This is a genomic window from Paeniglutamicibacter gangotriensis Lz1y, from assembly GCF_000348945.1.
Lineage (GTDB): Bacteria > Actinomycetota > Actinomycetes > Actinomycetales > Micrococcaceae > Paeniglutamicibacter > Paeniglutamicibacter gangotriensis.
Map to the genome: position 1 here is coordinate 56,229 of NZ_AOCK01000001.1, position 229,307 is coordinate 285,535.

The 229,307-nt window shown below is 62.3% G+C and carries 212 protein-coding genes, 2 tRNA genes, 2 pseudogenes and 1 riboswitch (2 of these 217 cut by a window edge); of the genes and pseudogenes, 116 read left to right on the forward strand and 100 right to left on the reverse strand.

Translation table 11 applies throughout. The annotated features are described in order from the left end of the window. The 6 genes in view from ADIAG_RS00275 to pknB are tightly spaced (at most 20 nt apart) and all read left to right on the forward strand, a layout consistent with a single transcriptional unit that may run on beyond the window. Window positions 1–199, forward strand: partial view of an FHA domain-containing protein FhaB/FipA gene (locus ADIAG_RS00275; protein WP_007269264.1) — the final stretch only. Its footprint begins 284 nt before the window's first position; 199 of the gene's 483 nt are visible here — the last part of the coding sequence; the start codon falls outside the window, past its left edge; the stop codon is at window positions 197–199. 2 nt (window positions 200–201) lie between these two features. After that, window positions 202–1,620, forward strand: a complete 1,419-nt coding sequence (locus tag ADIAG_RS00280; RefSeq protein ID WP_007269265.1) for a PP2C family protein-serine/threonine phosphatase — start codon at window positions 202–204, stop codon at window positions 1,618–1,620. Next, window positions 1,617–3,023 carry an FtsW/RodA/SpoVE family cell cycle protein gene (locus tag ADIAG_RS00285; protein ID WP_007269266.1) on the forward strand — a complete coding sequence of 469 codons (1,407 nt, stop codon included), beginning with the start codon at window positions 1,617–1,619 and terminating at the stop codon, window positions 3,021–3,023. Before ADIAG_RS00280 ends, ADIAG_RS00285 begins: the two co-directional genes overlap by 4 nt. After that, window positions 3,020–4,462 (forward strand): penicillin-binding transpeptidase domain-containing protein, encoded by a 1,443-nt coding sequence (locus ADIAG_RS00290; protein WP_007269267.1) that lies wholly within the window; start codon window positions 3,020–3,022, stop codon window positions 4,460–4,462. The genes ADIAG_RS00285 and ADIAG_RS00290 overlap by 4 nt, the downstream gene beginning before the upstream one ends. After that, window positions 4,459–6,201, forward strand: coding sequence for a protein kinase domain-containing protein (locus tag ADIAG_RS00295; RefSeq protein WP_007269268.1), 1,743 nt, complete (start codon window positions 4,459–4,461; stop codon window positions 6,199–6,201). The genes ADIAG_RS00290 and ADIAG_RS00295 overlap by 4 nt, the downstream gene beginning before the upstream one ends. 20 nt (window positions 6,202–6,221) lie before the next feature. After that, window positions 6,222–8,165: a Stk1 family PASTA domain-containing Ser/Thr kinase gene (gene pknB / locus ADIAG_RS00300; RefSeq protein ID WP_007269269.1), complete on the forward strand. Its 1,944-nt coding sequence runs from the start codon at window positions 6,222–6,224 to the stop codon at window positions 8,163–8,165. 108 nt (window positions 8,166–8,273) lie between these two features. Here pknB and ADIAG_RS00305 read toward each other — a convergent pair whose 3' ends face one another. The 3 genes from ADIAG_RS00305 to ADIAG_RS00315 are packed head-to-tail and all read right to left on the reverse strand — an operon-like array spanning window position 8,274 to window position 9,846. Next, window positions 8,274–8,924, reverse strand: coding sequence for an anthranilate synthase component II (locus tag ADIAG_RS00305; RefSeq protein WP_007269270.1), 651 nt, complete (start codon window positions 8,922–8,924; stop codon window positions 8,274–8,276). Then, window positions 8,921–9,088: a hypothetical protein gene (locus tag ADIAG_RS21755; RefSeq protein ID WP_007269271.1), complete on the reverse strand. Its 168-nt coding sequence runs from the start codon at window positions 9,086–9,088 to the stop codon at window positions 8,921–8,923. The genes ADIAG_RS00305 and ADIAG_RS21755 overlap by 4 nt, the downstream gene beginning before the upstream one ends. A gap of 11 nt (window positions 9,089–9,099) precedes the next feature. Continuing rightward, entirely contained in the window at window positions 9,100–9,846 is a 747-nt protein-coding gene (locus ADIAG_RS00315) for a class E sortase (protein WP_043472517.1), read from the reverse strand. Between the two features lie 181 nt (window positions 9,847–10,027). Here ADIAG_RS00315 and ADIAG_RS00320 point away from each other — a divergent pair, with 181 nt between their 5' ends. Then, the gene (locus tag ADIAG_RS00320; protein WP_007269273.1) at window positions 10,028–10,285 is read left to right on the forward strand and encodes a cell division protein CrgA; all 258 of its coding nucleotides are present in this window, start codon (window positions 10,028–10,030) and stop codon (window positions 10,283–10,285) included. Window positions 10,286–10,472: 187 nt separating this feature from the next. Continuing rightward, a complete protein-coding gene (locus tag ADIAG_RS00325) occupies window positions 10,473–10,979 on the forward strand; it encodes a DUF3817 domain-containing protein (RefSeq protein ID WP_007269274.1) in 507 nt (168 codons plus the stop codon). Between the two features lie 33 nt (window positions 10,980–11,012). Here ADIAG_RS00325 and ADIAG_RS00330 read toward each other — a convergent pair whose 3' ends face one another. Together ADIAG_RS00330 and ADIAG_RS00335 are read right to left on the reverse strand one after the other, a co-directional pair. Then, window positions 11,013–11,549 (reverse strand): DUF4442 domain-containing protein, encoded by a 537-nt coding sequence (locus tag ADIAG_RS00330; protein WP_007269275.1) that lies wholly within the window; start codon window positions 11,547–11,549, stop codon window positions 11,013–11,015. 47 nt (window positions 11,550–11,596) lie between these two features. Then, window positions 11,597–12,511, reverse strand: a complete 915-nt coding sequence (locus ADIAG_RS00335; RefSeq protein ID WP_007269276.1) for an ArgP/LysG family DNA-binding transcriptional regulator — start codon at window positions 12,509–12,511, stop codon at window positions 11,597–11,599. Between the two features lie 18 nt (window positions 12,512–12,529). On the opposite strand from ADIAG_RS00335, the gene ADIAG_RS00340 reads away from it, so the two are divergent. After that, window positions 12,530–13,201, forward strand: a complete 672-nt coding sequence (locus ADIAG_RS00340) for a LysE/ArgO family amino acid transporter (protein WP_007269277.1) — start codon at window positions 12,530–12,532, stop codon at window positions 13,199–13,201. A 41-nt stretch (window positions 13,202–13,242) separates the two neighbouring features. Here ADIAG_RS00340 and ADIAG_RS00345 read toward each other — a convergent pair whose 3' ends face one another. The 3 genes from ADIAG_RS00345 to ADIAG_RS00355 all read right to left on the reverse strand — a co-directional run bounded on the left by ADIAG_RS00345 (window position 13,243) and on the right by ADIAG_RS00355 (window position 16,453). Beyond that, entirely contained in the window at window positions 13,243–14,208 is a 966-nt protein-coding gene (locus tag ADIAG_RS00345; RefSeq protein ID WP_007269278.1) for a GNAT family N-acetyltransferase, read from the reverse strand. A gap of 573 nt (window positions 14,209–14,781) precedes the next feature. Beyond that, complete coding sequence (locus tag ADIAG_RS00350) at window positions 14,782–15,651, reverse strand: rhomboid family intramembrane serine protease (protein ID WP_007269279.1); 870 nt, start codon at window positions 15,649–15,651, stop codon at window positions 14,782–14,784. A 256-nt stretch (window positions 15,652–15,907) separates the two neighbouring features. After that, a complete protein-coding gene (locus ADIAG_RS00355; protein ID WP_007269280.1) occupies window positions 15,908–16,453 on the reverse strand; it encodes a peptidylprolyl isomerase in 546 nt (181 codons plus the stop codon). 137 nt (window positions 16,454–16,590) lie between these two features. Between ADIAG_RS00355 and ADIAG_RS00360 the strand changes: the two genes are divergently transcribed. After that, window positions 16,591–17,577, forward strand: a complete 987-nt coding sequence (locus tag ADIAG_RS00360; RefSeq protein ID WP_007269281.1) for a hypothetical protein — start codon at window positions 16,591–16,593, stop codon at window positions 17,575–17,577. 122 nt (window positions 17,578–17,699) lie between these two features. On the opposite strand, the gene ADIAG_RS00365 is transcribed toward ADIAG_RS00360, so the two are convergent. From ADIAG_RS00365 to dnaA, 11 genes are all read right to left on the reverse strand, one after another. Continuing rightward, window positions 17,700–18,584: a DMT family transporter gene (locus ADIAG_RS00365; RefSeq protein WP_007269282.1), complete on the reverse strand. Its 885-nt coding sequence runs from the start codon at window positions 18,582–18,584 to the stop codon at window positions 17,700–17,702. A 109-nt stretch (window positions 18,585–18,693) separates the two neighbouring features. Further along, a tRNA-Ala gene (locus ADIAG_RS00370) sits at window positions 18,694–18,766 on the reverse strand. Window positions 18,767–18,774: 8 nt separating this feature from the next. Then, window positions 18,775–18,891: a DLW-39 family protein gene (locus ADIAG_RS21940; protein WP_007269283.1), complete on the reverse strand. Its 117-nt coding sequence runs from the start codon at window positions 18,889–18,891 to the stop codon at window positions 18,775–18,777. A 39-nt stretch (window positions 18,892–18,930) separates the two neighbouring features. Then, window positions 18,931–19,004: transfer RNA gene (locus tag ADIAG_RS00375), tRNA-Ile, on the reverse strand. Window positions 19,005–19,126: 122 nt separating this feature from the next. Then, complete coding sequence (locus ADIAG_RS00380) at window positions 19,127–19,732, reverse strand: DUF3566 domain-containing protein (RefSeq protein WP_007269284.1); 606 nt, start codon at window positions 19,730–19,732, stop codon at window positions 19,127–19,129. Further along, window positions 19,729–22,416: a DNA gyrase subunit A gene (gyrA, locus tag ADIAG_RS00385; protein ID WP_007269285.1), complete on the reverse strand. Its 2,688-nt coding sequence runs from the start codon at window positions 22,414–22,416 to the stop codon at window positions 19,729–19,731. Before gyrA ends, ADIAG_RS00380 begins: the two co-directional genes overlap by 4 nt. A gap of 57 nt (window positions 22,417–22,473) precedes the next feature. Next, window positions 22,474–24,567 (reverse strand): DNA topoisomerase (ATP-hydrolyzing) subunit B, encoded by a 2,094-nt coding sequence (gene gyrB / locus ADIAG_RS00390; RefSeq protein ID WP_007269286.1) that lies wholly within the window; start codon window positions 24,565–24,567, stop codon window positions 22,474–22,476. A gap of 257 nt (window positions 24,568–24,824) precedes the next feature. Next, window positions 24,825–25,376 (reverse strand): DUF721 domain-containing protein, encoded by a 552-nt coding sequence (locus tag ADIAG_RS00395; RefSeq protein WP_007269287.1) that lies wholly within the window; start codon window positions 25,374–25,376, stop codon window positions 24,825–24,827. Further along, a complete protein-coding gene (gene recF, locus ADIAG_RS00400; RefSeq protein WP_007269288.1) occupies window positions 25,373–26,572 on the reverse strand; it encodes a DNA replication/repair protein RecF in 1,200 nt (399 codons plus the stop codon). Before recF ends, ADIAG_RS00395 begins: the two co-directional genes overlap by 4 nt. A gap of 172 nt (window positions 26,573–26,744) precedes the next feature. Then, window positions 26,745–27,875 carry a DNA polymerase III subunit beta gene (gene dnaN / locus ADIAG_RS00405; RefSeq protein ID WP_007269289.1) on the reverse strand — a complete coding sequence of 377 codons (1,131 nt, stop codon included), beginning with the start codon at window positions 27,873–27,875 and terminating at the stop codon, window positions 26,745–26,747. Window positions 27,876–28,631: 756 nt separating this feature from the next. Continuing rightward, the gene (gene dnaA, locus ADIAG_RS00410) at window positions 28,632–30,044 is read right to left on the reverse strand and encodes a chromosomal replication initiator protein DnaA (protein WP_043472521.1); all 1,413 of its coding nucleotides are present in this window, start codon (window positions 30,042–30,044) and stop codon (window positions 28,632–28,634) included. 502 nt (window positions 30,045–30,546) lie between these two features. Here dnaA and rpmH point away from each other — a divergent pair. From rpmH to ADIAG_RS00440, 8 genes are all read left to right on the forward strand, one after another. Then, window positions 30,547–30,684 carry a 50S ribosomal protein L34 gene (gene rpmH, locus ADIAG_RS20610; RefSeq protein ID WP_083873817.1) on the forward strand — a complete coding sequence of 46 codons (138 nt, stop codon included), beginning with the start codon at window positions 30,547–30,549 and terminating at the stop codon, window positions 30,682–30,684. 75 nt (window positions 30,685–30,759) lie between these two features. Next, window positions 30,760–31,128, forward strand: a complete 369-nt coding sequence (gene rnpA / locus ADIAG_RS20615; RefSeq protein ID WP_083873819.1) for a ribonuclease P protein component — start codon at window positions 30,760–30,762, stop codon at window positions 31,126–31,128. After that, on the forward strand, window positions 31,112–31,471 hold the full coding sequence (gene yidD, locus ADIAG_RS00415; protein WP_043472780.1) for a membrane protein insertion efficiency factor YidD: 360 nt from the start codon (window positions 31,112–31,114) through the stop codon (window positions 31,469–31,471). Before rnpA ends, yidD begins: the two co-directional genes overlap by 17 nt. 15 nt (window positions 31,472–31,486) lie before the next feature. After that, window positions 31,487–32,455, forward strand: coding sequence for a membrane protein insertase YidC (gene yidC, locus ADIAG_RS00420; protein ID WP_007269292.1), 969 nt, complete (start codon window positions 31,487–31,489; stop codon window positions 32,453–32,455). A gap of 2 nt (window positions 32,456–32,457) precedes the next feature. After that, window positions 32,458–33,000, forward strand: a complete 543-nt coding sequence (locus ADIAG_RS00425; protein ID WP_007269293.1) for a Jag family protein — start codon at window positions 32,458–32,460, stop codon at window positions 32,998–33,000. A gap of 25 nt (window positions 33,001–33,025) precedes the next feature. Beyond that, complete coding sequence (gene rsmG, locus ADIAG_RS00430; protein ID WP_007269294.1) at window positions 33,026–33,667, forward strand: 16S rRNA (guanine(527)-N(7))-methyltransferase RsmG; 642 nt, start codon at window positions 33,026–33,028, stop codon at window positions 33,665–33,667. Between the two features lie 266 nt (window positions 33,668–33,933). Further along, window positions 33,934–34,872, forward strand: coding sequence for a ParA family protein (locus ADIAG_RS00435; protein ID WP_083873874.1), 939 nt, complete (start codon window positions 33,934–33,936; stop codon window positions 34,870–34,872). 273 nt (window positions 34,873–35,145) lie between these two features. Next, window positions 35,146–36,342, forward strand: a complete 1,197-nt coding sequence (locus ADIAG_RS00440; protein ID WP_007269296.1) for a ParB/RepB/Spo0J family partition protein — start codon at window positions 35,146–35,148, stop codon at window positions 36,340–36,342. A gap of 6,849 nt (window positions 36,343–43,191) precedes the next feature. Here the strand turns inward: ADIAG_RS00440 and trxA are convergent. From trxA to ADIAG_RS00470, 5 genes are all read right to left on the reverse strand, one after another. Further along, on the reverse strand, window positions 43,192–43,623 hold the full coding sequence (trxA, locus tag ADIAG_RS00450; RefSeq protein WP_262495197.1) for a thioredoxin: 432 nt from the start codon (window positions 43,621–43,623) through the stop codon (window positions 43,192–43,194). After that, window positions 43,568–44,551, reverse strand: coding sequence for a thioredoxin-disulfide reductase (gene trxB / locus ADIAG_RS00455; RefSeq protein WP_007269300.1), 984 nt, complete (start codon window positions 44,549–44,551; stop codon window positions 43,568–43,570). The genes trxA and trxB overlap by 56 nt, the downstream gene beginning before the upstream one ends. A gap of 108 nt (window positions 44,552–44,659) precedes the next feature. Continuing rightward, window positions 44,660–46,420, reverse strand: coding sequence for a hypothetical protein (locus ADIAG_RS00460; RefSeq protein ID WP_007269301.1), 1,761 nt, complete (start codon window positions 46,418–46,420; stop codon window positions 44,660–44,662). A 141-nt stretch (window positions 46,421–46,561) separates the two neighbouring features. After that, the gene (gene murJ / locus ADIAG_RS00465; RefSeq protein ID WP_235045791.1) at window positions 46,562–48,295 is read right to left on the reverse strand and encodes a murein biosynthesis integral membrane protein MurJ; all 1,734 of its coding nucleotides are present in this window, start codon (window positions 48,293–48,295) and stop codon (window positions 46,562–46,564) included. Beyond that, window positions 48,279–48,773 carry an NUDIX hydrolase gene (locus ADIAG_RS00470; protein WP_043472531.1) on the reverse strand — a complete coding sequence of 165 codons (495 nt, stop codon included), beginning with the start codon at window positions 48,771–48,773 and terminating at the stop codon, window positions 48,279–48,281. The genes murJ and ADIAG_RS00470 overlap by 17 nt, the downstream gene beginning before the upstream one ends. A gap of 225 nt (window positions 48,774–48,998) precedes the next feature. Between ADIAG_RS00470 and ADIAG_RS00475 the strand changes: the two genes are divergently transcribed. Together ADIAG_RS00475 and ADIAG_RS21530 are read left to right on the forward strand one after the other, a co-directional pair. After that, window positions 48,999–50,438, forward strand: coding sequence for a CCA tRNA nucleotidyltransferase (locus tag ADIAG_RS00475; protein ID WP_007269304.1), 1,440 nt, complete (start codon window positions 48,999–49,001; stop codon window positions 50,436–50,438). A 402-nt stretch (window positions 50,439–50,840) separates the two neighbouring features. Continuing rightward, on the forward strand, window positions 50,841–50,987 hold the full coding sequence (locus ADIAG_RS21530; protein ID WP_007269305.1) for a hypothetical protein: 147 nt from the start codon (window positions 50,841–50,843) through the stop codon (window positions 50,985–50,987). Between the two features lie 258 nt (window positions 50,988–51,245). On the opposite strand, the gene ADIAG_RS00480 is transcribed toward ADIAG_RS21530, so the two are convergent. Continuing rightward, window positions 51,246–52,169, reverse strand: a complete 924-nt coding sequence (locus tag ADIAG_RS00480) for a Cof-type HAD-IIB family hydrolase (RefSeq protein ID WP_051059799.1) — start codon at window positions 52,167–52,169, stop codon at window positions 51,246–51,248. Window positions 52,170–52,808: 639 nt separating this feature from the next. Here ADIAG_RS00480 and ADIAG_RS00485 point away from each other — a divergent pair. After that, on the forward strand, window positions 52,809–54,494 hold the full coding sequence (locus tag ADIAG_RS00485) for a formate--tetrahydrofolate ligase (protein ID WP_007269308.1): 1,686 nt from the start codon (window positions 52,809–52,811) through the stop codon (window positions 54,492–54,494). 85 nt (window positions 54,495–54,579) lie between these two features. Here ADIAG_RS00485 and ADIAG_RS00490 read toward each other — a convergent pair whose 3' ends face one another. The 7 genes from ADIAG_RS00490 to ADIAG_RS00520 all read right to left on the reverse strand — a co-directional run bounded on the left by ADIAG_RS00490 (window position 54,580) and on the right by ADIAG_RS00520 (window position 62,683). Then, entirely contained in the window at window positions 54,580–55,665 is a 1,086-nt protein-coding gene (locus ADIAG_RS00490; RefSeq protein ID WP_007269309.1) for an inositol-3-phosphate synthase, read from the reverse strand. A 117-nt stretch (window positions 55,666–55,782) separates the two neighbouring features. Continuing rightward, window positions 55,783–57,015 (reverse strand): DUF6716 putative glycosyltransferase, encoded by a 1,233-nt coding sequence (locus ADIAG_RS00495; protein WP_007269310.1) that lies wholly within the window; start codon window positions 57,013–57,015, stop codon window positions 55,783–55,785. Then, the gene (locus ADIAG_RS00500) at window positions 57,012–58,040 is read right to left on the reverse strand and encodes a hypothetical protein (protein ID WP_007269311.1); all 1,029 of its coding nucleotides are present in this window, start codon (window positions 58,038–58,040) and stop codon (window positions 57,012–57,014) included. The genes ADIAG_RS00495 and ADIAG_RS00500 overlap by 4 nt, the downstream gene beginning before the upstream one ends. Then, entirely contained in the window at window positions 58,027–59,391 is a 1,365-nt protein-coding gene (locus ADIAG_RS00505) for a polysialyltransferase family glycosyltransferase (protein WP_007269312.1), read from the reverse strand. Before ADIAG_RS00505 ends, ADIAG_RS00500 begins: the two co-directional genes overlap by 14 nt. After that, complete coding sequence (locus tag ADIAG_RS00510; protein ID WP_007269313.1) at window positions 59,388–60,509, reverse strand: glycosyltransferase family 2 protein; 1,122 nt, start codon at window positions 60,507–60,509, stop codon at window positions 59,388–59,390. Before ADIAG_RS00510 ends, ADIAG_RS00505 begins: the two co-directional genes overlap by 4 nt. Before the next feature lie 37 nt (window positions 60,510–60,546). After that, window positions 60,547–61,440, reverse strand: a complete 894-nt coding sequence (locus ADIAG_RS00515) for an N-acetylneuraminate synthase family protein (protein ID WP_007269314.1) — start codon at window positions 61,438–61,440, stop codon at window positions 60,547–60,549. A gap of 91 nt (window positions 61,441–61,531) precedes the next feature. Then, window positions 61,532–62,683 (reverse strand): acylneuraminate cytidylyltransferase, encoded by a 1,152-nt coding sequence (locus ADIAG_RS00520; protein WP_007269315.1) that lies wholly within the window; start codon window positions 62,681–62,683, stop codon window positions 61,532–61,534. Window positions 62,684–62,881: 198 nt separating this feature from the next. On the opposite strand from ADIAG_RS00520, the gene ADIAG_RS00525 reads away from it, so the two are divergent. The 3 genes from ADIAG_RS00525 to ADIAG_RS00535 all read left to right on the forward strand — a co-directional run bounded on the left by ADIAG_RS00525 (window position 62,882) and on the right by ADIAG_RS00535 (window position 64,296). Beyond that, window positions 62,882–63,433 carry a GNAT family N-acetyltransferase gene (locus tag ADIAG_RS00525; protein WP_051059763.1) on the forward strand — a complete coding sequence of 184 codons (552 nt, stop codon included), beginning with the start codon at window positions 62,882–62,884 and terminating at the stop codon, window positions 63,431–63,433. A 30-nt stretch (window positions 63,434–63,463) separates the two neighbouring features. Further along, window positions 63,464–63,916: a MarR family winged helix-turn-helix transcriptional regulator gene (locus ADIAG_RS00530; protein WP_007269317.1), complete on the forward strand. Its 453-nt coding sequence runs from the start codon at window positions 63,464–63,466 to the stop codon at window positions 63,914–63,916. Window positions 63,917–64,062: 146 nt separating this feature from the next. Then, entirely contained in the window at window positions 64,063–64,296 is a 234-nt protein-coding gene (locus ADIAG_RS00535; RefSeq protein WP_007269318.1) for a hypothetical protein, read from the forward strand. Window positions 64,297–64,354: 58 nt separating this feature from the next. On the opposite strand, the gene ADIAG_RS00540 is transcribed toward ADIAG_RS00535, so the two are convergent. Beyond that, entirely contained in the window at window positions 64,355–66,742 is a 2,388-nt protein-coding gene (locus tag ADIAG_RS00540; RefSeq protein ID WP_007269319.1) for an ATP-binding cassette domain-containing protein, read from the reverse strand. A gap of 533 nt (window positions 66,743–67,275) precedes the next feature. On the opposite strand from ADIAG_RS00540, the gene ADIAG_RS00545 reads away from it, so the two are divergent. Next, window positions 67,276–67,755 (forward strand): DUF2975 domain-containing protein, encoded by a 480-nt coding sequence (locus tag ADIAG_RS00545; protein WP_007269320.1) that lies wholly within the window; start codon window positions 67,276–67,278, stop codon window positions 67,753–67,755. 213 nt (window positions 67,756–67,968) lie between these two features. Further along, on the forward strand, window positions 67,969–69,171 hold the full coding sequence (locus ADIAG_RS00550; RefSeq protein WP_007269321.1) for a M20 family metallopeptidase: 1,203 nt from the start codon (window positions 67,969–67,971) through the stop codon (window positions 69,169–69,171). Window positions 69,172–69,220: 49 nt separating this feature from the next. Here ADIAG_RS00550 and thiE read toward each other — a convergent pair whose 3' ends face one another. Next, window positions 69,221–69,901 (reverse strand): thiamine phosphate synthase, encoded by a 681-nt coding sequence (gene thiE, locus ADIAG_RS00555; RefSeq protein ID WP_007269322.1) that lies wholly within the window; start codon window positions 69,899–69,901, stop codon window positions 69,221–69,223. 143 nt (window positions 69,902–70,044) lie between these two features. Here thiE and thiO point away from each other — a divergent pair, with 143 nt between their 5' ends. From thiO to moeB, 5 genes are all read left to right on the forward strand, one after another. Continuing rightward, window positions 70,045–71,265, forward strand: a complete 1,221-nt coding sequence (gene thiO, locus ADIAG_RS00560) for a glycine oxidase ThiO (protein WP_007269323.1) — start codon at window positions 70,045–70,047, stop codon at window positions 71,263–71,265. Between the two features lie 28 nt (window positions 71,266–71,293). Continuing rightward, on the forward strand, window positions 71,294–71,533 hold the full coding sequence (thiS, locus tag ADIAG_RS00565; RefSeq protein WP_007269324.1) for a sulfur carrier protein ThiS: 240 nt from the start codon (window positions 71,294–71,296) through the stop codon (window positions 71,531–71,533). 51 nt (window positions 71,534–71,584) lie between these two features. Next, window positions 71,585–72,388, forward strand: coding sequence for a thiazole synthase (locus tag ADIAG_RS00570; protein WP_007269325.1), 804 nt, complete (start codon window positions 71,585–71,587; stop codon window positions 72,386–72,388). Between the two features lie 25 nt (window positions 72,389–72,413). Continuing rightward, a complete protein-coding gene (locus ADIAG_RS00575) occupies window positions 72,414–73,073 on the forward strand; it encodes a 4a-hydroxytetrahydrobiopterin dehydratase (RefSeq protein WP_007269326.1) in 660 nt (219 codons plus the stop codon). A gap of 64 nt (window positions 73,074–73,137) precedes the next feature. Then, a complete protein-coding gene (gene moeB, locus ADIAG_RS00580; RefSeq protein ID WP_007269327.1) occupies window positions 73,138–74,328 on the forward strand; it encodes a molybdopterin-synthase adenylyltransferase MoeB in 1,191 nt (396 codons plus the stop codon). On the opposite strand, the gene ADIAG_RS00585 is transcribed toward moeB, so the two are convergent. Then, window positions 74,320–74,592, reverse strand: coding sequence for a DNA gyrase subunit A (locus ADIAG_RS00585; RefSeq protein ID WP_007269328.1), 273 nt, complete (start codon window positions 74,590–74,592; stop codon window positions 74,320–74,322). The two genes, moeB and ADIAG_RS00585, sit on opposite strands and share 9 nt — an antisense overlap. 221 nt (window positions 74,593–74,813) lie before the next feature. Between ADIAG_RS00585 and panD the strand changes: the two genes are divergently transcribed. The 3 genes from panD (at window position 74,814) to ADIAG_RS00600 (ending at window position 77,398) form a co-directional block, all read left to right on the forward strand. Beyond that, window positions 74,814–75,236, forward strand: a complete 423-nt coding sequence (gene panD, locus ADIAG_RS00590) for an aspartate 1-decarboxylase (RefSeq protein WP_007269329.1) — start codon at window positions 74,814–74,816, stop codon at window positions 75,234–75,236. 48 nt (window positions 75,237–75,284) lie between these two features. Then, the gene (locus ADIAG_RS00595) at window positions 75,285–76,973 is read left to right on the forward strand and encodes a long-chain-fatty-acid--CoA ligase (RefSeq protein ID WP_007269330.1); all 1,689 of its coding nucleotides are present in this window, start codon (window positions 75,285–75,287) and stop codon (window positions 76,971–76,973) included. A 167-nt stretch (window positions 76,974–77,140) separates the two neighbouring features. Continuing rightward, window positions 77,141–77,398 carry a J domain-containing protein gene (locus ADIAG_RS00600; RefSeq protein ID WP_007269331.1) on the forward strand — a complete coding sequence of 86 codons (258 nt, stop codon included), beginning with the start codon at window positions 77,141–77,143 and terminating at the stop codon, window positions 77,396–77,398. Window positions 77,399–77,609: 211 nt separating this feature from the next. On the opposite strand, the gene ADIAG_RS00605 is transcribed toward ADIAG_RS00600, so the two are convergent. Further along, window positions 77,610–80,180, reverse strand: a complete 2,571-nt coding sequence (locus ADIAG_RS00605; protein WP_007269332.1) for an ATP-dependent Clp protease ATP-binding subunit — start codon at window positions 80,178–80,180, stop codon at window positions 77,610–77,612. Between the two features lie 247 nt (window positions 80,181–80,427). Here ADIAG_RS00605 and ADIAG_RS00610 point away from each other — a divergent pair, with 247 nt between their 5' ends. Further along, window positions 80,428–80,982, forward strand: coding sequence for an NAD(P)H-dependent oxidoreductase (locus ADIAG_RS00610; protein WP_007269333.1), 555 nt, complete (start codon window positions 80,428–80,430; stop codon window positions 80,980–80,982). 150 nt (window positions 80,983–81,132) lie between these two features. Next, a complete protein-coding gene (locus tag ADIAG_RS00615) occupies window positions 81,133–82,086 on the forward strand; it encodes an acyl-CoA thioesterase (RefSeq protein WP_007269334.1) in 954 nt (317 codons plus the stop codon). 52 nt (window positions 82,087–82,138) lie between these two features. Here the strand turns inward: ADIAG_RS00615 and ADIAG_RS00620 are convergent, their stop codons facing one another. Continuing rightward, window positions 82,139–83,833 (reverse strand): alkaline phosphatase D family protein, encoded by a 1,695-nt coding sequence (locus ADIAG_RS00620; protein WP_007269335.1) that lies wholly within the window; start codon window positions 83,831–83,833, stop codon window positions 82,139–82,141. Window positions 83,834–83,940: 107 nt separating this feature from the next. On the opposite strand from ADIAG_RS00620, the gene ADIAG_RS00625 reads away from it, so the two are divergent. The 7 genes from ADIAG_RS00625 (at window position 83,941) to ribA (ending at window position 93,023) form a co-directional block, all read left to right on the forward strand. Beyond that, window positions 83,941–84,387 carry an SRPBCC family protein gene (locus tag ADIAG_RS00625; protein WP_007269336.1) on the forward strand — a complete coding sequence of 149 codons (447 nt, stop codon included), beginning with the start codon at window positions 83,941–83,943 and terminating at the stop codon, window positions 84,385–84,387. Between the two features lie 100 nt (window positions 84,388–84,487). Then, the gene (locus tag ADIAG_RS00630) at window positions 84,488–85,930 is read left to right on the forward strand and encodes a glycosyltransferase family 87 protein (protein ID WP_007269337.1); all 1,443 of its coding nucleotides are present in this window, start codon (window positions 84,488–84,490) and stop codon (window positions 85,928–85,930) included. Next, window positions 85,920–87,332 (forward strand): phytoene desaturase family protein, encoded by a 1,413-nt coding sequence (locus ADIAG_RS00635; protein ID WP_007269338.1) that lies wholly within the window; start codon window positions 85,920–85,922, stop codon window positions 87,330–87,332. Before ADIAG_RS00630 ends, ADIAG_RS00635 begins: the two co-directional genes overlap by 11 nt. Window positions 87,333–87,691: 359 nt before the next feature. Next, entirely contained in the window at window positions 87,692–88,855 is a 1,164-nt protein-coding gene (locus ADIAG_RS00640) for an ATP-binding protein (RefSeq protein WP_235045794.1), read from the forward strand. Between the two features lie 293 nt (window positions 88,856–89,148). Next, entirely contained in the window at window positions 89,149–90,372 is a 1,224-nt protein-coding gene (locus tag ADIAG_RS00645) for a sensor histidine kinase (RefSeq protein WP_043472540.1), read from the forward strand. Then, a complete protein-coding gene (locus ADIAG_RS00650; protein ID WP_007269341.1) occupies window positions 90,372–91,007 on the forward strand; it encodes a response regulator transcription factor in 636 nt (211 codons plus the stop codon). Before ADIAG_RS00645 ends, ADIAG_RS00650 begins: the two co-directional genes overlap by 1 nt. Before the next feature lie 582 nt (window positions 91,008–91,589). Continuing rightward, complete coding sequence (gene ribA / locus ADIAG_RS21945; RefSeq protein ID WP_007269342.1) at window positions 91,590–93,023, forward strand: GTP cyclohydrolase II; 1,434 nt, start codon at window positions 91,590–91,592, stop codon at window positions 93,021–93,023. Window positions 93,024–93,302: 279 nt separating this feature from the next. Here ribA and ADIAG_RS21950 read toward each other — a convergent pair. From ADIAG_RS21950 to ADIAG_RS00680, 5 genes and pseudogenes are all read right to left on the reverse strand, one after another. Continuing rightward, window positions 93,303–93,821: pseudogene (locus tag ADIAG_RS21950) on the reverse strand (lysylphosphatidylglycerol synthase domain-containing protein); the annotation flags it as partial. Beyond that, window positions 93,818–94,696 carry a class I SAM-dependent methyltransferase gene (locus ADIAG_RS00665; RefSeq protein WP_007269344.1) on the reverse strand — a complete coding sequence of 293 codons (879 nt, stop codon included), beginning with the start codon at window positions 94,694–94,696 and terminating at the stop codon, window positions 93,818–93,820. The pseudogene ADIAG_RS21950 and the gene ADIAG_RS00665, both read right to left, overlap by 4 nt. Beyond that, window positions 94,693–95,751 carry a glycosyltransferase family 4 protein gene (locus ADIAG_RS00670; RefSeq protein ID WP_161623915.1) on the reverse strand — a complete coding sequence of 353 codons (1,059 nt, stop codon included), beginning with the start codon at window positions 95,749–95,751 and terminating at the stop codon, window positions 94,693–94,695. The genes ADIAG_RS00665 and ADIAG_RS00670 overlap by 4 nt, the downstream gene beginning before the upstream one ends. Further along, the gene (locus ADIAG_RS00675) at window positions 95,732–96,112 is read right to left on the reverse strand and encodes a 6-pyruvoyl trahydropterin synthase family protein (RefSeq protein ID WP_007269346.1); all 381 of its coding nucleotides are present in this window, start codon (window positions 96,110–96,112) and stop codon (window positions 95,732–95,734) included. Before ADIAG_RS00675 ends, ADIAG_RS00670 begins: the two co-directional genes overlap by 20 nt. A 119-nt stretch (window positions 96,113–96,231) precedes the next feature. After that, window positions 96,232–97,227 (reverse strand): zinc-dependent alcohol dehydrogenase, encoded by a 996-nt coding sequence (locus ADIAG_RS00680; protein WP_007269347.1) that lies wholly within the window; start codon window positions 97,225–97,227, stop codon window positions 96,232–96,234. A 119-nt stretch (window positions 97,228–97,346) separates the two neighbouring features. On the opposite strand from ADIAG_RS00680, the gene ADIAG_RS00685 reads away from it, so the two are divergent. From ADIAG_RS00685 to ADIAG_RS00695, 3 genes are all read left to right on the forward strand, one after another. Continuing rightward, window positions 97,347–98,105, forward strand: a complete 759-nt coding sequence (locus ADIAG_RS00685; protein ID WP_007269348.1) for a CDP-alcohol phosphatidyltransferase family protein — start codon at window positions 97,347–97,349, stop codon at window positions 98,103–98,105. 762 nt (window positions 98,106–98,867) lie between these two features. Then, entirely contained in the window at window positions 98,868–99,623 is a 756-nt protein-coding gene (locus ADIAG_RS00690) for an MFS transporter (RefSeq protein ID WP_007269349.1), read from the forward strand. Between the two features lie 327 nt (window positions 99,624–99,950). Continuing rightward, window positions 99,951–100,151: a hypothetical protein gene (locus tag ADIAG_RS00695; RefSeq protein WP_007269350.1), complete on the forward strand. Its 201-nt coding sequence runs from the start codon at window positions 99,951–99,953 to the stop codon at window positions 100,149–100,151. 140 nt (window positions 100,152–100,291) lie between these two features. On the opposite strand, the gene ADIAG_RS00700 is transcribed toward ADIAG_RS00695, so the two are convergent. Beyond that, window positions 100,292–100,762, reverse strand: coding sequence for a DUF2269 family protein (locus tag ADIAG_RS00700; protein ID WP_007269351.1), 471 nt, complete (start codon window positions 100,760–100,762; stop codon window positions 100,292–100,294). A 40-nt stretch (window positions 100,763–100,802) separates the two neighbouring features. Further along, window positions 100,803–101,312 (reverse strand): DUF3817 domain-containing protein, encoded by a 510-nt coding sequence (locus ADIAG_RS00705; RefSeq protein ID WP_007269352.1) that lies wholly within the window; start codon window positions 101,310–101,312, stop codon window positions 100,803–100,805. A gap of 1,087 nt (window positions 101,313–102,399) precedes the next feature. Between ADIAG_RS00705 and ADIAG_RS21955 the strand changes: the two genes are divergently transcribed. The 9 genes from ADIAG_RS21955 (at window position 102,400) to ADIAG_RS00755 (ending at window position 113,794) form a co-directional block, all read left to right on the forward strand. After that, window positions 102,400–103,626 carry a sensor histidine kinase gene (locus tag ADIAG_RS21955; RefSeq protein ID WP_235045796.1) on the forward strand — a complete coding sequence of 409 codons (1,227 nt, stop codon included), beginning with the start codon at window positions 102,400–102,402 and terminating at the stop codon, window positions 103,624–103,626. Further along, entirely contained in the window at window positions 103,623–104,258 is a 636-nt protein-coding gene (locus ADIAG_RS00720; RefSeq protein WP_007269355.1) for a response regulator, read from the forward strand. Before ADIAG_RS21955 ends, ADIAG_RS00720 begins: the two co-directional genes overlap by 4 nt. Before the next feature lie 42 nt (window positions 104,259–104,300). Further along, complete coding sequence (locus tag ADIAG_RS00725; protein WP_152425999.1) at window positions 104,301–105,035, forward strand: CDP-alcohol phosphatidyltransferase family protein; 735 nt, start codon at window positions 104,301–104,303, stop codon at window positions 105,033–105,035. Between the two features lie 272 nt (window positions 105,036–105,307). Beyond that, window positions 105,308–106,897 (forward strand): DHA2 family efflux MFS transporter permease subunit, encoded by a 1,590-nt coding sequence (locus tag ADIAG_RS00730; RefSeq protein WP_007269357.1) that lies wholly within the window; start codon window positions 105,308–105,310, stop codon window positions 106,895–106,897. Between the two features lie 160 nt (window positions 106,898–107,057). Then, window positions 107,058–109,199 carry an MMPL family transporter gene (locus ADIAG_RS00735; protein WP_007269358.1) on the forward strand — a complete coding sequence of 714 codons (2,142 nt, stop codon included), beginning with the start codon at window positions 107,058–107,060 and terminating at the stop codon, window positions 109,197–109,199. Between the two features lie 73 nt (window positions 109,200–109,272). After that, window positions 109,273–110,466, forward strand: a complete 1,194-nt coding sequence (locus ADIAG_RS00740; RefSeq protein ID WP_235045797.1) for a sensor histidine kinase — start codon at window positions 109,273–109,275, stop codon at window positions 110,464–110,466. Between the two features lie 2 nt (window positions 110,467–110,468). After that, entirely contained in the window at window positions 110,469–111,092 is a 624-nt protein-coding gene (locus ADIAG_RS00745) for a response regulator (RefSeq protein WP_007269360.1), read from the forward strand. 44 nt (window positions 111,093–111,136) lie between these two features. Continuing rightward, window positions 111,137–111,574 carry a DUF2871 domain-containing protein gene (locus ADIAG_RS00750; RefSeq protein ID WP_007269361.1) on the forward strand — a complete coding sequence of 146 codons (438 nt, stop codon included), beginning with the start codon at window positions 111,137–111,139 and terminating at the stop codon, window positions 111,572–111,574. 204 nt (window positions 111,575–111,778) lie between these two features. Then, the gene (locus tag ADIAG_RS00755; RefSeq protein ID WP_007269362.1) at window positions 111,779–113,794 is read left to right on the forward strand and encodes an ABC1 kinase family protein; all 2,016 of its coding nucleotides are present in this window, start codon (window positions 111,779–111,781) and stop codon (window positions 113,792–113,794) included. Between the two features lie 557 nt (window positions 113,795–114,351). On the opposite strand, the gene ADIAG_RS21760 is transcribed toward ADIAG_RS00755, so the two are convergent. Further along, window positions 114,352–114,642: a hypothetical protein gene (locus tag ADIAG_RS21760; RefSeq protein ID WP_007269363.1), complete on the reverse strand. Its 291-nt coding sequence runs from the start codon at window positions 114,640–114,642 to the stop codon at window positions 114,352–114,354. Further along, complete coding sequence (locus ADIAG_RS00760) at window positions 114,639–115,580, reverse strand: integrase catalytic domain-containing protein (protein WP_200859338.1); 942 nt, start codon at window positions 115,578–115,580, stop codon at window positions 114,639–114,641. The genes ADIAG_RS21760 and ADIAG_RS00760 overlap by 4 nt, the downstream gene beginning before the upstream one ends. A gap of 266 nt (window positions 115,581–115,846) precedes the next feature. Here ADIAG_RS00760 and ADIAG_RS00765 point away from each other — a divergent pair, with 266 nt between their 5' ends. Both ADIAG_RS00765 and ADIAG_RS00770 read left to right on the forward strand, forming a co-directional pair. Then, window positions 115,847–116,224: a hypothetical protein gene (locus ADIAG_RS00765; protein ID WP_235045798.1), complete on the forward strand. Its 378-nt coding sequence runs from the start codon at window positions 115,847–115,849 to the stop codon at window positions 116,222–116,224. A 15-nt stretch (window positions 116,225–116,239) separates the two neighbouring features. Then, on the forward strand, window positions 116,240–116,569 hold the full coding sequence (locus ADIAG_RS00770; RefSeq protein ID WP_007269366.1) for a carbohydrate-binding protein: 330 nt from the start codon (window positions 116,240–116,242) through the stop codon (window positions 116,567–116,569). Between the two features lie 445 nt (window positions 116,570–117,014). Here the strand turns inward: ADIAG_RS00770 and ADIAG_RS00775 are convergent, their stop codons facing one another. Further along, the gene (locus tag ADIAG_RS00775) at window positions 117,015–118,076 is read right to left on the reverse strand and encodes a CPBP family intramembrane glutamic endopeptidase (RefSeq protein WP_051059768.1); all 1,062 of its coding nucleotides are present in this window, start codon (window positions 118,074–118,076) and stop codon (window positions 117,015–117,017) included. A gap of 133 nt (window positions 118,077–118,209) precedes the next feature. Between ADIAG_RS00775 and ADIAG_RS00780 the strand changes: the two genes are divergently transcribed. From ADIAG_RS00780 to ADIAG_RS00850, 16 genes are all read left to right on the forward strand, one after another. Next, window positions 118,210–119,457: a sensor histidine kinase gene (locus tag ADIAG_RS00780; protein WP_051059769.1), complete on the forward strand. Its 1,248-nt coding sequence runs from the start codon at window positions 118,210–118,212 to the stop codon at window positions 119,455–119,457. Further along, entirely contained in the window at window positions 119,445–120,113 is a 669-nt protein-coding gene (locus ADIAG_RS00785) for a response regulator (RefSeq protein WP_007269370.1), read from the forward strand. The genes ADIAG_RS00780 and ADIAG_RS00785 overlap by 13 nt, the downstream gene beginning before the upstream one ends. A gap of 118 nt (window positions 120,114–120,231) precedes the next feature. Continuing rightward, window positions 120,232–121,176, forward strand: coding sequence for an ABC transporter ATP-binding protein (locus ADIAG_RS00790; protein WP_007269371.1), 945 nt, complete (start codon window positions 120,232–120,234; stop codon window positions 121,174–121,176). A gap of 2 nt (window positions 121,177–121,178) precedes the next feature. Then, the gene (locus ADIAG_RS00795; protein WP_007269372.1) at window positions 121,179–122,051 is read left to right on the forward strand and encodes an ABC transporter involved in multi-copper enzyme maturation permease; all 873 of its coding nucleotides are present in this window, start codon (window positions 121,179–121,181) and stop codon (window positions 122,049–122,051) included. A gap of 31 nt (window positions 122,052–122,082) precedes the next feature. Then, window positions 122,083–123,456, forward strand: a complete 1,374-nt coding sequence (locus tag ADIAG_RS00800; RefSeq protein ID WP_007269373.1) for a sensor histidine kinase — start codon at window positions 122,083–122,085, stop codon at window positions 123,454–123,456. Window positions 123,457–123,466: 10 nt separating this feature from the next. After that, window positions 123,467–124,180: a response regulator gene (locus ADIAG_RS00805; protein WP_007269374.1), complete on the forward strand. Its 714-nt coding sequence runs from the start codon at window positions 123,467–123,469 to the stop codon at window positions 124,178–124,180. A 24-nt stretch (window positions 124,181–124,204) separates the two neighbouring features. Further along, the gene (locus ADIAG_RS21535; protein ID WP_007269375.1) at window positions 124,205–124,369 is read left to right on the forward strand and encodes a hypothetical protein; all 165 of its coding nucleotides are present in this window, start codon (window positions 124,205–124,207) and stop codon (window positions 124,367–124,369) included. A gap of 76 nt (window positions 124,370–124,445) precedes the next feature. Continuing rightward, window positions 124,446–125,723, forward strand: a complete 1,278-nt coding sequence (locus ADIAG_RS00810; RefSeq protein WP_007269376.1) for a M18 family aminopeptidase — start codon at window positions 124,446–124,448, stop codon at window positions 125,721–125,723. A 22-nt stretch (window positions 125,724–125,745) separates the two neighbouring features. Continuing rightward, window positions 125,746–126,357: a GNAT family N-acetyltransferase gene (locus tag ADIAG_RS00815; RefSeq protein ID WP_007269377.1), complete on the forward strand. Its 612-nt coding sequence runs from the start codon at window positions 125,746–125,748 to the stop codon at window positions 126,355–126,357. A gap of 76 nt (window positions 126,358–126,433) precedes the next feature. Next, window positions 126,434–128,569 carry an acyltransferase family protein gene (locus ADIAG_RS00820; protein ID WP_007269378.1) on the forward strand — a complete coding sequence of 712 codons (2,136 nt, stop codon included), beginning with the start codon at window positions 126,434–126,436 and terminating at the stop codon, window positions 128,567–128,569. Window positions 128,570–128,748: 179 nt separating this feature from the next. Continuing rightward, a complete protein-coding gene (gene rpsF, locus ADIAG_RS00825; RefSeq protein WP_007269379.1) occupies window positions 128,749–129,054 on the forward strand; it encodes a 30S ribosomal protein S6 in 306 nt (101 codons plus the stop codon). 44 nt (window positions 129,055–129,098) lie between these two features. After that, entirely contained in the window at window positions 129,099–129,680 is a 582-nt protein-coding gene (locus ADIAG_RS00830; protein ID WP_007269380.1) for a single-stranded DNA-binding protein, read from the forward strand. Window positions 129,681–129,743: 63 nt separating this feature from the next. Further along, on the forward strand, window positions 129,744–129,983 hold the full coding sequence (gene rpsR / locus ADIAG_RS00835; RefSeq protein ID WP_007269381.1) for a 30S ribosomal protein S18: 240 nt from the start codon (window positions 129,744–129,746) through the stop codon (window positions 129,981–129,983). 15 nt (window positions 129,984–129,998) lie between these two features. Next, entirely contained in the window at window positions 129,999–130,454 is a 456-nt protein-coding gene (rplI, locus tag ADIAG_RS00840; protein ID WP_007269382.1) for a 50S ribosomal protein L9, read from the forward strand. Window positions 130,455–130,671: 217 nt separating this feature from the next. Then, complete coding sequence (locus ADIAG_RS00845) at window positions 130,672–131,298, forward strand: dihydrofolate reductase family protein (RefSeq protein WP_007269383.1); 627 nt, start codon at window positions 130,672–130,674, stop codon at window positions 131,296–131,298. A gap of 139 nt (window positions 131,299–131,437) precedes the next feature. After that, a riboswitch (SAM riboswitch) is annotated at window positions 131,438–131,551 on the forward strand. Window positions 131,552–131,620: 69 nt separating this feature from the next. Beyond that, window positions 131,621–132,130 carry a flavin reductase family protein gene (locus ADIAG_RS00850; protein WP_007269384.1) on the forward strand — a complete coding sequence of 170 codons (510 nt, stop codon included), beginning with the start codon at window positions 131,621–131,623 and terminating at the stop codon, window positions 132,128–132,130. 112 nt (window positions 132,131–132,242) lie between these two features. Here ADIAG_RS00850 and ADIAG_RS00855 read toward each other — a convergent pair whose 3' ends face one another. Further along, on the reverse strand, window positions 132,243–132,668 hold the full coding sequence (locus ADIAG_RS00855) for a DUF1801 domain-containing protein (RefSeq protein WP_007269385.1): 426 nt from the start codon (window positions 132,666–132,668) through the stop codon (window positions 132,243–132,245). 516 nt (window positions 132,669–133,184) lie between these two features. Here ADIAG_RS00855 and dnaB point away from each other — a divergent pair. Together dnaB and ADIAG_RS00865 are read left to right on the forward strand one after the other, a co-directional pair. Then, on the forward strand, window positions 133,185–135,791 hold the full coding sequence (gene dnaB, locus ADIAG_RS00860; protein ID WP_007269386.1) for a replicative DNA helicase: 2,607 nt from the start codon (window positions 133,185–133,187) through the stop codon (window positions 135,789–135,791). A 139-nt stretch (window positions 135,792–135,930) separates the two neighbouring features. Next, the gene (locus tag ADIAG_RS00865) at window positions 135,931–136,122 is read left to right on the forward strand and encodes a helix-hairpin-helix domain-containing protein (protein WP_043472546.1); all 192 of its coding nucleotides are present in this window, start codon (window positions 135,931–135,933) and stop codon (window positions 136,120–136,122) included. 27 nt (window positions 136,123–136,149) lie between these two features. Here the strand turns inward: ADIAG_RS00865 and ADIAG_RS00870 are convergent, their stop codons facing one another. From ADIAG_RS00870 to ADIAG_RS00895, 6 genes are read right to left on the reverse strand one after another with little or no spacing between them, the layout of a single operon-like run. Next, window positions 136,150–136,482 carry a GNAT family N-acetyltransferase gene (locus tag ADIAG_RS00870; RefSeq protein WP_007269388.1) on the reverse strand — a complete coding sequence of 111 codons (333 nt, stop codon included), beginning with the start codon at window positions 136,480–136,482 and terminating at the stop codon, window positions 136,150–136,152. A gap of 23 nt (window positions 136,483–136,505) precedes the next feature. Continuing rightward, window positions 136,506–136,889 (reverse strand): ribonuclease E inhibitor RraB, encoded by a 384-nt coding sequence (locus ADIAG_RS00875; RefSeq protein WP_007269389.1) that lies wholly within the window; start codon window positions 136,887–136,889, stop codon window positions 136,506–136,508. 57 nt (window positions 136,890–136,946) lie between these two features. Beyond that, entirely contained in the window at window positions 136,947–137,954 is a 1,008-nt protein-coding gene (locus ADIAG_RS00880) for a pirin family protein (RefSeq protein ID WP_007269390.1), read from the reverse strand. A gap of 56 nt (window positions 137,955–138,010) precedes the next feature. Then, the gene (locus ADIAG_RS00885; RefSeq protein WP_007269391.1) at window positions 138,011–139,105 is read right to left on the reverse strand and encodes a tellurite resistance/C4-dicarboxylate transporter family protein; all 1,095 of its coding nucleotides are present in this window, start codon (window positions 139,103–139,105) and stop codon (window positions 138,011–138,013) included. Window positions 139,106–139,162: 57 nt separating this feature from the next. Then, the gene (locus tag ADIAG_RS00890) at window positions 139,163–139,450 is read right to left on the reverse strand and encodes a MoaD/ThiS family protein (RefSeq protein WP_007269392.1); all 288 of its coding nucleotides are present in this window, start codon (window positions 139,448–139,450) and stop codon (window positions 139,163–139,165) included. A gap of 4 nt (window positions 139,451–139,454) precedes the next feature. Beyond that, window positions 139,455–140,555, reverse strand: coding sequence for a beta propeller repeat protein (locus ADIAG_RS00895; RefSeq protein ID WP_007269393.1), 1,101 nt, complete (start codon window positions 140,553–140,555; stop codon window positions 139,455–139,457). A gap of 285 nt (window positions 140,556–140,840) precedes the next feature. Here ADIAG_RS00895 and ADIAG_RS21960 point away from each other — a divergent pair. Together ADIAG_RS21960 and ADIAG_RS21540 are read left to right on the forward strand one after the other, a co-directional pair. Continuing rightward, a pseudogene (locus ADIAG_RS21960) lies at window positions 140,841–141,220 on the forward strand (nuclear transport factor 2 family protein). Between the two features lie 221 nt (window positions 141,221–141,441). Beyond that, on the forward strand, window positions 141,442–141,894 hold the full coding sequence (locus tag ADIAG_RS21540) for an SRPBCC family protein (RefSeq protein ID WP_007269396.1): 453 nt from the start codon (window positions 141,442–141,444) through the stop codon (window positions 141,892–141,894). Window positions 141,895–141,904: 10 nt separating this feature from the next. Here the strand turns inward: ADIAG_RS21540 and ADIAG_RS00915 are convergent, their stop codons facing one another. Both ADIAG_RS00915 and ADIAG_RS00920 read right to left on the reverse strand, forming a co-directional pair. Beyond that, window positions 141,905–142,630 (reverse strand): SDR family oxidoreductase, encoded by a 726-nt coding sequence (locus tag ADIAG_RS00915; RefSeq protein ID WP_149618716.1) that lies wholly within the window; start codon window positions 142,628–142,630, stop codon window positions 141,905–141,907. A 312-nt stretch (window positions 142,631–142,942) separates the two neighbouring features. Next, window positions 142,943–143,131: a hypothetical protein gene (locus ADIAG_RS00920; RefSeq protein ID WP_007269398.1), complete on the reverse strand. Its 189-nt coding sequence runs from the start codon at window positions 143,129–143,131 to the stop codon at window positions 142,943–142,945. Window positions 143,132–143,458: 327 nt separating this feature from the next. Between ADIAG_RS00920 and uraD the strand changes: the two genes are divergently transcribed. The 4 genes from uraD to ADIAG_RS00940 all read left to right on the forward strand — a co-directional run bounded on the left by uraD (window position 143,459) and on the right by ADIAG_RS00940 (window position 146,983). Beyond that, a complete protein-coding gene (gene uraD / locus ADIAG_RS00925; RefSeq protein ID WP_007269399.1) occupies window positions 143,459–143,965 on the forward strand; it encodes a 2-oxo-4-hydroxy-4-carboxy-5-ureidoimidazoline decarboxylase in 507 nt (168 codons plus the stop codon). Between the two features lie 51 nt (window positions 143,966–144,016). After that, on the forward strand, window positions 144,017–144,373 hold the full coding sequence (gene uraH / locus ADIAG_RS00930; protein ID WP_007269400.1) for a hydroxyisourate hydrolase: 357 nt from the start codon (window positions 144,017–144,019) through the stop codon (window positions 144,371–144,373). A 5-nt stretch (window positions 144,374–144,378) separates the two neighbouring features. After that, window positions 144,379–145,305 carry a factor-independent urate hydroxylase gene (pucL, locus tag ADIAG_RS00935; protein WP_007269401.1) on the forward strand — a complete coding sequence of 309 codons (927 nt, stop codon included), beginning with the start codon at window positions 144,379–144,381 and terminating at the stop codon, window positions 145,303–145,305. A 73-nt stretch (window positions 145,306–145,378) separates the two neighbouring features. Beyond that, on the forward strand, window positions 145,379–146,983 hold the full coding sequence (locus ADIAG_RS00940; RefSeq protein WP_007269402.1) for a solute carrier family 23 protein: 1,605 nt from the start codon (window positions 145,379–145,381) through the stop codon (window positions 146,981–146,983). A 103-nt stretch (window positions 146,984–147,086) separates the two neighbouring features. On the opposite strand, the gene ADIAG_RS00945 is transcribed toward ADIAG_RS00940, so the two are convergent. Next, window positions 147,087–147,851, reverse strand: coding sequence for an IclR family transcriptional regulator (locus ADIAG_RS00945; RefSeq protein WP_007269403.1), 765 nt, complete (start codon window positions 147,849–147,851; stop codon window positions 147,087–147,089). A 221-nt stretch (window positions 147,852–148,072) separates the two neighbouring features. On the opposite strand from ADIAG_RS00945, the gene ADIAG_RS00950 reads away from it, so the two are divergent. The 4 genes from ADIAG_RS00950 to ADIAG_RS00965 are packed head-to-tail and all read left to right on the forward strand — an operon-like array spanning window position 148,073 to window position 153,212. After that, on the forward strand, window positions 148,073–149,461 hold the full coding sequence (locus tag ADIAG_RS00950; protein WP_007269404.1) for an NAD-dependent malic enzyme: 1,389 nt from the start codon (window positions 148,073–148,075) through the stop codon (window positions 149,459–149,461). A 22-nt stretch (window positions 149,462–149,483) separates the two neighbouring features. Next, entirely contained in the window at window positions 149,484–151,112 is a 1,629-nt protein-coding gene (aceB, locus tag ADIAG_RS00955) for a malate synthase A (protein WP_007269405.1), read from the forward strand. After that, window positions 151,109–152,383, forward strand: a complete 1,275-nt coding sequence (locus tag ADIAG_RS00960; RefSeq protein WP_007269406.1) for a DUF6986 family protein — start codon at window positions 151,109–151,111, stop codon at window positions 152,381–152,383. Before aceB ends, ADIAG_RS00960 begins: the two co-directional genes overlap by 4 nt. Continuing rightward, on the forward strand, window positions 152,376–153,212 hold the full coding sequence (locus ADIAG_RS00965; protein ID WP_007269407.1) for a bifunctional allantoicase/(S)-ureidoglycine aminohydrolase: 837 nt from the start codon (window positions 152,376–152,378) through the stop codon (window positions 153,210–153,212). Before ADIAG_RS00960 ends, ADIAG_RS00965 begins: the two co-directional genes overlap by 8 nt. A gap of 91 nt (window positions 153,213–153,303) precedes the next feature. Here ADIAG_RS00965 and ADIAG_RS00970 read toward each other — a convergent pair whose 3' ends face one another. The 4 genes from ADIAG_RS00970 to ADIAG_RS00985 all read right to left on the reverse strand — a co-directional run bounded on the left by ADIAG_RS00970 (window position 153,304) and on the right by ADIAG_RS00985 (window position 156,011). Then, window positions 153,304–154,002: a maleylpyruvate isomerase family mycothiol-dependent enzyme gene (locus ADIAG_RS00970; RefSeq protein WP_007269408.1), complete on the reverse strand. Its 699-nt coding sequence runs from the start codon at window positions 154,000–154,002 to the stop codon at window positions 153,304–153,306. 172 nt (window positions 154,003–154,174) lie between these two features. Beyond that, window positions 154,175–154,828, reverse strand: a complete 654-nt coding sequence (locus ADIAG_RS00975) for a PIN domain-containing protein (RefSeq protein ID WP_007269409.1) — start codon at window positions 154,826–154,828, stop codon at window positions 154,175–154,177. Window positions 154,829–154,836: 8 nt separating this feature from the next. Further along, window positions 154,837–155,664, reverse strand: a complete 828-nt coding sequence (locus ADIAG_RS00980) for an ImmA/IrrE family metallo-endopeptidase (RefSeq protein ID WP_007269410.1) — start codon at window positions 155,662–155,664, stop codon at window positions 154,837–154,839. Window positions 155,665–155,672: 8 nt separating this feature from the next. Next, the gene (locus ADIAG_RS00985) at window positions 155,673–156,011 is read right to left on the reverse strand and encodes a helix-turn-helix domain-containing protein (protein WP_007269411.1); all 339 of its coding nucleotides are present in this window, start codon (window positions 156,009–156,011) and stop codon (window positions 155,673–155,675) included. Between the two features lie 279 nt (window positions 156,012–156,290). Here ADIAG_RS00985 and ADIAG_RS00990 point away from each other — a divergent pair, with 279 nt between their 5' ends. Beyond that, the gene (locus tag ADIAG_RS00990) at window positions 156,291–157,742 is read left to right on the forward strand and encodes a rhamnulokinase (RefSeq protein WP_007269412.1); all 1,452 of its coding nucleotides are present in this window, start codon (window positions 156,291–156,293) and stop codon (window positions 157,740–157,742) included. A 41-nt stretch (window positions 157,743–157,783) separates the two neighbouring features. Here ADIAG_RS00990 and ADIAG_RS20625 read toward each other — a convergent pair whose 3' ends face one another. The 4 genes from ADIAG_RS20625 to ADIAG_RS01005 all read right to left on the reverse strand — a co-directional run bounded on the left by ADIAG_RS20625 (window position 157,784) and on the right by ADIAG_RS01005 (window position 160,561). Beyond that, window positions 157,784–157,954: an FBP domain-containing protein gene (locus tag ADIAG_RS20625; protein WP_235045799.1), complete on the reverse strand. Its 171-nt coding sequence runs from the start codon at window positions 157,952–157,954 to the stop codon at window positions 157,784–157,786. Window positions 157,955–158,068: 114 nt separating this feature from the next. Continuing rightward, window positions 158,069–158,998 (reverse strand): VOC family protein, encoded by a 930-nt coding sequence (locus ADIAG_RS00995; RefSeq protein ID WP_007269413.1) that lies wholly within the window; start codon window positions 158,996–158,998, stop codon window positions 158,069–158,071. Window positions 158,999–159,135: 137 nt separating this feature from the next. Beyond that, window positions 159,136–159,345: a hypothetical protein gene (locus ADIAG_RS01000; RefSeq protein WP_007269414.1), complete on the reverse strand. Its 210-nt coding sequence runs from the start codon at window positions 159,343–159,345 to the stop codon at window positions 159,136–159,138. Between the two features lie 31 nt (window positions 159,346–159,376). Then, entirely contained in the window at window positions 159,377–160,561 is a 1,185-nt protein-coding gene (locus tag ADIAG_RS01005) for an acyl-CoA dehydrogenase family protein (RefSeq protein ID WP_007269415.1), read from the reverse strand. A 230-nt stretch (window positions 160,562–160,791) separates the two neighbouring features. On the opposite strand from ADIAG_RS01005, the gene ADIAG_RS01010 reads away from it, so the two are divergent. Further along, entirely contained in the window at window positions 160,792–161,694 is a 903-nt protein-coding gene (locus ADIAG_RS01010; protein ID WP_007269416.1) for an alpha/beta fold hydrolase, read from the forward strand. Further along, entirely contained in the window at window positions 161,691–162,746 is a 1,056-nt protein-coding gene (locus ADIAG_RS01015; protein WP_007269417.1) for a ferredoxin--NADP reductase, read from the forward strand. The genes ADIAG_RS01010 and ADIAG_RS01015 overlap by 4 nt, the downstream gene beginning before the upstream one ends. 139 nt (window positions 162,747–162,885) lie before the next feature. Here ADIAG_RS01015 and ADIAG_RS01020 read toward each other — a convergent pair whose 3' ends face one another. Continuing rightward, the gene (locus tag ADIAG_RS01020; protein WP_007269418.1) at window positions 162,886–163,176 is read right to left on the reverse strand and encodes a hypothetical protein; all 291 of its coding nucleotides are present in this window, start codon (window positions 163,174–163,176) and stop codon (window positions 162,886–162,888) included. Next, window positions 163,176–164,216 (reverse strand): hypothetical protein, encoded by a 1,041-nt coding sequence (locus ADIAG_RS01025; RefSeq protein WP_152426001.1) that lies wholly within the window; start codon window positions 164,214–164,216, stop codon window positions 163,176–163,178. The genes ADIAG_RS01020 and ADIAG_RS01025 overlap by 1 nt, the downstream gene beginning before the upstream one ends. Window positions 164,217–164,468: 252 nt before the next feature. On the opposite strand from ADIAG_RS01025, the gene ADIAG_RS01030 reads away from it, so the two are divergent. Further along, window positions 164,469–166,025, forward strand: a complete 1,557-nt coding sequence (locus ADIAG_RS01030; protein WP_007269420.1) for an FAD-dependent oxidoreductase — start codon at window positions 164,469–164,471, stop codon at window positions 166,023–166,025. A gap of 165 nt (window positions 166,026–166,190) precedes the next feature. On the opposite strand, the gene ADIAG_RS01035 is transcribed toward ADIAG_RS01030, so the two are convergent. The 3 genes from ADIAG_RS01035 to ADIAG_RS01045 all read right to left on the reverse strand — a co-directional run bounded on the left by ADIAG_RS01035 (window position 166,191) and on the right by ADIAG_RS01045 (window position 169,367). Next, window positions 166,191–166,883, reverse strand: a complete 693-nt coding sequence (locus ADIAG_RS01035; RefSeq protein ID WP_235045800.1) for an enoyl-CoA hydratase/isomerase family protein — start codon at window positions 166,881–166,883, stop codon at window positions 166,191–166,193. Between the two features lies 1 nt (window position 166,884). Then, the gene (locus tag ADIAG_RS01040) at window positions 166,885–168,543 is read right to left on the reverse strand and encodes an AMP-binding protein (RefSeq protein WP_007269422.1); all 1,659 of its coding nucleotides are present in this window, start codon (window positions 168,541–168,543) and stop codon (window positions 166,885–166,887) included. A gap of 236 nt (window positions 168,544–168,779) precedes the next feature. Then, window positions 168,780–169,367, reverse strand: a complete 588-nt coding sequence (locus tag ADIAG_RS01045) for a TetR/AcrR family transcriptional regulator (RefSeq protein ID WP_007269423.1) — start codon at window positions 169,365–169,367, stop codon at window positions 168,780–168,782. Window positions 169,368–169,597: 230 nt separating this feature from the next. Between ADIAG_RS01045 and ADIAG_RS01050 the strand changes: the two genes are divergently transcribed. Continuing rightward, window positions 169,598–170,578: an alpha/beta fold hydrolase gene (locus tag ADIAG_RS01050; RefSeq protein WP_007269424.1), complete on the forward strand. Its 981-nt coding sequence runs from the start codon at window positions 169,598–169,600 to the stop codon at window positions 170,576–170,578. 814 nt (window positions 170,579–171,392) lie between these two features. Here ADIAG_RS01050 and ADIAG_RS01055 read toward each other — a convergent pair. From ADIAG_RS01055 to ADIAG_RS01070, 4 genes are all read right to left on the reverse strand, one after another. Continuing rightward, the gene (locus tag ADIAG_RS01055) at window positions 171,393–172,649 is read right to left on the reverse strand and encodes an NADH:flavin oxidoreductase (protein ID WP_007269426.1); all 1,257 of its coding nucleotides are present in this window, start codon (window positions 172,647–172,649) and stop codon (window positions 171,393–171,395) included. Between the two features lie 122 nt (window positions 172,650–172,771). Beyond that, on the reverse strand, window positions 172,772–173,050 hold the full coding sequence (locus tag ADIAG_RS01060; protein WP_007269427.1) for a hypothetical protein: 279 nt from the start codon (window positions 173,048–173,050) through the stop codon (window positions 172,772–172,774). 85 nt (window positions 173,051–173,135) lie between these two features. After that, window positions 173,136–174,323: a Rieske 2Fe-2S domain-containing protein gene (locus ADIAG_RS01065; protein WP_007269428.1), complete on the reverse strand. Its 1,188-nt coding sequence runs from the start codon at window positions 174,321–174,323 to the stop codon at window positions 173,136–173,138. A 129-nt stretch (window positions 174,324–174,452) separates the two neighbouring features. Continuing rightward, complete coding sequence (locus tag ADIAG_RS01070; RefSeq protein WP_007269429.1) at window positions 174,453–175,208, reverse strand: SDR family NAD(P)-dependent oxidoreductase; 756 nt, start codon at window positions 175,206–175,208, stop codon at window positions 174,453–174,455. Between the two features lie 341 nt (window positions 175,209–175,549). On the opposite strand from ADIAG_RS01070, the gene ADIAG_RS01075 reads away from it, so the two are divergent. Together ADIAG_RS01075 and ADIAG_RS01080 are read left to right on the forward strand one after the other, a co-directional pair. Continuing rightward, window positions 175,550–177,019, forward strand: coding sequence for an MFS transporter (locus tag ADIAG_RS01075; protein WP_007269431.1), 1,470 nt, complete (start codon window positions 175,550–175,552; stop codon window positions 177,017–177,019). A gap of 213 nt (window positions 177,020–177,232) precedes the next feature. Continuing rightward, entirely contained in the window at window positions 177,233–178,699 is a 1,467-nt protein-coding gene (locus tag ADIAG_RS01080; protein WP_007269432.1) for an MFS transporter, read from the forward strand. Between the two features lie 69 nt (window positions 178,700–178,768). Here ADIAG_RS01080 and ADIAG_RS01085 read toward each other — a convergent pair whose 3' ends face one another. Continuing rightward, complete coding sequence (locus ADIAG_RS01085; RefSeq protein ID WP_007269433.1) at window positions 178,769–179,953, reverse strand: thiolase family protein; 1,185 nt, start codon at window positions 179,951–179,953, stop codon at window positions 178,769–178,771. 208 nt (window positions 179,954–180,161) lie between these two features. Between ADIAG_RS01085 and ADIAG_RS01090 the strand changes: the two genes are divergently transcribed. Together ADIAG_RS01090 and ADIAG_RS01095 are read left to right on the forward strand one after the other, a co-directional pair. Then, a complete protein-coding gene (locus tag ADIAG_RS01090; RefSeq protein ID WP_007269434.1) occupies window positions 180,162–180,932 on the forward strand; it encodes a hypothetical protein in 771 nt (256 codons plus the stop codon). Next, entirely contained in the window at window positions 180,929–181,375 is a 447-nt protein-coding gene (locus ADIAG_RS01095; RefSeq protein ID WP_007269435.1) for a nuclear transport factor 2 family protein, read from the forward strand. The genes ADIAG_RS01090 and ADIAG_RS01095 overlap by 4 nt, the downstream gene beginning before the upstream one ends. A 75-nt stretch (window positions 181,376–181,450) precedes the next feature. Here ADIAG_RS01095 and ADIAG_RS01100 read toward each other — a convergent pair whose 3' ends face one another. From ADIAG_RS01100 to ADIAG_RS19750, 3 genes are all read right to left on the reverse strand, one after another. Beyond that, window positions 181,451–182,662: an NADH:flavin oxidoreductase/NADH oxidase gene (locus ADIAG_RS01100; protein ID WP_043472565.1), complete on the reverse strand. Its 1,212-nt coding sequence runs from the start codon at window positions 182,660–182,662 to the stop codon at window positions 181,451–181,453. 64 nt (window positions 182,663–182,726) lie between these two features. After that, window positions 182,727–184,160, reverse strand: coding sequence for an MFS transporter (locus ADIAG_RS01105; RefSeq protein WP_007269437.1), 1,434 nt, complete (start codon window positions 184,158–184,160; stop codon window positions 182,727–182,729). Window positions 184,161–184,212: 52 nt separating this feature from the next. Beyond that, window positions 184,213–184,659 carry an acyl-CoA thioesterase gene (locus tag ADIAG_RS19750; RefSeq protein ID WP_007269438.1) on the reverse strand — a complete coding sequence of 149 codons (447 nt, stop codon included), beginning with the start codon at window positions 184,657–184,659 and terminating at the stop codon, window positions 184,213–184,215. Window positions 184,660–184,989: 330 nt separating this feature from the next. Between ADIAG_RS19750 and ADIAG_RS01115 the strand changes: the two genes are divergently transcribed. Further along, window positions 184,990–185,808, forward strand: coding sequence for an SDR family oxidoreductase (locus ADIAG_RS01115; RefSeq protein WP_043472568.1), 819 nt, complete (start codon window positions 184,990–184,992; stop codon window positions 185,806–185,808). Continuing rightward, window positions 185,805–187,025 carry an acetyl-CoA C-acetyltransferase gene (locus ADIAG_RS01120; RefSeq protein ID WP_007269440.1) on the forward strand — a complete coding sequence of 407 codons (1,221 nt, stop codon included), beginning with the start codon at window positions 185,805–185,807 and terminating at the stop codon, window positions 187,023–187,025. The genes ADIAG_RS01115 and ADIAG_RS01120 overlap by 4 nt, the downstream gene beginning before the upstream one ends. Before the next feature lie 417 nt (window positions 187,026–187,442). On the opposite strand, the gene ADIAG_RS01125 is transcribed toward ADIAG_RS01120, so the two are convergent. Both ADIAG_RS01125 and ADIAG_RS01130 read right to left on the reverse strand, forming a co-directional pair. Further along, window positions 187,443–188,210, reverse strand: a complete 768-nt coding sequence (locus ADIAG_RS01125; protein ID WP_007269441.1) for a CoA-transferase subunit beta — start codon at window positions 188,208–188,210, stop codon at window positions 187,443–187,445. Next, window positions 188,203–189,075, reverse strand: coding sequence for a CoA transferase subunit A (locus ADIAG_RS01130; RefSeq protein ID WP_007269442.1), 873 nt, complete (start codon window positions 189,073–189,075; stop codon window positions 188,203–188,205). The genes ADIAG_RS01125 and ADIAG_RS01130 overlap by 8 nt, the downstream gene beginning before the upstream one ends. Window positions 189,076–189,248: 173 nt before the next feature. Between ADIAG_RS01130 and ADIAG_RS01135 the strand changes: the two genes are divergently transcribed. After that, window positions 189,249–189,992, forward strand: a complete 744-nt coding sequence (locus tag ADIAG_RS01135) for an SDR family NAD(P)-dependent oxidoreductase (protein WP_007269443.1) — start codon at window positions 189,249–189,251, stop codon at window positions 189,990–189,992. A 74-nt stretch (window positions 189,993–190,066) separates the two neighbouring features. On the opposite strand, the gene ADIAG_RS01140 is transcribed toward ADIAG_RS01135, so the two are convergent. Genes ADIAG_RS01140 through ADIAG_RS01155 form a run of 4 tightly spaced genes read right to left on the reverse strand, consistent with a single transcriptional unit; the run spans window position 190,067 to window position 194,217 of the window. Further along, window positions 190,067–191,179 carry an acyl-CoA dehydrogenase family protein gene (locus ADIAG_RS01140; protein WP_007269444.1) on the reverse strand — a complete coding sequence of 371 codons (1,113 nt, stop codon included), beginning with the start codon at window positions 191,177–191,179 and terminating at the stop codon, window positions 190,067–190,069. A gap of 7 nt (window positions 191,180–191,186) precedes the next feature. After that, window positions 191,187–192,173 carry an acyl-CoA dehydrogenase gene (locus ADIAG_RS01145; protein ID WP_007269445.1) on the reverse strand — a complete coding sequence of 329 codons (987 nt, stop codon included), beginning with the start codon at window positions 192,171–192,173 and terminating at the stop codon, window positions 191,187–191,189. Then, window positions 192,170–193,363 (reverse strand): acyl-CoA dehydrogenase family protein, encoded by a 1,194-nt coding sequence (locus tag ADIAG_RS01150; protein ID WP_007269446.1) that lies wholly within the window; start codon window positions 193,361–193,363, stop codon window positions 192,170–192,172. Before ADIAG_RS01150 ends, ADIAG_RS01145 begins: the two co-directional genes overlap by 4 nt. After that, the gene (locus tag ADIAG_RS01155; RefSeq protein WP_007269447.1) at window positions 193,360–194,217 is read right to left on the reverse strand and encodes an enoyl-CoA hydratase; all 858 of its coding nucleotides are present in this window, start codon (window positions 194,215–194,217) and stop codon (window positions 193,360–193,362) included. Before ADIAG_RS01155 ends, ADIAG_RS01150 begins: the two co-directional genes overlap by 4 nt. A 138-nt stretch (window positions 194,218–194,355) precedes the next feature. Here ADIAG_RS01155 and ADIAG_RS01160 point away from each other — a divergent pair, with 138 nt between their 5' ends. From ADIAG_RS01160 to ADIAG_RS01170, 3 genes are read left to right on the forward strand one after another with little or no spacing between them, the layout of a single operon-like run. Next, window positions 194,356–195,525 (forward strand): acyl-CoA dehydrogenase family protein, encoded by a 1,170-nt coding sequence (locus ADIAG_RS01160; RefSeq protein ID WP_043472876.1) that lies wholly within the window; start codon window positions 194,356–194,358, stop codon window positions 195,523–195,525. Continuing rightward, window positions 195,522–196,325: an SDR family oxidoreductase gene (locus ADIAG_RS01165; protein WP_007269449.1), complete on the forward strand. Its 804-nt coding sequence runs from the start codon at window positions 195,522–195,524 to the stop codon at window positions 196,323–196,325. Before ADIAG_RS01160 ends, ADIAG_RS01165 begins: the two co-directional genes overlap by 4 nt. 14 nt (window positions 196,326–196,339) lie before the next feature. Then, window positions 196,340–197,491, forward strand: coding sequence for an acetyl-CoA C-acetyltransferase (locus tag ADIAG_RS01170; RefSeq protein WP_007269450.1), 1,152 nt, complete (start codon window positions 196,340–196,342; stop codon window positions 197,489–197,491). A gap of 91 nt (window positions 197,492–197,582) precedes the next feature. On the opposite strand, the gene ADIAG_RS01175 is transcribed toward ADIAG_RS01170, so the two are convergent. Further along, complete coding sequence (locus tag ADIAG_RS01175; RefSeq protein WP_152426002.1) at window positions 197,583–197,819, reverse strand: hypothetical protein; 237 nt, start codon at window positions 197,817–197,819, stop codon at window positions 197,583–197,585. Between the two features lie 58 nt (window positions 197,820–197,877). Here ADIAG_RS01175 and ADIAG_RS21250 point away from each other — a divergent pair, with 58 nt between their 5' ends. Then, entirely contained in the window at window positions 197,878–198,120 is a 243-nt protein-coding gene (locus ADIAG_RS21250) for a hypothetical protein (RefSeq protein ID WP_152426003.1), read from the forward strand. A gap of 145 nt (window positions 198,121–198,265) precedes the next feature. Here the strand turns inward: ADIAG_RS21250 and ADIAG_RS01185 are convergent, their stop codons facing one another. Genes ADIAG_RS01185 through ADIAG_RS01200 form a run of 4 tightly spaced genes read right to left on the reverse strand, consistent with a single transcriptional unit; the run spans window position 198,266 to window position 201,714 of the window. After that, window positions 198,266–199,357: an NAD(P)H-dependent flavin oxidoreductase gene (locus ADIAG_RS01185; protein ID WP_007269453.1), complete on the reverse strand. Its 1,092-nt coding sequence runs from the start codon at window positions 199,355–199,357 to the stop codon at window positions 198,266–198,268. Continuing rightward, a complete protein-coding gene (locus ADIAG_RS01190) occupies window positions 199,354–200,121 on the reverse strand; it encodes a CoA-transferase subunit beta (RefSeq protein ID WP_007269454.1) in 768 nt (255 codons plus the stop codon). The genes ADIAG_RS01185 and ADIAG_RS01190 overlap by 4 nt, the downstream gene beginning before the upstream one ends. After that, the gene (locus tag ADIAG_RS01195) at window positions 200,118–200,960 is read right to left on the reverse strand and encodes a CoA transferase subunit A (RefSeq protein ID WP_007269455.1); all 843 of its coding nucleotides are present in this window, start codon (window positions 200,958–200,960) and stop codon (window positions 200,118–200,120) included. The genes ADIAG_RS01190 and ADIAG_RS01195 overlap by 4 nt, the downstream gene beginning before the upstream one ends. Before the next feature lie 7 nt (window positions 200,961–200,967). Next, complete coding sequence (locus tag ADIAG_RS01200) at window positions 200,968–201,714, reverse strand: enoyl-CoA hydratase family protein (protein ID WP_007269456.1); 747 nt, start codon at window positions 201,712–201,714, stop codon at window positions 200,968–200,970. A gap of 104 nt (window positions 201,715–201,818) precedes the next feature. Between ADIAG_RS01200 and ADIAG_RS01205 the strand changes: the two genes are divergently transcribed. The 6 genes from ADIAG_RS01205 (at window position 201,819) to ADIAG_RS19755 (ending at window position 208,346) form a co-directional block, all read left to right on the forward strand. Further along, a complete protein-coding gene (locus ADIAG_RS01205; RefSeq protein WP_007269457.1) occupies window positions 201,819–202,748 on the forward strand; it encodes an SDR family oxidoreductase in 930 nt (309 codons plus the stop codon). Then, on the forward strand, window positions 202,745–203,560 hold the full coding sequence (locus tag ADIAG_RS01210; protein WP_007269458.1) for a MaoC/PaaZ C-terminal domain-containing protein: 816 nt from the start codon (window positions 202,745–202,747) through the stop codon (window positions 203,558–203,560). The genes ADIAG_RS01205 and ADIAG_RS01210 overlap by 4 nt, the downstream gene beginning before the upstream one ends. Window positions 203,561–203,629: 69 nt before the next feature. Next, complete coding sequence (locus ADIAG_RS01215) at window positions 203,630–204,421, forward strand: electron transfer flavoprotein subunit beta/FixA family protein (protein ID WP_007269459.1); 792 nt, start codon at window positions 203,630–203,632, stop codon at window positions 204,419–204,421. Further along, window positions 204,418–205,404: an electron transfer flavoprotein subunit alpha/FixB family protein gene (locus ADIAG_RS01220; protein ID WP_007269460.1), complete on the forward strand. Its 987-nt coding sequence runs from the start codon at window positions 204,418–204,420 to the stop codon at window positions 205,402–205,404. Before ADIAG_RS01215 ends, ADIAG_RS01220 begins: the two co-directional genes overlap by 4 nt. A gap of 359 nt (window positions 205,405–205,763) precedes the next feature. After that, window positions 205,764–206,765: a cytochrome b/b6 domain-containing protein gene (locus ADIAG_RS01225; RefSeq protein ID WP_085940355.1), complete on the forward strand. Its 1,002-nt coding sequence runs from the start codon at window positions 205,764–205,766 to the stop codon at window positions 206,763–206,765. Between the two features lie 240 nt (window positions 206,766–207,005). After that, window positions 207,006–208,346 carry a TetR/AcrR family transcriptional regulator gene (locus tag ADIAG_RS19755; protein WP_007269463.1) on the forward strand — a complete coding sequence of 447 codons (1,341 nt, stop codon included), beginning with the start codon at window positions 207,006–207,008 and terminating at the stop codon, window positions 208,344–208,346. Here the strand turns inward: ADIAG_RS19755 and ADIAG_RS01235 are convergent. From ADIAG_RS01235 to ADIAG_RS01250, 4 genes are read right to left on the reverse strand one after another with little or no spacing between them, the layout of a single operon-like run. Next, on the reverse strand, window positions 208,324–209,517 hold the full coding sequence (locus ADIAG_RS01235) for a flavin reductase (RefSeq protein ID WP_007269464.1): 1,194 nt from the start codon (window positions 209,515–209,517) through the stop codon (window positions 208,324–208,326). The genes ADIAG_RS19755 and ADIAG_RS01235 overlap by 23 nt on opposite strands. Window positions 209,518–209,566: 49 nt before the next feature. Next, on the reverse strand, window positions 209,567–210,574 hold the full coding sequence (gene dmpG / locus ADIAG_RS01240) for a 4-hydroxy-2-oxovalerate aldolase (protein WP_007269465.1): 1,008 nt from the start codon (window positions 210,572–210,574) through the stop codon (window positions 209,567–209,569). Then, complete coding sequence (locus tag ADIAG_RS01245) at window positions 210,571–211,551, reverse strand: acetaldehyde dehydrogenase (acetylating) (protein WP_007269466.1); 981 nt, start codon at window positions 211,549–211,551, stop codon at window positions 210,571–210,573. The genes dmpG and ADIAG_RS01245 overlap by 4 nt, the downstream gene beginning before the upstream one ends. Continuing rightward, complete coding sequence (locus ADIAG_RS01250; RefSeq protein WP_007269467.1) at window positions 211,551–212,366, reverse strand: fumarylacetoacetate hydrolase family protein; 816 nt, start codon at window positions 212,364–212,366, stop codon at window positions 211,551–211,553. The genes ADIAG_RS01245 and ADIAG_RS01250 overlap by 1 nt, the downstream gene beginning before the upstream one ends. Before the next feature lie 333 nt (window positions 212,367–212,699). Here ADIAG_RS01250 and ADIAG_RS01255 point away from each other — a divergent pair, with 333 nt between their 5' ends. Beyond that, window positions 212,700–213,410, forward strand: a complete 711-nt coding sequence (locus tag ADIAG_RS01255; RefSeq protein ID WP_161623916.1) for an IclR family transcriptional regulator — start codon at window positions 212,700–212,702, stop codon at window positions 213,408–213,410. Window positions 213,411–213,576: 166 nt separating this feature from the next. After that, window positions 213,577–213,858 (forward strand): hypothetical protein, encoded by a 282-nt coding sequence (locus tag ADIAG_RS01260; RefSeq protein WP_152426004.1) that lies wholly within the window; start codon window positions 213,577–213,579, stop codon window positions 213,856–213,858. A gap of 268 nt (window positions 213,859–214,126) precedes the next feature. Here the strand turns inward: ADIAG_RS01260 and ADIAG_RS01265 are convergent, their stop codons facing one another. Then, complete coding sequence (locus ADIAG_RS01265) at window positions 214,127–214,618, reverse strand: FBP domain-containing protein (protein WP_007269470.1); 492 nt, start codon at window positions 214,616–214,618, stop codon at window positions 214,127–214,129. Window positions 214,619–214,911: 293 nt separating this feature from the next. Continuing rightward, entirely contained in the window at window positions 214,912–215,682 is a 771-nt protein-coding gene (locus ADIAG_RS01270; RefSeq protein ID WP_043472585.1) for a formylglycine-generating enzyme family protein, read from the reverse strand. Window positions 215,683–216,060: 378 nt separating this feature from the next. Here ADIAG_RS01270 and ADIAG_RS01275 point away from each other — a divergent pair, with 378 nt between their 5' ends. The 6 genes from ADIAG_RS01275 to ADIAG_RS01300 all read left to right on the forward strand — a co-directional run bounded on the left by ADIAG_RS01275 (window position 216,061) and on the right by ADIAG_RS01300 (window position 223,191). Next, entirely contained in the window at window positions 216,061–216,852 is a 792-nt protein-coding gene (locus ADIAG_RS01275; RefSeq protein WP_007269473.1) for a hydroxypyruvate isomerase family protein, read from the forward strand. 67 nt (window positions 216,853–216,919) lie between these two features. Beyond that, window positions 216,920–217,837, forward strand: a complete 918-nt coding sequence (locus ADIAG_RS01280; protein WP_007269474.1) for a 2-hydroxy-3-oxopropionate reductase — start codon at window positions 216,920–216,922, stop codon at window positions 217,835–217,837. A 181-nt stretch (window positions 217,838–218,018) separates the two neighbouring features. Beyond that, window positions 218,019–219,824 carry a glyoxylate carboligase gene (gcl, locus tag ADIAG_RS01285; protein ID WP_007269475.1) on the forward strand — a complete coding sequence of 602 codons (1,806 nt, stop codon included), beginning with the start codon at window positions 218,019–218,021 and terminating at the stop codon, window positions 219,822–219,824. Between the two features lie 27 nt (window positions 219,825–219,851). After that, a complete protein-coding gene (locus ADIAG_RS01290; protein WP_007269476.1) occupies window positions 219,852–221,000 on the forward strand; it encodes a glycerate kinase in 1,149 nt (382 codons plus the stop codon). 60 nt (window positions 221,001–221,060) lie between these two features. Then, a complete protein-coding gene (gene allB, locus ADIAG_RS01295; RefSeq protein ID WP_007269477.1) occupies window positions 221,061–222,452 on the forward strand; it encodes an allantoinase AllB in 1,392 nt (463 codons plus the stop codon). Window positions 222,453–222,774: 322 nt separating this feature from the next. Beyond that, entirely contained in the window at window positions 222,775–223,191 is a 417-nt protein-coding gene (locus ADIAG_RS01300) for a hypothetical protein (protein WP_007269478.1), read from the forward strand. A gap of 42 nt (window positions 223,192–223,233) precedes the next feature. On the opposite strand, the gene ADIAG_RS01305 is transcribed toward ADIAG_RS01300, so the two are convergent. Both ADIAG_RS01305 and ADIAG_RS01310 read right to left on the reverse strand, forming a co-directional pair. Beyond that, entirely contained in the window at window positions 223,234–224,400 is a 1,167-nt protein-coding gene (locus ADIAG_RS01305) for a siderophore-interacting protein (RefSeq protein ID WP_007269479.1), read from the reverse strand. 74 nt (window positions 224,401–224,474) lie between these two features. Beyond that, window positions 224,475–225,434, reverse strand: a complete 960-nt coding sequence (locus tag ADIAG_RS01310; protein ID WP_043472897.1) for a LysR family transcriptional regulator — start codon at window positions 225,432–225,434, stop codon at window positions 224,475–224,477. 85 nt (window positions 225,435–225,519) lie between these two features. On the opposite strand from ADIAG_RS01310, the gene ADIAG_RS01315 reads away from it, so the two are divergent. Further along, entirely contained in the window at window positions 225,520–226,446 is a 927-nt protein-coding gene (locus ADIAG_RS01315; RefSeq protein WP_051059775.1) for an EamA family transporter, read from the forward strand. 246 nt (window positions 226,447–226,692) lie between these two features. Here ADIAG_RS01315 and ADIAG_RS01320 read toward each other — a convergent pair whose 3' ends face one another. From ADIAG_RS01320 to ADIAG_RS01330, 3 genes are all read right to left on the reverse strand, one after another. Continuing rightward, window positions 226,693–227,586 (reverse strand): aldo/keto reductase, encoded by an 894-nt coding sequence (locus ADIAG_RS01320; protein ID WP_007269482.1) that lies wholly within the window; start codon window positions 227,584–227,586, stop codon window positions 226,693–226,695. 99 nt (window positions 227,587–227,685) lie between these two features. Next, on the reverse strand, window positions 227,686–228,750 hold the full coding sequence (locus ADIAG_RS01325) for a maleylacetate reductase (protein ID WP_007269483.1): 1,065 nt from the start codon (window positions 228,748–228,750) through the stop codon (window positions 227,686–227,688). A 143-nt stretch (window positions 228,751–228,893) separates the two neighbouring features. Continuing rightward, a protein-coding gene (locus ADIAG_RS01330) for a MarR family winged helix-turn-helix transcriptional regulator (protein WP_007269484.1) crosses the window boundary here: on the reverse strand, window positions 228,894–229,307 show its 3' portion. Its footprint extends 66 nt past the window's final position; the window shows 414 of its 480 coding nt (coding positions 67–480); the start codon falls outside the window, past its right edge — the gene reads right to left on this strand; the stop codon is at window positions 228,894–228,896.

The window sequence follows — 229,307 nt, forward strand, 5'->3', positions numbered from 1 at the left end:
AGCAACCATTGTGCTTGACGACGACTACGCCTCCGGGCGCCATGCTCGTCTTTTCCCCCAAGGAACCCGTTGGTTCATCGAGGACCTTGGTTCAACCAACGGTACATTCCTAGGTGAAGCCCAGTTGACCCGCGCCCAGCCCGTTGAACTCGGCCAGAAGATCCGGATCGGTAAGACGGTCATGGAGTTGAGGCCCTAGACATGGCGTTGATGCTGAAGTTTGCGGCGCGGAGCGACGTTGGCAAGGTCCGTTCCAAGAACGACGACTCCGCCTACGTCGGACGCTACCTCGCGGTGGTGGCCGATGGCATGGGTGGGCATGTGGGCGGCGACGTCGCCAGTGCCTCCACCGTGCTTGATCTGGTCCACCTGGATGTCCCGGAAACCGTGGACCCGGAAACCGTGCTGCCTGACGAAATCCAGGCCGCAAATCTGGTGCTGAACGACTTGGTCAGTGCGAACCCGAAACTTTCGGGCATGGGCACGACAGTCACTGCGCTGTTGCTCACCGAGAACGTGCTGCAATTCGCCCACATCGGCGACTCACGAGCATATCGCCTGAAGAATGGCGTTTTTGAACAGGTCAGCCACGACCACACATTTGTTCAACGGCTGGTCGATGAGGGCCGGATCCAACCCGAGGAGGCCGAACTGCACCCACACAAGAACGTGTTGCTGCGTGTGCTGGGTGACTCCGATGCCAGCCCCGAACTCGATGTCGATCAGTACCCCGTCGAGGCCGGCGAGCGATGGATGTTGTGCTCAGACGGACTAAATGCCGTCGTGCCCGATTCCATCACCGAACGCATCATGCGTGGCACCGCTTCCCTCGAGGAAACCGTCGAGGACCTCGTCGAGACGACGCTGACTCACGGTTCTCCGGACAACGTGACGATCGTGGTTTTCGAGGTTGTCGAGGACCACGGCTTTGTCGATCCCGTGTACATCGAGGCTCCTGCCGCCGATGAACCGGCACCCGACACCGGCCAGCTGACGATTGCCGTGGAGGGCGATCTCGACGCCAGCGCGGCACTCATCCGCCATGAGATGTCCAAACGCCCCCACTTGCTGGTCGGCGCGGCCGAACTGGCCACACAATCGGGCAAGATCCCGATCGTGACCCAACGCTCGGGCGAGAAGCGTGCCGCGGCGATCCTGACGCACAAGACTCCTGCCGCGCAAGCCGCCCAGGAACAAGAAGAACACGAAGCTTACGATCGTCGACCACGCCGTTGGCTGGTGACCACGTTCTTGGCGCTGATGACCTTGATCTTGCTTGCGGTTCTCGGCTGGGGGTACCTGTGGACGCAGACCCAGTATTTCGTGGGGAACCATCAGGGCCAGGTGGCCATCTTCAAGGGCGTCTCCCAGGATTTGGGACCGTTGAAGCTCTCCCATCTAGACACTGTGACGGATATTCCCGTCGAGGCCCTGCCGGAATACACGCAGCAGCGTATTGACTCGTCTTTGCCGGCAAAGGACCTGACACACGCCCAAAGCATGGTTGGGGAGCTGCTGGTCACCGCCAAGCAACGCTGTCCCGTGGTGGTTCCGGAGAACCCGGGATCGGCCGGCAATTTGCCGGTGCTGCCGCCGTACTGTCAGGAGATCGCCCCATGACCGAGTTGCAAACGGCGCCCGTTCCGCGGCGCAACATGGAGCTTTTGCTGCTGCTGCTGTCCCTGGTGGTCGGCATGGGCGCCTACTACTTGGTCGGTGTCAATAGCGATGACGGGCTGAGCTCGGAATTCATCACCCAAGGCTTGGTGTTGGTCGGGTTGGCCCTGGTTTTCCACATTGCCTTGCGCATCTGGGCCCAATATGCCGACCCGGTAATACTTCCCGTGACCGTGGCCATCAACGGCATCGGCCTGGCCATGATCCACCGGATCGATCTGGCAAAAAACACCGATACCGCCATGCGGCAGATCATGTGGACCGGCGTAGCCATGGTGATTGCCATGATCGCCCTGTGGGCAATCCGTGACCACCGCGTCTTGCGAAAATTCACCTACATCGCTCTTGCCGCTTCGGTGGTACTGCTCTTGCTTCCGCTGATCCCCAAGGTCGGTGTCATCATCAACGGCGCACGGATCTGGGTGAACTTTTTCGGGCTTTCCTTCCAACCTGGCGAGCTGGCCAAGATTACCCTGGCTATATTCTTTGCCGGGTATTTATCCTCGAATCGTGAATTGATCCTGTTGGCCGGCCGGAAGATCGGTCCACTGCAACTTCCCCGCGCCCGTGACCTCGGACCAATGATCGTGGCCTGGATGGTCAGCATCGGCGTCCTAGTGGTCCAACGCGACTTGGGTTCCTCGATCCTGTTCTTCGGGTTGTTCATGGTGATGATCTACGTGGCCACCGCCCGGGTCAGCTGGATCGCCATCGGCACCCTGATGCTGGCCGCCGGCGGCACCTTTGCCTACTTGACCATGAGCCATGTGACCCGACGGATCGACGGATGGATCCATGCGTTCGACCCGGATATTTACCATGCCCAGGGTGGCAGCCGCCAGATCGTTGAGGGTCTCTTCGGACTGGCCAACGGCGGTCTTGTGGGCACCGGTCTGGGCGAGGGCACGCCCTACAGGGTCCCGCTGGCCAACAGCGACATGATCATCGCCTCCCTTGGCGAGGAACTTGGGCTCATTGGTCTGTCCGCCATCGTGTTGCTGTACCTCATCTTGATCAGCCGTGGCCTGCGCGCGGCTCTGGGATCGCGGGATTCGTTCGGCAAGCTTCTGGCCACCGGGTTTTCCTTCACGCTCGCCTTGCAGTGCTTCGTGGTGATTGGCGGTGTCACCCGCCTCATCCCCTTGACCGGGTTAACCACTCCATTCATGGCTGCTGGCGGATCTTCCCTGCTCTCAAACTGGGTTATTGTCGCCTTGTTGCTGCTGATTTCACATAATTCACGACGTCCGATGATCTCCGGGGTCTCTGCCACCGCGGAGGTCGCCACCAAGGCCCCCCGTCGCTCCGGCGGCATCTTCGCAACGCGAAAGGAGACGCAACGATGAACCAAGCTATCCGCAACACCTGGATCGCCGTCATGGTCTTGTTTGTCTTGTGCCTCGGCGCGCTCAGCTACGTCCAGTTCTTTGCCGCGAAGGATCTCAACGCTAATCCGTTGAACAACCGCCAGCTGTTCCGTGATTTCGATCTGCCCCGCGGTGCGATCTTGGTCGATGGCAAGCCCATTGCCGAATCCGTTCCCACCGACGGCCAGTTCAAGTACCAGCGCGTCTATACCGATCCCGAACTCTATTCACACCTGACCGGCTTCTATTCGCTGGCTAACGGATCGACACAGCTCGAATCGGTCATGAATCCCGAGCTGACGGGCAAGAGCCAGGACCAGTTCTTCGACAGGCTCGTGAACCTGTTTTCCGGCAAGGAGAACGAAGGTGCCTCGGTCGAGCTGACCATCGACCCTGAACTCCAAAAATTCGTCTACGATTTGATTCCCGAAGGTACGCGCGGATCCATCATCGTCTCGGAGCCCAAGACCGGAAACATCCTGGCCATGGCCTCAAAACCAAGCTACGACACCAACCTTCTGGCCGTGCACAGCACCACTAAGGCTGCGGAGAACATGAAGAAGGTCCTCGCTGAGAACCCAAATTTGAGTCCTTACCGAAACCCTGCCCTTTTCAACACCATGAACCCCGGCTCCAGCTTCAAGATCCTCGATCTGGTTGCGGGTCTTGAATCGGGCAATTACAACGCCGACACAGTGCTGAAGAACCCGGAGAAGATCACGGATCCGGTGAAGATGTCCAACTTCAATGAGGGTATCTGTGCCTCGCGGTCGGAGGCTACGTTGGAATTCATCGTGGCCCAGAGCTGCAACACTCCCTTTGCCCTGATGAGCAAGGAACTTGGACCAGAGCCATTCGAAAACGTCACCGAACGCTTTGGCTTTGGCCAGCAACTGAACATTCCGCTGCCCGTCCAGCCCAGCATATTCCCACCGAATATGACTCCGGCTGACTTGGCGCTGGCCTCAATCGGTGGATCAGAGGTGATGACAACAGCCATGCAAATGAACATGGTCGCCATGGGCATTGCCAATGATGGGGTCATCATGGAACCGAACCTCGTCAAACAGGTTATGGCCCCGGACCTCCGCGTGCTTTCCAGCAGCGAGCCCAAGGAATTCAGCACGGCCACTACCAAGGAGGTCGCCGACCAGGTCACCGATCTGATGCGTGGCTCGGTCAAGTCCGGGACCTCCATGCGTGCAGCGGTCCCGGGTCTTGATATTGCGGCCAAGACTGGGACCGCCGATCTTAACCTCGACTCCGGTGTGGTGAACTCCTGGATCACAGGGTTCGCCCCTGCCGATGACCCCGAAGTAGCTGTAACAATTGCTTTTGAACGAATTGATTATCCGACTGGCTCGTCCTTGACCAGTCCCAATATGAAGAAGATTCTAGAGGCGGTGTTCAACCAGTGAGGCCAATTTCCGGTATCACCCTGGGCGGTCGATACAAGCTGACCGACCGTATTGCCATTGGCGGCATGGGTGAAGTGTGGAAGGCCAGGGACCAGGTTCTCGGTCGTCTGGTGGCGATCAAGATCCTCAAGGAGGAGTACACCGGGGATCCGGGCTTCCTCCAGCGTTTCCGCGTTGAAGCTCGCCACACTGCCTTGTTGAACCACAACGGCATTGCCAGCGTGTTCGACTACGGGGAAGAGGAGGGCTCCGCCTACCTCGTCATGGAGCTGGTTCCCGGCCCACCGCTGTCCACCGTCATTGAACGCGAGCGCGTACTCTCACCGGACCGTACCCTGTCAATTATTTCGCAGACGGCCAAGGCGCTTGCCGCGGCACACATCCAAGGCTTGGTACACCGCGATGTGAAGCCCGGCAACCTGCTGATGCTGCCCGACGGCCGGGTCAAGATCACCGACTTCGGCATTGCCCGGATCGCCGATCAGGTCCCCCTCACGGCCACCGGCCAGGTCATGGGCACCGCCCAGTACCTGGCTCCGGAGCAGGCCACCGGCCAACAGGCCACCGGTTCCTCGGACATCTATGCCCTGGGTGTGATCGGCTACGAACTGCTTGCCGGCCGTCGCCCGTTCACCGGCGAATCCCAGATAGCCATCGCACTGGCCCAGGTCAACGACACCCCGCCGCCGCTGCCGGACAGCATCCCGGTCGCGGTCCGCTCGCTGATCATGTCGATGCTGGCCAAGGATCCTGCCGACCGTCCGGCCAATGCCGACGCCCTGGCCACCGCGGCCGATGCCATCCGTGCCGGAAACCCCGAAACGGCGACACTTGCCGTTCCCGGCATGCTGCTCTTTGCCGGCTCCGACGACGCCACCCAGGCCATCACGCAGACCCCGCTGACCAAGGGCAACGAAACCGTTGCCCTTCCCCCGGTGGACCCCACCGAGTCGGCTCCCGCCCCTGCAACAAATGCCCTGCCCCAGGTCCCTGCCGCCGGGTCGGGCCAGGGAAACGAAGGAACCTTCGGTTCAACCATGGGTGCCTCGCAGCAGTGGGAGGACGAGCCGGAAGCCGAGTACGAGCCGGAGGTTGCCGACCGCCGGACACCGGTGAAAAAGGGCCGCAGCCCTTGGACCATCCCGCTAATCGCACTGATCGTGTTGGTGCTGCTGGCGATCCTCGGTGCCTGGCTGGTGCCGATATTGACCAGTTCCAACAGCCCGACTAGCAGCCCAGCCGTCGAGACCACCGCCGAATCCAGCACGGAGGTCAGTGAGTCTCCGTCGGAAACCCCCTCGGAAACTCCTTCCGAGACACCCACGTCGACTCCGTCGCCGACCACCCAGGCCCCGAGCTCCTCGGCCGCAGCGACGGTTCCCGTGCCGGATCTCTACGGCATGGACGGGGAACAGGCGTCTGCCGCATTGACCGCGCTCGACCTCGTCCCCAACGAGGGACAGGCGCAGGAGAGCGAGCTTGCCGCCGGCACCGTCATCGCCCAGAGCCTGACCGCCGGCAAGTCCGTCGAAGCCGGAACCAGTGTCACCTACATCCTGTCCCTGGGCCCTGCCGAACCGACTCCCACCGAAACCCCTACCCCGACCGAGACGCCTTCCGAGACCCCCTCGGCACCCACCGAGACAACTAAGCCCTCCACCACCGCTACGGTGTCGTCCCCGGACGCGGGAGCCACCTCCTCGGGGGATTCGACAGGCACGCCCAAGGCTAACGACTAGATGATGTTGGTGCATTCACGGTGAGTGAGGAACGTATTCTCAACGGACGCTATGTCGTTGAGGAGCTCATAGGCCGCGGCGGCATGGCCGATGTCCATCTGGGCGTCGACCAAGTCCTGGGCCGCAAGGTGGCTATCAAGCTACTGCGTGCCGAAATGGCGCGCGACCCGATGGTGCAAGCGCGCTTCCGCCGCGAGGCCAAGGCCGTCGCCGGCCTGAACCACCCCAATATCGTTTCGGTGTTCGACACCGGCGAAGAGGAGCAGATGGTCTCCGGGTCGACGGTCCAGCTGCCCTTCATCGTGATGGAGTACATCCGCGGACGCACGCTGCGCGACCTGGTCAAGGCCGGGGACATGACCCGCGAGAAAGCCATTGAGTACGTACTCGGGACGCTGGAAGCCCTGGGCCATTCGCATTCGATGGGAATCGTCCACCGAGATATCAAGCCGGCCAACATCATGGTCACCGAGCGTGGCAATCTTAAGGTCATGGACTTTGGCATTGCCCGTGCCCTCGCCGATTCGGCCAGCACCATGACCCAAACCCAGACGGTTGTGGGCACCGCCCAGTATCTTTCTCCGGAGCAGGCTCGCGGCGAGGCAGTCGATGCCCGGACGGATCTGTATTCCACCGGTTGCCTGCTTTATGAGCTGTTCACCGGCCGCCCGCCATTCACCGGTGATTCCCCGGTGTCGGTGGCCTACCAACACGTTGGTGAGCACGCACCGGCCCCCAGCACCCTAGTGGCCGAGCTGGACCCAATTTTCGACGATGTGGTGCTCAAGGCCCTGGCGAAGGACCGCGAGGACCGTTACGCCGACGCCGCGGCCTTTGCTCTTGCCTTGAAAAATGCCCGCCAGGGGATTGCGTTGGCACCCGAGCAACTCACCGCTCCGATGCCACGATCCCGGACCGAACTTCAAACCCAGGCCTTGGCCGCTGCCCTGCGGCTTCAGCCGATCGACATCTCACAAGAGACCCAATTTGCTGCGGCACACGCCCCGGGTTACGAAACCGGGCATCTGGATCCGGTGACGGGCCAGGCGCACTGGGCTGATGTTCCCCTGTGGGAGCAGGATATGGCGCACGAACGCGATGAACACCGGGCCAGGTCACGGCGCGGCTGGACGTGGGCGATTTCTCTGTTCCTGGTTCTGGCACTGGCCGTTTCGGGGCTGTTCTTCTACAACTGGATGAAGGCGGAGGCCGAACGCAATGCGCCGGTGGCCGTCCCCAGCCTCACCGAAGCGACCCAAGCCAAGGCCGAATCGATGCTCACCGAGCTGCAGTTGGTGCCGAGGGTCGAGGTCGTTTTCGATGACGAGGTCGAAAGTGGCCTCGTGGTGAAGACCGATCCCGACGCCACCAAGGAAGTACGCAAGGGCTCTGTCGTGCGTGTGATGGTATCCAAGGGCCCCGAATCGCAAGTCATTCCCAAGGATCTGTCCGGGCAGTCCGAGGCAGGCGCCCGCCAGGTCCTGCGAGACCTCGGCTTCGAGATCGGTGACGTATCCCGCGTCGATAACCCCTCGATCCCTACCGACTGGCTCGTCGGAACCGTGCCGAAGCTCGGCGAAAAGGTGAAGGTCGGCACGACGATCGATCTGGTGCTGTCCACGGGAATGGTCGAGATCCCGCAGCTGCTGACCCTGACTGTCGAGGAGGCCACCAAGGTCCTCGACGAACTGGACGCTGGCCTGCGCATCGAAACCGTTGAAGAGGAGAACCAGGCGGCTGAACCGGGCACCATCATCAATCAGGTCCCCGACCGCGGTTTGACCTCTCCCCAGGGAGGCACCGTCACGGTCACGGTGGCCACCGAGCCGGAAAACCCCACCCCATCTGAGACGACCTCCCCAACCACGGAGGATCCGGAGGAATCTGAGAGCCCCTCGGAGTCGGAATCCACTCCCACGACAGATCCGTCGCCCAGCGAGACGCCTACCTCACCCGCCAAATAGCGCGGTTTCATTCACGCAGCAGCAAGCAAGGGGGAGTGTCTCCGCTAATGAGGAGCATTCTCCTTGTTAGCGGGGACACTCCCCCTCGTATATGCGGGGTCGTTCTACTCAGGCCTTGGAATCTCGGATCAGCGGGCTGAGCGTCGCAGCATGCTCCGCGGCGCCGACCAGTCCGAGGGATTCGAGCCAGTTGCCCAGCATTTGGTATCCGCCTTCGGTGAGTACCGATTCGGGGTGGAACTGCACGCCCCACAATGGGGCTTGATTGTGTGCCAGTCCCATGATGACCCCGGTTTCGGTCTCCGCGGTGATCTCCAGCGACGTGGGGATGCTCGAGCGCACCGCTGCCAGCGAATGGTAGCGGGTAGCAATGAAAGGGCTGGGGATGTGAGCGAAGATCGGGTGTCCGGTGTGGAAAACCTGGGAGGTTTTTCCGTGCATCAGTTCCTCGGCGTGCGTGACCACGCCTCCGTAGGCCTCGGCCAGTGCTTGGTGGCCCAGGCAGACTCCGAGCATCGGCTTGGCATGTTCACCGCACCATTTGATGACCTCGATGCATACTCCGGCTTCTGCCGGAGTTCCGGGGCCGGGGGAGACCATGACCCCATCGCGGGTCTGTGCCAGTTCGATGACATCGGCCAGGGACAGATCGTCGTTGCGTATCACCGTGGTGTCGGCGCCAAGTTCCTGCAGGTATCCGACGAGGGTGTAAACAAAGCTGTCGTAGTTGTCGATCACGAGGATCTTTGGGGCGTTCACAGCAGCATCAAGCCAATCGTTGATTCGGTCCACGGACTGTATTGGCTCAGCCACGGGAAGACATAGTTCATCAGCAAGAGTACGGCTCCGACGATCAACGCCACAGCTAGAAGGATGCGGAAGAACAGGGGTCCGGGCAGAGTCCGGAAAATCCATGCATACATGTCTCGGTGTCCTACTTTTTCATCGTCTTTTTGACCAGGTCGGCAATTTCTGCCGGTGGACCGGCATCCGCCGGACGCCAGGATTCCAGCTCCGAGTACGCGATGATGCGCATACGCGTGGTGAACGGGGGATGGCAGCTGGTCATGGTGAGTGTTGAGCTCTTGGGTTTCATGCCCGGTTCGTTAGGTACCGGCAACAGCACCTCGCCCTGAGAGGGGTACACGATCTCGGTGTTGCGCCACTCATAGGTGTAGAAGCCCTTTTTGGTCTGGAGGTAGATCTTGTCTCCATTCTGGAACTTGTCGATGTCCCAGAAGACTTGGCCGTGTGTTTGGCGGTGGGCCGCCACCGCAAAGTTTCCCTTTTCGCCCGGTGACTGGGTTTCGGGGTAGTGGCCGATGCCCACCGAGTTCAGCACATCCATGCCGATACCGTTGGTGACGGGGTGCGCGTAGTCCTTGCCGAAACGGGGAATGTAGAAGATTCCGAAGGTTTCACCGTCGGGAATCTTGGTGATCGGCGCCGGACCGAAGTCCTTTTCCTCCTCCGCTTCGGTGTCCCCGACGCTCAGGTCTTGGACGAATTCGGAGGTGACCTCGGATTGGGCGCGATTCGCGTCGATGTTGGTCCACCACAGTTCCCAACCGACGAAGAGCAACAGCACGATGCCAAGCGTGATCAGAATTTCACCGATTCCGCCCAATATCCGCTGGCCAGCCGTTGCCTTGGGCCGGTTCCGCAATGCGGATCGTGTCATGCGAACTTCCCTGACTGCCACGTGGATCAACGCGATACCCATCGTTGTCCAGTTTGAGCGGATAGTATTGGATCAAAGGGTGGCGCCGGGTACAAGTTCCCTGCGGCACACACTTAATAGCCTACCGTTCCGACACGACCTCGTTTGATCATGTCGGCGCCTGAACATCCAAGGAGCAGCAGTGCCTGAATCCAAGACACGTCGTAAAAACCGCAAACCACAGGGTGGTGGGGGTGCCGGCGCTGCAGCCTATGACAAGCCGTTGCCCAAGTGGTACAAACCAGTCATGTTCGGCCTCATGCTCCTCGGGCTCGTCTGGATCATTACGTACTACATTTCCCAGACTCTGTTCCCGATCCCGGGCATTGGTGGATGGAACATCGTTATCGGCTTCGGCGTGGCCATGGTCGGATTCTTCATGACCACCGGCTGGCGCTAACCCAGGATTTTCCGGTTCCGGGTCACCGTCACCACGGCCCTGCCACGCCCTACAAAGATCGTTCCGCTGTGCCATTCTTCGTGGGGTCGGGATATTTTCTAGCCCACCGGCGCCTAGCTTGTTGAAGCAGTTCGAGGCTCGGCGTTCACCGTTCACACCAGTTTCCTGAAAGGCACTCCAGACTCCTATGGCTCGCCCCGATCAGACCGCGGATTCATCCGTCTCCACCCCTTCGAAGCTTTCCCCCAAGCGTCTCTACGGCTTTCTTGCGGCCGCTGAAATGGTCACCTGGGCACTGCTGATCATCGCTATGGTCATCAAGTACGGTGTGGGGCCGGAGATTTACGTCCGTATCTTCGGTTTGACCCACGGTGCGGTGTTCATTGCCTATGGCTTGGTGACAATCTTTGTCTGGGCCAACGAACGCTGGAGCGCTTCGCGTGGCATCCTGGGCCTGGCGACCGCGATTATTCCGTTTGCCACGTTGCCCTTCGAACGTTCCATGCTGCGCCGTGGGTTGCTCAGCGATTCTTGGCGTTTGGCCCCGGGCGGCGATGCCCCGCGCGGTCCGATTGAAAAGGTTCAGGCGCTGGCCCTGCGTCGTCCCATACTTTCTGTGCTGGCCGGGGTGGTCCTGGTAGTGGTTATCACCTCGGTGTTGCTATACATCGGCCCACCAGGCGGCGGCAACTAACCTTGGTGCCGGGCACCAAGTGTCCGGCATGACTCACGCAGCTTGGGGCGACCTGCCTTTGGCCCTGACATAGACCTCTTTGCGGACGGTCGCCACGGTTTCGCCAGCTTCGTCGAGGATGTCGACGGCAAACCATCGTGTAGCTTTTCCGTGAGTGGCGACAGCCGTGCTCAATTCCGCCAGCTGTGCGTCCCCAAGGATGAAGTGGCAGCTGAGTGTCCCTCGTCCGGGCTTGTGGAATTCGATCTCGCCGCTTTTGTCCCACACAATATGGCCCGGACCAATGCTGTGCATGACCATCATCATCCAGAACGGGTCGGTCATGGAAAACAATGATCCTCCGAAGTGGGTCCCCACGTAGTTCATGTTCCAGGGGCGCTGGCATAGCTGAACAGTGGCGCTGCGCCAGTCGGGAGCAATGCGTTTTACCTTGATGCCTGCACCCCAAAACGGCGGCCACAGCGACATGCCGAGGCGAACCACCCTCGGGTGCCCGGCTATCCTCGGCATGAGTGTGCGCAAACTATTGAAGATCGAGGCCTGGGGATTCGGTGTGCTCCGGCTGTTCATGCCATCAGCCTAGCCTCGATAAGTTACCTGTCAGTAGTCAACACATTTTATCCCGTTTCGGATCCCCGTAGGCCTGCCTTCCCCGCCGCGTCCATCACGAGCACCGTGAGCAGGTCCAACGCCTGCGAGGGGACTTTCCAGCGTTGCCAAAACAGCTTCACTTCACTGCTCCAGCTTGGATCAAGGACAATCAGTGATCCGTCGACGGGCGCCTGGACATCAGGAACCATGCCCCAGCCCAACGAAGCGGACACCGCCGCGACGAAGGCACGTGAGTCCGGGACAAAATGCTGTACCGGTGTCACGGACACCGCGGTGCCAATGACACGTCGGCGAAGTGCCCCTTGTAAATCATCGGTCCTGTCGAAATTCACCATCGGCGCTGTGGCGAGTTCCTCCCGGGAATCGATTCCCGGCAACCACCGATCACAGAAAACTCTGCTCGCCATCGCACGATAGCGCATGGTCCCCAAATACACCGCCGAGCATCCCTGTACGGGCGTGCTCTTGGTGCTCACCGCGCCCATAACCTGGCCAGAACGCAGCAACTCGGTCGAGTGGGCTTCGTCGTGGCGCAGGATCTCGCAGCTCATCATTTCCTGTGCGGCAAGCCCCTCAATCACCGGCGCGAACCAGCTGGCCAGGGAATCGGCGTTCACCGCGATACTCAGGTCGATGCGGCGAGGCGCCTCGTCGATGGCAGGCTCCAGGCCCAGGGAACGGTGAGCTTCGGTGGAAATCATCTGGATCTCGCGCGCCAACCGCAGAAGCACGTCTCCTCCGGCAGTAGTGCGGATCGGACGCGAACGGATGAACAGTACGCTGCCGGCTTGCTTCTCCAGTGACTTGAGGCGTTGGCTGACGGCAGACGGGGTTACGTTCAACTGCTGGGCTGCCCGTTCCATCGAACCAGCTTCGATGACCGTCTTGAAGGTCTGCAGGTGTTCTGCGACGAAATCCATAGTTAGAGGTCCTAATGGATGCTAAGTATCTTTAGCTCGACACATCTTAGGGCGGAAGCCTATGGTCGGTTGGTGACCTTCCTTCCCTTTATCTCCGGCTTGGCCACCGGGCTGTCCCTGATAGTTGCCATCGGTGCCCAAAATGCATTCATTCTTCGACAAGGCATCCGCCGCGAACATGTGGGCACGGCCGTGCTGATCTGTCTTGTGTCTGACGCCGTGCTGATTTTCGCCGGCATTGTTGGGCTGGGCGCTCTGTTAACGGTGGCCCCCTGGTTTTTGTTCGTCGCGCGGATCTGCGGGGCGGGGTTCCTGATCGCTTATGCACTCTTCGCCGCCCGTCGCGCCCTGCGCCCGCGGGGGTTGGAAGCCACCGGGATTTTGGCCACGACGCCCCGAAGGACCGTCGTTTTAACGGCCGTGGCCCTGACGTGGCTCAATCCCCACGTCTATCTGGACACGGTGATCCTCTTGGGTTCTATTGCCGCCGCGCAGGGGGAAGCCGGACGTTGGCCCTTTGGCATCGGCGCAGTCCTGGCCAGCACCCTGTGGTTTACCGGGCTGGGCTTTGGTGCCCGCTACCTACGCGGGTTCTTTGCCAACCCGCGGTCCTGGCGCGTCCTTGATGCGGTCATTGCCGTGTTCATGCTGGTGCTGGCCATTTCGCTGCTGCTGCCGTTGATTGGCTGAAAAATCCCCCTGCAGCGGAGAGCTACTACTTGGGGCGCGATCTAGCTCGCTAGACAGGTCTTTCGGAACACAATACCCTCGCGCACAACGTCAAATCCCAGCCGCTTGTAAAGCCCTGAGGCCCCGGTCGGGCTCTGCGCATCCACCGAGAGATCAACCTTGGCGAATCCGGCACTAAAGGCCGACGTGACCACCTCAGAGAGTGCCCAGGCGGCGTATCCACGGCCACGTGCCGACCGTGCGGTGCCGACGCGTGAAATATATAGCTCGTTGGCCACCCACTGGCCGCTCAACACGTAACACAGGGGCCGGGGCGCCTCCCCGTTCCCTAGCTCTTCCAACAGCACACGGGAAAATTCGTTTCTGAATGAGCGCGCACCGGTCATGGCTGCCCATTCTTCCCGGCTTTTGGGTGCCGAACCCCAATGATCTGCGAATGCCTCGTTGTCCAGGATCCGGACGGGCTCGGCGACCTCGGGGGAGTAGGAGACCAGATTAAGTTCCAGGGGCTTCGCTTCCGGCCTGCCTGCCGGTGTGAATCCATCCGGTCCCACCATCATGTCCTCAAAGTATCGTGCAGGTTCGTAGCCACGGGACACTGCCAAGGCTCCGGCACTGTGCCCCGGCGCATTCCCCCACATGTCGATCGTGTAATCGACCTTCGGGTGTCGTTCGGCCATTTTTCGGGCCGCCCGGTCTTCTAAAATCTGCATGATCTCAGATCCGTATCCCCGCCGTCGGAACGCCGGGGAGATTCCGCCACCGATGGTCACACGGCCACGGCTGTCTCGCAGGCCGAGCGCGAGTCGCAATTGGCCGTAGCCGATCATGGTTCCGTTATCCCACAGCCCCAGAGTGTCCTTCTCGGGCACCATTCCAGGTTCCCAAAGTTCCTCGAGGAGGTCTTCTTCGTCGTAGAATTCCTCGGTGTCGTCGCAAAGCGCTAATTCGCGGGTGAGCACGCTCCATGCCTTGGCGTGCTCGTGCCGGATCCAGTCCTGGTGCATTCGTGGCTCCTGGAAGTGATGTGGATGCTCGGGGTGAGATCAAACGCTGCTTCACCCCATTCTTGCGGTGGGACCATTGTTGCACGGAGAAACTGGTCGGTGGATGACGGTGAAATTTAGGAACATGCTGTGCACGAAAGTTATCCACAACTGGGGATAAGCCTGTGGGTTTCGTCTCTCCAGACCCGAATCCACGCCATTTTGCCAATTTTCCGGGTTGTGAACTACATGTGCGTAAGTTATTAACACTGTGGATAAGTCGTGTGGACAACGTCGGACTTCCACGCCCATAAACCGCCTGCTTCCCAGCATTTCCGCGGACTAGGTCATACTTTCGAAGAGTGTTGATTAGTGGGCAATCGAATCGAGCACCCGAACTCTACACAGGTTGTGCACTAAGTTATCCACAGCTGTGGATGAAATTGTGCATATTGGGCAAAGACTGTCATTAACAAGGGCGGGCCGGCGTCAGCGCGGGCGCTGAGGCCGGTCCGCCCCAAGTGAATTACATGGTTGTGAGTTATTAACAGTGTGGATAACCCATGTGGACAACTTTTACGGCCATAGCGTCTTTCAGCCCAGGGGCACTCGAATGTTGACGGCACCGTACAAAGTCAAGGCCGCCAGCAGGAGAACGAGTAGAACGATGCCTACCCACTGCATCAGGGCCCGGCGATTTCCCTTGGGGGAGTAGGCAACCACTGCCGCTACCGCGGCACCAAGCACCAGCCCGCCCACGTGCGCCTCCCACGCGATTCCCGGGAAGATGAATCCGATGACCAAGTTGATGGCAATCAGGATGACGATCTGCATTGATTGGACCCCGCGCGAACGCAGCAATACGAACATCGCCGCGAAGAGTCCGAAGACTGCGCCGGAAGCTCCCAACACCGGGGTCCTGGGATCGGTGATGAGGAGGACCGCCACGGAACCACCCAGGCCCGCCACGAGGTACAGGGCCAGAAACCTGAGCCGCCCCAACATCGGTTCAAGAACACGCCCACAGATATACAGCGCATACATGTTAAAGGCGATGTGCCCGATGAAGGTCGTCGAGTGGGCAAAAGTCGACGTCAGCATCCGCCACGGCTCGGGTTCGAAGTAGCCACTGGTGTACAAGCCCGCATAGACCAGATGGTCGCTGAAGCTTGGAATCATCATCTGCAGACCAAAAACCACCGCATTGATGGCAATCAGCACGTAGGTGACAAGGGGTTTCCCATCGGTGACTTTTCCGCCAAAAACCGTGCGGGACGTGGGGATCTGCTTGTTTGATTCGCGTACGCAGTCCACACATTGGGTTCCGACGGCAGCTGACACTTGGCAGTCAGGGCATGCAGGCCGGGAACATCTTTGACAGGTGACATAGGAGATCCGGTCGGGGTGCCTGGGGCATACCGGGGCCTGGGCGGCATGGTTCGGGTTGGGCAGTCCAAAGGACATGGAATTGACGCTCCTATAGAAATTACGTTCGTTGCCACGGGGCAGGGGACCGGGATCCGACACGTTGTTACCGCCCGTAGCTGGCGGTAACAACGTGTACTCCCTCGGCGGGGAGTCTGCCCGTCAATGCAAAACGGCCCCATCGTTTCCTCAAGCGCCCGTTGTTCGCTCCTGCCTGGGCGAGGTGAACAACGAGCGGGCGGAAGATGGGGCCGTCCACAATCATCGACGTGGAAACCACGCCGAAATCGTCGGGTTAGAGCGCTGCGATATCGATGCTGTTGATGACAACATCTTCCAGCGGCTTGTCCCGGCCGTCGGTCGGAACAACGTTGAGCTGGTCAACAAGCTTGCGCGAGGCTTCGTCGGTGACGTCGCCGAAGATCGTGTGCTTGCCCTGCAGCCAGGTGGTCGGAATCGAGGTGATGAAGAACTGAGAGCCGTTGGTGCCCTGGCCCATCTGGATGCCGGCGTTGGCCATGGCCAGCTTGTACGGTTCGCGGAAATCAAGTTCCGGGTTGATCTCGTCGTCGAAGCGGTAGCCTGGTCCGCCGGTGCCTTGGCCCAGCGGGTCGCCGCCCTGGATCATGAAGTCGGAGATGATGCGGTGGAAGATCGTGCCGTTGTACAACGGGGTTCCGGTCTTCTCTTCACCGCTGTTCGGGTCGGTCCACGCCTGTTCGCCGTTGGCCAGGCCAACGAAGTTCTTGACGGTCTTGGGAGCGTGGTTCCCGAAAAGGTTGACGACGATGTCGCCCAAGGTGGTGTGGATGGTGGCTGTGTGCGTTGGGATTGCAGTCATGCTGTCATTCTTCCATGAGCACTTGGACCGTCGCTGCGAATGGCTACGCGCTCAGTGAACACGGCCACACGATTACATATATGCCGGGCAAGTAATGGCTGCAAGACAGTACGAGGTCGTAGGCTAGGACCAAGCGAATGAAACGATCAAAGGGGTTCACTGTGAAGTCAGAACGAATTGCTCGAGACTTTGGCGAGAACGTTGCCACCGGTGCCGAGCAGGCGCTGGACTGGGTTGCACCAAAGGTTGACACGGCAGTGAAGTGGGCTGTGCCACGCATTGAAAAGGGTATCGAAACTGCATCCCCGAAGATTCAGGATGGCCTGAACTGGGCAGCACACGAGCTCTCGGAGACCGTTGCCAAGGTCAGCCCCATGATCCAGGATTCCCTTGATCGCGTAGGTCCACGGCTCTCCGCGGCCATCGACGACGCCACCCCACGCGTCCAGAAGGCCGTTGACCGGGCAACCCCGGCGCTCAACGAGGCCCTCGGGAAAGCTGCCCCGGCGCTCAACCACGCCCGGAACGTCGTGATTAACGACTACCTGCCGGCCGCCAACGAAAAGGTCGGACAGGCTGCCCAGTTCACGACACGAAAGCTTGAACAGGCCAAGGTCCCCGAGGCTCTGCACCAAGTGACGGAGAAGCTCACCCCGAGCCCCGAAATCATTGAACGCGTCCAGAACACCGCCAACATGGCTGTTGGCCAGGTCAGCAAGGAACTCGAAAAGGCGCAGAAGCCCGCGAAGAAGAAAAAGGGATGGCTCATCGTTGCAGTAATCGCTGCGGCGGCCACTGCCGGGATTGCTGCCTGGCGTGCGTCCAAGCCCATCGACGACCCTTGGAAGACCCCCACACCGGTGGAGCCAACCACCGTGCGCGCAAGCGGTCCGGTGGAAACGCCGGCAAGCGTCGAAGAAGTTCGTGACGTTGTGGCTGCTTCCGCCCAGGAGGCAGAGGTAGATCAGGCCGAGGCTGCAAACGAAACGATCGCCGAGACCAAAGAAAACCTCTCGGAGAAGGCCGAGGAAATTTCCGATCCGGCCACATCGGCCAAGCACAAGGCCGACGAGGAGCGCGCCGGCTCATCCACCCCGAAGCCGGGCCCACGTCCCAAGAAGTAACACTTTGGTGGCGTCCTCACGGGGCGCCCCCAACGCTGCAACATAGGCAGCACCTGCACCGCGAAGAATCTCTGGCAAGCGCCGGGGGCCTGCGGGTCAGGTGCTGCTCTTTTTATTTTCGTTTAGTCTTCTGTCGCTACGGCGCGCAGCTGGGCATGCCCCTGGCCACGAACCACAAAGAACAATCCTGCCAAAATGATCATCAGGCCAGCGATGGTGCCCGCGGGCAGTACTTGGCCAAGGAACAACGCCGCTAGCACTGCCGCGCCGGGGATTTCCAAAAGGATCAGCGTGGAGACCGTCAAGGGGCCCAGCGATGTCAGTAGGTGGTTAAACGCCGTATGACCCAAGACTTGGGAGCAGATGGCCAGGGCAATAATGCCGATCCAACCGTTGAGGTCGAATCCCCACACCGGTTCCCCCGCCACTAGGCACATGACTAGCAGCAGGACAGACGTCATCCCGTAGCACAGGGTCGTGTAGGAGCCGGTGCTCATCGTGGCTCGGGCCTTGGACCCGGCCAAGGTGTAGACGGCCGCAAGGACTCCGCCAATGATCGCCAGTACGTCGCCGACCAATGCTTCGGTCCCCGAACCGATGTCGAAGCCGGTGATCACGATGACTCCGGTGAAGGCCAGGACCACGCCCACAGCTACCCGCCACCCATACTTGGTTCCGCGCAGCGACTGGAAGATCGCGATCCAGGCGGCCTGCAGGCACACCAACGCGGTGGAAGCGGCGACGGTGGTCATGCGGATCGAAGTCATGAAGAAAGCGAAGTGCATTGCTAAGGAGATGGCCGCAAGAGCGCTCCAGCCCCATTCCTGGCGCCGTAGACGACCAAAGGTGCGCGGATCCCTCGCCAAGGTCGGCACGGCCAGTACAGCGGTACCTATGGCGTTTCGCCAGAGGGCCATGGAAAGCGCGGGTACTGCCGGGAAGGCTGCTATGAGCGGACCGGATGCGGCAACACCCAACACGCCGACTAGGGCCAGAAGAAAGGTCACGTGACCACTCTAGAGCTTTGTCTCGTCCGGCACGGAGGACGTGCCCGGACCAGGGCCGGCGTTTAACAAGAAAAGGTCCGGAACATATGTTCCGGACCTTTCCCTTCGGTGGAGACTAGGGGGGTCGAACCCCTGACCTGAAGCTTGCAAAGCTACCGCTCTACCAACTGAGCTAAGTCCCCGTATGAATTCAGTTTACCTTATCAGTACCCTGACTCCAGATGGCCTTATCGGCCGTGGATTCCTTGTATTTCCGATAACCAATAATGCCCGTAGCTACTGCTACCAACACCAGAAACTTCCGCATGGAATTTTCCTTTCACCTACCGGTCGGACGAGGTATCCGTGGGCGTACCTGGACTTGAACCAGGGACCTCTTCGTTATCAGCGAAGCGCTCTAACCGCCTGAGCTATACGCCCTCTATGTTCCCGCTGGGAACGAGATAAAACTTTACCTGAGAAACGACCAAAGAAACAAATCGGCCCCCGCCTCCGCCTTCACGAGGGGTGGCAGGGGCCGATTTTTTGCGTGTTTCCGCGAATTAATCGTCGGTCAAGGTCACGCCAATGCCGCCAACTAGGGTCGAAGACAGGTTGTAGAGCACGGCAGCAAGCATCGAGAGCGCTGTGAGTAATACCACGTTGACCACTGCAATGATGGTGGCAAACGAGGCTACCTGGCCCAGGGACGCGATCTGCATCAGGTCGAATCCGCCTTCGGTGCCAACGATCTCGCTGACCAAGCCGTTGACTGAAGCGAAAATTCCGGTCAGATCAAGCACGGTCCAGAAGACCACGGAAGCAACAACCGTCACGATGCCCAGGGCTACGGACAGCAGGAAGGCCATCTTCAACACCGACCATGGGTCTACCTTGGACACCAGCAGGCGGGCCTTGCGGATCTTGGCCTTCGGTGCGGGACGAACCAGCTGCTGCGGCTTGCCGGCGCCAGCGCCTGCGGGGCGCGGGGCTCCGGCGGGCCGCTGCTGCGCACCCGCTGGACGCGGGGCTCCGGCCGGACGCTGTGCCGCTCCTGCCGGACGCGGGGCGCCCGCGGGGCGCTGTGCACCTACGGGTGCCTGTCGTGGCGCTGCGGGACGGGTACCACCAGTGCCGCCCGCCGGGCGGGGCGTATTCGGGGTGCTCACGCGTTACCTCCGTCGTTGGTGGCCTCGTCTTGATCGAGGTTTTCCTCGGTTCCTACCGGGCTGACTTCACCCGGAAGGGCCTCGGAGGCCGTTTCTTGTGTCTTTTCCGCGTTCAACGGTACTGCATCTTCCTCCACGATCTCTCCGAGGCCACGCTCGGTGTTCTTCGCGACGGCGATGATGCGGTCCTTCTTGTCTGGCTTGGCGAAGATCACGCCCATGGTGTCGCGTCCCTTGGCCGGCACCTGGCTGACGTCCGAGCGGACGACCTTGCCGCCCTCCATGACCACCAAGACCTCGTCCTCATCGTTCACAATCAACGCACCGACTAGGTCACCGCGGTCCTCGGTGAGCTTGGCAACCTTGATGCCAATACCGCCGCGCGACTGCACGCGGTATTCGCCCACGGCGGTGCGCTTGGCGTAGCCGCCATCGGTGACGATAAACACAAAGGAGTCCTCGCTCACGACCTCCGCGGCGAGCAGCTCATCCTCGTTGCGGAACTTCATGCCGGTGACCCCGGAGGTGGCGCGGCCCATCGGGCGCAGCGCCTCATTGGTGGCGGTGAAGCGCACCGACTGTCCCTTGCGCGAAACCAGCATCATGTCATCGGTCTCGGACACCAGCTGCGCGGAGACCAGCTCGTCGCCCTCACGCAAGTTGATGGCGATGACCCCGGCGGTGCGGTTGGTGTCGTAGTCACCCAGGCGGGTCTTCTTGACCAGACCGTTGCGGGTGGCAAGCACCAGGTACGGGGCATCCTCGTAGGTGCGCAGGTCTAGGACCTGGGCGATGTGCTCATCGGGCTGGAAAGCCATCAGGTTGGCCACGTGCTGGCCCTTGGCATCGCGCCCGGCCTCGGCCAGCTCGTAGCACTTGGCGCGGTACACGCGTCCGTGGTTGGTGAAGAACAGCAGCCAGTTGTGTGTGGTGGTGACGAAGAAGTGCTCCACCACGTCGTCGCCGCGCAGCGCTGCGCCCTTGATGCCCTTGCCGCCACGGTGCTGCGAACGGTAGTTGTCGCTCCGGGTGCGCTTGACGTAGCCGCCGCGGGTGATGGTGACAACCATTTCCTCTTCGGGGATCAGGTCCTCGACGCTCATATCTCCGTCGTAGCCCATCAGCACCTTGGTGCGGCGGTCGTCGCCGTGCTTCTCGACGATCTCGGCCAATTCCTCGGAGATGATCACGCGCTGGCGCTGCGGATCGGCCAGGATTGCCTGGTATTCGGCGATCTCGATCTCCAGCTCGGCGTGCCGATTCTGGATCTTCTGGCCTTCCAGGGCCGCCAGGCGGCGCAGCTGCATGTCTAGGATGGCGCGGGCCTGCGCCTCGTCGATGTCCAGCAGTTCCATCAGCCCGTCACGCGCGGCCTCGGTGGTGTTCGAGCGGCGGATCAACGCGATGACCTCATCGAGGGCATCGAGGGCCTTGAGCAGACCGCGCAGGATGTGCGCCTCTTCTTCGGCCTTGCGCAGCCGGTAGGCGGTGCGTCGGGCGATGACTTCCATCTGGTGGTGGACCCAGTGGCGGATGAACGCGTCGATGGACAGGGTGCGCGGCACCCCGTCGACGATCGCGAGCATGTTCGCGGAGAAGTTCGACTGCAGCTCGGTGTGCTTGTACAGGTTGTTCAGCACGACCTTGGCCACCGCATCGCGCTTAAGCACGATGACCAGGCGCTGGCCGGTACGACCCGAGGTTTCATCGCGCAGATCCGCGATGCCGGCGACCTTGCCGTCCTTGACCAGTTCGGCGATCTTCACCGCGAGATTGTCCGGGTTGGACTGGTAGGTCAATTCGGTGACCACCAGGCAGGTGCGTCCCTGCAGTTCCTCCACGGAAACCACCGCGCGCATGGTGATCGAACCACGGCCGGTGCGGTAGGCATCGGAGATGCCCTTCGTGCCCAGGATCATGGCCCCGGTGGGGAAATCGGGGCCCTTGACGCGCAGCATCAAGGCCTCGAGCAGTTCCTCACGGGTCGCCTCGGGGTTTTCCAGGTACCACTGGACGCCGGAGGCGACCTCGCGCAGGTTGTGCGGCGGAATGTTGGTGGCCATGCCCACCGCGATGCCGGCCGAGCCGTTGACCAACAGGTTCGGGAAACGTGCCGGCAGGATCGTGGGTTCCTGGTTCTTGCCGTCGTAGTTGTCCTGGAAGTCCACGGTGTCTTCGTTGATGTCCCGGACCATTTCCATGGCCAGCTGGGACATCTTGGTTTCGGTGTAACGCGGTGCTGCGGCGCCGTCATTGCCCGGGGAGCCGAAGTTACCCTGGCCCAGAGCCAACGGGTAGCGCATGGTCCAATCTTGGATCAACCGCACTAGGGCGTCGTAAATCGAGCTGTCACCGTGCGGGTGGTACTGACCCATGACTTCGCCGACCACGCGGGCACACTTGTTGTACGAGCGCTCCGGGCGGTAACCGCCGTCGTACATCGCGTAGATCACGCGGCGGTGCACGGGCTTGAGCCCGTCACGCACGTCCGGCAGCGCGCGTCCCACGATGACCGCCATGGCATAGTCAAGGTAGGAGCGCTGCATCTCGGTCTGCAGGTCGATCTGGTCGATCTTATCGACGCCCAGGTTTACCGCCACCGCGTCGTCAATCACCGCACCCTCAACGATTTCGTTGACGGGTTCGGCGCCGTCCTGCGGGTTTTCGGGAGTCTGATCGCTCATCGATTTCTTCCTCTGGTCAAAAGTCTATGTTTAGTGCGCGTGCGTACGGGTCCAGGACTAGATGTCCAGGAAGCGCACGTCCTTCGCGTTCTGCTGGATGAAGTTTCTGCGTGATTCGACGTCCTCGCCCATCAGCACGGAGAAGATCTGGTCCGCTGCGGCGGCATCGTCCATGGTGATCTGGCGCAGTGTGCGGTGCTCGGGGTCCATGGTGGTGTCCCAGAGTTCCGAGTAGTCCATCTCGCCCAGGCCCTTGTAGCGCTGGATGCCGTTGTCCCTGGGCAGGCGCTTGGACTTCGCGGCACCGCTCACCAGTGCATCGTCGCGTTCCTTGTCCGAGTACACGTATTCGTGCGGGGAGTTGGACCACTTGATGCGGTACAGCGGCGGCATCGCCAGGTAGACGTAGCCGTTTTCGATCAGCGGACGCATGAAGCGGAAGAGCAGGGTCAGCAGCAGCGTGGTGATGTGCTGGCCGTCGACGTCGGCATCGGCCATCAGCACGATCTTGTGATAGCGCAGCTTGGCCATGTCGAATTCTTCGCCGATGCCCGTGCCGAACGCGGTGATCATGGCCTGAACTTCCGCATTGCCCAGGGCACGGTCCAGCCGTGCGCGCTCGACGTTCAGGATCTTGCCGCGCAGCGGCAGGATGGCCTGGGTGTGCGGGTTGCGTCCGCGCTTGGCCGAGCCGCCTGCGGAGTCACCCTCCACGATGAAGACCTCGCACTCGACGGGGTTCTTCGAGGAGCAGTCCGAGAGCTTGCCGGGCATGCCGAAGGATTCCAGCGGGGACTTGCGCCGGGCGTTGTCGCGAGCCTTGCGTGCGGCCAAGCGGGCCTGCGAGGCCAGCAGTGCCTTGCGGATGATGTCGCGGGCGGTGTTCGGGTTGCGCTCGAGCCAGTCGCCCAGCTCGTCATTGACCACACCTTGGACGAAGCCCTTGGCCATCGAGTTGCCCAGCTTGGTCTTGGTCTGGCCCTCGAACTGCGGTTCGGCAAGTTTGACGGAGATGACGGCGGTGAGGCCCTCGCGGATGTCGTCGCCCGTGAGGTTATCGTCCTTTTCGCGCAGGATCGTCTTCTCGCGCGCATAACGGTTCATCAGCGAGGTCATCGCGGCGCGGAAGCCCTCTTCGTGGGTGCCGCCCTCGTGGGTGTTGATGGTGTTGGCGTAGGTGTGCACCGACTCGGAGTACGAGTTGGTCCACTGCATTGCCACCTCGAGGCTGATGCCCCTGGTGGTGTCCTCGAACTCGAAGGCGATGACGTCTTCGTGGACGAGCTCAACCTTCTTGGAGGAGTTCAGGTGCTTGACGTAGTCCAGCAGCCCATCCTTGTACATGTAATCCACGACGCGGTGCTTCGGTTCGGCGTCGTTGGCCTCGTCAGCATCCGTGGCGATCTCGTCGCCGTCCTCGGCGAGCACTCGCTCGTCGGTGAGGGTCAGGCGCAGACCCTTGTTCAGGAACGCCATCTGCTGGAAGCGGGCCCGTAGGGTCTCAAAATCGAAATCGATGGAATCGAAGATGGTTACATCCGGATAGAACGTCTGGACGGTTCCGGTAGCGGTGGTTTCCTCACCCTTGGTCAAGGGCATGGTGGTCTTGCCGCCCTCGGCGAAGGAGATCCGCCAGGCGTGACCCTTCTGGCGTACCACGGTGTCTACCCGGGAGGACAGTGCGTTGACCACGGAAATGCCGACACCGTGCAGGCCACCGGAAACTGCGTAGCCGCCACCGCCGAACTTGCCGCCGGCGTGCAGGATCGTCATGACTACCTCGACGGCGGGCTTGCCCTCGGTCGGGTGCATGTCCACGGGGATGCCACGGCCATTGTCTTCGACGCGGACGCCGCCATCGGCCTGCAGGGCAATCTGGATGTGGTCACAGTGCCCGGCAAGGGCCTCGTCGACAGAGTTGTCAACAACTTCGTAGACCAAGTGGTGCAGGCCGCGGGCCGAGGTGGAACCGATGTACATGCCGGGGCGCTTACGCACCGCTTCGAGGCCCTCAAGAACCGTGATGTCCTGGGCGCCGTATGTGTGCTCCACCCGACCGCTGACGTGTTCTTCTACGGGTTGCGCAGCGGGGGATTCACCGGCCTGAACGGAATCGATTGGTTCCTGGGGTGTGGTGTTATCGGTAGACACAGGTGCTACAGACTCCTCAAACAGTGGAAGGCCGAACACCGAAGGTGCCCGATCATGAACCGACGTCCTGCCGCATAGACAAGACGCCTCCACCAATTCTACCGCGTTTGCCAAAAAAACCGGGCATTGGCAGGCAGCAACATGCCGCCACTGGCCGCAGAGTACGCATAGAAGCGATCGAGTATGCCTCAACTGGGGGGGTATGTGGAATGAGCACTCTGAATGCGCCTGCGGGCACGCTACGCGTTTTAGCGTTTTTACCCGTAGGTGTCTCTCGGACCGCGACCCTTTACCGAGCGTCCACCATGCTTCCAGGTGGGTGCCGCTGGTCCCAGGACGCGGAGCACGGTGATGACTCCGGGCCCCAGCACCTTGTCGAAGTGTTTAAGAAGTTCGTGAGAAAGTAACCGCATCTGGGTCGCCCACGTGGTGGAGTCGCAGCGCACCACCACGGTGGAATCTTCAAACGATTCGGGAACGCAATGGGCAGCGATCTGGGGGCCTACGAGCTCAGACCAGCGCGAGAGCACCGAGCCGACGGCAACGGGGGCGCTCCATCCGCGGTCACGCACGATCTTTCCAAAAAGGTTGCCAATCTCCTGTGGATCCCGCCCATCGGAGTATTTTGCCGGTGCCGCACTTGACCGTCGTTTGGCTTTGCGCGCTGCCGCGTTCTCCTCGAACCTGGCGGCTCTGGCCGCATCGATTCGGGCTTCGCCGCGGCTGATCGCGGATTCACGCATACGGTTGAGGATGGCACGCGATGCGTCCAAGGCCTCCGGTGCATGTGGGTCTTTGTCCTCGCTCACGATTTCACCGCCCCGGGGCTGACCTTCAGGAAGGTTCCCCCTAGCTCCGCCGGGACGTCAGAAGCAACGGCAGCCGTGACAATCACTTGGTCCGCGCCAGCGACAATGGTCGCCAAGCGAGTACGGCGGGTGGCATCAAGCTCTGCGAAGACGTCGTCAAGGATCAGAATTGGTCCCGCGCCGGGACGCGGGTCGTCCTCGCCCATAACTTTGTAGGCGGCAAGCCGCAGAGCCAAGGCCAACGACCAGGTTTCTCCATGGCTTGCATAACCCTTGGCGGGCGCCGTCCCCAAGGTCAATAGCACGTCGTCGCGATGTGGCCCGACCAATGTGATTCCACGTTCGAGTTCCTTCTCGCGGGTATTCAGCAGGGCCTCCAAGAACATGTCTTCGATTTCAGCGGTCCCAGCGTGCAGCAGTGCGGCGGGCGCAATCCGGGAGACCTCTTCGGTGTCTAGAGCCTTGTTCTCGGCGGCCTCGGATTCGAAATCGGGGCTAATGGTTGCTTGGTAATACGCGTGGGCTTCTTTGTTCGCGTCGGCCAGCGACGCATAGGCGGCCCCCAGATAGGGCGAAAGTAGACGCAGGACTTCAAGACGTCCACGCAGCACTCGTGCACCGGCTCGTGCCAAGTGGGTGTCCCACACATCGAGTGTTGATTCGTGCGCGGTTGAAAGCTTGCCGCCGTTTCGTGCCGACTTCAGCAGTGCATTTCGTTGCTTGAGCACCCGTTCGTAATCGCCACGAGTCGCAGCCTCCCCGGGGCGAAGGATGACCAATAGGTCGTCGAGGAAACGTCGTCGATTCGACGGATCTCCCTTCACCAGGGCCAAGTCTTCCGGGGCAAAAAGTACCGTACGGACGATTCCAAGGATGTCGCGAGCCCTGACGGGGTTGGCGCGGTTGATCCTAGCGCGGTTCGCTTTGCCTGCGGTGATTTCCACTTCAAGCGAGGTCACGAGCTTCGCGCGCTGGACGCGGGCTCGGACCAGGGCCCTGTCGGTACCAAAGCGCAGTAGCGGGGCGTCGTTGGTGACACGGTGCGAGGACAGCGTCGCAAGGTAGCCGATTGCTTCAACAATGTTGGTCTTGCCCACGCCGTTGGGACCTACCAGAACATTGGTGCCCGGCCCCAGCTCAACATCGGCTTGCGCATAGGAGCGGAAGTCGGTGAGGGAGACATGTGAGATATACACCTAAACGTCCTGCAATGGATTCAAAGGAAGGTATGCCATCGACCGGATGAGCTCTTTGTGATGGATCCAGTCACAAAAAATTGTGTTCGACCGCTCCGTTTGGAGCGAACGTGGAGCGGTCGAACACGAGGTCACTGCGGGAATCAAAACCATGTTTTATCCCGCGGGCAACCTAATTGGGTAAGTTTGGAAGCCGCACCGGCATGACCAGGTAACGGTATTCGTCGCTGTCCTGGCCGTCGAGTGAGGACTGGGCAGTCATCATCGCCGGCTTCGGTGCACTGGTGAAGGAAAAACGCACGTATTCGCTGGAGAAAGCGTTCAAACCCTCGCTCAGGTATGCGGGGTTGAAGGCAACGGTGATTTCTTCGCCATCGATTTGTGCCTCGATCGATTCCTCGGCCTGAGCGTCTTCGCCCGTGCCGGCATCAAGCGAGAGCTGGTCTCCGCTGAAGGAGAGCCTGACGGGGGTATTGCGTTCGGCGACAACAGCAACGCGTCGAACCGCTTCCATCAGCGAAGCAGTCCGCACGGTGGCGTGGATTGGAGTGTTCTCCGGGAACAGCGAACGAATTTTCGGGTAGTCGCCATCAACCAGCAACGAGGTGGTGCGACGGTTTCCGCTTTCGAAGCCGATCAACTCGTTGCCTTCACCCAGTGCGATCTTCAGTTCACCAGCAGACCCCAAGGTTTTGGCGACTTCATTAAGGGTTTTGGCCTTGACCAAGGCAGAAGTGGAAATTCCTGATTGCGACGGCTTCCAGTGGACCTCACGCATGGCTAAACGGTAACGGTCGGTGGCCAGGAAAGTGATGAGGTCATCTTCAATTTCCATCTTGACGCCGGTAAGGATCGGCAAAGTGTCGTCCTTGGAAGCAGCCACGATGACCTGGTTGATTGCGTGGGCAAAAGCCTCACCATCAACTACACCGGTGACTTCGGGAAGCACTGGAAGTTCGGGATATTCGGCCACTGGCATTGTTGCCAGGTGGAAACGACTGCGTCCACACGTGAGTGTGACTTTCGTGCCGTCGGTTTCAATGGTGGCGGTCGCATTGGGAAGGCTTCGGCAAATCTCGGCCAGGAGCTTGCCGGAAACGAGAATGGTTCCTTCGGTTGCGACATCAGCGGCAATTTCCAGGTGGGCAGAGATTTCGTAATCGAAACCAGCTAGGGAAACTGTGCCGTTGGTGGCAGTAATCAAAATGCCCGAGAGCACCGGTGAAGGTGGTCGTTGAGAAAGTGAACGGGCGGTCCAGGACACGGCCTCGGCCAATACATCCTTTTCAACGCTGAACTTCACGAAGTGGTCCGCCTTTCACGACGAAGTCGACAATAACTGACTTAAAGCAAGTTTAGCGGGTGCAAATTTCAAGTCTCACCAACTAGACCTCTGAAACGAGGTTAGTTTGCACTCTTGCTTAGTGAACAGACTGCGTCGGGTGAGCAGAACTGCGGCACAGCCTTCGAGCATACCGGGTTTAAGAGCCTAAGAAATCAGGGCGTCTAGGAAGTTCTTTCGAAATCAGCTGAGGAGCCATTGAACCTGAGCGTCATGGTTTCTTCTCGAGATAGCCGAGTAGCACTAAAGACAGTTCAATTTCACGGACTGCCGTTGTACAGACTTTGCCAGAGACAACGAACAACTTTCCTCAGCGAGAAGGACACACCTGAATCTTCCGAAAGGAAGTTGGCGGGTGGTTTACAAGACAGCACCAGACCTGGGCAATCAACCCTAAAAAGGGTTGGTTTCGTCGGTTTTGGTCCATAAGCGGCAAATCGGTCTTGTTATCTGGATGAATAAGAAAGATGGGATTAGTAGTGTTAATAACCCCTGTGGATACTGTGGATAACTCACCCTGACTGCGGGAACGTGCCGATTATGCATGTGCACAACATGTGAGTGGGCGTGACACTCAGTGTCACGCCCCGGTGGATAACTTTCCGCGTGAATTAAGGGATCCACAGGGGACCCCTGAGTTATCCGCAGGAAAGTGGAGTACTCCACTTAATCATCCACAGGGTTATCCACAGCTGTGGTTATCAACTTTCCGTCTACCTAACCTTCACGCTGCCGTTGCTTGATTCGGTTTGTCAGTTCCGTGACCTGATTGAAAATGGCTCGTCGTTCAGCCATGAGTTCGCGAATCTTGCGGTCTGCGTGAATCACCGTGGTGTGGTCGCGACCTCCAAGCTCCTGACCGATTTTTGGCAACGACATATCGGTCAGTTCACGTAGTAGGTACATGGCGATTTGCCTTGCGGTCACCAAGGTCCGGGTTCTTGATTTGCTGGTGAGCTCTTCGATTGTGAGGTTAAAGTACTCGGCGGTCTGCGCGACGATGGTGGCCGGGGTAATTTCTTGAGCACCTTCGTCGGTGATCAAGTCCTTCAGAACGGTTTCGGCCAGGCTCATGTCCACGGTTTGGTTGTTGAGCGAAGCAAATGCCGTCACGCGGATCAATGCACCCTCAAGTTCCCGAATATTCGTGGAAATCTTTGATGCGATGTACTCCATGACCTCATCAGGGGCGGAGAGATTCTCTGCATTGGCCTTCTTGCGCAGGATCGCAATCCTGGTTTCGAGTTCAGGAGGTTGGATATCAGTGAGAAGGCCCCACTCAAACCGTGACCGCATGCGATCCTCGAAACCCGAAAGTTGCTTTGGTGGGAGGTCAGATGTGATCACGACCTGTTTGTTGTGGTTGTGAAGCGCGTTGAAGGTGTGGAAGAACTCTTCCTGCGTTGCATCCTTGTTTGCCAAGAACTGAATGTCGTCAATCAGCAGGATGTCGACGTTTCGGTAGGTCTGTTTGAAACTAGCGCCCTCGTCGTCACGGATGGAGTTGATGAAGTCGTTCGTGAATTCTTCGGAATTTACGTAGCGAACGCGAATCCCGTTATAGAGATGGCGTGCGTAATGGCCGATCGCATGAAGCAGGTGCGTTTTGCCGAGACCCGAATCGCCATAGATGAACAGTGGGTTGTAGGCCTTGGCCGGAGCCTCTGCAACAGCTACCGCCGCCGCATGGGCAAATCTGTTCGAAGAACCGATCACGAAGGTATCGAAAATGTACTTGGGATTGAGACGACCAAATTCCTGCGAATTTGATGGTGGAGACGGCTGGGGAAGAGGCTCACTGATCCGCGCCTTGGGCACGGGAGGCAGCTCAACGGGAGGAGCCGGGGCTTCTTCGGGGACCAAATCGGAATCAATGCTGAAGGCACAACGGATATCTGACTGAAAAACAAGTTTCAGAGACTGCTCAAGCGGATCCTTGAGCTGGGTTTGAAGGACATCGCGGGTCAGTTCGTTTGGAACTGCAAGTAAGAGCGTTGTTCCAATAAGACCCTGAGGCTGCGCCAAAGCGGCAAATGCCCGCTGCATGGGCGTCACTCGGTCATCTTGTTCGATATGGCGAACAACCTGGCGCCAGGCACTGCCGACACTGTTGGTCTCGTCTGTGCTCACGATAAAGGCCCCTTCGTTCTATTACATCGACCAAACGGGCGACGAATGGGATCTCAGATGGCGAACCCCAACGGAATGATTCTAGCGGTCATCCACAATGTTATGCACAGCCGGTGGATAACTTGCGGTGGATATCTCATTAGGGGTTGCAAATCTGCGGCGTTGCACGTAAAGATTGAGGTCTAGGAGAAGCAAGCTGGCTCCCAGAATGTGGATAAATGGACGTTTATCCACTGCAGTATCCACAACTTAGCGCTCTTCATACACAGGGTCGGGGTTGGGGACTCAAAGGCTCAATTTGACGTACCTTCAGTTGGCCACCTATCGTTGTGTAGTCCTATGTGCGCACTTTTGGCGCTGTTGATGTGCTTCTGAAATCTTCGGATCTTCGGGAAACGCAGAACAGTTCAAGAGGGCCACCTGAATACGAGCGTCGGCCTGTTCTTCCCTACTTATAAGCAACGGGCAAGGCGCATCACATAAGCGTCTTGGAGTTACTACCGTGAGCAAGCGGACTTTTCAGCCGAATAACCGTCGTCGTGCCAAGAAGCACGGTTTCCGCCTTCGTATGCGTACCCGTGCAGGCCGTGCCATCTTGGCAACCCGCCGTGGCAAAGGCCGCAGCGAACTTTCTGCATAACCATTAAGCACTATATTCCTGAACTAGCGCAGGTATTCGTGGGTTCTTTGTATTTTAGACTCGACGCGTGACGTCGTGTTGCCAAAGAATCAGCGAATACGTCTTGCACAGGACTTTACAGCCACTGTACGTTCCGGCGCCCGAACTGGGCGCCGGAACGTAGTGCTATATGCACGGGTTCGTTCCGATGAACCACTGGGCAATAATCGTTTTGGTTTTATCGTTTCCAAGGCCGTTGGCAATGCCGTTAATCGTAATCTCGTCAAGCGACGAATGCGAGCAATGGCCGCGCAGTTTACTGCGGATGCCATCGGCCTCGATGTCGTGGTCCGGGCGTTGCCTGGAGCTGCAGATGTGGAGTGGAACGAACTACACCAACAAGTCCGTTCCGGACTTGATTCGGTTCTGCGTAAGTCAGGTGCCAAGCGTGAAAAAGGACTTTAGGCCGAGAACCGGCGTCATCTGGTTCATGATCGATATTCCCAGGAACATTGTCATCGGGTTCCTCATGGTTTATCGCAAAATCATCTCGCCGATCTATGGCGATGTTTGTCGTTACTTTCCTAGCTGCTCGGCTTATGGCCTTGAAGCGGTTACGGTGCACGGTGTTGTCAAAGGCAGCGGACTATCCATCTGGCGTGTATTAAGATGTAATCCGTTTAGCCACGGCGGGATCGATGCCGTTCCCGAAGGCCGACGGATTTGGCCAGAGGGCAAGACCCCCAAGATCATGGTGTTGAATCACCCTCCGATTCCCGCCGACGAAGACGCCGCAGACGCGGCCTGAGGAGCATGACCGGTAATGAACTTTCTTGACATGATACTGACTCCGTTTCGGTACGTAGTCTCCTGGATCCTGTGGGCCTTCCACGAACTGTTCACCTTCATTGGTATGGATCCCAACTCCGGTTGGACTTGGACCTTGTCCATCATCTTCCTGGTGCTGTTGATCCGTACCGCGCTGATCCCTGTTTTCGTCAAGCAGATCAAGGCCCAGCGGGCCATGCAGGCCCTACAGCCTGACCTGCGCAAGCTTCAGGCCAAGTACAAGGGTAAGAAGGACCAGCTCTCGCAGCAGGCGATGATTGCCGAGCAGCGTGCCTTGTTCAAGAAACACAAGACGAACCCGATGTCGTCATGCTTGCCCATGCTGATCCAGATGCCGTTCTTCTTCGCGCTCTTCCGCGTGCTGAACAGCACGTCGCAGGCAATCGACAAGGAAGAGGGCATTGGCAAGCTCTCCCTTGACAACATCCATAGCTTCGATGCGTCTTCTATTTTCGGTGCTCGTCTCTCGGAAACCTTCCTCGGCACGATCAATTCCGATGGCCCGATCAACGGTGCGGTAATCGTTGTTGCCATCGTGATGATCCTGGCAATGACTGCTTCCCAGTTCATTACGCAGAAACAGATCATGTCCAAGAACATGACGAAGGAAGCTCTTGAGGGCCCCTTCATGCAACAGCAGAAGATCATGCTCTACATCCTTCCGCTGGTCTTCGGCATCGGTGGCATCAACTTCCCAATCGGTGTCTTGATCTACTGGACGGCCACAAACGTCTGGACCTTGGGCCAGCAGTACTACGTCATTCGCAAAAACCCGACTCCGGGTTCGGCAGCAGAACGCGAGCTTAACGAGCGTCGTGCAGCCAAGGGACTTCCGCCGATGGGGCAGAAGAAGGAAGATGCGGATGCTGCCGCGGAAGCCATTGTTGAAGCTCCAAAGGTGCAGCGCGTTCAGCCACAGCGTAAGAACAGAAAGAAAAAGTAGCCATGAGCAATGTTGAGCAGCACGACACTGTCGAATCAGCCGCCCCGGTCGAGGAATCCGAAGTCTTTGATGCTGCCAGCAGCGTTGAAGAAGAAGGCGACATCGCTGCGGACTACCTTGAGGAACTGCTCGATATTGCTGATCTTGATGGTGATATCGATATTGAAGTTCGTGGGGGACGTACCTATATCTCCATCGTTGGCGAAGGGGAAGACGAAGCTTCCCTCCGTCGGCTGATTGGGGCTAAGGGGGAAGTTCTTGATGCGTTGCAGGAACTGACCCGGCTTGCGGTCCTCACCGCCACCGGGAACCGCTCTCGCCTTGTCCTGGACATCATTGGCTATCGCCATGGCCGTGCCGGTGAATTGAAGAACATTGCCGGCGAGGCAGTAGCGAAGGTTAAGGAAAATGGTGGGGAAGTGGCACTAGAACCTATGAGCGCATATGAGCGCAAGCTTGTCCATGATTGTGTGGCTGAATTAGGCATGCACAGCGAGTCAGAAGGCGAAGGTCCGCTTCGCCATATCGTCGTTTCCCACGCCTAAGTACGTAAGCAAGGACCTACACCCAATGAGCAACGAAGTAGAACTTACAGCCGAAGAGTCCAAGGCGGCGCGAACCGTATTTGGTGACCGTTTGGAACTTGCAGAGCGCTACGTTCAGCATTTAGCCACATCAGGGATGGAGCGTGGCCTGTTAGGCCCTCGAGAGGTTCCACGACTATGGTCCCGGCATGTATTGAACTGTGCCGTCGTTGCCGGCCTGATCGATGAAGGCGCCCATGTCGCGGACGTAGGCAGCGGTGCTGGGCTCCCAGGCCTGACCTTGGCGCTGGCCCGTCCCGATCTTGAAATGACGCTCATTGAGCCTCTTGAACGTCGTTGCATTTGGTTACATGAGGTTGTGGAAGACCTTGGTTTGGAAAACGTCACAGTGATGAGGGGCAGGGCAGAACAGCTCGTCGATCAGGTAAATGCGGATTTCGCGACTGCACGTGCTGTTTCGGCGCTGACGAGTTTAGCTGGACTCACCATTCCGTTGCTTCACGGCAAGGGCACGGTTTTGGCCATCAAGGGTCGTTCTGCCGCAGAAGAAGTTGAGAAGGCCGCCAAGGTTATTCGCCGCCTCGGGGGAAAGAAAACAGAGGTCGTGACGGTTGGGGACGACATCCTTAGCGAACCGACCACAGTGGTGCGAATCAACGTTGGATAGCCCAATCACGATAGGGTGTATTAGGTGGTTGCAAGCCACCGTTTGAGTTAGTAGAAGGAACCGTTTTGAAGCGTAGCGTTAACAAGATTCCACCGTTCGCAGCGCTTTTCGCTAATTTCGGTTCATCAAACAATCAAACACAGCTTAAATCAGTTGATTTAGAAGAACTCGAAGATGTTTCACGTGAAACAATTTTTGCTGCGGCACCCATTCTCGACGAGCAAGAGACTGTGGAGCTAGCAGATTCCGATGGAGAGGAAATAGTGGTGGCAAAGGAACCTGCGACGGCACGAAACGTTTTCGATACCACGGACGATAGTTCTCCATTAGCCAGCCAGCTTGCAAGCGAGCATAAGAGGCGCGAAAAATTAAGCGGTCGCAAGCTGCCGAAGCCTGATACTACGCGCTACATGACGGTCAGTAACCAGAAGGGTGGGGTTGGTAAAACCACCACTACGGTTAATATCGCCGCGGCGCTGGCCATCGCCGGCCTTAATGTCCTGGTGATTGACATCGACCCACAGGGCAACGCATCAACGGCGCTCGGGATTGAACACCACGCGGATGTTGACAGTATCTATGATGTTCTCATCAACGATTTGCCGTTGTCAGATGTCGTGGCGACTTGTCCAGACATCGATAACCTTACTGTCGCTCCCGCTACCATTCACCTGGCCGGGGCGGAAATTGAGCTGGTGTCGCTCGTCGCACGAGAACAACGTTTGCGTCGCGCCTTGGAACAGTATGCGCTGTATCGGGACGAGAACGACATGGATCGTCTTGATTATGTCTTCATCGACTGCCCCCCTAGTCTTGGTCTGCTGACTGTCAACGCTTTTGTGGCTGCTAGGGAAGTCTTGATCCCGATCCAATGTGAATATTACGCATTGGAAGGATTGAGCCAGCTTCTTAAGAACATTGAAATGATCCAAAAGCATCTCAACGCGGATCTAACCGTTTCTACGATTCTCTTGACGATGTACGACGGCCGGACCAACTTGGCGGCGCAGGTGGCAAGTGAAGTACGTGAGCACTTCCCTAACCAAGTACTTAAGGCATTGATTCCACGCAGCGTCCGTATCTCTGAAGCACCGAGCTACCAGCAGACGGTCATTACCTACGACTCAAGCTCCACCGGTGCTCTTTCGTATTTGGAAGCGGCCGCAGAAATTGCGGAACGTGGAAGCAGCCTCCACCGCTCGTAATTCTCGAGAGTAACGCGTCTTCTGACATTCTATGCGTCTTTATCGACCATTTCTAGGACGAAAGCGCACTGAATCCGTTGCTTAAGTGTTCTTTCGTTCTCAAATATGTCCTGAGAGAAGAACCTTTGACGACTTGACACCGGATTAGGGTCAAATCTGCTTGAAAAGAAGCCTGGGAGCCACACCCGAGCGCCGCGTACTCAACAATCCTTCAGCAGCCAGTAGAATTGCCATGGGTCAGGTAGCAATGGTGTCGAAAAGGAGTAACATCCAATGTCGGAAAAACGGCGTGGTTTAGGACGAGGTCTAGGTGCATTGATTTCGAGCAGCCCTGTCGTGGAGGCAGAGGGGGCGGCTCCAAAGAATGTTTCACGTGGAACATCAAAGAAGCCGACTGCAAGCGAGCTTGGGACGACTGGAACGATCGAGTCAAAACCAAACGCCGTTAGCTCTGTAACCAACGTGAAGAAGGCTCGTCCGGTCGACATGTTCTTCGTTCCAGGTAAAACTGAGGATGAGGTCGAAGGCTCGAAAGTTAGTCCACCTCCTTCGTCTGCAGCGAAGAAACGCCGCGCACAGATGCCAGGTTTGATAGCGTCATCGGGAAGAGCCGGCGAAGCGGAACCTGTTGTTAGCGATCTTATCGAAGTGCCAGGCACTAGTTTTGCCGAGATTCCCGTGGACAAGATTCACCCGAACCGAAAGCAACCACGGTCGAATTTCGACGAAGAGCACATGGACGAACTCGTTCACTCGATTCGTGAAGTTGGACTCCTCCAGCCGATCGTAGTCCGTCCTTCGCGTGAGAACGCCCAGGAACCTTATGAAATCGTCATGGGTGAACGTCGCTGGAGAGCCACTCAGGTCGCTGGACTGACTTCAATTCCCGCAATAATCAGAGAAACTCAAGACGACGATCTGCTTCGCGATGCGCTGTTGGAAAACTTGCACCGGTCGCAGCTTAACCCACTTGAAGAGGCAGCTGCCTACCAGCAGCTCTTGAGTGAGTTCAACTGCACCCAAGAAGTCTTGTCAGAGCGTATAGGTCGTTCCAGATCTCAAATATCTAACACCATTCGTCTCATGAAACTCCCACCCCTGGTCCAACGCCGAGTAGCTGCCGGCGTGATTTCTGCTGGTCACGCACGGGCCCTGCTGGGCCTTGTTGATGCTGCGGCGATCGAAGAGTTGGCCCAAAGAGTTGTCAATGAAGGCATGTCCGTCCGAGCGACGGAAGAAGCTGTTGCGCTGCACGATGGCCAAGAAAAGCCACGAAAGACAAATGCTGTCAAGCAAACTCCCCGACATGAGCGTTTGGATTTTTTGGCAACATCACTTTCGGACCGGCTCGATACGAACGTTAAAATCTCTCTCGGAGCGCGTAAAGGGAGAGTCAGTATTGAGTTCGCCAGTGTCGATGATCTGAACCGCATTATGGGCGTCCTGACACCTGACGAGGAAGCAAAGTAGCGTAACCAGCGGGGGAATCGGCTGTGTTTCACGTGAAACACAGCCGCACGCTTATCGTTGCCCTCCTTCGCAGAAAAAGCAGGTAGAAGACGACATTAACCCACTCTGTAGCCTCATTTGCCAATAAGGCATTGAACGTCTGGCCTCAACGGCTTCTTGGCGCGCGCTAGCCGCGCTCAGCCGCCAATGTCCGCGGGAAGTCCGCCTGGGGCCCCTTTCGCCCCCGGGGGTCGTTAGAGGGTACTTCAGAAGCCTTGAGGCGCATGGCTGGGGGAGCGAACTTCCTCGAAATGAGTATTCGGCGTTTAAGGAGCCACCCATTATTTTGCTCGGGGCCAGCAGCTGAATATTTGCGTGTTTGAGAGCCACCAATATTGCCGTTCAGAGCCAGCCCGCCAAAACGCGAGTATTCTCCTTCAGAGCCACCAATAGCAACCTTGAGAGCCATCATTAGTGCGCATGGGGACCAGCCCGGGAAACGGGAAAATATTCTCCACGGGAATCACTTTGCCGTCGACGGGCGGCTGGCCCCACGACACGAGTCGGCCCGGCGCGACCGACTGCCCCGATTGTTCGGGACAAGAATACGCTGGGCACCGCGAAGCTCTGGAAGTGCGCTGCAGAGTCCAGCCAGCCCACCGATCGGTGGGGTGTTGTCGGCAGCGCTACCGGCAAGCGTCTCAGCAAGCGGTTCGAGCCCCTGAGAACGTCGCTGCGGCTTGTGCCTCGCCGGTGCTCTGCAGGCAGTATCCGTAGAGTGACTTCCGCCATCGGCCTGGATTGGCGGCCATGTCGAAGTGAACATGGACCAGCTCATCCACAACACCATGTGGAGCGAAACCGGAAGGTGCAACTTGCACCGGAAGTTCGGTGCCGTTCAGGCATGAAGGGTCGTTGGAGGCCGGCGGCTCCCGCCCGGGGAGGTGCTGGCTCTGAACGGCAATATCCGGTGGCTCTCAAACCTCCGTATATTCACGTGGGCTGTGCGCAGGGATTCAAAACCATGATCACGTCAATCGTGATTCTTGTTTCACGTGAAACACTGTTGAGCCAGCCGCCTGTTGGTGGGGATGAAAACCAGAAACGGAACTTGAGTCAGCTAATTTTCCGTGACACACCCCTGCGGTTTTACGTTCGAGACTCGAAGACGATTGGTTGCCCACAGGGCAGGCAAAAGGGAAATGGGGGAGTGGGAGCAGGACTGCTTAAGGAGAAAGGAGAGATTGCTGAATATTCGGTCCTGCGGTTAACGACACTATTATGCGTGGGGCCCTCCCGTGTAAATGAGAATATTTGCCACGCGAACCATCATTGCGAGTACACAGAGCCACTTGACCCAAGAGTGGTGACCCTTCCCCAACCAATGAACCAGATAGGCCGGAGCGGAGCCGAGTATCCGAGAGAAATCGATTCACGTAGAAATCGATTGGCAGAGCAGACCGCTTACTAGTAAGGAGCGGGCACCGCTGAAGCCCCCCATCGAAAATCACCTGCATGTGCTGATTGAGTACATATCCCACTGCCACGGCAGATCGGTGTTCCGCAGGCAGTACCTTGAGCCTAACTTGAGCTTGCGACCGCGTGCAGGCGTTCATGACGACGTGGTCGTGGATCTGATCGTCCATAATGCCTTCAGTTTCGATCCTGAAAGCCGCAACGCTCCGGAGCGGATCGCTATCATTCAGTATGGGGGGCCGTTGGGATAAGTGGCTTGTAATGCCTCCGATGATTGGGCGGAAACAACGTGAGAAGACGAAACACGGTTTCGGTTGATTGATGAACAGCACGTGGCCGGAACGAAGCCTATCGCTCGCCAGAGGCATCGTTGTTTTCTAAGGATGGGCGAGCAGAGGAGAATAATCGCGGCAGAGCGCCGGGTGTTTGTGCGGGATCAGCATATCGATTTGTCATTGGGCTGAATGGAGTACCTGTGCTGCCAGTCCGTGGATGCACCTGAAAACGAAGATAACGATGGAGCCGGAGGTCTGGTTCAAACGTCCGCGGGATAATACTTCATGTTCGAAAGCTTAGGCGAAACGATGCGTGAAAAGAGGACAAGCTTGATCGGAACATAGTTTTGTCGGACACTAAAGCCGGCATACGGACGAGCTGAATGACGTTAGCGGACTTGCGAGTGACAATCTCGTTGCCAAGTACGTTAAACAATTGATAACGTCTGGGCACTAACGCCTTGTTGCTAGTTTCTCCTAGACTGGGACTAAAAGTGGCTATTGGTCATGTGCGTAGCCGGATACCTCATATCGTCCGTGCGTTGCGCCGGTTGTCGTTCGATGTGGGTTGGCAGATCGAACTGTAGACCCCAACTGGGGCCCGAACAGAACAAGAGAATGCGACCCCCAGAATTTGAAGCTCATGCCTCTCTTCCCCGGAGTTTATCGCTCGGTCTGGTGTTGATGTCCCAGGGTGATGCCTGCCGACCTTTGACGTAGCGGAGATCTGATTGTCAGATTCCAACGTGATCCGAAATGAGTTTCATCGAATTTCGGATGAAACTGAGTCGACGCAGTCTTTGCTTCTCCGCGACTCAGGTCCCGTCCGAATACATCAACACGAACAAGGGGAGACTATATGGACGACATACGGTTCTCGGCAGCCATGGCTCCCGCAACGATCAACGGCACGTTAGAGAACGCAGTTGTCTGTTCGAATGAATACAGAAATTCTTGGGTAGGGGGGGGAGCCCGTGGTGATATGCGACGTAAACATGAAATGCGCTGAAGAGCCGCCCAATGTCACCTCATCGCTGAGCCACCATCTTTCGCAATCGAAGTTTAGACTCCGCTCCATCAGTGATACTAAGAGTCCGACGCCTGCTCCTAGTACGGGTGACATAGGGTTTTCGCACCAGAACGTGCATGCTGTGACAGTTTTGAACTGTAACGACGACACCAATGTTTTGCTGTGCAAGTCCATAAACGACAAGACTGTTCATCCTCTGACGGAACGAGATGTCAGTACCGGCTCCAAGGGCTGGAGCGTACGCTTCAGCAAAGGATAAGCAGCTGGGAAAATGGCCGAACTAACGGTTTCATAGGGCGTTGTTGATTCGGCTGCGCGCCCCTCGTAATGGCTCGAGCACGCAGCTGGTGGTCTCGGACGAATCTTCGGTTCGAGAAAATACAGACCAACGGCCTCTTGCCGGCGAGGCCTTTAATGTTTCACGTGAAACACAATTTCTTGATTTGGTGATTGTCAGTGAGTATTCGACGCTATGGGGACCACCCATTATTGCCGTTGGGGGCCACTGATATTGCCGTTGGGAACCAGTACCTCCTCGCGTGGGGGCCAGCGGCCTCCTAGGCGCCTAAATCATTCCTGAACGGCGCCGATCTTCTCCCGTCTCGTGTACCTTCCGGCTCGGATTCGGATGGGGTGGTGGACGTCCCGGTCCATGACCACTTCGGCGTGGATGCCGGTTCCAGCCCATCTGCGGACACCCCATGCAGAACCCGCAGGGCTAGGCCGCAACGGTATTCCCTGTGCGCGGGCTGCCTCCGGAGGGGCTTCCCTCAGGGTTCCCGCCGGACAACAGCTCCGCTATCGTCGCCAGGATGGAGTCCGCCGTGCACTTCCCGTGGTTGGCAGTGCCCTGCATCCTGCAGGGACGACCGGTCCACACCGGACCTGCTCACGTCGCGGCATCGCCCACTGCCCACCGGTTTAGTGGCTCCGAGCAACGCCACTGGTGGCTCCCACGGAGAATATTCGCGTTTTCCCACGGTGGTCCCTACGCACAATATTGATCGCTCCCATACGAGCAAATACTCATGTCAGTACGTGCGAGTCAAAGAACGCGCCCTAATGGAAAGGTCAAGCCCGTGTTTCACGTGAAACATACAACGGCATCTCCAGTACTCGCAGACGACAGGCGCACTGTAGCTAACGGACGATGCATAAGTTTCACGTGAAACAAGTATGTTCAAAACGAAACCATCGTTGCCGATCAGCCACTTAACTCGATGGCATATGTTCTTTCGGAATATGAGCGGAAATCGTCGAAACGTGAAAGCGCGACTGAGGTCTAGCTGCTAAATCAGTCGAAACGTAAAGTGGAAGATTGACCCGTGGGGGATAGGGGCTCGAAACCCCGAACGCCTCAACCGCGGACCGATGCTGCTTTGTCGTCAACGGAGCGGAACCGCATCACACGTGCACCATGCGAAGGTCCTGCGTGAGGGCCGCGCCCGTCGCTGCAGGGGAGCGTGCACGCCTCATGCGGGCGAACCCCTGCTGGAGGCAGTGCAACAGCGGACGAACGAGCGTGAGAGCCTTCTAGCGTCAATACCGCGCCATGATGTTGCAGACTGGATCTAACAGAAGGCGCTTTGCGCCGTGAAGCGGTTTTCGGCTACCGACCGTTTCCCACTCTGCCGCAGATGTGAATGCGGGCCTGAGCTATTCAGCTACTGCGAGATCGCGACCATGATCCTTCCGATTAGCCCTTGCGCTGACGCAGGAAAGATCTTGAACGATTGGATTCCCGGTCATCGGCGGACTTTACTGCGGGTCCGAACGTCCGGAGTCTGCGAAGCCCTTCTGGAATTCTCCGAATCGATTCGATCATATCGGTGCGCAGAACATGATCACTAAGCATTCAACTCTTTGGAGAGAGCCGAGCCTTTTCGAGAGATGAGTATCCAGAGGAACGGGAGCCACCGGATATACGTTTCCAGAACTACCAATATTGCCGTTGATAGTTGTTGCCGCGGGGATGTTGCCGCGGGGAGTGCCGCTACCGGCTCTCAGTAAAATCCCATAAGCCGTAAGAATCGTGTTTCTAATCCTCATGCACTGGCTGCGTTCAACATGAGTTAAGGATCATCAGGAGGAAGCCTTTGTTGGCGCGGCCGGGCGGTGGATGATTGATCGTCCGCAAACAAGCATTTCTAAACTTTTCAAGAGATTAGAGGCGCAAGATGAATCACCGGACCAACGCGGCGTTCCTTCCCCTGACACGACCAGCTTTCGACGCGGTACGGGCTGCTGACTGCGTACTAGGTGACGTCCCGCAAAGCGATTCCTGGCGCTCTAAGACCACGGTTAGGAGTTTCCAAAGTAGCCTTCAAACCAGATGTTGGAGCTCTCCCATCTACCATAATTAGTCTGAGGATAGTTGGTCAGCAGATTCTTTGAAGGCTGTACTGTGGTGCCCCCGAGCAGCGCCACGATCATTCGACATCCGTGGTTTCGGTTCATGATGCGTGTTTTCGATATCCCGCTGCTCTCGACAAAACAGCTTGAGAAATATCGCGCAGATCAGCCGCGGAGCAGTGAACGTTGCGACCAAACAGCATTCATCGGTGGGGACTCTCGGTATCGGTGTTCATTTCGTATCGGTGTATATGTGACTGTTGGGGGCCAGCAATATTGCGCGTGGGGATCACCGCGGGAAACAGTGAATATTGTCCGTGGGAGCCACCAGCGGCATTGGCGGGAGCCGCTTTGCCGGCTGGGTGGCCACGACGTGAGCGGGGCCGGTCTGGACCGGTTGCCCCTGGTGGTTGCCGAGCAGTGGCAACGAGGGGAAGTGCACGGCAGGCTTCATCTTGCCGGCGTTAGCATAGTGGGGCCGTTGTCTGGGGACCCTGCAGGGGAACGACTCCGTAGGAGGCTTGCTCCCAGGCAACGCGGCGCGACCCGGACCCGCGTGTCCTGCACGCGGTGTCTGCAGAAGGCTCGGACCCGTCCAAAATCAATTGGAACCCACTGAAGGGCGGTGGCTCCCACGCGGGGAAGTACTGGTCCCGACGGCAATAATGAGTGGTCCCCAAAGCGTCGAATACTCAGTATCAGAAACGGGACTCTAATGGTCAGTAGCACCAGAAAAGTTAGAACCATGGTTTAGGTCATGAATGTTCGGTCTTGCGGAGCAGAGCAATTGTCGTTGAAGTCCGTCGTGGAACAACGAAAATCCTATAGTCTGATTCGGCTCTAGCGCACACGGAGGGCCTTCCGATATTGTGCTTCCGATAGGTGGCGTGACACTGCCCCGAGAAGAACACTGAGCGTTCCACCATCCGTTCAGATTCTCCCAGTTTCGGGCATTCGAGACTGTGGCCATGCATGAATAATCTGGGGTAGTTATGCGGCATTGTCCGTGGAAGAACCGGCAGTAGAGGCTTGTGTTTGGCGCCTATGCCGGCGCAACCGTGGAAAAGTTCATCCACAACTTCACCTGGTCTGAGACAGTGTCCGAAGATCTGCAAGCGAAACTGGACTCGTCAGAAAGCTGAAAGAGCCGGCAGGTGGTTGCTTCATCCGTCGGGGCTAAAGCCTCTGAGGGCAATAAGGGGATGGCAGTACTGTTTCGAGTAATCGTTCGTTGCACGCGGGACTAGAACCGATGCAGAGCAAGACACCGAAGTTGGTCGTCATGCCAAATCGATTAGCCATCACTAGTAGCCAAACTCTGCGCCGGGTGCCAACACTCTGGGTCTTCCTTGGAAAATCCGTAGCCTAGCGAGCGACGTGAGGTGCTAATGGCATTGTCGAGGGTGTTGCCTAATACGTTCGAGACCTGGGAGGGGCCTGAGAATTCCAGAAAGTTCCACGCTCGTGCTTTATATCAGTCGTCTCTGATGGGTTGCGGTCGTCTCCGTTCTGCCGGATGAAGGCAGAGACAAATATGACCAGGAGTTTCGGGCAATATTCGCCCAATTATATCTCCATCATAGAAAACTAGCGATTATGGTTGTTTAACTCAACGCCTTTTCGTACGAGACACCAGAGAGGTTCAGCGAGCGACGCGGGCAGGCCTAAGGGTTAAAAGCTTGGTGCGCCGACCCCGGACGGGATCGGCGCACCAAACAAACTATGATTCAGCGCGGCTTAGAGGTAAGCTGCGAATTCTTTCTCGAGGACAGGCTTGGGCTTGGCGCCGATGGAGGTGGCCACGTGTTCGCCGCCCTGGAAGACATAAACGGCGGGGATGCTGGTGATGCCGTACTTGGCGGCGATACCCGGGTTGTCATCGACGTTGACCTTGACCACGTCGACCTTCTCGGCATGCTCGGCAGCGATCTGCTCGAGGATCGGGGTCAGCTGGCGGCAGGGACCGCACCACTCGGCCCAGAAGTCGACGATGACTGGCTTGGAGGCTTCGAGGACCTCGGCCTGGAACGTTGCGTCTGTGACGTCTTTGGTCTGGCTCATGGCCTGCACCTTTCGTAAATGTTTTCTTCCCCGTCGAAGGAGAAGCTGGGGACTAGTTGGAAACGGAAAGAACGTTCGCGGTTGTAGCGGCTTCGACGTCGGCCAAATAGTGTTCGACGTCGAGGGCCGCGGCGCAGCCCGAACCGGCGGCTGTGATGGCCTGGCGGTAGGAGGAATCGATGACATCCCCGGCTGCGAAAACGCCGGGGATGCTGGTCTTGGAAGTTCGTCCTTCAACGGCGATGGTGCCCTCGGTGGTTAGCGTGAGGACGTCCTTGACGAGGTCGGTACGTGGGTCGTTGCCGATGGCCACGAACATGCCCGTGACCGGTACTTCCTGCTCTGCCCCGGTCTTAAGGTTTCGCAGGTTCATAGCGGTGACCTTCTGCTCTCCGGCGATGCCAATGACCTCGGAGTCCCAAATGAATTCGATCTTCGGATGTGCCAGGGCGCGGTCTGCCATAATCTTGGAGGCGCGCAGGGTGTCGCGGCGGTGTACGACGGTGACCTTGGATGCGAACTTGGTCAAGAAAATGGCTTCTTCCATGGCGGAGTCGCCGCCGCCGATGACGGCAATTTCCTGGTCGCGGAAGAAGAATCCGTCGCAGGTCGCGCACCACGAGACGCCGTGTCCGGCCAAGCGCTTCTCGTCAGGTAGACCGATCTCGCGGTAGGCCGATCCTGTGGACAGGATGACCGCATGGGCACGGTACACGGTGCCGTCGCCCAAGGTGACGATCTTGACGTCCCCGGCGAGATCGACGGCGGTGACATCATCGAAGAGGATCTCGGCGCCGAAGCGTTCGGCCTGCTTCTGCATATTGTCCATGAGATCCGGGCCCATGATGCCTTCGGGGAATCCAGGAAAGTTTTCCACGTCGGTGGTGTTCATGAGTTCGCCACCGGCTGTCACCGAGCCTGCGATGACCAGCGGCTCTAGGCTCGCCCGTGCCGTGTAGACGGCTGCGGTGTAGCCTGCTGGGCCGGAACCAACGATGATGACATTGCGGATGGCGTCTTGTACTTCTGTAGCCACGTGTCGAGGACCTTTCATAAGTGCGGTCTAGTTTCAAACACACCGCGGGTAAAGAGGGGACTATGCGGCATAACAGCGAATGCCATCGTCGTATTCCCGGCCATGGGGCTAGGAGACGCGGAACTCGCCGATCTGCAAGCCGTAGGGGCGTGAAGCGTTGGCCCCGGAAGCGCGGCGCGGTAGCTCGGTGACATTCAGGAACACGTACTTTCCCTGAGCGCTCTCACTGTCCTCGCCGCCGACCGGGACGGTGACGGTCGGACCGGTGAAGGAGCCGCTTGATACAACCTTGGCGTCGGAGAGATTATCGGTTTTTCCGACTCTGATCTCGAAGGAACCGCCGGTTCCATTCAATCCTTCAAGCTGGACCTCGGAGATATCGGAAAGGTCTTCCAACTCGACAATGAAGACCATATTGGAGGCCAAACCGCCGTACTGCGGGGAGGTGAATGAGAAGGACTTGTACAAGCTGGCTGGGTTGCCATCAATGGCGTTCGACAGCGTATTATCGGTCGCCGCGTTCAGGTCCTGGTTGCCGGGAACCAAACGGGTGAGGCCGGCAATCTCCGGGGTTACAGCTTGTGCACTTTTTGATGGCGAGGCTTCGCTGCTGCTGGCGTCTGCCGAGGTTGGTGCTTGGGTTGTGGATTCAGTGGCAACAGGAACTGTCTTGTTGCCCCCTAGCGTGTTGTAGGCAAATACGACGGCCAGTACCAATACCGCACAAAGCAGTGCGCCCACGAGCAAACGGGTGGTCTTCTTTCCACCCTCATCGGCTTCCTCGTTTTCGTACTCCTCATCGGGATCCGAATAGCCAAGAGCTGCTGCGGGGAAGCTTGAGGGGACACGCTGGCCCGTCTCATCGACTGTCACGCCGCGTGACTTCTGCGCGGCGGCAAGAGCAGCGGCCGAAGTCACCACGGGCTCGTCGACGTCATCCTCTGGCTGCTCCATTTTGGTGACCTTCGGAGCAGGCTTAACAGGAGCTTTGGCAACAGGGGCAACCGGAGCCACCTTGGGTGTTGCCGGGGGAGCCTTTGGAGTCGCCTGGGTGGCTGGGGCCTCCGGCTTGGCGGCGGGTGTTGCCGGGGGAGCCTTTGGAGTCGCCTGGGTGGCTGTGGCCTCCGGCTTGGCGGCGGGTGTTGCCTGGGGATCCTTTGGAGTCGCCTGGGTGGCTGGGGCCTCCGGCTTGGCGGTAGGTGTTGCCGGGGGAGCCTTGGGCGCAGCTTGAGTGGCTGGGGCGATAGGAGAAGGCGCGGAACTGGCAGGAACAGCTGGTGATTGTTCGGTGGATGATCCCACGGTGTCCGGTGGTGAAACCGGCGCAACGGCTGGGGGAACCTGCTTGCCGCGCGTGAATCGACCCTTAAGATTGTTTAGCTTCTCATTGAGGCTGATTTCCGGGAGCCTGTCCAGCATGGCCGGACGTTGCTCTTCTTGGGCTTGCTGGTCATCGTAGTATTCATCGTCATCGTCATAGCTGGCAGGTTCATTAGACCGGGCGACGCCGAAAATCTCGGTTCCCAGGGTATCGGTGTAGAACGGCTCGATGTACGTCGGATCTGCTTGGACCACAAGATCAAGGAGGTCGGCCGGCTCTGCGAGGTTCGTAACCAGATAGGTGCTGCCCTCTGAAATGCCAAGATCGAGCACTTGCACCGCGGCGTAGCGTTCACCGGTGGCGATTTCGCGCGCGCTGGTTGCCAACTGCGACGCATTCGCAGTTGAGCCGACAAGAATGCTCACTGGACGGTTGAGCACCTGATCGATGCCACTGAGCACCTGGTCTCCGTCGGCGGAAGTCAAGACCATTTCGGTGACCTGGTAGCGGCCGCCAAGCATGGCGCCAGCGTCGATGGGCTGCGACACGATTCCCTCCCGGGATTACTTTGCGTTGCCGGCACCCTCGTGGGTGCCCCGTTCCATGTTACCGGGATGGACGACGTAATTCGCGAAGACCGGGGCCGATGTCGGGTCGGAGGGCCCGATGGTGGTCTGAAGTCTGGGAGTCTATCGGCGCAAGCCGGGGATCTTGCGGGCCAGCGGACCAAGAAAGTTTTCCAACTCTTCCGAACGAATCAACCGCAGCAAGGCGATGTAGACGATGGCCATGACGGTGCCGACGATCGCGATCGCGATGAGAGCGGATCCGATGGAACTCCAAGCGAATCCCCAGCTGTAACCTCCCAGTAGCCAGAGCACACCGGCACCGACAACGCCGGAAAGTGCCGCCATGACACCTATTCGAATATAGGCGTCGATGACCTGGCTGGTGCCGTAGTCGCCGTAACGGCGGACGATCAGGTAGTGCGCAATGACCGCGGAGAGCACGTTTGTCGCACCATAAATCAGTGCCATGGCTGGTGCGATCTGGGTGGCCGGCAGGATCTGGAAGGCGCTGAAGGCCAGCGTGACACCCAGTGCCGCAATGACCGTTTGGATCAGCATCGGGGTTTTGGTGTCTTCCTCGGCGAAGAAGACCCTGATCATGAATAAGTGCACGGATTTGAAGGGTAGCCCCAGCGCAGTCAGCACCAAGAGCTGAGCGAGGGCGGCACCCTGAAGCATCGAGGTGGACGAGCTGCCGGCGAAGAGCCGGCCCAACGGCCCGGCAAGCACGATGAAAACCACTGCAGCAAAGACAATGGGGACGGCAGTGGTGCGCAATCCCTGGGAAAGAAGCGGTGCAACATCATCGCGACGGTTCTCTTGGAACGCTTTGGTGAACTCGTTGAAAAGCATCGTGGCCAAGGTCAGGGCAAAAATCGAGTGTGGCAGTACCGTGATCAGCTGCGAGGTGTTCAACGCGTACTCGCCCGGGATGTCCGCGCCGCCGTTTGGCATGGACAGGCGGGCAGCGGTCGCCGAGGAAACGAACTTCGAATTCACCAGCGAGGCGATGTTTCCGACCATCATCGAACCAAGAGTCCACGCCGCAAGCTTGCCCACGTGGCGCAGCCCCATGCCGCGCCAGGAGAAGTCGGGGCGAAGACCCAACCCGATCCGGCGCAGCGGCCAGAACAGCACAACAGCCTGCACCACGATGCCCAGGGTGGCTCCGCCGGCCAGCAGGACGGTTTGCGGTGTCGTCCAGGTTGCCAGCTGGTCATTGCCGCCGCCATAGGCACCAAAGAGCACGATGAACGTGCCGATGGTAAGGATCTGCACCAGGTTGTTCGCCACCGGGGCCCACATGTAGGCGGCAAAGCGGCCATGGGCGTTGAGCACCTGCCCGAAGACCGCATACACCCCGTAGAAGAAGACTTGCGGCAGGCACCAATACGCGAACGCGGTGCCCATGGCCAGCATGGGCTCGGTCCAGTTCAGGGTCAGTGTCTTGATCAGCGGGCCGGCCAGGAGCGTCAACAGCACCGTGGCCAGACTCATCACCACCACGGTGAGGGTCACCAGTTTGGAGGTGTAGGACGAGCCCTTGTCGGAGGCCTGTGACGCCTTGATCAGTTGGGGAACCAGGATGACATTGAAAATGCCGCCGGCCAGCAACATGAAGATGATCGTCGGGATGACGTTCGCCTTCTCGAAGATGTCCGACATCGTCGTGGATGAACCGATGGCGACCGCAAGCAAAGCCGTGCGGATGAATCCAAGCACGCGCGAAACCATGGTGCCGGAAGCCATGAGGGCATAGGCCTTGGACTGGCGTCCCGCGTTCTGTTCGCTTGGCGGTTGCGGCACCTTGGGAGGGCTGCTGGGCTTGGCGGGGTGTTTAGATACCTGGGACATAATTTGGGAGTACTTCACGCGCAAGGTCGGCGATGCGCCGTTCATTGGGGAAGGACAAGCGTTTGCCGAGATCACGCAACGGAACCCATGCGACGTCCACTGCTTCGTGGTCCGGATCGTTTTCAATGGTGAGTTCGCCGCCGGTGGCGCGGAGGAGGAAATGATGCACGGTTTTGTGGACGCGGTAGTTCGTGACGGTGAACCAGTAATCGACGGAGCCTAACGGAGCCAGAATGTCCCCGGCGATTCCGGTTTCTTCCTCGATCTCCCGCACCGCGGCTTCTTCGTTGGTTTCTACGCCTTCAGGATGCCCCTTTGGAAGGCACCACTCAAGCCTGCCGCCACGGTTGTACCGGGCAATGATGGCCACCGGCAGGCTGGAAAGTGTCGTGTCGATAACGACGCCGCCGGCGGAAACCTCTTCAACGGTGGGAAGCGGGTGGTGCCCGGGGCTCACTTGCGCCTGCGCGTGCGCCATTGACGCAGTCAACGGCGTGCGCTTCGGGGCGCTGGGAACTGGATGAGCCATGGCAACCACTCTATCGGTTTTGTCCCGCATCGTGGCTTGCCCCGCCCGGCCGGCGCGTGTTATCCCTATCTTCACCGTGAGTGTGACGATCTTGTAGGAGTGTGGAAGGTAACGCTGTATCTACGTGGCCGTGAGCATGGCACTAGGCAGAAAGTCTGGCACCCTTAAGGAACTATGCAGCAACTACCGTCCCCCCAGGTTCTTACCGAGCTTTTGCCCCCCGTCGTTTTTGAGCTTGGGCAGCTCTTCGTCGATTCCGGTTTTGAGCTCTCCCTAGTAGGAGGCCCTGTTCGAGACCTCTTCCTGGGTCGAGTGTCTCCTGATCTCGATTTCACCACTAGCGCTTCACCGGATGAAACACTCGCGGTGGTTGCCGGCTGGGCCGACGCCACCTGGGAAGTGGGACGCGACTTCGGAACCATCGCCCTGCGCAAGGGAAGCCACACGATCGAGGTGACCACGTACCGGGCCGACGCCTACGACCCGTCCTCGCGCAAACCCATCGTGGCTTTCGGAGACAAGCTGGAAGACGATCTCTATCGTCGTGATTTCACCATGAACGCGATGGCGCTTCGGCTTCCCAGCCTCGAGCTGGTCGATCCCTACAACGGATCCAAGGACCTAGAAGAGCGCGAGGTCAGGACTCCCGGCGCTCCATCAATGTCCTTCTCCGACGATCCGCTGCGCATGATGCGTGCCGCGCGCTTCGCCTCCCAGCTGGGGATCAACGTGGCCGATGACGTGCGTGCCGCCATGACAGAAATGGCAGAACGCATCAAGATCATTTCCGCAGAGCGGGTCAGGGACGAGCTGATCAAGCTGATAAACGGGGTCGATCCGCGGGCAGGCATTGATCTGCTGGTGGACACCGGGTTGGCCGAGATCGTCATTCCCGAGGTTGCCGCGCTGCGACTGGAGATCGATGAGCACCATCGTCACAAGGATGTGTACCAACATTCCTTGACGGTCTTGGAACAGTCCATGCAGCTGGAAAGCCCCGCTGACGGCCCGGTTCCAGGCCCAGACTTTGTGTTGCGCTTCGCTGCCTTGATGCATGACATCGGTAAGCCGGCCACCCGCAAGTTCGAGCCCAACGGAGCAGTGAGCTTCCGGCACCACGATGTGGTCGGGGCCAAGCAGGTCAAGGCACGGATGCGCGAACTGCGCTTCGACAACGACACCATCAAGTCCGTTGCCCGGCTGGTGGAGCTGCACATGCGCTTCTATGGCTACGGGGATGCCGGCTGGAGTGATTCGGCGGTGCGTCGCTACGTGCACGACGCCGGGGACTTGCTGCAACGCCTACACCGGTTGACCCGTTCGGATGTCACCACACGCAACCGCAAGAAAGCCGACCGGCTCAGCTTCGCTTATGACGACCTTGAAAAGCGTATTGCGGAAATCAGCGAACAGGAGGAGATGGCCGCCGTTCGGCCGGACCTCAATGGCCAGCAAATTATGGGGCTGCTCCAGATCAAGCCCGGCCCGGTAGTAGGCCGAGCCTACAACTTCCTGTTGGAACGTCGCCTGGATAACGGTCCAATCGACGAAGACGAGGCGGCGCGCGTGCTTCGTGAATGGTGGTCGCAGCAGCCTGAATCGGCCGAGCAATAGTCCAAGACAAAATGACAGAAGGGCCTTGTTTCGGCGTGTCGTTCTCAACACGCCGAAACAAGGCCCTTCTTCTTAAAGTTTTCACAAAACGATGTGGCGCAATCCCGCAACAGTGTGTATCGTAGAACTTGTGATTGAGAAGTCTCAATGAGATCTCGAGATCGATATGACAATATTGGCGCCAGAACCAACTGGCATGTTCTTCCAGGCAAGGAGGTGGGAATGATGATTAATTCAATGAATTTCGGCGGCTTCTATACGCCCCGTCATGGCTTCGGCGGCTTTACCGCCCGAGCAACTTCCCCTGCCTCCGGAACGGCGCCCTGCTAGCAGCAGTTAGCTTTTCAAAGTTCCCGAGGCTGATGAGTCATCATTCGACCAAATCCTTGAGGAACTTTCATCATGTCTGTCCAGATCTCTTCGATCACCACCCAAGCTGTACGCTCCGCTGAATTAATATTCGCCGGACCCGATACGCTACATGCCCGCACCACTCGGTCCGCCGAGCAGGCCGCCTTCCGCACCTCCAACCAGGCTGAGGGGAGGTAACCACCGTGGCTGCAAAAAACCGAAAGCCAAAGAACAAGGCTTGGTTTCAAACGCAGTTCAACCCGGAATTCCGGGAGCGTGAACTACGTAATCACATGCCAATGGATATGGTCTTCCGCCTGCGGTGAGTGAATTAGGGTCAGGCAACCACTGCCGACCCGGAATTCGACTCATTCACCGAAAGCAGGAGCAAGACTTATGGACATAGCTGAATCCCACAGTGCAAAGCCCGCCGGCTTCACCGGCGGGCTTTGCCGCTTAAACGGAGCTTTGGCTAATCGCTACAGCGGATCGACCCGTGTGGATTCGGTCGCGCCAATGCCGCAAGAACGCCAACCCGGCCTCGTCGTGAATCACTTCGGTTCCGAGACCGAGGTCTTGGGCAGTTAGCACCGGGTAAGGTTTTCCTGCCGGGATTCCGTCGTCCGGGCGAACATCGACGTGACTGACTTCGTGGCCGTTGCTCGCCAACCAGTCGGCCATGGCGTAATCCGTGCGTGAATCGCCAACTGTGAACCACGCTGCTGGGACGATGCCATCGGCCGCCAAAAGATCCAAGGCCCGGCGGGCACCAAGATCCTTGCTAAGTGCCACCGATTCAATATCAGTGGAAATGATTGTGGGGTCAACGCGGTATTCGATCACGTCGCCCGAGTCAGGAACGGTCCTGTCAAGGTGCTCCACACCAAGGCCCAAACGGATCATCGCCTCCACAGCGGCCGCATCGAATTCGAGCTGGACGCGCCGGTAGTCAGCGTTATCGGCATCGAGATTCTGTTCAACGGAGACCATGGCGCGCTTGGTCTCATCGAAAAACATGTGGTTGTCGAATGAGGAAGCCACTAAAGAGCGAATTTCTTCAGCATAATTTTCGGGAACTGCGAGCTCGTGATCCACATGGAGCTCCCCGGCACCGGTGTCGTCAAAGGTGAACCAGGTGGCACCCTTTTCGCAGATCGCATGGATCTTCAATGACGGTGGAAATCCGGCGGCGATCATTGGTTCCATGACTTCGTTCTTGATGAAATCGTCAGAACGTCCCGTATTGAAAATAACGGGAATCTGCGCCTGCGCAAGCTCAAGAAGCAGCGCAATGATTTTCGGGTCGACGTCACGGGTCACAGGAGAGGCAATGGGGCCGTCCACGTCGAGGAGCAAGGCAAATGGGGGTGTCGTGGGCATGCCTTCGATTCTCCCATCGGATGGCGCCGGAACGGAATCGCCGGAGAGTCCCGGGACCCCACCCATGCATTCCCTAGATGTAAGGATAGTCATCCACAGATTCGGTGTACCGGGATGATGCGCGCGAAGAAGATCCTCGAACCGTGGAATCCGGTGAAGACTGAGCGCCCAGCAGAGGCTGGAGACTTATATCTTCCTGACCCCGAGGGGGAGTTCTGCCAGCATATATCCGGGCCCCGGACGGGATATTGAATACTCGAAAACAACTCGGCTGCTATTCGGTTTGTCCGGAATGGCAAAGGAATCCAAGGACAAGAATGGCAAGGTGGTTGCTCCGGGTCTCGGACTTCTGGCAGCAACTGATGAGCGGTTCCGCTGTCGTGCACGGCAAGACCACACAGGCGTGACAGGTCCGGAGCCATCGACGCACAGGATGCCGAGGATTATCAGGCAGGGCGTGGAATCGCTGATTCTGTGGCCGGATACCCCGTGGCGTTTTGAACCCAATGGACCCTCCCGGCTCGGCACCCGAGACGTTTGCCACGCGGCGGTGATAGCTTGAAGGTGATTCAAGGAACACCAAAAACCTTGGTCTTCCTCATCCCCCCGAACACCGGGAATTCAGATAGGGGACACACGATGACAGCGACGCCATCAACAGACATGAGTGATCTAGCGATTGCTTCGAGAGCCGTGCTCCAACCGATCGGGCAGATCGCCGAATCCGTGGGGATCCCAGAAGCGGCCCTTGAGGCCTACGGCCGCTACAAGGCCAAGGTCGATCCGGGCCTGCTGGAATCCCGAGGGGCGAAGCCCGGAAAAGTGGTGCTGGTCAGCGGCATCTCACCGACCCCCGCAGGTGAAGGTAAATCCACGATGGTGGTCGGACTCGGAGATGCGTTGTCTGCCACGGGTACCAACACCATGATTGCCCTGCGTGAACCATCCCTGGGCCCGATCTTCGGTATGAAGGGCGGTGCCACCGGGGGCGGTTTTTCACAGGTCTTGCCCATGGACGAAATCAATATGCATTTCACCGGGGATTTCCACGCCATCACCAGCGCAAATAATCTGCTGATGGCCATTCTGGACAACCATCTGCACCAAGGAAACATCCTAGGCATCGATCCCCGGCGAATCACTTTCAAGCGCGTCTTGGACATGAATGATAGGGCCCTGCGAAACATCGTCATTGGCCTCGGTGGTCCGAGCGAGGGCGTGCCGCGGGAAACCGGATTTGAAATCACCGTGGCCTCCGAAGTCATGGCGGTATTCTGTCTGGCAACGGGTCTGGAAGACCTGCGCTCACGGTTGGGCCGGATGACCATCGGCTACACCTACGAGAAGTCTCCGGTCACCGTGGACGACCTCGGCGCAGCTGGTGCGATGACCATGCTCCTGAAGGAAGCCATCAAACCGAACCTGGTCCAGACGATGGCAGGGACTCCGGCCTTCATTCACGGGGGCCCCTTCGCGAACATCGCGCACGGATGCAACTCGGCCATTGCCACGAACACCGCCCGCTCCCTGGCCGACGTCGTGGTTACCGAGGCCGGATTCGGAGCGGATTTGGGCGCCGAAAAATTCATGGACATCAAGGCCCGCTATGCCGGATGCGACCCCGACGTGGTCGTTCTCGTCGCGACCATACGCGCGCTGAAGATGCACGGGGGAGTGGCGAAGGACGGGCTGAAGGAAGAAAACGCCGATGCCGTGGCCGCTGGCATCGCGAATCTTGCCCGGCACGCGTCAAACATCAAGAAGTTTGGGGTTCAGCCGGTCATCGGCATTAACAAGTTCGCCACGGATACCGCTGCCGAACTTGCCGTCGTCACCCAGTGGGCCGCCAGCAACGGCATTGAATGCGAGATTGCGGATGTATGGGGCCAGGGTGGCGCGGGGGCCGGGGAGCTGGCTGCCGCGGTGTTGCGGGCGATCGAGGAGCCCAACAACTTTGCTCCGTTGTATGAATTGGATCAGCCGGTGGAAGACAAGATCCTGACCGTGGTTCGCGAGATCTACGGGGGCGTCGGTGTCGAGTACTCGTCCGCCGCGAAGCGGATGCTCGAGCAGATCCACGCAAACGGGTGGGACGGGCTGCCGGTATGCATGGCCAAGACCCAGTATTCGTTCTCCGATGACCCGAAGCTGTTGGGTGCTCCCGAAGGGTTTACGCTGCAGGTGCGCGAGCTCATCCCCAAGACCGGGGCCGGATTCATCGTGGCGATCACCGGCGCGATCATGACCATGCCGGGACTTCCCAAGCTCCCGGCGGCCATGCACATGGACGTCGACGAGCACGGCAATGCCGTAGGACTGTCGTAGGAACTAGCGCCCGGTTAAACGTCGAAGCCACCGCGCAGGGCGGTGGCTTCGAGGTTCATCGGCCCGGCAGAGCCGGTGACGGGATTTAGCGCTCGATGTCGCCGCGGATAAAGGCCTCGACCTTTTCGTGGGCGATGTCGTCGTTGTACTGCTCCGGCGGCGACTTCATGAAGTAGGAGGATGCCGAGAGAATCGGTCCGCCGATGCCGCGGTCCAAGGCGATCTTGGCGGCACGCACGGCGTCGATGATCACGCCTGCCGAGTTCGGGGAGTCCCAGACCTCGAGCTTGTATTCCAGGGACACCGGGGCATCACCGAAGTTGCGGCCCTCAAGGCGCACGAAGGCCCACTTGCGGTCATCAAGCCAGGCCACGTAGTCGGACGGGCCGATGTGCACGTCGTCGGCCCCGAGCTTGGCCGAGGTGTTGGAGGTGACGGCCTGGGTCTTGGAAATCTTCTTGGATTCCAGACGGTCGCGCTCAAGCATGTTCTTGAAGTCCATGTTGCCGCCGACATTCAGCTGGTACGTGCGGTCCAAGGTGACCCCGCGGTCTTCGAAGAGCTTGGCCATCACGCGGTGCGTGATGGTGGCGCCGATCTGGGACTTGATGTCGTCGCCGACGATCGGGACACCTGCAGCGGTGAACTTGTCCGCCCACTCCTTGGTGCCGGCAATGAAGACCGGAAGGGCGTTGACGAAGGCGACGCCCGCGTCGATGGCGGCCTGGGCGTAGAACTTCGCTGCGGAGTCCGAACCGACCGGGAGGTAGCAAACCAGGACATCGGCCTTGGCGTCCTTCAACGCGGCCACCATGTCGACCGGGTCCAGGGAGGACTCGGTGATGGTTTCGCGGTAGTACTTACCGAGGCTGTCAAGGGTGTGGCCGCGCTGCACCGTGATGCCGGTGGTGGACACGTCGGCGATCTTGATGGTGTTGTTCTCCGAGGCGAGGATGGCGTCGGCCAGATCCAATCCGACCTTCTTTTCATCGACGTCGAAGGCGGCAACAAACTGCACGTCGTTGACGTGGTACTTGCCGAACTGCACGTGCATCAGACCCGGAACAGTGGCCTGGGGGTCAGCATTCCGGTAGTACTCGACACCCTGAACCAATGAAGTGGCGCAGTTTCCTACGCCAACGATTGCAACCCGAATCGGATTTTCCGACAACTTGTCTCCTCAAAATCAAAACTTCCGGGCAGGGGAAGCCCCACCACCCAACACTCCTACAATGCTAAGTGAGAAGACTTGCCTGTTATTCCCGCCGGGATGCGATCAGGCTCCGGGCTAAGTGCGCGAACCGCGTGCGGCCAGCCACCAACGCCGGATCCGAAGCAGCGCCCGCAAGGCCGGACGCGGCAGCGAAGTACGCACGCGTTGCCGGAAGGCCACCTCGCGAACCATCGCCAATTGGGCATCTGACGTGGTCAATCTACTTTCTTGGGCACGCTGGGCGTAATGTGTGAGCGCGGAGACGAACTCCGGTCCACGCCGGTGGAAGTAGTTTTCCCGCAACCATGCACGGTTCGGGAAGGAAAAGTGCAAAGACGTTGCGTCATCAAGTGTTCCCAACAGCCCCGAACCGCGGAACACCGAGTTGAGCATCTGGTCATTAAGCCCAAAATCGGTCAACACCAGCACCGGCAACCCGCGATCTACCGCCTCTAACGCCGCGGTGGACGACACCGTCAGCAGCGCCACCCCGGGGACCAAGATCGGATCCATCGGCCCGGTCGCGAAGTCCAAGTGTCCGGCGCCGACCTTTCCTGCGGCGACCAGATCCTCCCAGAGGGTGTCATAGGGGTGGGCCTCGGCGTGGGTCTGGGGTTCCCCCGCCCGGGCCCTGAGCTTGAGCACCACCTTCACCGACGGATTTAAGCGTGCCACCTTATCCAAGGCCAACAGGATCGATTCGCGTTCGGTGCGTTCGATAGGAACCTTGGCCTGCGCGGCGAACACCACGGTGTCGATCGGCTCCGGATTCGGTTGCGGGAATCCTGCGGTCTTCAAAAACGGCAGCTTGGAGACCAAGATATCGGGCCGGTGTCCGGTTTCCTGCTCCGCCAGGTGCGAGAACTCACGGGCCTCGGCATGGGAATGCACGATGAAGGCATCAGCGCTGCGCCGGTAGGCCCAGCCCTTGGTCGTGGCCGGGTAGGCGACCCCGGGCAGCGCGGAGATCAGGGCTGCGGGACGCACCTGGTTGGCCCGGGAGCGCAACAGCTTGGTGAACAGCTCGCTGACCACTGGGCCGGTGGCCGCGGCGAAGATGACTTGTGCGCCGAGGGACTCGTAATCAAGGGTGGAGCGTGGCAGCACCTCGATCACCGTGCCCTCGAAACAGGTGCCGACGGTGGCCGCGGCAACCTGTTCCGGGGTGGGGGCAATGGGGGTGCGCACCAGCACCACGCGGCGCTCCCATTGTGTCCCGAGGGCATCGAGCATGGTGCAGGCCAGCTTCAAATACGAGTCCGAGTCGGCCACGGCGACGATGGTGGGCCTGGATTCCGGGTTTCTCATGGGGTGGACAACTCCAGGGACGAGGACAGGTGGTTTCTGAGTTCTGTGCTGGCGGCCGGCTTCCACCAGGCGCGCGGGATCTGCTTGCCGAGGATCCGCACCCCCGAACCGCCCAACAGCAGCCGCAGCGAGGGCAGGGCGGTGGAGGGGAGTGCTCGGACCAATTGGCCGTGGCGCAGTGCACGCAGCCGCATCTCGATGGGGATGGTGTGCTCACGCACCGCGATCTTGTCGTGTGCGGCCAGCAGCTCGAGGAACGTCGCGGATTCGCGGCGGTGCGGGAAGTACGCCACGGGCCCGTCGAGGGTGAGCGAATGCAGCCAACGGAAATACGGGTCGGCGTGGATCAGCCCGTCGGCGGCCATGGCGGAGCCGACCACCACGGTGGGTTCGGCGATGCGCTCGGACACCGGCTGGGTGTTCAGCCATTCAAAACGGTGCCCCTCCAGGTGTCCACCGAGGGCCAGAAACTTTGCTCTGATGTGAGCATCCACCGGAAGCGCGGTGAAAATGAGTAGCCGGCCGGCCCGCGCCAGGGCCCGCAACCGATACCAGCTGGCGATCCCCAAGGCACGGCGTGCCGCCGAAGGAGTCGAACGCTGGCGCACCAGGGCGGTGGGCTCGGCCGATACCAGCGCCTTGATCAATCCCAGGGTGGCCAGCCCGTCGTCGATGATGACCACTTCCTGAACCGCGATGCGGCCCAACAGCGCCCGCTGCACCCTCCCGGAGTACGCATCGCCGGTCACCCAACGCCGCGCACCGGAGGATCCCGGGGCCGGCGGGGTTTGGGTGGGTTCGGCAAACCTGACACCCGCGGGCGCCTGGGCCATCAGGGTCGCCAGCGTGGCATCGAGGGCGGTGGTGCCCCCGCGCGGGTGGATGCGGCTGGAAGTGCCCAGCAGCCCGGCACCGTGCGCCTCGATCGCAGAGAGCAGCTGCAGGGGGGATTCGACCCAGACCTCGGCGTGCCCGAAGCGCGGGCGGGCTACGGACGAGTCGCCGGGACTCTCAACGCGATACACGGGAGGAGGTTTCGGCTAGGGAACGTGCGATTTTGTCCAACGAACGCGAGCCCACGCGCAGCGCGCGGCGCCGCAACCCGCGGCCCCAGGCGCTGGCGCGGATCGTGCGGCTCGGATGCGCCCAACGCGGAGGCAGATCCAGGACCGCCAGCCGGCGGCGCTTGAAGTGGGCGCTGTGCGCCACATAGTGCTCGGTCAAAAACGCCTCGGCGCCCTCGCGGAGCCCGGGCAGGTTCTTGTATTGCATGCAATAGGCGACGGCGCGCAACAGGGCAGTGAGCTCGTCGTGGTCCCCAGCATCGGCAGGGGTGGCCAGCTGCTGGATGAGCAGCGCGTGCACGATCGAGACCGGGATACGGTTCGAGTTCTGGTACGGGCCCAGCTCCTGCAGCAGCTCGCCGGTGCCCACCGCAATCACGGGCGTCCCGAGCATGTACTTGGCACTGAGCAGGGCCGTGGAGAAGCAGGAGATCACCACCAGCGGGTTCATCAGCGAGATGACGGTCTCGGCCAGCAGGTCGGTTGCCAGGATGCGGAACTCCAGGCCCAGAGACTCGGCGCGGGCACGCAGCAGCAACGCGGCCGTGGGACCCGAGCTCGGGTGTGGTTTGAACACCACGGCGCTGGCCCCTGCATCGCGAGCGGCCAGCAGCATCCGGTGGTGCAGTTCCAGTTCCCGTTCGGTGTCCAAGATGCCCAGTGATCCCAGATATTGGCCTACCACCAGGGCAGCGTCCGCCGGGAATTGGTGCTTGGCCGGGTCTTGGGCCGCGGACAGTTCGGCAAAGAGGGTTGCCAGGGATTCGAGTCCCAGTACCTTGCGCTGTACCGGGGCCTCGAGCAGCAGCATGGGTTCTAGGCCCGGGACCAGATCGATGTGGATGGTTTCGCGCAGCCGCTGGAGCATCGGCACCGGAAGCTTGTTGCGGGTGGGGCCGTAGGACATCAACCCGTCCGAGTGCACGGCGATCGGTGCGTCGAAGAAGATCCGGGCCAGCGCCTGGGCCGGGTTCACCTGGATGGATTCAAGCACCAGCGACACCGGAGTCTGCCCGAGGTCCCAGTGCTGGCGCAGCAGTTTCTCGAAGAGCGGCAGCTCCTCGTTCCGCGGATTGAATTGCCCGGGGCGGCGCGGCCACAACAGCTCGTCGAGGTCCACGACGGAATCAAAGCGTGCAGCCAGCAAGGAAAATCCGGGGTTCTGCCGCAAGGGTGTGGTGATTTCCGGCATTTGGCTGCCGTTGGCCAACACTAGGATGCGGCGCGAGGCCTCGGGGAGTAGCCGGGCATCGGCCATCGCGGCCAGCGAGACCACCTGGAAGTAGCTGGAGGCCTGGATCAGTTGGATCATGTGCGTTCCCTCGTGGCCGCGGCGAAGGGCCGCAGGCCGGTCAATGTTTTGCGACGCTTGTCGTCGAGTTGGGCCAGCCCTTCGGCCAGTAACGGCGCAGGTACATGCGCCAGCTGCTCGGCGATGCGTGAGGCCAGCGCCTGGCGCAGGGCGGCCGGGAAATCGGCGGAGCGGCCAAGGTGGTGGCAGGACACGGCAAGGAATTGGCGCAACGCCTTGGGTGCGTGCACCTCGTGGCGCGGATCGGCGAGCACCATCTCCAGGATCCGGGCGTAGGCGTGAACGAAGTCCAGTTGGCGCTCATCGAAGACCTGGGTGAGGGAGCCGGGCAGCCCTCTGCGGTAGAAGACCCCGGGGGCGTTGAGTACCGCGTAGCTGCGCGCGTTCAGGCACAGCTGCCACATCCAGGCCCGGTCCTCGCAGGTGCGCAGGTCTTCATCGAAGCGCGGCGCCGCGGTTTCCAACACGGACGCCCGGTACATGCCTGCCCAGACCAGTGGGTAGTCGATCATGGTCGCGGAATCGATGGGGGAGATATCCGCCGCTGGGTCCAGCACGATGTTCCGGTTGGCCTGCGGGGCGTGGTGCACCGTCCGGTTCGCGCCGGTGACGCGCACGTGGTCGCAGCGCACGAAGTCGACCTCGAGGGCCTCGAGCCCTTCGGCCAGCTGCGCCAGGTGGGTGGGGGCAAACCAGTCGTCGGGGTCCAGGAACACCACGAATTCGCCGTTGGCGTTTTCCAGACCGGTGTTGCGGGCGGCCGATACCCCGCGGTTGATCCGATGGGTGATGATCCGTAGGCCAGGAATCCGTGGAAGGAACTCCGCGGCGATGGCGGCGGTGGCATCGGTGGATCCGTCGTTGATCACCAGGACCTCGAGATCGCGGTGCCCCAGTTGTTGGCGGGCCAGGGATGCCAGGGCGTCGCCGATGAAATCCTGTTGGTTCATCGCGGGGATGATGACGCTGATGCTCCCGGGAGGCCGGGCTGTGGCTGCTGGCAGTGCGCTGGTGGAGGGCATGGGGATCTTGGGGTGGTCCTTGTTCTCTGGGAATGCTTGCTGGCGGCCAATGCTGGCCACCGAGTGCCGTGGGGTGCCCGCCAGGACGGCGGACACCCCACGGTGGTGAAACTCTATGTGAATCCGAGCCGTGTTACGCGTCGACGCGGCGCAGGCGCGACAGCGGTGCCAGCTCGCCCGGGAAGACCTTCTTGACGCCGTCGCCCATGGCCTGCTCCAGGATGCGGATATCGCGGATCAGTGCCTCGAAGCCCTTGGGCTCCAGCGAGGAAGCCTGGTCGGAGCCCCACATGGTGCGGTCCAGGGTGATGTGGCGCTCGACGGTAACGGCGCCCAGGGCGACGGCAGCCAGCGAGATCTGCAGGCCGCGCTCGTGGCCCGAGTAGCCGACAGGAACCTGGTAGCGCTCCTGCAGCGTGGTGATCATGCGCAGGTTGGCCTCTTCGGGAGGCAACGGGTAGGTGGAGGTTGCGTGCATCATCACGAGCTTGTCGGTGCCGAGGGTTTCCACGGCCTTGTCGATCTGCTCAATGGTGGACATGCCGGTGGAGAGGATGATCGGCTTGCCGGTCTCGGCCAGGGCCTTGAGCAGCTCGATGTCGGTGACCGAGGCGGAGGCGACCTTGTGGGTCACTGCGCCCTGCTCTTCCATGAACTCGACCGAGGGGACGTCCCACGGGGAGGCGAAGGCGTGCAGGCCCTGCGCTGCGGCGTAGCGGATCAGTTCCTTGTACTGCGCGGCATCGAACTCGACGCGGTAGCGGTAGTCAAGGTAGGTCATGTCGCCCCACGGGGTGGAGCGGATCTTGTCGCGCATGTCCATCGGGGTGGAGATGTCCGGGGTGCGCTTCTGGAACTTCACGGCGTTGGCGCCGGCCTTGGCGGAGACGTCGATGAGCTGCTTGGCAATCTCCATGTCGCCATTGTGGTTGATGCCGATCTCGCCGATGACGTAGACCTGCTGGCCGGTGCCAAGCACCTGCTCGCCGATGGTAACGGGTGCGGTTTCGGTGGTGGTGATGGTCATGGTGACATACCTTTCATCTGGTTGTCGCACCTGGCAAGTGTTCTTGGTTGGGGCCTTGATGCGACGAGGATTGGTGAAAACTGTGGGGGGGTTAGCGGGCCGGTACGGCTTCGCTGGGGTGTGGTTCGGAGGTGTCCGGTGTGGTTTCGGGGGTGCGTTCGGCCCTGATGCCGGCCAGAATGAGGTCGGCTGCTTCGCGTACCGCCCCGAGCCCGCCGGGTCTGGCCAGCCGGTGCCGGGCCGCGGCATGGACCGAATCGCGGGCATCTGCCACGGTCAACGGCCAGCCGACCTGGTTCATGGCGTCAAGGTCGTTGACGTCGTTGCCCAGGTAGGCGACACGTGCCGGGTCCAGGCCGCGATCGAGGATCCATTGGTTCAGCACCGTGGCTTTGTCGCTCACGGACTGGGCCACCTCAACACCGAGCTTGGTGGCCCGGGCGGTGACCACGGGGTTGGTTTCGGTGGAGAGGATCAGCAGGTGGATTCCCGCCTTCTTCAGCAACGAGATGCCCATGCCGTCGGAGCGTGAGACCCGCACCGCTTCGCTGCCGTCCTGGTTGAGGTAGGCGGTATCAGCGGTGTGGACGCCGTCGAAATCGGTGACCAGTGCATCGACGTCGATCCCGGAGACCGGGGCGGTACGTGCCAAGCGCCAGCGGGCCAGTTCCAGGTCGGCCTCGGTGTCGATGTCGATCCCGTGTTCCTCCGGCACCTGCGCCACGGCCACGGACCCGAAGAAACGATGTTCGGCCTCGAGGAATCCGGTGGTGTCCATGACGTAGAACGCCCCGGTTTCACGGAAACGAGGTTCGCGGTCCTGCCGGCGTGGTCGGATGGCTGCGGTATGGCCACTTGCGTGGGCCGCACCCATCTCGTCGCAGGTCCAATGGAACCCGTGGTCCGGGACCACTGCGAAGCTCACATCAGCGGCCCCGCTGGCGACCATGTTGATGGCCCCCTGCAGGTCTGTCGGGTCGATGATCGGCGAGGTGCACTGGATGAAGACGGTGATTTGGGGGAGTACGTCCAGCGTGCCCAGGGCGTGCAACAACACCGATTCGCTGCTTGAAGTATCACCGGCGATATCTGCCGGGCGGTCGATGACTGTTGCGCCGTGTGCCAGGGCTTCTGCCTTGATCTCCGGGTGGTCCGTGCTGACCACGACGTCGAGAACTGACGGCGTGGCAAACGCGGATTCAATGGCCCGGGCCAACAAGGTTTGGCCGCCGATCCTGCGCATGTTTTTGAGCGGTATACCCTTCGATCCTCCACGTGCTGGGATGATGACCAGGGTTTTCGCTTCACTACTGTTCGTGCTCACAACCAAAGACGCTATCGACGCCAATCGACCAGACGGCCGCATTTAGGTTAACGGAAGACGACAGTTGGGAAACAAGTGGGATCGAGCCGTTTGGTCGCATCCCTGTACCTTGGGCAGATGAGCAAACCCGATGGACAGGTATCGCTGCGCGGCTTGGTGTTTTCCGATGCCTCGGCGATAGCGCGCTGGGCCGCGGACCCGGAATTCTGCCGTGCGGCGGGGTGGTCGAGGGACCTGGCCCCGGATGAACACCTGACATTCCAGCGGAACATGGTGCTCGCGCCTCCGCCGGAGCTGTTGCGGCTGGGCGTTGAATTTTCCGGGGTGTTGGTGGGCTATATCGATCTGTACGGCACCGAGCCGGGCCGCCGCGAGCTGGGGTTCTTGATCGGTGAGCGTCGGTTATGGGGTCGGGGCCTGGGCCGACGTGCTGCCGCCGCGGGGTTGGAACACGGCTTTGGGCACCTGGGGTTGCATGAAATCTGGGCGGAGGCCGTGGAGGCCAATGTGCGTTCGACGGCCATTCTGTACGCTCTGGGGTTCTCCCCGGGTGGCACGGGTGCGGAGGATGACTTCATGGGGGTTCCCAGCGTGTATCGGCGGTTCACGTTATCTGCCACGGACTGGGCCGCTGGTGGCCGGGGCCCTTTGGCTCCCTATGATGGATGAACCGAACCATCTGTTGAAAGCAGTACGAAAGTGAACGAAATTCCGCCGGCAGACCCGTTGGCCCTGGAGAACCAGGTCTGTTTTGCCTTGTCGCTGGCCTCTCGCAGCGTCATTGCCGCCTACCGGCCGGTTCTTGAACCCCTGGGCCTGACCCACCCCCAGTATCTGGTTATGCTCACCTTGTGGGAACACGAGCCCCTGTCCATCAAGGAACTGAGCGCGCTGCTCCATCTGGACCCCGGGACCCTTTCACCTCTGGTCAAGCGGATTGAGACGCTGGGATATGTGCAACGCAGCCGCAGCACAGCCGACGAGCGGATCTTGCAGATCAGTTTGACCGAGGAGGGCCGTGCCGCCCGGGAGCTCGCCATGAAGATCCCCCAGGAAATGATGCGTCGGTTGGATATGAATGTCGAGGAACTCACCGCGCTGCATCGCGCGATGAACAAAGTTATTACCGCTGCTCTCAAGACCGTTCCCTGATACGCGGGGATTGGGGCTCAGAGGCCCCTCAGCAATTGGTTTGTGTACCAACTAATGCAATACAATGAGATCCACCAGTCGCGGTTTCGCCAAGAAATCTACACCGTAAACTCCGGACTGAACCCCATAGAAAGAGACTGAGCACCATGTCGGACAAGAGATTGCCCATCGTCAAGGACACCACCGGACTGAGTCTCTTTTACCGGGCACTCTGGCGCCTGCAATTCGTGGGGTTCTTCTTCTTTGGGCCCGCCGAGCTGCCCCCACACCGCGACCCGAAGGAAGCATTGAAGCGCGGACGTGCCCAGCGGGTGCTGCGCGCCCACGAGGCCGCCGGAACCCAGGCTCCCGACGAAGTCATCGCCACCGCCAAAAGCTAACCCCGGTGCCGGCGGTCCCGTAGAGGGAACCGCCGGCACCGAGACTGCGCGACGCCAGTTACGCGCCGATATAGGCCGCCAGGTGCTTGCCGGTCAGCGTGGAGCGGTCCGCCACCAGCGCCGCAGGGGAGCCCTCAAAGACCACGGTGCCGCCGTCGTGGCCCGCGCCGGGCCCGATGTCGATGATCCAGTCTGCGTGGGCCATCACCGCCTGGTGATGCTCGATCACGATGACCGACTTGCCGGATTCAACCAGCCGGTCCAGCAGGTCCAATAGCTGTTCGACGTCGGCCAGATGCAGGCCCGTGGTCGGCTCGTCCAGGATGTAGACCCCACCCTTTTCTCCTAGATGGGTGGCCAGTTTCAGGCGTTGGCGCTCACCTCCGGAAAGGGTGGTCAGCGGCTGACCGAGGCTGATGTACCCCAGACCGACGTCCACCAGCCGGGTGATGATCTTGTGCGCGGCGGGCAGCTTCGCCTCTCCCTCGGCAAAGAATTCCTGCGCCCGGGTCGCCGACATCGCCAGCACCTCGGAAATGTCCTTGCCACCGAAATGGTAGTCAAGGACCATCGAATCGAAGCGCTTGCCCTCGCACTCTTCGCAGGTGCTGGAGACCCCGGCCATCATGCCCAGATCGGTGTAGATCACCCCTGCGCCGTTGCAGGTGGGGCAGGCACCCTCCGAATTCGCGGAGAACAGTGCCGGCTTGACGCCGTTAACTTTCGCGAACGCCTTGCGGATAGGTTCCAGCAACCCGGTGTAGGTGGCGGGGTTGGAGCGTCGCGAACCCTTGATCGCCCCCTGATCCACGGTGATGATTCCCTCGCGGCCCACCAGTGAACCGTTGATGAGCGAGCTTTTGCCGGATCCTGCGACGCCCGTGAGCACCGTGAGCACGCCCAGCGGGATGTCCACGTTAATGTTTTTTAGGTTATTGGTGTTCGCGCCGCGGACCTCGAGCGACTCGGACCATGGGCGCACGGTGTCCTTCAGCGTCGCGCGATCATCGAGGTGGCGTCCGGTGACGGTGTCGGAGGCGCGCAGCCCCGCCACGGTACCCTCATACATCAGCTGCCCGCCGGCGGATCCGGCCTGCGGGCCCAGATCCACCACATGGTCGGCGATCGCGATGGTCTCGGGCTTGTGCTCGACCACCAGCACGGTGTTGCCCTTGTCGCGCAGGGCCAGCAGTAGCTCGTTCATCTTGTCGATGTCGTGCGGGTGCAACCCGATGGTCGGCTCGTCAAAGACGTAGGTGACATCTGTCAGCGAGGACCCCAGGTGGCGGATCATTTTGGTGCGCTGCGCCTCGCCGCCCGAAAGCGTGCCCGAGGGCCGCTCCAGGGACAGGTAACCCAACCCGATGTCCACAAATGAATCCAGGGTATCGCCCAGCGCGTCCAGCAGCGGGGCCACCGAGGCTTCCTTCAGCCCGCGTACCCACAGTGCCAGGTCGCTGATCTGCATGGCGCAGGCATCGGCGATGGATTTGTTATCGATCTTCGAATTCCGGGCGTGCTCGGCCAGTCGGGTGCCGTCGCATGCGGGGCAGGCGGTGAAGGTGACGGCGCGTTCCACGAAGGCGCGGATGTGCGGCTGCATGGCCTCGAGGTCCTTGGCCAGGTGCGACTTCTGTAGTTTCGGGATCACTCCCTCATAGGTGAGGTTGATGCCATCCACCTTGATCTTGGTGGGCTCGCGGTAGAGCAGATCGTCCAGCTCCTGCTTGGTGAACTGGCCCAGTTTCTTGTCCATGTCGAAGAACCCGGAGCCGGCGAAGATGCGCCCGTACCAGCCGTCCATGGAGTACCCCGGGACGGTCAGGGCGCCCTCGGATAGGGACTTGGTCTCGTCGAAGAGCGCGGCGAAGTTGAAGCCATTGACCTGGCCGCGGCCCTCGCATTCGGGACACATGCCACCGGTGACGGAGAAAGAACGCCGCTCCTTGACCTTCTTCCCACCCTTTTCCATGGTGACCGCACCGGCCCCGGAGATCGAGGGGACGTTAAAGGAATAGGCCTGCGGGGAGCCGATGTGCGGCTGAGCGAGCCTGGAAAAGACGATGCGCAGCATCGCGTTGGCGTCGGTGACGGTGCCGACGGTGGAACGCGGGTTGGAGCCCAATCGTTCCTGATCTACCAGAATCGCGGTGGTCAGCCCCTCCAAGGTGTCCACCTCGGGGCGGCCCAAGGTCGGCATAAAGCCCTGCACAAACGCCGAGTAGGTCTCGTTGATCATGCGCTGGGACTCGGCGGCGATGGTGCCGAAGACCAGCGAGGACTTCCCCGAGCCCGAGACCCCGGTGAAGACGGTCAGGCGGCGCTTGGGAATCTCGACACTGATGTCCTTGAGGTTGTTCACCCGCGCCCCGCGCACGCGGATCACCTCGTGGCTATCCGCCGCATGCACGGTTGCTGTCGCGCTGGTCTTGGTCCCGCTGCTCATGCTCACTCCGTCGTTTCGCCGGTTCCGCATCGCCGGAACTCATGGTGCCAACATTAGCGCGCCGGTGTCCGTACGGGCTTCTTGAAAACTGCCCGCTTTCCGGGCGTGGGCCGCTGCTAGATTCCCGGCAGGGAGTGCCTTCTTCGGGTTGGGCAACACATCATTCACGCTGCCCAACGGCGTTCGAGGACTCCAGCCGATCAGTCCTTCCTTCCAACGGGGGACATGTCAGTGGCTAAACATGAGTAGTACCTGACGGGTCTATTGGGCGCCCTGCGAGAAGCTGAGCGTCAACGTGCTTGCGACAGTGGCTCTGAAAATGATCACGCTTTGAATCCGGTGTGCACGAATAGGTCATGTGCTAACTTCAGTTCACACCTGAACACGTGCATGGTGACGAGAATAAGACGTCGCGCACCTCGTCAGCCTCGTGGGCGGGATTCGATAGGCGAGGATGACCGGCTAGGACAAAGTTTGATCACGAGCTATTGAGGGCTCTTGTGCATCGGAGGGCACTGGCCGAGGATCGGAACATGAGAGAACTTTCCGTGTTTGTGTTGCGACCGATTTTGGTGCTGCTGTTTCTGGGGGGACTGCTGGTACAGCTGGCGGTCATTCCGCAAACGGCCACCGAACTCGCCGTGGCCCTTCCGGGTTTCGCATCCCTCGCTACCCCCTATGCCATTGCGGCGATACTTGTCATTTTGTGCCTCCAAGTGGCTCTTGCCGCGACCTGGCGGCTGCTGTCGAAGGTTAGAGACGATGAGATTTTCTCCGGCCAGACCAAACCTTGGGTTGATGCCATCATCACCTCCGTGGCCGTCGGGACGCTGCTGGTCGTTGCCGTCGTGGTGCATCACGCCGGCGTGATGCAGCTTGGCCCGCCCGCACTGATCTTGTTGCTCACCGTTTTGGCGATTGAGGGTGCCGCGTTCGTGCTGCTGATGATCGTCATGCGCAGCCTGTTGCACAACGCCACGATCATCCAGGCGGAGCTTGCTCTGTTGACCTGATGTTCGATGCCGCGAGGGAGTAGAAGCGCCTCGGATGCCGTGCCGCCAAGGAGCGCGGTCCGCACGGGTACTGCCGGCCTCAAACATCAGAGCGAACCTGCGCTGCAGGAACGGGCGGGCCGTTTTATTGGTGGGAAATCATCTCGGAGATAAGGTTGACCTGCCTTAACAGTGGCCGCAGCCCGTGACCACCGCAGCAACCCTGAGGACACCATGACCAGCGCCAACTCGCCACGATCGAACGAAACCACTGTGCACCAACGGATTTCCACGAGCATTTCGGAACACCGGAGCCACGTGTTGGAGCTGGCGCAGGACATCCACGCCCACCCGGAACTTGCCTTCCAGGAGCACCGGGCGGCAGCGTCCATTGCCGAGCTGCTCAGTAGTGCAGGATTTGATGTCGAGCGCGGGACCAGCGACCTGCCGACCGCCTTCAGCGCAAGCATCGGCAGCGGAGATCTGACGGTGGCCATCTGCGTGGAATACGATGCGTTGCCCGGTATCGGCCACGCCTGCGGGCACAACCTGATTGCCGGTGCCTCGGTCGCCGCAGCTTTGGCCCTGGTCCCGCTGGTCGACGAGCTGGGCATCACGCTCAAGGCGATCGGCACCCCGGCCGAGGAACACGGCGGAGGCAAGGCGCTGATGCTGGCCCGGGGCGCCTTCGACGGGGTCGGGCTGGCCCTGATGGTCCACCCGGTGCAGGATGGCACCAGCTATAACCCGGCCGGCACCTCCGCTCAAGCCGTGGGCCGCTACCGGGCGATCTTCACCGGCAAGGCCTCGCACGCGGCCGCCGCACCGCACCTGGGCATCAACGCCGGTGACGCTGCCACCCTCGCGCAGGTGGCCATGGGACTGCTGCGCCAACAGATCCCCACCGACCACCGCATCGCCTCGTTCATCGCCGAGGGTGGGGTCGCGACCAACATCATTCCCGAACGCACCGTCGTCGAATTCGAATGTCGTGCCTTCACACTTCCACAATACGAGTCGCTGCTGGTGCGGGTGCGCAATTGCTTTGCCGGCGCCGCGCTGGCCACCGGCACGACGCTGGAATTCGAGGAAACCGAACCGTTGTACGAGCCGCTGCTTCAGGACGATGCGCTGGCTGCCCACTGGAGCGCCGCCATGGAATCCTTCGGTAAGGACATCACCCCCTCGGCCGGGCTGGCCGGCGGATCCACGGACATGGGCAACATTTCCCAAGTCATCCCGTCGTTGCACCCGTGGCTATCGATCCCCGGCGCCGATGCCTCCATCCACTCCCACGCGTTCACCGCGCTGGCCAACACCGAGCAGGCCTACGAGGTGATGTTCGAGGCGGCCCAAGCGCTGGCACGGACCGTTGCCGGTGCCGCCACCAACCCGCGGCAGCGCGAACGTTTTCGCGCTGCCGCGTACCGCCGCTGAGTAAGAGGGCTGCTTCGCAACACCTGCTGGAAAATGGTGTTCGGCGGAGCTAGTCGAGCTCGGGCAACGTCGCGAGTAATGCCTGCGCCGCAGCAGCGGGGTCATCCGCCTCGGTGATGGCACGCACCACCACAATGCGCGAGGCCCCGGCAGCGACCACCTGCTCCACATTGCCCACATCGATCCCGCCGATGGCGAACCACGGCTTGGTCGTGCCCAGCGAGGCGGCGTGAGCAAGCATCTCCAGGCCGACCGCGGCGCGCCCGGGTTTGGTCGGGGTGGCCCACAGCGGGCCGACGCAGAAGTAGTCGGTGAGAGGGTTCGCTGCAGCCGCGGAAATCTGTAACCGGTCATGGCTGGAAAGTCCCAGGGCGACCGAAGGCCCGAGCAGCGACCTGACGCCGGGCAACGGCAGGTCCCGTTGGCCCACATGGAACACCGGCGCGCCGGTGAGCATCGCCAAGTCGGCACGGTCGTTCACCGCGAACGGTTTGCCGTATTCCTGGGCAACTTCGCGCAGCACACCGAGTAGTTCAAGTTCCTCGGCGGCATCCAGGCTCTTGTCGCGCAGCTGGATGATGTCGACCCCTCCGACGTAGGCGGCGCGCAGAAAATCGGCGAAATCCCCGCGTTCTCTCCGGGCATCGGTGCACAGGTACAGGCGCGCCGTGGCGAGGCCGGGGGCGGATAAGACGGGTGACGCTTCATCTTCGGTGGTGATCTGGCTCATGTCTCATAGACTAGTTCAGTACCGCGGGAGCCAGGAAAGCTGGCTGAGAGGGCGCCGATTGCGCCGACCGACAGACGCCGCCCGAAGCCTCGGGCCGCGTGGAACCTGATCCGGCTCATACCGGCGTAGGGAAGGAGACCTCGATGTCGTGCACCCCGTCCGACCCCCTGTCCACAGATGTTGCCGTCATTGGCGGTGGAATCATCGGCCTGGGCATCGCCTTAGAAGCCCAGCGTGCCGGGCACCGCATCATGCTCATCGATCCAGAACCCGCTCGAGGCGCGACCTATGCCGCCGCCGGCATGCTGGCACCGGTCAGCGAGCTGCACTACCAAGAAGAGGACCTGCTCACCCTCACCCTGGCCTCCGCGGCCCGCTGGCCCGGGTTTGCCCGGGCATTGGCGGACGAGGGGTATCCGGACATCGGGTTCCGCACCACCCCCACGTTGGCGCTGGGCGCAAACGCGGCAGACCGCAATGCGCTGGCGCAGTTGCGTGAGGCCCAGGCCAAACTAGGACTCGATGTTGCCCGGCTCTCCATCCGAGAGGCACGGAAACTCGAACCCCTACTCTCGCCGGACCTGGTGGCCGCGCACCTGATCGCCGAAGACCATCAGGTCGACCCGCGGGCAGTGGCAGCCGCCATCGAAGCCCGGCTCCTGGCCGCAGCCCAGCGCTCCGGGCACCGGGCCGATGAAACGGTGGTGCGCACCCGGGCAGTTGAGCTGCTGCACGAAAATCCGGCCAACACCCGGCCCCGAACCCGCGGAGTGCTGCTCGATGACGGGCGTGAGGTCCACGCCCGGGAAGTGGTGATCGCCAACGGTCTGGGGGCCACGCAGCTGGGCGGGCTGCCGGAGAACCTGATGCTGCCGTTGCGCCCGGTCCATGGAGATATCCTGCGGTTGCGCGTCCCGGAGCACCTGCGAGAGTTGTGCACCGCGACGCTGCGCGGAATGGTCCGCGGGCTTCCGGTCTATCTGGTCCCGCGAAACGACGGCACAGTGGTCATCGGGGCCACCGCGAGGGAGGACGGCCGCGATGGCGTCAACGCCGGGGCCGTGCACCAGCTACTGCGCGACGCCCAGGCATTGCTGCCCGCCGTCGCAGAACTCGAACTTCTTGAATCAACAGCCCGCGCCCGCCCCGGCACCCCGGACAATGCGCCGCTGCTGGGCCGTGTGGAAGGTCCCGACGGACGCGAGATGCCGGGGCTGCTCATAGCCACGGGATTCTTCCGCCACGGCGTGCTGCTGACCCCCATCGCGGCCCACATCATCACCGAACTACTGGCCGGGGTGAACGACCCGGCGTGGGATCGATTCCGGCCCGATCGTTTTTCACCGGCACTGCAAGAGCACTGACCATCAACACTTCACCCCAGGAGAATCCATGAGCACCATCGAACTCAACGGCGCCACCCACCCGTTGGCCTCCGGAAGCACCCTCGCCGGCCTGGTCGCCGAAGTCACCGGCCGCGAACTGCTACCCAGCGGCAAGCCGGCCGACGGCGGCCGACTCGGGGTGGCGGTGGCCCGCAACTCCGGAATCGTGCCGCGCAGCCTGTGGTCCGCCACGGCCCTCGAGGTCAACGACGACATCGAGATCGTCACCGCAGTCCAGGGCGGCTGAGATGCCACGCACCGGCCCGCACTCCTCGTTGTTCACAGAAAGCATGGAACCATGACCCACACACTGACCCATACCGACCCGCTGCTCATCGACGGGGTGCCGTTGGGTTCCAGACTCATCATGGGCACCGGCGGAGCGCCGAGCCTGGACGGGCTGGGCGCCGCGCTGATTGCCTCGGGCACCGAGCTGACCACCGTGGCCATGCGCCGCTACAGCGCCCCCGGCCCCGGATCCACCGGCGGCACCAACCTCTTTGACCTCTTGATCGAGAACAACATCAGGGTGCTGCCCAACACCGCCGGCTGCTTCACCGCCCGCGAAGCGGTGATGACCGCCGAATTGGGCCGCGAAGCCCTGGAAACCGACTGGGTCAAGCTCGAGGTGATCGCGGATGAACACACGCTGCTGCCCGATGGTCTCGAACTCGTGGACGCCACCGAGGCCCTAGTGGATCGCGGGTTCAAAGTCTTCGCCTACACCAATGACGACCCGGTCCTCGCGCTGCGGCTGGAACAGCTGGGGGCGGCGGCAGTGATGCCGTTGGGTGCACCCATCGGCACCGGGCTGGGGATCTTGAATCCGCACAACATCGAGTTGATCGTCTCGCGAGCTTCGGTGCCGGTCATCCTGGATGCCGGGATCGGCACCGCCTCCGACGCGGCAGTGGCCATGGAGCTGGGCTGCGACGCGGTGCTGCTCGCCTCGGCCGTGACGCGCGCCCAGGATCCGGTGGCCATGGCGCAAGCCTTTAGACATGCCGTCATTGGTGGAAGACTGGCGGCACAGGCGGGGCGCATCCCCAAGCGCTCCCATGCCTTGGCGTCCTCCGCGATGGAGGGCCGCCCGGATCTGTAAACACCGGAACTCGAAGGAGCACACCATGCCCGCACCAGACGTTCTGACCACGGAACAAGTCCACTCCAACCTCACCGCGCTGCCGCAGTGGCGTTACGGGCTTGGCGCGCTGCGCACCGTGCTGAAGTGCGAGTCATCGGCCTCCGCGCTGGCCTTGTTCTCCACCATCGGTGCACTGGCCCAGGAAGCAAACCACCACCCCGACGTCGACTGGCGCTATGACACCTTGTTCATCACGCTGACCTCGCACGACGCCGGCAGCAAGGTGACCACGCGCGATGCCGCGCTGGCCCGGTCGATCTCCGCCGAAGCGCTCAACGCCGGGGCCACTGCCCGCCCGGAGCTGCTGCGTACCGTGGAGATCGCCCTCGATACCGATGATGTGGAGGCCATCTCGGAAACCTGGCGCACGGCGCTGGGCTACAAGCGGCAGGGAGACGGCAGCCTCACCGACCCGTTTGGCCGCGGCCCGGCACTCTGGTTCCAGGAAACCACCACCCCGAACGTCAACCGCTTCCACCTGGATGTCACGGTGCCCTATAGCGAAAGCGCGCCCATCTTGGCGACACTGGCTGGCGGTGGGGCAGCACTGGATGACGGGGCGGCCCCCAGCTTCGTGGTGGCCACCGATACACAGGGAAACCGGTTATGCATCTGCACCGAGCATGACCGCGAAGTCGACTAACCGATCGGTGGCAGGACAGATGATCCACAATTTTGTCAGGAGCTAAGACTCGTTGAGTCAAGGAATGATCAAAAAAAGTATTCTGCGGTTGCCGCCCCTGGTGGAGCCCGGGCCGGAGCTCCCGGCGGAAGAACTTGAGCGTTACTCACGCCATATGCTCATGCCGGAAATCGGGCTGACCGGGCAGCGCAGGCTGCGCAATGCCAAGGTACTGGTCATCGGCGCAGGGGGTCTCGGCTCGCCGGCACTGCTGTATTTGGCTGCGGCTGGCATCGGAACCTTGGGCATCATCGATGATGATTCGGTGGAGCTGAGCAACCTGCAGCGCCAGGTGATCCACGGCGTAGACGACATTGGCCGGATGAAGCTGGATTCCGCCCGCGACTCGATCGCCGAGATCAACCCGGGCGTGCTCACCGTGTTGCACCGGGTGCGGCTGGATACGAGCAATGCGTTGGAGATCTTCGCCGACTATGACGTGATCCTGGACGGGGCCGACAACTTCGCCACCCGTTACCTGGTCAACGACGCCGCAGCGCTGCTGGGCAAACCCTATGTATGGGGTTCGATCCTGCGTTTCGACGGGCAAGTCAGCGTCTTTTGGGCCAAGCACGGCCCGAACTATCGTGACCTCTACCCGGACCCGCCGGCACCGGGCATGGTTCCTTCCTGTGCCGAGGGTGGAGTCTTTGGGATGCTCTGCGCCTCCATCGGGGCCATGATGGTCACCGAGACCGTCAAGCTGATCACGGGTGTCGGGGAAACGCTGCTGGGCAGGCTGTTGGTCTTCGACGCCCTCACCTCCCGCTGGCGGGAACTGCAGATCGCCCAGGACCCGGAGACCGAACCCATCACCGAACTGATCGACTACGAAATTTTCTGCGGAATCCCGGCGGCCGGTGATAGAACCGCCGCGGATGAGGCAGTGATCTCGGTCGCTGAATTGGTTGCCCGCTTGCTCCAACGCCAGACCGGGGAGGAGGACTTCATCCTGATCGATGTGCGCGAACCGGTGGAGTTCGAAATTTCACGGATCCCCGGGTCCGTATTGGTTCCGCTGGCCGGCATCAAGGACGCATCTGCGCTGGCCGGGATCCCGCGCGGTGTGCCACTAATCCTGCACTGCAAGTCGGGTGTGCGGTCCGCAGACGCGTGGGAATCCCTGCGTGCCGCCGGATACTCAGAGGTCGTGCATCTGTCCGGTGGGATCGAGGCCTGGCTGTCAGCGGGAAGTTCGGCCCTAAAATTAGAGTGACTCCAGCTCGGAGCGAATCTCTTCGATGTGGTCCACGATCTTGCGGCGTTCGCCCTGCGTCCAGCGTCGAGCCTGCATGTCGAGGACGGCACGGGCAGGGCTCTCTTCCACGTTCAGTATTGTTTCCAGGACATGAGAAGCCTCTTCTGCGGTTTCCGCTGATTCAATGGCCGTGAACACCTCCTCGCGCCGGTCAATGGCCTGGACCAGGGCTTCAAGGATTTTCAACACTTCAAGGGTATTTTCGCGGCGGTTGGGTTCCATACCGCCATCATTCCATGCGGCCAGGGCATCGCAGGGGACTGCCTGGACCGGTGAATTTCTGCCGGTCAGAGGGCAGCCGAATGCGTTACAGACAACTGCGGGCGGACCCGTCTAGAATGGCTAAGGTGCCGGAACATACACTGCATGAAGCCGGCGACCAGGGACGGGCGTCAAAGAATGAATGCCTGCCCCAGCACAACCCCTCCAGGAGATCCCGCCTTATGCAGCGCACCATGTTCAAGTCCAAGATCCACCGCGCCACGGTCACCCATGCCGACCTGCACTACGTCGGATCCGTGACCATTGACGCGGATCTGCTCGATGCCGCCGACATCCTCCCCGGAGAGCTCGTCTCGATCGTCGACGTCACCAACGGTGCCCGGCTGGAGACCTACACGATTGCCGGAGAACGCGGTTCCGGGGTCATTGGCATCAACGGCGCCGCAGCGCACCTGGTCAACATCGGAGATCTGGTCATCATCATCACCTATGCCTCCATGACCAACGCCGAGGCCCGTGCCTACAAGCCTTCGGTGGTTCACGTGGATGAACGCAACGCCATCCGCGCGTTGGGCAGCGATCCGGCCGAGGCCGTGGCCGACGGCCTGGAAACCCCGCCTTTCGCCATCTTCGTCGACGCCTGAGCCCTCCCGGAATAGCTGTAAGGCCCCGGTTCGCGGCATGATGGAACCATGGAAAACACTGCAACGCACCCCTGGGCCAAGAACTACCAGCCGGGCGTTCCGGCCGAGATTGAGCTCCCCACCGAATCGCTGAGCGTGATGTTCGAGCGATCCGTGAAAGAAGCGGGGGACAGCCCCGCAACCGAGTTCTTCGGTCGCCGCACCAGCTACCGCGAGCTTGGCGAGCAGGTTGAACGCGCCGCCGAAGGGTTGCGCTTACTCGGGGTGCGCGCCGGAGACCGCGTGGCACTGATCCTGCCCAACTGCCCACAGCACGTCATTGCCTTCTACGCGGTGCTGCGCCTGGGTGCCGTGGTCGTGGAACACAACCCGCTGTACACCTCGCGCGAACTGCGCCACCAATTCGAGGACCATCAGGCCCGCATCGTCATCGCCTGGGACAAGGCAGCAGAAGCGGTGCGCCAGTTCCCGAAGGACGTGCGCATCGACACCGTCATCTCGGTGAATCTGCTCGAAGCCTTCCCCACGGTTAAGCGCCTGGCACTGAACCTGCCGGTGAAAAAGCTCCGCGCTTCCAAGGCCGCGCTGACCGCTGCCGCCCCGGGGACCATGCCCTTCAAAGATCTGCTCAAGGCCGAACGGATCGATACCGCGTACCCGCGTCCCACAGTTCAGGACCTGGCGGTCATCCAGTACACCTCGGGGACCACTGGCAATCCCAAGGGCGCCATGCTCACCCACTTCAACCTGTACTCCAACGCACTGCAGGGCGAGGCCTGGATGGCCGGGGCAAAGGAACGCGAGGAAATCCTCTACGCGATCCTGCCGATGTTCCACGCGTTCGGGATGACCTTGTACCTGACCTTCGGAGTGAAAAAGCAGGGCCTGCTGGTGCTCTTCCCGAAATTCGACCCCGACTTGATCCTGGCTGCGATGAAGAAGTCCCCGGCCACCGTGTACTGCGCCGTCCCGCCGATCTACGAGCGCACCGCGATGGCCGCGAAGGAAAAGGGCGTGTCGCTGCGTTCGGCGAAGTACTGCATTTCTGGGGCAATGAACCTGCCGGACCACGTGGTCGAACTCTGGGAGTCGGTATCCGGCGGACTGCTGGTGGAGGGCTACGGGATGACCGAGTCCTCCCCGGTGGCCTTGGGCAATCCCTTCCACCCAACCCGCCGCACCGGAACCATTGGGGTGCCGTTCCCCTCCACCTTGATGAAGGTCGTGGACCTTCACGATCCCTCGCTCGAGGTGGCCCAGGGCGAGCCCGGCGAACTTTTGCTCAAGGGGCCGCAGGTGTTCTGCGGATACTGGAACAACCCCGAGGAAACCGCCAAGACCCTGACGGCCGAGGGGTGGCTGCACACCGGGGACGTGGTGACCGTGGATGCGGACGGGTTCACCACGATCGTGGACAGGGCGAAGGAACTGATCATCACCGGAGGGTTCAACGTCTCGCCCACCGAGGTGGAGACCGTGTTGCGGGCGCACCCGGATGTCAAGGATGCTGCGGTGTTCGGCAAGGAGCTGGAACGCGGCGGTGAAATGGTGGTCGCCGCCGTTGAGCTTGAACCTGGCACCGCACTGGACGAAGCCGGTATGCGTGAGCATTGCCGAACCCAGCTGGCAAGCTACAAGGTCCCCAAACGGATCGTGGCCATTGACGACCTGCCGCGTTCGATGCTCGGCAAGATCCTGCGCAAGCAGGTCAGGGAACTGGCCACTCCGGGCCTGTAGCTCGGGAGCGTGGGCGGCGACCGCACCGCCATCGCTTCGTGGAATCGGAACGGTGCGATGTTGCTGCCCGAGAGCGGAGCGATTTCTCGCGTCGATCCTTGCCTGATGCGCTTGGTCGGGCATAGGTTTGGGTTGTTGCTGGACGTTTTTCCTTGGGGGGAGAAGCTATGGATCACTATGAATGCTTGGGGGTGGGGCGCACCGCGTCGCCGCACCAGATCAATGCCTCCGCCAGGCTGGCGCTCTGGCGCAATGGAACCAACGCCTGGGAGAGCCGGCGGATCATGGCCGCATGGTTTATCGTGGGGGACCCGAACCGCCGGTTCGATTACGACTTCTGGCTGCTGTGCAACCCGGCGCCGGGGGAACAGTACCTGCCGGTGGAGCTGAAGCCCTCCCCGCAACAGGTTCCCGAAGCCGATTAGATTCCCGCGGCGGGTCCGCCGCCGAGGAGGCACACCGTGCCGCTGAGGCGGGTCTGCGCAGGGCAAACCGTTCTCTGGAGACCGTTGCGATGTACCGCAGGAACGAGCGATTTCCTAGGTGGCCGACCCCGTGAGGGCTCCCCGGAAGCACTGAAGCCGAGATCCAACGGGGGCGGGCGAGATTTCCTCCCGCCCCCGTTGCATCGATCGGCTATGCGGCGATGGCCGCGTCCCGACGTGCGGCAACCAGCAGTCCGGACCCATCCGCGGTGATGGTGACGACTCCGCCGTCACCCAGCTCGTCGGCGACCAACAGGTCCGCCACCTTGTCGTCGAGCTCGCGCTGGATCACCCGGCGCAACGGGCGGGCGCCGAACTCCGGCTCGTGGCCTTCGGAGGCGATCCAGTTGACGGCAGCCTCGTCTACCTCCAGCGAGATGCCTCGGGCGGCAAGCCGGGTCGTGGTGCGGACCAGCTGCAGACGCACGATCTCACGCAGCTGCTCGGCCTCCAGCGTGCGGAAGAGCACCGTCTCGTCGATGCGGTTCAGGAACTCGGGCCGCATCGTTTCGCGCAGCCGGCCCATGACCTTGGCGCGCAGCTCGCGCTCGGACCCGGCCCCGGAATCGCTGCCGAAGCCCAGCGGTGCGCCGCGGCTGGACAGGAACTCGGAGCCCAAATTGGAGGTCATGATGATCACCGTGTTGCGGAAGTCCACGGTGCGGCCCTGCCCGTCGGTGAGCCGGCCGTCGTCCAGCACCTGCAGCAGCAGGTTGAACACGTCCGGGTGCGCCTTCTCCACCTCGTCCAGCAGCACCAGCGAGTAGGGGCGCCGGCGCACGCGTTCGGTCAGTTGTCCGGCGTCCTCGTGGCCGACGTAGCCCGGAGGTGCCCCGATGAGCCGCGAGACGGTGTGGCGTTCGCCAAACTCACTCATGTCGAACCTGACCATCGCGGACTCGTCGCCGAAGAGCGAGGAGGCAAGCGTCTTGGCCAGCTCCGTCTTGCCCACCCCCGTGGGTCCCAGGAAGAGGAAGCTGCCCACCGGCTTGCCCTCATCGCCCATCCCGGTCCTCGAGCGACGGACGGCCCTGGCGACCGAGGCCACGGCATCGTCCTGCCCGATGACTCGCTCGTGGAGCTCGTCCTCCAGCCGGGCCAGGCGTCCCTTGTCGTCCTCGGTCAACCGGGCTGCGGGAATGCCGGTGGACCGGGCAATGACCTCGGCGATCTGGGCCTCGTCGACCACGGACGCGATGGTTTCCGGGAGGCCCTCAGCGATTTCGGCCAGGCGGGCGGAGACCTCCTCGGCCTCGTCACGCAGCTTCGAGGCGTCCTCGTAGCGTTCCTCGACGACCGCTCGGTCCTTGGCGGCGCCGAGCTCGGCGATCCGCGACTCCAGCGCCGCGGTGTCGATACCGGCAGGGCGCTTCAGGCCCAACCTGGCACCGGCAGTGTCGATCAGATCGATCGCCTTGTCCGGCAGGAACCTGTCGGTGACGTAACGGGCCGACATCTCGACAGCTGCGCGGATCGCCTCGTCGGTGTAGGTCACCTGATGGTGCTGGGCGTACCTGTCCTTGAGCCCGTGCAGGATCGCCACGGCGTCCTCGATCGAGGGCTCGCCGATGGTCACCGGCTGGAAGCGCCGCTCCAGGGCGGGATCCTTCTCCACTTTGCGGTATTCGGCCAGCGTGGTGGCACCGATCAGGTGCAGTTCGCCGCGGGCCAGCCGCGGCTTGAGGATGTTTCCGGCATCCATGGAGCCCTCGCCCCCACCGCCGGCGCCGACCACGGTGTGCAGTTCGTCGATGAAGACGATCACCTCGCCGTCCTGTGCGGCGATCTCGTCCAGGGTCTGGGTCAGGCGTTCTTCGAAGTCGCCGCGGTAACGGGTTCCGGCGACCATCGCCGGCAGGTCAAGGGAGATCACGCGCTTGCCCGCCAGCTGTGCCGGAACCTCTCCGGCGACGATGGCGCGGGCCAGGCCCTCAACGACAGCGGTCTTGCCCACCCCTGCCTCGCCGATCAACACGGGGTTGTTCTTGGTGCGGCGGGCCAGGATCTCGATGGCCTGTTCAATCTCCTCGGTACGCCCGATCACCGGGTCCAGCCCGTCCTCGGCCGCGCGTTTGGTCAGGTCCATGCCGAACTTGTCCAGCAACGGCGTCTGCCCCTTGGTGGCCTGGGCTGTCTGTGAGGGGGAGGGGGTTGGCTTCGCGGCAGCCTTGTCCCCGGAGGCATCACCCTCGGTGGCGCCATCGGCCGCGGACTGCAGCGACTGCGGGGTGACGCCGGCGGCGCCCAACACCTGGCCGGCGGGCGCCTCGGTGTTCAGCACGAAGGACAGGAACAGGTGTTCCGGGTCGATGTAGGTGGAGCCGAAGGCGCGGGCGACTTGGTAGGCATCGAGCAGCGCGCGTTGGGCGGACTGCGTCAACCCCGGCGCGGCATCGGTGGGTCGTGGCCCGGTTTCGGGTAAGCGTTGTTCGGCGTCGCGGGCGATGGCCGCGGCGTCGGCGCCCGCGCGGCGCAACATCTCGGCGATGGGTTCGCTGTCGAGCATCACGCGCAGGATGTGAAGCGCGTCGAGTTCGTTGTGGCCGTGCGCCATGGCGAACTGCGCGGCACGGGCCATGACATCGTGCGTGTGGCGGCTGAGCAGCCGGGTGATGTCGACGGGCCGCCCGAAGCGGCTGGTGCGTTGGCCTTGCAGGTAGCGCGCAAGGAAGTCTTCGAACGAGCCGTTGCCGGCGCCGGATGGACCAAATGATGCTGGCATTTTTCCTCCTGAGGATACTTGAGTGCCATTGACTCAAGTTAACGTCGGGATCCACAGGATATTCCCGGCACCCTTCCAATTCGATGCATGTTCGCCGACGGCGAGACAGCAATCGGGAGTGTGGACGCATCCCTGCAGGTCCGGGTGTGGCACCACTCACGGCCTGAGCGGGAATCAGTATGTCCACGAACCCCGTTGTACTTAGTTGACGTAACAGTCATTCCCGAAAAAACAGGAGAATACTTCCATGGCAACAACTGTCCTCACCCTCGTCGGTTCACTGCGCAACGGTTCCACCAACCGCCAGCTGGCCGAAGCAACGGCACTGAACGCACCGGACGGCGTCGAAGTCACGCTCTTCGCCGGCCTGGAGAACATCCCGTTCTACAACGAGGACCAGGACATCGAGGGCCAGGTCCCGGAGGCAGCACGCGAGCTGCGCGCCGCCGCAGGTGCTGCGGATGCCCTGTTGCTGGTTTCCCCGGAATACAACGGCACCATGCCGGCCGTGCTGAAGAACGCCATCGACTGGCTTTCCCGCCCGATGGGCGCCGGCGCCGTCTTCGGCAAGCCCGCCGCCGTCATCGGCACCGCCTACGGCCAGTTCGGCGGCGTGTGGGCCCAGGACGAGGCTCGCAAGGCCGTCGGCATTGCCGGCGCCACCGTGCTGGAAGACCTCAAGCTTTCCATCCCGGGATCGCTGGTCCGCTTCGCCGAGACCCACCCGAAGGACGACGCAGAGGTTGTCGGCCAGGTTACTGAGATCCTCGAAGGCATCCGCGCCGCCGCCGAGAGCAACTAGTACCGAACTCCCTTCGACCCGTCCGGGTCGATAATCACCCACCCTGTGGCCGGCATCTTCCCCAAGACGCCGGCCACAGGCGGCTTCGGTGCAGGTGCCCGAGCGCAACTGCTCCGGCCCGCAAGACGGTGAATGGCTAGGATGAAACCCATGAACGACGAGATGACGTTGCGCTTCCTGGCCGCCCCCACCGATGTTTCCGAGGACGGCACCACGGTCCAGGCAGGCCGCGTGCTCGAATGGATCGACAAGGCCGGGTACGCCTGCGCGGTCGGCTATTCCGGCGGGTACTGCGTCACCGCCTATGTGGGAAACGTCCACTTCACCCGGCCCATCGAAAACGGGGACCTGATCGAGGTCACCGCCCGGATCGTACACACCGGGCGCAGCAGCATGCAGGTGGTGGTCACCGTCGACGCCGCCGATGTGCGTGAACGCGTCTTCCAGCCCGCCATGGATTGCATCCTGGTCTTCGTGGCGATGGACGAGGACCGGCGGGCCAAGGCGGTGCGGCCCTGGGAGCCGAACGATGCCGCAGCGGCCCAGCTGGCCCAGGGTGCCGCGGACCGCGTCGCGGCGCGCGCTGAGATCAGGAAGGCCATGTTGGCCCAGGAATACACGGACTTGGGTACCGCGCCTCGGGAAAGGTTCAGGTTCCTGGCTTCGCCCGGCGATGTGAACTGGGGCGGGAATGCCCACGGCGGGATCGTCATGCGTTGGATCGACGAGGTCGCGCGGGCCTGCGCCATGGGCTGGTGCGGCAAGGATGCGGTGGCCGTCTACTCCGGCGGCATCCACTTCACCAGTCCGATCCACATCGGTGACATCGTCGAGCTGGAGGCCCGGCTGATCCACACCGGCCCGCACTCGATGCACATCGCGGTGCAGGTCAGAGCGAGGGACCCGCGCGAACCCGCGTGGCGCGATACGACGCAGTGCATGACCATCTTTGTCACCCGCGACGAATCCGGGCACACTGCCGAGGTGCGGCAGCTGGTGCCGGTCAACGAGGAGGACCAGCGGTTGGATGCCCACGCCCTGGATCTGGCGCGCCGCCGCGCGGAGCTGGAACCCATGCAATTCGCCACGGCCCGGGTGTACTAAGAGCGCAGCAGTCCGATGCGGGCCGGCTTCCCTCCGATACCGGACGGTCGCCTCAACCCCCGCGCGGCGCGATCGCTGCCACTTCGACGGTTTCTAGCCTCGGGTGCAGATGGTCTCCGTGCTCAACCACCCCCGTGACCCAGCTGATCACCAGCCCGTCCTCGGTGTCCTCGAGGATGGCCAGGTTGTTATCGAACCACGGCCCCTTGATGCCGTCCCAGCGAAAGGGCGGATCCGGCACATGTGCCCTTCGCGCCATCCAAGCCCCAAACGGGACGGCCGGCCCCAGAGCCAAGGCCGCGGCAAAGTAGCGCATAAACCGGGGCAGTGGGTTGCGGATGGGCGAACACACGGCCTGCAGGATCCTGCTCCCGTTCTCACGTTCGACTTCGGAGACATAGGAGAAATGCACGTCGCCGGAGAGAAACGTGACGGACTGCGGGGCGGGGCCGCGCTGCCCATCGGCGACCTCGGTGGCCCACCGGGCCACGTCCTGGAAGCTTTTTTGGAACGCCGCCCAATGTTCAAGATCCACGGCCCGGCGCAGTCGTTCCCCGAGCCACGCCCGGATCTGGCCGTGTTCCCCCGAGGAGAGGGCCTCGTTCCACGCTTCCACGTGGTGCAGGCCCATGGGCAGCAGGAAGGGCAGCGAGGTGCCGATCAGCAGGTGGCGGAATCCGCCTTGCATGTGCTCGTCGAGCCACGCATTTTCCGGTGGATCGAGCAGGGCACGCGCTTCGGGGTCGAAGGTGCGCGCGGCACGGGAGTCCACCACGATCAGCTGTACCGTATCCCAGTCACGGCAGTAGCTCCAGCTGTATTCTTCCGGTGCGGCATCGACGCGCTCGGCGAACCGGTCCAAGTCGGCAGTGATATCCAGTTCTTCGGGGCCGGTGTGCGCCTGGATGCGTTGCCACAGTGGATCTGCAGCGCGCTCGTCGGGGGAGAGGTTGCCGAGGTGCTGGTAGATCCAATACGAGCCGAGGCCCGCAACAATGCGTTCGTGCCACCAGCTGGTCTGCTCCATGTCCTGCTTCCAACTCAGCGAGGAGTTCCAATCGTCGCGGATGTCGTGGTCGTCGAAGATCATGGCGCTGGGCAGGGTGGAAAGAAGCCAACGGTTGGCCGGGTCGGACCAGGCCAACCGGTACAGGTGGGCGTATTCCTCGAAGTCCTTCAGCTCCGCCCCGGGTTCGTGCCTGATATCGCGCCGACTACGGATGAACTCCCGCTTCTGGTCGCTGGTGGAGTCCGCATAAACCTGATCCCCGAGGAAGAGCAGCAAATCCGGCCACGGTCCGTGCCCCGGGCCCGCCATGGACAGGGCATAGGCGCGCATCGCGTCAACGCCGTGCTTGCGGTTGCCCGCCGCGTCATGCGGAATGCTGGAGCGGCAGGACCCGAAGGCGAGCCGTGGCTTCTTGGCGGGGTCGATGGTGGCGATCATCGAATCGGGGAAGCCGTCGTCGCGCGGCCAGACCGGGTTCCCGTCCAGGTGCACGCTGTAGGGATTGACGCTTCCAACATCCAGCCCCGTCACCTCCACCAGAGCGTAGCGGTGGCCGTGGGCACCAAAATTTGGCGCACGGAATGTGTATTCACCGCAACGGACCTCGACGGTGCAAGACCGAGCGGTCTCCACCCAGATGCTGGCCGAGGTGTTATCCACGTGGCGGAGCATCGGGCCAAGGACAAGACCCTGAACGTCCAGGGCCCCGGAAACGGCCCGTGTGCTTCGCTGGCTCATCGAAGTCCTTTCCTGATGGTGCAGGTCAACCCAGAATGGCACCGCTGTTTCTTTCGGCATAGGCCCGGCTGCCGGGTACGGGAGCAGATGCTGCATAGGATGGGCTGATGAGCCCATCCCCGTATCTGCAAACCCGCCGCCGCCTCGTGGCTGCCGCGCCCCGAGAGATCTTCGAACTGCTTAGCAACCCCGCCATGCACCCGGTCATCGACGGCTCCGGAACGGTGCGGGCCTCAAACTCTCAGGGACGCAAACTCACCCTGGGCAGCGAGTTCGGCATGCAAATGCGCCTGGGGGTCCCGTACCGGATCAGCAACACCGTGGTGGAATTCGAGCAGGACCGATTGATCGCCTGGCGGCATTTCAGCGGGCATCGGTGGCGCTACACGCTGGAACCGGTCGGGTCCGGGACACTGGTCAGCGAAACCTGGGACGCCAGCCGGTTGCGGCACAAATGGCTGCTGCGGCTGATGGGCTTCACCCGGAACACCGGACCCAATATGGAACGCACCCTGGAACGGCTGGCCGCGCAGTTCCCCGACGCCACCAAATAAGGGAGCCTTTTGCCCTCGATAGCTCGTCGATGACGAGGCAAAACACCGTGCAGCGCCACGCATCACCGGGCACCGGGGTTCAGCAACTACGCTGAAACCCATGAGTAAGCCACCCGTGAAAGGTCCGTCAAGGCCAATTCGTGCCCCCCTGCGGATCACCGTGCCCAGCCGCAGCGACGCGTTCCTGCGCAAGTTCACCGAGCTCATCGGCGGTCCGCTGGGCAAACACAACAATCCGGGGCGGATCAACCCGGGCTTCTTCACCATCGAGCGGGTGCTGGTGCTCCTCACCGTGGTGGCGGCACTGTTGGCCGTCGCGTCGAAGAACGCCTGCCGGCTCAACGGCTGGGGCGGCACAAACTCCTACGCCTGGGCCTGCTATTCGGACTGGACGGCGCTCTTCGGTGCCCGCGGGTTCGCCGAGAACGCGTTTGCACCCTTCGCCGCGGGCGCCGAATTCGAATACCCGGTGCTGATGTCAGTCGTCGCCTCCGTGACGGCAGCACTGATCCCGGCCGGCGAATTCAACAGGGCCCTGGCCTTCTTCGACCTGAACTTCTTGTTGGTGGTGGGCCTGTGGATCATGGTGGTCGTGGTGACGGCCCGGACCGCCGGGCGCCGGCCCTGGGATGCTGCGATGGTGGCGCTGGCCCCCGGGATCATCTTGGCCTCCTCGATCAACTGGGACATGTGGGCGGTGGCGTTCCTGGCCCTGGGGATGCTGGCCTTCTCCCGCGAAAAGACGTTCCTGGCCGGGGTGCTCATCGGCCTGGGCACCGCGATGAAGGTCTTCCCGCTGCTCTTCTTCGGAGCAGTGATCGTGCTGGCCATCCGCTCCGGCCGCTACCGGCCGCTCGTGGTGTCCCTGTCCGGTGCAGTACTGTCCTGGCTGGCGGTGAACCTACCGATGGCGATCATGAACTTCGAGGCGTGGAAGCACTTCTTCACCTTTACCGAGGACCGCGGTGCGGGACTGTCCTCCTTCTGGCACATCTACAATGTGACGGCCTCGGTGGTGCCGGGGATGCCGGAACTGGGGGCCTCGGTGATCAACTCGTTGGCGATGGGCCTCTTCGTGGTCAGCTGCGCCGGGATCGCCTACCTCGGGCTGAAGGCTCCGACGGCCCCGCGGCTGAGCCAATTGGTGTTCCTCATCGTGGCCTCCTTCATCTTGTTCAACAAGGTCTACTCCCCGCAATTTGTGGTGTGGCTGGTTCCGCTGGTGGCGCTGGCCTGGCCAAAGTGGAAGGACTTCTTGGTGTGGCAACTCTTTGAGGTGCTGCATTTCTGGGCGATCTGGATGTACCTGTACGCGAGCTCGGCCGATATCAAGGCGTCGAACACGTTCCCGACCTCCTTCTACGTGTTCGCGGTACTGGGCCACATGATCGCCACCGGGTACCTGATGTACAAGGTCTCTCGATCAATGTTTGAGCCCGATTTGGACCCGGTGCGCCGGGTGGGGCAGCTGGATCCGCAGGCCGGCGCGTTCGCCGGTGCGGCCGATAAATTCGTGTTGGGAGCAAAAAAACATGTCGCATGATGTTGCGGTGATCGGGGCGGGGCCCAATGGCCTGGCCGCGGCCCTGACCATGGCCCGGGCTGGGCTCTCCGTCCGGCTCATCGAACGTAATTCGACGATCGGCGGCGCCGCGCGCACGCTCGAGCTGGGTTACCCCGGTGCGATCCACGATGTGGGCTCCGCGGTGCACCCGATGTCCCTGCTGTCCCCGTTCTTCAACGAGATCGGGTTGCGGGAACGGGTCGAATTCGCTGTCCCGGAGATCTCCTTCGCGCACCCGATTCCCGATGGGCGTGCCGGGATTGCCTGGCGGGATCTGGCACGGACGGTGGAGGACCTCGGTGCCGATGGCCCGGGCTACCGCCGGATCATCGGGCCTGTGGTGGAGCGCATGGCCGGGACCACGGATCTATTGCTGCACCCGTTGCTGCGGGCGCCGCGGCAACTCGGTGCGCTGAGCGTCTTCGGGCTGCGTGCCGCCCAACTGATGATCCCGGGGCTGGGCACCGGGGAACTTGCCACGGCGATGATCGCCGGCTGTGCGGCGCATACGGCAGGTGGCGGCCGGGGCCCGGCGGCAACCGGTGCGGGACTCTTTCTGGCGGCCTCCGCGCACTCCGGTGGCTGGCCGATCCCCATCGGAGGATCCCAAGCGATTTCCGATGCATTGGCGGCAATGTTCACTCAGGCCGGCGGGCGCATCGAGCTGGATTCCGAGGTCACCGATCTGGCCCAGCTTCCTGAGAAGACCGTACTGTTCAATACTTCGCCCGAGGCGATGGCCTCGATTGCTGGCGGGGTGTTGCCGCCCAAATACCGCAAGGCACTCACCGGCACGCGCCGGGCCCCCGGATCCTGCCTGATCCACTATGTGCTCAATGCGCCGGTGCCGTGGCGCAATCAGGAACTCGCCGATGCCGGAACCGTGCACCTGGGCGGCACCGCTGCACAGATCGGGCGCGAAGAGCGCCGGGTCCGCACCGATGTCTCCGACGCGCCCTATGCCATCGTGTCCCAACCCAGCAGATTCGACCCCTCGCGGGCTCCCGCGGGCAAGCACGTACTCTGGGCTTACTGCCACGTGCCCAACGGAACCCCTGCGGACCTGACCGCCGTGATGAACCGCCAGCTCGAGGCCGTGGCCCCGGGCTTCACCGACACCATCGAGTACAGCCAGGCCGTCACCGCCCCGGGGTTGGCGTCACAGAACCCCAACCTGGTCGGCGGAGACCTCTCGGGCGGGGTGACCGATATGCGCGGCATGCTGATCCGCCCCACACTCTCGGCCGACCCCTGGCGAACGCCGGCCAAGGGGATCTACCTGGCCTCCAGTTCCACCCCGCCGGGACCTTCGGTGCACGGAATGAGTGGTCACTTGGCAGCACAAAGCGCCCTGCGCCACGAATTCGGGATTCGTTCTTAGCCGCCTAGCCGCCCGGCGGTCCAGCTGACTGAAGTACTGGAAAAACCTATACGGCCATATACGCCTGCATACTTTGGTTTGACTCCAGTGGCGGATTCCAAGTCCACATCTCCTCCGTCCACGGGAAATTCCAGGGCTCCGATCGAAGGAACGGGTAGTTATCTCCCGACCGTTCCGGCCGTGGTTTCCAAAATCATGGAAACTTGCGTGGGCGGAGCGGAGAAGCCTTCTGTGAACCGACTGGACATCATGGTCCGAGAGGTCAGACGAACATGACGGGGATAACGACATATGTGAAGTAATAACAACTATTGTTATCCTAAGCTAGATCTTTCTATACTTGGGAGATGGACCCTGCATTGAATCCCTTCGCCCCCGGTTCTGGAGTCAGACCTCCGGAACTTGTTGGTCGCCAAAGCGAAATTGACGCATTCGACTTACTCGTGGTCCGCGCGAAGTCGAACACCATGGGGGATCGCGGCATGGTCCTATCTGGACTCCGTGGCGTCGGGAAGACTGTCCTGCTGAATGTCTTCGCTGAGCAAGCAAGGCGTAATCACTGGATGGTAATTCAGCTGGAGGCCCAGCCAGGGGTGGAAGGAATGACCAAGACACGCGCGAAACTTGCGCGTGAACTTGAAATGGGAGCCCGAAGGCTTCGAGGAACACCGGTCTGGTCATATCTCAAGGATGCTCTGGGAAGCATCAGCAATATTTCAGGAAGTCTGGGAGTCGCCGGTTTCTCCGCATCCGTCGCAACGAAGCATGGCCGGGCAGATTCGGGAAAGCTCGACATTGATGTTGAAGAGCTCGTGGAAGACGTGTCTGTGGCAATGAGGAAGGCCAGGGCGGGCTTCGGGCTATTCATTGACGAGATGCAGGACCTAGACGAGGAACTATTGACGGTTCTGCTGTCCGTCCAACACTTGGCCGGACAGCGCGGATGGCCTTTCTACATCATCGGCGCCGGGCTCCCTAACCTTCCTGGAAAAATTGCCGAAGCCAGGACTTACGGGGAGAGACTCTTTCTTTACCGAACGATTGGGCAACTGGACAAGAAATCTTCCGCGGATGCACTGACTGTGCCCATCGGCAGGCTGGGTGCCTCGATCACGGAACGGGCGCTGTCCACCCTGCTGACGGGTGCGGACGGGTACCCATTTTTTCTTCAGACATATGGTCGTGCAGCTTGGGATATTACGTCCGGCAAAGTCATCAACGAAGATGACGCGAAGTTGGCGATCGAATACGGAACAATCGATCTCGACCACGGGTTCTTCCAAGCGAGGTGGCAGAGAGCCACGCCAGCCGAGCGGAAGTATCTACGCGCAATGGCCCAAGACGGTGAAGATTCATCGCAAACGGGTGAAGTCGCAGCCCGGCTTGGGAAATCTACGAATAAGTTGGCAGTAATTCGGTCAAGACTCATTTCTAAGGGTGTGGTTTACGCGCCCGAGTACGGGCTCATTCAATTTACGGTTCCTGGAATGGCCCGTTTTATCGATCGACAAATTGAAGACTGAATGCCAGGTGGTGGGCAGCATTTGATGTTGCTTCCGTGCCGCGCAGCTGATACGGCCAGTCAGAATCCAGAGCCGATGAGTCTGCCCATGGTTTCTTTCGACGTCGGTAGGTATATTCCGAGGGCTTGGGGTTCTCCGACACGTTTGACGATGTCCCAAGGAGTCAACCCTTTGGTGGAACCGGCCCGCGAGTGTGCGGCGCTACGCTGGGTGATGTGAACGATCATGAGCCGCAACCAAGTACCGGTGTAGCACCAAGCCACCTCGAAGCCCACGGCGCGTCGGCCGGAGAGATGGTGCTGCGCGTCCTGCGCGTGGGGTTGCACGTCGGTTTCGCCGTGCTGCTGGGCGTCGGACTCATCCGCGTGCTGCTCTCCGAACCGAGCCTGGGCCGGCGGCTGATAGCCGTCGTCCTGACCCTGCTGCTTGCCGCGCTATACCTGGCCGGGACTTTGGCGGAGAAACGCCATGCCGCGGGCCGGGCGCCGAGCACCGTGCGCTGGGCCAAGTGGTGGCTCGGCGGGGTTGTGTTGCTGTGGATCGTGCTGCTCTACCTGCACGCGGATTTCTCCTGGCTGGCGTTCCCGCTCTTCTTCCTACACTTACATATCTTGGGCCAACGCCACTCACTGATTGCCGTCGGACTGCTCACCGCCGCAGTCGTTGCCGCCGGCGGGTACCACTCCGGATCCCTCGCCCTACCGCAGATCCTGGGCCCGCTGGTCGGAGCCATCTTCGCCGTCATCATGGGCATGGCCTACCGTGCGCTGTACACCGAGGGTGTGAACCAGCGCCTGGCACTGGATGAATTGCGGGCCACCCGTGCGGCGCTGGCCGCCGAACAACACCGCGCCGGCACCCTGGCCGAACGCACCCGCCTGGCCCGTGAAATCCACGACACCCTCGCCCAGGGGCTTTCCAGCATCGTGCTGGTCTCCCGATCGGCCTCCGCCGCCCTGGAATCGGGGGACACCGCCGCGGCCGCAGAACGACTTGAAACCATCGGGGAAACCGCCGCCGAGAATCTGGCCGAGGCTCGCGATTTCGTCGCCGACCTGTCCTCGGCCGGCGACGGGGCCCGTTCCCTGGCCGGCCGGCTACGCCGGCTGTGCACCTCCACCGAACGCGCCGCCGCCGCTGCGGGCCACGGCTTCGAGGTGGTTTTTCGGCAGGACGGTTCGGCCACCGCACTACCGACGGAGGTTTCCGCCGCGCTGTGGCGTGCCGCCCAGTCCGGGCTGGCCAACGTCGCCGCGCACGCGCACGCCAAACATGCGGTGATCAGCCTCGGCTACCTGCCCGATGCCGTCACCCTGGACATCTTTGACGACGGGTCCGGCATGGACACCGGCGAAATCCCGGCCAAGCCGCGCGCCGACGGCACCGGCTACGGGCTGGTCGGATTGCGTGAACGCCTGGACCTGCTCGCCGGATCCTTGGAAATCGAATCGGCACCCGGGGAAGGGACGGTCCTGGCCGTCCGCATCCCCCTCACCACCGAAGAAAGCAGCCTGTGATGCCTAACCTGAAGATCATGTTGGTCGATGACCACCCCGTGGTGCGCGCTGGCCTGCGCGCCGTGCTCACCGAACAGGGCGGACTCTCGGTGCTGGCAGAGGCCGCGGACGGAGCCGCGGCATTGGCCCAGCTCGAACGGCTGAAGACGCTGGGCAAGCAGGTGGACGTGGTACTCATGGACCTGCAGATGGACGGGATGGACGGGGTCACCGCGACGTCCCGCATCCGTGCGCAGAATGGCCCCCCGGTGCTGATCTTGACTACCTACGACTCGGATGCGGACATCCGTGCGGCACTCGATGCCGGGGCCGCGGGTTACCTACTCAAGGATGCCCCGCTACCCGAGGTGCTGGCCGCGGTCGAGGCGGCAGCAGCCGGGGGACAAGTGCTCTCGGCGGATATCGCCGCCCGCATCACCCCCGAGGCCCGCGCCAACACCACGGATTTGAGCCCACGCGAACTCGAATTGCTGCAGCTGCTGGCCCGCGGACAAAGCAACAAGGAAATCGCCGCGGAATTGTTCATTTCCCAGTCCACGGTCAAGACGCACCTGATCCACATCTACGACAAGCTGGGGGTGGATAACCGCACCGCGGCGATCGACAGGGCGCGGGGGAACCGGCTGATCCGCTAATGTGCCCACCCGGAATTCTGCTGCCGGGAGGCACGGGAGACGAGGGGTCAAGGTGTGCAACGGTCCCGTGGAGCAGCAACCAGGCCTCGTGGGTCACGTAGCTCTTCCCGTGGGCCGACACACGCCGTGGGTGAGCACCGCTACCGGGGACCCTGCGTCTGGAGACCTCGCGTTGATCGACAAAGGACGGGTTTCCGGATACGTGGTTTGATGCCAAGGGATCCGGTGCCCTGTAAAGGTTCGTTTATGGTGCGCGTTGTCCCTAGCCGCGCTGACGGCCACGTTTACACGCGTATTCCAGGTGCGGACTCAACCCGCTTGGGCCCAGGTAAAAGTAGGAGTCGGATTCTTGAGCCCAAAATTCGGCAAAGGCCAAGCCAGCCAGGGATCCCACGCGCAGCAGGGGCGTCACTTCGAATCGTGTTCTGCAACCGGTACCGACCTCCCGGATAGCCGGCCGTGGAAAACGCCAACCCCGCTCCTCGAACAGTACGCAGCAGGCCACCTGCGGCGCATGACGGGCCCGCCTCTGAACGTATTGCGTGGGGCCTTGCCGGCAGGGGATGCGTATAGGGTGAAGCCATGTCTCTTGAATCCCAAACGCTCGGCGGAGCGACGCAAATCACCCGCATGGTCAGTACCCGGCTGCCGACCCGGCACGGCGAGTTCAAATTACTGGGCTATCGCGACGTTTCGGGCGTTGACCACGTAGCCCTCATCCGTGAGGAGGGCGCGGCAGCCAACGGGCCGGCGCCGCTGGTGCGGCTGCATTCGGAGTGCCTGACCGGCGACGCATTGGGTTCCTACCGCTGCGACTGCGGGGAACAGCTCGATGCGGCCCTGCAGGCCATTGCTGCGGCCGGTCGGGGCGTCCTGATTTACGTCCGCGGACATGAGGGCCGGGGCATCGGACTGATGAATAAGCTGCGGGCCTACGCCCTGCAGGACGCAGGCAAGGACACCGTGGATGCGAACACCAGCCTCGGGTTGCCGGTCGACGCCCGCGACTACCGCCAAAGCGCGCAGATCCTGCGCGACCTTGGAATAGGACGGATCAGGTTGCTCTCCTCGAACCCGGCCAAGCAGGAGGCCCTGGAGGCGCAGGGCATAGAAGTGGAAGCACGGGTTCGGCTGGACGTCAGGGACCGACCGGAAAATTCCGGCTACCTGGCCACCAAACGGTCCCGGATGAGCCACGATGCTCCGCCGGAACACCATGCCTGGGACACGCTGGCCGACGGCCGGCTTCCCGGTGGAGCTCTGACACCCGCTGACGAAGCCCTGGTGCAGCGTTACGGGCCGCTGATCGAGGCGGGCCCGCAACTGGTGATCGCGCAGCTGGGACAGAGCATGGACGGGTTCATTGCCTCTCGCACGGGTGATGCCTGCTTCGTGACGGGGGAACTGGATCGCGAGCATCTCCACCGCCTGCGGGCCCTGGTGGATGCCGTGGTCGTGGGTGCCGGGACGGTGCACAACGATGACTGCCAACTCACCGTCAGGGCCGTCACCGGAACCAATCCGGTCCGCGTGGTCATTGATCCGCACGGGCGCATCCCGCATACGACCACCGTATTGACCGATGCGGGCACACCGACCCTGTGGCTCGTCGGCGCCGAGGCCAGCACGCCGCAGACCCTCTCTTCGCACGTGGCCGTCCACCGGTTCACGAGCGAGCAGGACTTCGAGCCCGCGGCGATCCTTGGTTTCCTGGCGAAACTGGGCCTAGGCCGGGTCCTGGTGGAGGGCGGGGGACTAACCGTTTCCCGTTTCCTGCGTGCAGGTGTTCTGGACCGTCTTTTCCTCACCAGTGCCCCGTTGTTGGTCGGTGACGGTGTCCCGGGCATCCGCTTCGAGGGAACCGACGCCCTCTCCGGGGCGTTGTCCGCTCCCGTGCGCAGGTTCGTTCTGGGCGAGGACGTGTGCACGGAGTTCAACTTCGCCGCAGCTCGCCCGGCGTCCCCGGTTACTGCGCAACGTCCGGATCAACAAGACGAGGCCGCCGGGCAGCACTGAGACCAGGGCAAGGATCCCGTAGGCCACCGACACCGCGACCCCTTGCTCGGCCGCATGGCCCAGCAAGACGAATCCCAGGGCGGCAGCTCCCTCCCGCGGCCCCCACCCTGCCACATTGAGCGGAATGGACATGCCTGCCAGGGTGATGGCCGCCAGGACGGGGATTTGACCGGCCGGCAGCCCGGGAGCCAGGGCAAGGGCAGCCAGTAGGAACATCACCGCAAAGACGCACCACCCCGCAACTGAAAGCACGGACACCATCGCGATGTCCCGCAGGGTGAGCCGGCGCAGCCACAGCCAGGAAATTGCCGCAGCCGTGACGGCCACGACAATGGACAGGATTCCGACGCCGGGCCGTAATCCCAGCAGCACGATCCCCGACGCCAGGAACACCACCGAGGTGCCCGCCAGGCGTTCGGCCGAAACGGCACCCAGGCTGCGCTTGAGCGTGTCGCGGCGTCGACGGCCGTCATCCGGAGTCCGTTCCACGGCCCGGAGTGCGTCCCCGGCCAGCCCGCCGGGCAATACCGCGTTGATGAATGCCGCCTGCCAGCAACGAGCCACCGCCGGGCCAAGGCCCACTTCGATGCCCTGGCCGCGGGCGACAAGCCTCCATCGTTGGGCCTGCACTGCCACTCCCATCGCCCCCAGGAACAGTGCACCGACCAATGCCGGCACGGTGAGCACCCCCGCCGCTGCGGCAAACGGGTCGCTGCCCCACAGCTCGAGCATCCACACCAAGATTCCGGCAGTCACGGCGACTTGCGCCAAGGCCATGAGCAAAGAGCGGCGACTCATCCAGGCAACCGCGCTCCCCAGGGATCAGCGACCGGGCCGTGGTGTGGGCGTGGGGCGCACGGCAGGCACAACAGGTCCTGGTGCCCGACGCGCACGGTGAGGGCGCCTTCTCGTTCAAGCGACAACCGGTCCGCCAGCCAGAGCCCCGCCCCGGTGTCCCCGGCGTTCTCTTGTTCCCTGACGGCGTCCGCCCGGTCCTGCAGATACCGCCGGATTAACGCACCGTCGGCCGGACCGAGTTTCCAGTCCGTGTCCGCGAGGTGGACTTCCATGCCGGCAGCCCGAAGCCGCTCGGCGACATGTCCGACGGCCTCCGGCCCCGCCAGGAAACCCCGGCGTTGATGATCGTTGAACGCCGCATTCACTACATCGTCCAACCGGTGGCGCGGAGACAATTCCACGACGCCGGTGACGCTGAGACTGAGCAAGGCCGGGACGCCCCGCAGCGCGAGGAGGTCACAGAATGCGTCGAGCTGGTCCACACTGAGCAGGTCAAGGACCGCCGAACAGGTGACCAGGGCGCGTTCGGCCGCGGCCTGGGGCAGCGTGGCGAGGTCCTCGATCCCGGCGACAACACGGCGCGGTTGCCCCACGGCATCGTCTTGCCGGCTCTCCTGGGCCAGGGCCAGCAACGCCGGATCGTGATCCAGCAGCGTCCATCTCTGGGCGAAATCCAGACGGGGCGCGAGCCACGTCTGGTTGGCTCCGGTTCCCGCGCCGACGTCGATGACCTCGACCCCCGAAGTGGCCCCGGGGATCGAGAAGTACTCGGCGAGTCTATCCAGCAGGGGGCCCGAGGCCACCCGGGCGCGCTCGTCGGCTGCCCGCCGCAGCGTCAGCCAGTCGCTGGCGATCGGGCGCTCGAGTTCGTTCACGAAGCGAGGATCCGCTGCATGTGATGCGCTGTCTGGTTCCATGTGGGCAGTCTATCGCGGGCGACCGCCGCGGCTTCGCGCCAGGCGGTGCGCAGCCGCGGATCGGTGAGCCAGCGTCGCAACACCGCCTCTAGGCCGTGGTGGTCATCGGGTTCCACGGCGGTACCGGGCAATACGGTTCCCGCCAGGGCCAGGGCCTCCTGCGATCCGGTTCCGGCTCCGACGACGGCGGGGATCCCGTGGGCCAGTGCCTCGGTAACCACCATTCCGAACGTCTCGGCGCGCGAAACCAGCAGCAAGAGGTCGGTGGCGCTCCAGATGCTCTCCAGCTCATCTCCGGTGCGTGCCCCGATGACCTGCACCCGATCTTCTTCAAACGCGTTTGCGGCGAATTCGCGCACTTTGTTCGCATAGCCGGGGTTCGCGGTGTCCGGACCCACAATCGAGACCCGCCATGGAAGGTCTCGCAGGCCGGACAACGCACGCAGGATGGCCAAATGGTTCTTGCGCGGGGTGATCGATGCCAGCAGGAGCAGTTGCAGCGGGGTGCTGCCCACCGCAGGTGACGCGGGTTCGGTGCCCGGAAGCAGCACGCGCGTGGGCAAGGGTCCGTAGCGGTTCACCACGTCTTGTGCCGCCCATGCACTGGTGCAGATCACGGTGTGCGCCCCCTGCAGGGCCTGGCGTTCCCGGACGCGCAACCGCTCCGTCTCCTCGGGCGGCAGCCTTGATTCCGCCAGCAACGAGAGGTGGAAGAGGATGTAGACCCGTGTTCCGGCCGCCGCCGCCGCCTGGATCTCTGCAGGCGCCGCGGAGGCGATGAGTCCGTCGATGACCACTTGGGAACGCCCGGTCAGTGCGGCCCGCACCGCGGCAAGATCCCGGGCCTCGGGTCGCGGCCACGAGCCGGGTATGGCACGCACCTCGACACGGTGTCCGAGGGCTTCAAGGGCCCGGACCAGTGCCTCGTTGTAGCGGGTTCCCCCGCTGGGGCCCGGCAACCCCGCAGGAAGCAGGAACGTGGTTCCGGCCGGTTCAGTCGAAGGCGATGTCATGGGAGGCCCAGGCATCGGGGTGCTCACGCAGCAGGACTTCCAGGCCGGCGTACTGCGTGGTGTCGAAGCGCACGCACAGTTCCGTGCTGATATAGCCGGCAATGGCCTCGGTGGTGCTCAGGCGCCCGGCAAAGGCGGGGTGCTCATCCAGGTTGGAGTACCGCAGGGTCTCCAACACCTCCGAAAGCATCGAGGTCGCGGCCCCGATGTCCATCACGACCGACTGGGGGCCGAGTTCGGCACGACGCCACGTCGCCTCGACCACCAGGGTCGCACCATGCAGCGACTGGGCGGGGCCAAAGAAGGGATCCGGAAGGCTATGGGCGATCATCACGTGGTCGCGGACGGTCAAGGAATACATTCAAGGGCCTTTCTTGCGGGTCATCGCCGCGGTGGTCCCTCGGGGCATTCGCGGCACATGCCATGAGCCTACCGTCCGAAACGCGCAACGGTGGTGAAGGTGGGCGGCGCCGCCTCTTCCTAGCTGTTGCCGGGATAGCTGATCGCCCGGCACAGTGAGGGCAGTGCTCCGCTGGCCAAATCCGCAATGACCCCCGGCAGCTCGGCGAAGTCCGACTCCCCGCTGATCAGCGCATCGAACACCGGATCCACCAGTGCCTCCATCACCAGGCCCAAACGCGATGCGTGCGTGTGCCGGTGCCGGCGGGCACGCCCGATCGTCGAGACCTGGCTGGCCGTGATGCGCAGGCGCCGGACGTGGAAGTCGGCACCGAGCGGAACCGCGGGGACATGGGACCCGAACCATGAGAGTTCAACCAAATCGCCCTCGTCCGCGAGCAGTTCCAGGCCCCGCGCGAGCCCTGCCTCGGTGGTGGATGCGTGGTAGACGATGTCGCATCCTCCCGTTGCTGCTTCGGGGGCAACGGCCTCGATCCCCATCTCGCGTGCCATGTCCCGCTTGGCGGGATCAGGGTCGATTAGTTGCAGCGCCGCCAGCGGGAAACGGCGCAACAACGCGGCCAGCGAAGCACCGATCATCCCCCCGCCCATCACCGCGACACGGTCCCCCATGCACGGGGAGACGTCCCACAGGGCGTTCAGTGCCGTCTCCACGGGTCCGGCCAGAATGGCACGCCTGCTGGGGACATCCACGGGAATGAGACCCAACGCCTCCACCGGCACCACGTAGCGGTCTTGGTGGGGATAAAGGCAGAACACCCGGCGACCCAGCAGGTGCGCCGGCCCTTGCTCGACGATGCCGACCGAAAGGTATCCGTACTTCACCGGGAAAGGAAAGTCTCCTTCTTGAAAGGGTGCCCGCATCCTGGAGGCGACCGCCGCGGGGACCTGTCCGCGGTACACCAGCATCTCGGTGCCGCGGCTGACCCCGGAGTACAGGCTGCGCACCAGCGCCTCGCCCTGACGGGGAGCGGGCACCTGTCCCTGGCGGAGTTCTCCCGTCTCAAACGCCGTCGTCCAATAGGCGGTGACCTGCAGGGGCTGTTGTGGATCCATGTCTAGACTCTAGCTTCACCGACACCAGGCAACGTCCTGCGGCGGCTCCGAGCACCGAACCCGTTCCCGGCCCCAGTAGACTTTTTGCGAGATACCCAACTATCCAGGGGAGGAGCACGATGCATCGATTCACGGGCCGGAGCCGGCACCAGGCGCTCACGGATGTGCTGTGCGCCATCGGGGGCTCCGTGGTGCTCGGTGCCGTGTTGGTGCACTTCGGGAAGGTCCCCTGGTGGGAAGGCCTTGCCGCGGTGGCCGGCGGACTGGCGTTGGTCTCCGTTAGCGTTCTGAACATCGTGCGGCGCGATCCCATGTTCTCGACCGCGGCGGACCGGGTGACGCTGAGCCGCGCCGTGCTCGGCGGCGGCTGCGCCACCCTCATCGTATTAGCAGCCCTGGGATCGGACCAGCACCGCTCGTGGTGGCTGGTTCTGCTGGCCGGTCCCGCGGTCTTGCTTGATGCCGTTGACGGGGCCGTGGCCAGGAGAACCGGCACCGCCTCGGCACAGGGTTCGAGACTGGACATGGAGACCGATGCCGCGCTGATGTTGGTGCTCTCGGTGCCTTTGGCCTTCACGCTCGGGCCATGGGTGCTGGCGATCGGTTTGATGCGATACGGGTTCGTTGCGCTTTCCTGGCGGCGTCCCGCGCTGCAGGCGCCGCTGGAGTTCAGCCGGTTCCGCCGGATCGTGGCAGCCATCCAATCCGTGGTCCTTGTTGCTGCGCTGGTCCCCAGCGTACCCGTGCCCCTGGCCACGGCCACCGTGGCGTTCAGCCTGGCGCTGCTGGTCACGTCGTTTGCCCGCGATGTCGTCACCTTGGAACGCAGGCAAGGCTCCGGGACGGCCGAGGGAAAATCGGTGGACGGGCACATCTAGTTCAACGGATGGGGTTGAAAAACGACCTGGAATACAACCCGGCGCGATGCCCCGGAATTGAAAGCGTTGTCTTGGTGAACACCAGGGACCACGGATGCGATGTCCGTGCCGCAGGGTTTCCACGGCTCGAACAACGTCAGCCACACATCACAAGTGCCCTGCCATAGACGGCGCTCGTGGTGCGCAGCGCTTCCCGGTGGGCGCCGGGAGAACCGGTGGCCCAGCGACCCCAGGCAGTTTCAGGAGCCGGTCCTCCAAGGCATGATCCACCGACCGGCGAGGAACCCCTCTGCAATGCCAGTCCGCGGTGGCACCAGCGACTGCGGCCCGCCAGGAGCTAAAGGCGGGACCAATGACAGGCACTAGCGTCACAGTTCGCCAGAAGTCCTTGGCCTCCTTGAGGCGTGAAGTCTCCGGGCGAGCCAGGTCCAAGTGCGTGAGCCCACGAGCGCGGCGTATACCGCGCCGGGGCAGATCGCCCAAATGCGCGCTTGGGCAGAGAATCCATACCATTTGTCTTTCATCATGGTTCCACTGCCGCACCGCGGTGACGATCTTGGCGATCAACCCATCGAACCGATGGGTCTTCGCGTGTCACCGGTGACATTCCATCCGGGGCGCGTTCGAGTTCCCCGCGCTCAGCAGAAGCACGGGACCAACGCCGGGAAGACCGATTCATCGTGTTTTTTCAGGACCCAACCCAGTGGGGTTTTCCGGCACGCGCGCTCAACGTGGGCTCATGACAACGCCGGATGCCGGACAGTGGCCCTCGACACCCCGGGAAGGCACCACTCCCAGGACACGGAATCCGAGGAAGCGTACCTGCCACACAAGTGGTCGGCGTCATGGGTTCTGGTGATCGGTTTGGGCATGATCATCCCGGGCGGCACTATCGTCGGGGTGGCGTTGCCGAGCATCATCACCAGCCTCGATCTGGAGCTCACCGAGGCCCAGTGGATCAACAGCACCTACTCGGTCGTGTTCGTGGCACTGTTGCCCTCCACTGGACGGAGCGGTAACCGGCTGGGTCGGAAACGATTGTTCATCGCCGGTACGGCGATCTTCGTGGTCGGTTCCACCCTGGCTGCACTCTCGGGTTCATCCCCGCTGCTGCTCGCTCGGGTGGTGCAGGGAATCGGTGGATCGATGGTGCTTCCCGCCAACCTGTCCACCAGCAACGCCGTCTTGCGCGGCAAGGACCGCGCTGCGGCCTTTGGGGTCTGGGGTCTGGGGTGCAACCATGTCCGGGGCCGCCGCCGTGGGGCCGTTGCTCGGTGGCCGGCTCGCCGGGTCTTTCTCCCGGGAGCGGATCTTCCTGGTCAATGTGCCGATCGGGGTGGCCGTGGTCTTCGCGATCATCGAGAGACCCTCCAGGGGATGACGGGCGCCTACGCGGGACGCAACGGTCCTGTTCCGGACCTGGCCCCAAAGCGCCGCCGCTTCTCCGGTTCCAGTGATCGGGTTGCTCGGCCTGGTGGCGATCGCGGTCTTTTTGCTGTGGGACCGGCAGCGCGATAAAGTACGGCGCTCGGCACTGGTGGACCTCTCGCTGTTCAGCCTGCCCCGATTCAGCTGGGGCAACATGACCGCTGCCACGGCATGCAGCGCACGAAGCAGCCCTGGGAACGCGTCTCGGCGTAGTCCCAGCGGCACCGAATTTCCGTGTTCGGGCCAAGTCCGTACGTGCCTAACAGGAAAATGCGGTGGCCAACGAGAAGGTCCGCTGACTCTTTGAGTCACCTTTTCCATCGTGCTGGCTGACGCATTACGGTGTAGAGATACTTTGACAACAATGGGAGCCATCATGATTCTTTGCCACCTTCGCCTACCAGGGTCCCCGTCCTGATGGCCATTTTGGGTGTGCTGCTGGCGGTTCTGCTGGCCATCACGGGATTGCTTTTCCTGGTGCTTCAATCGTGGTTGGCCGACACCGTGGTTCGCCGTGTGGTGGGCGTGCCCATTGGCTGGCCGCGCTCCATCGTTGTGGGTTTCGTGATGAGTGTTGCCATGGGATTAACAGTGCAATATCTTTTTCGTGCATGTTAAATAAGTACAGGACCGGTCGTGACGGCTAAGGATGAGCAAATCCGCCGCGAAAGGTCCTGCTGATCACTCGCACCTTGAAGCGGTATCCCCACCAGTAAGGTATGAAACCTCACGCCACCGGCGTACGCGTTGACAGTTGTTTATGGTTTCCAAACCATGAGGATCACGATTACGAGCAGGCAGAGCGTGGTGATACCGGAGCTGACAGCGATCGCCCCATAACCGCTCCTCGGTGCCGCTACGCCCGGGGATGCGGTATCGGGGTGGGTGTCTGGCGTTGCCGTTGCCCTCAGCGCCTCGCCCGTACGTTGCATGACGGGCACGATCAGGAACAGGGCCAACCCTAGGGCGACGACGTACAGCAGGATCGATAACCAGATCCAGGTGGCGCCGAAGGATATATTGAACTCGCTCATGCCCATCGCCCCGAAGCCAAACACGATCACGAGCAGGGATAGCAAACTGAATAGCCTGGTTGACTTAGATAGCGCTACCACTTGGGGTCCCTCGCCGGCTCGAATCGAACGCATCGCCGTCATCGGCAGAATTGCCATCGGACCGACGATGAACACCGCACCGACCACATGCAGCACAGCAATTACGGTACTCATAGCTTCAACCTCTTATCTATTTCACTTTTCATGGCGCTTCTCATCTTCCGGGTGGGCCGATGATCAGCAGGACGGTCATGATGACGACGACACCCAAAACGAACAGTGTGATCAAGGCGGCCGGGCGGTTGAGTAACCAGCGCAGGAAACGGCGCGGCCACGTAAGGTCGCGTGGATCTTCGCTCGCCTTACGGTGCCACTCACCCTCGAGCTTGTCTCGGCGCACAAGCCACATGTCGAAAGGGATCGTCGCATAGGGCACGATCGCGGTGGCGACCGCAGCCGCGATTTGCGCGACACTCCAGCGCTGGTTGACGCCGATGAGTACGGCTGTCAGCGCGTATGTGATGAAGACGAAACCATGGATGGATCCGCCGATCAGCACGGGCAGGCTACCCAGACCAGCTACATATTTCAGGAGCATTCCCGTGATCAACAGGGTCCAGGTTATCGCCTCGGCTATGGACACGGCTCGATAGAAGCTGCGCGGGGTGACCCAAATGGTGGATGACTTGTGTACAGGTGATGTCGTCTGCTTGTTAATGATCACACTTCACCTTCTCACCTGTGCGCGCCGTGTGCATCAACCAAAAGGTTGGCTCTCCCGGCCCCGACGGCCGTTTTTGCGTGGTCACCACTGAGCTTCGTCGACGGAGCATCCGTGTCGGGATCATCATCGCACAGCGGCCTCTGTGTACTGGGTAGACGTTTCGGGTGATTCGGGTTCAGCGTGTGTCTGATGGTGTCATTTTCAGTATCTGTCTGCGCCGACGGTGTCGCCCAGAAGCGCTCCAATGCGCTGGCTGTGCCTCCACCCAAACATGCCGATCGTCTCGCTACCAGTACCGGTCCAAGGAGTCTTGTCCTGCTTGAGCTTGCATGGATCAACCAACCAATTGGAATCACCGAAACGAAGCTGACAACTCCCGCAGGGACTGTTTGGATTGAATAGTTCAGTGGCAACCGCGTACGTTCGGCAGTTAGGGATGAAATGAGAGGAGGAGCCGCGGTGAGTAGACCTTCAGGGAACCGGGGGCTAGGATCTGGGGCCGTCCAGAATTTCTTCACGATCGCGTTGCGGTCTAGCTGGCGCTGGCTGGCGATGCTCATGCTGTTGGTTTCCGCGGCCGCACACTTACCGGTGGTTGGTCCCGGACTGACTGACGCAGTCTATGTCGGTGTTCTCTTTATTATGCTGATCCTTGCAGATTTTGTGCTAATCGTCAGGTTGTGGATCCATGACAGTCCAGCCATATGGGTCTTGATGGCCACCATTACTGGTTTGGCGTTATTGGCCTATGTCTTATCGCGCACGGTGGGATTACCTCAATCGTCGGACTATATCGGGGATTGGGTCTCCCTGCCGGGGCTCGCGTCGATCGCTTCTGAAGCCGTGGGTTGTATCGTCGCGTTCTTAGTTTTGGTTAGGCTTTTCTCCAACGCACACCGGCCGGGCCAGGTTGGGCCCGCAGCAAGGTGATATACGGACAGTAGGAGGCCGGACGTCGTCCAACCCGTCAACCTGACGGTGCAGTTCGCGTTCATGGGTTGTTTCTACTCGCCTACCGACCCGACACGGCGTCTGTGATCTGAGCTGCGGCTGCGCTCACGACGATCGCACTGCCGTGATATTGCGGTTGCTGTCTGAAGACGGCCTTGCGCCCTGGTTTGGATCCATTCCGAACGCCTTATCGGTAATTCCTGGGGTTCGGTTTGTTGTGCCGGCGCAGCACAGCGTTGCAGGGGGCTGCAGAGCGCTGCAGGCGATCAGTCGTTCGGAGTGCGGCGTCTTTTTATACGCTCATGGCAACAAGACCCGGGTGTGGCGTTTACAAGCGAAAGTTGAAGACACACTACTTATCGGAACCAGAATAACGGACTATGCCAACCTTGCGTTGGGTTTGCCGACAGGCGCACGGGTTTGCCGGTTCCCGGGTTGCGCAAAGCACTCAACACCATGGTTTCAGGATCTCCTTTATATGAAACTGTGGGGCGTGGGCTCAACCCTTCGGTGGAGCCCTGTGGTCGGGAGGCGTCGATACGCTGAGTGGGTGAACGTTGATGCCCAGCACCCAAAATTTTTTGGCTTACACAACCCTGTCGAGACCCCCAAGACATCGCACGAGGAAACGGTGCTGCGTGTGCTGCGTATGGGGTTGTATGTCGGGCTCGCTCGTGTGCTATCACCCGGGCCAGGTCCGGTCCGGGGCATCACCGTTACCGCCCCGAATTCCCTGCTCGCCGCGCCGTACCTGGTTGGAACCGTGCAGGAAAAGTGCCATGCCGCCGGTCGGGCACCAAGTACTGTTCCCTGGGCCAAGTGGGGGCTCTGTGCGGTCGTGGTGTTATGGCTCGTGCTGCTTTACCTGCATGTTGGCTACTCCTGGCTGGCGTTCACGTTGTTCTTCCTGCACCAGAAAATCCTGGGCCACTGCAATTCGCTTCTCGCCGTCGCGCTACTCACCGTGGGCGTCATCGCCGCCGGCTGGTTCCATTCGGGACCTGCGGTCCTGGGGCCGGTGATCTGGGCAGTCTTTACAGTAATCATGGGCATGGTCTGCAAGGCGCTGTACACCGAAGACGTGAACCAGCGGGCGGCCCTGGATGAACTGCCTGCCACCCGCGCCGCGATCACTGTCGAACAGCACCGCGCAAGGGCTTTGGAAGAACGCACCCGGTTGGCCCGCAAAAACGCTGGAATTCCGACCAAGCCTCGGTCCGATGGCACCCGAAACGGGCTAATCGGGTTGCATGAGCGGCTGGAATTGCTCGGCGGCACCCTGAAAATCGAATCGGCACCCGGGGAGGGGACGGTACTTGCCGTCTGTGTTCCTTACACCATTGAAGAAAGCCAAGGACGATGAGAAACCTAAAGATCATGCTCGTCGATGACCACCCGGAGGTGCGCGCAGGCCTACGCGTCGTGCTCACCGAACAAGGCGGACTTCAAGTGCTGGCCGAAGCCGAGGACGGGGCGGCCGCCCTGGCCCAGCTCGAACGACTGGGCACCCTGGGCCAACGCGTTGACGTGGTGCTGATGGATTTGCAGATGGACGGCATGGATGGAGTAGTAGCCACCAAAAGAATCCGCGCGCGGGGAGGCCCACCGGTGCTGATCCTAACCACCTATGACTCGGACGCCGACATCCGCGCCGCATTGGACGCCGGAGCTGCAGGATACCTGCTCAAGGACGCACCGCTCGGCGATGTACTCGCGGCCGTCGAGGCCGCAGCGAAGGGCGAGCACGTGCTTTCAACTCAGGTCGCAGCGCGCAACGCACCTCAGACCCACACCAACAGGACCGACCTGAGCCCGCGGGAACGGGAACTGCTGCAACTACTGGCCCGGGGAAACAGCAACAAGGAGATCGCTGCCGAGCTTTTCATCTCCCAATCCACCGTCAAGACGCACCTGATCCACATCTACGACAAGCTCGGGGTGGAGAACCGCACTGCAGCGATCGACAGGGCCCGTGGCAACCGGCTGATTCACTAGGTGCATCCGCTCAGGATCGCGGTGCGCCAATGGACGGACTGGATGAAGCAAGCCGCATTCACTGATGTGCTGTGCACCCTCGTGGGCTCTGTAACGCTGGGCATCGTGCTGGTGCTGGCTCGAACCGCTCCCGCGGGGGAAAGTATCGCCGCAGTGCTTGGCGGCTTGGCGATGGTCTCCGTCTGCGTGCTGAGCATCATGCGGCGCAAGCCCCTGTTTTCGACCGTGGCGGACCGGGTGACATTGACCCGTGGGGTGCTCGGTGGCGGTTGCGCCACGATCATCATGTTGGCCATCATGGGCCCGGATCCGCACCGCTCGTGGCCGCTGGTGTTTCTGGCCGCCCCCGCAGTGTTGCTGGACGCCGTTGACGGGGCGGTGGCCCGACGCACCGGCACCGCCTCGATACAGGGTGCGAGACTGGACATGGAAACCGATGCTGCACTGATGCTGGTGCTCTGCGTGCCTTTGGCCTTCGCTTTGGGGCTCTGGGTCATGGGGATCGGACTGATGCGTTATGGGTTCGTGGCCCTTTCTTGGTGCCGTCCCGCGCTGCGGACGCAGCTGGAATTCAGCCAGTTCCGCCGGGTCGTGTCCGCGATCCAAGCCGTGGCCTTGGTCATCGCGTTGGTCCCGGTGGTGCCCGAGCTCATGTCCATGGTCATCCTGATCCTGAGCTTGGCCTTGCTCAGCACTTCTTTTCTCCGGGATATCATCGTCCTGGAACGTCGGCAAGGCTCCGGATCAGACGGTGTCGCCGAGGCCTCCGACATGTAAACGGTGAATAAGTACCTCAAATTCATCAGGCATCAAGGTGATGAAACATGGCTCGGGATAGGGGTGGGGCCAACTGCCAGCATCGTAGATCCGGCGTTGGTGAACACCGCGGGTGCCAAGCACATCCATCCTTAGGCGCAAGGACCGCCTCGAAGGAACCATGTTTCAAGGATGCAAGACCCAATCCATTGGCGATTTCCGGTAGGCGCCGTTAACGTGGGCTCATGAGAACTCCAAACTCCGGACAAGCACGCTCGACACCCTGGAAAAGTATGAAGAACTCCGAGGACACAGAGCCCGAGGAAGTGGACCTGCCCCACAAGTGGTCAGCGCTATGGGTGCTGGCGATCGGCTTGGGAATGATCATCCTGGATGGCACCATCGTCGGAGTGGCGTTGCCGACCATCATCACCAGCCTCGATCTGGACCTCACCGAGGCCCAATGGATCAACAGCATCTACTCAGTCGTCTTCGCGGCGCTGTTGCTCTCCGCTGGACGGATCGGTGACCGGCTGGGCCGGAAACGTTTGTTCATCACCGGCACGTCGATCTTCGTTATCGGGTCCATCTTGGCCGCGCTCTCCGGGTCTTCCACGCTGCTGCTCTTGGCCCGTGTCGTACAGGGAATCGGCGGAGCGATGGTGCTGCCGGCCACCCTCTCAACGGTCAACGCCGTCTTCCGCGGCAAGGACCGCGCTGCGGCCTTCGGTGTCTGGGGCGCCACCATGTCCGGGGCCGCCGCCGTAGGTCCGCTGCTCGGTGGCTGGCTCGCAGGCTCCTTCTCCTGGGAATGGATCTTCTGGGTCAACGTGCCGATCGGACTGGCCGTGATCGTGGCAACGGTGCTGCTGGTCCCGGAGACCAAGGGCAAGGTCACAACCCGAGGCCTCGACGTGGATGGTTTCCAACTCTCGGCCCTGGGCATCGGGGCCGTGGTCTTCGCGATCATCGAGGGCCCCTCCATGGGGTGGTGGGCTCCAACCCGGGACGCCACGATCCTGTTCTGGACCTGGCCTCAAACCGCCTTCCTCTCTCCGGTCCCGGTGATCGGACTGCTCGGGCTGGTGGCGATCGCGGTCTTCTTGCTGTGGGAGCGGCACCGTGCCCGAGTACAACGCTCCGCGCTCCTTGACCTCTCTCTGTTCAGCCTACCTAGGTTCAGTTGGGGAAACGCGACCGCTGCCATGGTTGCGGTCGGCGAGTTCGCGCTCATCTTCGTGCTGCCGCTCTACCTCGTCTCGGCCCGCGGGCTGGGAGTCATGCAAGCGGGCTTCGTCCTGGCGGCGATGGCAGTCGGAGCGTTCCTCGCCGGCGCCCAGGCACGCCACCTGGCTGCACGAATCGGTCCTCCAGCAGTGGTCCTGCTGGGCCTGGGCCTGGAAGTGGTGGGGATCGCGGTGATGGCGTTCCTGCTGGCTCCCACAGTCAGCGTCTGGTTGATGACCATTCCGCTGGTGATCTACGGACTGGGACTGGGGTTGGCTTCGGCGCAGCTCACCTCTCTGGTGCTCGCCGATGTCTCAACGTCCCAGTCCGGGCAGGGCTCGGCGACCCAGAGCACGGTGCGCCAAGTGGGCATGGCCATTGGCACCGCCGTCGCCGGAGCATTGCTGTCGATGGGTCTGGGGTTTTACCTCTCCACCGGGACGCCTTTGGATGAGGCCACCCGGGTCTCTGCCGGCGGCGCCTTGCAGAGCCTGCGCGCCCAAGGAGGACAAGAGGACTTGGTCGCCGAGCTCAGTGGCCAGTTCGCCCAAGCAACGCAGATGACACTGCTCGGTGCGGTGGCGTTCCTGGTGATGGGCTTGTTGGGAGCTTGGATCATGCTGCGGCTGAGCAAGCGCAGTGAACAGGCACATTGAACAGGCAGCATCACTGACCCCCCTTGCGTCCCGGGTCGGGGAAGGTGGAGCTCCGGACTCCGGGGGTGGGATGCCAGCTTTCCTTATCAACCAAAGGATTGAGTTGAGATTCAATCTGAAGTCCGATGTGCCAGGGGCGGCATCTTGATTGACTGGAAGCATGACCAAATCACGGCTTAGTTTTTCCCTGCCCCAACGCCTGACCTCCCGTCGCGGAGCCTGGGTTTCCCTGGTTATTGTGCTTCTGGCGGTCGTGGCCCTGTTCGGGGTCCTGAGCTCGGCGCAGGCGCCGGCGGGCAATTCGATCTCACCTGCCAATTCCGAGTCCGCTCAGGTCAAGGCGCTGGCTGATCAGTTCCCGGGCAGTGACGAAGGATCCGTGCTGATCGTGGCCACGCACCAGGACGGAGCACCGCTCACCGAAGCGGACCTGTCTGCTGTTGGTGCGATGGGACCGGGCATTGATGCCACGACCGGGCATGAAGCGTCCCGGCCGATCAGCAGTGACGACAAGAAGGCTGCGGTCATCCAGACATCGATCACCCTAGGCGATGACAATTCGGTGACCGCACAAACGGTCAAGGATTTGCGGACCGAATTGGCCGAGAACCCGATTGAGGGTATTTCGATGCAGGTCACCGGTGGTTCTGCTTTCGGTGCCGATATCGCTGCTTCCTTCGAGGGCGCGGACTTCACCTTGCTGCTGGTGACGATCGGCATCGTCGCGGTGCTGCTGATCATCACCTACCGCTCCCCGGTGCTGTGGTTGATCCCACTGGTGGTGGTCGCCCTGGCTGACCGGATCGCCGGGCTGTCCACAGACGCTTTGGGTAGCGCTCTGGGACTGGAATTCGATGCGGGCATCATCAGCGTCCTGGTTTTCGGTGCCGGAACGAACTATGCCCTCCTGCTGATCTCGCGCTACCGCGAAGAACTATTGCATACCGAGGACCATCGCTTGGCCTTGGCAAACGCTTGGCGCGGTACCGCACCAGCGGTTCTAGCCTCCAACGTCACGGTCGTGCTGTCCCTGGCGACCCTCGTCCTGGCCGTCATCCCCGGCACACGAGGCTTGGGTATTTCCTCGGCCGTTGGCCTGATCATTGCCTTGGTTGCCGTGCTAGGTGCCCTGCCTCCTTTGCTTGCGGTGTGTGGGCGCGGCCTCTTCTGGCCCTTTGTTCCCCGCCCGGGCAACGGCCCCACCGGTCAGCGTATGTGGGGAGCAATCGCCAGCCGCGTGGTACGCCGCCCGGTCGTGGCGCTGCTGGCAGGTGGCGCATTGCTGGCAATCATGGCCACGGGACTCTTTGGTACCTCGATTGGCTTGACACAGACCGAGAAGTTCCGGGTCGCCTCCGAGTCGGCATCTGGTCTTGAAACGCTCGGCGAGCATTTCCCCGCCGGCGAATCCCAACCGATGATCGTGATTGCCAAGAGCCAAGCAATCGATCAGGTACGGACGAAGGCCGAAGACACCACCGGAGTGGTACGGGTGACCCCGCTGGGTGAATCCACGAACGGTGAGCTCGGCAAACTGATGGTCACCGGTGAACCCGGTCCCGGAACCCCGGAAAGCCTGGCCTTGGTCGAAGAGCTGCGTACCGCGGTGCATTCGGTCAGCGGTGCCGAGGCGATGGTTGGCGGAGCCGTGGCCGAGGACGCCGATGCCCGGACCGGGAACATGCGCGACTTGCTCTTGATCGCCCCGCTGGTGCTGGCGGTGAGCTTCATCGTGCTGCTGGTACTGCTGCGCTCGATTGTTGCCCCGGCATTGCTGCTCGTGGTCAACATGGTCAGCGCCCTCGCGGCGATCGGTGCTGGGTCGTGGCTCAGCCACATGCTCTTCGGGCAAGATGCCCTTGACCTGCAGGTGCCTTTGCTCGCGTTCCTCTTCCTAGTTGCCCTGGGTATCGACTACACGATCTTTTTGGTCCACCGAGCCAGGAGCGAGGCAGCGATCCATGGAACTAGGGAAGGCATGGTGCGTGCTGTGGCGAGCACCGGTGGCGTGATCACCAGCGCCGGCGTCGTCTTGGCCGCAGTGTTCGCCGCCCTGGGTATGCTGCCGCTGGTGACCCTTGGACAGCTCGGCTTGATCGTCGGGCTGGGCGTGTTGGTCGACACCCTGGTCGTGCGCACGGTGATCGTTCCTGCCATCTTCAGCCTGCTCGGAGATCGCATCTGGTGGCCGACAGCGCCGCCCCATGCCCGACACGTTGAGATGGGCATCCCGTCAACGGACGCCCAGGAGGGAGAATCAAGTCATGGCACTTACTCCGCGGGAGACACCCTCACCCACTAGTCCCGGGACCCTCCCAATAGCTGGATTGGTTCTGAGGCCGGAGCGGCGCACCTCTAATACGACGATCCGTTCGATGCAGTTCGGGTTGCACCTGCTCACCGCCGCCCTCGTGGTGATCTCCGCAATTCGCGCAGTCCTCAGCGGGGCCCCGTTGGCCTTGGCGGTGGGCAGCGCGGTGGTGATTTCCTGCTGGTACTTGGCCGGGGTCCTGATGGCTGGGCGTGTGCAGCGCACCTCGATGGCCGGTTGGTGGCTGCTAGGCCTTGCCCTGCTCTGGATTGGCGCGGTCACCGCGTCGGCAGAGTTCCTGTGGCTGGCCTTCTCCCTGTGGCTGCTGGCCGGTTACATCCTGCCCTGGCGCTGGGCCGTTGCCTTCTCCATCGTGGTGTACGCGATGGTGGCCGCCGCGCCGATCCTGGAATTCGGTTCCACCACTTTCGCCAGCGCAATCGGACCATTGCTTGGCGGGGTCTTTGCCCTGAGCATCGCCCGTGGCTACGTGGAGCTCGTCCAGGACCTACGCGAACGCCAAGCCTTGGTTGTCTCGCTCACCCATGCCCAAGCAGAAATGACCGCGTTGCAAGAGGAACTAGCCCAAACCCAGCGGATCTCCGGAGCCTTGGAGGAACGCACCCGCATCTCTCGGGATATCCATGACACCATCGCCCAAGGGCTTTCCTCCATATCGTTGTTGGCCACCGCAGCAGTGGAGAACGCACAGATCCAGCAGATGCCCCGGACCTTGCAACAGGTTGATGCCTTGGCGCGCGACAACCTGGCAGATGTGCGCCGGATCGTTGCCGCGCTGGCACCGGCGGAACTCGAAGAAGGGGCCTTGGCCGGAGCCTTGGGCCGAATGCTTGAGCGTCTGAGCGCCGAGACCGGACTCCGAACCGAAGTCCGCGTCGATGAGGGCATGCCGGCCTTGCCCACCACTGTGGAGGTTGCCCTGTTGCGCACCGCCCAATCCGCGTTGGCCAATGTACGCCAGCATGCCGAAGCCACCAGAGTCGTGGTGAACCTGGCCGACGCCGGGAACTCCGTGCGTCTTGACATCGTTGATGACGGTCACGGATTCGACGTCTTAGCGTGGGACCGTGCCTTCGAGGGGTTGGGCGAATCGGGTGCCGGCGGCTACGGCATGCATTCGATGCGCGCAAGGCTGCGCGAGCTTGGTGGCGGACTGGATGTCGAGAGTCGACCCGGAGAGGGTGTGGCACTGTCCGCTCACGTTCCCCTCACCCAGGGACCGAAGGACGGTGCATAGAAATGCCGATCACCGTTCTGCTGGTCGATGACCACCCGGTGGTGCGCACCGGTTTGCGCGCCCTGTTCGAGCACAACAACGACGTACTCGTCGTCGGCGAAGCCGCCTCGGGCGAAGAAGCAATCGCCCTGGCCGAACACCTCGCCCCGGATGTGGTGCTCTGCGATCTGCGTTTGGGCGAGGGAATCGACGGAGTTCAAACCACCACGGCGCTGCGTGCCCAACGACCCGCCCCGGCCGTGATCATCTTGACCACCTTCGACCGCGATGTGGAAATCCTGCGCGCGATCGAGGCAGGAGCCGCCGGATACCTGCTCAAGGACGTCTCACCGGCGACGATTGTCTCCTCGCTGAAGGAAGCTGCCAAGGGTGGCATGGTGCTGGCCCCGGAAATGGCCCAACGTGTGGTCGACGGGATGCGTCACCCACGGCTTCAGCTCACCGCCCGTGAACTCGAGGTCTTGGGGCTGCTGGACACCGGGGCCTCCAATCGCGAGATCGCACGCAAGCTCTTCGTCACTGAAGCCACCGTCAAGACACACCTGGTCCATCTGTTCAGCAAACTCAACGTCGAAAGCCGCGCCAAAGCGGTATCGACGGCCCGGGACAGCGGACTTATCCAATAGCCCTCCCACCGACCACCTAAATATCACCCCACGATTGGAACATCATGAACAAACTGTTTTACGCTGCCTTCACCTACATGGTTCTTGGAGTTCTCTCCGGCCTCTTCTACCGGGAGTTCACCAAGGCCGAGGATTTCCCTGCAGGTGAGTTCACCCAGCTTGGATTGGTCCACACCCATCTGCTCACCCTGGGCTTCATTGTTCTGCTGATTGTCTTGGCCCTGGATAAGCAGTTCCAGTTCTCCTCGAACAAGCTGTTCTCTTGGTTCTTCTGGACCTACAACCTCGGCGTGGTGCTGACTTCCGCCATGATGGTTTGGCACGGTTCATTGACCGTGCTCGGTAAGGAATCTTCGTCGATGATTGCCGGTATCGCCGGCTTGGGCCATATCTTCTTGACGATCGGCATGGTCCTGTTTTTCCTGGCCCTGCGCCACGGCATGCAGCACACAAAGCAACCCCTGGAGAGCGTCTCGGCGTAGTCCCAGCGGCACCGCATTTCCGTGTTCGAACTAAGTCCGTACGTGCCTAACAGGAAAATGCGGTGGCTAACGAGAAGGTCCACTGACCCCGCGGGTCACCTTCTCCATCGTGCTGGCTGACGCATTACGGTGTAGAGATACTTTGACAACAATGGGAGCCAACATGATTCTTTGCCACCTTCGCCTACCAGGGTCCCCGTCCTGATGGCCATTTTGGATGTGCTATTGGTGGTTCTGCTGGCCATCGCGGGATTGCTTTTCCTGATGCTTCAATCGTGGTTGGCCGCCACCGTGGTTCGCCGTGTGGTGGGCGTGCCCATTGGCTGGCCGCGCTCCATCGTTGTGGGTTTCGTGATGAGTGTTGCCATGGGATTCACAGTGCAATATCTTTTTCGTGCCGGGACCGACCAAAACACCAACGGCCTGAACGTAGCCCCCTCGGTGGCCGTCTTGTTTCTCATCCTGGCGATGGGCTGGATTTTTGCCTTGGGCGTTGCCGCCCTGGTGTTCATTGAGGCAGCCTTTCCCACCGGTTCATTGCCCACGTTTTCCTCGTTTTTCACCGGCGGCAAGGCTCGGCGGCAACGCTCGCGCCGGTACACCGAAATCCTCTCCATCGCAGTCCGCCACGGGTTAGGCTCCCGGCTCCGCGGCTTCGGGCAAGCTGGTCTCGACGAGCACGAGGCCAAGACGGCCCGTGCGTTGCGCAACGCGTTGAACGAAGCAGGAGTCACGTTCGTCAAGCTCGGGCAGATGCTCTCCACCCGGCGGGACCTGCTGCCGGCGGTCTACATCCGGGAACTGCAGACCTTGCAGACCAATGCGAGCCCGGAACCGTGGGAAAAGATTATGGCAGCGGCCGAGGAACAGCTCGGGCGGCCGCTATCGGAAATCTTTTCCGAAGTGGACCCGACACCGCTGGCCGCCGCCTCCGTAGCTCAGGTGCACCAAGCCGTGCTGTGGGACGGGACAGCAGTGGTCCTGAAAGTCCAGCGCCCCGGCGCGCTGGCGCAGGTCAATCTGGACACGGACATCATCATCCGATTGGCCAAGTGGTTGGACAAGACCACACCGTGGGGCAGCTCGCTGGGCGTGCATGAGCTGGCACGCGGTTTCGCTACATCCCTCGAGGAGGAACTGGACTACACCATCGAACTGGAGAACATGCGCACCATTGAGCATGCCCTGGATGCAGGAACGTTCGCAGTGACCGTTCCGCACGCCTACGAGGAACTTTCCAGCGAACGCCTCCTGGTCATGGATCGGTTGCCAGGGCGCCCAGTGAGCTCGGCCGGAAAGATCCTGGCGAATCTCACGGACGCCGAACGCAGCGCCCTGGCAGCCACCTTGCTGGGTGTGACGCTGCAACAAATCATTTCCGACGGGGTCTTCCACGGCGACCTTCACGCCGGGAACATCTTCATCACCCCGGAAGGAACGCTGGGTCTGTTGGACTTCGGAGCCGTGGGACGCTTGGATCCCGGGACGCAAACAGCGTTGGGGATGATGCTTTATTCGATCGACAAAAATGATGCTGCCGGGGCCACCGATGCGCTCATTGAACTTCTTGATCGGCCCGAGGACCTTGATGTGAGAGTTGTGGAGCGTTCCCTGGGACAGCTCCTTACCCGCTTTCGCAGCGGATTTCGTGCAGGTGGCAGCCAAAAGATGTTTAGTGAGCTGTTCGCGCTGATCATCGCGCATAAATTCTCCGTACCGGCTCAGATCGGTGCCGCCTTCCGGGCTTTGTCCACAGTTGAGGGCACCTTGATGTTGATCGACCCGCGAATGGACCTGGTGACCGCTGCCCGAACCGAGGGCAGCCGTCTGATGTCGGGGAGATTCAGTCTTGGTAGTCTCAAGGACAGCCTTGAGCAACGTCTTGTTTCCCTGGTGCCGCTGCTCAATCGTCTCCCGCGTCGGATGAATAAGATCAGCGAAGATCTGGAGCACGGTCGCTTCTCCATGAACGTGCGCATGTTGGCCCATGCTGCCGACCGCCGCTTCCTCACCGGGTTGTTCCAGCAGCTCGTCGTCGCGGTGCTGGCTGGCGCTGCGGTGCTCGGTGCCATCACACTCATTGTGAGCAATGAGGGTCCCTTGCTGACCGGCGAAATCCACCTCTATGCGGTCTTTGGCTTCGCTCTGCTCTTTGGTGGCTTTGTGCTGGGCATGCGTAGCCTGATGCTGGTCTTTAAGCGGGATGACGATGAGGATTGATGGAGGTATGGACGGAACCGATAGGTCCGTGACTTCAACGTTTGGGCCCACTGCCGAAGCTCGTGGAACAGGAAGTAACCAACTCAAGGGTTATGCAAGAGAAAGTCACGCTGGAGCGGCGGTAGAAGGAAACTGCGCAGGGTGTCATTCCAAGTTCCAGATATTGGGTGGGGAGAGGCGTTCACCGTGGTAAACGAAAACCTGATTGATTGGTGCGGATGAAGTTTCCGTTGTCGATCGGCCCGCGCTCGTTGCCCCGCACGATGTGAAGGTCCGTTTGATATCACTCCTCAAGGCCAGGGTGGACCGCCAGGTCCCCGTTTGCCCATGCGAAATCCAGGAACGGTCACGACTCAGCGCGGAAACGGGTCCGTTTTCCGACAAACGGGGGCGGGGGAGACATCCGGCGAAGGTTCGAAAAAGATCGTGGTCTTACAGGTCCGATGTGGATAAACCAAACATCTGAAGCCACCCAAATGGAAGCTGTCTAACCCGCGCGTCCGCCGTTTTCCCGCCTTGCCTCATGTCAATATGCTCGCGAAATAATCCTGCATGCCTCAACTAATCTGCTCGCCAAATACGGCATCCCCGGACTGAGCACGCATCTTGGCCCGGTTGATGAGCTGGTTCTGAATGGCATTGATGCGGCGGGTGATGGCCGCCGGGTTCAGATCCCGGTGGATGCCGGCGAGGGCCTCGGCGTGCTCCGGGTCCATGGCCTCCAGATTCACGATGCGTTGGTAGGCGGTGCGGGGCCTGTCGTAGGTACGTTTCCTGCGGCCTGAACGTGCGGTGCCGTAGCCGTTGGCCTTGACCATCGGCAGCAGGTGGTTCTTGCGCAGGTTCACCAGTCCCAGAGCTCGTTGAGCAGGCCCATCTCCTCGGGCCCCTCGTAGCGGAACCGGAACGCATGGCGGCGGACCCAATCCCGGTTCCGCTGCTCGACATGCGCATTGTCGTTGTGCTTGTACGCTCGTGCCCTGGTCAGATCGATGTTTCGCTCCTGCGCCCACTCGATGAGCTGGGTGTTGATGAATTCACCACCATTGTCGAAGTCCAGGGCCCGCATCGGGTAGGGCAGAGACCGGACCAGCAGGTCGATCCCGGCCACCACATGGCTGTGCGCACGGTTCTTCACACACGTATTCACGGTCCACCCGGTGAACACATCGGTGAGGGTGATCGAATACAGGAACTCGCCCTTGAGGCTGTGCCCGCAGTGGGCCACGGTGTCGATCTCGAAGAACCCCGGCTCCTGCTCCATCGGCGTGCCCGACCACCGCACCGGGATCTCCGAACGCAACATCGCCCCTGGCTTGGTGGAGGACAACGCCGAAGGGTATCGGGCGTCGCGCAAGGGCTTCAGGTACCGATCCATGGTGGAGGCCGACATGGACAACAATTCGTGGCGGACCCCGTCGGTGAGCAACCCCGCCACGGGCCCGAGTTCGTCGAAGCGTTCCAGCCGCTCAAGGTCGTGGGCCATGATCGGTGCCAGGTACTTCCCGCACGGCTCCCCGGACAGCGTCCAGATCCGCTCCAAGACCTTGATGGCCGCAGCACCGTACTTCCGGGGCCTGCGCCGCGGCAGGGGCTTCGGCGCCCCGCGTGCGGGCTTGCGTAGTTCCGTGGCCAGGCGCCGGCGCGCGTTGGCCCTTGACCAGCCTGTCGACGCGCACAGGTAGTCGAGCATCACGCCCTTCTGCCCCTTGGTTCCTTTCGCGTATTCGGCCGCAAAGCCTTTGACCAGTTCCTGCCGGGTGTCCATCGAAATCCCCTGTTTCATTACCCCAGCACACCGCGCTGCCCGCCCCGGTGGCCAGAGTTTTCGCGAGCATTCCTAAATGAGGCATGAACCTCATTTCGCGAGCACTTTAGATGAGTCAACACGTTTCCTTGAAAAGTGCGGTGGCAACGGGGTACGGTCGGCAGGAGACCGAGTGGGTAGGGGGAGTCGTTATGAGTAGTCCTGCGGTAAGCCGAGGGCCGGGGTCCGGGCCCGTTCACGATTTCTTCACTATCGCTCTGCGGTCTGGCTGGCGCTGGTTGGCCATGTCCATGCTGTTGGTTTCCGCGCTGGCGCACACCACGGTGGTTGCTCCCGGGCTGGCTGAAACAACTTATATGGGTGTGCTTTTCATTGGGCTGATCCTTGCCGATTTGATGCTGATCGCCGCGTTGTGGATCCGTGACAGCCCAGCCATGTGGACCTTGACCGCCATCATCACCGGGTTGGCGTTTCTGGCGTATGTCTTATCGCGTACGGTGGGACTGCCGCAATCCTCCGGCTACATCGGGGACTGGGTCTCGGGGCCGGGCCTCGCGTCAATCGCTTCTGAAGCCGTGAGCTGTATCGTCGCGCTATGGGTCTTAACCAGACACTTCACTCGCGCACGCCAGCCCAGCCACGTCCCACCCGTGTCCGGGTGAGATACGGAGAATAGGGTGGCGCAAGCGGTCGAGCAGCACCGCGACAGGAACCTTGCCGAGCGCACACATCTGGCCCTGGGTTTATCCAGCATCGCGCTGGTCTCCCGCGCGGCATCCGTCGCCCCGAACACGGGGGTCATCGAAGCCGTTGCTCAACGCCTTGACACCATCGCGGGACCGCTGCTGGGAACCTTGCCGACGCCCGGAACGTTGTCGCTGTCCTTTGCTCGGTTGGGGACGGGGCAGGCGCCGGGCACGTATTTGTGGCTCTACCGACATATCCGTGGGCGTGAGCCGCGATCTTTAACGGCCGCACGCCGCTTCCCGCCGAGGATTTTTGACTGACTAAGGTACAAAAATTCAAGGACTGGAAACGGCATGCAGAAAACAAGCATAGGGGCCACCCTGCTGGGTGCCGAAATACAACCGTTCACCACGTGGAGAACTGTCCGGCAGCCGGGGTTCTACTGGCTAGGGTGAGACCCTACAAATCCATGCACAACAGATGTGGGAACCGCTCCAGGAATTCCCCCGCTACGACCGTGGTGAGGGCCCCGGCGTTGGCAACCCGGTTCTTGCTCGGACCCGGCATTATCCCGTGGGATGCAGCCAACAAGAAGCAACGTGGAAACCGCCAACGCTGAGCCCAGACGCACGGCATGGCCCGTGCGGTGCTGCGGCCCTTTCCTCGGCTCTCCGCTCGATGACGCCGGGGCCTGATGCTTCCGCGCTGGATGCTGCTTGGTCCAAGCTGCGCCGTGGATGCGTGCCGGTCGCGGTCAGGGCAGGCTCAGTGCTGCGGCGGTGCGTTCCAACCCCCGGGCTGTCCCCCTGCGCCGAGTGCGGCCACGGGTGCCGGCGGGGTGCTGAGCCGCGCAATATTCCGCTTTTTCGCCAGCCTCATGACTACCAAGACGAAGATGACGGTGGTGGCCATCGACACCAGCAGGCTGGGCAGGTCACTCTGGGTGTCAGAGACATCGATCAATCCCACGGCACCCATGGCAAAGAGCAGGGAATTGTTCACCACGTGCAGCGCAATCGCAGCCTCCAGGCCGCCGGTCCGCCACGCCAACCAGCCGGCGGCCAGGGCGAAGAAACCCACGTCCAGCTGCCCGTAGATGTCGTAGCCATGCCCCAGCACAAACAGCGGGATGGGCAACAGGATCGCGAACGCCGGGTGGCGCAGCCAACCACCGATCAGCTGCATCAAATATCCGCGGAACACATACTCCTCGGCCGCTGCCTGGAAGGGCACCAGCAGGATGGTCATGATCAGCAGGATGCCCATGTCCGGGTTGTTGAAGTCCACCGAGATTGGGCGGCCCGCAATGGCCTCAACGACGAAAGACAGCGAAAAGCTCAGCGCCAAGAGCACGAAGGCCACGCCCATGCACCAGCCCAGCCAACCCCAGCGCATGCGCCCGGCCACAGAGGTTAACGATCCGACCTTCTGCACGTTCATCATCCGGGTGGCCAACAGGATCACCGGCAGCATCAAGATCAGGCTGACCAAAATGAAAGCGAAGATAGCGGGGTTGGACATGTCGAGCTCATCCGGCGAAAGCGCCACGGCTTCCATGGCGCTTTCGATCTCCGGGTTGCCCGCGGCCACCACCACAAACACGATCGTGGCCACGATCATCACCCCGAGGTAGAGGCCCAAGGCGATCAGGCCGACCATCAACGGCTTCCACCAGCGGTAGGCACGGTAGGTGCGGGCCAACCGGTGGTATTCAAGCGGTTCGGCCGGAGCCGGGGGCGGCACCGGTGCCGGCATCCAATAGGCCGGCGGCTGGCCGGGCTGCGGGTGCTGTGCCGGGGGAGGGAATGGTGGGGGGATCGTGTTCATGTCACCATTCTGTATCAACGAGTGCCCATTTTCCCTCGACAATACGGACGATCTTTGTGCGGCCGGCGGGGGATCCAATGTTGGTCCTTTCGGTCGATACCCCCTGGTGGAGGCCGCCGGTAACGTTAAGCCAATGACCTCTGAAGCCCACCCGGCAAGCAAAACAACTAGGCTGCGCGCCCTGTGGGCGCAGGCCTGGCGGATGGCCCTGGGCGTTTTGATCGGGCTCGTGGGCTTCGGCATCGTCTACGACGCCTACTCACCCGATCTCCCCGCCGACGTGGCCGCCGTCGGTGCCCTAGTTCTACTGGACATATTCTGCGGGCTAGCGGCCCTGGTGATCTACCCGTTCCGGCATCGGTTCCCGCTGCCGGTCGTGATCGTGCTGGTGCTGCTGTCGATTCCCTCGGCGTGCGCCGCCGGATTCACCATATTGGGCGTCGTGTCCCTGGCCACCCGACGCAAGCCCTGGGAAATTACCGCGGTGACGGTGTTGTTCCTTGCCGTGACCCAGATCAGCGAGGAAGTCGTGGGCAAGACGCTGGTTCCGGCCGAGGAAGTGCTGGCCTGGTGGGAGACGGGTATCGCCGCCATGGTGATGATCGCCGTCATGGTGCTCACCGGCATGTACATCGGTGGACGCCGCCAATTGGCTGCCTCCCAGCGCGAACAGCTGCACAGTGCCCACCGAGAACGGCAGGCGCAGATCCAAGCGGCCAAGGCCGATGAACGCACCCGCATTGCCCGGGAAATGCATGACGTTCTGGCGCACCGACTCTCACTGGTAGCCCTGCATGCCGGGGCCCTGGAATACCGCAGCGACCTCACACCGCAAGAAATCAAGAACACCGCCGGCATCATCAGGGAAAATTCGCATCTGGCCCTCGGCGAGCTGCGTGAAGTGCTGGGCATGTTGCGTGACCCCCACACGCTTTTCGACGATGAGTCGGCCAGACCTCAACCCACGCTGGAGCAGTTGGGGCAGATCCTGGAAGACAGCAGGGCCGTGGGCACCGGGGTGGAGCTGCTGCTGGAACCAAAGATGCGCAAACGGTTGGATTCGCTGCCGGAAACCTTAAGCCGCCACCTGTATCGCATCATCCAAGAAACACTCACCAACGCCCGCCGCCATGCTCCGGGGGCCGCCGTCGTGCTTCAGATCGGCGGCTTAGGCGAGGACCGCTTGTTTCTGCAGGCCTCCAACCAGCTTGTAGCCGTGTCTCGGGAAGCCGCAGCAACAGGATCAGGATCAACGAGTGGTTCGGGCCTCGGGCTGACGGGCCTGGCCGAGAGGGTCCGGCTTGCCGGCGGGGAATTGCAGATCGGACCGGAAAACCAGGGTGAATTCGTCTTGAAAGTGTGGTTGCCATGGGAAACCTAGATACCTTGATCCGGATCATGCTGGTTGACGATGAGAACCTGGTGCGTGCCGGGCTGCGGATGATTTTGGAGTCCGACCCTCGCATCGAGGTAGTCGGTGAATGCGCCGACGGCCGTACGGCAGTGGAACGGGTCGACGCGCTCGCCCCGGACTTGGTGCTGATGGACATCAGGATGCCCGTCATGGACGGTCTGGAGGCCAGTCAGGCAATTCTGAAGACGCGTCCGGACCAAAAAATCTTGGTCCTGACCACGTTCAACACCGACGAGATGGTGCTGACCGCGCTCAAGGCAGGGGTCAGTGGGTTCCTGCTCAAGGACACCCCGCCGGCCGAACTCATGGAGGCAATCAACCAGGTGGCCGCCGGCCGGACGATGCTCTCGGAATCGGTCACCAAGCAACTGATCGCCGTGGCGGGATCGCGCCCGGAAGGCTCGCGGCGCCAGGCAGCCCTGGAAAAACTGGGGGTGCTCACCGAGCGGGAACGCGAGATCGCGGTGGCGATCGCGCGCGGGTACGCGAATCAGGAGATCGCCGGGAAGCTGTTTATTTCCTTGGCCACGGTGAAGACTCACATCGGCAGGGTATTGGAAAAGCTGGACATGGAAAACCGTGTCCAGGTGGCGCTGTGCGTTTTCGAAGCGGAGTCCGGCTGAGGCGAAAGTAGCCATCCCCTAAGGGATTACCCGTACGCCGAAAGAGTGACAGGACGCGGCACGAAGATCATCCGCGGGGGCGGTGACGCGGTGTCCAGAATTCCGTACCGTTGAAGACATGATCACAGCAGAGGCACTAACCAAGAACTATGGCACCAAGCGTGCAGTGGATTCGGTGAGCTTCACCGTCCAGCCGGGCAAAGTCACCGGCTTCCTCGGCCCCAACGGGGCAGGAAAATCCACCACCATGCGCATGATCGTTGGCCTTGACCGGCCCTCGATCGGAAACGTGACCGTCAACGGCCGCAAGTACGCCGAGCATGCCGCGCCGTTGCGCGAGGTAGGTGCCCTGCTGGAAGCCAAGTCGGTACACAAGTCCCGCAGTGCACGCACCCACCTGCGGGCACTGGCCGCCACCCACTCGATCCCCAAAAAGCGGGTCGACGACGTCATCGAGCTCACCGGGCTCGAGGCAGTCGCTACCAAGAAAGTCGGCGGATTCTCGCTGGGCATGGGCCAGCGTCTGGGCATCGCGGTGGCGCTGTTGGGCGACCCGCAGACCCTGATCCTCGACGAACCGGTCAACGGACTGGACCCCGAGGGTGTGTTGTGGGTCCGCAACCTCGCCCGCTACCAGGCGGCGCAGGGCAAGACCGTGTTCATTTCCTCGCACCTGATGAGCGAAATGGCGCTGACCGCCGACCACCTGATCGTCATCGGGCGCGGCCGCATCATCGCCGACGCCCCCATCGACCAGGTCATCGGCGGCACCAACGTGCCCACCTGCCGGGTCAAGACCGACTCGGCCGAAGAGCTGATGAACGCGCTGGCCGCCCAGGACGTGCAACTCACCCGCTTGGACGCCGCCACCGTCGAGGTCGCCGGACTTGACGGCCGGGCGATTGCCACCCGCGCGATGGAAACCGGGATCATGATCTACGAGCTGACCCCGGTGAAGCAATCCCTCGAAGCTGCCTACATGGCCTTGACCCAGGACGAGGTCGAGTATCACTCTCATGTCGGCAATCCGCTGACCACCGCAAATTCCGGAAAGCAGGCTTAGCGATGAGCACCGAAACCATGAAACGCCCGCGTTCCGCCGAGCCCGGAGCCGCAGGCAGCGGAAAGTTGAAATTCAGCGGGGTGCTGCGCAGTGAATTCATCAAATTCTTCTCGCTGCCCTCCACCCTGATCCTGATCCTCTCCACCCTGGTGGTGATGGTGGGCTTCGCCGCCCTGAGCGCCTGGGGCATTGGCGTGTCCATGGAGGCGATGGCCAGTGACCCGGAGATGATGGCCCAGATGGGGGTCATGGGGGACATGGAGACGATGGCGGCAGCGATTCCGGGCAGCGGACTGATGTTCGCCCAATTGATTATGGGCGCCCTGGCGGTGATGGTGATGAGCTCCGAGTTCGCCACCGGAGCGGCCCGCTCGACCTTCGTCGCCGTCCCCAACCGCCAGCTTGTGCTCGGGGCCAAGACGCTGCTGGTGAGCATCGTGTCCATCGTGGTTGCCCTGGTTTCGCTCCTGCTGTCATATCTGTTGGCCAAACCGATCGCGGAGAATTACAAGCTGTCCCTGGAGTTCTCCTCCGAGGCGTTCCAACGCCAGCTCTGGTTTGGGGTGCTGTACGTGCTGATGGTCTCGCTGATCGCACTGGCGCTGGGCGCGCTGCTGCGCAACTCGGCCGGCGGCATCGTGGTGCTCGCAGCATTGTTCTTCGTGCTGCCGATCGCCGTGGGCAGCCTCTCCTCCATCGTCTCCTGGCTGGCCGACGTCGCGCGTTTCCTGCCCGACGCCGCGGGAACCGCCCTGATGATGATGCCCGGCGCGGATAATGCGCTCGAGACCTGGGCCTCGGGCCTGGTGGTCGCCGGCTGGTGCATCATCCCGTTGGCTTTCGCCGCGGTCACGCTCCAACGCCGCGATATCTAGGTTTACACCAACCTCTGGATAGGCTCGAAGAATGAATGAGATCCCGTCGAAGCAGACCCCCGGTGCGCCGGAGGTCTCCTTCGACGACCTCTCGGCGCTGCGCGTTGGCCGCTTCCGCGGATTCATGCGGCGCCATCCACGACTCGTGGACACGCTGGTGGTGCTGCTCTACTGCATCTTGTCGGTACCCAGCATCCTGGATTCCGCGTTCAGCGCGCATTGGCTGACGGTGGGGCTGCTGGTGCTCACCGGCGTGATGCTGTACTTCAGGCGACGCTGGCCGATGCCGGTGCTGGTGCTGGTGGTGCTGGCCGACAACGGTGCCACGCTGCTGGACTCCTCGTACTTGGGCAGCAGCGTCGGGCTGTGGATCGCGCTCTACACCGCCTCAACAAGATATTCCGCACGCCGCATGTTCATCCTCGCCGTGCTGGTCAGCGCCTTGCAGGGGCTGATCTTCATCGTTTTTGGTCTGCCGGGACTGTTCACCAGCTCCCCCGAAGACCAGGCGGCGCTGGCGGAGCTCGGTGGCAAGGTGCTGCTGATCAGCATCGGGCTGGCATCCATGCTGGGCAGCAACATCGCCGCGGTGGGAATCGGTGCGGCGGTGCGCAACCACCGGCTGCACGACGCCGAACTGAACAACTGGGCCGTGCGTGTGCAAACGCTCGCCCAGGTGCGCGAACGCAACCGGATCGCCCGGGAGATGCACGACGTGGTGGCCCACTCGCTATCGGTGATGATCGCCCTGTCCGACGGTGCCGCAGTGGTGCTCAAACGCGACCCGGTCCGCGCCGGAGAGGTGCTGAACGAACTTTCGGGCACCGGGCGGCGCGCGTTGGGGGACATGCGCCGGGTCATCGGGGTGCTGCGCACCGGGGATAACGGGGCGCCGTTGGAACCTCAGCCCGGCGGATCGCTCCAAGAGATGCTCGCCGGATTCACGGTCGCAGGGCTGCCGCTGCGCTACACCACCACCGGCCCCGCACTGCCCGAGGATGCCACATTCTTACTGACCATCCACCGCATCATCCAAGAATCGCTGACCAACGTGCTGCGCTACGGACGCAACGTAAGCACCGTGGAAGTCTCGGTCTGCCGGTCCGGCGAGGACGTCACGGTGCGCATCCACGACGACGGCGTGCACCAGGGGGCCCGCCGCGAAATGATCGGATCGGCCCAGGGCATCCGCGGCATGAAGGAACGGGCGGCGCTCTTTGACGGCACGTTAGCGGCAGGACCGGACCCCCGCGGCGGCTGGACGGTGCTGGCCACCCTCAAGCTGCCCTGCCCGGCACCTTGCCCGGAAAAGAAACCAGCACAGCACACCCAGGAACCTGCCACCGACCCGGCGCCGGATCTCGCAGCCACACCGGCACCCACTACCCAGAACCAAGGATCGTGAGCACAACCCCATGCCAGAGACCACCGGAGATCCAGCAGCGCCCATCGGGGTGCTGCTGGTAGACGACCAGCCATTGCTTCGCATGGGATTCAGGCTCATCCTCGAGGGCGAAGACGACCTACGTGTCCTGGGCGAGGCCTCCGACGGTGCCGAAGGGGTTGCGCTGGCCGCCACGCTGAAGCCCGACGTGGTACTCATGGACGTGCGCATGCCGGTGATGGACGGCATCGAGGCCACCACCCGCATCGTGTCCGAGCACCCGGAGGCGAAGGTCATCATCCTGACCACCTTCGATCTTGACGAATATGCCTTCGCCGGACTCCAGGCCGGAGCCAGCGCCTTCCTGCTCAAGGATGTGGCACCCGAGGAACTGGTGTTGGCGGTGCGCCTGGTCGCCTCCGGGGACGCGGTGGTCGCCCCGCGGGTGACCGCCCGGCTGCTGGAAACCTATGTGCGCGACGGCTCGGCCAACCGCGCGGCCCCCGCCCCGGAACGCGACCCGCTGCTCGGGGACCTGACCCCACGCGAACTCGAGGTGCTCGGGGCCATGGCCGAGGGGCTGTCCAACGCGGAGATCGCGCACCGCTTCTTCCTCTCGGAGGCCACGGTCAAGACCCATGTGCGCCGGATCCTGACCAAGTTGCACCTGCGCGACCGTGTTCAGGCCGTGGTCTATGCCTATGAGACCGGGCTGGTCATCCCCAGCCAGGGGCTGGACTACTAGGGCCGGGAAACGGGGAAAACGTACGTGAACTCCGAATTCCTGCGCAGCCCGTGGCTGTTGCTAGCGGTGATCTTGGTGGTGCTTGGGGCCTTCCTGATCGCCCCGTTCGGGCTGCCCATTCCCGGGTGGGCTAGCATCGTTCTTGGGATCGGCGCCCTCGTGGTTGCCCTGCTCCGCACCCGCGTCTAGGCCCCACGGTCCACTCGCACACAGCGGTTTCGGCCCACGGCCGGACCCCGCACGCCACTAAAGCCAAGGGAAGTCAATGTCCAGCGCAGCCATCGAGCACATCAACGACCTCGCCGCCTTCGTCGCGGCCTCACCGTCTTCCTTCCACGCCGTGGCCGAGGCCGCACGCCGGCTGGATGCCGAAGGCTTCACCGCGCGCACCGAGGCCGACGCCTGGGAATCTTTGCCCGGCGGGCACTACGTCATCCGTGACGGCGCCCTGATCGCCTGGGTGCAGCCCGAAGGCGCCGGTGCCACCACCGGCTTTCACGTGCTGGGCTCGCACACCGACTCGCCCTCCTTCAAACTCAAGCCCAAGCCGACCACCGGTGCCCACGGCTGGCTGCAGGCCGGAGTGGAGGTCTACGGTGGCCCGCTGCTGAACTCCTGGCTGGATCGGGAGCTGTTGCTCGCCGGCCGCCTGGTGTTGCGCGATGGCACCGAAGTCCTGGCCCGGACCGCCCCGATGCTGCGCTTCCCGCAACTGGCCATCCACCTGGACCGGGCCGTGAACGAGGCCCTCACCCTGGACAAACAGCAACACATGAACCCGGTCTGGGGGATCGGGGACCCGGGGCAGGCAGACGTGCTGGCGGTGCTGGCGGCCTCTGCGGGCGTCGATGCGGCGGATGTCGGCGGCTACGACGTGGTGGTTGCCGATGCGCAGCCGGGGACCGTCTTTGGCGGAAGTGACGAGTTCTTCGCCTGCGGACGATTGGATAACCTCTCCTCGATGCACGCTTCGTTGGCCGGGCTCATCGAGCATGCCGCGAGAGGTACCGGGGAGCACATTGCGGTGCTGGCCGCCTTCGACCACGAGGAAATCGGCTCGGCCTCACGCTCCGGGGCATCCGGTCCGTTCCTGGCCGACGTGCTGGAACGCATCGGCCACGGGCTGGGCGCCAGCGGCGAGGACCGCAATCGCGCCTACGCCGACTCCTTCTGCCTCTCGGCCGACGCCGGGCACTCGGTGCACCCGAACTACCCGGGACGCCACGATCCGGCCAACCGCCCGATGCTGGGTGCCGGACCGCTGCTGAAGATCAACGCGAACCAGCGTTACGCCACCGACGGGGTCGGTGCGGCGCTCTTCGCCCGGCTGTGCGCGGAAGCCGAGGTCCCGTACCAGGAATTTGTCTCCAACAACCAAATGCCGTGCGGTTCGACCATCGGCCCGCTGACCGCCACCCGGCTGGGCATCCGCACCGTGGATGTGGGCATCGCCCTGCTGTCCATGCACTCGGCGCGTGAATTGTGCGGCGTCGAGGATCCGTTGCGCCTGGCCAAGATCTCCACCGCGTTCTTCGCCGCCTGAGCCCCGGGAGGGTCGGCGTCCCATGGGCTACGAGGAAGCAAAGGGCACGGGACTCGGCATCAAGCCCGTGCTGAGGGGGGAGCGGGTCGTCCTGCGCCCCTTCACCGAGGCGGACATCGAGGCGATGGGCCCGATCCTGGCGGATCCCGAGGTGTTGCGCCTGACCGGGTCGGTGGATTCGACCCCGGCCGCCGAAACGGCGGATCCGGTCATCGATGCAAGGACCAGTGCCTGGTACCAAGGGCTCGCCGCGCGCACCGACCGGCTGGACCTGGCGGTGGTGGATGCGGCCGGCGGCCACTGCCTGGGCGAGGTGGTGCTCAACAACCTGGATGCCCGGAACCGCTCGTGCAGCTTCCGGATCCTGCTCGGGCCCGCCGGGCGGAACCGGGGACTGGGTTCGGAGGCAACCGGGCTGCTGCTGGAGCACGCCTTCATCGCCACCACCCTGCACCGCATCGAACTGGAGGTCTACGCCTTCAACCCGCGCGCCCGGCACGTGTACGAGCGCGCCGGATTCACCTTCGAGGGCACGGCGCGGGATGCCCTGCTCTTTGACGGGCAATTCATCGACGCGCACCTATTCTCCATCCTCGCCACCGACCCCCGCCCGGGCCGCGCGGTCCGCTCCTGAGTTATCGGGTGCCCGAGCGCCTGCCGGCCACTCGTTCGTCACCCGATGTTCACCCCACCGTGCTTTGCTCGCGGACATGATCTCCGCACCGAAGCCAACACGCCGTTTCCTGCCCGAGGTCCAGTCGCTGCGCGCCCTGGCGGTGCTGCTGGTTCTTGCCTACCATCTGGAACCTCGGCTGGTCCCTGGCGGATTCATCGGTGTCGACGTGTTCTTCGTGATCTCCGGATTCCTGATCACCGGGCACCTGCTGCGCGAGGTGCGCAACAACGGGCGCATCGACCTGCCGGCATTCTGGGCAGCACGGGTGCGCAGGATCTTGCCCGCCGCGTTCGCGGTGATCCTGGCGGTGCTTGCCGCCAGCTTGCTGCTGCTGCCGGCCACCGTGTGGAAGGCCGTGGGCATCGCGGCACTGGCCTCGGTGTTCTCGGTGGAGAACTGGGTGCTTGCCGCCAACTCCGTGGACTATTTGGCCGCGGACGAAGAGCCCACGGCGCTGCAGCACTTCTGGTCCTTAGGTGTTGAGGAACAGTTCTACCTCTTCTGGCCGTTGCTGGTGGTGGTGGCCGTGTGGCTCGGCAGCAAGTTGCAGCGCTCCGGGCAACTGGCGGGGCGCGGGACGGTGGGCAGACGACAGGCGCAGGGAGGGTTGCCGCGCACCGCACTGCTGTTGGTTTTCAGCACCACCGTGGTCACCTCACTGGTCTATTCGATGGTGCTGGTCGGGGCGGGCAACCCCGCGGCCTACTTTGTGACCGGCGCCCGGGTCTGGGAGTTGGCCGCCGGCGGCCTGCTGGCACTGGCCATGCTCCCGCCGGAGCCCGGAGCCAGCGCCCCGGCCGCCCGAATCCTGAAGGCACCGGGGGTGCGGACTGCGCTGGCCTGGGCCGGATTTGCCGCCATAGCCATTGCGGCCTTCGGCTACGGGGCGGCCACCTCGTTCCCCGGACTCTCCGCCGCACTTCCGGTGGCCGGCACCCTGGCGGTGATCCTGGCCGGGGAAACCCGTGGCGTTCTGGCCCCGCGGAAGATCCTTGAACTCCGGGCCGTGCAATGGGTCGGGAACATCTCCTACTCGCTTTACCTGTGGCACTGGCCGGTGATCACTTTCTTCCTGTTTCTTGCAGGTCGTGAACCGGGTCCGGCCCAGAGCCTCGGGTTATTGGCGCTGAGCCTACTGCTGGCCCAGGCCAGCCACCGCTGGGTCGAAACCCCGGTGCGCACCCTGGCTCCGCTGGCCGCCTCGAAATGGCGGGCGCTGGGCGCCGGTGCGGTGGCGGTTGCCGTGGTCGCCGTGCTTTCGCTGACCCCGGGGTCGATGGCCCAACGTGACACCGTCGCCGCCGAGCGGGCCGTGGCCACACTGCTTGCCGATCCGCCGCCCGGCTTCGGTGCGGCATCGATCCCCTCCGGCGCACCGGCCTATCTGGCGGGCATCAAGCAGATCGTCCCGATCCCGGCCGAAGCCGAGCAAGACCAACCGGACCTGGGTGAGTGCGTGCAGAAACCGCAGTCGCCCGTCACCCGCGAATGCTCGCGAGGGGCCAAAGACGGGTCCCTAACCATCGCCCTGGTCGGCGACTCGCACGCGGCGCACTGGTACCAGGCGCTGGAGGCCACCGCGCAGAAGCACGGGTGGACGCTGCTGACCTACCTGAAGAACTCCTGCCCGTTTTCCGCCACCCAGCGTGTGGCCGAAGCCAACGGCAGCATTTCCTGCCTTGAGGCCAACCAGGACACCATGAAACGCCTCGTGGAACGCGGCGACGTTGATGCGGTGGTGACCAGCTACTGGGCCGGCTCCACCTTTGAGCCCGATGCTGCCGAGGGTTTCGCCGGGTCTTGGGGAGAGCTCGAAGACGCAGGAATCAAGGTCTACCCGATCATCGACACCCCACGCCCCGGAACCAGGACCTACGCGCGGGACTGCGTGGCGGGGCACCCGGCGGAACTGCGTTCCTGCGGTACCCCGGAGTCTGAGGCCTTCGAATCGAACGACTACACGCGCGCCGCGGCCAAGAACGAGCCGCGGGTTGGCACGATGGACTTTTCCGACCAGTTCTGTGCCGAGGGGTTCTGCCCTGCGGTGATCGGGAACGTGCTGCTGTATCGGGACAAGCACCATGTCTCGGACACCTACATGCGCACCCTGGCCCCCATCTTCGATGCCAGGCTCTCTGAGCTGCTCCGCGAGGACGGGCTAGTCGGCTGAATCCGCACGGGAGCGTGATGCACTACATCGAACTTGGTCTGTCGCAGCCCCGGTTTTCCGCTAGAATGGTTGAGGCTGTTTCTGCCGCACCCGGCAATCGGGTTGTGGTGACAGCAAATGCAAAGAACCTCCTGTTGCGGAAATGCCGTGACCGTTTAGCCCAAAGGAGGTGGGTTCACATGCGTGCTTATGAATTAATGGTGCTGATCGACCCCGAGGTCGACGAGCGAACCGTTGAACCGACCCTCGGTAAGTTCTTGGACGTTGTCCTCAACGATGGTGGAACCATCGAAAAGGTCGACATCTGGGGCCGTCGCCGCCTGGCCTACGACATTCAGAAGAAGAATGAGGCCATTTACGCGGTAGTTAACTTCACCGCTACCCCCGCTACTTCCGCAGAGCTTGACCGCCAGCTGGGCCTCAACGAGACCATCATGCGCACCAAGATCACCCGCCCGGAAGAGGCAAAGGTCGAAGCAGAGTAATTCTGCTTTTCGATCTTCGTAGAACAACACTTTAGGAGGCTCCAATGGCAGGCGAGACAGTCATTACGGTTATTGGTAATTTGACCGCTGACCCGGAACTGCGTTTCACCCCGTCAGGAGCGGCAGTGGCGAACTTTACCATTGCGTCGACTCCGCGAACCTTCGATCGCCAGTCCAATGACTGGAAGGACGGCGACACGCTGTTCCTCCGTGCTTCGGTATGGCGTGATGCGGCTGAAAACGTCGCTGAGACTTTGACCAAGGGCATGCGAGTCGTCGCCCAGGGTCGTCTCAAGTCGCGTTCCTACGAAACTAAGGAAGGCGAAAAGCGTAACGTCACCGAGCTTGAGGTCGATGAAATCGGCCCGTCGCTGCGTTACGCCTCCGCAAAGGTCACCCGTGCCCAGCGCTCCGGCGGTGGTGGTGGTGGCTTTGGTGGCCAACAGCAGAACGCTGGCGCAAATGCCGGCGGCAACCAAGGCGGCGGCGGTGGATTCGGTGGCGGCAACGCTGGCGGAAACAACGGCGGCGGCTGGAATGCACCTGCGGCCGATCCATGGGGTGCTCCTGCCGGAGGAAACAACGGCGGATGGGGCAACCCGGGTTCCGACGAACCACCTTTCTAAACAAATTTATTCACCATCCCGCAGAATTTTCTGCGGGCTCCAACTGAATTAAGGAGCTCCACGATGGCTAAGGCTGAACTCCGTAAGCCCAAACCAAAGTCCAATCCCTTGAAGGCCGCTGACATCACTGTCATCGACTACAAGGACGTAGCATTGCTGCGCAAGTTCATTTCGGATCGCGGAAAGATCCGTGCCCGTCGCGTCACCGGTGTTTCCGTCCAGGAACAGCGCAAGATTGCACAGGCCATCAAGAACGCGCGCGAAGTGGCATTGCTGCCTTACTCCGGCGCCGGCCGCGGCTAAGGAAGGTATACCAACATGGCAAAGCTCATTCTGACCCACGAAGTTACCGGCCTTGGTGCCGCAGGCGACATCGTCGAGGTGAAGGATGGTTACGCACGTAACTACCTTCTCCCGCGCGCCTTTGGCATCACCTGGAGCAAGGGCGGTGAGAAGCAGGTTGAGTCGATCAAGGCCGCCCGTGCTGCTCGCGCCGTTGCTTCCTTGGAAGAGGCACAGGCACTTGCTGCTTCGATTGCTGCCAAGCCGGTCAAGCTGACCGTCAAGGCCGGCGCTACCGGTCGCCTCTTTGGCACCGTGAAGACCGAGGACATTGCCAAGGCTGTTGCAGCCGCTGGCTTGGGCTCGATCGACAAGCGCAACATCGAGATCAACGATCACATCAAGTCGACGGGTAACTACTCGGCGACCGTGCGTCTGCACACTGATGTCTCCGCGACCGTCACGCTGCAGGTTGTAGCCGTCAAGAAGTAATTCTTGTCCGGTCGCCGTCCTTCGTGGCGGCACATCGCTAGGGACCCCGCCATTTGGCGGGGTCCCTAGCTGTTTAAGCCTCGTACTTTGAGATCTCCTTGAGAATCGCCACTCAGACCCTGGCGCCGATGGAAGACCCCGGGGTAACTTTGGCCCCATGACGGCGCACCTGCCGAGGTAGATTCGCACCGGACAATTGAGGACGAAGGTAGGGACAATGAAACTGACGTTGACCGAATTCGTGAGCCTGGACGGTGTTTCGCAGGGTCCAGGGTCGCCGGAAGAAGACACCACCGGCGGATTCACCTTAGGTGGCTGGTTCGTTCCGCATATGGACCAAGACTTCATCGACCTGGCCGCCGAATGGCTGGGCCGTGCCGACGGTCTATTGCTGGGGCGCCGCACCTACGAGGCATTTGCGCGGGACTGGCCGCAGATCACCGACGCCGACGATCCGTTTACGGTGCGTATGAACGCGCTGCCGAAGTACGTCGCGACGAACTCGCTCGAGCAGGGGAGCTGGAACCCCACCACGGTGCTCTCCGGTGACATTGCTGCGCAAGTGCAGGAACTCAAGAAGCAACCCGGCAGGGAACTGCAGATCCATGGAAGCGCCAGGTTGGCCGGATCCCTCCTCGCTGCGGGGTTGATCGACGAACTGCGGCTCGTGGTGGCTCCTGTTGTTCTAGGCCGCGGGCGACGGCTCTTCCCGGACGGCGGCGCACCGGCGGGGTTGCGGTTGATGGAAACGAAGACCACGCCCGGCGGACTCACCATTCTTCTTTTTGCGTACACCGGAAATCCCGACTATTCGACGTACACCGGCGCAGGGGACATCACCTAGCCCGGGGAGGGCCCCCAGTCGTGCCAAGACATTCGAATCCGGTACTTCGATCGCAGGATCTTCGATTCTTACGGATCGTGACGGCCTTGGGCGAATAAACTTTGACGAGACCCGCGGCAACCTTCTATCGTGGGTAGTGAATCAAGAGTGCCAACATAAAAGCCCTGGCTTGTTGACCGGCAACCCTCTCACGGTAGTGGGGTGCTCCAGGTGATGATTCGGCCTTCCGGGACCTCGGAGGCAAATACCGCACACCTGCCCGGGTAGCGCGTGGATCGCACGCACCTGGAACCGGTGGGCCGAAACCGAAGGAACGAGCGTTATGACACTCACCTCTGACCTCTCACCCAATACCCTGCGAAACGTCTTTGCTCAGCACCCTTCCGGCATTGCCGCGCTCTGCGCCATCGTTGACGGTGCCCCGCAAGGGATTGTGGCCTCATCCTTTACGGTGGGGGTCTCCATGGACCCTCCGCTGGTGATGTTTGCAGTCCAGAACACCTCGAAGACCTGGCCCCTGGTGAAAACCAGTGGGCGGATCGGGATCTCGGTGCTCAGCGAAAAGAACGAAGGCGTGTGCCGCCAGATTGCGTCGAAATCGGGGGACCGGTTCGCCGGCCTCCGGTTGGACTCCACGGACCAAGGTGCACTGTTTCTCCATGATGCGACCCTGTGGCTCGACTGCTCCATTGAGCAGGAGATCCCTGCGGGCGACCATCACGTGGTGCTCATGCGCGTACACGGCCACCAAACGCACGATGAGTCCAACTCTCCACTGGTGTTCCACGGCTCGGCATTCCGCCGCTTGGAGGCCGAGCAGCTGGTCTCCTAGTCTGCTCCAGCCCTGAAGGCTCCCCGCTGCGTCGACCTGATCCACGATCCGATCGACGGAGCGGGGAGCCTTTTTAATCGTTGGGGGGGTGGCACCACCATTCTCACGTCTGTTACGCGGGGTGGTGCACCTCGTCCATCATGTGTCGGTAGCCGTCGAGGGCCAGTTGCCGAAGAGCCCCCAAATCGGTGTCCGCGAGCTTGTTCACGTAGAGGCAGGACGCTCCGAGCTTGTGCTTGCCTAGCCTGAGGAGCAAATCCTTGGCGCTGGGGGCGATCGTCAAGCCATAGAGGGCAAGATTGGCTGTGCGAGGGGAAAATCCGATGGCTGCGGCATCGCCCTCCCGGCCCGAATCATACTTGTAGTGGTACGTTCCGAAGCCAACGATCGTGGGCCCCCACATGGTGGCGGGCTGGCCGCTAACTTCTTCCATCATTCTCAGCAAGACCTCGGAGTCCGCACGCCTGGTCCGATGTGGCACCGCGGTGATGAATTCACGTGGATTGACGTTCGTGGGTGCGGTCTTGTTCTCGCTCATGCGGCCCAGTATGTCAGGCGCATGTGATTCCCCTCAATGTCAACTATCCCCAGATTCTTCCGAACGGTCGGCGTGTCTGTGGATAGGTTGTGGGTAACTATGAAAACGCGAGTGGATTAACCCCGGAATCTCGGGCTTCTTGTATGTATAACTGATTTTTAAGCCTGTGGAGTATGTGGATAAATAGTTTGTGTCCACAGGGATAGAATCCTATAAGACCAAGTCAGAGGAGTATTGTCGGTTCAGAATGGGCGTAATCCACAACGTTCTCCCCAGACTGTGCACACAACACGCCGCGAGGTTCACAGGTTATCCACAAGCCCTGTGGATAACCGTGTTGGGTTTGCCGGAAAACAGGTCTATGGTGACAGTGTTCCCCACCTATTTCCACAGGCTTGTGGTGCCGAATGGCACGTGTGAGCTTGGACCTAACGAATCGTCGGCGCTCCTTGAGACACTGGGTAGGTATTGAAGCGGAAAACTTGGGAACCCGCGAAGCTTGAAGGGAAAAAGCCCGTGTCGCTAGCCAACGCAGAAACCAGCTCGAACTCACGTGAGTCGGATTATGGACGCACCCCGCCGCAGGACCTCGTAGCTGAGCAAAGCGTTTTGGGCGGCATGATGCTTTCCAAGGACGCCATTGCAGACTGCGTGGAGGTGTTGCGCGGACTCGACTTCTATCGGCCGGCGCACGAAGCAATCTACGAGGCGATCATCGACCTCTATGGCCGCGGCGAACCTGCCGATGCCGTTACGGTCTCCGATCTGCTGACCAAACGCCAGGAAATCACCCGCATCGGCGGCCCTGCCTACCTCCATACGTTGATCCAGTCCGTTCCCACGGCGGCAAATGCCGGGTTCTATGCCGAGATCGTGCGCGAACGCGCGGTGTTGCGCCGTCTGGTCGATGCCGGCACCAAAATCGTCCAACTGGGTTACTCGCAGGATGGCGAGGTTGACGCGATCGTCAACGAGGCGCAGGCGGAGGTTTACAAGGTAGCCGAACGCCGTTCGGCCGAAGACTATGTACCGTTGCGCGACATCATCGAGGGGACCGTCGATGAAATTGAGTCGGCAGGGAGCCGCAGCGAAGGCATGATTGGTGTTCCCACCGGAATTTTTGAACTCGATGAGCTGACCCAGGGCCTGCAGGGCGGCCAGATGATTGTCATTGCCGCACGTCCGGCCGTTGGTAAGGCGCTGGCAATTGATACTCCCATTCCCACCCCTTCAGGTTGGAGCACCATGGGTGCCCTTGCCGTAGGCGATCAGGTTTTCGCGGCAGACGGGACTCCGACTGTCATCACGGCGGCCACCGATATCATGGTCGATCGGCCCTGTTTTGAAATCGAGTTCAACGACGGGTCGGTAATTGTTGCAGATGCCGAGCACCAGTGGCTTACAACATCGCGGGCAGAACGACGAGGGCACGTAGGCGCGCCGGATCAAGGAACCGTTCTCACCCGTCGAGGGACAATTCGGACCACACTCGAAATTCGCGACTCCCTGCGCTGCGTCACTGCCGATAGGCGGTTGAACCATGCCGTACCAACGTCCAAGGCTCTCGTCCTATCCGATTCGGAGCTGCCCATACTGCCGTACACCTTAGGTGTGTGGCTCGGAGATGGGGCAAGCGCGGCATCGAGAATTACCTCTGCTGATGCGGAGGTCGTTAGCCATATTGAATCTGATGGGTATCGAGTCAAAAGCATTGCAAAAATAACGTACGCAGTCTCGCTGCCTCAGGAATCATTCTTATTTGAAAAGATCTGTGTTGTCTGTGGTCATTCATTTTCCACGAAGATCCGGCACGTCCGAAGTTGTTCACAGTCATGCGGTGGAAAGGCCCGCTTCGTATCGGAGCCAGTTCCAGCTTCAACCTGCATTGATTGCGGGATCGTATGCAGCGGAGGATTGCGTTGCGAGCCGTGCAGACTGGACCATGGTTCGCTGCAGGCTCTCTTGAGAACGAACAGCCTGCTTAACAACAAACACATTCCAATCCAATACCTGCGATCGAGTGAATCCCAGCGACGGGAGCTGCTTGCAGGATTGCTCGATAGCGACGGTACTGTGACGTCGAGTGGTTGTGTTCAATTCGCCGTGACCAGCAAGCGGCTGGCAACAGATTTCTGCGAGTTGGTTCATACGCTTGGTTACCGCACGGGGTGGACTGAGAAAAAGGTCGCTGGCCACACGGAGGCTTCATCTACGTGCTTTATCGTGACTTTTGCGACTTCGGATGTCGTGTTCGGCTTGTCGCGCAAGCGCAAGATCCACGAAGAGCGAGACGCTAAGCCATCCAGCAAGCGGACTTCCCGCTTCATCACAGATGTCCGCCCCGTGCCTACGGTTCCTGTCCGCTGTATCCAAGTAGCCAACGAGGAGCACCTATTCCTCGCTGGTGAAAACTTCATCCCCACGCACAATTCGACGTTCGCACTGGACTTTGCGAGGTCAGCATCGATTAAGAACAATCTGACGTCCGTTTTCTTCTCCCTGGAAATGGGGCGTAACGAGATCGCCATGCGCCTGCTGTCGGCCGAGGCGAGCATCGCGCTGCAAAACCTGCGTAAGGGTGCGATCCAGGACGAAGAGTGGTCAAAGATCGCCACCACGATGGGACGGCTCAACGACGCGCCGCTGTTTATTGATGATTCGCCGAATATGTCGCTGATGGAAATTCGCGCCAAATGTCGACGCCTGAAGCAAAAGCACGATCTGAAACTCGTGGTCTTGGACTACCTGCAGTTGATGAGCTCGGGCAAAAAGGTGGAGTCGCGCCAGCAGGAAGTCTCCGAGTTCTCCCGTGCCCTTAAGCTGATGGCCAAGGAACTCGATGTGCCGGTCATCGCCTTGTCACAGCTGAACCGTGGTTCCGAACAACGTACCGACAAGAAACCGATGATCTCCGACCTTCGTGAGTCCGGATCGATCGAGCAGGATGCCGACATGGTCATTCTCTTGCACCGTGAGGACATGTACGACAAGGAATCAGCTCGTGCGGGTGAGGCCGACGTGATTGTGGCCAAGCACCGTAACGGCCCGACCAAAACCATCACCGTCGCGTTCCAGGGCCACTACTCGCGCTTCAGCAATATGGCCCACGACAGCATGGGCTAATTTCCGTCGAATTCTCATGATCGGGCGGCTGCCACCTCTACCTAGGGAGGGGGTAGCCGTCCGAAGCTGTTTGGGGCGTCGTGCACGGCAGCAGCCCGAGGGGTTCCTCCGGCGCATTATGCGTCGCTACGCTGGAACCATGAGCAGCCACCCGCTTCCGAAAATATCCGCACCCGCGGCCCGCGCCCTAGCATCGGCGGGGATCACCACCCTCGAGGAAGCGGCGGCGCATGGCGAGACCGCGTTGCTGGGACTGCATGGATTCGGACCCAAGGGCATCAGGATCCTGCGTGAGGAGCTGGAAAAGATCGGACTCGAGCTCGCCGGTTGAACAGTGCACCCGTGTTCGGGCTCGGCACTACGCCTTGGGCAGGATGCCCAGGTGCGCCGGGGTGGGCTTCACTAGGTCGGCATCGAAGTCGTGGTGTTTGGCCACGTAGGCCTTGATATAGGGACAGACCGCCACGATCTGGTGACCCTGGGCCACGGTGTCGGACAACGCCTCGGCGGCCAGCCTGGAAGCCAGACCCTGACCGGCGTAGGCCTCGTCGACCTCCGTGTGGAAGAAGATCCGTTGGACTGAGTCGCCGGTGTCCAACTCGCGGTAGTGGGCGGCGCCGATTTCCTTCGCGCCTTCCAGCAGGGCGTAGCGGCGGCTTTCGGGCAGGTGCTCGATGCGGATTTCGCTCATGGTGTACTTTCAGGTTGTCGTGGTCAGGGAGTGCCGAAGAATCTACCGAAGAAGCCTTGGGGTTCGCTGCCTTCGGCGTTGATGAACCTGGCACCGAAGGAGTCGTAGCTTCCGCCGTGTTTCAGGGTGATGGCATGCACGGCGCGCAGTGCCTGCTCGGCGCGTTCCACGTCGAGTGGCTGCTCTCGGTAGACGCGTAGCAGGAAACGCGAATTCTCGTCCTGCCCCTCGGTCCTATCGACCAGCCAACCGGAGCGCTCGAAATGGTCGGCGGCTTCGGTGACCTCGCGCAGCGAGCGGAAGGAAACAAAATGTTCCAGTTCGCGCGGGGTGTCGAGCTGGTCTCCCAGCGCCGCACGTTCGGCCAGGGCGCAGCGCAACTTGGCCAGTTCCTCGATCAGCGACATTGCCTCAACCTTCCTTAGCTTGTTCCGCCGGTGCCCTGCAGGCGCCTGCGGTGATGATTAGTCCCTGGGGCGCAGCCGCACGGAGGGCAGCACGGGTGCCGGCAGCGGGGCCGGGGTGTCGGAGGGGAAGTCCCCGAACCGCTTGGATTCCGTGTCCCCGGGTTCCTCGCCGATCTCCGCCTGCCACTGCCTGCGGTATTCGACGACCTCATCGTGGGTGCGGCCGACGAAGTTCCACCACATCAGGATCTGCTCTCCCAACGGTTCGCCGCCGATGAGCAGTGCCAGGACCGGCTGGTCGCCGGAGGTGAGCGTGATTTCCTGGGTGCCGGTGGGCAGGTAGGCCAGATGGTCGACCGGCAGTTCGTCGACTCCGACGTGCAGGGTGCCGGAATCCAGCAGCACCCCGTGCTCGTGCTTTGCCTTCACAGCCACACGGATGCTGGTGTGCGGTTCCAGTCGGATCTCTGCGCCGAGCAGCTCGGTGTGTGTGGCCACAGGGGAGCTGGAGTGCAGGTCTGCGCCGTGGTCTTGGAGAACCGTCAGGGAACCGAGGAAGACGCTGACGGCGAAGCCCGTGCCGGTCAGGGGCTCGGGGCGGTGGTGGGCGAAGGTCGGAGAGACGTGTCGGGCCGAATCGGGCAGCGCCACCCACAACTGGGCGCCGTGCAGCACGGAAGTCTCAGGTGTGGAGAACTCGGAATGGCTGATGCCACGCCCGGCGGTCATCAGGTTGAGCTCGCCGGGGCGGACCATCGCGTGGAACCCTGCCGAGTCGCGGTGCTCGACTTCACCGGTGAACAACCAAGAGACGGTTTGCAGCCCTGTGTGCGGATGGCGTGGCACGGCCATACCGCCGGTCTCGCCCACCGGGTCCGGACCGAAGTGGTCAAGGAAGCACCATGCGCCAACGAGGCTGCGTTGTTTTTGTGGCAGGGTGCGACGCACATCCATGGCACGCGGCCCGCCCAAGGGGACGTTGCGCGGAACTAGCAGTTCGACCCCGGCATGACTCTGAGCGGATCCACAAACCATTTCGTCGGGCGCGACCTCGAGATTGCTCATGCTCCCAAGCCTAGTCCCGGCGGGGTTTTAAGACACCCCCTAAAAGGAGGGCTGGCTCAAGCCGGTCGGTTGCCGCCGCGCAGCCAGTGCAGGCAGCTGATAAGCATCAGCACCACAGTGCCGGCCCAGGCGGCTGCGGCGATCCACACCCCGACCTCGCCGATGTGTTCCATCATCAGGATGGATTCGCCGCGGCCGAAGCTGATCGACGCGGCAGACATCATGCCCAAGGGGAAAACGATGGCCCACATCCCGGTCTCGTAGCTTGCCGGGTATTTGCGAATCACGTGGCGCCAGAACCCGAAGACCAGCAGCAGCGGGATCCACCACAGGCCCAGTGCCCACAGAGCGTAGCTGGCCCCGGCAACAAACCCGGCGGTGCTGATCATCACCGGGAACTCCGTGGGCATCTGCAGCAACTTCGCACCGGCCAACACCGTGATCGCGGTGGCTCCCATGAAGATCCAATAGGTCGGGCTCAGATCTTCGGGGCGGTTGGGCAGCGTCAGCAGGCGCAAGGTCACCAGGGTACCCACCAGCAGGTAAAGCACTAGGCCGATGCTCCACGCAGCGGTGGCCGCAGCACCAAGGTGCGCGTTTCCAGTCGCCCGGGCCACCACTGCCAGCGCGTTGGCCATGGATTGGGTGGCGACCACCCAGAGGAACCAACTGCCATTGGCATCCTGCAGGATGGGGGTGGAACGTTCTCGCAGCAACATCGAACAGGGGATTCCGTAGTTCAAAGCCGCCCAGAGAAGCCCCGCTGTGATGCCCAGCCAGAGGGTGGCCTCGGGGAAGCCTGCCAGGTCGAAGCGCAGTCCCAGCACATTGGCCCCGGCCACGATGGTGAAGAAGCCGAACGTCTTGGCCGGGTTGTTCAGGTCCGTCAGAAGTTTTCCCGGGTATGCGGCGGCGCGCCAGAGCAAGGCAGCGGTCAGCAGCACCGCCGAAGCGGCGGCAATCCAGAGCAGGACAACCGAAGCGGCCGAGTGACCGGTCAGGTGGAGCCCGGTGGACAGGATGCCGGTGGCCATCACGAAGGAGAAGGCCGAGGGCGGAAACTTCTGGATCACCGGAGAAAGCAGTCGATTCCCGCCGCTTCCGGGTACGACCCGGGAGTTGCCTGTTGGCGGTGGGTTCAGCTGGGACACGACGACTCCTTTGGGGCAGATGCCCTTTCAGATTATCGCGAGTGCACGCCCCGATTGTCAGCCGCCGGCCACCGACTGCATGATCAGCACGGTCCGGCCAGGGTACAGCTGTGAGTCCAGCCCCGACAAGTCACGGATATTCTCCGGCCCCACGAAGATGTTCACGTAGCGCCGGATCTCACCGCGTTCGTCGCGCACGCGCCGGGCAAAGACCGGATACTGTGCGCCGAGAACTTCCAGCAGTGCTCGTACCGTGCCCTCGGCGGGCAGCGGAACCTGCAGCGAGCGTTGGCCCTCAAGCGCACTGGACAGCACCGAGGGGACCTCGACGGTGATCATGTCCATGTGACTAACCAACCACTTGTGCGGCCCGGACGCTGAGCACATCGGGCAGCCGCGCTGCGACGGTGACGAAGTGATCGCCCTCGTCATTGCTGGCGAAGACCTCCCCGCCGCGGGTGCCGAAGTAGACGCCCACGGCTCCGGGGTGCTCATCGAGCGCGGCGGCGTCGCGCAGCACAACGTTGTAATCCACGTCGGGCAACCCGTGGTGCTGTTCACTCCAGCTGACCCCGGCATCGGTGGAACGGTAGAGGGACAGTCGTCCGTTCACGGGAATGCGGTGTTCATCGGAGGTGAGCGGGATGGTCCACACGGTGCCACCGGTGCGCGGGTGGGCGAGGAACACAAACCCGAAGTCTGCGGGCAGTCCGTCGGCGATGCTTATCCACTGGTCTCCGGCATCGTCGGTGCGGTACACCCCGCCGTGGTTTTGGGCGTATAGCCGGGTGGGATCCTGGGCATCTGCGGTGATGTGGTGGACGCATTGGCCGAACTCCGGGTAGGGGTCGGGGAAGAAGTTTGCGCTGATGCCTTTGTTCCGGGGTTCCCACGAGGTGCCGCCGTCGGAGCTGCGGTACACCCCGCCGGTGCTCATGGCGGCATGGATGATGTTGGGGTCCTGGATGTTGGGCACGATGCTGTGCACGGCCGCACCGCCGAAGCCTGCACCCCATTCGCTGCGGTGTGGGTGGTTCCAGAGGCCTCTGTTGAGTTCGAAGTTCTCCCCGGAGTCGGTGGACCTGAACACGGAGATCGGTTCGCACCCCGCCCACACCACGCCCGGGCGTTCGGCGGTGTCGGGGCGCAGGTGCCAAATCCGGGCCAGCGCGGTGTCGGTGTCCGGCGGAAATTTGATCGCTCCGTGCTCGGTTTCGGACCAGGTGGCGCCCTCGTCGTCGCTGTGGACCACAGCGGGCCCCCAGTGCCAGTCGTTGATCCCGGCCAGGATGCGGGTCCTACCCTCCCGGGTGTCGATGGCGACGGAGGCGACCTCGATGTTCAAAAAATGTGGTCCATTCAAGGTCCAAGACTCGCGGTCGGCGCTTTCGGCGAGCCACAGGCCTTTCTTGGTGCCGATGGCCATGATGGTGCGTGGGTCGTTGTCCATGGCAAACAGTGCAACACCGCGGCCTCCCGGATTCAAGAGGTAAGGCCGACCGAATTCTAGTGTGGGGATTGTGCGGTTGCCCCCGGGAAGGCCGTATGAGCATCGCTGTCAGGGGAGGCCACGGAGCCCGGGGCCAAGAACTCCTCGGTCGAAGAATTCCGTGAGATGAGTTCGGTCCCGGACGACCGAAGCATGTACATGCGGGGGAGGGAGAGCTAAGGTTCCTGCATGGAAACTCCCTTGGTGGCCCCGGACCACACGCGAAAGTTGCTCGAGGCCTATGCCATGGCCGTGGGAGCCAAGAACGTTGCAGGTTTCGTGGACTTGTACGCGCCGGATGTCCACGTATATGACGCTTGGGCCCGCTTTGAGTACGACGGCGCCGAGCCTTGGAGGAACATGGTCCAGGACTGGTTCGACGAGCTGGGCGAGGAAACCGTGGAAGTTCAGTTTGATGCTGTCCGCGTACATGCGGGGGCCAGGTGACGGTGGTTTCCGCGGCAGCGACGTACACGGCTTTCTCTGCCAACCATGAAAAGCTTCGGTCGCTGGTCAACCGCATGACCATGGTGCTGGAGCTACATGGCTCCGAATGGCTCGTCGTCCACGAACATTCCTCGCTGCCCTTGGACATGAACACTGGTCAGGGGATCTTCGATTCCTAGGCGCTGTGGGGTCCGTCCATGACCAGTCTGAACCCGACGATGGCCACGATGCCGTAACTTCCCAGGGCGATCGCCCCGACGCCGCCGCACAGCCGCACCGAAGAGCAAGATTGATTTGTTCGTGGTCCTGCCAGCGGTCCGTTCAACTCCGTCAGAGGTGCGTCGGCCGAAGCCAGGAAGAGTGGTTGTTTTCGGTTCGGCGTTCGAAGCACGGTAATCTCATGCGCATGGATATGGGAGAACTTGTCATTGAACGTGAATTTTCCGCACCCCGAGGCGCGGTGTGGGCCGCCTTCACCGAGCCGGAGATCCTGGCGGAGTGGTTTGGCCCGGAAGGCTGGGGAGTGCACATCGATACTGTGACCATCGAACCGCGTGTGGGCGGTGTCCAAAAGTTTGTGATGCACCTGCTCGAAGATCCCACCCAGACTTCGCCGGTACATGCGAGGTTCACGGAAGTTCGCGAGCACGAGCTGCTGGTCGGCGAGGACGGTCCACATGAAATGACCCTGAACCTAGTCATCGAGATGCGCGTCCAATTTGCCGATTGCCCGGCGGGTACGGCACTGCGGATCACCCAGGGACCGCTGCCGGCAGAGGTCTTGGAGCCGGCACGCGCCGGCTGGATCTCTTCATTCACCAAGCTGGATCGCTTATTTGCCGCCCATCTTTAGGGATTTTTCGCTATCCGCGGCCGATGTAAGGCATCCCGGCCGCGGTGATGGTTAGCTGATTGATCGATACCTCGGGCGGGGCGGTGGCCATGAATTCGATGGTGGCCGCCGCCTGGTCCAGAGAGAAAGTGGGCTCGACGAGCCGGCTTCCGTTGGCCTGCAGCGCACCCGAACCGGTGCCCATGCCCGTCATCATTTTTGATGCGGTATTGCCGATGTCAATCTGTGAGCAAGTGATGCCGTAGGGGCGGCCGTCCAGTTCGATGGACTTGGTCAGCCCCGTGATTGCGTGTTTGGTGACCGTGTAGGCGACTGACGCCGGGCGCGGCACCTGCGCACTGATCGACCCGTTGTTGATGATGCGCCCGCCACCGGCAGCTTGCATGTGTTTGAACGCAGCGCCGGCGCAATAAATGGCGCCATTGAGGTTGACTGCGCTGACTTCCTGCCATTGCGCCACACTCAGCTGGCCGACGTTTGCCGCGGGACCAAATATCCCGGCATTGTTGAAAAGCACGTCAATCCTATTAAACCGGCCGATTCCGGCGGCAAATAGCCGCTCCACGGCCTCGGGGTCGGTGACATCTGTGGGCACCACGAGTGCGTGGGGATGCTGGGCCGCTGATTGCTTGAGTTGTTCGTCCCGTCGTCCGGCCAGGACCACGTTCCAACCTGCATCCAGCATTCTGATAGCGACGGCCCGCCCGATGCCGGAGCCGGCACCGGTGACCAACATGGTGCGCGGATTGGAAGTCGCGTGTTCCTGGTGAGTGGTCAAGGGGGCTGGCTCATCCTTCGGTATGGGGCCAATTTCCGGCGCTGTAGCGGCGTGCACGAACGGCACCCGGGTTTGTTTCATGCACCAGATTACTGAAGCCGAAGCCGAAGCGGACGAGGCCGAAAACGGCCCGACAGATCGTGCTGGAAAAAGCCTTCGGCGTGCGGTCGCTGGTTCCCACGTGCGGGATTCAGCGGTGTTCTCTGGAGACCGCCTCGCATCCAGATGGCCGAGGGCCGCAGTCGCCGGAGTCCTGGAGCTTTTTGGGCGCTAGCTCCGTGTGGCGCGTAAACGCGACCAGAAGCCGATGCGCGGGTTGGAGATCTGCGGGCTTCGGCTCATGTCTGGGTCGAGTCCGCCGATCGGGTGGAAGATTCCGGTACTGAGTGCCGCCGAGGGTTCGGGGACACGCGAAGCTTGCTTGTCTGGTTCCTCGACGGTGAGCTGGGTAATCTTCATGAGTTCCTCCTCTGAACGACAAAGATTCCAATATATGGAATCTGAATATTGCTTCGTGAAATTCAAGTATGGCCCCATCTTCGATCAAAGACAAGGGTTTCGGTGGCTCATTTCCAGCGCCCTGCCCCTGCCGGTCAGACGATGGAGCGATAAAAGTTTTTCGAAGGACCCCTTGACGGAAGGCCTGTGACCCGGGTTACATTGTGTGGACACGAAGTTCCACCATCCAGAAACATCGAGTCGAATCCGGTTGAAAGATCGGTTGTAAGGGTGTTCAGCCCTGGATGGTGCAAGCAACTCAAGCAGGATGAAAGAGCTGACCACCCCATGGACATTTCTCGTTTCAACGCACTCGATTCGGCTAGCGCAACAGCCATCCTTCGGCCATGTGCCGACATAGACCGCTGGGTTGAGACTCTTCTCGCTGCCCGCCCAATGGCATCCGTTGATGAACTCCTGAAGGTTGCCGAAAAATCGGCCAACCCCTTCACGGAAGCGGAAATCGATGCCGCACTGGCCCACCATCCACGCATCGGGGAGCGTGCCGCGGGATCCTCGACCGAAGCATCTCTTAGCCGCGGCGAGCAGGCTAATCTGACGCTGGACGATCAGACCTCTGCGGATCTGCTAACCGAAAATCGTGCCTACGAAGACCGGTTCTCCCGAGTCTTCCTGATCCGCGCCGCCGGACGCAGCAGCGGAGAAATCCTCGCAGAACTGCGCCGCCGGCTGGCAAACGACCCCGCCGACGAACTAACCGAAGTCGGCGAACAGCTTCGGGCCATAGCGCTTTTGCGGCTCGCCGCAGCATTCAACGCAGCCCCCGCGCGCTGAGGCGCGCCCAAAAACCTCTTTTCCACTCATCGAGCCCAAAGGAGCACTTTGATGAGCGCCACCCAGACTGAACGCAGTCACATCACCACCCATGTACTCGACACCGGGACCGGGAGGCCTTCCTCCGGTGTCAAGGCCACGCTGGAAGCCAAGGCGGCATCCGGTTGGCAAGAAATCGGAAGCGGGGTGACCGACCGCGACGGGCGGATCGCGAACCTCGGACCGGTACAGGTTGAAGCAGGGCACTACAGGGTCACCTTCGATACAGGTGCCTACTTCGGAAAGACGGGTACGGAAACCTTCTTTCCCGAGGTAGTGATCGGCTTTGTCATCAACGACACCGCCGATCACTACCACGTACCTCTTCTTCTCAGCCCGTTTGCATATTCCACGTACCGAGGGAGCTAACCAACATGACTACTTTTGCAACCAAAACCACCACCGACACCAAAATCGTGTTGGGTTCGAACCAATACGGCAAGGCCGAGGTCCGACTGGTCAAGATCACCAGGGACACCGACCGCCACCAGATCGAAGATCTGAACGTCACCTCGCAGCTGCACGGTGACTTCCTGGCTGCCCACATCGACGGCGACAACGCCCACGTGGTCGCCACCGACACCCAGAAGAACACCGTCTACGGACTGGCCAAGGACGGAGTGGGCTCGCCCGAGGAATTCCTGGCCCGGCTGGGTCAGCACTTCACCGGCGAATTCGACTGGGTCAGCGGCGGTCGCTGGGCGGCCGAGCAGTATTTCTGGGACCGCATCCAGGACCATGACCACGCCTTCTCGCGCAACAAGTCCGAGGTCCGCACCGCGGTGCTGGAAATCAGAAACGGCGAGACCTCGGTGCTGGCCGGGATCCAGGACCTCACGGTGCTGAAGTCAACGGCCAGCGAATTCCGTGGATTCCCGCGTGACAAGTACACGACCCTGCAGGAAACCGACGACCGGATCCTGGCCACCGACGTGACGGCACGCTGGCGCTACAACAGCGAAACCATCGAAGCCAGCGGCCTTGATTTCAATGCCGTCTACGCCTCGGTGCGCGAGTTGCTGCTGGCCGGGTTCTCCGCGACGCACTCATACGCCCTGCAGCAGACGATGTTTGAGATGGGCAAGGCGGTCCTCGAGGCGCATCCGGAAATCGAGGAGATCAAGTTCTCGTTGCCCAACAAGCACCACTTCCTGGTTGACCTGACGCCATTCGGACAGGACAACCCCAACGAGGTCTTCTTTGCGGCGGATCGCCCGTACGGGCTGATCGAAGCGACGATCACCCGCGAAGGTGTTCCCGCCAACCACCCGATCTGGGAAAACACCCCTGGATTCTGCTAGTCGATGAGGCCTCGGGGGTGCCTGCGCTGCCACGCAGCACCCCCGAATCATCGCAACCATCAAGGAGTCGGACATGAAGGCTGCGCAAGTCAAACGTACTATACGTCGTCCTGAGGACGAGCGGTTGCCGCTGGGTAAAACCATCGCTTACGGGCTTCAGCACGTACTGACGATGTACGGCGGAATCATCGCCCCGCCGCTGATCATCGGCGGTGCGGCAGGGCTCACCCCCGAACAAATCGGTGTACTGGTTGCCAGCTGTCTCTTTGTCGGCGGGCTGGCCACGATCCTGCAAACCGTCGGCATCCCGTTCTTCGGGGCCCAGCTTCCGCTGGTCCAAGGAACCTCTTTCGCCTCGGTCTCCACCATGGTGGCCATCGTCAACGGCGACGGCGGCCTGCAATCGGTCTTTGGCGCGGTGCTGGCCGCATCGCTGATCGGTTTCCTGATCGCGCCATTCTTCGCCAAGATCGTGCGGTTCTTCCCTCCGGTGGTCACCGGCGTGGTCATCACGATGATCGGTCTTTCACTGACACCGGTGGCGGCCAACTGGGCCATGGGCGGAAACTCCACGGCCGATGACTACGGGTCGCTGGCGAATATTGGGCTCGCCGGAACGACGATGCTCATCGTGCTGCTGCTCTCCAAGGTCGGCAAGGCAGCGATCTCACGTCTGTCGATCCTGCTGGCCATGGTCATCGGCACCATCATCGCGGTTTTCATGGGCATGGCCGACTTCTCCGCGGTGGGCCATGGGGCAATCTTCGCCTTCCCTCAGCCTTTCGCCTTCGGTTGGCCGGTCTTCGAGGTCGGTGCCATCGTCTCGATGACGATCGTGGTCATTGTGATCCTCACCGAAACCACCGCAGACATCCTCGCGGTGGGCGAGATCGCCAAGACCCGAGTCGATTCCAAGCGCATCGCCGACGGCCTGCGCGCCGACATGGCCTCCAGCGTCCTGGCCCCGGTGTTCAACACCTTCACGCAGTCCGCGTTCGCGCAGAACGTCGGGTTGGTGGCCATCACCGGGGTGAAATCCCGCTTCGTGGTCACCGCCGGCGGCGGGATCCTGGTCGTCCTTGGCCTGCTTCCGGTTCTCGGCCGCGTGGTCGCAGCTATCCCCACTCCGGTTCTGGGCGGGGCAGGCATCGTGCTCTTTGGCACCGTTGCCGCCTCGGGCATCCGTACCTTGGCCAGCGTGAAGTACGAAAATAACCTGAACATGATCATCGTGGCAACGTCCATCGCCTTCGGTGCACTGCCGATCGTGAAGACCGATTTCTACGACCAGTTCCCGACCTGGTTCGCCACCATCTTCCACTCGGGCATCAGCTCCGCGGCGGTCATGGCGGTGGCACTGAACCTGCTGTTCAACGAGTTGAAGATCGGCACCCCGAAGCGGGACGGTTCGGCCTATGCCGCAGCGCCCCCGCGGATGCTCATCGCGGAGCAGATTCCACGCATCGTGAAGGCATCGGAAGTCCGCGGCCTGTTGGAAGGGGACCTGTTCAAGTCCGGCAAGCTCATCGACGCGGATGGTGAAGAGATCACCGTCGTCGACGAGGACGAATTCAAGAGCATCGTCGAGGAATACCGTAAGAAATGTCAGGAAGCAGGCGTCCGCTGTCCCGACGAGTCCGAGTTCATCCGTTCCGGTCCGCCGGCAGCGCAACACTGAGCCGCCGGAAGGATGAGCTTAATCAGCAAGGCGGTCCGGCCGGAGCAGGGGAACCAGGTTCCTCATCTCCGGTGAGGACCGCCTTGCGGTGGTGGTGCGGGGCTTAGCCGGTGGTGACTGCCAGCGCCGCGGACAACTGGGTCGTGGCGGCGCGGAGGTATGGCTCGGCACGCGAGGCGAACTCGTCGGTGACCCGGGTGACCGGCCCGGAGACGGAGACGGCCATCGGCGTCGGCGCGCCCGGGACCGACATGCCCAGGCAGCGCACGCCCAGTTCCTGCTCTTCCTCGTCGATGGCGTAGCCGCGGGCGCGGACCGCCTCGAGCTCGTCGAAGAGCTGGTGCATGGTTGTGATGGTCTTGGGCGTATGGGCGGGCATGCCGGCCTGGTTGACCAGCCGCTGGACCCGGTCGTTGTCCAGCACCGCCAGGATGGCCTTGCCCACGCTCGTGCCGTGCAGCGAGGAGCGGCGCCCGACCTCGGTGATCATGCGCATCGCGTGCGGGGACTGGGCCTGGGAAATGTAGGTGACCATGTCGCCGTCGAGCACCGCGATACTGGCCGATTCGCCCAGTTCATTCACCAGGTTCTGGAGGATGGGTGTGGACAGGGCGCCCAACTGGCGGTTTGCTACCTCGCCGAGGCGGATCAGCCGCGGGCCCAGGGCGTAGCGGCGGTTGTTCAGCTGGCGGACGTAGCCGATGCCGACCAGGGTGCGCAGCAGCCGGTGGATGGTCGGAAGCGGGAGGGGAGTGTCCAGGGCGAGCTCGCTCAGCGCGGCCTCGCCGCCGGCGCGGCCGATCAGTTCGAGCAGCTCGAAGGCACGCTCGACGGACTGGACGCCCGGTGTCGTCTTGGTTTCGGCCATGGAGGGGCTCCTGGGGTAGGTGGCGCGAGGGGTGCGGATCCGGTCCGTTTATCCCGCAAACGGTCTGTTTACTTGATCCTAGGTTACCGGACTGAAAGCCAATTTTTCCACAATCCGGAAACTTTGACACGAATTATCGTGACCTACTCCACAACTACGCTTGTAATTTCGCTGGGCAGATAATAGTATCCACTATACGGAAACATTTTCAGGAGGATGAAATGGCTGTACCAAGCCCAGGCTATTCACTGACGTTGCGTGTCCAAACGCCCGTCTCCATCACCGCGACCAGCGAACTGGCTGCCGCAGTCGGCCGCGCGGGAGGCTCCATCACCGCCTTGGACGTCGCCGAGTCGGGACACGAGTCCATGGTCGTCGATGTCAGCTGCAACACGACCGATGCCGAGCACGGCCAGATCGTCCGCGACGCCCTGAACGCCCTGGAAGGTGTCACGGTCCGGAACATCTCGGACCGCACCTTCCTGATGCACCTTGGCGGCAAGCTCGAGGTCGTCCCGAAGGTCGCCCTGCGCAACCGTGACGATCTCTCCCGCGCCTACACCCCCGGGGTCGCGCGGGTATGCATGGCCATCGCCGAGAACCCCGAAGATGCCCGAAACCTCACCATCAAGCGCAACACCATTGCCGTGGTCACCGACGGTTCCGCGGTCCTCGGGCTGGGCAACATCGGGCCTGCCGCCGCACTGCCGGTCATGGAGGGCAAGGCGGCACTGTTCAAGCAGTTCGCCAACGTCGATGCCTGGCCGGTCTGCCTGGACACCCAGGACACCGAGGAAATCATCATGATCGTCAAGGCCCTCGCCCCGGTCTACGGCGGGGTGAACCTCGAGGACATCGCCGCCCCGCGCTGCTTCGAGATCGAGGCCAGACTGCGCGAGGAACTGGACATCCCGGTCTTCCACGATGACCAGCACGGCACAGCCATCGTCACCCTCGCCGCGTTGAACAATGCGCTGCGGGTGGTCGGCAAGCAGATCGATAAGGTCCGCATCGTCGTCTCCGGTGTGGGAGCCGCCGGCAACGCCATCATCCAGCTGCTGGTCGCCCGCGGCGCCAGCAACGTCATCGCCGCCGGCCGCAACGGAGCAATCAGCCGCGCCGATGTCTCCTCCGATCCGCACCGCCAGTGGCTTGCCGAGCACACCAACCCGGAGCAGTTCACCGGAACGCTTAAGGAAGCGATGGTCGGCGCCGACGTCTTCATCGGCGTCTCCGCCCCCAACATCCTGGACGAAGCCGACATCGAGGCCATGAATCAGGACGCCATCGTCTTCGCCATGGCCAACCCTGACCCGGAAGTCGATCCAATCGCCGCCAGCCGCCACGCAGCAGTGGTCGCCACCGGACGCTCCGACTACCCGAACCAGATCAACAACGTGCTGGCCTTCCCGGGTTTCTTCCGCGGACTGCTCGATGCCGGGGTCTCCGAGATCACCGACGAGATGCTGTTGGCTGCCGCCGATGCCATTTCCGCCCGGGTCAGCCAGGCTGAACTTAATCCCGGTTTCATCATTCCCTCAGTCTTCGACCCGCATGTGGCCGCAGACGTTGCCGAGGCCGTTTCCACCGCGGCCGCGAAGAACAAGTAACAAGAAAGACTGGTCCACCACCATGAGCATCACCCTTACCCACACCCCGTCCGTCGACAAGGCCGAGGAAATCCTTTCCCCCGAGGCCCTGGCCTTTGTTGAAAAGCTGCACAAAAAGTTCACCGGAACCCGCGATGAGCTCCTTGCCGCACGCACCGCCGCGCGCGCCGAGGTAGCCAAGACCGGCACCATGGACTTCAACCCGGCCACCGCGGAAATCCGCAATGGCGACTGGAAGGTCGCACCGGCCCCCGCAGCCCTGGCCGACCGCCGGGTGGAAATCACCGGTCCCGCAACCCCGGCCAAGATGGCCATCAATGCGTTGAACTCCGGCGCCAAGGTGTGGCTCGCGGACCTCGAGGACGCCTCCACTCCGACCTGGCACAACATCATCGATGCATTGGTGAACCTCACCGATGCCGCGGCCGGCACCCTCGCCTTCGAGGACGCGAACAACTCCAAGACCTACGCGCTGCGCACCGATGCGCCGCTGGCCACCGTCGTGGTCCGGCCACGTGGCTGGCACCTACCCGAGGCCAACGTGCTCATCGACGAGGCTCCGGGGGTTGGTGCGCTGGTCGACTTCGGCCTGCACTTCTTCCACAATGCCAAGGTGCTGGCCGATGCGGGCCAGGGCCCGTTCTACTACCTGCCCAAGATGGAGTCGGCCCTCGAGTCCCGCCTGTGGAACGAGGTGTTCTCCTTCGCCGAGGCCGAGCTGGGCATCGAACACGGCACCGTGCGCGCCACCATGCTCATCGAGACCATCCCCGCAGCCTTCCAGATGGACGAGATGCTCTACGAGCTGCGCGACTACGCCTCGGGCCTGAACGCCGGTCGCTGGGACTACCTCTTCTCCATCATCAAGTACTTCCGCGAGGCCGGGGACAAGTTCATCATGCCCGACCGCGCCGACGTGGCGATGACCGCCCCGATGATGCGCGCCTACACCGAGCTGCTGGTGGCCACCTGCCACAAACGCGGCGCCTTCGCGATGGGCGGCATGGCAGCAGTCATCCCGAACCGCCGCGAACCCGAGGTCACCGCCGCAGCATTCGAGAAGGTTCGGGCCGACAAGACCCGCGAGGCCAACGACGGTTTCGACGGCTCCTGGGTCGCGCACCCGGACCTGGTGTCGATCTGTGCCGAGGTTTTCGATGCCGTGCTGGGCGAGAAGCCCAACCAGATCGACCGCCAACGCCCCGAGGTCAAGGTGAGCGCCGCCGATCTGCTCGACGTCTCCTCGGCTCCGGGCTCGGTCACCGAGGCCGGCGTCAACACCAACCTCTACGTGGCAGTCGCTTACACCGCGGTGTGGCTCTCGGGCACCGGCGCGGTGGCCATCCACAACCTCATGGAAGACGCGGCAACCGCCGAAATATCCCGTTCGCAGGTCTGGCAGCAGATCAACAACCAGGTGGTGGCCGCCGACACCGGCAACACCATCACCGCGGAGCTGGTCGCCAAGGCCCTTGAGGTCCAGGTGGCCAAGCTGCGTGCCGAGGTCAACGACGAGGAAGCCTTCAAGGCCTACTACGCACCGGCAGCCGATCTCATCGGCCGTCTGGTCTCCGGGCGCGAGGAAGACTTCGAAGATTTCCTCACGCTGCCTGCCTACCGCCTGCTGAGCACCGAACTGGTGACCAAATGAGTGCCGGCGTACTGGGCGCCGCCGATCTGGCACGCATCGAGGCCGACCTGGCGGCCACCGACGACCTGCTGGAGAAGAACTACCCGGGAGATTCAGGAGTTCGCCAGCCGATCCACACCGCCTACGTCCCGGCCGACCGCTTCACCCCGTCGCTGCCCGCAGCCTGGGGCGCGGCGGCGCTCGCCCAGGCCGGCGGCGTCTCCGGGCTGGAGGCCCTGGCCGGCCGGCTGGGACTGGCGCAGCCGGAGGAACTCGCGGGACTGGTCGCAGCCAAACTGGAGCGCGAACCCCTCGAGGACCTGCGCCTGGACTTCGAGGACGGGTACGGGGATCGCGGGGATGAAGCCGAGGACGCGGCGGCCATCACCGCCGCCGAGCAGGTAGCGCAGGCCGTTGCCGCCGGGGCAGCCCCGCCGTTCATCGGCATTCGCTTCAAGTGCTTCGAGGCACCCACCCGGGGCCGCGGATTGCGCACCTTGGACCTGTTCGTGTCCACGCTGGCCCGTGCCGGAGAACTGCCAGAAGGCCTGGTGCTGACCCTTCCGAAGGTCACCACCATCGCGCAGGTCCGTGCCATGGTCTTTACCTGTGAGCGGTTGGAGGCTGCGCTGTCGCTGCCGGCCGGCCGGTTGCGCTTCGAGGTCCAGATGGAAACCCCGCAGCTGATTCTTGCGGCCGACGGCACCGTGCCCTCGGCGGCGCTGATCCACGCGGGTGACGGTCGGGTGTCCTCGCTGCACTACGGGACCTACGACTACTCGGCCTCGCTGGGCATCGCGGCGGCCTATCAGTCCATGGAGCACCCGGCGGCGGACTACGCCAAGAACGTCATGCAGGTGGCCATCGCCGGCACCGGGGTGCACCTCTCCGACGGCTCCACCAACATCTTGCCGCTGGGCGATGCCGAGCAGGTCGAGACCGCCTGGGCGCTGCACGCCCGACTGGTGCGCCGCCATCTGGAACGGGGAATCTACCAGGGCTGGGACCTACACGAAAACCAGCTGGTCACCCGCTACCTGGCGACCTATGCGTTCTACCGCGAGGGCTTTGCCGCCGCCGCGGTACGCCTGCGCAACTACGTGCACCACCTCGAATCGGCCATCATGGACGAGCCGGCAACCGCCAAGGCGTTGGCCAACTTCATCCGCCGTGGGCTCGTCTGCGGCGCCTTGACCGCCGCGGAAGTCACCTCGGCGACAGGGATTTCACTGACCACCCTTGAATCCATCGCGCTCGCGCGAGCAACCCAGACGGAGGACGTCAATGTCTAAGACCCAGATCCGCGCCGATGCCAGTTACTACGCCAATTACGGTGGGCACCCGCCGCAGACCGATCTGCTGACCGACCGCGCCATCGTCACCGAGGCCTACACCGTCATCCCGCGCGGGGTGCTGCGCGACATTGTCACCTCGGTCTTCCCGGAGTGGACCGGAACCCGCTCCTGGGTCTTGAATCGACCGGTCGCCGGCGGGGCAACGACCTTCGCCCAGTCCATCGTCGAGGTAGCCCCGGGCGGCGGCTCGGAGAACCCGGAGCCGCAGGCCGAGGTCCAGTCCTTCATCTTCGTGGTCTCGGGACAGCTCAGCGTGAGCGTCGACGGTGAGGTTCAGACCCTGGACGAGGGCGGCTTCGCCTATCTTCCGGCCGGTGCCGCCTGGTCGGCGCACAACAACGGCGTCGAACTTGCCACCTTCCACTGGATCCGCAAGCGCTACGAGCCGCTGGCCGGTGTGGCAGCTCCGGGACCGGTCTTTGGCAACGAGCGGGATATGGAGCCCGGCGTCATGCCGAAAACCGAGGGCAAGTGGCGCACCACCCGCATGCTGGATCCCGAGGATGTGGCGTTCGACTTCGGCGTCAACATCGTCACCTTCGAGCCCGGTGCCTCGATCCCGTTCGCCGAGACCCACGTCATGGAGCACGGCCTGTACGTGCTTGAAGGCAAGGCCGTCTACCGGTTGAACGCGGACTGGGTTGAGGTCGAGGCCGGGGACTACATGTCGCTGCGCGCCTTCTGCCCGCAGGCTTGCTACGCCGGTGGGCCCTCGAACTTCCGTTACCTGCTCTACAAGGACCAGAACCGCCAGATCGCCTTGTAAGAACGCTGAGGCACCAGCAAGCAGCCGGCTTCCCGAACGCACCACGTTCGAGAAGCCGGCTGCTTTTTGCTGCGGAGAACGTGCGGCTGGTCTACCAGGTCGGCAGCACCGGCAGCCGGCCGTCGGCCTCGATGTACCGGACCTGGCCGCGCGCCAGCCATTCAATCAGGCCTTCGCGGTCGGAGCGCACGCGCAGGTCGCCGTTGCCGATCACCCACTCGTCGCCTTCCTCGGTCAGCAGGGTCATGCCCGGGGCGTCCTTGGCACGCATGGTGCGCACCGCAGCCTCGACCGCGTTGAGCTGGGAGTCCGGGTCGGCCTCCTCGATGGTCCACGCGGTGTCCAGATCGTGGTGGTGCACCACGATCTCTGCGATGCGCAGCGCGATGATGGAGGTGGCGGGGATGATTTTGCCGTGCAGGTTGACCTCGTCGACGGCGAGGTCCCCGGACAGCCGCTCGGTCTGCTCGGCGAAGTATTCCGCGGCCTGGCGGAAGTTCTCGACAAGCTCAACCCGGGGCAGCGCCGCGAGTGCTGCGATTTCCTCGTTGCGGGCCTCCGGGGAGGCGTAGAGCTGCTGTTCGGTACCGGTGGTGGCCCAGTCGATGAGCTTGACCAAGGTGCGGCCGTTGGAGGCGAGGTGGGCGATGACATCGGCCCGGCTCCAGTTTTCGCACAGGGAAGGAGCGGTCATTTCGTCGTCGGACAGGGTCTCGATCGTGGCCAGCATCATGCTGGTTTCTCGACGGAGGCGGGAGAGGTCCGAGTGCAGACGGGTGGAAGTGATCATGCTGCCACCATACCCATGGACGGGCCTCGGATGGTTCCGAAATTCGATACTTATCGAACAGGTATCGACTCATATGCGATTTCCGTCAGGGGTGGTCTCCATTGGCCAGACGAGAAAACCGGCGGCCACCCGTACGCGTGGAGCCAGCGACGCCCCGCCTCACCAGGGGGCTCTAGGATTTCCGATGCTTCCAAAGTTCGGATTGCAGGACTCCACTGGCCTCGATCGGAGGCAAACCGGTATCGAGCTGGCGCAACCGTGCATAGATGTCACGCATTTCCCCTCGGTCCCGAATTTTCCCGCTTTGCGCCGCCAACTTCAAAACGGAGATGCTGCCAATGAGCATGATCAGGCCGACCTGTTGGTTACCGGCGAGGCGCAATCGTGCCAGACGACTACGTTGGATGCTTGCCAGCTGCCGGCCCTCCGCGTCGTCTATGAGGACCGTGACGTGTTTCCCGGACATCGCGGCCACGAGTGCATGAGAAATCACCATGATTTCGCCGAGGTCTTTGGACGTCTTCATACGATCGGTCATGGGAGTCCCGGCGACGTCCATGACGGCCTGTGCCAGTTCGACGCTCAGATCATCGGAGAGGACCTGTAAGTATGTTCCCAATTTGTTCCAGACCTGCACGGCGTGGCCGAACCGATCGTGTTCTTTTTGCGCCTTCCGAAAGACTTCTTCTTGCACCGTCTCGGGAGTGCTGAGCGGTCCGAGAACCCCTATGAGGAGACGCTGCTTGTTGATGGAAAAGAAGTTGAGTGCAGGGCCTGCATCGATAACCGGTCTGACCGCAATCAAGCGTTCTCCGTTTCGGTGCATGCCCGCCCCTACTCGGAACCGTCATCGAGATCGGTGAGATCAAAATCGAAGGGGGGCACCGTAATCGCATCATCCAGAGTGCCATCAGGTTCCTTCTGGACGATCCCCGCCTCGCGAAGATCGTGTTCAGCTTTCACTACATCTGTACCCCGCAGAGTGGCGATGGCCTGGGCCGAGAGCACTCCTTCCCGATAACCGGAAATTGCCCGGGCCAAAAGCCGCTGCGGCGCCCGATGCTGGTGGGACTGCGACTGAAGAGCCTGATATTGGTCGATCCACCCGTATTGAACGGCCAGCTGCGGGGTTGAATAGTGCCACAAGCCCTTTTTGTCGGCTGCATCGAGGTAGCCAGCCTCTTCCATAGCAATAAGTGCCATTTGAGGGGACACCAAAAACCACTGCACGACATCGGACAAATCGACGGGAAGTTCCACCGAGCGGTTCCCCAAGAATTCGCGGATCCCTTGGCGGGGAACCAATAAGTGGCCGGCAAAGCTGTCGGCTCGCATCTCCCCATAGCTGCGGCGATCCCAGTTTCCCGCGTCGTATTCGGCCCAGTCGTCGAAGAGGATGTGCGCAAGTTCGTGCGCCAGGGTACTGCGTTGGCGCATAGGATGCGGGGTCTTGGCGACGCCAAGGAACATCACGTCGCGTTCGGGATCACGCATTGTCAGACCGTGTTCATGATGATCGTCAACATCCATTACCGCGACGTCGATGCCGGTTGCTTGTTCGATCAAAGCGACCATGTCTCCCAGTGGTTGGAGTCCCAGGCGGTGCTGGACACGAAAGAGCTCGGCGGCTTCGCGCGCTTCTTGGTTTGAGGTGATCTTCATGAGAGAGCTCAGGATCTGCCGATGCCTTGGCGTTCTAGGTATTCATCCAATTCTAGGAAGTTCATGAGTGTTCCGCGCATGCTGTCCATGGTCGTCCCCTGGGTGCCCCGCGCGGCGCACTGGACCCGGTCTGGCACGGTGCGTAGGCCACTGAGCTGGGCGACTGTCCGTCCTGTGGCCCAAGCGATCTGCATAATCTCGGGCATCTTTGCCGTGCGTTCCCCGGAAAGGATTCTGGAGATAGTGGATTGAGAAATGCTTGTTTGATCTGCGAGTGATCGTTGGCTGATGCGGGCTTCCCCCATGGCATCGGCAATCAGTTGTCCAACTTCTTTTGCGTTTTTCATGGCGTTACACCCCACCTTCCGGCTATCGACTCGTTCCGCAAGGTTTGCTGAATCACAAAGTCCACAACTGATTCAGTATAGCGCGTATCGACCAGGAATGAGCTGCAGAGGTGTGAGGTATTTGCCGGAACGCACCCTTCAGCAATGGTCTGATGGCGCACACTTCCGCGAGCTTCCCGTGGCGGCCTTCCAGCGACGCGCCATGGGAGAAATGCCAGCACATTCCGTGCAGCCCTGGTGGTGGTCCGGCCTTTACACTGCGAATACACTGCGAAAATCATGGATTCTAAAAATTCGCACAGCACTCAACAGGCTGGTCCGCTGGTCTTCGATGTTCCTCAGCCGGACGATCTTGACGAAATCTTCGGCATCGCCAGCGGGGCACACCCGCTGAGCGACTTCGAAGAAGATGCGGCACCCGAGGCGTTGGCGTGGGACCTGGACGAGCTTTGGGCTAAGATCCGCCACGGACTGGGGTTGGCCTTCGCCCGGCGCCCGGACATCGCCTCCATCGGGGTGGACTCCTGGGCCGTTGACTACGCGCTGCTGCGTGAGGGCCACCGCCTGGGACAGGTGCGCCACTACCGGGACCCGCGCAATGAGCGCGCCGTGGAGCACCTCGAACTCACCTTCGCACGCTCCGAGTTGTTTAGCCGCAACGGCCTGCAGTTCCTGCCCTTCAACACCATCTACCAGCTGGAGGCCGAACGCGCCGACGGCCGGCTGGCTCGGGCCGATACGCTGCTTTTGGTTCCCGACTACATCAACTGGCTCTTGACCGGGGTGCTCGGTGCCGAGCGCACCAACGCCTCGACCACCGGCCTGCTAGATGCGCGCACCGGTGCGTGGGATCCGGAGTTGGCGAATCATCTGGGTGTTGCAGGAACCCTGCCGCAGCTGGTGGAACCCGGGAGCACTGTGGGCACGCTGCGCCCGGAGCTGGCGGCCGAGTTCGGAGCCCCGGGGAGCGTGGACGTCATTGCTGTCGCCTCCCACGACACCGCCAGCGCGGTGGCTGCCGCGCCGCTAACCACCGGGCATTCTGCCTACGTTTCTTGCGGGACTTGGGGCCTGGTCGGGGTCGAGTTGCCCGCTCCGGTGCTCACCGAGGACGCGCGCCTGGGCGGATTCACCAATGAGATCGGCCTGGACTCCACGGTGCGGTTGCTGAAAAACGTGACGGGCACCTGGCTGCTCAGCGAGTCGATCCGCTATTGGAACCAGAACGCCGCCCCCGATGGGCAGATCACCCTGGAGTCACTGCTTCCGGCCGCCGCCGCCCTGGAATCCCCGGGAATCTTGATCGATCCGGCGGCCGAACGCTTCCTGGCCCCCGGAGATGTGCCAGGTCGAATCTGCGCCGCGGTCCTGGAAGCCGGGGGCACGGAGCCGGAATCGCGGGAGCAGGTGCTGCGCATCATCCTGGAGAGTCTGGCCGCGAGTTTTGCCGCTCAGGCCTTCTCTGCAGCGGGCCTGGGCGGGTTCACGCCGGATGCCATCCACCTGGTCGGCGGGGGATCGCAAAGCGAATTGCTCTGCCAGCTCACCGCCGACAAGTCGGGGGTTGAGGTGGTTGCAGGTCCCGTCGAATGCACGGCTCTGGGCAACGTGCTGGTGCAGCTACGTGCGCACGGCGGTGAAGACTGGGATATGGGCCGGATGCGCCAGCTGGTGCGCAACTCCGTTCAGCTCCAATACTTTGCCCCGCGGGGAGCCGGGCCCATCGCCTAGCAGAGGTCCGCGCTCCTCGGCCGGGTGACGGCGTTGGCAGCCTATTCGCCCAAGCGCCGGAGCACCTCGGCATCTCGGTCGAAGCCGAGGTGTTTCGGCAGGGACTTCGTGGCGCGGACATTTGCCGGGCATTCGAACGTCGCGCACACCAGCATGCCGATGGTGTCGCCGTCGTGGCCGGCCTGTCCAACGGCCCTGGCGTTGAAGAGCACGAGCAGCAGAACGAATAATCCAGGGACGCAAAACTCCCCGGAAAGTTGGGTCCTTGCCCAAATTTCCGGGGAGTTTTATACGAAACGGACTTTTCCTCCGTTCGATTCGGGGGACTATACGCCCGCAGTTACCTCTACCGGTGGTACGAATGCGGCCAACGGTTCGGCGCCCTCATGGGAATGGCCCCAGTAGCTTTCGGCGGTGATTTCTTCCGAAGTGTAGTAGGCCTCGTCAACGAGCAAGCCGTCCGTGCCGTACTCGATGTCCCAACCGCCCGGAGCCCGGACGTAAAAGGAAACCATGTGGTCGTTGGTGTGGCGGCCCAGGGACGCAGTGATGTTGAAGTCCATCTGACGAACCTTGTCGTAGGCACGGCCCACGGTGTCCAGATCCTCTACCTCGACCATCAGGTGCACCAGACCCGGTGCCTCGCCGTGCGGGGCCGGTCCCATAGCCAGCGAGTGGTGACGTTCGTTGCAGCCGTAGAAACGGAAGCGGGTTGCCGGGCGCTGTGGGCCCAGGCGGACGGCGCCGCGCGGCAGGAAGCCCAAGACCTCGGTGTAGAAGGAAGTGGTCTGCTCCATCTCGGTGGTCGGCAACACCACGTGTCCCATGCCCTGCGCGCCGGTGATGAACTTCTGGGCGTAACCGGTTTTCAGCGGGGTGTGGTCCAGACGCGGGCCGAAGAAGATTTCAACCGGGTGGCCGGCGGGGTCGGTGAAGGTGATGACCTGCTCCAGGCCGCGCTCGTCGTTTTCCTCTTCGGTCAACCAGGTGACGGCGATGCCTGCGGCCTCGACGTCCTTGGCCACGGCGGCCAGTGCGAACTGGTCACGGACCTCCCAACCAACTGCAACGACCTGGTCGACGTCGCCCGGAAGCACGATCAGGCGGGCTTCGCGCTCATCCATGCGCAGGTACAGTCCGTCAGGGTTTGGGCCAACGGTTTCGGCGAAACCCAGGGCCTCGACGGTCAGTTCGCGCCAACGGGCAATGTGCTGGGTCTGAACCTTGAGATATCCAAGTCCACGGATATGAGTCATTGTCTTCCTCGCTTGTAGCTAGTGTCGGTGAATAAAGGTGCGGGCCAGGCCCGTTGGTGCAGGAAATCGAAACCGGTGGAAGTGACCGAAAGTGCGGCCGGTGCCCGCCGGTTCCGGACAGGACGGCCATGGGGCCGTCAGTTCAACGAATGATCCTGCACCGGACGAATGGTGAATCCCATGCTCTTGTCGATCATGGTGCGCTGCCTAAAACCTTCGGCTTCCAGCCAGAGGACATCGGAGGAGTCAAGTACCTCCTGGACGAAGCCGGTGCGGACCAACTGCCCGCCCTTGCACAACTCCACCCGCCTGCCCGCGAGCTTCTTCCAATCGCTTTGACGTGCCATGGGATTTTCCTTTCGGTTTCGTGTCGGGCGGCTAGACGCCGGCGGCGAGATTCGCTGGTGGTTCGACGCCGACCTCGGTCATGATCGCGGCGTGGTAACTCGGGCCAGGGACGTGGATCGCGTGGGCCAGACCCATGTGGGCGTCGCGCCAGAAACGCTGGACCGGGTTGTTCAGGCGCAGCCCGTTGCCGCCCGAGCGCGAAAGGATCGCATCGATGGCGTTGGTTGCACGCCATGCGGCCTGAATCTGGGTGCGGCGGGCAACTGCGCGCTGCTGAAGGCTGATTTCTCCGCCGGCGGCCACGATGTCGTAGAGACGGCTGATGCTGGCCAGCAGCGTGTCGCGCGAGGCGCTGATTTCACCGGCGGCCTCGCTGACCGCGTACATCGTGTACGGGTCTTCAACTGACTTGAATCCGTTGATCTGTACGCGCTCGCGCTGGTAGTCGAGGTGGGCCTGCAGTGCGCCCTCGGCGATGCCGATGACGGCCGCGGTCAATCCAACCGGGAAGATGCTGTAGAACGGCAGGCGGTGGATCGGCTCGGTCTTGCCGGCTTTGCGGGCAACGTCGCCGGCGAACAGCTCGGCCTGGTCGATGGCGCGGTATTCCGGAACGAAAACGTCATCGATGATGACGTCCTTGCTGCCGGTTCCCTTCAGGCCCACGACCTCCCAGGAGTCCTCCACGATGGTGTAGTCCTTGCGCGGAACAACCACGTGAAGGAAGCGCGGAGGCTGAACAGGATTGCCCTCGGAATCGCCCAGGAAGGCGCCGAGGATGACCCACTCCGAGTGGTCGGTGCCGGTGGAGAACTGCCAGTGACCGGTGAAGCGGTAGCCGCCCTCGACGGGAGTTGCGGTGCCCATCGGCGCGTAGGGCGAGGAAACCCAGGTGTCTTCGTCGACGCCCCAGATTTCCTCCTGCAGCTTCGGCGACATGAGCTCGAGCTCCCACGGGTGCACTCCGACCACACCGGCAACCCAGCCGGCAGAGCCGTCCAGGCTTGCGATCTTCATGACGGTTTCGGCGAATTCAACAGGGTGAGCGCGGGTACCGCCGTACTCGACCGGTGCCAGCAGCTTCATGACGCCGCTCTCACGCAGGATCTGCACGGTTTCATCGCTGAGCTTGCCCAGTTCTTCATTGACGGAAGCCAACGAACGCAGCTCGTCGGCACGGGTGGTGAGGACATCGCTCACGGTGGTTGTCGTCATGGACTTCTCGCTTCCTAATCACGCTCAAAAAATTTGCGGCTGGCTAAAACCTAGACAATGAATAGAGCCAACGTGACCTATGTCTCAGCCATCGGGATTGCTGTTTTCACGCGGACTGAATCGGTTGAACACGGGCATCCCGGTCATCGGGATCCGCACCAATCTGGCTGCTGTGCGGCAATAAGGTACAGCAAAGACCATTTGTATCCGCAGAACGAGGAGCCAATCAGATGACTACGGAACTTCGGAGTTTGCCGGGCGGAACGCCTCTAGCCAGCACCGACGCAATCCTGCGTGAATTTCCCACCGAGCGGGGAACGCTGCGCTACTGGGAAGCCGGCGAGGGCAGTCCCTTGGTATTCCTGCACGGCTCGGGGCCGGGCGTCAGTGGATGGCAGAACTTCGGTGATGTATTGCCGGCCTTTGCCAAGCATTTTCGCTGCTATGTGGTGGAATTTCCGGGCTTTGGAGTCAGCGACCCCACCGACCTGCATCCCATGCCTGCCGCGACCCAGGCCGTGATCGACCTGCTCGACGGGTTGGGCCTCGAGAAGGTCGACATCATCGGCAACTCCATGGGCGGCATGGTCGGAACCCTGTTCTCCATGAGCCACCCCGAGCGTGTGCGCCGTCTGGTGACCGTGGGCGGACTGGGCCTGAACACCTTCGCCCCGTTCCCCGCCGAGGGAATCAACCTGTTGGTTGCCTTCACCGAGGACCCCACCCGCGAACGTCTCATCCAGTGGCTTCGCTCAATGGTGTACAACGAAGAAGCCGTGACCGAAGAGCTGATTGAAAAGCGCTGGGCACTGGCCACCGAACCGGGAACCCTTGCGAGCGCCCGCAAGATGTACAGCGCCGCAGCGATGAAGGCCATGATTGCCGCACAGACAGAATCCGATGATCCCCCGCCCTGGGCAATGCTGCACAAGGTCAAGGCCAAGACGCTGATCCTGTGGGGCCGCGATGACCGGGTCACGCCAATGGACGCCGCGCTGATCCCGATGCGCACCATTCCCGACGTGGAACTGCATGTGTTTCCCCAGTGCGGGCACTGGGCAATGATCGAGCAGAAGCAGGCCTTCGAAAGCGTCGTCGTTGAATTCCTGAACCGTGAGGAGAGCGTGTCATGACCAGCACCGTCAGCAGCCCACGGATCACCGCGCTGCAAACCCGAGTCGTTGAAGTAATCCGGGAAACCGCAGATGCGCATACCCTGGTGCTTGAGCCGGCCGCTGAGCAGTCGGAAAGCTTCCGTTACCGCCCGGGCCAGTTCCTGACCCTGCGCATCCCCAGCGACCGGGACCAGGACGCGGCCCGCTGCTACTCGCTGTGCAGCTCACCGGAACAGGACGAGCGGCTCAAGATCACCATCAAGCGCACGCGCGACGGGTATGCCTCGAACTGGATCTGCGACAACGTGGAAGCCGGGCACGTGCTGGAGGTGCTCAAGCCGGCCGGAACCTTCGTGCCGTCCACGTTGGACACCGACTTCCTACTGTTCGCAGCGGGCAGCGGAGTGACCCCGGTGATGTCAATCCTGAAATCCGCGCTGATCGCAGGCAGCGGCACCGTGACACTGATCTACGCCAACCGCGATGAGCAGTCGGTGATCTTCAAAGATGAATTGGTGGCGCTGACCAAGGCCTACCCCGGGCGCCTGCATGTGATCCACTGGCTGGAGACCGTCCAGGGCATCCCGGATCTGGCATCGATGACCGCCCTGGCGCAGCCCTACGCGCAGCGCGAGGCCTTCATCTGCGGCCCCGGACCGTTCATGGACTGCATCGAGAAGGCGCTGGAGATTGTGGGGACCGCTCCCGAGCGCATCCACATTGAACGGTTTGTCTCGTTGGATGCGGATCCTTTCGCACCGGTAGAACCGCTGAATCACGAAGCGGACGGTGAAACGGCCACGATCGAAGTGGAGCTCGACGGAAATACCAGCAACTTAGCCTGGCCTCCCGGAAACAAGCTGCTCGACGTGCTGCTCAACGCAGGCATCGACGCACCCTTCTCCTGCCGCGAGGGAGCGTGCAGCGCCTGCACCTGCATCCTGCTGGAGGGCAAGGTCGAGATGGAACGCAACGAGGTGCTCGAAGAACAGGACCTTGAAGAAGGCCTGATCCTGGCCTGCCAGGCCAAGGCAGTGAGCCCGCACGTGAGAATCTCCTACGAGGGATAGGCCAATGGCAAATGCCCGCCGCACGGCGGGCATTTGCCATTAAACGGCGTCTGGCGTTCGGTACAGGAGGCAAAAACTTCGGGGCCGCACCCTGCATGTACGGCCCCGAAAGCTGTGGAAGACAGTGGGTGGGACGCCTCTAGGGTGCGTCCTGATCCGCAAGCTCCAGGCTGCCCTGAACGGTTGCATCACGGATCGCCGCGCGCAGGGTTTCGCACCCCACAAACTGGTCGCGCGGCAGGTTGCCTTCGGCGCTCGCAGGTCGCTCGCGGCACAGGTCCAGTGCCTCCTCGGTCCACTTGACACTGGTTTGGGCCCACACGGACTTGCGCACCAGCACCCTTGTCAGGCATTCGGTGCAGCGCACCGGCTGCATTCCGGTTTGGGTGCCCGGGGTTTCGGTGCGCTGGTCTTGATCAATATTCGACATTACGCCAGCTGCTTTCCATTGACTCTGCGGAGAATGAGGTTTCGTGCCGAGGACCGGGTCCACAGGTCCATGGGCATGGTGGTATCCACCTCGTACTCGAACCGGTCGGTCATCCCGGAATCGACGTCGTACGCATCGACAAAGAACTGGCCGTACCAGCGGCGCAGCGCCGCGACCGGGCTGTCGGCTCCGGGGATTTTCCCGGAATCCTCGTCCTGGCTGCGTTGCAGCCGTGAGTGCACTGCGTTGGTGATGGACCGCAGGATCTGCGTGGAGTGCCCCGCGGCGACCGCCTTGAGCTCCGGGTCCGGCGGCTGTTCGGTGCGCACCATCACTCCGGTCATCAGCACCAGGTGCTGCTCGTCGATCGGGTAGTGCGCGGTGAGGACCACTGCGTCAAGACTGCGGTCTTCCAGGACGTAGTCGAGCTGGGAAATCATGACCGCCGGACCGAAGTAGCTGGCAACGGAGTTTGCCAGGAGGATCTTCGCCCCCTGGGGCGCTGGCTCCTGCAGCTGGTAGCTGTGATGCAGCGGCCCCTCGAAATACTGGGTGGCCCGATGCCCCTCGAAGACGTTCTTGAAGTACAGCGGATCGCCGGCTGTGACATGGGTGGAGTTGGCCAGACGCACCAGGTGTTCCACGACCTGCCCGGTTTGGGCCGTGAGGATCGTTTCCTTCCACGACCAGTTTGACCAGCCCGGGCCCTCGGCGCAGTTGGCTGCGTCGTGTCCGGTGATGCGGGGGATGGACAGGTGCGCCGGTGGGGGATTTTCCTGCGGATCATGCCAGGCGAACAGCAGCCCGTCCTGTTCAAATGCGGGCAGCTCCCGCTGGTGGCCAGGCTCATCCAGCAGCACCCGCGGTGAAACGTCGGGGTACGACTGCACCTGCACCCGCCGACCGAATGCCTGCAGGCTGTGGGCGCCGGCGGTGTTGAATCTGCGGGACATGCCCAGGCAATGCCACCCGCGCGCGAAGCGCGCCGGGGAAGCCTGAGGCGTATACCGGTCCGTTTGCTCCGGATTGACCCGAACCATGTGCATCCCATTCCTTCGTCAAGCCCGTCCTGAAGCCGCTCCCCAAAGACCGGGTTCCGGTGAAGTCATAAATCTATATCTAGCCATAAAGTTCAGCATTTGAGCTGGCAGATCCCGGTGTGTGGGATATCACAAAAGTTCTGCGCGGACGGTTGTCCGCGGTTGTCCTACTGGGTGGGATGACGCGTTCGCCCACCTGCCCGGGTCTGATTGTCTAGCGCACACACCCATGTGGACGACAAAGGAGAAACTATGTCCAACAATCAGGTTTGGGACGACGAGTACGACGTTGTGGTCGTCGGTTCCGGCGCTGCGGCCATGGCGGGCGCCTATAGCGCGGCTTCGCGGGGCCTGAAGGCCCTGCTCGTTGAGAAGACCGACCTTCTGGGCGGTGCTTCGGCCTATGCCGGTGCCTCCTGCTGGCTGCCGGGAACCCAGGTGCAGCAGCGCGCCGAGGTCGAGGATTCAACCGAGTCGGCCAAGGCCTACCTTGCCTCCGTCATGGGTGATCATGAGATCGAACGCCGAGAGGCATTCGTCGATACCGCCCCGGAACTGGTTGCCTTCTTCGAACGGGATCCGGCCATCGAGTTCTATTGGACCGCATTCCCCGACTACTTCACCGGCCCCGAGAGCAAGCCGCTGGGCCGCTCGATGATGCCGGTGGATCTGCCGCGCGAGGAAATCGGCGACCTGGCCGAGATGGTGCGTCCGGTGGTTGAATACGACCGCTACAACCAGCCTCACCCTGACGGCCCGCTGACCGCCGGCCAGGCGCTTATCGGGCGGCTGCTGCTGGCGCTGACCAACACCGGCAACGGCACCATTCGTCTGGAAACCGAACTGACCGAGCTGATCACCGAAGACGGCCGGGTGACCGGAGTGATCGTGAAGGACGCCGAGGGCACCCGACGCATCCGCGCCGCCGAGGGCGTGATCCTTGGAGCCGGTGGTTTCGAGGCGAACCAGGACTGGCGCACCGAGAACCAGTCACCGGGGTCCGCCGAGTGGACCATGGCTCCGGCCGGTGCAAACGTTGGCACCGGCATCCTGGCCGGCCAGAAAGCCGGCGGCGCCGTGGAGATGCTCAACGAAGCCTGGTGGTGCCCGGGCGCCGTGCAGCCACGGGGAAACACCGCCTTTGCGCTGGGGTTCCGCGGAGGCGTGTGGCTTGACTCCAACGGCCAGCGCTTTGCCAACGAGTGCCTGCCTTACGACCAGATGGGCCGCGTGCTGGCCGCAGCGCCGGAGCGCATCCCGTCCTGGTTCATTTTTGATTCGCGCTTCGGCGGCGAGCTGCCGGGCATCATGCGTCCGTACAACACCTCCCCGCAAGAGCATCTGGAGGCTGGCACCTGGGTCAAGGCGGATACGCTCGAAGAGCTGGCCCAGGCCACCGAGCTGCCGGTCGACGCCCTGAAGGCAAGCATCGAGCGGTTCAATGGCTTCACCGTCACCGGCGTGGATGAGGACTTCCACCGCGGCGAGAACCCGTATGACCAGTTCTTCGCCGACCCGGCCTACGGTCCTGGCCCGACCCTGATTGCGGTCGACCAGCCGCCGTACTACGCAGCGCGCATGGTGCTCAGCGACCTGGGCACCAAGGGCGGCCTGCGCACCGACGTGGACGCGCGTGTGCTGCGCGAGGACGGCACCCCGGTTCCGGGCCTGTACGCGGTGGGCAACACCAGCGCCTCGTTCTCCGGCGGCTTCTACCCGGGCCCCGGCACCCCGCTGGGTTCGGGCATGGTCTTCGCCTACCGTGCGGCGCAGACCCTGAAGGCACCGCTGAAAGCCCAGATCGGCTAGGACCAACTGGCAGCAGGCCTTCGTGAATGGCCGGGGCCGGTAGGCACACCGCGGTGTGCCTACCGGCCCCGGCCTGAGGTGGTTAAGGCAGGTTTTTCCCGGCGCAAGACAAAGGGGGGAGCAGTTCATATGAACTGCTCCCCCCTTTCTGTGTGCTGCGGAGGACTAAGCTCGGTGCTCTGCGCGTTCCTTGCCCAGCACGCCGCCCGGGCGGTGCGGCAGCGCCAAGGCGGTGACCGCGTTGGCGTACATGATTTCCTTGACCGTGCCTAGGGTGCGCGGATGCTGCGGCAGGTTGGCAGATGCCAGCTCGACCGCGCGTTCAAGCAGCTGCTCGGAGGGGACCGCGTCATCCACCAGTCCGGCCTCGACCGCCTGCTCCCCGCCGAAGCGTTGCGCGGTGAGCATCGCGTCGCGGGCCTGGGCTGCGGTGAGTTTTGCCTGCACCAGGGCAGCCATTCCCGGGGTGAAGGCAATGCCGATGTTCACCTCGGGAAAGCAGAAGAATCCGCGCTCGGCGCGCATCACCCGGTAGTCGTGTGCCATGGCCAGCAGCGCCCCGCCGCCGAACGCGTGGCCGTTGACGGCCGCCACGGTGGGCATGGGCAGCACCAGTAGGCGCCGGTACAGCTCCTGGAGGAGCCTGACGTATTCGGGCCCCAGTTCGACCGGACCGTCGGCCTCTAAGACATCGAGCCCGTTGGAGTAGAACTTTCCCGAACCCGTGGTGACCAGGGCGCTGGCGGGTCCGGCCAGCACCTGGTCCAGCAGCTCGTTGACCTGCTGCATCCAGGTGATGCTCTGGCGGTTTTCACTCTGGCCCAGGTCCAGGATGGCGGTATTTCCAACAAGTCGCATGCTAGGCATGTGCACCTGCAGTGGTTGCTGCCAGCGGGCGCAGGTTGCGCTTCAAGATTTTGCCGGCGGCGTTGCGCGGCAGTTGGTGGGTGATGTCCACTGAACGCGGCACCTTGTAGTTGGCCAGCCACTTCCGGCAGTGGGCGATGACATCCTGCTCCGAAAGCTGCGAGCCAGCCAGCACCTCCACCACCGCGTGCGCAACTTCGCCCATGCGATCATCCGGCGCGGCGAGCACCGCGCAGGCCGTAACCCCGTCCAGGGAACCGATGGTGTTTTCAACCTCGGCCGGGTACACGTTGAACCCGCCCACGGTGAACATGTCCTTGATGCGGTCGACGATGCTCAGGTAGCCGGCCTCGTTCAGCTTTCCCATGTCCCCGGTGTGCAGCCAGCCGGTGGCGTCGATGGCGTTGTCGGTTGCCTGCTGGTCATCGAGGTAGCCGAGCATGAGGTTCTCGCCACGGACCAGGATTTCTCCGGGAGTGCCGGCGGGGACATCAACGCCGCTGGTGTCAACGATGCGTACCTCGAAGCCTGCGGTGGGACGCCCCGAGGTGCTGGTGACGGTGTGGGCGCTGTCGCCGGGGCTGCACATGGTGACAACCACGGCTTCGCTCAGCCCGTAGGCGGTGGTCAGCTGCTGAACCTGGGCTTCGGTGCGCAGGCGTTCAAGCAGGCGGTCCGGAACCATGGCGGAGCCAAGCACTGCCAGGCGCCAGTTCATTTCCTCGGCCGCCGGGAACTTCGGGTGGTCAAGGATCGACTGGTGGATGGTTGGCGCTCCGGGAAGCACGCTGATCTTTTCTTCGCGCAGCAGGCGCACTGTTTCATCCAGGTCGAAGGTCGGCATGGGGTAGATCGCCGCGCCGGTGGCCAGGCACACCAGGATGCCGACCTTGTAGCCGAAGGTGTGGGAGAACGGGCTGACCACAAGGTAGCGGTCCTCCGGTCCCATCTGGGCGTGTCCGGCCCACGCGTAGCTGACCCCCAGGGACTGGCGGTGCGCCGAGAGGACCCCCTTGCTGCGTCCGGTGGTGCCCGAGGTGAAGATCACGTCCGCGATGTCATCCGCGCCTACCTGCTCGGCGCGTTCGGTGACAGTCGCCGGGTCAACGCCCAGGCCCGAGGAGATGAAGTCGTCCCATCCGGTCACCGGGAGCACCGCACCGCGTACCTGGCCGCCGTCGGAGGCCCCGACCGGCAGGCTGATGATGGATTTGAGCTTGGGCAGGCCCGGAACCACATGGGCTTCATCGGCATAACCAAGCTGCGCGGCCCCGTCGACGAGCAGTCGGGTGTAGGAGGTGTTCAGGAAGCCTTCGGCAACGAACAATACCCGGGCCTCGGCCCGGGAAAGGATCTGGTGTGCTTCGATGCCGCGGTAGCGCGAATTCAACGGAACCATGGCGGCTCCAACGCTGGTGGTGGCCAGCGCGGCAATGATCCAGCGGGCGGTGTTCGGCGCCCAGATGGCGACCCGGTCCCCATGCTTCACGCCGCTGGCGATCAGGCCGGCAGCGCACTGGTGCACCTGCTCGGCGAGCTGGGCATAACTCAGGCGCACCGGTCCATCGACCAGTGCTTCCCGATCGGTGAAATGCTCGGCGGCGTAGGCCACCAGAGCGGGGATGGTTTGCGGATGCTCATGGCTATGCATGCACGTGGCTCCCTTGTCTTCTCGCAGCACCGTCCTCAACTGTTGGGACGCTCTGTTCTGGCGTGTTCCAGCTCAAACTTCGCCCCGGCCAGGCTGCGTAAAGCATGCACGGGGGAAATGTTTCGAGGCTACTGAGGATGGGAACGTAATTTTTGTGTGGTCCCGGTGGGCGGGAATGACAAGGTGGCGTGAATGGATCGAATCGGTGAGGCGGCCGGATGATCGGAGGGAAAACCCTAGGCCATGATCCCGTCGAGGAACAGTGCGCTGCAGTCGGCCGTCAACTGATCCAGCGTGTACTTCTTGGACGGGGTGAACCAGCGGGCGGTCAGCCATAGCGAGTCGCGTACCAGGCGGTGGACGACGTTCGCATCGAGGTCCTTCTTGAATACCCCGTTCTCGATGCCCAACTCAATAACTTCAACCCACAACTTGGCGATGTCGCTACTGATCGCGCGGGTGCCGGTCGACTTGGGCAGCTTCTGAATGTACGCGATCTCGTTCTGGTAGATCTGCGTGGCGTGCGGGTAGTCGCGGATGATCTCCAAGGTGATGCGGATCAGCTGGTTCAACGCTTCGCGCGGTTTGGTGCTGGATTCGGTGACGCCGCGGTAACGTCCCTGCAGTTCCTCGAGGAACTCGGTGAGGACTTCCTGAACCATCTCATCCTTGGACGCGAAGTGGTGGTACAGGCTGCCCGAGAGCATGCCCACGGAGGCCGAGATCTCGCGCACCGAGGTGCCGCCGATGCCCTGCTGGGCAAAGAGCCGGGCAGCGTTGTCGAGAATGACAGTCCGGCGGGTGGGTGCGGTCTTGTCAGCCATTAATCGCTCTTTCGCAGAAGGTGGTGTTGCAGAATTTGCTGGTCTTGCGCCGTGCGGCGGGCGCGGCAATGTCGAATTCCATTCTAGCAACAAACCAAGCGCTCGTTTTTGGGGGGTGGCTCGTTCCGTCCCGTCCACTGGGATATGACGCCCGAGGGGCAGCGGGGCCGGGATGTAATTGTGGGCGGTTTGAGAATGCCGCCGCCGTTAACTTTTCCGAAGGAGCCGCCATGAGGAACTGGACCCACCATTACGCCCGAATCAACGATCTTCAGATGCACTACGTGGAAGAAGGCCGGGGCCCGCTGGTGGTCCTGCTGCATGGCTTCCCGCATACCTGGTACAGCTGGCGGCATCAGATCACCGCGCTGGCCGAGGCCGGCTACCGGGTGGTCGCGCCTGACCTGCGGGGCATGGGCCAGACCGAGGCCCCCGAGGAGCCGTCGGCCTACCGGGCAGATGTGATCACCGCTGATCTGTGTGCCCTGCTCGATCACCTGGGCGAAGAGCAGGCGGTGTTTTCCGGAATCGACTACGGCATGTTTGCCGCCTATGACCTTGCCGCCGAACATCCTGAGCGGGTGCGTGGGCTGATCGGCCTGCAATACGCTTCGCTACCGCACTATGACCAGCTGCCCTCCCAGACCGAGCTTGAGCGCGGCAAGGAAAGCTTCAACCACATGGCCTACTACCATGCGGATCCGCACGGGGCCCGGGCCGACTATGAGGCCCACCCGCGCGAAATCATCGCCAAGATCTTCCATGCCCTGTCCACCGACGGGGACATCGGTGCGGTGTACGCCAACCCCGCGGGCACCGCCTACCGCGACGCGCTGCCCGAGCCACCTGCCCTTCCCTGGTCCTGGCTGACCGAGTGGGAACTTGAAGCGTACGTCAGCGACTTTGCGCGCAGCGGTTTCGGCGGCGGCATCAACTGGTATCGGGTCGCGGACCTGAACTGGGCATACCGCAACGCACGCGGCGCAAAGAGCACCAACGTTCCCTACTACTTCCTGGGCTCGGAAACCGACCTTCTGCTGGCGGAACAATACGGTGCCGGAATCCAGGCGCAGCTGGATGCGAACCACAAGGACGTGCGTGCGGTGCAGAGCGTTCCCGGCGGCGGGTACCTGATTGCCATGGAGCGCTCCGCCGAAGTTTCGGCGAAGTTCCTTGAATTCCTGCATGACATGCACCGCGTCCGGGTTTAGCGGCGCGCCGGACCCAAGATTGCCGCAGGGCCCAGCCGTGGCCCGTGGTTCAGACCTAAACGGTCTGTGGGCGCTGCGCAGGGGGTTGTGGCGCCATGAGTCCGCCACGGATCGAGCAAGGGGCGGTTCTTCACCGAGGACGCGCTTTCCGGTGCGGCAACAAGCCCGGGACCGAATCTTCGTCGCGGCCCTGGGCTCACCGGCCCGCATGCGGTTACGCCTTCGGACAGGTCTCGGGGGATGACAGGGTGACGGACTATGCACGAAACCGTGGAAACCTGTCCTCCGGAGTGGTTCCCTTTGCGCTGGAAGCCGTGTTGCTGCCCCGGGGTGCACGGCACCGCCGCCCCGATCGAGCTGAGCTACCCGGACCCGGCAGGCAGCCGTATCGCCGGAGGGCTCCCACCGGCAACCCGGTGGACGTACTGGAAGTCGGAGGCCGGCGCTACCCGGTGGGCCTGGCGGATGCGGCGCCTCCAACAGTGCTGCTTGAGGCCGCGATGGTGGGCCTCATCGGCACCGAAAGCCCGGTTGAGATTGATGCAAATGTCGGTGCTGGGGCCGTCGGACCATCCCCTGGGGACCGGGGTGGTCGCCATGGGATGGTCCGGGCGGCCCGAGCAGGCGGCGCCGGTGACGCCAAAGAGCCTGATGGCCTCGCCCCTCCGGCGCCCACCAGGGGCTATCGGTCGCGGCGCACTTTGACGCGCCGGGCGCACCGGTGCACAGCTCGTTGCTGCGCTCCGCCAGAATTCTGATGAAGGATTTCCTTCGGCTGCCGCGGTCATGACGATCGGCAGCCGAATCAGATGTCCTAGACCTTGGCCAGTGGCAGCAGCCTCGTGCGGTCCACCGCGTAAGGCGAGGACTCTGGCGCCAAGACGCCGTGGTGGCTGTCCGGATCCATCACGCAGTGCGTGCGTCCGTATACGGTGTACATGCACTTGTTGCAGTGGATGCAGCGGCCTGTCACCGTCGCATCCTCGCGGATCCGGTTGGGCAGATCCGGCTCGCGCAGCAGGCCTCGACCCATGGCAACAAAGTCGAAGCCCTCGCGCATGCCGGTGTCGATATGCTCGCGGCTGTTGATGCCGCCGAGCAGGATCAGCTTGGTGTGCTTCATGACCGGCACGAACTGGCGGGCCGCCTCAAGCATGTACAGGTCCCGGTAGGGGAAGCTGCCCAGGGCAAGTTTTCCGAACAGGCGCACGCCGGTCTTCATCGGCTCCTTGACCACCGCCGCGAAATCCGCGACAGGTACGTCGCCGCGGAACAGGTACATCTGGCGGATGATCGAGGAGCCCTGGGTCAGTTCCAGCGCGTCAAGGTTTCGATCCTCATCCAGCAGCTGTGCGGTGCGGATGGAATCGTTGAGCCAAATGCTGCCCGGCAGGCCGTCATCCATGCTGATCTTGGCGATGACCGCGATCTTGTCCCCGACCTCCTCGCGCACGCGCTGGGCAATCTCCCGGACGAAGCGTGAGCGGTTTTCAATGTTTCCGCCGTATTCATCCTTGCGGCGGTTCAGCAGCGGGGAAAGGAACGAGCTTGGCAAGTAGTTATGCCCGAAGTGCAGTTCAACTGCGTCGAACCCTGCATCAACCGCAATCCTGGCTGCCTGGCCGAACTGCTCGATCACCAGCGGAATTTCCTCCCGGCGGATGGCCCGGCAGTATTCCATGGAGGAGGGATTGATGAACTTGCTCGGGCCCATGGAGGTGACACCGGTGATCTTCTTGGAGGCAACCATCCCGGCATGGCCCAGCTGGGCGGAGATCGCACCGCCCTCTGCATGGATCGCATCGGTCAGCTGCCGCAGCCCTGGCAGCGCCTGCTGACTCATCAGGATTTGTCCCGGGGCCGAGGCGCCCTCGGGGGAGACGCAGCAGTAGGCAACGGTGGTCATGCCCGCGCCGCCGCGGATGTAGCTGCGGTGGAAGTCGATCAGATCGTCGGTGACCAGGCCCTCGGGGGAGCGCCCCTCGGAGGTCGCCGCCTTGATGATGCGGTTGCGCAGCTGCACCGGGCCCAGGGTGGTCGGGGCGAACGGGTCGGGAATCGTGGTGGTCATGTTCATCCTTTTCGCGGCGGATGCCGAGTGGTGGGATAGGGACTAGCAGGCGATGGCAAGGGGCTCCGACCATGGTGTGGACCATGGTAGGAGCCCCTTGCCGGGTGCGCCGCCGAATACGCCTAGACGGCGTCGGCAACGAGCGCGTCGCCGATGACCGGCTCAACGCGGGACTTGAGCTCCAGCCTTCCGTCGTGCACTGCATCGTCGATGCTCTGGCTCAATGACGTGCAGCTCAGTGCGGTGGTGCCGCACACGCTGTCCCTGGCATCGGCGCTGGCCTCGGCGAACCGGGGGCACGAGGTTGCCGCATCACTGACCCACTGCACACTGGTGTGCGGGATGCTGAATTTCTCCACCAGGACGGTGGTCCCGCACTGCTGGCAATCGATTGGTTTCATGAGGTGTTCCTCGCTGGCCCGCATGCGGGCCGATAGTGCTTTTCCCCTGCGGCGATGCGCCGGGTGCGTGGTCAATCGGTGAAGGCTAGGCCTTCGCCTTGGTCGGATCCTGCTCGGGAACGACGCCCCTGGCCACGTTCTCGGCGACCTCGACCTTCCAGGTTTCCAGGGCCTTGGTGGTGTCCACCTCGAACTCGAAGCGGGCAACCATGTCCTCGGTGATGTCCGCGACATCCACGAAGAACTGCTCGTACCAGCGGCGCAGCTGGTAGACCGGGCCGTCCTCTGCGGTCAACAGCGGGTTATCAATGCGGGTCTTGTGCTTCCAGATCTCAACGTCCTGCTTGAACTGGGTCTCCACGCCTTCGGTGAACATTTCCGCCATGGCGTCGGCCTGCTCCTGGGTGACCCCGTCGATGGTGTGCACGGAGGTGCCGAACATCAGCACGAACGAGTCCTGCGAGATCGGGTAGTGGCAGTTGACCAGCATGGTCTCGACGGTGGTGTCCCCGGCGAGCGTGTACACGGTGTCCAACATGAACGACGGGCCGTAGTAGGCGGCGTCGGAGACGGTTTCCGAGTCCGGCATATCCAGCTGTACGCCGGTGTGGATGTCGTCGCGGCCGGTCGAGCGCATGTGCTGGGCTGCGACGTGGCCCTCGAAGATGTTCTTGAAGTACTGCGGCATCTGGTAATGCACGTAGAAGAAGTGCGCCATGTCAACGACGTTGTCCACGATCTCGCGGCAGTTCGAGCCCTCGACCAGGAAGGTGTTCCAGGACCAGTCGCTCCACTCGTCGGTGCCGAAGCCGGGGATCTCCGGGATGATGACGTCAGCCGGAGGAGGGTTGCCTTCTGGGTCGTTCCAGACGAAGAGCAGGCCGTTCGTCTCCATGGTCTCCCAAGCTGCGGTGCGGGCGCGCAGCGGCACGCGCTGGGCGTACGGCACGTCCTTGCACTTGCCGTCGCCGCCCCAGCGCCAGTCGTGGAACGGGCACGAGATCTCGTCGCCCTTGATTTCGCCCTTGGACAGATCGCCGCCCATGTGGCGGCAGAAGGCATCCAGCACATTGAGCTTGCCCTTGGTGTCTGCCCAGATGACGACCTTGGTGCCGAAGACCTTAACGGTGTGCGGCTTGCCGTTGCGGAAGTCCTTGGCCAGGCCCAGGCAGTGCCAGCCGCGGGCGAAGCGGGTCGGGTTGCTGCCCGCGTCGATGAGGCGAACCTCGTCGAACTGCTCGGCGTCAGTGACTTCTGTCATTTCAGTAGTCATGGCTTCTCCTATTTCTTTGGTGTGGTGCCGGTGAACTGTCTAGCTCTGCCGGTGGGGTAGCCGCGCATCAATGGCTGGGCCATCATCGATGAAGGCCTTGCTGATGCGAGCTGAGGGTCTGTGGGATGCTCAGCGCATGAGCACTTGTCCGCCGTCCACCGGCAGGGAATGGCCGGTGATGTAGCGGGAGTTCTCCGAGCAGAGGAACACGACAGCCGGGCCGATGTCCTTCTCGGTGTCGCCCATGCGTCCCAAGGGAATGGTCGTCATGTATTCCCGTGCTTCCTCGGGGTTGATGCGCTCCCAGTGTTGCAGCGACGGGGAGCTTGCCAGCGGAAGAATCGCATTGACCCGGATGCCGTCGGCCGCCCATTCACAGGCCGCCGTGCGAGTCAGCACACGGATCGCTTCCTTGGCGGCCGCGTATCCGCCGTAGCCGGTCGGGTTCCAGCGCACGCCGGCGGCGGAACCCAGATTCACGATGGAGCCATGCCCCTGCATATGCGGGTGGCAGGCGCGCATCAGGCGCCAGGTGGCCAGCGGACCTGATTCCATACCGCGCAGGTAGTCCTGCTCCGGAAGGTCCAACAGCTGCCCGTGCACCGTGGTCTGGGCATTGTTGACCAGGATCGAGATTCCGCCGAAGTGCTCCACAACGTCGTCAACGAGCTGTTTGATCTGCTCTGCGCTGGTGACGTCGCAGGTGAACGCCTGGGCGTCCGCGCCCTCGCTGCGGATTTGTGCGGCGGTGTCCTCCACCTTCTGTGCGGTGCGTCCGGCGATCGCTACGCGGGCACCTTCAAATGCCAGTGCGCGTGCGATGCCGCGGCCAACGCCCTGGCCCGCCCCGGTGATCAAGGCCACGCGGCCATCGAGTACACCCATGCCTGCTCCTTTGTGTTGCCAACGTTTCAGCACACAGTTTGCCCCGTGGTTGTGACCGGGGTCTCGTCCTGTCCCGCTGTTTGGGACTTCGCGCCGAGGAGGGTGTGATCGGCAACATACTGATTCTCACGTTCGGGGAGGCAGGCAAGGGGCCGTTGGCGATGCGCCGCGGTCCCGCCCATGGGGGCAACGCCTCCCGACTTGCGATAGCAGCTGCGCGAAGGACACCGGTTTGTCCGCGCCGCCGGGGGAAATCCCCGGTGCACCGCACGCGTTAGCGGGTGCAGCCGCTTGCAAGGTCCTCGGGCGTACACACTCACACCAAAAGAATAGGAAATGCCATGACGAGGTCCGGGCAGCAAGCCACCCAGAGAGCGACCAGATTCCCTGGTTACGCCAAAATCGTCAGCGTACTGCTGGTCGCAGAATTCGTCGGAACCTTTGAATCGGCGATGATCTTCATCGCCCTTCCCAACTTGATGCATGATTTCAACGTCGATGCGGCCGCCGCGGGATGGGCGGTCACCGCCTTCCTGTTGGTTGCAGCTGCCTCGGCAGCGATCTGCGGACGCTTGGGCGATATATATGGACGCAAGAAGCTGCTGGTGATCGTGCTGTCCATCTCCGTGCTCGGCTCCATCATCAGCTTCTCCTTCGGCACGCTGGGCGGCGTCATCCTAGGCCGCGCGCTGCAAGGTGCTGCCGGTGCGACCCTGCCGCTGTGCCTGGGTCTTGCCCGCCAGGAGTTGCCCAAGGCGAAGGTGCCCCACGTGATCGCGCTGATCGCCGGGTCCTCGTTCCTGGCCGGCGCCGGCGGCAACCTGATTGCCGGCGTGCTGCTCCAGATGGGCAACTGGAGGTCGCTGTTCATCGTTTCCGGCATCATGGGAATCATCGCCGCGCTGCTGGTCGCGTTCCTGCTCAAGCCCTCACCCACCACCCGCACGGGAGCCCGCGGCATCGACTACATCGGCGGACTGCTCTTCGCCCCGGCCGTGGGTCTGGTCCTCTACGGCCTGACCAATGCCGGCGTCTGGGGATTGCTGGATGGAAAGACCCTTGCCTTCGTGCTGGGCGGCTTGGCCGTCGCGGCCATCTGGTGCTGGTGGGAGCTGCGGGTGGAGAACCCGATGATCAACCTGCGCCTTTTGCAGACGAACAAGATGGCGCTGACCCAGCTGTGCACCGCCGTGCTGGGCATCGGCCCGCTGGTGGCCGTGGGCATCCTGACCCCGATCATCCTGTTGTCTCCCGCAACCGATCCCGCAGGTCTGGGCGTTTCGCCGGCCATGGGCGGCGTCATCATCTTCAGCGCCGCGACGCTCAGCTTCATCGGCTCTCCGTTCAGCGGCAAGGTTGCCGCTGCCGTGGGCGCACGGCGGGTTCTGCTGATCGGCATCGTGATCAGCTTCGCCGGCTACTCGGCCATGTTCTGGGCGGACAACAACCTGCTCACCTTCATCATCAACACCTACGTCATCTCCATCGGCGTGATGTTCTCCTACACCGCGTTCCCGAACCTGGTGGCCGAATCGGTTCCCCTGGAGAACACCAGCGAAGGCATGGGCATCAACACGGTGACCCGCACCATCTTCATGGCCGTTGGCGCCACGGTGCTCACCATGGCCCTGGCATCCTCGACGGTTGAGGGGACCATGGTGTCCACCGAATCCGCGTTCAACACCGCCTACATCATCATCGCCGCGACCTGCGTGGTGGCCTTCATCCTGGCACTGCGCATCAAAGACTCGCCGCGCACCGATGCGGCACATCCGCAGGACTCCGCACAGCTCAGCATTCCGGGCAACTAGGCGCCCGACTCAGACCTGGGGCCCGAAACCCGGGCCCCGCCACACCCCCGCCCCGAGTCCGTGGGAGAACCGCAAGGACCAGGGGCGGGGACCCGTCCGCCGCGCACGTGCCAAGACTTGCACGCCGCCTGGACACGATTTAAGTCAGCATCACCCAGCGCCCGGGTCCCGGGGCTGTCACATCCATGCACTGATAAAAGCAAAGGAAACACGATGGCGTCGTTTCTGAAGAAGCAAAACCCGGGGACTTCTCGGTCCTCAAGCTATGCCACGATCATCACCGTGCTCATCGCCACGGAGCTAGTGGGTACCTTTGAATCCGCGATGATTTTTATCGCAATGCCGAGTTTGATGGCGGAGTTCAACACCGACGCGGCCAGCGTCGGATGGGCAGCGACCTCGTTCCTGCTGGTCGCCGCGGCCTCGGCCGCGATCTGTGGCCGACTGGGCGACATGTACGGGCGCAAGAAGATGTTGGTGATCGTCCTGTTCATCTCGGTTCTCGGTTCGATCATTAGTTTCTCGGCCGGCTCCATTGAAGGGGTTATCCTCGGCCGTGCCTTCCAGGGAGCGGCCGGCGCGACGCTGCCGCTGGGTCTGGGCATCGTCCGTGCGGGCATCAAAAAGGACAAGGTTCCCGGAGCGATTGCACTGGTCGCCGCGGTCTCCTTCATCGCGGGTGCCGGCGGTAGCCTGGTTGCCGGTGTCCTGCTGGATCTGGGCAACTGGCAGGGCCTGTTTGTCGTCTCCGGCATCCTGGGCCTCATCGCCGCCGTGATGGCGATGACCATGCTCGCTCCGTCCACCGAACTGAGCACCGAACGCAAGAAGATTGACTTCATGGGCGGCCTGCTCTTCGCTCCTGCCATCGCCCTGGTGCTCTACGGCGTCTCCAACTCCACCGTTTGGGGCGTCACCGATGCCCGCACCCTGCAGTTCGTATTCGGCGGCCTGGCCGTCGCGGCCATCTGGTGCTGGTGGGAGCTGCGGGTGGACGACCCGATGATCAACCTGCGTCTTTTGAAGACCAACAAGATGGCGCTGACCCAGCTGGCAACCGCGATCCTGAGCGTCGGTCCGTTGGTGGCGGCGCAGATCATCGGGCCGATGATCATGCTTTCGCCAAGCGGTCCCGGGGTTGGTCTTGGCCTTTCGCCGACCATTGGAGGCCTGATCATTTTCGGCGCCGCAACCGTCGCGTTCCTGTGCGCACCGATCAGCGGCAAAATCGCCGCGCGGATGGGTGCCCGTCGAGCCCTGCAGATCGGCATCCTCATCTGCGTGATCGGCTACACGGCGTTGTTCTGGGCACAGCACGGGGTGCTGAGCTACATCATCGCCATCAGCGTGGTCTTCGTCGGCACCATGTTCGCCTACACCGCCTTCCCGAACCTGGTAGCCGAGTCGGTGCCGGTGGAGAACACCAGCGAGGGCATGGGCATCAACACGGTGACCCGCACCATCTTCATGGGTGTCGGTACGACCGTGACGACCATGGCACTGGCTTCATCGACCGTGGAGGGAAGCAGTGTTCCGGCAGAGGGCGCCTACTCCCTGGCCTACGTGATCGTCCTGATCGCCAGCGTCATTGGGTTCGTCCTGGCCTCGCTGATCCGTGAACGAGTAGCCACGCAGGATCCGGCCGGTGAGACAGACCTGGTGTCGGCCGTTGAGGGCTAGTATGCCGGGTGATTGACCTCAGAGAGCGGGGAAGGAATCCGTAGTTCGGATTTCTTCCCCGCTCTTTGACTATGCCCCGGAGCGCTTAATGAGTGCGGCCAGCGACTGCCCGCCGCCGATGCACATGGTGACCACCGCATAATTCAGGTCCCGCCGGACAAGGTCCTTGGCCGCACGCAGCAGCAGGATGGCACCGGTGGCGCCGATGGGATGGCCCAGCGCAATGGCGCCGCCATGGGGGTTCACCCGTGCGGGATCCAGCCCTGCATCGCGAATGACTGCCACTGCTTGGGCGGCGAAGGCCTCGTTGACCTCAAAGATGTCGATGTCCTGCGGGGTGAGGCCGGTTTCGGCGAAGAGCTTGCGCAGGGCAAGCGTCGGTGCGTAGCCCATCAGCGCCGGATCCAGCGCCGCGGTCGTGACGTGCTCCAGCGTTGCAAGCCCGCCCAGCCCGAGCTCCCGGGCCGTTGCCTGCGTGGTCAGCAACACCGCGGCGGCACCGTCGTTGACTCCGGAGGCGTTGCCGGCCGTCACGCTTCCCCCTTGCCTGAAGGCGGGTTTCAGCAGTGAGAGGCTTTGGACTGTGGTGTCGGGGCGCGGATGCTCATCAACCGAAACCGTTGTCGGCTTGCGCCCGCCGGTGGTCACCGCGGTGATCTCCGCGGCGAAGGCGGCGAGAGCCTGCTGGGTGCTTGCCCGGCGCTGGCTCTCGGCGGCGAACTCATCCTGCTCCCCCCGGCTGATGCCGTATTTCTCCGCCACGTTCTCAGCCGTCACGCCCATGTGCTGGCCGGAGAACGGATCGGTGAGCATCGCAAGCGTGCCATCCATGACGGCACGGTGCCCCAGGCGCGAGTTGCCCCGTGCCTCGAAATCCAGGAAGGGCATGCGGGACATGGATTCCGCACCGCCGGCGAGGATGATCCGCGAGCCGCCCCAGGCCAGCTGCTGGGCCGCGGACCAGATGGCCTGCAGTCCGCTTCCGCACAGCCGGTTGACGGTGAAGGCCGGCGTCGCCTCGGGAAGTCCGGCGCCGAGGGCAACCCGGCGCGCCAGATAGGCGTCGGGACCCACCTGGCCCACGCACCCCATGATGACCTCATCAACCTGATCGGGCAGGATTCCGCTGCGCGTCAGCGCCTCGCGGGCGGCGATCTGGCCAAGTTCATGGGCAGGAACCCCGTTTAGGCTCCCACCGTAGCGGCCTACGGACGTGCGCGCGCCGTCGAGAATGACGATCTTTTCTGTAGACAAGTCAGCTTCCTTAGATGCAGGTGTTTTTGCGGGGCCAGGGCCAGGCCACATGCCAGACACGTTACGAAGAGTCCCAGTGGTGCAGGTGAGATGGTCCCGGTCTCCGGGATCCTCGGCGCGCCGATCCCCCAGGGCGGGCGAGCATGGGAGGCGAAGATCCCGCAGGGGTCTGCGTAGCGATCCGGCCCGCTCCGGAGTAAGGATTTTGATGTTCTCCGATCTGGCGTTCTTCTCCTTTGTGGAGCTTGCCGATGCCTCGCTGCACGGCGCCTATAACCGCTGGCATCAGCTGGACCACCGTCCCGAGAATCTTGCCCTGCCCGGCGTGGCCTGGGGCGACCGCTGGGCGCGCGTTCGTGAACAGGAACCGGCGCATATGGCGGATTCGGCGTTCGCGGAGACAGACTTCGTGGCCATGTACTGGTTCCGCTCCCCGATCGAGCAAAGCGTTGATGCCTGGGACCGCCTGGGCGAAGCTTCATTCCAGTGGGGCCGCGGACCAATCATTCCGGGCGTTGAACGACGACTGCTTGCATTCTTCCGCCCGGTCAAGGGCTATGCGGCAGCGCATGCGCTGGTCAGCCCGGAGGTGCTGCCCTACCGGCCGAACCAGGGGATGCACATTACGCTGACCCGATACCCGGAGCCCCATGGGTTGGACTCGCATAGCTGCTTCGGGTGGGAAGACACCGTCTTGATGCCTGAACTGCTGAAGGTTCCGGGGGTCGCCGGCGGCTGGACCTTCTCCTTCAGCCACGCCCAGCAGCACACCACGTTGCCCTTTGCCGATACCGTCGGCCATCAGCCGGGCGAGCTGCGGATCCGTCTGCTGTACCTGGATGGAGAACCCGAAGGAGCCGGTGCGGCAATCCGCAGCACCGTGCAGCACCTTGCCGCCGCTGCCTCGGCGCCGGCGCAGGCCGGCGAAATCCTGTTCTCCTCAACCCTCAGCACGATTGTTCCTTGGAGGGACTGGTGAAAAGCATTGAAGAGCGCCTGCAGGCCCTGGAAGACCGGGCCGAGATTCTGGACCTGATTGCAAGTTATGGCCCGTTTGCCGATTCCGGCAATGGCCAGGCCCTTGCGCGGCTGTGGGCGGAGGGAGGCACCTATACCTTCGATACCACCACGCTGCAGCATCAGGAGCTTGCCGGGCTGGTCGAGTTCGATACACACAAGGATTTCATGGCTGCCGGGTGCGCCCATGTGGGGACCGCGCCCTCGGTGGCCATCGAGGGGGACGCGGCGGTTGCCACGAACCATTCGCTGGTCTTCGCCCGCCGCGGCGAGCCATGGACCGCGGAGCGCGTCAGCGCCAACCGCTGGGAACTGGTCCGCACACAGCAGGGTTGGCGCATATCCAGCCGCGAAAACAGGCTGCTGACCGGCAGCCAGTGGGCACGCGAGCTGTTCGGCAGCTAGCTGCAGCACAGCCGCAAAGGCTCCCACAGGCTTAAAGCACTTAGGCTCCCGGCAGAAGCCGGGAGCCTAAGTGCCTTAAGCGCCGCTGTACGCTTCGAAGCGAGTGAGCGGGGTTTCCCCGGACTCCGCAAGGCGCTGCAGGCTGGACAGGCGCGGGCCCAGGGCGCTGCCGAATCGCTGATCCCAGTGGTCGAATTCGTCGCTCGCAAGGCTGCGCCTTGCATGGTGCACCCAGTTGGGGTTATCCAGCATTTCGCGACCCAGCAGGACGATGTCCGCCTCTTCGTCTTCGATCATCCGGCTTGCCTGTTCCGGGTCGACGATGAAGCCGACGCAGGCAACGATTGCGTCGGTGTTCGCCTTGATTTCACGGGCGAAGTCGGCGTGGAAGGCGAAGCCTCGGCGCACGCGCGTATCGCTTGAACGGTCGGTGCTGATGCCCCCGGAAGAGGTGTCTATGACGTCCACGCCGGCGGCGGCCGCGTGCCGGGAGAACTCGACGATATCCTCGATGCCCAGTCCACCCTCCAGTACCCCGTCCACCGATGACACGCGGTAGGAAAGGATGACGTTTTCCGGAACGGCCTCGCGGATCGCGCGGATCACCTCCAGCGGGTAGCGCATGCGCCGCTGGGCATCCCCGCCATAGGAGTCGGTGCGGGTATTGGAAATAGGGGAGAGGAATGAATGCAGCAGGTAACCATGGGCGCCGTGCAGTTCGATGAAACGGAATCCCGCCGTGGCGGCGCGTTGTGCGGCGGCGGCCCACTGGTCGATGGATTCGGCGATTTCCGACTCGCTGAGTTCGTGCGGTACGGGCCAGTCGGGGCCCGCCGGAAGCGCCGAAGGGCCGACGGTCTGCCACGGCGGGGTGCCGGCCTGTGCATCGGTTGCATCCAGCGGAGCTCCCGCGTGCCACGGTTCGCGCACCGAGGCGCGTCGGCCGGCGTGGCCCAGCTGGATGCCGGGGACCGAGCCATGGGTTTCGAGGAATCCGGCGATCCGCATCATGCCCTCCACGTGGGAGTCATCCCAGAGTCCCAGATCGTGATGGGAGATTCGTCCGCGCGGCTCGATGGCCGTTGCCTCGACGATGACCAGTCCAGCCCCGCCCAGGGCGAAGCGCCCCAGGTGGGCCAGGTGGAAGTCGCTGACATAGCCGTCGGTTGCGGCGTACATGCACATTGGCGAGACGCCTGCCCGCAGCGGCAGCGTGGTGCCTCGGATGGTCAGGGGCGAAAAGAGCGCCCGGGCCGGGGGATTTGCTGTGCACGCGTCAATAGTCATGCCAGAACTGTACCAAGCATTTGCTAGGTTCATCGAGCGAGTCCCGTTTCCGCAGCACGGGAATTCAGCGCTCTCCACGATCGCGTGCGGCGGGCAGCAGCATGCCAAGCATCGCGGCCAGCGCGCAGCTGGCCGCGATGGAGCCGAAGGCAATGGACAGTCCGGTCTGCGTCAGGAACTGCGAGCTTCCGGCGGAGAGCGCGAAACCGGAGAGCAGGAAGGCGAAGGCCGCGCTGGTTGCCGCGCCGGAGAAGGTGCGGATCAACGAGTTGATGCCGTTTGCCGCGGCTGCATCCTGCGTCGGGGTGTAGGCCATGATCAGCGCCGGCATGGCCGCAAAGCTCAGCGCGGTTCCTACGCCCACCAGCGCGGCACCAATCACGATGGTCACCAGCGTGCCATGGGTGAACAGGCGAAACATAAAGGCCAGCGACATGACCAACGCCCCCAGGGCCAGAACCCTGCGCCCGTCGATGCGGTTGAGTAGTCCGCCGGCCACCGGAGAAAAGACCGCCATGGCCAGTGATGCAGGGATCATGACCAGCCCCGCTTCCACCGGCCCCAAGGCCAACCCTGCGCCGACGCCCGCCGGCGCCTGTACCTCGTGGGCAGTCAGCAGGTGGTTGCCAAACATGCCCGCGGTTGCGAAAAACGTGGCGATGTTCGTCAAGAGCACCGGGCCGCGGAATGCGGTGCGCAGATCAATCACGGCGCGCCTGCTGCGTAGCTGCAGGGGAACCCACAGGCAGGCGGTCACGACCCCGACGGCGGAAATAATCCCCAGCGGCACCGGGTGCGTGCTCCACCAGCCGGACTTTGAAATGACGAATAGTGCGCTGGTCAAAATCACCGAAAGCCCCAGTGCGCCAAGCACATCGAATCTGCCACCGGGATACGGGGCGGATTCCCGCACCAAAGCCAGGATTCCACACATGGCCAGCGCCCCACCGATGGCCGAGAAGGCGAAGATTCCTGCGGTGCCGAAGCTCTGGCTCAGCAGACCAGAGAGCAGTAGTCCTGTTGCGGATCCCAGCCCAACCGTCGCGCTCATGACCGCAATCGCGGTGCCCGAACGCTCCGCGGGCATCATGTCCCGCAGCAGGCTGATGCCGATGGGAACGATGGACGAGGCGAAGCCCTGCAGGGCTCGGCCGGCCAGAACCCAGTTGAATCCGGGGCCCAGCGCGGCTACCAGGGACCCGGCCACGAGCAGCCCCAGGGCTACCAGCAGCATGCGCCTCCTGCCATACATGTCTGCCATGCGGGAAAGCACCGGCGTTCCCACGGCTCCGGCCAGCAGCGTGATCGTCACCAGCCATGATGCATCCTCGGCCACTACGCCGAGGGTCGCGGAAAAGCTTGGAAGTGAGGGTACGACAAGCGTGAACTGCATGGAAGACAACATGCCGCTGACTACCAGCAGGATGATGGCTGACCACTGGGACCTTGTCGATCGGGTTTGGGCGGCTGCCGTGTCCAAGCTGCGTGTTGCGCTCATGCCTGCTTGCTGCGCTCGCCGAGGGATCTACAGGTTCGATTCTCTACAGTCATCAGGCGGTGCTGGATTCCAAGAAGGCGCGGAAGTTCTCCGGCAGGCGAATCGCCTTTTGCTCAGGACTGACCGTGACCAGCCAGTTGGAGGCGGTGGCCGTCAGTGTCCGGTCGCTGCGTCGCCACATTTCGAAATCGAAGCGAACCGAGCAATTGCCGATTTCGCCGACGCGTAATTCAATGGTGATTTCATCAAAGAGCCGGGCCGCCTGCAGGTAATCGCAGTGAGTTGCCCGTGAAGCCGTCCACCAACCGAACCGCTCAAGCAGGGTGTCCTGGCGGAATCCACTCAACAACAGCCACTCGGTCTGCAGGGCCTCCATACGCGGAAACCATGTGGCGTAGTAGAGGATTCCCGCGGGGTCGGTGTCCGCGTAGCTCAGTCGCTGGGTGTGCTCGTGCACCGGGCCGAGGGTTGTGGGTGATTGGGCTGAATTGATCTGCATTTTCCTGTGGATCCTCTTGAGCTCCCTGCCGTGGGAGGTGCTTGTGTCTGAGAAATATCATGCACCAAACAAACGCATGCTTGGTATTGCGAGATTAAGCCATTATGATCAATGTAGCAAGCGTTAGGTTGTTTACTGACGGTGGGGAATGCAAACCACGGTCAGATCCGGATCGCCGGTGAACTAGGCGCAACTGGCTGGCGCCGCGTTCCGAACCGCAGCAAGAGCGGTCCAGTGCGCTGGACAAACCTCACACGCAATCAACTATCAGCGCACGTTGGGTTGGTGATTTCAGCCAAGCCCGCCGTCGATAAGAAGGGCAGGGAAACGATGTCAGTCGTTATTGACCTTAAGGATCGGGTGGTGCTCGTCACGGGCGGCGCCCGTGGCGTGGGCGCCGGAATCACCCAGGCATTTCTCGATGCCGGAGCCGTCGTGGAGATCTGTGGACGCAGCGTCCCCGAGGCCGGAGGAATCAGCCAGCATCCATTGGTGCATTTCGCCCAGGTGGATGTACGCAACGCCGAGCAGGTCCAGGAATGGGTAGCGGACGTCCTCAGCCGTCGTGGCCGCATCGACGTCGCGGTCAACAACGCCGGGGGCTCGCCTTTTGGCCGCTTCGAGAAGGGCTCGGCGCGCTACCTGCAGGCAATCACGGAGCTGAATTTCCTTTCGGCCGCCCACGTTGCAAGCGCAGTGCTGCCGGTGATGATGCGCCAGCCTGACAAGGGCTCCATCGTGAACATCACCTCCATCAGCGCCCGCCGCCCCAGTCCGGGCACCGCGGTTTACGGCGCGGCCAAGGCCGCCTTGGAAAGCCTGACCGGAAGCCTAGCCGTTGAGTGGGCCCCGCACATCCGCGTCAACGCGGTCAGCTGCGGATTGGTCGCCACCGACGGCGCGGTTGACCACTACGGCGACGAGGATAGCTTCAACCGAGTCGCGGCAACCATCCCGCGCGGACAGCTTGCTGCCCCGGGCGAGATCGGCGCTGCCTGCGTCATGCTCGCCTCCGATATGTCATCCCACATCACCGGCGCGGTGCTGGATGTGGACGGCGGCGGGGAATGGCCGGCATTCCTGGCCCACACCCCCAACGCCGATGAACTGAAACCACTTGAACTTGAAGTAGAAGGAGCACACTCATGAGCGAGGCAGTCATTGTTTCCGCGGCGCGTTCGCCGATTGGCCGGGCCTACAAGGGGTCGCTGCGCGAGATGCGCGGCGATGACCTGGCGGCACAAATGGTGCAGGCGGCACTCAATGCGGTTCCCGAGCTTGACCCGCACACCATCAACGACCTGATGATGGGCTGCGCCCAGCCGGCAGGTGAACAGGGCTACAACATCGCCCGCATGGTGGCCATGCAGCTGGGGCTGGACTCGGTGCCCGGCACCACGGTTCACCGCTATTGCTCCTCCTCGCTGCAGACCACCCGCATGGCCTTCCATGCGATCAAGGCCGGGGAGGGCGGTGTATTCATTTCCGCCGGTGTTGAAACAGTCTCGCGTTTCGGCCAGGGCAAGTCCGACGGCATGCCGGATACCAAGAACCCTGCGTTCTTCGCTGCCATGGACCGCACCAGGTCGCTTAACGAGGACACCAGCTCCCGCTGGAGCGACCCGCGCGCCAATGGCGAGTTGCCGGATATCTACATTTCCATGGGCGACACCGCCGAGAACGTTGCGCAGCTGCGCGGGGTCTCCCGTGAAGCTCAGGACGAGTGGGCAGTGCGCAGCCAGAATCTTGCCGAGGCAGCTGGCCTCCGCGGTTTCTGGGAAAAGGACATCTCCCCGGTCACCCTGAACGACGGAACCGTCGTGTCCACCGACGACGGCCCGCGGGCCGGGGTGAAGCTGGAAAAGCTTGCAACCCTGGCACCGGTGTTCCGCGAGCACGGCACCGTGACCGCCGCAAACTGCTGCTCGTTGAACGATGGTGCGGCCGCGCTGGTGATCATGAGCGACACCAAGGCCAAGGAGCTCGGCCTGAAGCCGCTGGCACGCATCGTGTCCACCGGAGTGGCCGCCATGACCCCTGAGCTCATGGGACTCGGCCCCGTGGATGCGGTCAAGCGTGCCCTGGCCAACGCCAAGATGTCGATCAAGGACATGGACATCATGGAACTCAACGAGGCCTTCGCCGCCCAGGTGCTGCCCTCGATCGATGACATCGGCATCGACCCGGACAAGGTCAACGTCAATGGCGGCGCGATTGCCTTGGGCCATCCGTTCGGCATGACCGGCGCCCGCATGACCACCACCGCGATCCATGCCCTGCAGGAACGAGACGAGCAGTTCGCCGTGGAGACCATGTGCGTGGCCGGTGGCCAGGGCATGGCCCTGGTGCTGGAGCGCTTGAACTAGGCATCTGGCAACGACGAGCGACAGACGAAACGCGCACCGCAGGAAACTATTCCTGCGGTGCGCGTTGTATTGGGAGGTGAATCGGTGGCAACGCATGGATACTTGTCCGATGCGCGGTTCCCACTGTGCTCGACCATGAATTGAGCAGACGGTGGCCAGCGCGTCGCAGATGTGGGCCGGAGAACCTCTGCTGATGGCCAATACGGCATACTTCAGGTTCGCAACATTCCAGCTTCTGCGGGCTTTTCGCGGTATTGCTTGGCCGACTTAACGTTCCGCTGGCCGGGGACGCAGTGGATGGGAGTCCGGAGATCGCCGGACAGCAGTGTTGTTGACTCATCGTGGTCGCAAATATGGCAAAGCCGGGTCGAGAAACTACGTTGGCAGTTTCTCGACCCGGCTCCGTGACTTGGGGTGTTAAGCGACCGGCTGTGGCACTGGCACCTCTCGGTTGCGGGCTCCGCGTGGGTCGATAACGTCGCGGATCAGTAACAGCTCCTCATCCGTGGGCAGGCGGGTCTCCGGCGCGTTGGAAGCATCAAGCGGGAACCCGGTATTGTCCGTGACTTCCTGCGGGTCCACACCCGGGTGCACCGAAAGAACCTTGACCCGACCGTTTTCGGCGTAATCGAGCACGGCCAGATTGGTGATGATCACGCCCAGATGGTGGTGTTTCAGCCCCGCGGCCTTCGCCCGGTCGTTACCCACGCCCGAAACCATGTCCACCGACTCAACGAACAGGCGTGCGCTGTGGCGGGCAATCCAGTAGTCCACACGGTGGTTGGCGGTGTTGCCCGGTGCGCCGCGCACGCCGATGAGTTGGCGCTTGGGCTTCGTCCAGTCACCGATCAAGGAGATGTTTTGGTTGCCGTATTGGTCGATCTGGCTTGCGCCCATGATGCTCTGGCGGCGACCCGTGGCCACGATGTCGAAGATGCGACTAAACGGTGCCCAGCCCTCGATGGTTCCACCGTGGGCCGCGGATTTGCCAAGCTCCGGCGGCTCACTCATCATGAATGCCTCACCATCGCTGAGGATGATGTCGGGTGAGTGGGTGAGCTTGGCCAGACGTGCACCAATGGTGGGGACGATGCCCACCGCGTGGGCCAGTAGTTCGCCGGAGTGGCGGTAGATATCCGAGCAGGCTGCAACGCAGATCTCGGCAATGGTGATGTCATTAGACATGGGACTTCTCCCTTTCTGCATGGAAACGCTCAACTGCTGCCTGGAATGCGTCCTCGTCGCCGGAGAGGAATTCCGCGTTGAAGGCATCCCAAGCGGCCGGATCCTTGGCCGAGGCCACATAGTGTTTTTGGAAGAGCTCGTCGCGTCCGTAGTCGGGCTCGCAGGTGGTGAAGTGCGCACCCTTGGGGGTTTCAATGACTCCGGTGACGTACATGCGACTGAGCATCAGGGTATGGAAGGAACCCTCATCAAGCAGGTTCTCGGTGGGAACGATTTTTTCGGTGCTGACAAAGGTACGAGTTGCAGCCATTGCGTACAGGTCATCGAAGTAGGGATCCGGGCCCAGGAACTGGATGTTGCCGGCCGTATCGGAACGGTTCGCGTGGATCAGCGCGACATCCATGGTGATGGCGGGCACCGCTACGTATTCGTCGTCCGAGTAGGGGGACTTGATGGTTTTGAGGTGTGGGTTTGCGGCCAGCACATCCGAGCCCATGCCCGCCAGGGTGGGCAGGAAGGAGAGGCGGTTTGCTGCAGCGCGAAGCCCGGTAACAAACATGCCTTCGTCGTATTCCTGCAGTTCCAGCCCACCACGTTCGCGGGCCGCGGTGAACAGCGGATCCAGCGGGATGCTGTCCAGAGTGACAAAGCCGTAGATCAGCTTGCGCACCTTGCCCGCGGCCACCAGTAGTCCGACGTCCGGGCCGCCGAGCGAAACCACCGTGAGGTCCTTGATGTCACTACGTAGCAGTTCACGAACAATCGCCATGGGCTTGCGCCGCGAACCCCACCCACCGATGCCGATGGTCATTCCAGACTCAATTGACGCGACCGCGTCACTGAGTTTCATTCGCTTGTCTGGCATGTGATTTCCCTCGTCTTTCAGAAATTTATAAACCTAGCGCTCGCTTGGCTGTAAGGCTAACATGATCCGAAGAAGTCCGGCAGACCCGTACCAACCATCAGGATTGACCCAACAACGCAGTTGCCGGCGCCAACACCCCGTCCGTATCCACGAAATAAACCGAAGGAAATCATATGGAAACTGACCCGATCATCGATCTGAAGGACAAGGTCATCGTGCTCACCGGTGCTGCCGGCGGGCAGGGAATTTCCCATGATCGAATGCTGCACCAGCTCGGTGCCAAGCTAGTGCTCACAGACCTTGAAGCTGCCAATGTGGAAGTGCTTGCCGGGACGCTGGGAGGCAACGGCATCGCGCTGGGCCAAGATGTCAGATCGCTTGCCGACTGGATCAAGGTCGTGGACGCGGCCGTGGAAAACTTTGGCGGCGTCGATGTGTTGGTTAACAATGCGGGTATCGCCCCGGTGGGCGAGCTTGCCGAAACTAGCGAAGCACAATTACGCAACACCCTGGATATCAATCTGGTGGGTCCGATCCTTGGCATGCAAACAGTGCTGCCGGCCATGCAAGAGCATGGCGGATCGATCATCAACATCGCCTCAACCGCCGCACTGGTTGGTTACTCGGGCAGGGCGCCCTATGTGGCGTCGAAGTGGGGGTTGCGCGGGGTTGGCAAATCGGTGGCGCGCGAATACGCAGGATTTGGAATTCGAGTCAACACCATCTGCCTAGGCGCAGTTGACACCGTCATGAGTGAACCAGATACTCGCGCGGGGGTTGGCCTGATCACCCAAAATCCGATTCCCAGGGTGGCTCAACCGCGAGAAATCTCGACGATGGTCGCGTTCTTGGCAAGCGATGCAAGCAGTTACTGCACCGGCCAGGACTTCGTGATCGATGGTGGCTCGACAGCCTAGCCAGAGCACGCCGGTGCGGTGTCCGCGGCAATCAAGGGACCTAGGCGAACACCGCGCACCGGAGCTTCTGCCAGCTAAGCCGCGCCAATCCCCAATAAGGTACCCAAACGCTGCCGGTGGGAGCGTGCCTGTCCAAAGAGCTGCGCCGTTGCGTGCGCCCGCTTGAACAATAGCTGGGCATCGTGCTCCCAAGTGATGGCAATGCCGCCATGCAACTGGACGCATTCGGAGGCGATGTGCTCAAGTGCATCGGAGCACCACGCTGCGGCAGATGCCGCACGCTCGGGCAAGTCCGAGGCCCCGGTGCCGGCGGACCAGGCAGCCGCCCAGGCCGCGGTGCGCGCGGTTTCGACCTGTACCAACATGTCTGCCATGCGGTGCTTCAGTGCCTGGAAGGAACCAATCTGTCGGCCGAACTGGACCCGTTGAGTCGAATACTCAACCGTCATGTCCAGACCTCGTCGGGCGGTACCAGCCTGCAGGCAAGCGCGCGCAACCAGGGCAATGTCCCGGATTCTTTCCAGCGTCTCAGTGGCATCCAACAGGAGCGGCCGGGCAGCGACATTTTCGAAATTCAGGGTTGCGAAACTCAGTGTGGTGTCCATGGCCGGGGTGTTGACCCGACCAATGCTCTGGGTATCGAGCACGTCAAATAGCCCGATGCCCGCCGGCGTGGAAGCAACAGCCAAGACGGTGTCCGCGTATTGCCCATCGAGCACCAAGGTAGCGGTTCCATTAAGCATCCACTGCTCGTGGTACGTGGCGGTGATGTCGCTGCGCGTGGTCTCCCACTGGCCCTGTTGGGTGGCCCACGCCAGCGTCGCGATGCTACTTCCCTCGGCAATTCCTGGCAGTAACCGTTCTTTGGCATCCGCATCCCCGGCCTCCAACAGCGCGGCTGTTGCCAGAACCCCGGAGGCCAATAGTGGGCTGGGTGCCAGATGGTATCCAAGCACCTCTAAGGTAAGCCCGGTTTCTATCCAGCTGCAGCCCGCTCCGCCGTACTCCTCGGGGATAGCCAGTGACGCAACCCCGATTTCCTCGGCAAGTCGGCGCCAGAGTTCCTTGTCGTAGCCCAGCTCCGATTCAGCTCCCAGGCGTACAGCAGCAGAGCCGGCATGACGCTCCAGCACCGCGTGAAGCGTCTTAACCAGCTCGTTTTGTTCGTCGGTTAATGAAAAATCCATGATCTTCTCACGCAACCGGGACTAGTTGGGACACGGGCGACAGGATGAAGGAGGCCACGCGGTTGCGATGATACCGAGCAGTCCCCCAAGCTCCCAAGAGTGCATGCACGCGGGTAATCCACAGGCTTAGATCGTGTTCCTGGGTGTAGCCGATGGCCCCGTGAACCTGCAGCGCGGTACGGGCGGCAAGTAGTGCGGCATCGCCCACTGCAACCTTGGCTGCCGAGACACTGCGCGGCCCCGCCGGTTTTCCAAGATCAAGCGCCGCACCATTGATCAATGGACGGGCAAAGGTCAGCGCCACCCGCACGTCTGCCAGCTGGTGCTTGAGCGCCTGATACTCACCAATCGCGCGGCCGAATTGCCGGCGGATCTTTGCGTACTCGATAGCCTCGTGGAGTAGTCGTTCGCCGGCGCCCAGCAATACCGCGGCGCAGCAGAGCGTTGCCCTGTCGATGGCGGTAGCCACTAGTTGCGGATCGAGTGTGGCTGCGGCATCTGCCGCATACAACTCACTGAGCGTGCGGGTCTCATCGATGGAATCCATCGGTTCACCGGCCTTGGCAGGTGAGATGGAATCCGGGTTCACTATGTAGCTGTGGGTGCTGGCCGCGGAATCGAGCGCATAGGTGAGCAGCCCGGGAACTGCGGCGGTGCCGATGACCGAACCATCCACGAGCCCCGCGCGAATGGCGGGGCCCACCAAATCGGGGAGCAGTGCCGCAGATTCCAGGTATGGTCCGGGAATCGCGTGGTAGCCCAAACGTTCGAAGGCCACCACGAGATCCACCGGGGTGCCTCCCATGCCGCCCTCGGCTTCATCCACGCATAAACCGAAGAGACCCAGCTCGGAGAGCTGTGACCAGAGTTCTTGACCGAGAGTCAGGTCGCCGGCGGCCCAGGCGCGTGCAATTCCGGTGCCGCCGGTGCCCTCGATGACCTGATCAATGGCCTCAGCTAGGGCGCGTTGTTCGTCGCTAATCACGAATTTCATGACGCTTTCCTTCCGTCGCCGCCACGGGGCAGGCCAAGTAGACGTTCTGCGATGATGTTGCGTTGGATTTCGTTGGTTCCCGCATAGATGGGACCGCCCAAGGAGAAGATGTAGTCTTCGACCCAGCGGCCGCCGGACACGGCATCGGGGCCGCGGAGTTCTGCCTCGGGACCCAACAGGGACAATGCGGTTCCGTGCAGGGCGATGTCTAGCTCGGACCAGAACACTTTGTTCACACTGCCCTCGGCACCCACGTCACCACCGTCTTGCAGCGTACTGACGGTGCCCCAGGTGTAGAGGCGGTAGGCCTCAGATTTGATCCAGGCATCCACCACCGCATCCTGGGCAAATGGTTCCTGCTCCTGATGGGTGTGCCAGAGCTCGATCAAACGATCGGTGGCGGCGCAGAAGCGACCCGGGGAACGCAACGAAAGACCCCGCTCGTTGCCGGCGGTGCTCATGGCCACCCGCCAACCGTCACCCGGTTCTCCGAGCACGTCTTCATCGGCAACGAATACGTCGTCAAAGAAGACTTCGGCAAAACCGGTGGTGCCGTCAAGCTGTGCAATGGGGCGGATGGTGATGCCCTCGGCATCCATTGGGAAGAGGAAGTAGGTTAGGCCGCGGTGACGTTGGGCCTCGGGGTCCGAGCGGAAGAGCCCGAATCCGCGATCTGCCCAGGGAGCACGCGAACTCCATGTTTTTTGTCCGTTAAGAATCCAGCCCCCACGTTCCTCATCGCGGCGCGCGGTGCTCCGGATAGAGGCCAGGTCGCTACCCGAGCCGGGTTCTGACCAGGCCTGGGCCCAGATGAGTGAACCATCGGTCATGGGGCGCAGGAAGCGCTCACGTTGGGCATCGCTGCCATGCCCAAAGAGGATGGGCGCCAGCAGTGAAATCCCGTTCTGCGCAACACGGGTTGGTGCACCAGCGCGGTAGTACTCTTCCTCGAAGAGCACCCACTCGATGAGTCCCGCTCCGCGGCCGCCAAACTCCTCGGGCCACGAGACCACGGACCAGCCGCCCCGGGCAAGTTCTGCCTCCCACTCGCGGTGGGCGGCAAAGCCTGCTTCGGTATCCATTGAAGGCAGCGGTGTCACGGGGACGTGCTCGGCGAGCCAGTCGCGTGCCTCTGCGGCAAATGCGTGCTGTTCCTCGCTCAAATCAAGGTTCATTGTTTCGGTGTTCATGATTGTGCAGCCGCCTCACGCATGCTTTTGGCTCCCAGTCCGGCCAGGGAATCCTTGCCGACCTCCGCGTTGTGCGCATGGGCCGCGTGATGCAGCCCGAAAACCGAGTCCATGCCGGCACGCATGCCCTGAAGGTCCTCGGATTGATTTACCGCCTTCTTGGCTAACGCAAGTCCCAGCCGTGGCATCGCTGAGATGCGTTCGGCCATTTCGAAGGCGGTTTTTTCGAGTTCGACTGCCGGAACCACGTGATTGACCATGCCCAGATCATGGGCTCGCTGCGCGCTGAAGCGGTCCCCCGTGAAGAGGAATTCCTTGGCGGCTCGCGGATTCATGACCCAGGGGTGGGCAAAGTATTCGACGCCCGGAATCCCCATGCGTACCACCGGGTCGGAGAAGAATGCGTCTTCACTGGCGATGATGAAATCGCATGACCAGGCCAGCATGAGCCCACCGGCTATGCAAGCGCCATGCACCATGGCAATCATGGGCTTGGGGATCTCGCGCCAGCGCCGACACATCCCCAAGTAGACCTCGGACTCCCGGGCGAAACGGGAGTCGACGCCCTCGGTTCCCGCATGGTCCCACCACATCACGGCCTTGCGTTCGAAGCTCTGGTCGGCATCCCGCTCCGGGGTCCCGATGTCATGCCCTGCACTGAAATGCTTGCCGTTTCCGGCCAACACGATGACCTTCACCGTGTCATCGTTGACTGCCTGGGTGAATGCCGCGTCCAGCGCGTACGTCATCTTCGAATTTTGTGCGTTTCGATATTCGGGCCGGTTCAGCCTCACGATCGCCGTGGATCCGCGCACCTCGTAGGTGACGACATCTTGAACATTGTTCTCGCTCATCGTTACGATCCCTTCTTGCCTCACCTGGTCAATTGAAAAACTTGTCTGAGACTAGACTAACCAAACAAGTGCTTGGTTTGCTAGCATAAGCGAAGTTCGAACATGTGACCAATGCAAATCAAGAGTGAGGGGAATGCCGTGGATCTGACCTATTCGGATCAAGACAACGAGTTTCGGCAAGAGATCCGCTTATGGCTCGAATCAAATCTTGCCGGGCGGTTTGCACGCCTGCGCGGCTTGGGCGGTTCGGGCCGCGAGCACGAGGCCTTTGAGGAACGCTTGGAATGGAACCGTCACCTGGCGGCACATGGCTGGAGCTGTGTCAGCTGGCCCAAGGAACACGGCGGGCGTGGACTGAGTCTGCAGCAGCAGGTCATATTCCATGAGGAATACGCACGGGCTAATGCCCCGGCCCGCGTCAACCACCTCGGTGAGGAACTGCTCGGTCCAACGCTGATCGCGTTCGGTTCCCCGGAACAGCAAGCTCGTTTCTTGCCCCGCATTATCGCGGTCGAAGACCTCTGGTGCCAGGGATACTCGGAACCGGGCGCAGGTTCGGACCTTGCCTCGGTTGCGACCAAGGCAAGGCTTGAAGACGGTAAATGGATCATCGATGGGCAGAAGGTCTGGACCTCGCTGGCACACACGGCGAACTGGTGCTTTGTCATTGCACGCACCGAGGCCGGGTCGCGGAAGCACCAGGGGCTGTCCTACCTGCTGGTTCCGATGGATCAGGACGGCGTGGAAATCAAACCGATCCTGCAGTTGACCGGTACCTCGGAATTCAACGAGGTCTTCTTTGACGGCGCCCAAACCGATGCGGATTTGGTCGTCGGCGAACCTGGCGGAGGGTGGTCGGTGGCCATGGGAACCCTCGGATTCGAGCGCGGGGTTTCCACTCTTGCTCAGCAGATCTCCTTCCAAGGAGAACTGCAGGTCATCATCGATCTGGCACGCAGCAATGGGGCAATCAATGACCCGCTGATCCAGGACAAAATTGTTCAGGCACATATGGGTTTGGACATGTTGCGCATGCACGGGCTGCGCACGCTCAGCGGCGAGCAAGGCATCGAAGCCTCAATCACGAAACTGCTCTGGGCGCCATGGCACCGCTCGCTTGGCGAATTGGCCATGGCGGTTGCCGGATCCAGCGCCCTGACGGTTTCCCGGGCTCCTTACGAGCTCGACGAGCTGCAGGCCCTCTATCTCTTTAGTCGGGCCGACACCCTCTACGGTGGCTCGGATGAAATCCAACGAAACGTTATCGCCGAGCGCGTTCTCGGACTACCCAAGGAGGCACGAGTATGACCGTCCAACGCATTGCACAACCAGCTCCAGAGTACGTTCCGGCCCACGGGCTGCTTACCGGGCGCCGCGTGGTCATCACCGCCGCGGCAGGAGCCGGAATCGGAGCAGCGGCCGCGCGCCGCTGCCTCGAGGAAGGCGCCGGACTGGTGGTCTTGGGGGATACCCACGCCGGACGACTCGAAGCATCCGCGCTCGAACTGCGCGCAGAATTCGGTGCCGAACGTGTGCGCTTCGCGGTATGCGACGTCACCGATGAAGAGCAGGTCCAAGCCCTCTTGGACGTCGCAGAAGATGCCGGTGGCGTCGACGTCATGATCAACAATGCCGGTCTTGGCGGTACCGCTTCCATCCTCGAGATGGAAGACGAACAGTGGGATAAGGTCCTGAATGTCACGCTGACAGGTACCTTCCGTTCCGTCCGCGCGGCAAGCCAGCGCATGGTCAAGAACAATACCAAGGGCGTCATCATCAACAACGCCTCGGTCATCGGTTGGCGCGCCCAGGAAGGGCAAGCCCACTACGCCGCCGCGAAGGCTGGCGTCATGGCGCTGACCCGTTCCGCGGCGTTGGACGTTGCACCACACGGAATCCGCATCAATGCGGTGGCCCCGTCCCTGGCCATGCACCCATTCCTGGCGAAGGTCACCTCCGCGGAACTGCTTGAACAGCTCACCTCACGTGAAGCATTCGGGCGTGCAGCCGAACCATGGGAAATTGCCAACGTCATGGTCTTCTTGGCCAGCGACTATTCCTCGTACATGACCGGTGAAGTTGTCCCGGTCAGCAGTCAACAGGCATAAAGGGAGCAAGAAAAGTGAGCGAAGCATACATTATTGATGCGGTACGTACCCCGGTGGGGCGCCGCGGAGGTTCCCTGTCAGGGGTCCACTCCGCAGACCTTGGAGCACACGTGATTTCCGCGCTGATAGAACGCACTGGAATTGACCCTGGCGCGGTTGACGATGTGATTTTTGGCTGCACCGACACCATCGGTTCGCAGGCGGGTGACATTGCGCGCACCGCGTGGCTGGTCGCTGGCCTACCGGATCATGTGCCGGGGGTAACCATCGACCGTCAGTGTGGTTCCAGTCAGCAGTCCGTGCACTTCGCTGCGCAGGGCGTGATGTCTGGAACTGCAGACCTAATCATTGCTGGAGGCGTCCAGAACATGTCGGCAATCCCGATCTCCGCCGCCATGATCGCAGGTTCCGATTTCGGGTTCACCACCCCCTTTGCCGAATCACCGGGTTGGGTGGCTCGTTATGGGAATCAGGAAGTCTCGCAGTTCCGCGCTGCGGAAATGATCGCGGAAAAGTGGGATGTTGCCCGCGAAACCATGGAACAGTTCGCGCTCGAAAGCCACCAACGTGCCGCAACCGCGGCCGATGAGGGTCGCTTCGATGCAGAAATCGTTCCGCTCAACGGGTTGGCACAGGACGAAACCATCCGCCGGGGGACCACGCTGGAGAAGATGGCATCGCTGGGTACACTCTCCGAGGGCGGTCGGTTGACCGCCGCGGTAGCGTCGCAGATCTGCGACGGCGCCAGCGCCATGTTGATTGCCTCGCAGAAAGCCGTAGATGAACACGGGCTGACTCCGCGTGCACGCATCCACCACATCTCAGTGCGTGCCGATGACCCGGTCTGGATGCTCACCGGTCCGATCCGCGCCACCAAGTATGCGCTGGAACGCGCCGGAATGAGCGTTGCCGATATCGACCTCTTCGAATGCAACGAGGCATTCGCACCGGTGGTCCTGGCCTGGATGCAGGAGCTTGGAATTGACCGCAGTAAGGTCAACGTCAACGGTGGCGGCATCGCGCTGGGGCACCCAATTGGTGCCACAGGCACCCGTTTGATGACCACGCTGCTCAACGAGCTTGAGCGCACTGAGGGCCGTTTTGGTCTGCAGGTGATGTGTGAAGGTGGTGGGCAAGCCAACGTCACCATCATCGAACGGCTCTAAAAAGTGAATGGAAGGACCGTGGACCTGCTGGGGCGCTTAGGGTGCAGCGGCAAGTCCACGGTCTTTTGCGCATCCGAGTCGTAGAGCGGTCCTATTTCTCGTTGAGAACCTTATCCATTGCTCCGTGGAGAGATGCCGCCCTGCCTACGTTGCTGCCGTTGCCCAACGTGTAGTGGTCCATGAGCACTACACATTCACGGGTTCCATCGCCGGGCACCTTATCCACGACTTCAGCGATGCGCTGGTCCTTCCTGGCGCCGGTCGACCAGTCGAAAGCTTGCTTGCCCGTTGCGACCAAGACGGGAGCCTGGCCGCCAGCTCCGTTCATGCACATCGTTAGTTTCGTCTGGAGGATCGCAGCGCAACGCTCGACATGATCGATGCCAATGGACTTGTCGTCGTTGGGTGTCGAATCAAGTTTGGCAGCAGCCTGGGTGGAGGACCAGCTTGAAGACATCAGTCATATGGAAAGCCCGGAGCTCGGTGCCCTCGGGCAACACCTCATGCGCCATCGCGAAGCTGGTCTTCAAGATGCTGGCGCCGCGGTGGCCCTTCGTATGGGAGTTCAGGTTGGCGGGCGACTGGTTCAAGGAACCGCTCATATCCAGAAAAAACTTTTTGGCCTGTGACGGTATGCAGAGAGGGGCCTTCTTCCGTTCCTGGCTCCCACGTTTGGCAACAGGTCGTTGCATTGGCTGTCGGTGGCCTTGGCTGGCCACGAACCGGCCGTGCCAAGGGTGCGCACACGAACTCCTGGCGGTGTTTGATGGCAGATCAAGCGAGCGACCCGTTGCGATTCTGCGCGCTGGAACCCACCACCGAAAGCCGCTCAACTGCTTCGTCGATGATGCGGTCCACCAGTTGTTCACAGGTCGGCAGGTCGTCGATGACACCAACAACTTGGCCCGAGGCCAACATTCCGGCCTGCGCATCACCGTCCACCAGCCCTGCTTTGAGCAGCATAGGGGTGTTGGCGGCAAGCATCATCTGTCCCACGCTACGTCCGCTGCTACGCTTCATGCTCAGCCCATCACGGGCCAAGCCGAGCCACGACTGGCCGGAAAGTTCCTTGAACTGCATGGTGCGGCGCGCGGTGCCTAGCAGTCGACCGAGCGGCGAGCCGGATTCCAGCCCATCGATGAATTCGGTGCGTAGCAATCGGTGCGGCATCCCGTCGGCCTTCGCCGTAACAACGGTGCCGTCCAAACCGAACTCCAGGTAGCGGCGCTTGATGTGTTCGGGCACCGCGCTGTCGCTGGTCAGCAGGAAGCGGGTACCCATGCCGATGCCTGCAGCACCGTAGGAAAGTGCCGCGGCCAGGCCGCGTCCGTCAAAGAAGCCACCGGCGGCGATGACCGGGATATCCACAGCATCCAGCACGGTGGGCAATAACAGGGTGGTGGGGGTGGTGCCGGTATGTCCGCCGCCCTCGCCGCCCTGAATCATTACCGCGTCGGCCCCCCATGACGCCACCTTTTCCGCATGCCGGGGCAACCCCACCGAGGGGATGACTACAGCATCGTTTTCCTTGAGCTTGTCGATTAGCTCGCGTTTGGGGGCCAGCGCAAAGGACGCCACCTTGACGCGATGTTTGATCAGCAGGTTCACCCGGTCCATGGCATCGGCAGCATCCGCACGCAGGTTCACCCCGAAGGGCTTATCGGTGCGGCTCTTGGTCTCGATAATCGCCTTTTCGAGTTCCGCGTAGGTCATGGTGGCGGAAGCGAGAATGCCCAGCCCGCCGGCCTCGGCCGTGGCGGTGACAAGCTTGGGCCCGGCCACCCAGCCCATGCCGGTTTGCACGATGGGGTGTTCAACGCCGGCCAGCTCAGTCAGTGCGGTGCGAATGCGGTTGGTGGTGCTCAAGATCGAACCTCTTGTTCTCTGCGTTGAAGCGGGTCCAAGACCTCGCGAATCAGATGTAGTTCCTGCCGATTTGGCAGTCGAGTACTTTGCACGGCATCCGGGATGTTTAAGGCGAATCCGGTGGATTCAATGACTTCTTCGACGATGACACCGGGGTGGATGGATACCAGGGACATGGTGTGTCCCGGCCCGCTGAAGTCAAAGACTCCGAGGTTGCTCACCACCTGATGTACCTGGTGGAAACGGGCCGCGCGCTTTCCTGCGTTCTCGGCGCGCGTGCGCCCAACGCCCGTCACAAAATCCACCCGTTCAACCATTGAACGGCGACTGTGCTTGGGAATCCAATAGCTAGTTCTGTGATTAATGGTGTTGGCTGCCGCGGCGCGCGCGCCCAAAAGCTGCCGGTGTGGCTTGGAGTGCTGGCCGATGGCGGAGAAATTATGGTTTCCCTCCCGGTCGATCTGCGCACCACCCATCACCACATGACGTTTACCGGCCGCGATCAGCTCGAAGAGCTCCCGATAAGGCAGATAACCGCCCGGAACTCCTTGGTGTTCCAATGCGGGCACGCCTGCGTAGATTGTGGATTCGCCGTCGCTGAGCATGAGATCCGGAGCGTGGGTGAGTGCTGCCAGTCGCGCGCCAATGGTGGGGATGATCCCGGCCGGGCTGGCCAGAATGTCACCTTGTCCATGGAATAGATCGCTACAGGCGGTGACGGCAATTTCCGCGCGCGTCGACTGGGGAATGGTTACTTCACTCATTGCTGGCCTCCGGGGGTCGAGGCGTGTTCATTGTCGATATACCGGGCCCGAAATTCTTCCCACAGCGCCGGGCTGCTGGCGGAGTGCGCGTATTCGCGTTGCAATTCCTCATTGCGTGGGTAATCGGGAAGGCAGGTGGTGAAATGTGCACCGCCGGGTGCCTCAAAAACATGGTCCACCATGGTGCGGTTGAGCAGCAGGGTGGCCGGGTGGTGGCCCTCGACGAGTTCCCGGGTGCTCACGACTGATTCGGCGCTGAGAATGGTGCACTGGGCCGCACGAGCAAAGAGGTCATCGACGAAGGGGTCCGGGCCGAGGCATTGGCCGTTGCCCAGATGGTCTGCCCGGTTCAGATGAATCAACGCCAGGTCCAGCTGCACCGCCGGCATGGCCACGAGGGTATCGCCGTCCTCGTAGGGGGAGGTGATGGTGCGGATCTGTGGGTTGGCGGTGAGTACATCCGAGCCGAGTCCGGAGCGCGTCACCTCGAAAGGTAGGCGCCGGCCCGCGGCTCTGAGCCCGGAAACCAGCATGGATTCGTCCAGCTCGGCGGTTTTGATGGTGCCGGCCTGCCGGGCCGCGGCGAAGTGTGGTTCGACGGCAATCGAATCCAGCGTGACAAAACCGTGGATGACCTCCTTGACCTGCCCGGTGGCACACAACATCCCGACGTCTGGCCCACCGAAGCTAACGATGCGCAGATTGCGTGCACCGGAACGAATCAGCGCTGCCACCAAGGCCATGGGTTTGCGTCGTGACCCCCAGCCGCCAATGCCGATGGTCATTCCATCGCTAAAGAGACCATTCAGGGCGGCGGAGTCAATGACTTTGCTGGGCACGGTTGCCCTACGCGCCGGTGGCGACGAATTCGTCGCGTAGTTCGTCGGCGACACCGCCGAGGTTTAGTTCGAAGGTGAATCCCTGCTCGAAGCGGTAGCTCTTATTGACGTCGATCGGGTCGATGCAGTTCAGTGCCTCCTTGGCGGCACGCATTACGCGTGGATCCTTGGAAGCGATCTCCCCGGCGTAGGCGAAGGCCGTCTCATCCAGCTTGTCAGGGGAGACGACCTCTGCGACGGAGCCAAGTTCGGCCAGGCGCTGCGCGGAGATGGTGCGGCTGGTGAAATACAAAGTGCGCAACATATGTGCGGGAACTAGACGAGCCAAGTGAGTTGCTGCGCCCAGTGCGCCGCGGTCCACCTCCGGGACGCCGAAGTAGGCGGTATCGCTGGCGATGATGGTGTCAGCGTTGCCCACCAGGCCAACTCCGCCGCCCAAGCAGAATCCGTTGACCGCGGCAATTACCGGGACCGCGCACTCGTAGATCGATTTGAATGCCGCGTAGCAGCCGCGGTTGGCTCCCAAAATTGCGTTGAAGTCAGTTGTCGACTGCATTTCCTTGATGTCCACGCCTGCGTTGAAACCACGCCCTTCGGCGCGCAGGATAACCGCGCGGGTGTTCGGATCCTTGCTGGCTTCGTCCAGAGCCGCGCCGATGCCGAACCATCCTGCCACCGGAAGTGCATTAACCGGCGGGTAATCCATGGTGACTACGCGAATTCCGTTGTTGTGCATTGCTGAGGTGATGGTCATTTTTACTCCTGTGTCTAACGTTTGCTTGTTTCTTACCCTAGCACTTGCTTGGTTGGGGGGTACACTAGCAATCCAGAGCAAAAAATCCAGAGGAAGGAAAGAACATGACAGGCATTTGTGAGGGACGGGTTGCCATCGTGACCGGCGCCGGCCGTGGACTGGGACGAGAACACGCATTGGAACTGGCGCGCCAGGGTGCCAAGGTGGTTGTCAATGACCTCAGTACCACTCTGGACGGTGTTGTTGAGGCATCAAGCCCGGCGCATGAGGTGGTCGAGCTAATCCGCGCCGTCGGTGGCGATGCGGTCGCCAATGGCGCCGATGTTGCAGACTTTGAACAGGCCGGCGCAATGGTGCGCCAAGCCATCGACACCTTTGGTCGGCTGGACATTTTGGTGAATAACGCCGGGTTTGTGCGCGATCGCATGCTGGTGAATACCTCCGAAGAAGAATGGGACTCGGTCATCCGCGTTCATCTCAAGGGCCACTTCGCCCCGCTGCGCCACGCCAGTGAATACTGGCGCAACGAGGCCAAGGCTGGTCGCACACCGGACGCCCGGGTTATCAACACCTCTTCGGGAGCCGGCCTGCAAGGCAGCGTCGGGCAGGCAAGCTACTCAGCAGCCAAGGCGGGAATCGCCGGATTGACGCTGGTTGCCGCCCACGAACTTGCCCGTTACGGGGTGCGAGTTAACGCGATCGCACCCGCGGCGCGAACTCGCATGACCGAAGGTGCCTTTGGAGAGGCTATGGCCGTGCCCGAAGATGGTTTTGACGCCATGCACCCCGCCAACGTCTCGCCCATCGTTGCGTGGTTGGCAGGAAACACGTCCGGCGAGGTCACCGGGCGGGTCATTGAAATAGAGGGCGGGAAGATCTGCATCGAGGAGGGGTGGAACCACGGCCCGGCAAATGACGCCGGAGAACGCTGGGATGCGGTATCCGCCGGGTTAGCAATTGAGGAATTGCTGGCACGCTCAGTAGCTCCTGAACCCGTCTACGGTGCAGCACCGATTCCTGCGGCAGCATCATGAGCGCGGGAACCACACTCCCCGAAGTAGCTCTTGAGACCGAAGCCTGGGCAGGAAAACATCTGGGTGAGCGCACCGTCAGCTACACCCAGGATGATGCCATCCTCTACGCATTGGCCATTGGTGCGCCGGCAAGTGATCTGGAGTTGGTCTTCGAAGACCGGCTTCGAGTCCTTCCCTCCTTCGGGCTGACGCTTGCCCAGTGGGCACCAGACATCATGGCCGACCAAGGCGCCTTTGACAACCGTTCGGTCCATGGCTCACAGGAGCTGTTGGTGGCCAAGGAATTGCCACGCTCCGGTGAGCTGAAGTTCAACGCACGGGTTGGCGAGGTCTGGGACAAGGGTAGCGCCGCCGTTTTCAATATCATTGTCGAATGCGACTATTTCCAGGCGACCTGGCAAATTTTTGCGCCCGGATTCGGTGGCTTTGGTGGGGAACGAGGCCCAAGTAAGCCAACAGCACCCAGCGGAGCACCGCGAGACGCGGCAAGCATACAAACCAATCCAAACCAGGCTGCTCTTTACCGCCTGCTGGGGGACAAGCACCACATCCATATCGATCCCCAGGCGGCCAAACGCATCGGACAAGACCGTCCGATCCTTCATGGCCTGGCTTCGTTGGTGGCCACGACACTACCACTGGCGGCCTTGTCCGGCGCGCACCCGGCAGACATCGTCGAATTCGCTGGACGCTTCTCCGGCGTGGTTTTCCCGGGCGACGCGATTGAGGCCAGCATCTGGGATGGCGGCCGCTTTGAAGCCGCGGTGGGAGAACGCACGGTGATCTCAGATGGACTGGCCATATTCCGCTGACCAGCCGAGGCCGGAAGCCACCGCAGCCCGGTAGGGCTTGGACACTGCAAGGTTTAGAGAGGACACAACGTGAAAATCATTGTATTGATGAAAGAAGTTCCAGATACCTATGGTGAACGCACCCTGGATCTGGAGACCGGTTTGTTGAACCGATCGGCAAGCGAACCGGTGCTCGATGAAATCACCGAACGCGCGCTTGAAGTCGCACTGAGCCACCGTGATGGCAATGCCAACACCGAGGTCGTATTGCTTACCGTGGGCCCGGACGGAACCCTGCCGGCAACTCTGCGCAAGGGTCTGGCCATGGGCGCCGATCGTGCCGTACACGTGCATGACCCGGCTCTGCTCGGTGCCGACTTGACCCTCACCGCTCAGGTGATCGCGGCGGCGAGCAAGCACATCGGGTTCGATCTGGTGATTGCGGGCAACGCATCGACCGACGGCGGAGGCGGGGCATTGCCCGCAATGCTTGCCGAGCTGCTTGGTGTTGCGGGGCTCGCCTCACTGGGCACCGTGGTACTCGATGAACTGACTGCTTCCGGAAGCTGCAACACCGAATATGACAGCTTCGAAGCAACCATCGATCTGCCCGGTGTCATTTCAGTCACCGAGGCCCTGCCGGATGCGCGCTTCCCGAACTTCAAGGGCATCATGGCTGCCAAGAAGAAACCATTTGAAACCCTTGACCTCGCCCAGCTGGGTATCACCCTAGGCGAAGAAACCGCCAGATCCATTGTGATTGCGGCAGCGCAGCGCCCGGCCCGAAATGCCGGCATCCGGATCGAAGATGCCGGCGACGCCGGCGACCAGATCGCAGAATTTCTTGCCCAGAACCAACTCATCAAAGGACGCTCAGCATGACCGGCTACCCAGCGAATCCAATTCTCGTACTCGTCGATGTTTCTTTGTCGGGCGAGCTCCGTTCCGGCGCTGCCGAGCTCATTGGTGCCGCAACTTCAGTGGGCACCGCGGTGGCACTGGCACTCGCTCCGTCGGGCAATTCGGAACGGCTCGGAACCGAACTTGCCGCCCTCGGCGCTTCGCAGGTGCTGATTGCCGAAACCGAAGAACTATCGAGCTCCGTGGTGGTGCCCACCGTGGACGCCCTGAGCGCGGCAGCCGCCATAGTCAAACCCGAGGCGGTGCTCGCCTCAAACTCCATACGTGGACGCGACGCCACGGCACGCTTCGCGGCACGCAGCGGCTCGGCCTTGGCCGTCGACGCGGTGGGCATCACACGGGATGAGGAGGGCGTCATTGCCCATCATTCGGTCTACGGGGGTGCCTACCTGGTTGACTCCGCCGCGAGCACCGGTCCCCTCGTCATCACACTGCGCCAGGGATCCTCCGATCTGCGTGCCGAAGCGCTGCAGCCAAATATCCAGCTGCTGCAGGTTGATCCATCCGGAACCCCTGATGCAACCATCACGTCCTATCGCGAAACCGTTGCTGCCTCCTCCCGTCCGGAGCTGCGCGGTGCCGACATCGTAGTCTCCGGCGGTCGAGGGCTAGGCTCGGGGGAAAACTTCACCCTGGTGGAGGGTCTTGCTGATGCCTTGGGCGGCGCCATTGGTGCATCCCGCGCCGCCGTGGATGCAGGCTATGTCCCACCGGCCATGCAGGTGGGCCAGACCGGTGTCACGGTTGCCCCGCAGCTCTACATTGCCCTGGGTATCTCCGGTGCCATCCAGCACCGTGCGGGCATGCAAACCTCCAAGACAATCATCGCGATCAACAAGGACCCGGACGCGCCGATCTTCGAGATCGCGGACTTCGGCGTAGTTGGCGACATCTTTACCGTGGTGCCGCAGTTGGTTGCCGCAATCGAATCAAGGCGAGGCTAAACCAAATGGCCAGACAGGGACTCCCGCGTACTTCGAGCGCCGGCGCCGCAGGCTCCGAGATCCAGGCCTCCCAACAGCTCCCAGTTCCAGAACCGATACCCATTCCCGCTCCAACCGTAGCGATAGCAACCTCTGCACCAGATGCGCCGGCGAGGCGTCGCGGTTTGCCACGACCAACCGATGCATCAGCCCCCACCGAAAGTTCGGAACCGACTGATGCACGTCGCGTTTCCCACACCGAACCAGCTAAAACTCCGGCTCCAGCCCCTGCAGGAGGACGCCGCGGACTACCCCGCACCACCCTTCCCGCAGCTGGAGCAAGCGAAAATACGGAACAGGGAAGGGTCAAAACTGCCGTAATGGCGGCTGAACCCGTAACTGCACCCGTCGTGGAACGTGTGGACACGACGGTTGGTAGCGTAAACCCGGTGGACACGTCCGCGCCTGGGCGGGAAACCGGAAGAGTGGAAAAGCTGCGTCGCAGTCGAGGTGGACGCGCAGCACTGTGGGCCGTGGGAATACTGGTGGTCTTGGCCCTCGCGGTGTTTACCGCTCGGTGGTTGATGACTACGGAACCCGTCCAGAGTTTCGTTGCGCGCTATCCGGGGGAAACTGAGCTACCGCCAGGAGCGCCGGTGGGATTTCCCGCCTGGCTGGCCTGGCAGCATTTCTTCAACATCTTCTTGATGGTATTAATCATCCGTTCGGGTTGGCAGGTACGCACGCAACGTCGTCCTCCGGCAACATGGACGGCTCGTTGGGGAGCAAACCCCAAGAAAATAAGCATCAATCTGTGGCTACACCAGTCGCTGGATATCTTGTGGATGGTCAATGGGGCACTCTTTGTTGTGCTGCTGATTTCCACGGGTCAATGGATGCGTGTGGTTCCGACAAGCTGGGAAGTTTTCCCCAATGCGCTATCGGCGATACTTCAGTACGCCTCACTGGACTGGCCCACCGAGAACGGCTGGGTCAACTACAACAGCCTGCAGGTGATTGCCTATTTTGTCGCGATCTTCGTAGCGGCCCCATTGGCCGCGTTTACCGGATTCCGGATGTCTGGTGCTTGGCCGTCCAAGGCTCAAGTCTTGAGCAAGATCTATCCTGTGGAGGTGGCCCGAGCCATCCACCTGCCGGTCATGTTCTACTTCTTGGGATTCATCGTCGTGCACGTGGCGTTGGTTCTTTCAACTGGCGCGTTGCGCAATTTGAACCACATGTATGGCGGTCAGGACGCGGTTAACTGGTACGGTTTCTGGATTTTCTTTGTCTCGTTGCTGATCATTGTTGGTGGCTGGTTTGCTGCCCGTCCGCTGTTCCTCGCACCCATCGCTTCGCTCTTTGGCAAGGTTGGGCGATAAGCAACGACGTCGCACTACCTGGCTACTGAAGCCCGCGGTTTCCACGGACATTTCGTGGAAACCGCGGGCTTCTGCGTTTGCGCACCTCGAGCAATTCCCGTATCGCGCCAGGGAACTAAGGCTCTCTTTGAGGTAATAACGTTGCTGACATTTGAAAGGGCCCGTTTTTCTTCCTTCCCCGGCTAAGGCTTAGGCTGGGGAGGCGCCGGTATCCGGCCGGAAGGACACGGGTGATCATAGATGCAGCGCAAGACGGACCGCAAGAATCTGCAGGGCGAGGAAACACGGATTCGGATCCTTGAAGAAACAATGCGGTTGGTCATCAGCCATGGTTACTCAGGTACGACTCTTTCCATGGTCCGTAGAGCCACCGGCGTATCTGCAAGTTCCATCTACTGGCACTTTACCGACAAGGAAAGCTTGATCGCTGCGGCGTTGGAGCACGCCTACCGGACGCAAGCCTCTCGACTGCCGAACTGGCTCGATACTCCGCCGGGCCGCGTGCGCCGGGACGATTTGTACGCCGAACTGATTCGGTCGCCCCAAGCGGGGGCAAGCATGGATTATTGGCGTGTGGGGTTGCAGCTTGCTATATCCCGCCCACAAGACCCCATTCCGGCGAGGGATCGTTTCTTGCAAATTAGGAATGAAAGCGTTGAATGGTTGGCCCGGTGGTGGGAACGAACCCTTCCTGAAGACATGGAACAAAAGAGTCGTGCTTCGATCGTGCTCGGGCAACTCACCGTGGGAATCAGGGAGTCCGAAGTCCTCAACCTCCATGAGTCGAGACGTCTTGAAGCCAAGCGTTTGAACTTGTTGATTGCTGCATGTCTTGATGAAATAGCTAATCGCACCGTCGAAATTGCGATTGAGCACCGCCTAGATGCAGCACCGGTAAGGCCGTTGCAAGACGCTAAATCTTCCCCGGAGGGAAGTAGGGAAGCTTTTGTGCGTGCGGCCAAGGACGTCATCATGGAACTTGGTTACGACGGCGTCACGATTGCTCGAGCCTGTGAAAAGGCAGGGCTGCCAGCAAGTTCCCTATATTGGTTCTTTAAGGATAAGGATGAGTTGATCTCCACCGTCATTGAGGAAGCCAGGCGGAGGTGGGCATCGACTAGTCAGCTGTCGCATCTCCGCCCGGACGATGGCGACTGGTCGGATCACGTGCGTAGCTATATCCACCCGGCAATAGTCGGCAGCGAGAGTGGTGGAGTCTTGGCGCTTGGTTTACTGCTTCTGTTGCAGCAATCTGATCGAGTCTATGAAGGTCGGCGAGAACTGGAACTCGTGATACAAGACGCCTACGAAGTGACCGTCCGCTGGTTCCAAGAAATGTTGTCACCAATGTCAGAGGAAAACGAACGTGGCGAATTAGCCAGATACTTTACCGAGTGTCTCTTTCGACTGCTGGAAAGCAGCCTGCTGAGTAGGCAAGTGGACGATCGCCCGGGGGATCCAGAACTGCTTGCGGATTTGATCAGTACGGCCTTGTACCGGGTAGCCAAAAGGATCCAAGACGGCACTGCCGTCTTAGACCCGATTGGCTACCCTGGTACTAGCTTCGGGCACCGGGATTGATGCTCATGGCGGTCGCCGTAAGCATTAATTGGTCTGCCCAGGCGATGATCTGTTGTGCCGTTGCCGAGCTTGGCAGGTGAGTGATGCGCAGTACCAGCCGCACCTTGCCCGCCGAATCCCACACGGGAGCCAGCAGAGAGTCAACCTCGTAACTTTCCCCGTCCTTCAGCGTGATCGGAGCGTAGCTACTGGAGGTACGCGAAATGATCTCGCGGATATGCCGTTCCTGCGCCGGGGTGTAGCAGCCCGAGGAGTACTCGCGCAGGGCGGCAAAGACCTCTTCATCCCGATAATCGCCCTTTAGGGTCAGCGACCAGCCGCGTTTGCGTACCGCACGCAAACGCTCCCGGTATTCATTCGGCGAGCACTCATCACTTGGCAGTGCCCGATCCAACCAACGTTGAATGGCTTCCTCGTTCTCCCACGACAGACACAGTTCCCCCATCGGTGGCATCAGTGGAATGCGTTCCCCGAGTCGTGCTTCGGCATCCCATGCGGAACCCGAACCCGCGACCATGACCGCCATTTGATCATTGACCACCGCCATTGCCGTGCACTGTGCCCCTAAGGACGAAGCAAGCCATTCCATTTCGGCCCTGCCCTGCTCGGCTAGCAGCACTCCGGCGATAAGGTCAGTTTCGAATGGGGCATGCAGTGACATCGGTGCAAACTGGCCATAACCGCCCTGGAAGAACAGCAGTGGCGCCACGGGGCGGCACACCTGGAGTTCTTGAACCGCACCAACCACAATGTGATGGTCTCCGGCGTCCGCGATCGACTCAAAGGTGCAGTCGATGAAGGCGACCACATCGGTGAGAACCGGGGCGCCGGAAGGGGCCGGCGTCCACTCCACGGAGTCAAACTTGTTCTCGGAGCGCCCGGCGAAGTGGCGGCAAAGATCTTCTTGATCTCCGGCCAGCACATTGACGCAGAAGGACTTCGCCGTGCGCAACCGACTGAACGTGTGAGAACTAACCGTGGGGAGAAAACCCACCAGCGGCGGCTGCAGAGAGACAGAAGTAAAGGAACCCACGATCATGCCGACAGGTTCACCATCCTCGGCAATGCCCGTGATGAGAACGATGCCGGTGGGAAAATGTCCTAGGACATTGCGGAAAGCCATCGGATCCTCGACTGCTGGGCGCTGGGCCCCCAAACTGACTGCGTTCATTGTCTTTCCTTTCGTACGGTAGTGCTGGCAAGCCCGACAGGGCTGAAGGTTACTTCTGGTCCAGTAGGTCCAGCGCTACGTCCACGATCATGTCTTCTTGACCGCCGACCATTCGTCGGTTGCCAAGTTCCATCAGAATTTCCGTAGTGGGGATTCCGTAGCGCTTGCTGGCGGTTTCTGCATGGCGGAGGAAACTTGAGTAAACCCCGGCGTATCCAAGTGAGAGGGTTTCGCGGTCAACCCGTACCGGTCGATCCTGCAGCGGCCGGACCAAGTCATCGGCGGCGTTCATCAGGATGGGCAGGGAGCAACCGTGCTCGAACTCGTACTTGTCGGCCGCGGCAATGAATGCTTCCAGCGGCGCGTTGCCCGCGCCTGCGCCCATGCCGGCCAGTGAGGCATCGACGCGATTGGCGCCGTGCTCGACTGCGGTGAGTGAATTTGCGATGCTCAGTGAGAGGTTCTCATGTGCGTGGATACCGATCTCGGTTTCCGGGTCCAACACGTCGCGGAAGGCATCGATGCGTTCGGCCACTCCATGTGGGGTCAGGGCTCCACCGGAGTCAACCACGTACACGCAGGTGGCGCCGTAGCTTTCCATGAGTTTTGCTTGTTGGGCCAGTTCTGCGGGCTGGCTCATATGAGACATCATCAAGAATCCAACGGTGTCCATGCCCAGCGCCCGGGCAGCGGCAATGTGCTGTGCCGAGACATCGGCTTCGGTGCAATGTGTAGCGATGCGCACCACCGAGGCGCCAGCACTGTGGGCATCCTTGAGGTGGCTAATGGTGGCGATGCCCGGCAAGGCAAGTGTTGCGACCTTTGCGTTTTTGACGGCCCCGGCGACTGCCGAGATCCATTCCAGATCTGTGTGGGCACCAAATCCGTAGACGCAGGAGGAACCGTTGATGCCGTCCCCGTGGGCAACCTCGATCGACGAGACGCCGGCTTGGTCTAGTTCCGTGGCGATGGCAACGGCCTGGTCTACCGTGTATTGGTGACGGATGGCATGCATGCCATCGCGTAGGGTGACATCGGAAATGTAAAGCTTGCTCATGCTCCTACCTCCTGCAAAGTAGTTTCGGTGAGGTGGCTTTCAACTCCGGAATTTTCGGCCCAGCGTTCGGCCACGGCCATGGCGGCGGAAGTCATGATATCCAGATTGCCTGCGTAAGCGGGCAGGTAGTGTGCTGCGCCGGTGACCTCGAGCATGACAATGACACGGGTGCCGCGGAATTCACCGGAACCAGGCATGTACAGTGGGTTTTCTGCGCCGAAGGTCTCAAATTGAACTGCCTGCTTGAGTTGGTAGCCCGGGACATACTCCTGCACCTTGGATACCATCTTCCCGATGGAAGCTTCGAGGGCCGTGTGGTCCTGCTCGCCTTCAACCAGGGCGTATACGGTGTTGCGCATCAGCATGGGTGGCTCGGCAGGGTTCAGGATCATGATGGCCTTGCCCTCGGCAGCGCCACCGACCTGGACCAGCGCTTCGGAGGTGGTTTCGGTGAATTCGTCGATGTTGGCTCGGGTGCCGGGGCCGGCGGAACGCGCGGAGACCGAGGAGACGATCTCGGCGTAGCGTACCGGTGCCACCTCGGAGATGGCGGCCACGATGGGAACCGTGGCCTGGCCTCCGCACGTGACCATGTTAAGGTTGGTTTCTTCCAGGTGTTCTTCCATGTTGACCACCGGAATGCACGAAGGGCCGATGGCTGCCGGGGTCAAGTCCAACACCCGAACGCCGGTTTCCTTAAGCAGTTCCCAGTTCGTGCGGTGGGCCGAGGCGCTCGTTGCGTCGAAGACCACCTTGATGTCTTTGAAGTTCGGGAGCTTAAGCAATCCTTCGATGCCTTCGGCGGTGGTGGGAACCCCAAATGATGCCGCGCGACGCAGTCCATCGGAGTCGGGGTCGATGCCGACCATCGCGCCCATCTCAAGTCGGGTGGACCCGCGCATGACCTTGATCATCAGGTCGGTGCCGATGTTACCCGAGCCAATAATGGCCACGGGCCAACGTCTTTGGTTTTCCATTATTTCTCCTCATGCGTGATGCGGACCTGACCAAGGCCCTGAATAGTTACAAGTGCGTTTGCTCCCGGCGGGAAATTGACCATGGGACCCAGAGCCCCGGACATCAGGATTTCCCCGGCGCGAACGGGTCTACCCAATCCGGCCATGCGGCGTACAAGCCACAGCGCGGCACGGTAGGGGTGCCCGAGACACGCGGCGCCTGAGCCCACGGAGGCCACTTTTCCGTTGACTTCCATGACCATTCCGGCAGCGCCTAGGTCCAGCGCGGAAGGTAGGACCGGGACGGTGCCGCTGACAATTCGTCCGCAGGATGCGTTGTCAGCAATGGTGTCAAGGATGGAAATGTCCCAGTTATTAATGCGGGATCCAACTATTTCGATGGATGGCAATAAGTGGTCGATTGCTGCCAAGAGTTCGTTCATGGTGGTGTCAGGATTTGGTAAATCCTGCTTCAGGACTAGGGCGACTTCGGCTTCCACACGCGGTTGAAGAACATCTCCTGCCACGATGCTTTCACCGTCGGCCAGGCACATGTCCGCGAACAAAACTCCGAAGTCGGGCTGGTCAACGCCCATCTGTGCTTGCACCGCCTTGGAAGTGAGTCCGATCTTGCGCCCCACAACCCGGCGCCCCTGCGAAACCCAATAATCTTCGTTGAGTTGCTGCACTGTGTACGCGGCGTCGATGCCGCCGAAAGCCAGTTCATCGCGGATTGGCTTGATGGCCATATTGTTGTCTTCGGCATCGCGTAGTCGCTTGGCCAATTCAGCGAGATCGGCCATATTGGCGGTCGCTGTTTCGGTGAACATTGTCATCCGTCCTCCCTGGGTGAAGCCCCAGTATGTCTCGGTGCAAGAACGCCTCGAGAGGGTGGTCCCGGAGAGCGGGATGATTTTTGAGGCATGGCACTAGCCTTGGCTCTGTAGTGAGGTGTACAGTGAGCATCATCTTGAGTGCGGCACATCACACCGCGCGCGGTCTGGTTGCACTCACTCGAGGTCTTAATCAATGTAAATTCCCCTCTTCGTAGAAGTGAGAGGGTGAAATGTTCTTCTTCCCGGAGGTTCTTGATGACTGTTGCTGCTAGCGCCCCCACCGGATGCTCTCCTGCGGCGGTGAAAAGCCAGGCGCCCTCCATGGCGGCTAGAATGACGTTGATTATGGAGGCGTTTGAGCCTTTTAACGCAAAATTCCTACTGGACGAAATTACCGAGCGGACCAAGCTTCCACGTTCGACAACGCATCGCATTCTTGATCAGCTTGTCCAGTTTGGCTGGGTTGAACACACGCCGGAGGGGTACGGCATGGGCTGGCGAACGATGAAGTATCGCAGCCACGACTCCGTCAATGGTCGAATCCGAGCCGAGTCGGCACCACTGCTCCATGAGCTGCAAATGCGTACGGGAATGGTGGTGCACTTGGCCGTCTTGGACGGATTGAATATTCACTATCTGGATAAGCTCGGCGGTCGTGCGGCGGTTTCTGTCCCATCACGTGTCGGCGGCAGCAACTCGGCCCATGGAACGGCGCTTGGAAAATCAATGCTTGCATGGATGGACCCCGAGGACCTCGATGAACTGTACAAAGACGGGTTGCCGCAGACCACCCAGAACACCATTAAAGATCCTCAAATGTTATATGCCGAGCTGAGTCGCATCAGGCGCCGTGGAGGGCTGGCCTACGAATCTGGCGAAAGTTTCGACGGCGTTGCCTGTGTGGCCGCATCTATTCGTGATCGCCACGAACCGCTGGCCAGTATCTCACTGGTGGGCCGGACGCAGGATCCCCTTGAGCGAATGGCTCCGTTGGTCCTCGATGCTGCACGGCGGGTGTCCGAAGCGTTGCTGATCCGCGCGTGACTCTTTGAGGTGTGGCCGGTCCCTGCGGCGTTCACTATACGAGCCATCACGCTATGACGCGGATTTCTGCCCGAGTTGAGCAGATGGCATGCGGACGTCTGGTCGGTAACGTGGGAAGCATCTTAAAAAATGCGAAATCTCAGCCAACGAATATGAAGGCTGCGACTTGATGTTCCAGCGCCCGGTGATGGAAGGTGACGGGGCCGTCGCTCTCAGCGTGCTTGATCCACAGGCGTTCTTGGTCATGGGCCCCACGAAAGGCGACAGGCCGGCAGCTTGGCGCGCGGCACTGAGCGTCGCCATCCCCTTGCTGGCAATCGTCTGGTTGGACCTGGTGGTTTTACAGTTTTCGACGCCTATGCCGGCAGGCAAGCAGGACCAAACCGCGCCAGCTGCGGGGCATCGGCAAGGGCAGGCCGCAGTGCTGCTCGTGGGCGGGCCCTATTGATGGCTAAGTGCATAGCCTTGATGCCTCGTTTCCTGAAAAGAAACCAGACCCACGAGGCTGGTATTGGACTTTTTCTGCCATATTTTTGGTGGTTACAGCGCTCGGTTCAATATAGGGATCTGCCCCGGAGCCATTCGGCTCCGGGGCAGATCCCTGACGTAACTTCTGCCTAACCGTGGATCCCGGCCCCCGCTTTTCGGGGATGAGGGGTTACCTGTGAATCCGGGCTATCCGCAATCAAGAACGCGGAACCGGTCTTCAGCCAGGATTATTTTCCGTCGCGCACGCGCTGGGCAAAGTTCTGCACATGTTCTAGCAGGACGCCGATGCGCCGGGTGGCCTCCGCCTCGCGGTCGAAGCCCCGGTAGGGCAGGGACTTCAAGGTACGGACATTTGTCGGGCATTCGAAGTTCGCGCACACCAGCAGGCCAATGGTGTCACCATCCCGGCCTGCCTGTCCGCCGGCCTTGGCGTTGAAAAACACCACGTCGTTGGGCAGATCGACGTCCTCACACCATGAACACTGGGGCCTAGAGCGGGTGTTGCCCTCGGCCTTGCGGAACATGATCCCGACCGGTTCCTCGTCTAGGACCGTGACGACGTAGCCAACCAAGGGAAGTTTGGCATCGCGCCAGCCCAGGAATTCGAGGTTTTCCCAGTCCGCGGTGTCGAAGTGTGCCGGGAGAGTGATGGCCTTACGCTCGCGCAGCGAGGCGTTGATGAAAGATGAACGGATTTGTTTTTCGGTCAGTGGAAGCATGAACGATCGTCGCCTAAGTGTCCCGCCCCAAGGTCGATACGACGGCAGGGGGCATGATTCGGGTGGTGGGAAATGATCCGCGGAAGCGGGTCGGGCGCACAAACGCCAGATACCGGGCTGCGGAAGTGGGTGCGCTGAGGGCGCACTAAAAACCATCGGAAGCGGACGGGGCTATCTCGAGCCGGCGAAAGAGACGCCGGCTACCTCCGAACGCCCTCGGGGCAGCTGGGCTGGGATCAAAATGGACACGGAAAAAGTATACGCCCACCTGCAAGGTGCGCTGCTGGCCGCGATCAGTCCCGTAGTAGGCTCCGCAACGGGGTCCAGCCAACCGGCAGTGGACCACGCAGGTCGGCCCGTTGCCGATCTCTAAGTGCCGACCAGCCTTGAGCGGCACCGGCATCGGCTTCCCCAACGGCTCCTCGGGCTACTCGAAACCCAACGTCCTCAAGCACGGCATCCGGTGCGCTGCCCCGGCGGACCGAGGCCCGGCAGCTCCAGGATTTGTCGTCCCAGCCGCCGCCGCGCAAGGAGCGGTAGCTTCCGTAGCGTGCGGTGTCCGCATAGTCCCAGCACCATTCCCAGACATTGCCGATCATGTCGTGTAAGCCGAAGGCGTTGGCCGCCTTGAGCCCGACATTCTGCGGGCCCTGAAGCGCATCGGCCGCGGTCCAGGCGATGTCCGCCAACGCGCCATGGGCGGGAGTGCCGGTGCCGGCGCGGGCAGCGAATTCCCACTCGGCTTCCGTGGGGAGCCGGTAGCCCTCGGAGGCAACATTCCACGAAACCTGATCCTCGCCGATTTCATAGGCGGGTTCCAGGCCGCCGACCGCAGAAGCTTCGTTGCACCAGGACACCGCCTCGAACCAGGTCACCGGATGTGTCGGATTCTGCCTTCGGGCGTCAGCGGGGAGGTTTCTGCCCGGGATCTGCGCCCATTGTGCGTTCGTGACTTGCGTGCGACCGATGTGAAAGGTCCGCAGATCCACCTCGCGCACCGTCTGTGAACGCGCGTCGCGCTGTTGAATGCTTCCGGACGGAATCGAGATGAGAGAGATCTCCATGTAGCGATCATGCCCCATGACGCCGCATGGCTGGGACAACAGCGGCAGTTGGGAGGCCTTGTGCGCACATCTGGAGGGGTCTATGACGGGTCGAACCTTTCGCCACGGGTGGTGTGGCGGGGTTGCTTCGATCGTCGGTTACGGCGCGGGTCCATACCAAAGAAGAATTTTTGCTTAGCGGAAGTTCGCGTGATGCGCGGCGGATCCGGTCCGTGCAGCCGCCCAAGCCGTGCGGAGAAAGTGATCGGACGCGCGGCCATGCGATGACTTCCTGATGCGAGACACTTCTTGACAGTGAGTCAGGCCACTCGGTACAGTTCTCATAGAGCAATAAACATATTCCACGATATGAAAATCGAAATCATGAAGGAGTCGAAGATGACCTACACCGTCAACTGTTCAATTTTGTTCACTGAGCTGCCCCTACTTGAGCGTGCCGTAGCGGCCAAGGCCGCAGGCTTCGACAGCGTTGAATTCTGGTGGCCCTTTGCCACCGCTGTACCTGCGGATTCCGAGGTCGAGGCCTTCATCGCATCGATCAGGGATGCGGGCGTGAGGCTCGATGGTCTGAACTTCTTCGCCGGTGATATGGCCGGCGGAGACCGCGGCCTGGTTTCCTGGGTCGGGCGCGAATCTGAGTTCCTCGCCAACATCGATGTGGTTACCGCCATCGGCGAGGCCACCGGCTGCAAGGGCTTCAACGCCCTCTACGGCAACCGCCAGTCGGGCGTCGATGGCCAGGCGCAGGACAAGCTGGCAATCTCCAACCTCGTCGCGGCAGCCAAGGGCGTCGAGCGCATCGGCGGCACCGTGCTGCTCGAACCGATCTCGGGCTCCGCGGACTACCCGCTGAAGACTTCCGCAGATGCCTTCTTCGTGCTGGAGAAGGTCCACGTGGCAGGCGCCTCCAACATCAAGCTGCTCGCGGACTTCTACCACCTGGCCGTGAACGGTGAGGATGTGGCCGCACTCATCGAGGGTCACGCCCATGAATTCGGGCACGTCCAGATCGCCGACGATCCAGGACGCGGAGCCCCGGGCACCGGAACCCTGCCGCTGGGCGAATGGGTCACCCGCACCCGCGAGCTCGGCTACTCCGGCGGAGTCGCCCTGGAATACAAGGCCGCGCAGGCGCAGGCCTTCACTTGGCTCATCCGCCAACCCGCCTAACCCGCACCCCCTTCCGGGCCACCCGTGCCCACGCCCCCCCGCACACACCAATTTTCAGGAGCACGGCATGTCGAACACGCAAAAAATCGCATTCATCGGCCTGGGCATCATGGGCCTGCCCATGGCCATTAACCTGTCCAAGGCCGGCTTCGAGGTCACCGGCTATAACCGCAGCCCGGAAAAGACCACGGAACTGGTTGCCGCCGGCGGCAAGGGCGCAGGATCTATCCCGGAGGCGGTGGCCGACGCCGACGTCGTGATCACCATGGTCCCGGACTCCGCCGACGTCGAAGCCGTAGTCACCGGCGAAGCGGGCGTCTTCGCCCACGCCAAGGACGGCGCCCTATGGATCGATAACTCCTCGATCCGCCCCGACGTGGCAGCGCGATTGTCCCTCGAGGCCGCCGCCGCGGGCCTGCGCCCGCTTGATGCCCCGGTCTCCGGAGGCGAGGCCGGCGCCATCGGCGGCGTTCTATCCATCATGGTCGGTGGCGAACCGGGCGACTTCGCCGACGCCGAGGCAGTCTTCAACGCCGTAGGCAAGACCATCGTCCTGGTCGGTCCCGCCGGCTCCGGGCAGACCGTCAAAGCAGCCAACCAGCTCATCGTCGCGGCCAACATCCAGGCGCTCTCCGAGGCAGTGGTCTTCCTCGAGGCCTACGGCGTGGACACCGACGCCGCACTCACGGTCCTGGGCGGCGGGCTGGCAGGATCCAAGGTCCTGGAGCAGAAGGGCCAAAAGATCCTCGAGCGCTCCTTCGAGCCCGGTTTCCGCTTGGCCCTGCACCACAAGGACATGGGCATCGTGACCTCCGCGGCCCGTGAGGCAGGGGTTGTACTTCCGCTCGGCGCACTGGTCGCCCAGCTCGTGGCCTCCACCGTGGCCAGCGGCGACGGCGCCCTGGACCACTCCGGACTCTTCCGCGGCGTACAACGCCTCAGCGGATCCGCCGAGGCACCGGCCGAACCCGTGGCCGCCACCTAACCCCTGCTAGACCGGCATCGAGAACCCGGCGCGCATCAACCGCGCACCCCGGGCCCGCCGCCGACACCCGACGGAATTGCACCAGGCACCCGCCCGCGCGCATCCGCACCCACTTCATCCCCATCCCCCCAGCCAGACATCGCGTGTCGGGCCCCGGGAGCGAAACAAGGAGCCTGACCCCATGGCAAAGATGCGCGTTGTAGATGCAATTGTCTTGATTTTGGAAAAAGAAGACGCCACCGAGGCCTTCGGGCTGCCCGGGGCGGCCATCAACCCCCTGTACTCGGCCATGCAGCGCCGTGGAACCATCCGCCACACGCTGGCCCGCCACGTCGAGGGTGCAAGCCACATGGCCGACGGCTACTCCCGTGCCACCGGCAAGATCGGGTTGTGCCTGGGCACCTCGGGCCCGGCCGGCACCGACATGATCACCGGCCTCTACGCCGCGATCGCCGATTCGATCCCGATGCTCTGCATCACCGGACAGGCGCCGACCGACAAGCTGCACAAGGAAGACTTCCAGGCCGTGGACATCGAGTCCATCGCCAAGCCGGTCACCAAGTACGCGGTCACCATCCTGGAACCCGGTCTGGTCCCCGGCACCTTCGCCAAGGCCTTCCAGATCATGCGCTCGGCACGCCCCGGCCCGGTCCTGCTGGATTTGCCGATCAACGTGCAGATGGCGACGATCGAGTTCGACATCGACGCCTACGAGCCGCTGACCCCGGATAAGCCCGCGGCAACCCGCGGCCAGGCGGAGAAGGTCCTGGACCTGCTGGTCGCCTCAAAACACCCGATGATCATTGCCGGTGGCGGGATCATCAACGCCAACGCCTCGGACAAGCTCGTGGAACTGGCCGAACTGCTGAACATCCCGGTCTCCCCGACCCTGATGGGCTGGGGCACGATTCCCGATGACCACCGCCTGCAGTCGGGCATGGTCGGCATCCAGACCCACACCCGCTACGGCAACGTCTCGTTCTTGGCCTCCGACTTCGTGCTGGGCCTGGGCAACCGCTGGGCCAACCGCCACACCGGCGGCCTGGACACTTACCGCAAGGGCCGCACCTTTGTGCACATCGACATCGAGGGAACTCAGATCGGCCGGGTCTTCTCCCCGGATTTGGGCATCATCTCCGACGCCGGGGCAGCCATTGACCAGCTGCTGGCCGCCGCCCGCGACCGCCAGGCCGCAGGCACCCTGCCCGACTACTCGGTGTGGGCCGGTCAGTGCACCGCACGCAAGGGCACGCTGCACCGCAAGACCAACTTTGAGAACGTGCCGATCAAGCCGCAGCGCGTCTACCAAGAAATGAACGCAGCCTTCGGCAAGGACACCACCTACGTCTCCACCATCGGCCTGTCGCAGATCGCCGGCGCGCAAATGCTGCATGTCTACGGCCCGCGGCAGTGGATCAACGCCGGACAGGCCGGCCCGCTGGGCTGGACCGGGCCCGCGGCCCTGGGCGTGGTGCGCGGCAAGCCGAACTCCACCGTTGTCGCCCTCTCGGGCGACTACGACTTCCAGTTCATGATCGAGGAGCTGGCCGTGGGCGCTCAGTTCAAGCTGCCCTACATCCACGTGGTGGTCAACAACTCCTACCTGGGGTTGATCCGCCAATCGCAGCGCCCCTTCGAGATGGATTTCCACGTCTCGCTGGGCTTCGAGAACATCAACTCCCCGGAGACCAACGGCTACGGCGTGGACCACGTCAAGGTCGCCGAGGGTCTGGGCTGCAAGGCCGTGCGCGTCGAAGACCCCTCCAAGCTCGCCGAGGGCTTTGCGCAGGCCGGGAAGCTGGCCGCCGAGTTCCAGGTGCCCGTGGTCGTCGAGGTCATCTTGGAGCGTGTGACAAACATCGCCATGGGTGCTGAACTTGATGCAGTCAACGAATTCGAGGACCTGGCCGACGCCGCGGCTGACGCACCCACGGCGCTGACTCCGCTGAAAGCGACGCGCGAACTCCACGCCGGCGCATCGGTCTAGCCACCAAAGGGTAGGAAAGGACATCTCATGCTGATCGTTGTGGCACCGGATAAATTCAAGGGCACCCTCACGGGCGCCGAAGTCGCCGCCGCGATCAGCGCCGGGGTGCGCCAGGCGCTGCCCGAAGCGCGCATCGTGACGGTCCCGGTCGCCGATGGTGGCGAGGGCACCTTGGCCGCCGCCCTCGAATGCGGTTTTGCCCAGCACCACGGAACCGTCGCCGGTCCCACCGGCGAGCCGGTGCGTGCGGCCTTCGGGCTCAAGGGCGTCACCGCCATCGTGGAAATGGCCGAGGCCTCGGGCCTGGACCAGCTTCCCGGCGGGGTCAAGGACGCGCTGGGTGCCAGCAGCTTCGGCACCGGGCAACTAATCTCCGCGGCCCTTGAGGCGGGGGCCACCGAGATCATCATGGGGGTGGGCGGAAGCGCCTGCACCGACGGCGGTGCGGGCATGCTCCAGGCCCTCGGCGCACGGTTGCACGACGGCGCGGGCCACGAACTTCCCCGCGGTGGAGGAGCCTTGTCCCAGATCCACGCCGTGGACCTGGCGGGGCTCGACGCGCGCCTGGGCGACACCGCCTTCACGCTGGCCGCCGATGTGGAAAACCCGCTGACCGGACCGAACGGTGCGGCCGTCGTTTTCGGCCCACAAAAGGGCGCAACCCAAGCACAGGTCGAGGCACTCGATGCGGGGCTGGGACGCTTCGCCCAGGCCCTGGGTGCACAGCTTGGTGCACCACGGATTTCCGGCATCGCACAATCCCCGGGCGCCGGTGCCGCAGGGGGCGTCGGCTTCGCCGCACTGGCGGTGCTGGGTGCGATCCGGCGCCGCGGCATCGACGTGGTGCTGGAACTGACCGGCCTCGAGGCGGCGCTGGAGGGCGCGGCCGCGGTGTTCACCGGCGAGGGCAGCCTGGATACCCAGTCGCTGGACGGCAAGACCCCGGTGGGCGTGGCCCAACTGGCCGCAGCCCACGGCATCTCCGTCTACGCCATTTGTGGACGAAACCAACTTTCCACCGAGCAGGCAGCGAATGCGGGATTCACCGCGGTACGCTCGCTGCTCGAGCTGGAGCACGATGTTGCCCGTTGCCTGAGGGAGGGTGGACCCCTCGTGCAACGGGCGGCAACCCAACTGGCCTCAGAATTCCTGGCAGCCGCAGCAGCAACGCCCTGACCGGGGCACGGAACAGCTTCCCCACCACCTAATGAACCCAAGAGACGTAAGGACGCGACCATGGGCAACATCGAACTTACCAAGGCAGGCACACCGGCCACGGAAAACACCGCAGGCACCGACTTCGACCTGGTGATCCGCGGCGAGCGGATCCTCACCGGCGCCGGGACCGTCGCGCGCGAAATCGGCATCCGCGACGGCAAGATCGTGGCCATCGAACCGCTGGGCAACAATCTGTCCGGTGCGCAGTTGATCGAGCTCAGTGCCGAAGAGGTGCTGATTCCCGGGCTGGTCGACACCCACGTGCACGTCAACGAGCCGGGCCGCACCGAATGGGAGGGTTTCGAATCGGCCACCAAGGCCGCGGCGGCCGGGGGAGTGACCACCATCGTGGACATGCCGCTGAACTCCATCCCGCCCACGGTCAACGTCGAGGCGCTGGAACTCAAGCAGGACGCGGCCCGCCCCAAGGCCTTCGTGGACGTCGGATTCTGGGGCGGTGCCATTCCGGGGAACAAGAAAGACCTGCGTGAACTCCACGATGCCGGGGTGTTCGGTTTCAAATGCTTCCTGCTGCACTCCGGCGTCGAAGAATTCCCGTACCTGGAACCCGACGAGATGGAAGAGGATATGACCGAGATCGTGTCCTTCAACTCGATGATGCTCGTGCACGCCGAAGACTCCCGGGCCATCGATCGCGCACCGAACGCCGAGGGCGACCACTACGACAGGTTCCTGGCCTCCCGTCCACGCGGGGCCGAGAACGTCGCGGTGGCCGAGGTCATCGAACGCGCCCGCTGGACCGGGGCCCGCGCCCACATTCTGCACCTGTCCTCCTCCGACGCGCTGCCGATGATCGAATCGGCCAAGCGCGACGGGGTGAAGCTGACGGTGGAGACTTGCCCGCACTACCTCACCCTGCTGGCCGAAGAAATCCCCAACGGCGCCACGGCCTTCAAATGCTGCCCGCCGATCCGCGAGGCCTCCAACCGGGAACTGCTCTGGAAGGGCCTGCAGGACGGGATCATCGATTCGATCGTCTCGGATCACTCACCCTCCACCTTGGATCTGAAGGACATCGAGAACGGCGACTTCGGCGTCGCCTGGGGCGGGGTTGCCTCCCTCCAGCTGGGCCTGGCGTTGATCTGGACCGAGGCCAAGCGCCGCGACATCACGCTCGAAACGGTGCTGGGCTGGATGTCAGCCCGGCCGGCGGAAATCGCCGGGCTGTCCCACAAGGGTGCTATCGCGCTGGGCAACGATGCGGACTTCGCCTTCTTCGGTCCCGAGGACAGCTTCGTGGTCGACGTGGACAAGCTGCACCACAAGAACCCGATCTCCCCGTACCAGGGCAAGGTTCTGGCCGGCAAGGTCCGGCGCACCTTCGTGCGCGGCACCGAGGTCGACTTCAAGACCCCGCACGGCAACCTCATCCGCCGGGGCGAGGCCTAGGAGCCACCCCGCCATAAATTTCCGGGCCGCCACGGCTCCCTCGCATATGGCAGCAACGTTGTCTCTTTGGTCAGTGAACGCGTTGGTTGCTCGATGTCTGGGTGTCGCGGCGGCCCGGTTCACTGTGCTCACGAGGCTTTACCCGCCCCCCCCTCGCTTCATCCAAGCGATTTACTATATGCTGATGGTGCGCGTGATTGTGTCGCGCATCGCACCACGTACGAGGTGGTGCGGATCAGACCACGGGTGCGGGCCCGCTGCCCGCGCGTCGAGAAGGCACATTGCCGTGCCGGGACCGGCGGATAATGGGAAGTTGTGGGCAATGAACTGGAAGCAGGCCAACTTCCTAGGGATGGGGCTCTCGGCGGCGCTGACCGCCGCCGTGATGGCCGTTCTAGTCTCCAACAGGGCCGGCGGGCTGCACGAATTCCGGCTGGTCAACACCCTCTTGCTCGTGGTCTTTTCCTTCGTGATGCTCGCCGCGGTATTCAGCGCGCTGGGCGCGAAGTTCCTGAGCTTTTCCTCGTGCCGGAGCTGCATGCTGGCCGTGGCGATGGCCTGGGGCCTCTCGGTCCCGCTCGCCGCATGGATCAACATGGGTGGGGCGACGGCAGAGGCCTTCGAAGTACTGCCCGGCGACTGGGTCTGGGCTCTGTTACCAGCCCTGCTTTACGCGGCTTCCGTTGCTGGCCTGCAGCTGGCCAACCGCCGCCGCGAAATGCGCGCCGTGTCGGCCTGAAACATTCGTACCCCCGGTTCGCTCAGTGCACCGCGCGGTCAGCTACAGCAGGGTGGAACCCGGTGTTTCGCCGGACGGTGTGCGCCACGAGCGCCTGGATTTCTTCGGGGTCCAGTAGTTGGAAACCATGATCCGACGCTGATCCAGGTCCCAATGCGACAACAATCGACGGATCTCCTGCGTGGCCGAACGCTCACCCAACGCCAAGATCTCCACCTGACCGTGTGCTGCGGGCAGCTCGCGCAGCGCATGGGCCAACATGGTGCTGGTGGCCGAGGGCTCCCCGTCACGGTGAACCCACTGCAACACCATTCCGGCCGGCCGGTCGATGTCGAATTCATCGAGAGTCGAATCAACCTCGAGGATCACCTGGCCGACGGCATCGCGGGGAAGCATCTCCAGGGCCGCGGCGATGGCTGGGATCGCTGACTCATCCCCGACGTAGAGATGCTGGGCAGCGCCGTGATCAGGACGGAATTTTCCCTTGGGTTTGGAAAGCACCAGCGGATCTCCCGGCTTGGCCTCCGCGGCCCACGCACCACCCACGCCTTCGCTCCCGTGCACAAAGAAGTCAATCGAGATCTCCTGTGCCGCCGCGTCGTAGTACCGGATCGTGTAGGAACGGGTGACCGGAAGGTCTTCGCGGGCCAAACGTCCACGCAGCGCGCGCATTTCATAGGGCGGGACCAAACCCAGGGCAGGATTCACGAAGTGCAGCTTCACGTGCTGGTCGGCGGCACCGTTGGATTCGAAGGCGGCAAAATCCGGGCCGCCGACAACCACCCTGACCATGCTGCGACTGAGCCAGTGGACGCGCAGCACCTCCAGCACGATCTGCGAACTGCGTGCCACTGCAGGCGGTGCTTCCGTGAGGCGAGAAGCGCTGCCGGGAGCCTGTCCGGCGGGAAGCGCCGGGGTGAGGGTTTGTGGCGGATGCCTCCTGGCCTTGCGTAGCGCCTTGAGCGCCGCGGTGTAGGCGGCCCGAGCCCCGGCCTTTTCCGCATCCCGCAGTGTTGCCTCACGCAATTCCTTGGAGAGCTTGAGCCCTCCGTGCCTCACCGCGCGCTTCAGCTTCTTTTTGGCTGCCTTGCGGCCGGCCCGGCGCCCGGCCTCCACCGCGGCCTCGAACACGTGGGCGTGCTCGGCGGCCAAGGTCGGGGGAACGACGAGCGGCACGTCCCGATATCCGTGGTGTTTGTGGTGCGACATGGTGACAGCTCTTTTCTGCCGGGTTCGGTGCGGTCGTCCGCCGTATTGACGAGTCTGTCCGTAGGAGCGCGGAGTTACAAGTGGCGGGCTCGGGGGCGTGATGCTTCACCACCCGGTGGCATCAGGCCTGGTCCTTGGCCGGGGTGCATCCGCCCGAGGACCAGTGCGAGGGCCGGCCAGGCGCCGCGGCCCGCGCGGATCCGTGCGTACGCGCGAAGACGCAAGTCCGGATCGTGCAATGGCAGGATCGTGATTCCGGGCCGGTGCGGACGATCGGCAGGTAGCAGCCCCACGCCGAGGCCTGCCAGGATCAGGTCCTCGACCAGATCGAGGCTGTCGGCCTGGTGACGCATGGCAGGTTCGAACCCGGCCATCGAGGCGATCAGCCGGAGCACATCTTCGTCGGCGATATTGCGTGAATTTCCGATCCAATCGCTGTTCTTGAACGCGGTGAACACTCTCGCGGCGGTGGGCGCGCCGCCGGGTCCACCCAAAGCATGAGCTTGAGCGCTGGGGACTCCCAGGCCCCAGGGGGTGCTCCACAAATCCATGGTCTCTACCTCCGAGCCAACCGGATCAGGTGCGAGGTTGTAGTCATAGGTCAGCGCCAGATCAATGTCGTCCACGGCGAGCTTTGCCAGCGCCTCGGCCGGCTCGTGCTCCAAGACCACGATCCCTACCGCGGGGTGATGCTCGGCCAGTTCTTCGATGATGGGCATCAACGTGGAGCGGATCGCCGTGGCAAATCCGGCGACCCGCAACGTTCCCGTCGGTTCGGCCGCTGGATCCAGATCAAGTCGGGCGGCATCCACGGCCGCCAGGATCCCGCGCGCGTGCTCGGCCAGCCGGAGCCCTGCAGGGGTGAGGCGGACCCCGCGTCCGTCGGGTTCCAGCAACCTCGTTCCGGTCTCCGCAGAGAGCGCGGCGATCTGCTGGGAGACGGTAGAGGTTGTGGTTCCCAGCACATCTGCGACGGCACGCATCGAACCCATGCGTGAGAGTTCGTAGAGGTATTGCAGACGGCGTGTATCCATAACCACCATTGTGCAGGAATCCTGAACGGTATGTTGATAATTCTCGCGTGGACGTGAACGGCGATGTTCGGGTCTACTGGAAAACATGAGCCAAGCACCCGTACCCGCCGCGAATTCTGCCTCCATCGGATCGATGATGGCTTTTGCCGCGATGGGATGCGTCCAACTGGGGTTAGCCGCGTCGATCGGGTTGGCCGGTTCCCTGGGATCCGAGGGGGTCGCCTGGCTGCGCCTGGCCTGGGCCGCAGTGATCCTGGTGGCCTTCGCCCGACCCTGGAAATTGAAGTTCACCCGATTCACGCTGGGGATCTGCGCACTGCTGGGCCTGGCCACGGCAGGCATGACGCTGGGTTTCATGAAGGCCGTGGAAACCATTGACTTGGGCACCGCGAGCGCGTTGGAGTTCATGGGTCCGCTGGCAGTGGCCATCATCCAAGGTCGGGGCGCCGGACGCTGGTGGGCGCTGGTCGCTGCCGCCGGAGTTCTAGGATTGACCGAACCATGGAACGCTGCGGCCGATCTGCGGGGTGTACTTTTTGCGCTGGGCGGCGCTGTTTGCTGGGCCGTCTATGTGCTGCTGACCCAGCGCGCCGGGGATGCCATCGATGGCATCGGCGCCCTGGCCATTTCCATGCCCGTCGCGGCCCTGGCCGCGACATTGGTAGTGGGCCCTGGCGTGATCGGACGGATGGACGTGCAGGTGCTGGCCATCGGGTTCGCACTGGCGCTGCTGCTACCGGTAATTCCGTTCAGCCTCGAACTTCTGGCATTGCGGCGGCTGACCACGGCGGCCTTTGGCACGCTGATGTGCCTGGAACCGGCTATTGCCATGATCGTCGGGCTCTTGATCCTGCACCAGATTCCGCGGCCGGCTGCGGTTGTTGGCATCGTATTGGTGATCATTGCGGGCATCGGCGCCACGCGCACGGGACGACGCGAACCCATCAAGCCCCTGCCCACTGCAGACGGGCCTGAATTGTCCCTCGACGGGACAGCGGAAATCCGAGGGTAACTTACGCACCCATGCCGAAGCCCGCCTAAAGCGACGGAAGCGCGCCCGAGGCCCAAGACCGAAACGTGGGGGACGAATCGGATGCTTGGAACCCGTGCGGACGCGCTCCCTCCACCTAGTATCCGCATAGCGGGGCCGCCCACGGAGTGTTGCTGCTGATCTGTGGAGAACCCTGTGGATTACCGGAGCGATCATGTGGGAATCTGTACGGCAGCACGTATCTCCGCGGGCGGAACGCTCTTGGACCTACGCCTTGGAATCTTTCTCGTACTCGGCTTGTCCCGCGGCGTCCAGGGCCGCAAACGTGCTCTCGTCCAGGTGCAGGTCGGCGGCGGCGAGGTTTTCTTCCAGGTGCTTCACCGAGGAGGTCCCGGGGATTGGGAGCATGACCGGCGAACGCTGCAGCAGCCAGGCGAGGGCGACCTGGGAAGCTGTTGCGCCCAGGGCTTCCGCGGCCTCGTGAACGATTCCGCCCGGGGCAGCCAGCGCGCCAGCGGAAATCGGTGCCCAAGGGATGAAGGCAATGCCGTTGGCCTCGGCATACTCCAGCACATCCGCCGACGAACGGTCGGTGAGGTTGTAACGATTTTGGACACTGGCCACGGTGAAGTGGGTTGCCGCCGTTTCCAGCTCCGCGACGGAGACCTGCGAAAGTCCCAGTGCGCGGACCTTGCCCTCATCCTGCAGCTGGCGCATGACGCCAAACTGCTCCTCGGCCGGCACCTTGGTATCGATGCGGTGGAGCTGGAACAAATCAAGGGTGTCGACCTTGAGTTTGCGCAGGCTCAGTTCCACTTGCTGGCGGAGGTACTCGGGACGACCCAACGGCACCCACTGGCGCGGTCCGGTGCGTGCCTGTCCGGCTTTGGTGCCCACGCGCAGCCCCGATGCGTAGGGGTGCAAGGCTTCGGCGATCAGCTGCTCTGAGACATCGGGTCCGTAGGAGTCCGCGGTGTCGATGAAATCGACTCCCAGTTCCACCGCACGCCGCAGCGTGGCAAGTGCCGCTGGGCGGTCGGCCGGTTCACCCCAGATGCCTTCTCCGGTGATGCGCATGGCGCCGAAGCCCAGGCGTTTAACGGTCCCGAGGTCCTTGATATCGATGGTGGTCGGGTGCGAATCTTGTGTGTTCTGGGTCATGTTCTGGCCAACCGGGAAGCTGCAGAAATTATTCCAGTGATGTGCCGGGTGCGGCCGAACGCCACCTCCGGCCTCGTCTAGCCGCAGGTACCTGGTCCCTCAGGGGCCGGGGGTGCTGCCTTCGTGAGCGGCGGTGAGCAGTTCGGTGAGATTCGCCGCGGTGACCTCGCGCGGATTGTTGGTGGGGATGGCCGGCAGGATCAGTGAGACTGCCTCGGGAATGTCCTGCGTCGTGAATCCGTAGTCCTTCAACGCCCGCGGGGCATCCAGTCGTTTCCGCAGTGCGTTCAGCCCGCCTATCGCCGTGTCGGTTCCAAGCGCGGAGGCGATCCGGGCTTCGGCGACAGGTGCCTGGGGCGCATTAAACGCGAGTACGTAGGGCAGCACCGTGGCATGGGTCTGGGCGTGGGGCAGATTCCAGGTTCCGCCCAATACATGGCAGATCTTGTGGTGCATCCCGGAGCCAGCCGAGGCGAAGGCAACCGCCGAGAGGTAGGCGCCATAGAGTGCCTGCTCGCGTCCCTCGAGCCCTGCGGGCTCCTCGACGATGGCCGGCAGCCCGGTGGCCAGGGCGCGGATGCCCTCGGCGGCTAGCGCGCCGTTGATCGGATCAGCCCGGGGGCCCCAGAGCGAATCGATGCAGTGGGCCATCGCGTTCAAGCCGGAGGCCACCGAGAGACCGACGGGCAAGTTGCGGCTGAGCTCGGCATCATAGATGACGGTGGCCGGCAGCACGACGGCATCAACACCCGTGGACTTGCGTCCATTTTCGGTCAGGCCCCAGACGTTGGTGGCCTCGGATCCCGCATAGGTGGTGGGGATGGCGATGATGGGCAGCGCGGTATCCAGCGCGATGGCCTTGGCCAGACCCACGGCCGACCCGCCACCGAGGCACACCAGCAGGTCGACGGCGTTCTCCCGGGCCGCGGCGCGGGCCCGCTCGGCGCTTTCGGCCGGCACGTGCTGGACGATGTCTGAATAGTGCAGGGCCACGGGGAGCTGCGCGCTCAAGTCTGCGGCAGTGTCCGCATCGCGCCGGCCGGCGATCACCATCACCCGGGAGGCGCCGAACCGCGCGATCTCGTCGGCCAAATACTCGGCGGCCCGCCCGGTACCGAAGTGCACCCGCTGGGGCAGGGTGTCGTGGCTGAAGTGCAGTCCCATGGTCACGGTCCTTGATTCGGTGTCCCGGGCGGAACGGGGCAGATGGCGCTGAAGCACACGCTACCGGAAATGCCAGTGGTCCCCGACCCTGGGAACGTCTTGTTCCTCGGGGACGGCGACCACTGTGTTGTGCGGGGGATCGGCTAGAGGGCCGATTCGTTCAACTTGGCCAACAGGCCGGTGAAGCGGCGGACCTCGCCCGGTTCCCATTCGGCAAGCTTGTCGTGCAGCACCCGACGGGCATCGGCCAGGTTCGCGTTGAAGCGTTCCCGAGCCTCATCGGTCATGGCCACCAGCAGGGCCCTGCCATCGCGGGGATCGATGCTCCGCACCACCAGGCCCAAGACCTCGAGCTGCTTGATTGTCCGGCTCATCATGGCCTTGTCCACCTCCATGTCCTCGGCCAGGCACCCCTGTTGCCGCGGACCGGAGCGGGATAGCACGGTGAGTACCTTGAACCCCAACGGGGGAAGTTCCGGGTCGATGGCTGCGGCCCGGGCCCGGATGCTGTTGCGTGCATTGACGAACATCATCGCAAATTGCTGCTCGACGTCGTC

Coding starts and splice junctions, on each gene's coding strand:
- ADIAG_RS00280 (WP_007269265.1), top strand. CDS start 202: ATGGCGTTGATGCTGAAGTTTGCGGCGCGGAGCGACGTTGGCAAGGTC.
- ADIAG_RS00285 (WP_007269266.1), top strand. CDS start 1,617: ATGACCGAGTTGCAAACGGCGCCCGTTCCGCGGCGCAACATGGAGCTT.
- ADIAG_RS00290 (WP_007269267.1), top strand. CDS start 3,020: ATGAACCAAGCTATCCGCAACACCTGGATCGCCGTCATGGTCTTGTTT.
- ADIAG_RS21755 (WP_007269271.1), bottom strand. CDS start 9,088: ATGTATGCATGGATTTTCCGGACTCTGCCCGGACCCCTGTTCTTCCGC.
- ADIAG_RS00315 (WP_043472517.1), bottom strand. CDS start 9,846: ATGACACGATCCGCATTGCGGAACCGGCCCAAGGCAACGGCTGGCCAG.
- ADIAG_RS00325 (WP_007269274.1), top strand. CDS start 10,473: ATGGCTCGCCCCGATCAGACCGCGGATTCATCCGTCTCCACCCCTTCG.
- ADIAG_RS00330 (WP_007269275.1), bottom strand. CDS start 11,549: ATGAACAGCCGGAGCACACCGAATCCCCAGGCCTCGATCTTCAATAGT.
- ADIAG_RS00335 (WP_007269276.1), bottom strand. CDS start 12,511: ATGGATTTCGTCGCAGAACACCTGCAGACCTTCAAGACGGTCATCGAA.
- ADIAG_RS00340 (WP_007269277.1), top strand. CDS start 12,530: ATGCTAAGTATCTTTAGCTCGACACATCTTAGGGCGGAAGCCTATGGT.
- ADIAG_RS00345 (WP_007269278.1), bottom strand. CDS start 14,208: ATGCACCAGGACTGGATCCGGCACGAGCACGCCAAGGCATGGAGCGTG.
- ADIAG_RS00350 (WP_007269279.1), bottom strand. CDS start 15,651: ATGTCCTTTGGACTGCCCAACCCGAACCATGCCGCCCAGGCCCCGGTA.
- ADIAG_RS00355 (WP_007269280.1), bottom strand. CDS start 16,453: ATGACTGCAATCCCAACGCACACAGCCACCATCCACACCACCTTGGGC.
- ADIAG_RS00360 (WP_007269281.1), top strand. CDS start 16,591: ATGAAACGATCAAAGGGGTTCACTGTGAAGTCAGAACGAATTGCTCGA.
- ADIAG_RS21940 (WP_007269283.1), bottom strand. CDS start 18,891: ATGCGGAAGTTTCTGGTGTTGGTAGCAGTAGCTACGGGCATTATTGGT.
- gyrA (WP_007269285.1), bottom strand. CDS start 22,416: ATGAGCGATCAGACTCCCGAAAACCCGCAGGACGGCGCCGAACCCGTC.
- yidC (WP_007269292.1), top strand. CDS start 31,487: ATGAACTTTCTTGACATGATACTGACTCCGTTTCGGTACGTAGTCTCC.
- ADIAG_RS00425 (WP_007269293.1), top strand. CDS start 32,458: ATGAGCAATGTTGAGCAGCACGACACTGTCGAATCAGCCGCCCCGGTC.
- rsmG (WP_007269294.1), top strand. CDS start 33,026: ATGAGCAACGAAGTAGAACTTACAGCCGAAGAGTCCAAGGCGGCGCGA.
- ADIAG_RS00440 (WP_007269296.1), top strand. CDS start 35,146: ATGTCGGAAAAACGGCGTGGTTTAGGACGAGGTCTAGGTGCATTGATT.
- murJ (WP_235045791.1), bottom strand. CDS start 48,295: ATGTCCCAGGTATCTAAACACCCCGCCAAGCCCAGCAGCCCTCCCAAG.
- ADIAG_RS00470 (WP_043472531.1), bottom strand. CDS start 48,773: ATGGCGCACGCGCAGGCGCAAGTGAGCCCCGGGCACCACCCGCTTCCC.
- ADIAG_RS00475 (WP_007269304.1), top strand. CDS start 48,999: ATGCAGCAACTACCGTCCCCCCAGGTTCTTACCGAGCTTTTGCCCCCC.
- ADIAG_RS21530 (WP_007269305.1), top strand. CDS start 50,841: ATGTCTGTCCAGATCTCTTCGATCACCACCCAAGCTGTACGCTCCGCT.
- ADIAG_RS00480 (WP_051059799.1), bottom strand. CDS start 52,169: ATGCCCACGACACCCCCATTTGCCTTGCTCCTCGACGTGGACGGCCCC.
- ADIAG_RS00485 (WP_007269308.1), top strand. CDS start 52,809: ATGACAGCGACGCCATCAACAGACATGAGTGATCTAGCGATTGCTTCG.
- ADIAG_RS00495 (WP_007269310.1), bottom strand. CDS start 57,015: ATGAGAAACCCGGAATCCAGGCCCACCATCGTCGCCGTGGCCGACTCG.
- ADIAG_RS00505 (WP_007269312.1), bottom strand. CDS start 59,391: ATGATCCAACTGATCCAGGCCTCCAGCTACTTCCAGGTGGTCTCGCTG.
- ADIAG_RS00515 (WP_007269314.1), bottom strand. CDS start 61,440: ATGACCATCACCACCACCGAAACCGCACCCGTTACCATCGGCGAGCAG.
- ADIAG_RS00520 (WP_007269315.1), bottom strand. CDS start 62,683: ATGCGCAGGATCGGCGGCCAAACCTTGTTGGCCCGGGCCATTGAATCC.
- ADIAG_RS00525 (WP_051059763.1), top strand. CDS start 62,882: ATGAGCAAACCCGATGGACAGGTATCGCTGCGCGGCTTGGTGTTTTCC.
- ADIAG_RS00535 (WP_007269318.1), top strand. CDS start 64,063: ATGTCGGACAAGAGATTGCCCATCGTCAAGGACACCACCGGACTGAGT.
- ADIAG_RS00540 (WP_007269319.1), bottom strand. CDS start 66,742: ATGAGCAGCGGGACCAAGACCAGCGCGACAGCAACCGTGCATGCGGCG.
- ADIAG_RS00545 (WP_007269320.1), top strand. CDS start 67,276: ATGAGAGAACTTTCCGTGTTTGTGTTGCGACCGATTTTGGTGCTGCTG.
- ADIAG_RS00550 (WP_007269321.1), top strand. CDS start 67,969: ATGACCAGCGCCAACTCGCCACGATCGAACGAAACCACTGTGCACCAA.
- thiE (WP_007269322.1), bottom strand. CDS start 69,901: ATGAGCCAGATCACCACCGAAGATGAAGCGTCACCCGTCTTATCCGCC.
- thiO (WP_007269323.1), top strand. CDS start 70,045: ATGTCGTGCACCCCGTCCGACCCCCTGTCCACAGATGTTGCCGTCATT.
- thiS (WP_007269324.1), top strand. CDS start 71,294: ATGAGCACCATCGAACTCAACGGCGCCACCCACCCGTTGGCCTCCGGA.
- ADIAG_RS00570 (WP_007269325.1), top strand. CDS start 71,585: ATGACCCACACACTGACCCATACCGACCCGCTGCTCATCGACGGGGTG.
- ADIAG_RS00575 (WP_007269326.1), top strand. CDS start 72,414: ATGCCCGCACCAGACGTTCTGACCACGGAACAAGTCCACTCCAACCTC.
- moeB (WP_007269327.1), top strand. CDS start 73,138: ATGATCAAAAAAAGTATTCTGCGGTTGCCGCCCCTGGTGGAGCCCGGG.
- ADIAG_RS00585 (WP_007269328.1), bottom strand. CDS start 74,592: ATGGAACCCAACCGCCGCGAAAATACCCTTGAAGTGTTGAAAATCCTT.
- panD (WP_007269329.1), top strand. CDS start 74,814: ATGCAGCGCACCATGTTCAAGTCCAAGATCCACCGCGCCACGGTCACC.
- ADIAG_RS00595 (WP_007269330.1), top strand. CDS start 75,285: ATGGAAAACACTGCAACGCACCCCTGGGCCAAGAACTACCAGCCGGGC.
- ADIAG_RS00600 (WP_007269331.1), top strand. CDS start 77,141: ATGGATCACTATGAATGCTTGGGGGTGGGGCGCACCGCGTCGCCGCAC.
- ADIAG_RS00605 (WP_007269332.1), bottom strand. CDS start 80,180: ATGCCAGCATCATTTGGTCCATCCGGCGCCGGCAACGGCTCGTTCGAA.
- ADIAG_RS00610 (WP_007269333.1), top strand. CDS start 80,428: ATGGCAACAACTGTCCTCACCCTCGTCGGTTCACTGCGCAACGGTTCC.
- ADIAG_RS00615 (WP_007269334.1), top strand. CDS start 81,133: ATGAACGACGAGATGACGTTGCGCTTCCTGGCCGCCCCCACCGATGTT.
- ADIAG_RS00620 (WP_007269335.1), bottom strand. CDS start 83,833: ATGAGCCAGCGAAGCACACGGGCCGTTTCCGGGGCCCTGGACGTTCAG.
- ADIAG_RS00625 (WP_007269336.1), top strand. CDS start 83,941: ATGAGCCCATCCCCGTATCTGCAAACCCGCCGCCGCCTCGTGGCTGCC.
- ADIAG_RS00630 (WP_007269337.1), top strand. CDS start 84,488: ATGAGTAAGCCACCCGTGAAAGGTCCGTCAAGGCCAATTCGTGCCCCC.
- ADIAG_RS00635 (WP_007269338.1), top strand. CDS start 85,920: ATGTCGCATGATGTTGCGGTGATCGGGGCGGGGCCCAATGGCCTGGCC.
- ADIAG_RS00645 (WP_043472540.1), top strand. CDS start 89,149: ATGGTGCTGCGCGTCCTGCGCGTGGGGTTGCACGTCGGTTTCGCCGTG.
- ADIAG_RS00650 (WP_007269341.1), top strand. CDS start 90,372: ATGCCTAACCTGAAGATCATGTTGGTCGATGACCACCCCGTGGTGCGC.
- ribA (WP_007269342.1), top strand. CDS start 91,590: ATGTCTCTTGAATCCCAAACGCTCGGCGGAGCGACGCAAATCACCCGC.
- ADIAG_RS00670 (WP_161623915.1), bottom strand. CDS start 95,751: ATGACATCGCCTTCGACTGAACCGGCCGGAACCACGTTCCTGCTTCCT.
- ADIAG_RS00675 (WP_007269346.1), bottom strand. CDS start 96,112: ATGTATTCCTTGACCGTCCGCGACCACGTGATGATCGCCCATAGCCTT.
- ADIAG_RS00680 (WP_007269347.1), bottom strand. CDS start 97,227: ATGGATCCACAACAGCCCCTGCAGGTCACCGCCTATTGGACGACGGCG.
- ADIAG_RS00685 (WP_007269348.1), top strand. CDS start 97,347: ATGCATCGATTCACGGGCCGGAGCCGGCACCAGGCGCTCACGGATGTG.
- ADIAG_RS00695 (WP_007269350.1), top strand. CDS start 99,951: ATGGCCATTTTGGGTGTGCTGCTGGCGGTTCTGCTGGCCATCACGGGA.
- ADIAG_RS00700 (WP_007269351.1), bottom strand. CDS start 100,762: ATGAGTACCGTAATTGCTGTGCTGCATGTGGTCGGTGCGGTGTTCATC.
- ADIAG_RS00720 (WP_007269355.1), top strand. CDS start 103,623: ATGAGAAACCTAAAGATCATGCTCGTCGATGACCACCCGGAGGTGCGC.
- ADIAG_RS00725 (WP_152425999.1), top strand. CDS start 104,301: ATGAAGCAAGCCGCATTCACTGATGTGCTGTGCACCCTCGTGGGCTCT.
- ADIAG_RS00730 (WP_007269357.1), top strand. CDS start 105,308: ATGAAGAACTCCGAGGACACAGAGCCCGAGGAAGTGGACCTGCCCCAC.
- ADIAG_RS00735 (WP_007269358.1), top strand. CDS start 107,058: ATGACCAAATCACGGCTTAGTTTTTCCCTGCCCCAACGCCTGACCTCC.
- ADIAG_RS00740 (WP_235045797.1), top strand. CDS start 109,273: ATGCAGTTCGGGTTGCACCTGCTCACCGCCGCCCTCGTGGTGATCTCC.
- ADIAG_RS00745 (WP_007269360.1), top strand. CDS start 110,469: ATGCCGATCACCGTTCTGCTGGTCGATGACCACCCGGTGGTGCGCACC.
- ADIAG_RS00750 (WP_007269361.1), top strand. CDS start 111,137: ATGAACAAACTGTTTTACGCTGCCTTCACCTACATGGTTCTTGGAGTT.
- ADIAG_RS00755 (WP_007269362.1), top strand. CDS start 111,779: ATGGCCATTTTGGATGTGCTATTGGTGGTTCTGCTGGCCATCGCGGGA.
- ADIAG_RS00760 (WP_200859338.1), bottom strand. CDS start 115,580: ATGAAACAGGGGATTTCGATGGACACCCGGCAGGAACTGGTCAAAGGC.
- ADIAG_RS00765 (WP_235045798.1), top strand. CDS start 115,847: ATGTCCATGCTGTTGGTTTCCGCGCTGGCGCACACCACGGTGGTTGCT.
- ADIAG_RS00775 (WP_051059768.1), bottom strand. CDS start 118,076: ATGAACACGATCCCCCCACCATTCCCTCCCCCGGCACAGCACCCGCAG.
- ADIAG_RS00780 (WP_051059769.1), top strand. CDS start 118,210: ATGACCTCTGAAGCCCACCCGGCAAGCAAAACAACTAGGCTGCGCGCC.
- ADIAG_RS00785 (WP_007269370.1), top strand. CDS start 119,445: ATGGGAAACCTAGATACCTTGATCCGGATCATGCTGGTTGACGATGAG.
- ADIAG_RS00790 (WP_007269371.1), top strand. CDS start 120,232: ATGATCACAGCAGAGGCACTAACCAAGAACTATGGCACCAAGCGTGCA.
- ADIAG_RS00795 (WP_007269372.1), top strand. CDS start 121,179: ATGAGCACCGAAACCATGAAACGCCCGCGTTCCGCCGAGCCCGGAGCC.
- ADIAG_RS00800 (WP_007269373.1), top strand. CDS start 122,083: ATGAATGAGATCCCGTCGAAGCAGACCCCCGGTGCGCCGGAGGTCTCC.
- ADIAG_RS00805 (WP_007269374.1), top strand. CDS start 123,467: ATGCCAGAGACCACCGGAGATCCAGCAGCGCCCATCGGGGTGCTGCTG.
- ADIAG_RS00810 (WP_007269376.1), top strand. CDS start 124,446: ATGTCCAGCGCAGCCATCGAGCACATCAACGACCTCGCCGCCTTCGTC.
- ADIAG_RS00815 (WP_007269377.1), top strand. CDS start 125,746: ATGGGCTACGAGGAAGCAAAGGGCACGGGACTCGGCATCAAGCCCGTG.
- ADIAG_RS00820 (WP_007269378.1), top strand. CDS start 126,434: ATGATCTCCGCACCGAAGCCAACACGCCGTTTCCTGCCCGAGGTCCAG.
- rpsF (WP_007269379.1), top strand. CDS start 128,749: ATGCGTGCTTATGAATTAATGGTGCTGATCGACCCCGAGGTCGACGAG.
- ADIAG_RS00830 (WP_007269380.1), top strand. CDS start 129,099: ATGGCAGGCGAGACAGTCATTACGGTTATTGGTAATTTGACCGCTGAC.
- rpsR (WP_007269381.1), top strand. CDS start 129,744: ATGGCTAAGGCTGAACTCCGTAAGCCCAAACCAAAGTCCAATCCCTTG.
- rplI (WP_007269382.1), top strand. CDS start 129,999: ATGGCAAAGCTCATTCTGACCCACGAAGTTACCGGCCTTGGTGCCGCA.
- ADIAG_RS00845 (WP_007269383.1), top strand. CDS start 130,672: ATGAAACTGACGTTGACCGAATTCGTGAGCCTGGACGGTGTTTCGCAG.
- ADIAG_RS00850 (WP_007269384.1), top strand. CDS start 131,621: ATGACACTCACCTCTGACCTCTCACCCAATACCCTGCGAAACGTCTTT.
- ADIAG_RS00855 (WP_007269385.1), bottom strand. CDS start 132,668: ATGAGCGAGAACAAGACCGCACCCACGAACGTCAATCCACGTGAATTC.
- ADIAG_RS00865 (WP_043472546.1), top strand. CDS start 135,931: ATGAGCAGCCACCCGCTTCCGAAAATATCCGCACCCGCGGCCCGCGCC.
- ADIAG_RS00870 (WP_007269388.1), bottom strand. CDS start 136,482: ATGAGCGAAATCCGCATCGAGCACCTGCCCGAAAGCCGCCGCTACGCC.
- ADIAG_RS00875 (WP_007269389.1), bottom strand. CDS start 136,889: ATGTCGCTGATCGAGGAACTGGCCAAGTTGCGCTGCGCCCTGGCCGAA.
- ADIAG_RS00880 (WP_007269390.1), bottom strand. CDS start 137,954: ATGAGCAATCTCGAGGTCGCGCCCGACGAAATGGTTTGTGGATCCGCT.
- ADIAG_RS00890 (WP_007269392.1), bottom strand. CDS start 139,450: ATGGACATGATCACCGTCGAGGTCCCCTCGGTGCTGTCCAGTGCGCTT.
- ADIAG_RS00895 (WP_007269393.1), bottom strand. CDS start 140,555: ATGGACAACGACCCACGCACCATCATGGCCATCGGCACCAAGAAAGGC.
- ADIAG_RS21540 (WP_007269396.1), top strand. CDS start 141,442: ATGCGCATGGATATGGGAGAACTTGTCATTGAACGTGAATTTTCCGCA.
- ADIAG_RS00915 (WP_149618716.1), bottom strand. CDS start 142,630: ATGTTGGTCACCGGTGCCGGCTCCGGCATCGGGCGGGCCGTCGCTATC.
- ADIAG_RS00920 (WP_007269398.1), bottom strand. CDS start 143,131: ATGAAGATTACCCAGCTCACCGTCGAGGAACCAGACAAGCAAGCTTCG.
- uraD (WP_007269399.1), top strand. CDS start 143,459: ATGGACATTTCTCGTTTCAACGCACTCGATTCGGCTAGCGCAACAGCC.
- uraH (WP_007269400.1), top strand. CDS start 144,017: ATGAGCGCCACCCAGACTGAACGCAGTCACATCACCACCCATGTACTC.
- pucL (WP_007269401.1), top strand. CDS start 144,379: ATGACTACTTTTGCAACCAAAACCACCACCGACACCAAAATCGTGTTG.
- ADIAG_RS00940 (WP_007269402.1), top strand. CDS start 145,379: ATGAAGGCTGCGCAAGTCAAACGTACTATACGTCGTCCTGAGGACGAG.
- ADIAG_RS00945 (WP_007269403.1), bottom strand. CDS start 147,851: ATGGCCGAAACCAAGACGACACCGGGCGTCCAGTCCGTCGAGCGTGCC.
- ADIAG_RS00950 (WP_007269404.1), top strand. CDS start 148,073: ATGGCTGTACCAAGCCCAGGCTATTCACTGACGTTGCGTGTCCAAACG.
- aceB (WP_007269405.1), top strand. CDS start 149,484: ATGAGCATCACCCTTACCCACACCCCGTCCGTCGACAAGGCCGAGGAA.
- ADIAG_RS00960 (WP_007269406.1), top strand. CDS start 151,109: ATGAGTGCCGGCGTACTGGGCGCCGCCGATCTGGCACGCATCGAGGCC.
- ADIAG_RS00965 (WP_007269407.1), top strand. CDS start 152,376: ATGTCTAAGACCCAGATCCGCGCCGATGCCAGTTACTACGCCAATTAC.
- ADIAG_RS00970 (WP_007269408.1), bottom strand. CDS start 154,002: ATGATCACTTCCACCCGTCTGCACTCGGACCTCTCCCGCCTCCGTCGA.
- ADIAG_RS00975 (WP_007269409.1), bottom strand. CDS start 154,828: ATGCACCGAAACGGAGAACGCTTGATTGCGGTCAGACCGGTTATCGAT.
- ADIAG_RS00980 (WP_007269410.1), bottom strand. CDS start 155,664: ATGAAGATCACCTCAAACCAAGAAGCGCGCGAAGCCGCCGAGCTCTTT.
- ADIAG_RS00985 (WP_007269411.1), bottom strand. CDS start 156,011: ATGAAAAACGCAAAAGAAGTTGGACAACTGATTGCCGATGCCATGGGG.
- ADIAG_RS00990 (WP_007269412.1), top strand. CDS start 156,291: ATGGATTCTAAAAATTCGCACAGCACTCAACAGGCTGGTCCGCTGGTC.
- ADIAG_RS00995 (WP_007269413.1), bottom strand. CDS start 158,998: ATGACTCATATCCGTGGACTTGGATATCTCAAGGTTCAGACCCAGCAC.
- ADIAG_RS01000 (WP_007269414.1), bottom strand. CDS start 159,345: ATGGCACGTCAAAGCGATTGGAAGAAGCTCGCGGGCAGGCGGGTGGAG.
- ADIAG_RS01005 (WP_007269415.1), bottom strand. CDS start 160,561: ATGACGACAACCACCGTGAGCGATGTCCTCACCACCCGTGCCGACGAG.
- ADIAG_RS01010 (WP_007269416.1), top strand. CDS start 160,792: ATGACTACGGAACTTCGGAGTTTGCCGGGCGGAACGCCTCTAGCCAGC.
- ADIAG_RS01015 (WP_007269417.1), top strand. CDS start 161,691: ATGACCAGCACCGTCAGCAGCCCACGGATCACCGCGCTGCAAACCCGA.
- ADIAG_RS01020 (WP_007269418.1), bottom strand. CDS start 163,176: ATGTCGAATATTGATCAAGACCAGCGCACCGAAACCCCGGGCACCCAA.
- ADIAG_RS01025 (WP_152426001.1), bottom strand. CDS start 164,216: ATGGTTCGGGTCAATCCGGAGCAAACGGACCGGTATACGCCTCAGGCT.
- ADIAG_RS01030 (WP_007269420.1), top strand. CDS start 164,469: ATGTCCAACAATCAGGTTTGGGACGACGAGTACGACGTTGTGGTCGTC.
- ADIAG_RS01035 (WP_235045800.1), bottom strand. CDS start 166,883: ATGCGACTTGTTGGAAATACCGCCATCCTGGACCTGGGCCAGAGTGAA.
- ADIAG_RS01040 (WP_007269422.1), bottom strand. CDS start 168,543: ATGCATAGCCATGAGCATCCGCAAACCATCCCCGCTCTGGTGGCCTAC.
- ADIAG_RS01045 (WP_007269423.1), bottom strand. CDS start 169,367: ATGGCTGACAAGACCGCACCCACCCGCCGGACTGTCATTCTCGACAAC.
- ADIAG_RS01050 (WP_007269424.1), top strand. CDS start 169,598: ATGAGGAACTGGACCCACCATTACGCCCGAATCAACGATCTTCAGATG.
- ADIAG_RS01055 (WP_007269426.1), bottom strand. CDS start 172,649: ATGACCACCACGATTCCCGACCCGTTCGCCCCGACCACCCTGGGCCCG.
- ADIAG_RS01060 (WP_007269427.1), bottom strand. CDS start 173,050: ATGAAACCAATCGATTGCCAGCAGTGCGGGACCACCGTCCTGGTGGAG.
- ADIAG_RS01065 (WP_007269428.1), bottom strand. CDS start 174,323: ATGACTACTGAAATGACAGAAGTCACTGACGCCGAGCAGTTCGACGAG.
- ADIAG_RS01070 (WP_007269429.1), bottom strand. CDS start 175,208: ATGGGTGTACTCGATGGCCGCGTGGCCTTGATCACCGGGGCGGGCCAG.
- ADIAG_RS01075 (WP_007269431.1), top strand. CDS start 175,550: ATGACGAGGTCCGGGCAGCAAGCCACCCAGAGAGCGACCAGATTCCCT.
- ADIAG_RS01080 (WP_007269432.1), top strand. CDS start 177,233: ATGGCGTCGTTTCTGAAGAAGCAAAACCCGGGGACTTCTCGGTCCTCA.
- ADIAG_RS01090 (WP_007269434.1), top strand. CDS start 180,162: ATGTTCTCCGATCTGGCGTTCTTCTCCTTTGTGGAGCTTGCCGATGCC.
- ADIAG_RS01100 (WP_043472565.1), bottom strand. CDS start 182,662: ATGACTATTGACGCGTGCACAGCAAATCCCCCGGCCCGGGCGCTCTTT.
- ADIAG_RS01105 (WP_007269437.1), bottom strand. CDS start 184,160: ATGAGCGCAACACGCAGCTTGGACACGGCAGCCGCCCAAACCCGATCG.
- ADIAG_RS19750 (WP_007269438.1), bottom strand. CDS start 184,659: ATGCAGATCAATTCAGCCCAATCACCCACAACCCTCGGCCCGGTGCAC.
- ADIAG_RS01115 (WP_043472568.1), top strand. CDS start 184,990: ATGTCAGTCGTTATTGACCTTAAGGATCGGGTGGTGCTCGTCACGGGC.
- ADIAG_RS01120 (WP_007269440.1), top strand. CDS start 185,805: ATGAGCGAGGCAGTCATTGTTTCCGCGGCGCGTTCGCCGATTGGCCGG.
- ADIAG_RS01125 (WP_007269441.1), bottom strand. CDS start 188,210: ATGTCTAATGACATCACCATTGCCGAGATCTGCGTTGCAGCCTGCTCG.
- ADIAG_RS01130 (WP_007269442.1), bottom strand. CDS start 189,075: ATGCCAGACAAGCGAATGAAACTCAGTGACGCGGTCGCGTCAATTGAG.
- ADIAG_RS01135 (WP_007269443.1), top strand. CDS start 189,249: ATGGAAACTGACCCGATCATCGATCTGAAGGACAAGGTCATCGTGCTC.
- ADIAG_RS01140 (WP_007269444.1), bottom strand. CDS start 191,179: ATGGATTTTTCATTAACCGACGAACAAAACGAGCTGGTTAAGACGCTT.
- ADIAG_RS01145 (WP_007269445.1), bottom strand. CDS start 192,173: ATGAAATTCGTGATTAGCGACGAACAACGCGCCCTAGCTGAGGCCATT.
- ADIAG_RS01150 (WP_007269446.1), bottom strand. CDS start 193,363: ATGAACACCGAAACAATGAACCTTGATTTGAGCGAGGAACAGCACGCA.
- ADIAG_RS01155 (WP_007269447.1), bottom strand. CDS start 194,217: ATGAGCGAGAACAATGTTCAAGATGTCGTCACCTACGAGGTGCGCGGA.
- ADIAG_RS01165 (WP_007269449.1), top strand. CDS start 195,522: ATGACCGTCCAACGCATTGCACAACCAGCTCCAGAGTACGTTCCGGCC.
- ADIAG_RS01175 (WP_152426002.1), bottom strand. CDS start 197,819: ATGAACGGAGCTGGCGGCCAGGCTCCCGTCTTGGTCGCAACGGGCAAG.
- ADIAG_RS21250 (WP_152426003.1), top strand. CDS start 197,878: ATGGACTTGTCGTCGTTGGGTGTCGAATCAAGTTTGGCAGCAGCCTGG.
- ADIAG_RS01190 (WP_007269454.1), bottom strand. CDS start 200,121: ATGAGTGAAGTAACCATTCCCCAGTCGACGCGCGCGGAAATTGCCGTC.
- ADIAG_RS01200 (WP_007269456.1), bottom strand. CDS start 201,714: ATGACCATCACCTCAGCAATGCACAACAACGGAATTCGCGTAGTCACC.
- ADIAG_RS01205 (WP_007269457.1), top strand. CDS start 201,819: ATGACAGGCATTTGTGAGGGACGGGTTGCCATCGTGACCGGCGCCGGC.
- ADIAG_RS01210 (WP_007269458.1), top strand. CDS start 202,745: ATGAGCGCGGGAACCACACTCCCCGAAGTAGCTCTTGAGACCGAAGCC.
- ADIAG_RS01220 (WP_007269460.1), top strand. CDS start 204,418: ATGACCGGCTACCCAGCGAATCCAATTCTCGTACTCGTCGATGTTTCT.
- ADIAG_RS01225 (WP_085940355.1), top strand. CDS start 205,764: ATGGCGGCTGAACCCGTAACTGCACCCGTCGTGGAACGTGTGGACACG.
- ADIAG_RS19755 (WP_007269463.1), top strand. CDS start 207,006: ATGCAGCGCAAGACGGACCGCAAGAATCTGCAGGGCGAGGAAACACGG.
- ADIAG_RS01235 (WP_007269464.1), bottom strand. CDS start 209,517: ATGAACGCAGTCAGTTTGGGGGCCCAGCGCCCAGCAGTCGAGGATCCG.
- dmpG (WP_007269465.1), bottom strand. CDS start 210,574: ATGAGCAAGCTTTACATTTCCGATGTCACCCTACGCGATGGCATGCAT.
- ADIAG_RS01245 (WP_007269466.1), bottom strand. CDS start 211,551: ATGGAAAACCAAAGACGTTGGCCCGTGGCCATTATTGGCTCGGGTAAC.
- ADIAG_RS01250 (WP_007269467.1), bottom strand. CDS start 212,366: ATGACAATGTTCACCGAAACAGCGACCGCCAATATGGCCGATCTCGCT.
- ADIAG_RS01255 (WP_161623916.1), top strand. CDS start 212,700: ATGACGTTGATTATGGAGGCGTTTGAGCCTTTTAACGCAAAATTCCTA.
- ADIAG_RS01265 (WP_007269470.1), bottom strand. CDS start 214,618: ATGCTTCCACTGACCGAAAAACAAATCCGTTCATCTTTCATCAACGCC.
- ADIAG_RS01270 (WP_043472585.1), bottom strand. CDS start 215,682: ATGGAGATCTCTCTCATCTCGATTCCGTCCGGAAGCATTCAACAGCGC.
- ADIAG_RS01275 (WP_007269473.1), top strand. CDS start 216,061: ATGACCTACACCGTCAACTGTTCAATTTTGTTCACTGAGCTGCCCCTA.
- ADIAG_RS01280 (WP_007269474.1), top strand. CDS start 216,920: ATGTCGAACACGCAAAAAATCGCATTCATCGGCCTGGGCATCATGGGC.
- gcl (WP_007269475.1), top strand. CDS start 218,019: ATGGCAAAGATGCGCGTTGTAGATGCAATTGTCTTGATTTTGGAAAAA.
- ADIAG_RS01290 (WP_007269476.1), top strand. CDS start 219,852: ATGCTGATCGTTGTGGCACCGGATAAATTCAAGGGCACCCTCACGGGC.
- allB (WP_007269477.1), top strand. CDS start 221,061: ATGGGCAACATCGAACTTACCAAGGCAGGCACACCGGCCACGGAAAAC.
- ADIAG_RS01300 (WP_007269478.1), top strand. CDS start 222,775: ATGAACTGGAAGCAGGCCAACTTCCTAGGGATGGGGCTCTCGGCGGCG.
- ADIAG_RS01305 (WP_007269479.1), bottom strand. CDS start 224,400: ATGTCGCACCACAAACACCACGGATATCGGGACGTGCCGCTCGTCGTT.
- ADIAG_RS01310 (WP_043472897.1), bottom strand. CDS start 225,434: ATGGATACACGCCGTCTGCAATACCTCTACGAACTCTCACGCATGGGT.
- ADIAG_RS01315 (WP_051059775.1), top strand. CDS start 225,520: ATGAGCCAAGCACCCGTACCCGCCGCGAATTCTGCCTCCATCGGATCG.
- ADIAG_RS01320 (WP_007269482.1), bottom strand. CDS start 227,586: ATGACCCAGAACACACAAGATTCGCACCCGACCACCATCGATATCAAG.
- ADIAG_RS01325 (WP_007269483.1), bottom strand. CDS start 228,750: ATGGGACTGCACTTCAGCCACGACACCCTGCCCCAGCGGGTGCACTTC.